General features: G+C 39.1%; 202 protein-coding genes, 14 pseudogenes, 4 riboswitches and 1 other annotated feature (2 of these 221 cut by a window edge). Of the genes and pseudogenes, 53 read left to right on the top strand and 163 right to left on the bottom strand.

The genetic code is table 11. The annotated features are described in order from the left end of the window. The 7 genes from UP17_RS14000 to UP17_RS14030 form a co-directional block, all read right to left on the bottom strand. Positions 1–98: the 5' portion of a 2-oxoglutarate dehydrogenase E1 component gene (locus UP17_RS14000; RefSeq protein ID WP_061463551.1), read on the bottom strand. 2755 nt of this gene lie to the left of the window's left edge; 98 of the gene's 2853 nt are visible here — the first part of the coding sequence; it begins with the start codon at positions 96–98; its stop codon lies beyond the left edge, outside the window. Positions 99–463: 365 nt separating this feature from the next. Beyond that, positions 464–1234 (bottom strand): dioxygenase family protein, encoded by a 771-nt coding sequence (locus UP17_RS14005; protein WP_061463552.1) that lies wholly within the window; start codon positions 1232–1234, stop codon positions 464–466. Between the two features lie 80 nt (positions 1235–1314). Further along, entirely contained in the window at positions 1315–2196 is an 882-nt protein-coding gene (locus tag UP17_RS14010) for a polysaccharide deacetylase family protein (protein WP_061463553.1), read from the bottom strand. Then, the gene (gene metH, locus UP17_RS14015) at positions 2183–5632 is read right to left on the bottom strand and encodes a methionine synthase (protein ID WP_061463554.1); all 3450 of its coding nucleotides are present in this window, start codon (positions 5630–5632) and stop codon (positions 2183–2185) included. Before metH ends, UP17_RS14010 begins: the two co-directional genes overlap by 14 nt. After that, the gene (locus tag UP17_RS14020; protein ID WP_061463555.1) at positions 5625–7472 is read right to left on the bottom strand and encodes a bifunctional homocysteine S-methyltransferase/methylenetetrahydrofolate reductase; all 1848 of its coding nucleotides are present in this window, start codon (positions 7470–7472) and stop codon (positions 5625–5627) included. The genes metH and UP17_RS14020 overlap by 8 nt, the downstream gene beginning before the upstream one ends. A gap of 103 nt (positions 7473–7575) precedes the next feature. Continuing rightward, positions 7576–7674: riboswitch (SAM riboswitch) on the bottom strand. A gap of 111 nt (positions 7675–7785) precedes the next feature. Next, the gene (locus tag UP17_RS14025; RefSeq protein ID WP_061463556.1) at positions 7786–8436 is read right to left on the bottom strand and encodes an MOSC domain-containing protein; all 651 of its coding nucleotides are present in this window, start codon (positions 8434–8436) and stop codon (positions 7786–7788) included. 516 nt (positions 8437–8952) lie between these two features. Continuing rightward, a complete protein-coding gene (locus UP17_RS14030) occupies positions 8953–9795 on the bottom strand; it encodes a non-homologous end joining protein Ku (protein ID WP_061466108.1) in 843 nt (280 codons plus the stop codon). A 149-nt stretch (positions 9796–9944) separates the two neighbouring features. Between UP17_RS14030 and ligD the strand changes: the two genes are divergently transcribed. Continuing rightward, complete coding sequence (gene ligD / locus UP17_RS14035) at positions 9945–11789, top strand: DNA ligase D (protein WP_061463557.1); 1845 nt, start codon at positions 9945–9947, stop codon at positions 11787–11789. A gap of 123 nt (positions 11790–11912) precedes the next feature. On the opposite strand, the gene UP17_RS14040 is transcribed toward ligD, so the two are convergent. The 6 genes from UP17_RS14040 to UP17_RS14065 form a co-directional block, all read right to left on the bottom strand. Next, complete coding sequence (locus tag UP17_RS14040) at positions 11913–13271, bottom strand: IS1182 family transposase (RefSeq protein ID WP_061462809.1); 1359 nt, start codon at positions 13269–13271, stop codon at positions 11913–11915. Between the two features lie 301 nt (positions 13272–13572). Then, positions 13573–14559 carry a diaminopimelate epimerase gene (dapF, locus tag UP17_RS14045; RefSeq protein ID WP_061463558.1) on the bottom strand — a complete coding sequence of 329 codons (987 nt, stop codon included), beginning with the start codon at positions 14557–14559 and terminating at the stop codon, positions 13573–13575. Positions 14560–14742: 183 nt separating this feature from the next. Beyond that, positions 14743–16044, bottom strand: coding sequence for an NCS2 family permease (locus tag UP17_RS14050; RefSeq protein WP_061463559.1), 1302 nt, complete (start codon positions 16042–16044; stop codon positions 14743–14745). A 156-nt stretch (positions 16045–16200) separates the two neighbouring features. After that, positions 16201–16773: a beta-class carbonic anhydrase gene (locus tag UP17_RS14055; RefSeq protein ID WP_061463560.1), complete on the bottom strand. Its 573-nt coding sequence runs from the start codon at positions 16771–16773 to the stop codon at positions 16201–16203. An 88-nt stretch (positions 16774–16861) separates the two neighbouring features. After that, complete coding sequence (locus tag UP17_RS14060) at positions 16862–17656, bottom strand: hypothetical protein (RefSeq protein WP_061463561.1); 795 nt, start codon at positions 17654–17656, stop codon at positions 16862–16864. Positions 17657–17880: 224 nt separating this feature from the next. Continuing rightward, a complete protein-coding gene (locus UP17_RS14065) occupies positions 17881–18201 on the bottom strand; it encodes a DUF4870 domain-containing protein (protein WP_061463562.1) in 321 nt (106 codons plus the stop codon). Positions 18202–18426: 225 nt separating this feature from the next. Here UP17_RS14065 and UP17_RS14070 point away from each other — a divergent pair, with 225 nt between their 5' ends. The 4 genes from UP17_RS14070 to UP17_RS14085 all read left to right on the top strand — a co-directional run bounded on the left by UP17_RS14070 (position 18427) and on the right by UP17_RS14085 (position 21370). Further along, positions 18427–19206 carry an undecaprenyl-diphosphate phosphatase gene (locus UP17_RS14070; protein WP_061466109.1) on the top strand — a complete coding sequence of 260 codons (780 nt, stop codon included), beginning with the start codon at positions 18427–18429 and terminating at the stop codon, positions 19204–19206. Between the two features lie 352 nt (positions 19207–19558). After that, positions 19559–20113, top strand: coding sequence for a GNAT family N-acetyltransferase (locus UP17_RS14075; RefSeq protein WP_061463563.1), 555 nt, complete (start codon positions 19559–19561; stop codon positions 20111–20113). Positions 20114–20319: 206 nt separating this feature from the next. Beyond that, positions 20320–20712: a CidA/LrgA family protein gene (locus UP17_RS14080; RefSeq protein ID WP_061463564.1), complete on the top strand. Its 393-nt coding sequence runs from the start codon at positions 20320–20322 to the stop codon at positions 20710–20712. Further along, entirely contained in the window at positions 20687–21370 is a 684-nt protein-coding gene (locus UP17_RS14085) for an LrgB family protein (RefSeq protein WP_081108829.1), read from the top strand. The genes UP17_RS14080 and UP17_RS14085 overlap by 26 nt, the downstream gene beginning before the upstream one ends. 33 nt (positions 21371–21403) lie before the next feature. Here the strand turns inward: UP17_RS14085 and UP17_RS26635 are convergent, their stop codons facing one another. Beyond that, on the bottom strand, positions 21404–21553 hold the full coding sequence (locus UP17_RS26635) for a DUF2639 domain-containing protein (protein ID WP_081108830.1): 150 nt from the start codon (positions 21551–21553) through the stop codon (positions 21404–21406). Between the two features lie 52 nt (positions 21554–21605). After that, the gene (locus UP17_RS14090; protein WP_289320223.1) at positions 21606–22694 is read right to left on the bottom strand and encodes an undecaprenyldiphospho-muramoylpentapeptide beta-N-acetylglucosaminyltransferase; all 1089 of its coding nucleotides are present in this window, start codon (positions 22692–22694) and stop codon (positions 21606–21608) included. Positions 22695–22887: 193 nt separating this feature from the next. Here UP17_RS14090 and UP17_RS14095 point away from each other — a divergent pair, with 193 nt between their 5' ends. Both UP17_RS14095 and UP17_RS14100 read left to right on the top strand, forming a co-directional pair. Further along, positions 22888–24000: a mechanosensitive ion channel family protein gene (locus UP17_RS14095; protein WP_250211672.1), complete on the top strand. Its 1113-nt coding sequence runs from the start codon at positions 22888–22890 to the stop codon at positions 23998–24000. Between the two features lie 127 nt (positions 24001–24127). After that, on the top strand, positions 24128–25483 hold the full coding sequence (locus tag UP17_RS14100; protein ID WP_061463566.1) for an MATE family efflux transporter: 1356 nt from the start codon (positions 24128–24130) through the stop codon (positions 25481–25483). A 49-nt stretch (positions 25484–25532) separates the two neighbouring features. On the opposite strand, the gene UP17_RS14105 is transcribed toward UP17_RS14100, so the two are convergent. Beyond that, positions 25533–26306, bottom strand: a complete 774-nt coding sequence (locus tag UP17_RS14105) for an SDR family oxidoreductase (protein ID WP_081108831.1) — start codon at positions 26304–26306, stop codon at positions 25533–25535. Between the two features lie 159 nt (positions 26307–26465). Here UP17_RS14105 and UP17_RS14110 point away from each other — a divergent pair, with 159 nt between their 5' ends. Beyond that, entirely contained in the window at positions 26466–26933 is a 468-nt protein-coding gene (locus UP17_RS14110) for a hypothetical protein (RefSeq protein WP_061463567.1), read from the top strand. Positions 26934–27135: 202 nt separating this feature from the next. On the opposite strand, the gene UP17_RS14115 is transcribed toward UP17_RS14110, so the two are convergent. The 6 genes from UP17_RS14115 to UP17_RS14140 all read right to left on the bottom strand — a co-directional run bounded on the left by UP17_RS14115 (position 27136) and on the right by UP17_RS14140 (position 32225). Next, the gene (locus UP17_RS14115; protein WP_061463568.1) at positions 27136–27867 is read right to left on the bottom strand and encodes a CAP domain-containing protein; all 732 of its coding nucleotides are present in this window, start codon (positions 27865–27867) and stop codon (positions 27136–27138) included. 449 nt (positions 27868–28316) lie between these two features. Further along, positions 28317–28754 (bottom strand): FixH family protein, encoded by a 438-nt coding sequence (locus UP17_RS14120; RefSeq protein ID WP_061463569.1) that lies wholly within the window; start codon positions 28752–28754, stop codon positions 28317–28319. Positions 28755–28773: 19 nt separating this feature from the next. Next, a complete protein-coding gene (locus UP17_RS14125; RefSeq protein WP_061463570.1) occupies positions 28774–30189 on the bottom strand; it encodes a sensor histidine kinase in 1416 nt (471 codons plus the stop codon). After that, a complete protein-coding gene (locus UP17_RS14130; protein WP_061463571.1) occupies positions 30186–30872 on the bottom strand; it encodes a response regulator transcription factor in 687 nt (228 codons plus the stop codon). Before UP17_RS14130 ends, UP17_RS14125 begins: the two co-directional genes overlap by 4 nt. Before the next feature lie 5 nt (positions 30873–30877). Further along, positions 30878–31840, bottom strand: a complete 963-nt coding sequence (locus tag UP17_RS14135) for a YncE family protein (protein WP_061463572.1) — start codon at positions 31838–31840, stop codon at positions 30878–30880. Between the two features lie 118 nt (positions 31841–31958). Further along, positions 31959–32225 (bottom strand): hypothetical protein, encoded by a 267-nt coding sequence (locus UP17_RS14140; protein ID WP_061463573.1) that lies wholly within the window; start codon positions 32223–32225, stop codon positions 31959–31961. Between the two features lie 110 nt (positions 32226–32335). Between UP17_RS14140 and UP17_RS14145 the strand changes: the two genes are divergently transcribed. Then, positions 32336–32578, top strand: coding sequence for a hypothetical protein (locus UP17_RS14145; protein WP_061463574.1), 243 nt, complete (start codon positions 32336–32338; stop codon positions 32576–32578). Between the two features lie 72 nt (positions 32579–32650). On the opposite strand, the gene UP17_RS29295 is transcribed toward UP17_RS14145, so the two are convergent. From UP17_RS29295 to UP17_RS14175, 7 genes are all read right to left on the bottom strand, one after another. Continuing rightward, a complete protein-coding gene (locus UP17_RS29295; protein WP_284149531.1) occupies positions 32651–32785 on the bottom strand; it encodes a hypothetical protein in 135 nt (44 codons plus the stop codon). Between the two features lie 62 nt (positions 32786–32847). Then, a complete protein-coding gene (locus UP17_RS14150) occupies positions 32848–33774 on the bottom strand; it encodes a CobW family GTP-binding protein (RefSeq protein WP_061463575.1) in 927 nt (308 codons plus the stop codon). A 124-nt stretch (positions 33775–33898) separates the two neighbouring features. Beyond that, complete coding sequence (locus UP17_RS14155) at positions 33899–34432, bottom strand: cupin domain-containing protein (RefSeq protein ID WP_061463576.1); 534 nt, start codon at positions 34430–34432, stop codon at positions 33899–33901. 23 nt (positions 34433–34455) lie between these two features. Next, a complete protein-coding gene (locus tag UP17_RS14160; RefSeq protein ID WP_061463577.1) occupies positions 34456–35085 on the bottom strand; it encodes a methylthioribulose 1-phosphate dehydratase in 630 nt (209 codons plus the stop codon). Further along, positions 35082–35741, bottom strand: coding sequence for a 2-hydroxy-3-keto-5-methylthiopentenyl-1-phosphate phosphatase (locus UP17_RS14165; RefSeq protein WP_061463578.1), 660 nt, complete (start codon positions 35739–35741; stop codon positions 35082–35084). The genes UP17_RS14160 and UP17_RS14165 overlap by 4 nt, the downstream gene beginning before the upstream one ends. A 6-nt stretch (positions 35742–35747) precedes the next feature. Continuing rightward, a complete protein-coding gene (gene mtnW / locus UP17_RS14170; RefSeq protein WP_061463579.1) occupies positions 35748–36980 on the bottom strand; it encodes a 2,3-diketo-5-methylthiopentyl-1-phosphate enolase in 1233 nt (410 codons plus the stop codon). 105 nt (positions 36981–37085) lie between these two features. Next, positions 37086–37238, bottom strand: a riboswitch (SAM riboswitch). A gap of 128 nt (positions 37239–37366) precedes the next feature. Further along, positions 37367–38539 carry a pyridoxal phosphate-dependent aminotransferase gene (locus tag UP17_RS14175; RefSeq protein WP_061463580.1) on the bottom strand — a complete coding sequence of 391 codons (1173 nt, stop codon included), beginning with the start codon at positions 38537–38539 and terminating at the stop codon, positions 37367–37369. A gap of 99 nt (positions 38540–38638) precedes the next feature. On the opposite strand from UP17_RS14175, the gene UP17_RS14180 reads away from it, so the two are divergent. From UP17_RS14180 to mtnA, 3 genes are all read left to right on the top strand, one after another. Continuing rightward, positions 38639–39421: a carbon-nitrogen family hydrolase gene (locus UP17_RS14180; RefSeq protein WP_061463581.1), complete on the top strand. Its 783-nt coding sequence runs from the start codon at positions 38639–38641 to the stop codon at positions 39419–39421. Positions 39422–39492: 71 nt separating this feature from the next. After that, a riboswitch (SAM riboswitch) is annotated at positions 39493–39647 on the top strand. Positions 39648–39725: 78 nt separating this feature from the next. Then, positions 39726–40928, top strand: a complete 1203-nt coding sequence (gene mtnK, locus UP17_RS14185) for an S-methyl-5-thioribose kinase (protein ID WP_061463582.1) — start codon at positions 39726–39728, stop codon at positions 40926–40928. 14 nt (positions 40929–40942) lie between these two features. After that, on the top strand, positions 40943–41989 hold the full coding sequence (mtnA, locus tag UP17_RS14190; protein ID WP_061463583.1) for an S-methyl-5-thioribose-1-phosphate isomerase: 1047 nt from the start codon (positions 40943–40945) through the stop codon (positions 41987–41989). Positions 41990–42164: 175 nt separating this feature from the next. Here mtnA and UP17_RS14195 read toward each other — a convergent pair whose 3' ends face one another. The 12 genes from UP17_RS14195 to qoxA all read right to left on the bottom strand — a co-directional run bounded on the left by UP17_RS14195 (position 42165) and on the right by qoxA (position 54916). Next, positions 42165–43052: an LCP family protein gene (locus UP17_RS14195; protein WP_061463584.1), complete on the bottom strand. Its 888-nt coding sequence runs from the start codon at positions 43050–43052 to the stop codon at positions 42165–42167. Between the two features lie 108 nt (positions 43053–43160). Continuing rightward, positions 43161–44618: a lmo1851 family serine protease gene (locus tag UP17_RS14200; RefSeq protein ID WP_061463585.1), complete on the bottom strand. Its 1458-nt coding sequence runs from the start codon at positions 44616–44618 to the stop codon at positions 43161–43163. Between the two features lie 294 nt (positions 44619–44912). After that, positions 44913–45617, bottom strand: a complete 705-nt coding sequence (gene deoD, locus UP17_RS14205) for a purine-nucleoside phosphorylase (protein ID WP_061463586.1) — start codon at positions 45615–45617, stop codon at positions 44913–44915. Between the two features lie 241 nt (positions 45618–45858). After that, the gene (locus tag UP17_RS26640; protein ID WP_064505166.1) at positions 45859–46029 is read right to left on the bottom strand and encodes a YozD family protein; all 171 of its coding nucleotides are present in this window, start codon (positions 46027–46029) and stop codon (positions 45859–45861) included. A gap of 174 nt (positions 46030–46203) precedes the next feature. Beyond that, on the bottom strand, positions 46204–46911 hold the full coding sequence (locus UP17_RS14210) for a hypothetical protein (RefSeq protein ID WP_061463587.1): 708 nt from the start codon (positions 46909–46911) through the stop codon (positions 46204–46206). A 175-nt stretch (positions 46912–47086) separates the two neighbouring features. Beyond that, positions 47087–48853, bottom strand: a complete 1767-nt coding sequence (locus UP17_RS14215; protein ID WP_061463588.1) for an ATP-binding protein — start codon at positions 48851–48853, stop codon at positions 47087–47089. Between the two features lie 14 nt (positions 48854–48867). Beyond that, a complete protein-coding gene (locus UP17_RS14220) occupies positions 48868–49110 on the bottom strand; it encodes a YozE family protein (RefSeq protein WP_061463589.1) in 243 nt (80 codons plus the stop codon). Positions 49111–50128: 1018 nt separating this feature from the next. After that, complete coding sequence (locus tag UP17_RS28895) at positions 50129–50269, bottom strand: hypothetical protein (protein WP_434218700.1); 141 nt, start codon at positions 50267–50269, stop codon at positions 50129–50131. Between the two features lie 822 nt (positions 50270–51091). After that, on the bottom strand, positions 51092–51379 hold the full coding sequence (qoxD, locus tag UP17_RS14235; protein ID WP_061463592.1) for a cytochrome aa3 quinol oxidase subunit IV: 288 nt from the start codon (positions 51377–51379) through the stop codon (positions 51092–51094). 2 nt (positions 51380–51381) lie between these two features. Next, a complete protein-coding gene (qoxC, locus tag UP17_RS14240) occupies positions 51382–51978 on the bottom strand; it encodes a cytochrome aa3 quinol oxidase subunit III (RefSeq protein WP_061463593.1) in 597 nt (198 codons plus the stop codon). Next, positions 51969–53924, bottom strand: a complete 1956-nt coding sequence (gene qoxB / locus UP17_RS14245) for a cytochrome aa3 quinol oxidase subunit I (protein ID WP_061463594.1) — start codon at positions 53922–53924, stop codon at positions 51969–51971. The genes qoxC and qoxB overlap by 10 nt, the downstream gene beginning before the upstream one ends. Positions 53925–53974: 50 nt before the next feature. Beyond that, positions 53975–54916, bottom strand: a complete 942-nt coding sequence (gene qoxA, locus UP17_RS14250) for a cytochrome aa3 quinol oxidase subunit II (RefSeq protein WP_061463595.1) — start codon at positions 54914–54916, stop codon at positions 53975–53977. A gap of 277 nt (positions 54917–55193) precedes the next feature. Between qoxA and UP17_RS29740 the strand changes: the two are divergent. Next, positions 55194–56161 (top strand): annotated as a pseudogene (locus UP17_RS29740) (amino acid permease); the annotation flags it as partial. Positions 56162–56405: 244 nt separating this feature from the next. Here the strand turns inward: UP17_RS29740 and UP17_RS14270 are convergent. The 11 genes from UP17_RS14270 to UP17_RS26655 all read right to left on the bottom strand — a co-directional run bounded on the left by UP17_RS14270 (position 56406) and on the right by UP17_RS26655 (position 66811). Then, positions 56406–56687, bottom strand: coding sequence for a YokU family protein (locus UP17_RS14270; RefSeq protein ID WP_061463599.1), 282 nt, complete (start codon positions 56685–56687; stop codon positions 56406–56408). A gap of 1 nt (position 56688) precedes the next feature. Beyond that, on the bottom strand, positions 56689–58092 hold the full coding sequence (ablA, locus tag UP17_RS14275; RefSeq protein WP_061463600.1) for a lysine 2,3-aminomutase: 1404 nt from the start codon (positions 58090–58092) through the stop codon (positions 56689–56691). A 120-nt stretch (positions 58093–58212) separates the two neighbouring features. After that, positions 58213–59598: a sigma-54 interaction domain-containing protein gene (locus tag UP17_RS14280; RefSeq protein WP_061463601.1), complete on the bottom strand. Its 1386-nt coding sequence runs from the start codon at positions 59596–59598 to the stop codon at positions 58213–58215. Positions 59599–59680: 82 nt separating this feature from the next. Beyond that, on the bottom strand, positions 59681–60529 hold the full coding sequence (ablB, locus tag UP17_RS14285) for a putative beta-lysine N-acetyltransferase (protein WP_061463602.1): 849 nt from the start codon (positions 60527–60529) through the stop codon (positions 59681–59683). Positions 60530–60609: 80 nt separating this feature from the next. Next, a complete protein-coding gene (locus UP17_RS14290) occupies positions 60610–61881 on the bottom strand; it encodes a peptidase (protein WP_061463603.1) in 1272 nt (423 codons plus the stop codon). A 9-nt stretch (positions 61882–61890) separates the two neighbouring features. Next, positions 61891–62556, bottom strand: a complete 666-nt coding sequence (locus UP17_RS14295; RefSeq protein WP_061463604.1) for a 3-oxoacid CoA-transferase subunit B — start codon at positions 62554–62556, stop codon at positions 61891–61893. Next, positions 62523–63212, bottom strand: a complete 690-nt coding sequence (locus tag UP17_RS14300) for a CoA transferase subunit A (protein WP_061466113.1) — start codon at positions 63210–63212, stop codon at positions 62523–62525. The genes UP17_RS14295 and UP17_RS14300 overlap by 34 nt, the downstream gene beginning before the upstream one ends. A 23-nt stretch (positions 63213–63235) precedes the next feature. Beyond that, positions 63236–64600 carry an aspartate aminotransferase family protein gene (locus tag UP17_RS14305; RefSeq protein WP_061463605.1) on the bottom strand — a complete coding sequence of 455 codons (1365 nt, stop codon included), beginning with the start codon at positions 64598–64600 and terminating at the stop codon, positions 63236–63238. Positions 64601–64778: 178 nt separating this feature from the next. Then, positions 64779–65108, bottom strand: coding sequence for a hypothetical protein (locus tag UP17_RS14310; protein ID WP_061463606.1), 330 nt, complete (start codon positions 65106–65108; stop codon positions 64779–64781). Positions 65109–65328: 220 nt separating this feature from the next. Continuing rightward, complete coding sequence (locus tag UP17_RS14315) at positions 65329–66303, bottom strand: S66 family peptidase (protein WP_061463607.1); 975 nt, start codon at positions 66301–66303, stop codon at positions 65329–65331. 355 nt (positions 66304–66658) lie between these two features. Then, positions 66659–66811, bottom strand: coding sequence for a YjcZ family sporulation protein (locus tag UP17_RS26655; protein WP_081108834.1), 153 nt, complete (start codon positions 66809–66811; stop codon positions 66659–66661). 305 nt (positions 66812–67116) lie between these two features. Between UP17_RS26655 and UP17_RS14320 the strand changes: the two genes are divergently transcribed. Beyond that, complete coding sequence (locus UP17_RS14320; RefSeq protein WP_061463608.1) at positions 67117–68205, top strand: SGNH/GDSL hydrolase family protein; 1089 nt, start codon at positions 67117–67119, stop codon at positions 68203–68205. Between the two features lie 52 nt (positions 68206–68257). Here UP17_RS14320 and msrB read toward each other — a convergent pair whose 3' ends face one another. Then, on the bottom strand, positions 68258–68686 hold the full coding sequence (gene msrB / locus UP17_RS14325) for a peptide-methionine (R)-S-oxide reductase MsrB (RefSeq protein WP_061463609.1): 429 nt from the start codon (positions 68684–68686) through the stop codon (positions 68258–68260). Further along, the gene (msrA, locus tag UP17_RS14330; RefSeq protein ID WP_061463610.1) at positions 68676–69218 is read right to left on the bottom strand and encodes a peptide-methionine (S)-S-oxide reductase MsrA; all 543 of its coding nucleotides are present in this window, start codon (positions 69216–69218) and stop codon (positions 68676–68678) included. Before msrA ends, msrB begins: the two co-directional genes overlap by 11 nt. A gap of 170 nt (positions 69219–69388) precedes the next feature. Here msrA and UP17_RS14335 point away from each other — a divergent pair, with 170 nt between their 5' ends. Further along, positions 69389–70129: a DUF4397 domain-containing protein gene (locus UP17_RS14335; RefSeq protein ID WP_061463611.1), complete on the top strand. Its 741-nt coding sequence runs from the start codon at positions 69389–69391 to the stop codon at positions 70127–70129. A gap of 54 nt (positions 70130–70183) precedes the next feature. Here the strand turns inward: UP17_RS14335 and UP17_RS14340 are convergent, their stop codons facing one another. The 11 genes from UP17_RS14340 to UP17_RS14390 all read right to left on the bottom strand — a co-directional run bounded on the left by UP17_RS14340 (position 70184) and on the right by UP17_RS14390 (position 80042). Beyond that, positions 70184–70768, bottom strand: coding sequence for a YpmS family protein (locus tag UP17_RS14340; RefSeq protein WP_061463612.1), 585 nt, complete (start codon positions 70766–70768; stop codon positions 70184–70186). Continuing rightward, positions 70765–71607: an SGNH/GDSL hydrolase family protein gene (locus UP17_RS14345; protein WP_061463616.1), complete on the bottom strand. Its 843-nt coding sequence runs from the start codon at positions 71605–71607 to the stop codon at positions 70765–70767. The genes UP17_RS14340 and UP17_RS14345 overlap by 4 nt, the downstream gene beginning before the upstream one ends. 273 nt (positions 71608–71880) lie before the next feature. After that, positions 71881–72471: an SCO family protein gene (locus UP17_RS14350; RefSeq protein WP_061463618.1), complete on the bottom strand. Its 591-nt coding sequence runs from the start codon at positions 72469–72471 to the stop codon at positions 71881–71883. A 152-nt stretch (positions 72472–72623) separates the two neighbouring features. Next, positions 72624–73466 carry a DegV family protein gene (locus tag UP17_RS14355; protein WP_061463620.1) on the bottom strand — a complete coding sequence of 281 codons (843 nt, stop codon included), beginning with the start codon at positions 73464–73466 and terminating at the stop codon, positions 72624–72626. Positions 73467–73679: 213 nt separating this feature from the next. Beyond that, on the bottom strand, positions 73680–74030 hold the full coding sequence (locus UP17_RS14360) for a DUF2535 family protein (protein WP_317777016.1): 351 nt from the start codon (positions 74028–74030) through the stop codon (positions 73680–73682). Positions 74031–75357: 1327 nt separating this feature from the next. After that, positions 75358–76110 (bottom strand): twin-arginine translocase subunit TatC, encoded by a 753-nt coding sequence (gene tatC / locus UP17_RS14365; RefSeq protein ID WP_061463622.1) that lies wholly within the window; start codon positions 76108–76110, stop codon positions 75358–75360. Between the two features lie 85 nt (positions 76111–76195). After that, positions 76196–76387: a twin-arginine translocase TatA/TatE family subunit gene (locus UP17_RS14370; protein WP_061463624.1), complete on the bottom strand. Its 192-nt coding sequence runs from the start codon at positions 76385–76387 to the stop codon at positions 76196–76198. A gap of 192 nt (positions 76388–76579) precedes the next feature. Further along, positions 76580–77848: a threonine ammonia-lyase IlvA gene (gene ilvA, locus UP17_RS14375; protein ID WP_061463626.1), complete on the bottom strand. Its 1269-nt coding sequence runs from the start codon at positions 77846–77848 to the stop codon at positions 76580–76582. A gap of 149 nt (positions 77849–77997) precedes the next feature. Beyond that, positions 77998–78483 (bottom strand): dihydrofolate reductase, encoded by a 486-nt coding sequence (locus tag UP17_RS14380; protein ID WP_061463629.1) that lies wholly within the window; start codon positions 78481–78483, stop codon positions 77998–78000. Continuing rightward, positions 78480–79274, bottom strand: a complete 795-nt coding sequence (locus UP17_RS14385; RefSeq protein ID WP_061463631.1) for a thymidylate synthase — start codon at positions 79272–79274, stop codon at positions 78480–78482. Before UP17_RS14385 ends, UP17_RS14380 begins: the two co-directional genes overlap by 4 nt. A 57-nt stretch (positions 79275–79331) precedes the next feature. Continuing rightward, a complete protein-coding gene (locus UP17_RS14390) occupies positions 79332–80042 on the bottom strand; it encodes an anthrax toxin lethal factor-related metalloendopeptidase (RefSeq protein ID WP_250211673.1) in 711 nt (236 codons plus the stop codon). Positions 80043–80264: 222 nt separating this feature from the next. Between UP17_RS14390 and UP17_RS14395 the strand changes: the two genes are divergently transcribed. Further along, on the top strand, positions 80265–80519 hold the full coding sequence (locus UP17_RS14395; protein WP_061463633.1) for a hypothetical protein: 255 nt from the start codon (positions 80265–80267) through the stop codon (positions 80517–80519). Positions 80520–80638: 119 nt separating this feature from the next. Here the strand turns inward: UP17_RS14395 and UP17_RS14400 are convergent. From UP17_RS14400 to UP17_RS14410, 3 genes and pseudogenes are all read right to left on the bottom strand, one after another. Further along, positions 80639–81996: pseudogene (locus UP17_RS14400) on the bottom strand (IS1182 family transposase). Positions 81997–82309: 313 nt separating this feature from the next. Further along, positions 82310–83080 (bottom strand): TerC family protein, encoded by a 771-nt coding sequence (locus UP17_RS14405; protein ID WP_061463635.1) that lies wholly within the window; start codon positions 83078–83080, stop codon positions 82310–82312. A 197-nt stretch (positions 83081–83277) separates the two neighbouring features. Beyond that, positions 83278–83895, bottom strand: coding sequence for a YpjP family protein (locus tag UP17_RS14410; protein ID WP_250211674.1), 618 nt, complete (start codon positions 83893–83895; stop codon positions 83278–83280). Positions 83896–84330: 435 nt separating this feature from the next. Here UP17_RS14410 and ggt point away from each other — a divergent pair, with 435 nt between their 5' ends. Further along, complete coding sequence (ggt, locus tag UP17_RS14415; protein WP_250211675.1) at positions 84331–86019, top strand: gamma-glutamyltransferase; 1689 nt, start codon at positions 84331–84333, stop codon at positions 86017–86019. Here ggt and UP17_RS14420 read toward each other — a convergent pair whose 3' ends face one another. From UP17_RS14420 to UP17_RS14460, 9 genes are all read right to left on the bottom strand, one after another. Next, positions 86020–86799 carry a class I SAM-dependent methyltransferase gene (locus UP17_RS14420; RefSeq protein ID WP_061463638.1) on the bottom strand — a complete coding sequence of 260 codons (780 nt, stop codon included), beginning with the start codon at positions 86797–86799 and terminating at the stop codon, positions 86020–86022. A 67-nt stretch (positions 86800–86866) separates the two neighbouring features. Beyond that, the gene (locus tag UP17_RS14425) at positions 86867–87304 is read right to left on the bottom strand and encodes a BrxA/BrxB family bacilliredoxin (protein ID WP_061463639.1); all 438 of its coding nucleotides are present in this window, start codon (positions 87302–87304) and stop codon (positions 86867–86869) included. Between the two features lie 204 nt (positions 87305–87508). Then, on the bottom strand, positions 87509–89194 hold the full coding sequence (ilvD, locus tag UP17_RS14430; RefSeq protein ID WP_061463641.1) for a dihydroxy-acid dehydratase: 1686 nt from the start codon (positions 89192–89194) through the stop codon (positions 87509–87511). 325 nt (positions 89195–89519) lie between these two features. Beyond that, the gene (locus UP17_RS14435; RefSeq protein ID WP_061463643.1) at positions 89520–90656 is read right to left on the bottom strand and encodes a conserved virulence factor C family protein; all 1137 of its coding nucleotides are present in this window, start codon (positions 90654–90656) and stop codon (positions 89520–89522) included. A gap of 129 nt (positions 90657–90785) precedes the next feature. Continuing rightward, positions 90786–92663: an ABC-F family ATP-binding cassette domain-containing protein gene (locus UP17_RS14440; RefSeq protein ID WP_061463645.1), complete on the bottom strand. Its 1878-nt coding sequence runs from the start codon at positions 92661–92663 to the stop codon at positions 90786–90788. Next, entirely contained in the window at positions 92660–93304 is a 645-nt protein-coding gene (locus UP17_RS14445) for an HD domain-containing protein (RefSeq protein ID WP_061463647.1), read from the bottom strand. Before UP17_RS14445 ends, UP17_RS14440 begins: the two co-directional genes overlap by 4 nt. 53 nt (positions 93305–93357) lie before the next feature. Then, on the bottom strand, positions 93358–94203 hold the full coding sequence (locus tag UP17_RS14450) for a DegV family protein (protein WP_061463649.1): 846 nt from the start codon (positions 94201–94203) through the stop codon (positions 93358–93360). Between the two features lie 139 nt (positions 94204–94342). Continuing rightward, positions 94343–94819, bottom strand: a complete 477-nt coding sequence (locus UP17_RS14455) for a glutathione peroxidase (RefSeq protein WP_061463651.1) — start codon at positions 94817–94819, stop codon at positions 94343–94345. A gap of 86 nt (positions 94820–94905) precedes the next feature. Continuing rightward, on the bottom strand, positions 94906–95439 hold the full coding sequence (locus UP17_RS14460; RefSeq protein WP_061463653.1) for a hypothetical protein: 534 nt from the start codon (positions 95437–95439) through the stop codon (positions 94906–94908). Positions 95440–95608: 169 nt separating this feature from the next. On the opposite strand from UP17_RS14460, the gene metA reads away from it, so the two are divergent. After that, complete coding sequence (metA, locus tag UP17_RS14465) at positions 95609–96517, top strand: homoserine O-acetyltransferase MetA (RefSeq protein WP_061463655.1); 909 nt, start codon at positions 95609–95611, stop codon at positions 96515–96517. Between the two features lie 109 nt (positions 96518–96626). Here the strand turns inward: metA and UP17_RS14470 are convergent, their stop codons facing one another. The 5 genes from UP17_RS14470 to UP17_RS14490 all read right to left on the bottom strand — a co-directional run bounded on the left by UP17_RS14470 (position 96627) and on the right by UP17_RS14490 (position 102246). After that, positions 96627–97322, bottom strand: coding sequence for an AIM24 family protein (locus UP17_RS14470; protein WP_061463658.1), 696 nt, complete (start codon positions 97320–97322; stop codon positions 96627–96629). Beyond that, the gene (locus UP17_RS14475) at positions 97322–98017 is read right to left on the bottom strand and encodes a class I SAM-dependent methyltransferase (RefSeq protein ID WP_061463660.1); all 696 of its coding nucleotides are present in this window, start codon (positions 98015–98017) and stop codon (positions 97322–97324) included. Before UP17_RS14475 ends, UP17_RS14470 begins: the two co-directional genes overlap by 1 nt. A gap of 499 nt (positions 98018–98516) precedes the next feature. Then, positions 98517–98945, bottom strand: coding sequence for a transcriptional regulator MntR (gene mntR / locus UP17_RS14480; RefSeq protein WP_061463662.1), 429 nt, complete (start codon positions 98943–98945; stop codon positions 98517–98519). Positions 98946–99047: 102 nt separating this feature from the next. Continuing rightward, the gene (locus UP17_RS14485) at positions 99048–101222 is read right to left on the bottom strand and encodes a DNA topoisomerase III (protein WP_061463664.1); all 2175 of its coding nucleotides are present in this window, start codon (positions 101220–101222) and stop codon (positions 99048–99050) included. A 463-nt stretch (positions 101223–101685) separates the two neighbouring features. Next, a complete protein-coding gene (locus UP17_RS14490; protein WP_061463666.1) occupies positions 101686–102246 on the bottom strand; it encodes a helix-turn-helix domain-containing protein in 561 nt (186 codons plus the stop codon). A 232-nt stretch (positions 102247–102478) separates the two neighbouring features. Between UP17_RS14490 and ilvE the strand changes: the two genes are divergently transcribed. The 3 genes from ilvE (at position 102479) to UP17_RS14505 (ending at position 106917) form a co-directional block, all read left to right on the top strand. Beyond that, positions 102479–103393: a branched-chain-amino-acid transaminase gene (ilvE, locus tag UP17_RS14495; protein WP_061463668.1), complete on the top strand. Its 915-nt coding sequence runs from the start codon at positions 102479–102481 to the stop codon at positions 103391–103393. Next, positions 103393–105330 (top strand): putative PEP-binding protein, encoded by a 1938-nt coding sequence (locus tag UP17_RS14500; RefSeq protein WP_061463669.1) that lies wholly within the window; start codon positions 103393–103395, stop codon positions 105328–105330. Before ilvE ends, UP17_RS14500 begins: the two co-directional genes overlap by 1 nt. Positions 105331–105393: 63 nt before the next feature. Next, the gene (locus tag UP17_RS14505; RefSeq protein ID WP_061463670.1) at positions 105394–106917 is read left to right on the top strand and encodes an L-lactate permease; all 1524 of its coding nucleotides are present in this window, start codon (positions 105394–105396) and stop codon (positions 106915–106917) included. 300 nt (positions 106918–107217) lie between these two features. On the opposite strand, the pseudogene UP17_RS28900 reads toward UP17_RS14505, so the two are convergent. The 6 genes and pseudogenes from UP17_RS28900 to UP17_RS29575 all read right to left on the bottom strand — a co-directional run bounded on the left by UP17_RS28900 (position 107218) and on the right by UP17_RS29575 (position 114636). Continuing rightward, a pseudogene (locus tag UP17_RS28900) lies at positions 107218–107711 on the bottom strand (recombinase family protein). Positions 107712–107830: 119 nt separating this feature from the next. Further along, a complete protein-coding gene (locus UP17_RS14515) occupies positions 107831–110155 on the bottom strand; it encodes a histidine kinase (protein WP_061463671.1) in 2325 nt (774 codons plus the stop codon). A gap of 64 nt (positions 110156–110219) precedes the next feature. Continuing rightward, a complete protein-coding gene (gene kdpC, locus UP17_RS14520; protein ID WP_061463672.1) occupies positions 110220–110777 on the bottom strand; it encodes a potassium-transporting ATPase subunit KdpC in 558 nt (185 codons plus the stop codon). A gap of 24 nt (positions 110778–110801) precedes the next feature. Next, a complete protein-coding gene (gene kdpB / locus UP17_RS14525; RefSeq protein WP_061463673.1) occupies positions 110802–112841 on the bottom strand; it encodes a potassium-transporting ATPase subunit KdpB in 2040 nt (679 codons plus the stop codon). A 21-nt stretch (positions 112842–112862) separates the two neighbouring features. Continuing rightward, on the bottom strand, positions 112863–114536 hold the full coding sequence (gene kdpA / locus UP17_RS14530) for a potassium-transporting ATPase subunit KdpA (RefSeq protein WP_061463674.1): 1674 nt from the start codon (positions 114534–114536) through the stop codon (positions 112863–112865). Positions 114537–114561: 25 nt separating this feature from the next. After that, positions 114562–114636 (bottom strand): potassium-transporting ATPase subunit F, encoded by a 75-nt coding sequence (locus UP17_RS29575; RefSeq protein ID WP_081109011.1) that lies wholly within the window; start codon positions 114634–114636, stop codon positions 114562–114564. 950 nt (positions 114637–115586) lie between these two features. Beyond that, positions 115587–115728: riboswitch (cyclic di-AMP (ydaO/yuaA leader) on the bottom strand. 242 nt (positions 115729–115970) lie between these two features. On the opposite strand from UP17_RS29575, the gene UP17_RS14540 reads away from it, so the two are divergent. Then, positions 115971–116327, top strand: coding sequence for a Na-translocating system protein MpsC family protein (locus UP17_RS14540; RefSeq protein ID WP_371748431.1), 357 nt, complete (start codon positions 115971–115973; stop codon positions 116325–116327). An 81-nt stretch (positions 116328–116408) separates the two neighbouring features. Here UP17_RS14540 and UP17_RS28905 read toward each other — a convergent pair. Further along, positions 116409–116731 (bottom strand): annotated as a pseudogene (locus UP17_RS28905) (amino acid permease); the annotation flags it as partial. 190 nt (positions 116732–116921) lie between these two features. Here UP17_RS28905 and UP17_RS14545 point away from each other — a divergent pair. Continuing rightward, on the top strand, positions 116922–117407 hold the full coding sequence (locus tag UP17_RS14545) for a peptidoglycan-binding domain-containing protein (RefSeq protein WP_061463678.1): 486 nt from the start codon (positions 116922–116924) through the stop codon (positions 117405–117407). Between the two features lie 399 nt (positions 117408–117806). Here UP17_RS14545 and UP17_RS14550 read toward each other — a convergent pair whose 3' ends face one another. Continuing rightward, a complete protein-coding gene (locus UP17_RS14550; RefSeq protein WP_061463680.1) occupies positions 117807–118391 on the bottom strand; it encodes an NAD(P)H-dependent oxidoreductase in 585 nt (194 codons plus the stop codon). Between the two features lie 468 nt (positions 118392–118859). Further along, entirely contained in the window at positions 118860–119483 is a 624-nt protein-coding gene (locus tag UP17_RS14555; RefSeq protein ID WP_061463682.1) for a fumarylacetoacetate hydrolase family protein, read from the bottom strand. Positions 119484–119820: 337 nt separating this feature from the next. On the opposite strand from UP17_RS14555, the pseudogene UP17_RS26675 reads away from it, so the two are divergent. Further along, positions 119821–120190: pseudogene (locus tag UP17_RS26675) on the top strand (IS6 family transposase); the annotation flags it as partial. Between the two features lie 363 nt (positions 120191–120553). Here the strand turns inward: UP17_RS26675 and UP17_RS28910 are convergent. The 10 genes from UP17_RS28910 to UP17_RS14620 form a co-directional block, all read right to left on the bottom strand. Next, on the bottom strand, positions 120554–120823 hold the full coding sequence (locus tag UP17_RS28910; RefSeq protein WP_061463684.1) for a reverse transcriptase domain-containing protein: 270 nt from the start codon (positions 120821–120823) through the stop codon (positions 120554–120556). A gap of 245 nt (positions 120824–121068) precedes the next feature. Beyond that, the gene (locus tag UP17_RS14580) at positions 121069–122559 is read right to left on the bottom strand and encodes a sodium:solute symporter family protein (RefSeq protein WP_061463688.1); all 1491 of its coding nucleotides are present in this window, start codon (positions 122557–122559) and stop codon (positions 121069–121071) included. Beyond that, complete coding sequence (locus UP17_RS14585) at positions 122556–122756, bottom strand: DUF3311 domain-containing protein (RefSeq protein WP_061463690.1); 201 nt, start codon at positions 122754–122756, stop codon at positions 122556–122558. Before UP17_RS14585 ends, UP17_RS14580 begins: the two co-directional genes overlap by 4 nt. A 136-nt stretch (positions 122757–122892) precedes the next feature. Further along, positions 122893–124518: an amidohydrolase gene (locus UP17_RS14590; RefSeq protein ID WP_061463693.1), complete on the bottom strand. Its 1626-nt coding sequence runs from the start codon at positions 124516–124518 to the stop codon at positions 122893–122895. A 110-nt stretch (positions 124519–124628) separates the two neighbouring features. Then, on the bottom strand, positions 124629–125969 hold the full coding sequence (locus tag UP17_RS14595; protein ID WP_061466118.1) for an aspartate aminotransferase family protein: 1341 nt from the start codon (positions 125967–125969) through the stop codon (positions 124629–124631). Between the two features lie 45 nt (positions 125970–126014). Then, a complete protein-coding gene (locus UP17_RS14600) occupies positions 126015–127475 on the bottom strand; it encodes a CoA-acylating methylmalonate-semialdehyde dehydrogenase (RefSeq protein WP_061463695.1) in 1461 nt (486 codons plus the stop codon). Between the two features lie 183 nt (positions 127476–127658). Continuing rightward, on the bottom strand, positions 127659–127940 hold the full coding sequence (locus tag UP17_RS14605; protein ID WP_061463697.1) for a cupin domain-containing protein: 282 nt from the start codon (positions 127938–127940) through the stop codon (positions 127659–127661). A gap of 50 nt (positions 127941–127990) precedes the next feature. Continuing rightward, on the bottom strand, positions 127991–129409 hold the full coding sequence (locus tag UP17_RS14610) for an MATE family efflux transporter (RefSeq protein ID WP_061463698.1): 1419 nt from the start codon (positions 129407–129409) through the stop codon (positions 127991–127993). 44 nt (positions 129410–129453) lie between these two features. After that, the gene (locus tag UP17_RS14615; RefSeq protein WP_061463701.1) at positions 129454–130926 is read right to left on the bottom strand and encodes an aldehyde dehydrogenase family protein; all 1473 of its coding nucleotides are present in this window, start codon (positions 130924–130926) and stop codon (positions 129454–129456) included. Positions 130927–130939: 13 nt separating this feature from the next. Continuing rightward, the gene (locus UP17_RS14620) at positions 130940–132226 is read right to left on the bottom strand and encodes an NAD(P)/FAD-dependent oxidoreductase (RefSeq protein WP_061463702.1); all 1287 of its coding nucleotides are present in this window, start codon (positions 132224–132226) and stop codon (positions 130940–130942) included. Positions 132227–132412: 186 nt separating this feature from the next. On the opposite strand from UP17_RS14620, the gene UP17_RS14625 reads away from it, so the two are divergent. The 6 genes and pseudogenes from UP17_RS14625 to UP17_RS14640 all read left to right on the top strand — a co-directional run bounded on the left by UP17_RS14625 (position 132413) and on the right by UP17_RS14640 (position 139104). Then, positions 132413–133645: a MerR family transcriptional regulator gene (locus tag UP17_RS14625; RefSeq protein ID WP_061463704.1), complete on the top strand. Its 1233-nt coding sequence runs from the start codon at positions 132413–132415 to the stop codon at positions 133643–133645. A 392-nt stretch (positions 133646–134037) separates the two neighbouring features. Then, positions 134038–134286: pseudogene (locus UP17_RS29580) on the top strand (NAD-dependent dehydratase); the annotation flags it as partial. Positions 134287–134510: 224 nt separating this feature from the next. Beyond that, the gene (locus UP17_RS27695; RefSeq protein WP_155727332.1) at positions 134511–134678 is read left to right on the top strand and encodes a hypothetical protein; all 168 of its coding nucleotides are present in this window, start codon (positions 134511–134513) and stop codon (positions 134676–134678) included. Between the two features lie 854 nt (positions 134679–135532). Then, a complete protein-coding gene (locus tag UP17_RS14630) occupies positions 135533–136714 on the top strand; it encodes a cation:proton antiporter (protein WP_061463706.1) in 1182 nt (393 codons plus the stop codon). A 184-nt stretch (positions 136715–136898) separates the two neighbouring features. Next, positions 136899–137591: pseudogene (locus UP17_RS14635) on the top strand (potassium channel family protein); the annotation flags it as partial. Positions 137592–137739: 148 nt separating this feature from the next. Further along, positions 137740–139104, top strand: coding sequence for a TrkH family potassium uptake protein (locus UP17_RS14640; protein ID WP_061463711.1), 1365 nt, complete (start codon positions 137740–137742; stop codon positions 139102–139104). A gap of 303 nt (positions 139105–139407) precedes the next feature. Here the strand turns inward: UP17_RS14640 and UP17_RS14645 are convergent, their stop codons facing one another. Further along, entirely contained in the window at positions 139408–140004 is a 597-nt protein-coding gene (locus UP17_RS14645) for a TetR/AcrR family transcriptional regulator (RefSeq protein ID WP_081109013.1), read from the bottom strand. 291 nt (positions 140005–140295) lie between these two features. Between UP17_RS14645 and UP17_RS14650 the strand changes: the two genes are divergently transcribed. After that, entirely contained in the window at positions 140296–141732 is a 1437-nt protein-coding gene (locus UP17_RS14650; protein WP_061466119.1) for a DHA2 family efflux MFS transporter permease subunit, read from the top strand. Between the two features lie 279 nt (positions 141733–142011). Here UP17_RS14650 and UP17_RS29745 read toward each other — a convergent pair. The 6 genes and pseudogenes from UP17_RS29745 to UP17_RS14670 form a co-directional block, all read right to left on the bottom strand. After that, a pseudogene (locus UP17_RS29745) lies at positions 142012–142169 on the bottom strand (IS110 family transposase); the annotation flags it as partial. Between the two features lie 466 nt (positions 142170–142635). After that, positions 142636–143343, bottom strand: coding sequence for a response regulator (locus tag UP17_RS14655; RefSeq protein ID WP_061463714.1), 708 nt, complete (start codon positions 143341–143343; stop codon positions 142636–142638). After that, entirely contained in the window at positions 143340–144941 is a 1602-nt protein-coding gene (gene dcuS / locus UP17_RS14660) for a DcuS/MalK family sensor histidine kinase (protein ID WP_061463716.1), read from the bottom strand. The genes UP17_RS14655 and dcuS overlap by 4 nt, the downstream gene beginning before the upstream one ends. Then, complete coding sequence (locus tag UP17_RS29300) at positions 144938–145069, bottom strand: hypothetical protein (protein WP_284149532.1); 132 nt, start codon at positions 145067–145069, stop codon at positions 144938–144940. The genes dcuS and UP17_RS29300 overlap by 4 nt, the downstream gene beginning before the upstream one ends. Positions 145070–145539: 470 nt before the next feature. Then, positions 145540–145731 (bottom strand): YolD-like family protein, encoded by a 192-nt coding sequence (locus UP17_RS14665; RefSeq protein ID WP_061463718.1) that lies wholly within the window; start codon positions 145729–145731, stop codon positions 145540–145542. Between the two features lie 644 nt (positions 145732–146375). Further along, complete coding sequence (locus tag UP17_RS14670; protein WP_061463720.1) at positions 146376–147719, bottom strand: 2-hydroxycarboxylate transporter family protein; 1344 nt, start codon at positions 147717–147719, stop codon at positions 146376–146378. A 716-nt stretch (positions 147720–148435) separates the two neighbouring features. Between UP17_RS14670 and UP17_RS14675 the strand changes: the two genes are divergently transcribed. After that, on the top strand, positions 148436–149272 hold the full coding sequence (locus UP17_RS14675; protein WP_061463722.1) for an RMD1 family protein: 837 nt from the start codon (positions 148436–148438) through the stop codon (positions 149270–149272). Positions 149273–149628: 356 nt separating this feature from the next. On the opposite strand, the gene UP17_RS14680 is transcribed toward UP17_RS14675, so the two are convergent. The 3 genes from UP17_RS14680 to UP17_RS14690 form a co-directional block, all read right to left on the bottom strand. Further along, a complete protein-coding gene (locus tag UP17_RS14680) occupies positions 149629–150828 on the bottom strand; it encodes a C40 family peptidase (RefSeq protein WP_167555986.1) in 1200 nt (399 codons plus the stop codon). A gap of 930 nt (positions 150829–151758) precedes the next feature. Beyond that, entirely contained in the window at positions 151759–152073 is a 315-nt protein-coding gene (locus UP17_RS14685; RefSeq protein WP_061463727.1) for a hypothetical protein, read from the bottom strand. Positions 152074–152173: 100 nt separating this feature from the next. Continuing rightward, positions 152174–152533 (bottom strand): hypothetical protein, encoded by a 360-nt coding sequence (locus tag UP17_RS14690; RefSeq protein ID WP_250211676.1) that lies wholly within the window; start codon positions 152531–152533, stop codon positions 152174–152176. 451 nt (positions 152534–152984) lie between these two features. On the opposite strand from UP17_RS14690, the gene UP17_RS14695 reads away from it, so the two are divergent. Together UP17_RS14695 and UP17_RS14700 are read left to right on the top strand one after the other, a co-directional pair. Next, positions 152985–153575 (top strand): TetR/AcrR family transcriptional regulator, encoded by a 591-nt coding sequence (locus UP17_RS14695; protein ID WP_349817573.1) that lies wholly within the window; start codon positions 152985–152987, stop codon positions 153573–153575. Between the two features lie 25 nt (positions 153576–153600). Beyond that, on the top strand, positions 153601–154800 hold the full coding sequence (locus tag UP17_RS14700; protein WP_061463731.1) for an MFS transporter: 1200 nt from the start codon (positions 153601–153603) through the stop codon (positions 154798–154800). Between the two features lie 356 nt (positions 154801–155156). Here UP17_RS14700 and UP17_RS14705 read toward each other — a convergent pair whose 3' ends face one another. Then, a complete protein-coding gene (locus tag UP17_RS14705; RefSeq protein ID WP_155727333.1) occupies positions 155157–156122 on the bottom strand; it encodes an MBL fold metallo-hydrolase in 966 nt (321 codons plus the stop codon). 342 nt (positions 156123–156464) lie between these two features. Here UP17_RS14705 and UP17_RS14710 point away from each other — a divergent pair, with 342 nt between their 5' ends. The 3 genes from UP17_RS14710 to UP17_RS14720 all read left to right on the top strand — a co-directional run bounded on the left by UP17_RS14710 (position 156465) and on the right by UP17_RS14720 (position 158570). Beyond that, positions 156465–156668, top strand: coding sequence for a hypothetical protein (locus UP17_RS14710; RefSeq protein WP_061463734.1), 204 nt, complete (start codon positions 156465–156467; stop codon positions 156666–156668). 664 nt (positions 156669–157332) lie between these two features. Continuing rightward, entirely contained in the window at positions 157333–157476 is a 144-nt protein-coding gene (locus UP17_RS29305) for an ATP-binding protein (RefSeq protein ID WP_081109015.1), read from the top strand. A gap of 539 nt (positions 157477–158015) precedes the next feature. After that, entirely contained in the window at positions 158016–158570 is a 555-nt protein-coding gene (locus tag UP17_RS14720) for a hypothetical protein (protein WP_061466121.1), read from the top strand. Positions 158571–159573: 1003 nt separating this feature from the next. Here the strand turns inward: UP17_RS14720 and UP17_RS14730 are convergent. Continuing rightward, positions 159574–159765 carry a hypothetical protein gene (locus UP17_RS14730; protein WP_061463740.1) on the bottom strand — a complete coding sequence of 64 codons (192 nt, stop codon included), beginning with the start codon at positions 159763–159765 and terminating at the stop codon, positions 159574–159576. Between the two features lie 97 nt (positions 159766–159862). Here UP17_RS14730 and UP17_RS14735 point away from each other — a divergent pair, with 97 nt between their 5' ends. Beyond that, the gene (locus UP17_RS14735) at positions 159863–160558 is read left to right on the top strand and encodes an ArsR/SmtB family transcription factor (protein ID WP_061463742.1); all 696 of its coding nucleotides are present in this window, start codon (positions 159863–159865) and stop codon (positions 160556–160558) included. Positions 160559–160783: 225 nt separating this feature from the next. Here UP17_RS14735 and UP17_RS14740 read toward each other — a convergent pair. Then, a pseudogene (locus UP17_RS14740) lies at positions 160784–161355 on the bottom strand (transposase); the annotation flags it as partial. A gap of 819 nt (positions 161356–162174) precedes the next feature. Here UP17_RS14740 and UP17_RS14750 point away from each other — a divergent pair. Further along, positions 162175–162795: an NAD(P)-dependent oxidoreductase gene (locus tag UP17_RS14750; protein ID WP_061463746.1), complete on the top strand. Its 621-nt coding sequence runs from the start codon at positions 162175–162177 to the stop codon at positions 162793–162795. 256 nt (positions 162796–163051) lie between these two features. Here the strand turns inward: UP17_RS14750 and UP17_RS14755 are convergent, their stop codons facing one another. The 9 genes from UP17_RS14755 to murQ all read right to left on the bottom strand — a co-directional run bounded on the left by UP17_RS14755 (position 163052) and on the right by murQ (position 170925). Next, on the bottom strand, positions 163052–163918 hold the full coding sequence (locus tag UP17_RS14755) for a MurR/RpiR family transcriptional regulator (protein ID WP_061463748.1): 867 nt from the start codon (positions 163916–163918) through the stop codon (positions 163052–163054). Positions 163919–163943: 25 nt separating this feature from the next. Continuing rightward, entirely contained in the window at positions 163944–164840 is an 897-nt protein-coding gene (locus tag UP17_RS14760) for an N-acetylglucosamine kinase (protein ID WP_061463750.1), read from the bottom strand. Positions 164841–164892: 52 nt separating this feature from the next. Continuing rightward, on the bottom strand, positions 164893–165978 hold the full coding sequence (locus UP17_RS14765) for a DUF871 domain-containing protein (protein WP_061463751.1): 1086 nt from the start codon (positions 165976–165978) through the stop codon (positions 164893–164895). A 15-nt stretch (positions 165979–165993) separates the two neighbouring features. Further along, complete coding sequence (locus tag UP17_RS14770) at positions 165994–166323, bottom strand: PTS lactose/cellobiose transporter subunit IIA (protein WP_061463752.1); 330 nt, start codon at positions 166321–166323, stop codon at positions 165994–165996. Between the two features lie 27 nt (positions 166324–166350). Then, positions 166351–167730: a 6-phospho-beta-glucosidase gene (locus UP17_RS14775; RefSeq protein ID WP_081108838.1), complete on the bottom strand. Its 1380-nt coding sequence runs from the start codon at positions 167728–167730 to the stop codon at positions 166351–166353. Between the two features lie 40 nt (positions 167731–167770). After that, positions 167771–168055, bottom strand: coding sequence for a hypothetical protein (locus UP17_RS14780; protein ID WP_061463753.1), 285 nt, complete (start codon positions 168053–168055; stop codon positions 167771–167773). Positions 168056–168126: 71 nt separating this feature from the next. Further along, a complete protein-coding gene (locus UP17_RS14785) occupies positions 168127–169416 on the bottom strand; it encodes a PTS sugar transporter subunit IIC (RefSeq protein WP_061463754.1) in 1290 nt (429 codons plus the stop codon). A 49-nt stretch (positions 169417–169465) separates the two neighbouring features. Beyond that, positions 169466–169771, bottom strand: coding sequence for a PTS sugar transporter subunit IIB (locus tag UP17_RS14790; RefSeq protein WP_061463755.1), 306 nt, complete (start codon positions 169769–169771; stop codon positions 169466–169468). Between the two features lie 269 nt (positions 169772–170040). Next, complete coding sequence (gene murQ / locus UP17_RS14795) at positions 170041–170925, bottom strand: N-acetylmuramic acid 6-phosphate etherase (protein ID WP_061463756.1); 885 nt, start codon at positions 170923–170925, stop codon at positions 170041–170043. 329 nt (positions 170926–171254) lie between these two features. On the opposite strand from murQ, the pseudogene UP17_RS14800 reads away from it, so the two are divergent. Next, positions 171255–172866 (top strand): annotated as a pseudogene (locus UP17_RS14800) (glycoside hydrolase family 10 protein). A 158-nt stretch (positions 172867–173024) separates the two neighbouring features. Then, positions 173025–174191: an anhydro-N-acetylmuramic acid kinase AnmK gene (anmK, locus tag UP17_RS14805; RefSeq protein WP_061463757.1), complete on the top strand. Its 1167-nt coding sequence runs from the start codon at positions 173025–173027 to the stop codon at positions 174189–174191. Between the two features lie 359 nt (positions 174192–174550). Here anmK and UP17_RS14810 read toward each other — a convergent pair whose 3' ends face one another. The 6 genes from UP17_RS14810 to UP17_RS14835 form a co-directional block, all read right to left on the bottom strand. Continuing rightward, positions 174551–176044, bottom strand: coding sequence for an aldehyde dehydrogenase family protein (locus UP17_RS14810; RefSeq protein ID WP_061463759.1), 1494 nt, complete (start codon positions 176042–176044; stop codon positions 174551–174553). 49 nt (positions 176045–176093) lie between these two features. Then, entirely contained in the window at positions 176094–177035 is a 942-nt protein-coding gene (locus tag UP17_RS14815) for a PDR/VanB family oxidoreductase (protein ID WP_061466123.1), read from the bottom strand. A 29-nt stretch (positions 177036–177064) separates the two neighbouring features. Continuing rightward, a complete protein-coding gene (locus tag UP17_RS14820) occupies positions 177065–177583 on the bottom strand; it encodes a hypothetical protein (protein WP_061463761.1) in 519 nt (172 codons plus the stop codon). Positions 177584–177594: 11 nt separating this feature from the next. Continuing rightward, positions 177595–178584: a heme-dependent oxidative N-demethylase family protein gene (locus tag UP17_RS14825; RefSeq protein ID WP_061463763.1), complete on the bottom strand. Its 990-nt coding sequence runs from the start codon at positions 178582–178584 to the stop codon at positions 177595–177597. 47 nt (positions 178585–178631) lie between these two features. Beyond that, positions 178632–180044: a purine-cytosine permease family protein gene (locus UP17_RS14830; RefSeq protein ID WP_061463765.1), complete on the bottom strand. Its 1413-nt coding sequence runs from the start codon at positions 180042–180044 to the stop codon at positions 178632–178634. 87 nt (positions 180045–180131) lie between these two features. After that, positions 180132–180335, bottom strand: coding sequence for a hypothetical protein (locus UP17_RS14835; RefSeq protein WP_061463767.1), 204 nt, complete (start codon positions 180333–180335; stop codon positions 180132–180134). A 185-nt stretch (positions 180336–180520) separates the two neighbouring features. Here UP17_RS14835 and UP17_RS14840 point away from each other — a divergent pair, with 185 nt between their 5' ends. Beyond that, on the top strand, positions 180521–182353 hold the full coding sequence (locus UP17_RS14840) for a sigma-54 interaction domain-containing protein (RefSeq protein WP_061463769.1): 1833 nt from the start codon (positions 180521–180523) through the stop codon (positions 182351–182353). Between the two features lie 234 nt (positions 182354–182587). Here the strand turns inward: UP17_RS14840 and UP17_RS14845 are convergent, their stop codons facing one another. The 8 genes from UP17_RS14845 to UP17_RS14880 all read right to left on the bottom strand — a co-directional run bounded on the left by UP17_RS14845 (position 182588) and on the right by UP17_RS14880 (position 191504). Next, a complete protein-coding gene (locus tag UP17_RS14845) occupies positions 182588–182926 on the bottom strand; it encodes a VOC family protein (RefSeq protein ID WP_061463771.1) in 339 nt (112 codons plus the stop codon). A 184-nt stretch (positions 182927–183110) separates the two neighbouring features. Continuing rightward, on the bottom strand, positions 183111–183560 hold the full coding sequence (locus UP17_RS14850) for an SRPBCC family protein (RefSeq protein ID WP_349817574.1): 450 nt from the start codon (positions 183558–183560) through the stop codon (positions 183111–183113). A gap of 233 nt (positions 183561–183793) precedes the next feature. Continuing rightward, the gene (locus tag UP17_RS14855; protein ID WP_061463774.1) at positions 183794–185209 is read right to left on the bottom strand and encodes an amino acid permease; all 1416 of its coding nucleotides are present in this window, start codon (positions 185207–185209) and stop codon (positions 183794–183796) included. A gap of 51 nt (positions 185210–185260) precedes the next feature. Next, on the bottom strand, positions 185261–186022 hold the full coding sequence (locus UP17_RS14860; RefSeq protein WP_061463776.1) for a dimethylarginine dimethylaminohydrolase family protein: 762 nt from the start codon (positions 186020–186022) through the stop codon (positions 185261–185263). A 211-nt stretch (positions 186023–186233) separates the two neighbouring features. Beyond that, entirely contained in the window at positions 186234–187421 is a 1188-nt protein-coding gene (locus UP17_RS14865) for an amidohydrolase (RefSeq protein ID WP_061463778.1), read from the bottom strand. Positions 187422–187475: 54 nt separating this feature from the next. Then, positions 187476–188930, bottom strand: a complete 1455-nt coding sequence (locus UP17_RS14870; RefSeq protein ID WP_081108840.1) for a YfcC family protein — start codon at positions 188928–188930, stop codon at positions 187476–187478. Positions 188931–189015: 85 nt separating this feature from the next. Then, positions 189016–190629: a M20/M25/M40 family metallo-hydrolase gene (locus tag UP17_RS14875; protein ID WP_061463780.1), complete on the bottom strand. Its 1614-nt coding sequence runs from the start codon at positions 190627–190629 to the stop codon at positions 189016–189018. Beyond that, on the bottom strand, positions 190626–191504 hold the full coding sequence (locus tag UP17_RS14880) for a dimethylarginine dimethylaminohydrolase family protein (protein ID WP_061463782.1): 879 nt from the start codon (positions 191502–191504) through the stop codon (positions 190626–190628). The genes UP17_RS14875 and UP17_RS14880 overlap by 4 nt, the downstream gene beginning before the upstream one ends. A gap of 179 nt (positions 191505–191683) precedes the next feature. Between UP17_RS14880 and UP17_RS14885 the strand changes: the two genes are divergently transcribed. Then, positions 191684–192424: an IclR family transcriptional regulator gene (locus UP17_RS14885; protein ID WP_061463784.1), complete on the top strand. Its 741-nt coding sequence runs from the start codon at positions 191684–191686 to the stop codon at positions 192422–192424. A gap of 175 nt (positions 192425–192599) precedes the next feature. Here the strand turns inward: UP17_RS14885 and UP17_RS14890 are convergent. From UP17_RS14890 to UP17_RS14925, 8 genes and pseudogenes are all read right to left on the bottom strand, one after another. Next, positions 192600–193956: pseudogene (locus UP17_RS14890) on the bottom strand (IS1182 family transposase). A gap of 312 nt (positions 193957–194268) precedes the next feature. After that, positions 194269–194517 (bottom strand): biotin/lipoyl attachment domain-containing protein, encoded by a 249-nt coding sequence (locus tag UP17_RS14895; RefSeq protein ID WP_061463786.1) that lies wholly within the window; start codon positions 194515–194517, stop codon positions 194269–194271. Between the two features lie 17 nt (positions 194518–194534). After that, complete coding sequence (locus UP17_RS14900) at positions 194535–194825, bottom strand: SAV0927 family protein (protein WP_061463788.1); 291 nt, start codon at positions 194823–194825, stop codon at positions 194535–194537. Between the two features lie 34 nt (positions 194826–194859). Further along, entirely contained in the window at positions 194860–196119 is a 1260-nt protein-coding gene (locus tag UP17_RS14905) for a Glu/Leu/Phe/Val family dehydrogenase (RefSeq protein ID WP_284149533.1), read from the bottom strand. Between the two features lie 553 nt (positions 196120–196672). Beyond that, positions 196673–197374: an N-acetylmannosamine-6-phosphate 2-epimerase gene (locus UP17_RS14910; RefSeq protein WP_061463791.1), complete on the bottom strand. Its 702-nt coding sequence runs from the start codon at positions 197372–197374 to the stop codon at positions 196673–196675. 9 nt (positions 197375–197383) lie between these two features. Next, complete coding sequence (locus UP17_RS14915) at positions 197384–198970, bottom strand: PTS system mannose/fructose/sorbose family transporter subunit IID (protein WP_208857023.1); 1587 nt, start codon at positions 198968–198970, stop codon at positions 197384–197386. Positions 198971–199008: 38 nt separating this feature from the next. Next, positions 199009–199479: a PTS sugar transporter subunit IIB gene (locus UP17_RS14920; protein ID WP_061463792.1), complete on the bottom strand. Its 471-nt coding sequence runs from the start codon at positions 199477–199479 to the stop codon at positions 199009–199011. Positions 199480–199491: 12 nt separating this feature from the next. Then, the gene (locus UP17_RS14925) at positions 199492–199878 is read right to left on the bottom strand and encodes a PTS sugar transporter subunit IIA (protein ID WP_061463793.1); all 387 of its coding nucleotides are present in this window, start codon (positions 199876–199878) and stop codon (positions 199492–199494) included. Between the two features lie 221 nt (positions 199879–200099). Between UP17_RS14925 and UP17_RS14930 the strand changes: the two genes are divergently transcribed. Continuing rightward, positions 200100–200951: a MurR/RpiR family transcriptional regulator gene (locus tag UP17_RS14930; RefSeq protein WP_061463794.1), complete on the top strand. Its 852-nt coding sequence runs from the start codon at positions 200100–200102 to the stop codon at positions 200949–200951. A 538-nt stretch (positions 200952–201489) separates the two neighbouring features. Next, positions 201490–202805, top strand: a pseudogene (locus UP17_RS14935) (IS1182 family transposase). Between the two features lie 148 nt (positions 202806–202953). Here the strand turns inward: UP17_RS14935 and UP17_RS14940 are convergent. Further along, complete coding sequence (locus UP17_RS14940; RefSeq protein ID WP_061463795.1) at positions 202954–204300, bottom strand: APC family permease; 1347 nt, start codon at positions 204298–204300, stop codon at positions 202954–202956. Positions 204301–204720: 420 nt separating this feature from the next. Between UP17_RS14940 and speB the strand changes: the two genes are divergently transcribed. Further along, positions 204721–205689: an agmatinase gene (gene speB / locus UP17_RS14945; protein ID WP_061463796.1), complete on the top strand. Its 969-nt coding sequence runs from the start codon at positions 204721–204723 to the stop codon at positions 205687–205689. A gap of 305 nt (positions 205690–205994) precedes the next feature. On the opposite strand, the gene UP17_RS14950 is transcribed toward speB, so the two are convergent. Then, positions 205995–207059 (bottom strand): M14 family zinc carboxypeptidase, encoded by a 1065-nt coding sequence (locus UP17_RS14950; protein WP_155727334.1) that lies wholly within the window; start codon positions 207057–207059, stop codon positions 205995–205997. Between the two features lie 970 nt (positions 207060–208029). Here UP17_RS14950 and UP17_RS14955 point away from each other — a divergent pair. Then, positions 208030–208611, top strand: coding sequence for a DUF2238 domain-containing protein (locus UP17_RS14955; protein ID WP_061463798.1), 582 nt, complete (start codon positions 208030–208032; stop codon positions 208609–208611). Positions 208612–208615: 4 nt separating this feature from the next. Beyond that, entirely contained in the window at positions 208616–209191 is a 576-nt protein-coding gene (locus UP17_RS14960; RefSeq protein ID WP_061463799.1) for a DUF2238 domain-containing protein, read from the top strand. A 156-nt stretch (positions 209192–209347) separates the two neighbouring features. Here UP17_RS14960 and UP17_RS14965 read toward each other — a convergent pair whose 3' ends face one another. After that, entirely contained in the window at positions 209348–209818 is a 471-nt protein-coding gene (locus tag UP17_RS14965) for a hypothetical protein (protein WP_061463800.1), read from the bottom strand. Continuing rightward, entirely contained in the window at positions 209808–210188 is a 381-nt protein-coding gene (locus UP17_RS14970; RefSeq protein ID WP_250211678.1) for a hypothetical protein, read from the bottom strand. Before UP17_RS14970 ends, UP17_RS14965 begins: the two co-directional genes overlap by 11 nt. A 930-nt stretch (positions 210189–211118) precedes the next feature. On the opposite strand from UP17_RS14970, the pseudogene UP17_RS27700 reads away from it, so the two are divergent. Continuing rightward, positions 211119–212476, top strand: a pseudogene (locus tag UP17_RS27700) (IS1182 family transposase). 149 nt (positions 212477–212625) lie between these two features. Here the strand turns inward: UP17_RS27700 and UP17_RS14980 are convergent. After that, positions 212626–214833 carry a YhgE/Pip domain-containing protein gene (locus UP17_RS14980; protein WP_061463801.1) on the bottom strand — a complete coding sequence of 736 codons (2208 nt, stop codon included), beginning with the start codon at positions 214831–214833 and terminating at the stop codon, positions 212626–212628. A gap of 49 nt (positions 214834–214882) precedes the next feature. Next, positions 214883–215481, bottom strand: a pseudogene (locus tag UP17_RS14985) (TetR/AcrR family transcriptional regulator). Between the two features lie 345 nt (positions 215482–215826). On the opposite strand from UP17_RS14985, the gene UP17_RS14990 reads away from it, so the two are divergent. Further along, the gene (locus tag UP17_RS14990) at positions 215827–216273 is read left to right on the top strand and encodes a DUF5392 family protein (RefSeq protein WP_061463802.1); all 447 of its coding nucleotides are present in this window, start codon (positions 215827–215829) and stop codon (positions 216271–216273) included. A 56-nt stretch (positions 216274–216329) separates the two neighbouring features. On the opposite strand, the gene UP17_RS14995 is transcribed toward UP17_RS14990, so the two are convergent. The 4 genes from UP17_RS14995 to hmpA all read right to left on the bottom strand — a co-directional run bounded on the left by UP17_RS14995 (position 216330) and on the right by hmpA (position 220766). After that, the gene (locus UP17_RS14995; protein ID WP_061463803.1) at positions 216330–216773 is read right to left on the bottom strand and encodes a general stress protein; all 444 of its coding nucleotides are present in this window, start codon (positions 216771–216773) and stop codon (positions 216330–216332) included. Positions 216774–216852: 79 nt separating this feature from the next. Continuing rightward, entirely contained in the window at positions 216853–218100 is a 1248-nt protein-coding gene (locus tag UP17_RS15000; RefSeq protein WP_061463804.1) for a glutamate-5-semialdehyde dehydrogenase, read from the bottom strand. A gap of 36 nt (positions 218101–218136) precedes the next feature. Beyond that, a complete protein-coding gene (gene proB / locus UP17_RS15005; RefSeq protein ID WP_061466127.1) occupies positions 218137–219225 on the bottom strand; it encodes a glutamate 5-kinase in 1089 nt (362 codons plus the stop codon). A 56-nt stretch (positions 219226–219281) separates the two neighbouring features. Further along, positions 219282–219496 (bottom strand) — a binding site (T-box leader). Positions 219497–219557: 61 nt separating this feature from the next. Continuing rightward, positions 219558–220766: an NO-inducible flavohemoprotein gene (gene hmpA, locus UP17_RS15010; protein ID WP_061463805.1), complete on the bottom strand. Its 1209-nt coding sequence runs from the start codon at positions 220764–220766 to the stop codon at positions 219558–219560. A gap of 170 nt (positions 220767–220936) precedes the next feature. Here hmpA and UP17_RS15015 point away from each other — a divergent pair, with 170 nt between their 5' ends. Further along, entirely contained in the window at positions 220937–221401 is a 465-nt protein-coding gene (locus UP17_RS15015; RefSeq protein ID WP_061463806.1) for an RrF2 family transcriptional regulator, read from the top strand. A 16-nt stretch (positions 221402–221417) separates the two neighbouring features. Here the strand turns inward: UP17_RS15015 and UP17_RS15020 are convergent, their stop codons facing one another. From UP17_RS15020 to UP17_RS15030, 3 genes are all read right to left on the bottom strand, one after another. After that, positions 221418–221645 carry a hypothetical protein gene (locus UP17_RS15020; RefSeq protein ID WP_061463807.1) on the bottom strand — a complete coding sequence of 76 codons (228 nt, stop codon included), beginning with the start codon at positions 221643–221645 and terminating at the stop codon, positions 221418–221420. Positions 221646–221730: 85 nt separating this feature from the next. Beyond that, entirely contained in the window at positions 221731–221916 is a 186-nt protein-coding gene (locus UP17_RS15025) for a zinc-finger domain-containing protein (RefSeq protein ID WP_061463808.1), read from the bottom strand. Between the two features lie 5 nt (positions 221917–221921). Continuing rightward, positions 221922–222593 carry a reverse transcriptase-like protein gene (locus UP17_RS15030; protein ID WP_250211679.1) on the bottom strand — a complete coding sequence of 224 codons (672 nt, stop codon included), beginning with the start codon at positions 222591–222593 and terminating at the stop codon, positions 221922–221924. A 220-nt stretch (positions 222594–222813) separates the two neighbouring features. Here UP17_RS15030 and UP17_RS15035 point away from each other — a divergent pair, with 220 nt between their 5' ends. Both UP17_RS15035 and UP17_RS15040 read left to right on the top strand, forming a co-directional pair. Further along, positions 222814–223215: a reverse transcriptase-like protein gene (locus UP17_RS15035; protein ID WP_061463809.1), complete on the top strand. Its 402-nt coding sequence runs from the start codon at positions 222814–222816 to the stop codon at positions 223213–223215. Beyond that, positions 223212–224120 carry a DMT family transporter gene (locus tag UP17_RS15040; RefSeq protein WP_061463810.1) on the top strand — a complete coding sequence of 303 codons (909 nt, stop codon included), beginning with the start codon at positions 223212–223214 and terminating at the stop codon, positions 224118–224120. Before UP17_RS15035 ends, UP17_RS15040 begins: the two co-directional genes overlap by 4 nt. Positions 224121–224164: 44 nt before the next feature. Here the strand turns inward: UP17_RS15040 and UP17_RS15045 are convergent, their stop codons facing one another. The 5 genes from UP17_RS15045 to UP17_RS15065 form a co-directional block, all read right to left on the bottom strand. Then, a complete protein-coding gene (locus tag UP17_RS15045) occupies positions 224165–224446 on the bottom strand; it encodes a DUF6123 family protein (protein WP_250211680.1) in 282 nt (93 codons plus the stop codon). Between the two features lie 124 nt (positions 224447–224570). Then, positions 224571–225446, bottom strand: coding sequence for a 5'-3' exonuclease (locus tag UP17_RS15050; RefSeq protein WP_061466129.1), 876 nt, complete (start codon positions 225444–225446; stop codon positions 224571–224573). Positions 225447–225531: 85 nt separating this feature from the next. Next, a complete protein-coding gene (locus UP17_RS15055) occupies positions 225532–226359 on the bottom strand; it encodes a sulfurtransferase (RefSeq protein ID WP_061463812.1) in 828 nt (275 codons plus the stop codon). Between the two features lie 12 nt (positions 226360–226371). Next, positions 226372–227133 (bottom strand): DNA polymerase beta superfamily protein, encoded by a 762-nt coding sequence (locus UP17_RS15060; protein WP_061463813.1) that lies wholly within the window; start codon positions 227131–227133, stop codon positions 226372–226374. 15 nt (positions 227134–227148) lie between these two features. Next, positions 227149–230686: the 3' portion of a dynamin family protein gene (locus UP17_RS15065; protein WP_061463814.1), read on the bottom strand. The gene runs 179 nt beyond the window's last position; 3538 of the gene's 3717 nt are visible here — the last part of the coding sequence; its start codon lies beyond the right edge, outside the window — the gene reads right to left on this strand; it ends in the stop codon at positions 227149–227151.

Genomic DNA, 230686 nt, shown 5'->3' on the forward strand with positions numbered 1-230686 from the left:
TTGGCTTGAAATAGATCGTATTGCTCCATGACATACCCAAGGTTTGGACCTGAAAAAGTTTTCCATGGGTCGTATGCCTTAGCGTCCTTGATGGTCATTTTGTAAACCCCCAAATTTTTCTCATAATTTTTTGCATTTCGTTTTATCTATCCCCAAATTTCTTTCTTCTAAATTTTCCCCAAAAATATGATATATAATTAACAACTTTGGTTATTGAATAATAAAATTTTAAAGGATAAAACGTTTTCAGATGTTATATTAACATGTTTTTGTCGAAATATCCAAAGGTTAAACAACTTTATGCAACCTTTTTTTAACTATATTTCTGTTTAATTCGTCAAATTACGCTTAAAATTGACTTTTTTGCTCATTTAAGCCTTTTTTTCGCTAAAAAAAGATTTTTGTATTTTTGTATATCGTTTATATTTCAGGTATATTTAACTAGACTGAAAACCCTTACAAGTCAATCAAACTTCCAAGCTGTTAAACTCAGATTGCCATATTGAAATGTTCTGTGAAGGAGAGCCGATTTTTTGTTGACATCTCCTGCTCCCATTGCGATGATCAATGGAATGAAATGCTCTTTGGAAGGCACAGCATCTGTACTATAAGGAGCGATTTTTGCATAATTAAACAAAGATTCCAAATCCCATTTCATGATTTTCTCTTCAACCCAGTTCTCAAAGTTGATTGCCCACCCCTCTGCAACATGCATATCCTCCTGAATATGGGTGAAATTATGGACAATTCCACCGCTCCCGATGATTAAAACATTACTTTCCTTTAATTCCCTCAAAGTTCTCCCGATTTCATACTGCTTGTCCAATGGAAGTGCAGGACTAATGGACATAGATACGATCGGGATGTCAGCTTCAGGATACATAATGTGCAAAAGCCCCCATGCTCCATGATCTAGGGGGCGCCTTTCATCAAGTTGCCCCCATACACCTATCCTTGACAATAAGGTTAAAATTCGATCGGACAGCTCCGGGCACCCCGAAGCAGGATATGTTATCTGAAATATTTCTTCAGGATACCCTGCAAAATCATAAATGACTTCATGCTTCCCTACCGCTGAAATCATCTGATCTTCACTTTCCCAATGTGCTGACAAAATAACGATGGCAGTAGGTTTTTCCATACCCTTCATATAATCCTTCAAAAAAGTAGTATAGCCATTTTTTTCCAGAGCTAATAAAGGTGTTCCATGTGATAAAAACAATGATGGCATCATAGAAACGATAAATCCTTTCGCAAAAGTAATCTAATCTCTTATCTTATACCTTAAATTACTTAACATAAACAATGTGTTCATCAATTAAATTGTATTTTTGGGGTTGTCTCGTCAATAGTATCAAAGGTATACCCTTCTTTTTTAAGATATTCAATAATATCAGGCAATGCCTTCACTGTATTTTTCATACTATTGATATCATGCAGCAAGATATTAACTTGCTTTTGATCTTTCGTGCCTTTTTGTACGGAAGTAATGATTTGTTGTTCACTTATTGATGGACTGATCCCATCTGTCGAATCAATCGTCCAATCGAAATAAATATACCCTTTTTCCATTAGTTGTTGAAGGATTCCATTAATGATGGGTTTAGTTGCAGCCTGATGCCTAAGACGATTATTGGAACCGCCAGGAAGGCGTACAATACGGCTTTTAACCCCAAACTCCTTTTGCAGCATGGTTTCAAGCCTATTCAAATCTTGAAAGAAGCTCTCGGTCGATCGATAAACGATGGAATAATCATGTGTATAAGAATGAAGGGCAATCGCATGACCTCGGGAAATCATTTCCTGATAGCATTCCTTTGCGTATGGTTCTTCGTTACCTTTAACGAAAAATGTGGCCTTAACATGATAGCGGTCCAAAATATCTAATATCTCCATCGTATTCAAAGAAGGTCCATCATCGAAAGTCAAATAAGCGACTTTCTGATTTTCCTTACTTTTTAGGATCGGTTCCATCTCTTCGGGAACCATTGCATGTACATGAATGGCCAGCACATCCGTCAATAACAAAAAAATAATGAAAGAACATACTATGGTGAGAAATAATTTAAGCGGATTCTTCATATGCTGCATCCCCTTCCTTTTGACCATTAAGATGTACCATTCAAGAGGTTTCATGCGCAATAAGGCAGCGGTAAAAAATACCGCTGCCTTATCCATATGCTTACCGATCGACATTAAAGTAACGAGCTTCCGGATGTGCAAAAACTATGGCTGAAACGGAAGCCTCAGGTTCCATCATGCATCCTTCAGTCAATTCCACGCCAATATCCTGAGGTTGTAACAGGCGGAATAGCTTTTCCTGGTCCTCCAGATTAGGACAAGCTGGATAGCCAAATGAAAATCTTTGCCCGGTGTACTTAGCGGCAAACCGCTCTTTCATAGACATTTCAATCGGATCGCTTATACCTAAATCATCACGCATTAATTGATGAATTCTTTCCGCAAACCCTTCAGCCGTTTCGAGAGCAAGTGATTGAAGGGCGTGATTTTTCAAGAAATCACCTTCAAGCTTTAGTTTTTCTGCCCATTTTCTGATCCCTTTTCCGGCGGTTACCAGGAAGAAACCAACATAATCCATTTGTCCGGAGGAAACCGGTTTCGCGAAGTCCGCTAAACAAAGGTGCGGATTGGTATCTTGCCTAGGAAAGTCAAAAGTCTCCAATATCTCCAGGTGATTTTCCGGGTTGTAAACCAATAGTTTGTCTCCTTCACTTTGAGCAGGGAAAAATTGATAAATTGCATGCAAGCCGTAGTCGGGTTCCGTCTTTAAGAATTCGATCAATTCATCAACAAGCGCATTCAGCTGCACTGCTTTTTCATTCCCTTGCTTTAGCAATTCGGCGAGCTTACCTTTTAAGCCCAAATGATGTCCAATCAGCATTTGCCTATTAATGTATGGCTGGATTACATCCAATGGATAGTTTTTCAGGACGTGACGTTTGATATCACGCGGTTTTTGAACAGGCACATTACTCAAGGGCGCAGCTGCAGACTGCTTCCGAACAGGTTTTTCCATCGTGGCAGCAATGGCGGCATTGACTTTCGATTTTTCTCGTTTCTCGACTAACTCTTTTAAATACACCACTTTTTTGTCAGTGTCATGTAATATATTCGTTACAGCTAAACCATCCATCGCATCTTTGGAATATAAAACAGGTCCTTCATATTCTGGTGATATTTTAAAATCGGTGAATTTACGGGATAGCGCTGCCCCTCCCACTAAAATAGGGGTATCTATTCCCGCCTGCCTTAAATCCTGTGCGGTTAAAACCATTTGCTGTGCTGATTTAACCAGTAACCCAGATAGGCCAATGATGGTTGGCTCATGTTTTCGAACCTCTTCAATGATTTGTTGCGGTGCGACCTTGATACCTAAATCAATGACTTCATAGCCATTATTGGATAGGATGATATCCACTAAGTTTTTCCCGATATCATGTACATCCCCCTTGACAGTAGCTAAGAGGATTTTTCCTTTTTTAGCGCTATCTTCAGAGTTTTCCATTAGCGGTTCAAGGTGAGATACAGCCGCCTTCATTGCCTCTGCACTCTGAAGCACTTCTGCGACAATAAGTTGGTTGTCGTTAAATAACCGACCCACTTCACTCATCCCATCCATCAATGGTCCATTGATGATTTCCAATGGGGTATCACCGCGCTCAATTGCTTTATTTAAATCATCAATTAATCCTTCTTTCGTTCCTTCGATAATATAGTTACCTAAACGTTCGTCCAATGGCAGGATAACACCATTATCCTTCTTCTCCGCTTTTTTACCACGATAGAACTCGGTAAAGATACCTAAAGTTTCTGTAGATGTCTCAAATAGGAGTGCCTCAGCCAATTTCACTTCCTCTTCAGGTATCAGAGCGAAACGTTCAAGTTTTTCTGTATTAACGATAGCATAATCGAGACCTGCTTTTGTACAATGGTAAAGGAAAACGGCATTTAGAATTTCCCTTCCCCTTGCTGGCAGACCGAATGAAACATTCGAAATGCCAAGTATCGTTAAGCATTCCGGATACTTTTCTTTGATTGCCTTTATTCCTTTCACCGTTTCTAAAGCAGATCCGATATATTGTTCATCTCCCGTCCCTACAGGAAATACCAGCGGATCAAAAATGATGTCACTTTTGTTTAGACCATATTTATTGACAAGCAAATCCACCGACCGTGTAGCCACTTCCAATTTCCGTTCAGCATCGACGGCCATCCCAATTTCATCAATCGTTCCTACGACAACGGCAGCACCATATTGATGGATGAATGGTACAATTTTTTCAAAGCGTTCTTCACCATCTTCAAGATTAATGGAATTAATGATGGACTTTCCTTGTGAATGTTTTAATGCTTGTTCAAGTACGGCTTCATCTGTAGTATCGATGACCAAAGGGACTTTCACTTTTTTGACGACCTCTTCTACGAACTCCTTCATATCGCCAAGTTCATCCCCATCAGGATCAGCAAGACAGATATCAATGACATGGGCGCCTTTTTTCACCTGGGCACGTGCAATTTCAGCGGCTGGCTCGTAATGCTTTCCACGAATCAGCTCCTTGAATTTTCGAGATCCGATAACATTCGTTCTCTCACCAACGAATAAAGGGCGCATTGAATCATCATAAATGAGCGGCTCTATGCCTGATACGGCATGACCATGGGCTGAGGTCGTAATAGCACGGGGCTGAATGCCTTCGAGGACCCTGGAAAGTTCTTTAATATGCTCTGGTGTCGTACCACAACAGCCCCCAATGATATTGACCCATCCCTTTTCGGCAAATTGCTTCATTTTCTCCGCAAGGGAAGTCGGTGACTCATGATAGTGACCCTCTTCATCCGGGAGCCCAGCATTCGGATAACAACTGATGGCGCTATTTGCTATATCTGCAAGTGTCCTGATATGGTCTATCATGAACTCCGGACCTGTTGCACAATTCAGGCCGACAGCCACGGGCTTCATATGTTCAACCGATAAATAGAAAGCTTCTATGGACTGGCCAGCGAGTGTCGTGCCCATCGGTTCGATCGTACCTGATATGATGACAGGCACATCTTTTCCTGTTTTAGCGAAGGCTGCTTTGATTCCAGAAAAGGCAGCCTTGACATTAAGCATATCCTGACAGGTTTCCACCAATAGCAAGTCCACCCCACCATCCAAGAGACCAAGTGCCTGTTCTTCATAGGAATCGGTTAAAATATCAAAAGTCGTTCCCCCTGTTACGGAAAGCGTTTTTGTAGTGGGACCCATCGAGCCAGCCACATATCTTGGCCAATCTTCATTTGAATACTTTTCACATGCTTTAACGGCAAGCTCGGCTGAAATTTTATTAAGCTTGTAAGCGATTGTGCTTATTTGGTATTCTTCAAGCACGATGCTTGTCGCTCCGAAGGTATTTGTTTCGATGATATCAGCGCCTGCTGCTAAATATTTTTCATGGATGGATTGGATGATTTCTGGTTGTGTCAGTGATAAATACTCATTGCAGCCCTCGAATTGTTCCCCGCCAAAATCCTCTGCTGTTAAATTCTCCGCTTGGAGCATGGTCCCCATCGCTCCATCAAGAAGGAGAATCTTAGTATCCAACTGTTCTTGAATCGCTTTTTTATTCATGTACTGCCACCTCTGATGTTTGTTTACTATCGACTTTTCTAATATATTTCGTAAGTTCCGCCGTCATTTCATAGCGAAGGAACGGTGTGATTAAATATATGCCCTTAAATTTTTCCCTTGCCGCGTCCACTAGCTCTCGTGCGATATTCACCCCTTCAATCCTTGACTTTACAGGGTCATCCCCCGCTAAAGCCATAGCCCTTCTAACATTATCAGGCAATTTGATGCCTGGGATCTCATTATGGATGAATTCGGCGTTCCGTGTGCTTGTCAAGGGCATGATACCGATGAAAATCGGGGTCTCTAAATGTTTTGTAGCTTCATATACCTCTTCAATCTGCTCAACCGAATAAATTGGCTGTGTCAAAAAGGATTGAGCACCACATGCAATCTTCTTTTCCATTCTCTGAACAGCTTTATCCAGATATTTCACATTGGGATTAAAAGCGGCGGCAATTTTAAAATTTGCCCGTTGGCCCAAACTTTGACCGGAATAGGAAAGTCCTTCATTAAATTGTTTGACCATACTTATCAGGTCAAACGACGATAAATCATAAACCGAAGTGGCACCTGGGAAGTCCCCAATTTTAGAAGGATCTCCGGTGATGATCAATAACTCATTCAGCCCCACTGTCTGCAGACCCATTAAATGTGACTGCAGGCCAATTAAATTTCGATCCCGGCATGTTATATGCACCATCGGCGTTACATTCAATTGGTTCTTCAGTAAATTAGCCAGTGCATCATTCGATATCCTTGGTGAAGCAAGTGAATTATCCGCTAATGTAATTGAATCGACCCCTGCTTTTTTCAAAACCTCAGCACCAGTCATGAAACTCTCTATTCCCAACTTTTTCGGTGGATCAAGTTCAACTAGTATCGTCCTTTCAGTTTTGGCCTTTTCGTAAAGTGGGATTTCCAACTCTCTATCAATCACTTCAATTATTTCTATTTCACGGGTTTTGGTAATTTTCTCTTTTACTGGTACCAAACTTCCAATTGCATTCTTTACAGCTTGAATATGCAAAGGAGTCGTTCCACAGCAGCCTCCTATGATCGTGGCACCTTGCTCACGCAGTTCGAGGGCACTTGAACCGAAATATTCCGGCACAGCTTTATAGACAAGCCTTCCATCCACATAATCCGGAAGGCTGGCATTAGGATAAATGGCAATCGACGCTTGCTTTGGCAAACTTACTTCTTCCAAGGCCCTAATCATATGATGTGGACCGAGACGGCAATTCACCCCAACAACATCGGCACCCAATTGCTCAAGTTTTTGAAAGGCTTCATTTAAATGGATTCCATTTTGAAGATTACCCAGTTCATGCATCGAAACATTTGCGATGATCGGCAGTCCAGTTTCATTTTTAACGATTTGCAGGACGGTTTCAAGTTCTTCCAGGTCATAGAATGTTTCTAGGAGAATCCCATCAGGATTTTCCATCAGCAGACTGTATAGCTGTTCTCGAAAACCTCGCTTTATCTCTTCAATGCTTAAATCCGATTTCCTGATACTCCGCTGTGCCCCTATGGTACCGAAGACATATGCCTTTCCTTTTGCCGCTTTTTTAGCAAGGATGACTCCCTGGCGATTGATTCTGCTTACTTCATCTTCTAGTCCATGGCGTTTCAATTTGTTGAAGTTGGCACCGTAGGTATTCGATTGAAGGATATCTGCACCAGCTTCCAAATAGGCACGGTGGATGGACACTATTTGATCTGGGTTCGTACAGTTTAATTCCTCATAACATTGATCGATGCCATTAGAGTACAGTAAGGTCCCCATTGCCCCTTCCCCAACCAGCATTCTTTCTTTCACTTCTTTACGAAAATTCATCATTACATCCTCTCTCAAAAACAATCCTGTTTTTGTCGTTTTCTATGAGTATGAGAGAAAAGAAAAAAAACCTTCTCAAAGAAGAAGGTTTTTTGAAACATTCTCCTCATCTATCAAGCTCTGCTTGTTGGATTTAGCACCTTTGCCTAAGCTGGTTGCTGAGGTTTCTTCGGGCCAGTCCCTCCACCTCTCTCGATAAGATCCATTTATATAATTTTCACAAGATTTCAAAATTTGATTATATTTAATTTACATTAATAATCTGTCAATTTCAATACCTGATCGTCATTTTTTTCACTTTTGCAAAAATCATTCAATCTTTTGCAGCTTGAACTCTCTTTAATATCCTTTGTTTCCAGTCTTCCGCTAACGAATCCAGTTTAAGTAAAGCGTTTGCGCCTTCCAGCCCATCTCGTTTATGAAGGATCACCTCTGCTGCATAATGAACTGAAATTTTTTCTTGCAAACGATCTATTAGCACGATTTCGTTTTGTTTATTTATCGTTCCTTCTTGAAGTACTTTTGCAAAATAACCAGTGAAACTCGTTTTTAGCACGAGTTCCAAAAACTTAGGTTCTTGATTGAAGTGGGAAATGGTCGAACAAGGAATCCTCCCCTGGTTAATTTGAACAATCACTTCGCCTATTTGATAAATATCGCCGATATATGTTGATACCTCCGTCATCCCCGCTATGGTTAAATTTTCACCGAATGCAGGGATATCCAGCTTTTTAGAGAATTTTTCATTCCATAATGAATAATGCTCAAAGGGGTAAAAGCACAAAGCCCGATCAGGACCTCCATGGAACTTTACATTACCTACCCCATCACCAATTATGCCAGATCTAGTTACTATCACATTATCCCGTGCTTGTTTATCCATGGCTGAAAAGATATCGATATTTGAAAAATTTTCCTGTTTGGGCCTTCCGGCATGAAGCGATTTGATTTTTCCATTTTCCATTTTTAACATCATCTTCCGTTCATTTTAATTTATATCATCCCATATGTTTAAATTATACTAAAAATCCATTTTTTCTGTAATTATTTATGAGAATATAGTGGATCGGAACACAAAATCCCCCATGATCCGTTAAGCGGTCGAATATCATTGATTTCCAGAAAAAATCATAGGATAGTTTAGTAATTTTGTTGCTATTTCAGAATTAAATATGGTAGAATATGAACACAATATATAGTCGAAAACTACAACCGTTCGCCTATATGTTGATTTTCACGATTGAATTCCTCATTGTCGCTCTTTAGGGAGCGAATTTTTTTGCCTTCATTTGCATCCACTATTTTCTTTTAATCCCATTAATCGGATCACATCTTGATCCAATACCTATTTGTACATGCATTACTTATGTAATTTTAACGAATTATTTCTTTGTAAAGTCTTTCATAATCTTGCCATTCCCTTGGCTAAAACGAGCAAAAAGCCGAGCGACATAATGCGTCTTCCGCTCAGCTTCCTGTTTTATGCTTGTTTCTTTTTTTTCGGTGCCGCTTTCTTTCGGGCCGTCTTTTTCTTTTCCGGTTCATCATGTTTCGTTCGGTCAATGGATGCCTGTAAAGCCTCCATTAAATCTGTTACATTGTTGGAAACTGGCTCTTTTGTTTTGGCTGTAATCGTCGTTTGTCCCGTTTTCTTCGATTCAATCAATTCAAGTAATGCGGTTCGATAGTCATCGGTGTATTTTGCCGGATCGAAAGTAGTCGTTAATTGATCTATCAATAACACGGCAGTATCTATTTCCTTTTTTACAATGGTATCATTAGCAGGGATATTCGGTACATCCGCTGTTGAGCGAACTTCATCCGGATAATGGATCGTTTCCATCACCAAGGTATTATCAACGACTCGAATTACCGCCATTTGTTCTTTTGAGCGAATGATTATTTTCGCTAACCCTACCTTATCCGATTCCTTGAGGGCCTGCCTCAGAAGGGAATAAGCCTTTATCCCTCCATCATTAGGCGACATGTAATAACTCCGGTTAAAATATATGGGATCTATTTCTTCTATTTTAACGAAATCCACAATTTCCACGGCTTTTTCTTCGTTTTGTTTTTTCAGTTGCTCTAGTTCATTGTCTTCCAAGACAACAAATTTTCCCTTTGTATACTCAAAAGCGCGGACTATATCATCCTTACCCACTTCTTTCTGGCATACCGGACAAACTTTTTCGTATTTAATCGGTGAATGACATTCCTTATGCAACGTCCTTAAAGAAATATCCTTATCCTCCGTTGCAGCATGAAGTTTAATCGGAATGTTCACCAAACCGAATGATATGCTCCCCTTCCACATCGTATGCATATTCGTCACCTCATAACTTATTTTTAAAGAGAAGAACAATTTTATTATTCCCCTTTGTTCAAAAAAAACCGAAAAAACAATTGCCAACACTAACACTTCGTTTTTTTGGCAAAATAATGTTAATCAATTATTTGCGGAGGTAAAACTAAATGAAACCAATGCTGCCAACCTATTACCCTGAAGCCCCCACCTCCAAAGATTGGCGTTATGAGGTCAAATATGACGGCTTTAGGGCAATTTTAACGATAGACTCCGATACGATAAGCATCTCGAGTCGAAACGAGAAGGAATTATCACCACAATTCCCAGAAATCATTGCTTACATCAAAAATTTGGACCTGGAAGATTATCTCCCGCTACAGTTAGATGGAGAGTTGGTTTGGCTTACCAATCAAGCAAAGGCCGACTTTTTCCAAATACAGTGGCGAGGGCGCCTTGGGAAACAATCCTTAATTTCAGAAAAAGCTCATTTTTCGCCATGCCGGTTTATTGCGTTTGACCTGATTCGCATCAACGGAAAAGACATAGCTGCTAAACCTATGGAAGAACGAAGGGGATTCATGCTGAATATGGGTGAAGCACTTGGTTTTCCTATGCCGCCTGACCCCAACGATAAGGCTTTGATCCAATTAATTGAGAGTTTTGACGTTTTGGATAATGCCTTGAATAAGGTCATCCTATTAGATGGCGAAGGGGTTGTCGCTAAGGAAGTTCGGGGTACTTGGCAAGAAGGAAAACGTACTTCATCTTGGATCAAAGTGAAAAATTGGAAGACCGTTTCTTGTTTCATTACAGCATTGCACAAAGAAAATGGTTACGTTTCCCTCGCAGTTTTAAAAGAAGGTGCCGCAACGAAAATCGGAAGTGTTAAAAATGGACTGAGTGCTCAAGATAAAAGGATATTGCATGAGCTGATCAAGCAAAATGCATCAGATGAAGATGCACAATTTTTTTATATCCATCCATCCATTTGCATCGAAGTTCAATTCCTACACGTATATGAGGAAAATGAATTGCGTGAACCTCAGTTTTCGCAATGGCTTTTACAAACGGCTCCCGAAGAATGCACCTGGGAGAAATTCGTGATAGGCCAGTACACGTTTCCAGATACTGTACAAATAACCTCCAAGGATAAACCGCTTTGGATAACTGGTAGAAAAAAGGTGGTAAAAGTTGAATACCTCCATTATTTAAGAGAGGTTTCATCCTTCTTCTTACCTTTCTTAAAGGATAAACTGCTTACGACAATCCGTTATCCTCATGGCACTATGGATAAAGAAAGATTTTTCCAGAAAAACAAACCTGATTATGCGCCGGCCTTTATTAAAACGTTCATGGATGTGGATATCGAGTATATGCTGTGTAACGATATTGAAACGCTTCTTTGGTTTGGTAATCAACTTGCATTGGAATTCCATGCCCCATTTCAGAAAGCGGGTAAAACAAGACCAGACGAAATCGTCCTGGACTTAGACCCTCCTTCCATCGAATTTTTCTCATTGGCGATAAAGGCCGCACAGGAAATTAAAAAAGTGATGGAATCATTAAGGATAAAGGCTTTTGTAAAAACGTCAGGTAACAAAGGACTGCAAATTCACATCCCTCTGCCTGATGACAGGTTTACTTATCAGGAGACACGCATATTCACCGACTTTCTCGGCGACTACCTAACCAGTTCCAACCCAAATGATTTTACAACGGAAAGAATGAAAATAAATCGGCATAATCGACTTTACTTGGACTTTGTGCAGCATAGTGAAGGAAAAACCATAATTGTTCCTTATTCCCCACGCGGAAATTCTTTCGCGGGTGTGGCCACACCTTTGTTTTGGAAGGAAGTGGACGAAAGTCTCCAGTTGAAGGACTATACGATTGAAACCGTACCAAACAGATTAAAAAGGGAAGGGTGTCCATTTATGGATTACAGACTTGTCGATAATGGCCCAGCCTTTTTGGAAGTATTGTCGTTCCTAAAACAAAAAAAGACCAACTAATTGTTGGTCTTTCAGTTTGTAGACAAAAGGGGTTCGGAATTAAAAAATTCCGAACCCCTTTTTAAGATTCCCTTTGAATTTTTGCCTGAAGTTAGGAGATTGGGGCTCTACGAGCCCACTATGTTAGGCCATTTTTGGACCTCCCCATGTCCAATTGGCCATTTTCTTTAAATTAATGGCAGCGAAAGTAAGCATCGCCTGCATCGACAATTTTTTAAGTCCCCTTAAAGTTGTCCAACGCATACCATGCTTTTCTTTTGCATCTGCGAATACACGCTCAATCGTTTCTTTACGTTTCGCATATATAGTTTTTACATCTTGATGATGACGCAGATGATCTGCTTCTTCCACATGTGTTTGCCAAATATGCCGTGTCACCACTTTTTGATGGTCTTTGCTTTCTGTACACTGAGATAAAAATGAGCATGTCGCACAAGTGTGTTTGGGTGATTTATACTCGCGATAGCCCTCTTTATTGGTTGTTGAGTACTTTAATAGCTCTCCCGAAGGACAAAGGTAACAATCAAAATGTTCATCGTATACATAGTCCTGTTTGCGGAAAAATCCTTCTTTGGTGCGAGGACGTGTATAAGGTAAAGCCGGTATGATTTCTTTGTTAAATAGGTAGCTTGTAATCGCTGGTGTTTTATAAGCTGCATCTGCGGCAACGGCTTCCGGTTTTCCAATTTTCTCAATCACTTGTTCAACTAGTGGCTCTAAGATCTGACTGTCATGTATATTTCCAGGTGTTACAATCGTTCCCAATACAAAACCGTTGCGGTCTGCGGCCGCGTGGAATGAATAGGCAAACTGTTTTGTTCGTTCATCTTTCACATAGTAGCCACTCTCAGAATCCGTTGTACTTTCTTTAATCTCTTTGGTCTCTTCTTTATCAAATTTATCTGATGGAAAAGGCTTCTTTCCATGGTTTTCACGATCTCGATTGATTTCTTCTTGAAGACGCCCTTGATACGCTCGTGTTTCTTTACGAACGATTTTCTTTTCAAATTTCCGTTTATTCGCACTGGCTTTCACATGTGTGGAATCCACGAAAACGTGTTCAGCACTTATTAACTTTTTATTAGCAGCTGTCATTAAAATGCGATAGAAAATCTGTTCAAACAGGTCTGTATCTTTAAAGCGTCGCTCATAATTTTTCCCAAACGTAGAGAAATGAGGTACTTTATCATGGAAACCATAGCCTAAGAACCAACGGTAAGCCATATTAGTTTCAACTTCTTCAATCGTTTTACGCATGGAACGAATACCGAAGGTATATTGAATGAATGTCAGTTTAACTAAAATAACTGGATCAATACTTGGGCGTCCTACCTCTGAATACATATCTTTCACCAAGTCATAAATGAAAGTGAAGTCAATGGCAGCCTCTAGTTTACGAACCAAATGGTTCGGTGGCACCAGTTGATCTAACGTAATCATTTCAAGTTGATCTCGCTGAATAGAGTCATGTTTCGAAAGCATCCTCATCACCTCAAGTTTTAATACTTCTATTTTAAAACAAAAGCGACTCAGGGCAAAAGTGTTTATCTAAAAGATAAGACAAAGTTGATTGGAACGGAAGGTACGAGACTCCTGCGGGAAAAGCGCGTCTAGGGGAGACCCCGCAGGCGAAAGCCGAGGAGGCTCCCCGACCGCCCGCGGAAAGCGAGTGCCTGGAGTGGAAATCAACGGCCAAATTGTACAACTCATAAAAAATAGACAAACTCGTTTTCCTCGAGTTTGTCTACAGTCTGAAAGACCAACTAATTGTTGGTCTTTCAATTTATAATGTCGTTTTCAAATAACTTTGAACTTCATCCTGCAGCTTGGAGTATAAGCTTGTTTCCGATTCAAAAACCTGTTTTTCAAGCATTTTGAATTTTTCGGGCTGATCTAAGTTTATTTCAATCAATACCTTGAATTCATATGTTGCATTCCCGATTAAATCTATTGAATACTTTTGGCTTTCTTCATCATGATGGACGACGCATTTAACTTTTCCACCGTTATTATAGACAGATATTTCACTTTCCAACGAGTTAATTCCAACAGAGCATGTTACTAGGCTTGATGCTGACATCGCCGTTCCACATGCATTAGTGAAGCCTACTCCCCGTTCAAATGTCCGCACATAAATGCTCCCTGGTTCAAGCTCTTTCACAAAGCTGACATTGACACCATCAGGGAAAAGCGCATTCGGTTGATTGACCTTTGTCGAAAGGTCTGCCTGCAAATCACTTTGCAAAACGTCACTATCGACGAGAGTGATTAAATGTGGATTAGGAACCGCCAATGCCGAAAATAAAAGGGTATCATGAAGTTCCGGCATTGGTTCGTTTAGCAATTGTTCTTTTGCTAATACAAGAGGAAGATCCTTTACATTAAAACTTACCGGGGAAATTTCCACCTTGAAAGTCGGGATGCCCTCATAAATATCTTCCGTTTTCTCCACGAGTAGATTTGCCTTCATCGTTTCCACAATCATTTTATCGAGCCCTAGAACGTCGTTCGCATAACGCGCAACACAGCGAAGTCCATTGCCACACATCGAAGCTTCCGATCCATCCGCATTAAAGACACGCATCCGGCAATCAGCCTGTTCACTTTCCATTACAAACAAAATACCGTCCGCTCCAAGCTTTTCCCTATTGCATAGGGCCTTCGCGAAATTTTTTCGCTCTTCTTCAGTAAACGTCAAGGCCGTAGTCAATTCATCAATTATTAAGAAATCATTACCTGATCCATGGCTTTTTAAACCTTCAATAATCATCCTGTCACATCCTCTAATATGCTGCTAGTCATTTATCATTTTTTAATATTCTATATCATAGCATTTTCAGAATGGATGTGTCATCGAGTAATTCACAATAAATCCATTTTTTTCGTCAAAAATATACAATAAGAAGAGCGGTTGGAATAAGAGAGAACTCATTCCAACCGCTCTTCCATAATATTAACCGAGCATACTGATGATGAAATAGACGATAAACATTCCAGCACTCACATACATCGGGGCTGACACTTCTTTCGCCTTTCCGGTAACAAGCTTCAAGAACGGGTACAGAATGAAACCGAATGCCATTCCATCCGCGATACTGTATGTGAATGGAATGATCGTGATGATCATGATTGCAGGTATACTCTCGGTTAAATCGCTGAAATCCAGCTTTTTAATGTTTCCGAGCATCAAAATGCCAATAATAATTAAAATGGGGGCAATGGCGCTATCAGGGATCACTTTAATCACTGGTATAAACAGCAAGGATAGAATGAATAGCAAACCCGTCACCACTGAAGTAAAACCGGTTCTGCCTCCAGATGCGATTCCTGCTGCGGTTTCAACTGTTGCAACGGTAGGGCTCGATCCGAATATACCTGAAAATAAAACGGAAACACTTGTCGCCTGCAGCGACTTTTTATAGGCGTCCTGGCGGTTGATACTGTCTACATGCCCGTGTACAAGACCAATATTTTCAAAAACAAGAACCATCGTCATCGCAAATACACTTATCCAGAATTCAATTCGGTCCGCTTCCATGAACGATAATGAAAAGAAGAGATCGCCGTAGGAAGCTGTGTCTATGCCTGAAAAATGGATTTCCGATAGTTGAACCGTCCCGAAACAATAGGCAATAAGGCTACCTGCCAGGATGGTAATCATGAAGTTACCGGGGACATTCTTGATGAATAGCGTGATTGCCAGTAAAAAGGTTAACACCGTTGCACACACTGCTGGATCGCTTAAATCTCCCAATGCGACGATAGATGATGAACCTCCCGTGATTATCCCGCCCTTCTCGAGACCGATTAGCATCAAGAACAAGCCAAGACCAACAGATATGGCTTCTTTTATCGAACTTGGAATTGACTCACTGATTAACTTAGAGTATTTTGTAAAAGCAATGACTACAAAAATAACCCCTGAGATAAACACAGCACCAAGCGCCGATTGCCAAGATAGACCCATCCCTTGAACCATGGTATAAGCAAAAAGGGCATTTACGCCCATTCCTGGAACGAGGAGGATTGGGACATTCGCCCAAATTCCTATCATGACACAGCTTAAAGCAGATAAAAGAATCGTGGCAATCACTGCACCATTAACTGGTATGCCTGCTTCCGATAAAATCAGGGAATTCACGATGAGTATATAGACTATCGTAAAATAGCCGACGACTCCAGCAAGGATTTCACGCTTTCCATTCGTTCCATAGTCTGAAAAATGGAAAAACGCTTCCAAGTTTAATTTCTTCATGTTGTATCCTTATAAAATTTATCCCTCGCCCACCCGTTTGTATTAGTGACAAACTACACTTCGCGATTTTATCAAAAAAAAGGATAAAAATAAATAGTATGGCTTAAAATTTGAAAAAAACTGCCGGAAATAATCCCGACAGCTTCGATAAATATATTATTTTTGTTCTTCCGCATACCCATCGACTATCAATTCCAGCTTCCCTGTATCGGGTGAAATGATAAGACCATGTACAGGAATATTTTTAGGTATTAAAGGATGTCCTTTAATCACTTCCACACTTTTCTTAACACTTTCATAAACATCATCAAATCCGCGAAGCCAACTGCGAATATCTATTCCTGCAGCTCCAAGGGTATCGATGGTGCTCTGTGGAATATCACGTTCAACCATTTTCCCTACTACAGAATCTGCATCTACTGATGCCATTCCACAGTCATGGTGAGGTATGACGAATACTTCATCTGCCTTTAGCTCATAAATGGCAATCAGGATACTCCGCATGACACTTCCAAATGGATGGGAGACGATTGCCCCGGCAGTCTTCAGGATTTTGACATCGCCATTTTTGATATTCAAGGATTTTGGCAATAGTTCAACGAGCCGAGTATCCATACAGCTTATGATGACCATACGTTTCTCAGGGAACTTATCCGTTCTATACTTAACATAATCACCTTTTTCTACAAACTGTTCATTAAAATTAAGAATCTCATTAAGTAAACTCATATTTACCACCTTTTATTATGTAATCAATCTATGTATCCTTCTATAATTATATCAAATATTAAAAGGATTTGCTAAAGGATAACACTAGTCAATTTGAACGATGATTTAGAGTGGCTGCACAAAACCCAAAGACGATGATTTTAGGGATTTCATCAACATTGGATGAAAAAGAAAGTATGGGGGTATTTGTCTTGAATCGTCTCCCCCATTCCATAGGCATCCAACCTTCTTGGTATGAAACGATCTTTTCCCCATCTTTTGTGGCTATCTCAAAAGAATTCACACTCCCCGGCGTTTGAATGGGCATCCATTCTGTGCCGTCTTCCTTATATATCATTCCATTGATCTTCACGAATGAACGATTTTCTTGATACGATCCAATAAGGCCGCCTTGATCATCCATGATCGTCATTTTATTGAAAAGCCCTCTTTTGATATGGTACTTGGCTAACAAGCGCCCCTCATTGTCCACCAGTTCATATCGCTTGGCCAGGAGCATCGACAAGAAATTGGGAATCATCCACATGAACCACTTCATATTCAAATCACGTATCTCGCCCATTAGAGATCCATCAGGTGCAAAGAGAAGCAGCCGCAATGTCGGTGCTGGCATAAAAGTCAATAAAACATGTTCATTTTTTAATAACCCGGCATTCGTCCCGACGAATTCATCAGGCAATTCCTTAATTCTACTTTCATATATCCTGTGACTGATAAATTGGACAATACTAAATAAAATAAAAGGAAACGTTATCAATAGTATATTGCCAGGTATCAACGAAAAAATATGGCAAATGAAAAATACAACGGCCAAAACAAGAGATATCCAAGAGGCATTGAAATTTGAATTGCTCGTTTTTTGATAATATTCGCGTATATTCATATTCTGCTCTTTTCCTCACCCCTTACAAGAAAGTTTGCCGCCTTAAGCGAACATTAATTAGCAGTACTACAAGCCGCCCGTCTTTCACTTCCTAAAGTGCATTGAAGTTGTTATCATATTACTTTATTCGCTTTAATATGATCTATTCCCTTTTTAATGAAGGGCAATTCCCAACATGGTTCATATAAAAAAGGACTCCAAATACGGAATCCTTTTACATCATTCTATAAAATCCTAAAAATTAAGGGGAACCTGTAATCCGTTCCTTCATAAGCCCTTACAGCAGCAATGATGGTGAATACGACTAAAGCTATCCCGATAACCGGCAATAGCAAGAATCCAATCAATACTATAGTAAGTATCCCTGCAACTATTGAATATACAGTGTAGGAAATGAAAAAATTCAGGTATTCCCTTCCATGATAATCCACAAATTGTGACGAGTCCTTTTTCAATAACCAAATCACTAAAGGACCGATAAATGCTGTAAAAAAGCTGATTACATAAATAAGGGCAGCAAACACTTTCTCATCTTTAGTAGGCATAGTGTCTTCTCCTCCTCTCTCATATTAATAATTACGAATCAGTTGAAAAATAGTTTCATTTTCCTTTCATTATATTCGAAAAAAGTAAAAATGGACTGCCTTTTCTTCATGAAACCCTATTGGCAATACATTTAACGAAAAATCCGAACATGTTCATCCGTCTTGTGCATACAGATTAAATAATGGATTGTCCCATACCTTCTAGAATGGAGTGATGTTTTTTTGCTGAACGATTTTCAAGCCTTCATCCTTGGAATCATTCAAGGCTTGACTGAGTTTTTACCTATTTCAAGTACTGGACATTTATATTTAGGACGGCATATATTCCATCTTGACGAGGCCGGCATTTTTCTTGATACCATGCTCCATATCGGTACATTGCTGGCATTATTGGTCGTCTACAAGAATGACATTATTTCGGTTTTGAAAAACCCTTTCTCCAAAATGACTCTGCTTCTCATTGCAGGGACGATCCCTGCAGTGATTGCCGGCATTTTACTTGGGGATTGGTTTGATGGCCTTTCAAAAACAGGGGTGACCATTGGCTGGGAATTTTTAGTGACCGGGCTGATTTTATGGGTAGCGGACGGTGTAAAAAAAGGTGGCAAGTCAATTAATGAAATTTCCATTAAGGATGCCCTGATCATCGGTACTTTCCAAGCTGCTGCCATCATGCCTGCTCTTTCGCGTTCCGGCCTAACGATAGCCGCAGGGCTCTTTTGCAGGCTTGATAGGGCCACGGCAGCTTATTTTTCCTTCTTGCTTTCAATTCCAGCCATTACGGGGGGCATTATATTTCAGATGAAACCAATAATTACAGGAGAAGTTCAACGGCTTCCAGTCACTGCGCTTTTCGTTGGTACCCTAGCCGCAGCAATCTTTGGTTATATTGCTGTAGTATGGATGATCGATTTCTTAAAAAAGCGTTCACTGAAAATATTCTCCATTTATGTATGGGCCCTCGGGGCAATCATTTTATTCATGCAATTCACAGGGAAGTTTTAAAGGAAGCATCAAGTTACCCTTGAAAAATCGGGCGAAGAAATCAGTTTTTCATGAAAAAAAGCAAGCGTTTGCCTTCAAATTTCACCCTTCATAAAAAAGTTGAAATTTGACGAAAAAAAAAGGCAAAAAACCTATTCCCAAACCGATTTTTTTTTAGTATTATACCTTCGTAAGGGTCTTTTGATTTGTATAATTTCTGACAATAAAAATAGGGAAGGCAAATGGTGCGCCACCGGTTTCCGGTTCTAGTGGGTTCGATTCCCACCCCGAAATTTTTTGATGAACGACTTAAAAAATTTCGAGGGTGGGCAGCGACTACGCATAAGAACTGCCCTCAAACGGAGGGACGGAAATGTTAAAAAAGAGAGATTTCACAGATTGTTTTTCTCTTTATGAACAAATGACGCATCCAGATGTCTTCCCTTTCGTGCGCCATAAAGTAGATTCATATGAAGAATATGTTTTCATTACTAAGCAAACGATCGAGGCAGAAGATTCTGGGGAACTCATTTCACGAACAATCTTGGATGAATGGGAAAATCCCATCGGTTGTATTTCTTTATACGATATTGAAGATGGTGCAGGTTTCTTAGGCACATGGCTTGGCAAGCCTTTTCACGGGAAAGGGTATAATGCCATTGCAAAGGACGCTTTCTTTAAAGAGCTTTTTTTCGAGCTCGGTTTGGAAACAGTATTCATGCGTATTCGCAAAAAAAATATTCGCTCGATTAAAGCCGCGGAAAAGCTTCCCTATGCTGTTAATGCCAACGAAACAAGAAAGTCTCTCTATGATCAGATCAATCATGAAGGAGATATCTTCGATTTGTATGAAATCCCGAAAGATTTATACACCTTTCATATCCTTAGACAGCATGATGATGACGAACAGCAGTTACTTGAAGCATAAAACGAAAAGCATTTTAAGATGGCTTTGTTTATCTTTTCATATAATGGTCAGGAGCTTCCAATATTGGAAAGCTCTTTTTTCCATTTTCACAGGATGTTTAGGAAAGATTACTACAATTCCCTATTCATTTCAGGGATATTTTTTTATAATGAATACAATTGACCCATTCCAAAATATATTCAAAGAGTCATTGAAAGGACCTAATCATGAAAAAAACATTTGCTTTTATCGTGCAGCTTATCATGCTGCTCATCATTTGCAAGCTCGGCTATTATTTAGCCACTTTACTTCATTTACCTATTCCAGGCAACGTCATCGGCATGATTCTGTTATTCAGTTTATTACAGATGAAGGTTATAAAAGTTGAGTGGATCGATCTTACTTCAGGATTTTTGGTAAAGCACCTAGCCTTTTTCTTCATTCCAATTTCAATCAGTTTAATGACCATGGGATGGCTTTTCATGGAATTCGGTTTGCCATTGGCACTTACATTGGGAGTCAGCCTGATATTTGGATTCATCGTTTCGGCTTGGGCTGTTCAAAAGTTATCCAATAGAGGAGAGGTTAAGCGGCATGACAGCGCTCATCACAACATATAGCATCTTGATAACCATCCTTTCCTATTACATAGGAAGGAAAATATATGCTAAACATCCATCACCTTTTACTACGCCCGTATTTTTCAGTACGGTTACAATCATTCTCGTACTGCTGATCAGCGGTTTGAACTTCGAAGATTATTCACCGGGAAAAGACATCATCACCTATTTCTTGGGGCCAGCTACCGTTGCTTTGGCCGTACCACTTTATAAAAACAGGAAGATAATCGTTAAATATGCAATGCCGGCAATCAGCGGCATGATTTTTGGTCTTATGGTCACATTGATCATTGCCTTAGCCATTGCTAAAGCATTTTCACTTCCGCAGTTCATACTCCAAGGATTGGCGGTTAAATCAATTACAGTGCCAATCGCAGTAGAAATCACGGAACTTTATGGTGGTAATTCTAATATTTCAGCAGCCTTCGTCATTTTGACTGGGGTGCTGGGTACGATGATCGCTCCAAAAATGATGGATAAATTAAACATTACGATGCCCTTTGCGCGTGGTATCGCATACGGTACGATCGCTCATGGCCTTGGAACGGCTCAAGCCGCTCAGGAAAGTGAGTTTACCGGGGCAGTCGCAGGTGCGGCAATGGCTATTGCAGGTATCCTCATTTCCTGTTTCTTTCCGTTTATAAGTCATTTTCTATAAAAGAACCGCAACGTCAATGACGTTGCGGTTCTTTTATGATTTATCCTTTTGCAGGTCTTCATATAAACGTCTTAGAATATATGATTTATACAGCTCCAGCTTTTTTTTCTCGATTGGATGATAGTTAATCCCTGCGGCTTTTAATTGCTGAATGAACCATCCTTTAGAATATTCATAAGCCATTCTACCCCCTCCTCTGTTCGAAAAAGATATGCTTCAATGAGGGGATTGATACTTATTTTTTTGCAGTCATTACTTCAAGTAATAATTCATACATTTCCGCTGCCGTTTTGAATGGGCGCTTTTGACGCATTTTCTCCTGATAACCTTCCGATTGATTCACTAAATCCGCTAATGTTGCATGAAAAATCCCCTCATTTAGATCCTCTTCTTGAATGACTTTACAAAATCCCTGTTTTTCAAAGCTAGAAGCATTTAAGATTTGATCTCCACGGGATGCATTGGCACTTAGAGGGATAAGCAACATAGGCTTTTGTAAACCTAGGAATTCAAATATTGAATTTGAACCTGCCCTTGATACGACGACATCAGCAGCAGCCAATAGATCGAATAATTCTTCATGTACGAATTCAAAGGGAGCATATCCCCTTTGTTTCAATTCGTTTTTCACATTTCCCTTACCACAAATGTGAATAATTTGGTATTCCTTTAGTAGGGCATCAAGGTTATCTGTAATCAAGTTATTGATTTTTACAGCTCCTAGGCTGCCGCCCATAACGAGTAAAACCGGTTTGTTATTCGTGAATCCACAAAATGCTTTACCAGCAGAAGCGTTACCTGTAAAAATCCCATCGCGCAATACAGCGCCAAGATACATGGCCTTCTCTTTCGGAAGATCTTTTTCCGTTTCTTGGAAGGTAGTGAAAATTTTCGATGCAAGTGGCATCGCGATCTTATTAGCCAGACCAGGGGTATAATCCGATTCATGGATTGCAATCGGAATCCGCAGCATCCTGCCTGCCAAAACGACTGGAACCGAAACGAAACCACCTTTAGAAAAAATGAAATCAGGTTTGGTCTTTTTTAATATTTTTCGTGCATCAAAAATCCCTTTTATGACCCGGAAAGGGTCTTTCATATTTTCAACAGATAGGTAACGTCGGAATTTCCCAACGGAAATCGTTTCATAACGGACCTCGGGAAATTCCGTTTCGATGATATTTTTTTCAATGCCTTTTTTTGAACCAATATAAGTAACATCCCAATCATGCTTCAAAAATTCCGGGATGATTGCTGCATTAACAGATACATGACCGGCAGAACCGCCTCCGGTAAATACTATTTTCTTAGTCAATATTTCCACCTTCCAAACTTAAAAAATCACTTTGCATCCATATTACCATATATCCATGCCATTCATAACTTCAAAATGCAGTAAGTGAACCTTAAAATCCCATGATGAATGTAATTATCGATTATTTTTTCCTTTTTTAACATGAATATATTATAATCTTAGTATTCTACAATACTACAAGATACATTGGAGGAGTAATACATTGCAAGAAGTTTCTGAATCTCTCCATCAATTTGATGGAATCGAAGCCTGGACCCAATTAGGAATTTCCATAGGTATTTTTCTAATCTTCCTTTTGCTTCGGAAAGTATTTACTAAATATATTTTCAAATTCTTTCTTCGAATGGCAGAAAAACGTAAAGTTGAATTTGCGGCAAACTTAATGCTCGCTATCGAACAGCCGGTAAGATTGCTTATCGTTTTGATTGGTGTTATTATTTCGATGCACTACTTCCCGCTTGACTCGCCTTCGACTGAATTAAGATTGAAAATATACAGATCATTTTTTGTCTTCTCATTCTTTTGGACGATTTTCAATATCAGTTCGATCTTAACTATTTTATTTCCGAAATTAGTAAGTAAATTTGGACTTGAAGTCGATCAAATCGTCATGCCGTTCTTTACGCAAATCATAAAGTTAATCATCATCGCTTTTGGTGCCTCCATTATTGCGGAGGAATGGGGTTTTAATGTCGATGGATTTGTTGCAGGGCTTGGTTTGGGTGGATTGGCTTTCGCTCTTGCCGCTAAAGATACCGTCAGCAATTTTTTCGGGGGTATCGTCATCGTCACCGAAAAACCTTTTACAATAGGAGATTGGATCAAAACTCCAAGTGTGGAGGGAACCATTGAAGACATCACATTCCGAAGCACCAAAGTTCGGACTTTCGCCCAAGCTTTAGTTACGGTTCCAAATGCGACCCTTTCGAATGAACCGATCATTAACTGGTCAAAGATGGGTAAAAGACAGATTGCCTTCCATTTGGATGTGAATGTTACAACGCCAAAAGAAAAATTGGAAAAAATCATTAGAGACATAGAAAAAATGCTGATTGATCATTCAGAAGTACATCCGGAAACGATTCTTGTTAAGTTTGATGAGTTTAGTCATTCCGGCTTCAACCTTTACCTCTATTTCTTCACGAATGCGACTGACTTTGGAGGATATTTATCAATAAAAGAAGATGTGAACTTTAAAATAATGGAGATATTAGAGCAGGAAGATGTGCAAATTGCCATCCCTTCCCAGGCTTTCATTCTTCAAAAAGATTCAAATATAGAAGCCATGAATGATTTTGAATCCATGCGCGACTGACAAAAAGACTTGCCCTAAAACGGCAAGTCTTTTTCATTTCAAATAAAAGCTTAAAACATCACGCGCTTCTGTGATATAATTCTTTCATTGTGTTGAAAATTTCAAATATTTATATTGAGGTACTTTGATGAACCAGACTTATACTGAATCGCAAAAGATCCGTATGTTATTTTATATATTGATACCTATCCTGATAACTCAAATCGGCCTATATGCCATGACTTTTTTTGATGTAATGATGTCAGGGCAATACAGTACGCAGGACGTTGCCGGCGTCTCGATCGGCAGTTCGCTTTGGACACCCGTGTACACGGGGCTAAGCGGGATATTGATTGCCTTAACGCCGGTGGTTTCACAGCTCGTTGGTTCCAGGCAGTCCAAATCCGTTTCCTATTCTGTGATGCAGGCCATTTATTTAGCTGTCGCTTTAGCCTTGGTCATTTTAATCATTGGGGCGTTTTCATTGAATCCCATATTGAATGCCATGGATCTTGAAGATAATGTCCACCGGGTGGCGCATGATTATTTGATCGCCCTTTCTATCGGGATCATTCCTTTATTCGTTTATAATGCGTTGAGGTCATTCATAGATGCACTCGGGCAGACGAGGATCTCCATGATCATTACCTTGTGTGCACTTCCAATTAACGTCATATTTAATTACCTGTTAATATACGGGAAGTTTGGATTCCCGGAACTTGGAGGAGTCGGTTCCGGATACGCTACTGCCATTACTTATTGGTTAATTGCACTGGTTGCCATCATTGTAGTGGTGAAAATCAACCCATTTTCGACATATAAGGTTTTCAATGAATTTTTCCGGGTTTCCTGGAAAGAATGGCGTGCCCTATTATTGATTGGGGTGCCTATCGGTCTGGCCATCTTTTTTGAAACTAGCATTTTTTCGGCCGTTACCCTTTTGATGAGTAAGTATGATACCGTGACAATTGCTTCTCATCAGATTGCCATGAATTTTGCTTCACTGCTTTATATGATGCCGCTAAGTATATCCATGGCATTGACGATCGTCATTGGATTCGAAATTGGGGCATCCCGTTATAAAGATGCCAAAGAGTACAGCTGGATTGGCATCTCGATGGCATTGACGATGTCGCTCGTTTTGTCGACCATCCTATTCCTCTTCCGCGAACCTGTCGCCTCTGTTTACACTAAAGATCATGAGGTAATGATGCTGACATCACATTTTTTAATCTATGCCATCTTCTTTCAGATATCAGATGCCCTGCAGGCACCTATACAGGGTATATTGCGTGGATATAAAGATGTAAATGTCACGTTTGCGATGTCCCTTGTCTCATATTGGATTCTTGGGCTTCCCATTGGCTATTTCTTTGCACAGTATACGGATATGGGAGCCTTTGGGTATTGGATCGGCTTAATTTCCGGCTTGGCCCTCGGAGCGATAGGGTTGGCTGCTCGTTTAAGGTTCATACAGCAAGTAAAGTATAAAAAAATGGCATAAAAAAGAGTGGGGCTGGATTACACCGGCCCCACCTTTTTACCCTAAACCACTAGGCTTTATATAATTTCCCAAGAACATCCTTAGCTCCTGTTACCGGTATGACGCTACCGGTAATGAAATCTGATTTTTCATCACATAGGAACGTGATGACCCTCGCTATATCCTCCCCTGTACCTGGTCTTCCGACTGGAACCGTATCATCCTTTTCTCCTCTTGCGACCCTAATTTCCTCTTCTTTCCAATCACCTATGATATCTCCAGGACAGACCATATTCACGGTGATCCCATTTTTAGCTTCTTCGGCAGCCAAAGTTCTAGTTAAGGAGGTCAACCCGCTCTTTGCAGCGGCAAAAGCAGAACGATATATCCAGCCTGGTGCAGTTTCACACCTCTCAAACCCTAAAGTGATGACTCTGCCCCATCTTCTACTGCGCATTTGTGGAATAAGCTCCTTGGCAAAATAGAAAAAACCATTTAAATTTCCATCCATGATGTACTTCCATTCATCACTGCCATATTCAGTCATGGGCTTGCGATCATGCATATAAGGCCCTGCGTTATGAATGAAGATATCAACATGGCCAAAAGCCTCCAAGACCAACTGCAAAATATTTCGGCAATCTTTCTCACTCGACGAGTCACCTTGAATCGCAAGTGCCTTTACATTGTACTTTTCCTGCAATTCATCCACTAATGCTAAGGCTGCCTTGTTACTTTTTCGATAAGTAATGATAATGGACATGCCATTATCCGCAAGTGAAATTGCCATCCTTTTGCCGATTCCCGTTGCTCCACCAGTAATAAAAGCTACTTTTTCATCCACAGGATTACCCTCTTTATCTAATGGATTTTACTTAATTATACATAAGTTTGACCCGTTTTCTATAATTTAGTAATTATAAAAACGAACCTATAGGCTTTAGCCTGCATAAAATATAAGAAATAAACCTGTCAGACAATAAGCAGGAGAGAGGAATTCAATATGTTTCCCTGGAATTCACTTTTTTCTTTAAAAAATAACCTGAACCAAAAGGACTTCATGAAAAATATGCAGCAAAGTGATGTACAATCGTTCATTGAAAAGGTATTTTCACAGGTCATCCCTGACAATATGCAAGGTATGATGAACCATAGTGAAGGCGGGGCACAAAAAGAACATGCCAAATCCGAACATCCTTTACATGCAGATGTTTTTGAAACCCATTTAAATGTCTTTGTAAGAATTCCCATAGAAGATGAATCTTGGCTAAAGAAAATGAAACTTTACCATACCTCTAACCAATCCATCATTGAGGGGATTCCAGAGGAGTCAGATCGGCATGTCATAACGCTGCCCGCTCTTGTTAAGAAAAAAGGGGCATCTGCCCAATATAAAGAATCAACATTGGAAATACGCCTTCAAAAAAGTTTCAATACCCAGTATTCAGAAATCGATGTATCCGAGATTTGATTTGGCTTCAAGGGACCACACTAATTTTCTGGTGCGGTCCTTCTTTCTCTTGTTGCCAACAACCACCAGTCCATACAATTAGGTTTCGGCACATTACAAAAATCAATGGCTCAAATCATGCCATTCCATTAGAAGTAATTGATCAATTGCGTGCAAAAAAAGCACACCCCATGTTAATGGGATGCACTCTTCTATTAATCTATTATTTTCCGATGAATTGTTGAGTCCAGTAGTTACCAGATGCTACGTAACCTACTCCAATATGAGTAAAGCTAGGATTCATGATGTTTTCACGGTGTCCTTCGCTATTCATCCAAGCTTGTACCACTTCTTCAGGTGTTTGTTGACCTTGTGCGATGTTTTCGCCAGCTGATGTATAGCTGATTCCGAATTGTTTCATCATATCGAATGGTGAGCCGTAAGTTGGGCTATTGTGATCAAAGTAATTTTTATCTTTCATGTCTTGAGACTTGATACGGGCAACTTTGCTCAACTTAGTGTCGATTTTAAGTGCTGCCAAACCTTGTTTTTCACGTTCTGCATTCGTTAATTTAACAACTTCTTGTTCATAAGCACTTAATTCAGAGCTTGTCTCTGCTTTTTTATCAGTAGATTTATCAGGTGTTACTTCTGGTGCTTCAGGTTTTGCTTCAGGTTTTGCTTCAGGTTTTGCTTCAGGTTTTGCTTGGTTCGTTGTTCCAACTTCTTGAACTGGTGTTTGAACTGGTGTTTGTTGTGCCTGTGCTGCAGGTAATGTGAAATTGTATTTAGTTAAGTATTGGTTAAGGACATTTTGCATATCCTCTTTATTCATAGTTTGATAAGTTACTTGTTTTACAGTATCACAGTTGGCTGCTTCTGCTTGGTTAACTCCTACTCCTGTGAATATAATAGCTGCAGCTGCTGCTGCTGACATAAACATTTTCTTTTTCATTCGTATTTCCTCCTGTGATGTTCATTTTGTGTTGTGTTTTGCTTCTGGAATTATCATATCATGCATTTTTCGTAATATATGCACCATCAATTTCCATCAAATTCACAGGATGCGAATGAGAAAATATTTTTATCCAAGTTTCAGAGAAGTCTTGCAAAAATGCTTTAACTATCTATGTTTCTGCAAGTAGTATAAATACCCACATTTTTCTAGCCACTCCTTGTCAATGGTAGTTACATAGAACCATTTCCATGGAATACTAATAACTTTTCGTTGACATATCGTTTCCAAGCTACTTATTATGACTTTCATTACTTTTATGTTACATTTTTTTCGTTTTAAATTCGACATTAGACTTCATCATTCACCCCTATCCCCCCATGAGGATTTTACAAATAAAAAAACAATCCGGATTCCACCGAATTGTTTTGGTTTGGATTTTGCATTCATCATTTCATTTCATCATCATTCATCTCGTCCATATCCTTTTTTCCACCATTTTGTTCAGGAGGGCTTGGTTTGCCTATGACGAATTTCTCCTTTGGCATGTTGTGCATATCCCTTGCTGTTACGTGGGCATATACATAATAGGTTCCTTCTTCTTCAAAAGTCTTTTTCAATTCATAAATTCCGTTTTCTTTATGTTTTGCAGGAATCTTTTCATGGTCTTTGCTATTTGCAAGCCAAATTTCAAAGCTGACATCATCCGCATCTGTCACTTCTTCATCCCCATAAGTAACTTTTGCCTGAAACTTCACAGGCTCATTCACTTTGCCATGAATTGGATCGACAGCTAAATCGACATTCAACATTTTCGGAATTTCCTCTTCCTTGCCGCATCCAGCCAATAAAATTAACGCCATGCAAAATAACATGATTCTTTTCATTTTTGAACGTATCCCCTTTTTATGAATTCAATTCTTCTCCTATTATAGGTAGCACTACCCTGACTTTTGTTCCTATTTTTTCTTTACTTTCTATTTCGATATTGCCATTTTGCAATTCCACCAATTTTTTGACGATGGACAGCCCAAGCCCTGACCCGCCATCAAAACGGCTGCGTGCTTTGTTCACCCGGTAAAAGCGATTCATTACATATGGTAGATCCGCTTCAGGAATCCCATTACCCGTGTCAGTAACCACCAGTTCGCAATTTTCTTTATGCTGAATCAAGGTAATATTGATTGATCCTCCAGGCTCCGTATACTGAATGGCATTGTCAAAAATGTTATGTAAGATTTGTTCCATCCTGCCTTCATCCCCAATAATAATCGGGTCCGGATCCAGATTGATTTTCAAGTCCAATTGCTTTTCTTTTATTATAGGTTCATAAATCACTAGAACATCTTCAATAAATTGAGCAAAGGCAATCGGGGTTTTAAATAACATGAATGGATCACTATCCATTTTTGATAAATCCATCAAATCTCCTACAAGCCGCTGCAGCCTAAGAGCTTCCCTTGAAATGAGTTGAAGGTATTTACGCTCCTCTTCATCATTTTTCACTACACCATCCAAAATGGCCTGCGTGTATCCCCTTACGTAACTAAGCGGGGTTCTAAGCTCATGTGCAACATTTTCAAGAAACTCTTTTTTTCTTTCTTCTTCCAAATGGATGGAGTTAGCCATATCATTAAAGGCTTTTGCCAGTTTACCTATTTCATCATGACTCCTTACCTGAACCTGTATGTCATAATTGCCCTCTGAGACTCGATGGGCAGCAGTCTCGATGTCCTTGATTGGACTGATTAGCTTTTTCAGCCATTTCGTAGTAAAAAAAATCGCGACAATCAAGAATAAAAGAACCGCTGCCATCCACTTTGCAGCAAATTCCTTAAGCAAGACCGTAATAGAATCCACTGGAATATACGTATAGATGATGCCTTCGAGGCGATTTCCGTCAATCAGGGGTATGATGGCCGCTACGATGTTCTTTTCAAACCTTTTCTCGTACCCCTCTTTTTCAACGGCTTTCCCGTCTAAAAGCATTTGCCGTTCTTCTTCAGAAATGAGGGTGTCATAATTGATTTCAAAAGGGAGACAGGCACTCAATTCCCTGGGATTGCTGACGACAAAGACCTCGCTGTCATTCTTACTGTTAAACCATTCAACTTTTTGCTTGAAGTCTTCACTGATTTCACCGCCGGTATAATCCTCACCAAGCAATGACGCTTCATTGACTAAATCTGTTTTAAGCTTCTCCACATAAAGATTTTTATAATAATATTGGGAAAGGGAGTAAGCGAACAGCACGGACAGGATGATGGCGGTGATGATGGTAAGCCATAATTTAAAAGAGAGGGACCTCCATTTATTAATCATTTCTTTTCCTCTATCTTATACCCGATTCCCCAGACGGTTTGAATGTAATCGGCCGCGCTTAATTTCATTCGTAAAGTTTTGATATGGGTATCCACGGTACGTAAAGACCCCCCATACTCCCCGCTCCATACATTTTCAAGCAGTTGTTCACGGCTAAGTGCCTGACTTTTATGACGCATGAGGAATAAGAGCAACTCGAATTCTTTCAAGGTTAAATTGATAGGGGTCCCTTCCACCAAAACCGTTCTGGATTGTAAGTTTAAGCTAATTTTACCGAATCGCACTTGGTTTAGATCCTCTTCTTTCAATGATAGTTTGCCTGTCCTTCGCAATACCGCTTCGACCCTAGCGACCAATTCTCCTGGATTGAACGGTTTGACGATATAATCGTCCCCGCCGAGCTTCAGCCCTTTCACCATATCCCACTCTTCACCTTTCGCACTGACAAATATTACAGGGATCTCCCAATTATCACGAATCTTTTCACATACCGAGAAACCATCCATACCTGGCATCATGATATCCAGTAGGATTAAATCCACTTCATGTGTTTCAACCATACTAATGGCTTCTTTTCCATTCGCAGCTTGAAGGCATCGATAACCTGAGTTCAGCAAATACATTTCAACTAGATTTCGCATATCCTCTTCATCATCCACGACTAAAATGGTGTAAACATGCATGTCAACTACTCCCTCAACATCAATTGGAATGGACCTTCGCCGACTTTGATCGTTTTTTTAACATCGACTGTTCCAGCATCCACTACATACACTTCATCACTATCATATCCAGCTACGACCACATCTTCGTTAAAGTTCGCCATTTCAAAAGGGTTGACGCCGACCACCTTGCTTTTCACTTCCTCATATTGATCATTCAATTTATATAAGGAGCTTGTGCCATGACTAAGGACAAAAATGCCTTCAGCATTCTCCAGGAACTTTATCGGCATGGTGGGAGCCTTCAACTTTTTCTTCAACTCTCCCGTTTTTGCCGAATAAATATATAGATCTTCTTCCACTTGATCTCCATGACCGTGTCCTCCGATCCATATTTCATCCTTTTCTTCCCTCAATAATGAGCCAGTGCTGGAACTATGTATGGGAAATTCGAATTCAACCTTTTTCGTTTCAAGATTTATCACTGAACATTTGGTATCCCCAAAATTAATTACATACAAGCGATTCGCTTGCACTCCCTGAAGAACGGTCAATGGGCTTTTACCGACACTGACTATATCCTGTTCCTCTCCTTTATCATTTAAAAAATAAATGGAGTGATTCGATTGATTGACTGCCACGATGCTTTTTCCATCATGTAATAACTGCATATTGACGATTCCTTTCCCAATTTCCCAACTGTTTATCAGTTTTCCTTCTGATAAAGAGTACACTTGGACTTTCTCCATATCCTTTCCATAAAGCAGGATAGTATCTTTGTCTGCCAGGAGCAGGGCTCCGGTAAATGGTTCTGAAATATCCCATTTGGCAAATGGATGATAGTTTTCATCTATGAAAGTCAGGGAGGTATCCTTGATATTGACTGTCGCCAAGAAAGATTTACTTTTATTTATTTTTGTAAATGTATTACTGCCATTACACCCAGTAAGCAGTAAGATGGCAAGAAAAAGCCCAATGCCCCACCTCATATTTTAAGCTCCTTATTCATTAAATATCTATTTTTTTAAAATTTTAACAATGATTTGTGAAAAAAGTATGAAGCGGAAAAGAATATTCTCTAAACAAGCATCCGTATCACAACCGGAATCATAACCTTTCCAATTCAGTGACATAGGATATGACGATCGCGTTTTTCATTTCTTCTGAAAGCGCAGAACCCATCACGCGTTTAATACAGAGGTAAAACTTTTCCAGCACTGGTTTCCGGGCACGGGGGTGTGCATTTTCATCTAAAAGCTCGCGGCGAATGAGTTCCGATAATACTTCCCTTCCACCTCCATCCGCCACCTTACGATTATTCCATAAACTTAAATAAGCCTCCAGTACCGCTTCTTGCCTGACATTATCTTTCATATTATCCCTTCCATCCATCACTAATTTATACATATTATTAATCAAGTTTGTAAAGACTAACTTAATATTACGATTACGCAATAAAAAATTCAAAAAAAGGAGTGAGTAATTTGTCTCAAGTATACCGCTGTCCGAATTGCCGGACAAATAAATCTCGCTTCAATCTCATTAAGCAAGTATCAACCCCCATTAAAAAGGATCCGCAATCCGGTGAGATCGTTGAACAATATTCGAACGATTCGCTTCAGCCTTTCCATCTAGCATATAATGGTCCAGAAATTCGGGTGCAATGTGCTGCTTGCGGATTAATTGAAGACGAAAAGACATTTGCCGCCTTTGGATTGCAACAATGAAAATGGTCAGACCCATTTATGGTCTGACCATTTTTTCAATCTTTTCCCACCGACATTCATTTTAGCTGCGGTCTATGGCAATTGGAATGACTTTTCCATCCCCATATCCATCATCCAATAATGCATTCTCGATTTCAATGGCCCTTTCCCTAAATCCTCATCTAGATTTTTCATCGAAATCGGATAATCATTCTTATTCCATGGCAATATTACCGCCTCCTTGATAAGAAAGTCTCCTTTTATGTTTCTCTTTAATGGACGGCAGACGTTTATTGGGCCGCTTTCGCTTCCAAAGCCTTCAACTGGCCGATGATAATTTCCCTATCCAACTTTTCACCGATAATGACGATATTCAATGGCATTTTCATCATTTCATTCATATACATCGGCATTCCGTATGAGTATTGGAATAAATGGGGGAGTTGTGAATGTGTAAAGGAAATGTATCCTTTCATTCGATAGACCGTTTCCGGAAGGCCCCTAAGCCAATCTTCAAAGTCAGTTTGTGCCACGGCACCCTCAAATGTGTGGACCACTGCAGTTAAATGCAAATGGTCGTGTACATCAAGCTTTTGATGGCCATTTTGCCGTTTTCTTTGCATCTGCTGCAACGATATCAAGGAAATGTCCGCATACTCCGTCAATAAACAAACAGCATCGGTGTTAAGCGCCTGTATCGAATATATCAGCTGTGCGGCCTCCATCTCACTTACAAGGTCCACTTTATTCAATAATATGAAATCCGCATGGTGGATTTGCTCAGCAAGCAACTGCCGAAGCTGCGGAGACAGTTCTTCTCGATCGCGCCACCGTAGTAAATCGACGACCGTTATAATCCCTTTATAATCCAGTCTTTTGGCGAAAAGCGGCGACATGATGCCATCCAATACTTCAACTGGATGGGCTGCGCCCGTCGTTTCAATATATACGGCGTCCAGGTTGTTTTCAGTTAGCAATTCATGAAGCTGAACCTCCAGCTTATCCTGAATGGTGCAGCAAATGCACCCGTCAAACAACTCCTTCAATGGCACTTCATCACCAATCAGGCCGCTGTCCACCGATACACTGCCGAGCTCATTCAAAAGGACGGCCACTTTCCTATTTGCTTCACTTTCCTGTTTTAATATATTTCGCAGAAGCGTCGTTTTCCCGCTGCCGAGAAATCCTCCTAATATGTAAACTTCGGTTGTTTTCATTTGTATCTGCTCCCATGATCCTGTAAAATTCGATTCCGTTAAATTTTATCATACTTATCTTTTAAAAGCACTTGCCCGAACCACATAAAAAAACCAGCCCGTAAGCTGGTTTTTCGACAATGATTCATGCTTGAACTTCGTCTTTTTCGTAAATCGGCACCCATCCTGCCGCTGTAACGAAAATACGGACAGCTACAGTTTTTCTATCTTCTGCCAGCGTGAAATAATGCCGTGTGGATTCTGGTACACTTATAAGATCTCCTGGATTAAGCCGTACATCAAACCACTGCTTATCGCTGCCCTCAATGGCAAAAATACTGGTTCCGCCTGCTATGAAACGCACTTCATCATCTTCATGGTGGTGTTCCTGCTTAAAGTTTTCAAGCATTTGATCCAAGTTTGGATTTGCATCGGATAATGTGATGATATCTTGAGCTTTATAGCCTCTTCTTTCGGAAATTTCCGCTATCTCAGATTTGAAAGTTAAAAGGATTTCCTCTTTGTCAGCATCTGTCAGATCGTATTTTTCCACAAGATGGGCCGGTAATTTCGAAATGTCCCATTGTTCATAAATAACCCCTTGTGTTTCTAAAAAGCCTTTTACCTGTTCACCGTTTTCAATAACCTCGTTTGTTTCATGGAACCTAATCATCGCCATCATTCATCCCCCTCTAGGATCTTTTATCTTAAAGAACCTGCAAACGCCTTTTGTTGATTAAGCAACAGTTGATATTGAAATAAAAATTCGCAAGCTTCAAGTATTCTTTTTGCTTCGAGTCCGCTTATACCCCAAACCGTAATTCCATGATTGCGGATCAGCACGGCGCCAGAGTCTTCTTCGACATGTTGCTTGAACTTATCGGATAACTGTTGAATGTCAGCGTGATTATATATTATTGGAATCCGAAGCTCTGAATCTTCATCCCACCGTCCGGTCGCTTTTATGATTTCATGATTATGAAAAGAAACTTGACCTTCATCTCCGTACAATTCGGATATCACATTATTTTCAACTGTATGGACATGGAGTACACAGTTCGCATTGGTTTTCCCGTAAATAACGGTATGAAGCAAAGTTTCGGCCGATGGCCTTAGCTCCGTTTCTTCAACTGGTTTTCCTTTTAAATCCACCAATAAAAAGTCCGAATCCGATTGCTTCCTTTTATCCTTACCGCTTGCCGAAATATAAAAGAAAGGACTTTTGGGCTCGCGGATGGACAAGTTCCCGCTTGTTCCCATAAACCAATCCCTTTGGGCCAGTTCAACTTTAATATCGGCTAGCTCTAGCCATTCTTCAGTATGTGTGTTCACGCCTTTACCTCCTCCCGCCGCTTTAAAATATCAATTACATCATAAAACGTCTCAAAACCTTGATGAGGAATCCCTTCTCTATCACAATTCTCAAGCAGCATGTCACGGGCGATGACAAAATCGGCCTGTTTTGCCGCTTCAAAATCCGTTACTGAATCTCCAATAACGAGCTTAAAATCACCCGCACTCGCAATTCCCCTCATAATTGATGGCTTACAGCAACCGCAATCATTATTACATTGGTCATCACAAGCGTGGGGCCACTCAATATAAATTTTTTCCTTATTGAAAAATGCATGGTTGCAATAAACGGAATCTGCTGGCAAGATATCATTTAAAAGAGGTGCAATGAAAAAATCCATGCCTCCGCTTACAATATATAAAGGGATGTTGGCTTTTTTCGTATACTCAACGAATTCATTAAATCCTGGACGAATGCCGGCCGTCTCGCATACATATTGAATGATGTCATCCTTCAAGCCACTATCAAGCAAGGAAAACATATCACCGACCCCTGAAGATATACTGATTTTTTGCTGAAGGACATCGTCTTTCAACTTTTCCCACTCCGGAGGCGCAAATTTTTTCATGATAGAAATGATATTATCTGTGTTGGTGATCGTTCCATCGAAATCGCAAAAGATGATCGGTTTCATTATTTCTTACAAGCCTCCCCATAAAACAAGAGCTTTTTTTAGTCCTTCTTCCTCAGCCGCCGCTTCTGATAGGTCCTTTCCTGCGAGTACGGCTTCAACAGCAGAACGGAAAGCCTTGGCCCCGCCCTCTGCTCCGTCAGGGTGTCCGTGAATTCCACCTCCGGCATTAATGACACTGTCCAGCCCAAAATCCTTGATCAGGTCGGGAACCATGCCTGGATGAATGCCTGCAGAAGGTACAGGGAAGGCCTTTTTCCATGAAAATTCATCTTTTGTAAGAGCTTCAGCAATCGCTAATGTTTCCTTTTTTTCAAGTGCGACATTTCCATAAGGTGATGGGAACAAGGATAAATCCGCTCCTGATAACCTCACTAATTTACCAAGCAATAATGGATAGCCGATCCCATAAAATGATGAAGATGCCAATGCCCCGCTATATGCGGGGTGCGCCATGATCGGTAGCTTGATATGATCATGTTCACTTAAGGCTTGCAATACATCCAAACCATATGTATGAACGTTGAACAATAAAGCATCTGCCCCTGCTTCAGCCGCTTGCTTCGCCTTATCCAATAAATCAAATGTTTTCCCTGATAGATTGACAGCATATAAAGTTCGGTGGCCAGTGGTTTCAAAGACTTCATTCAATATTCTTTTTCCCGTTTTTATTCTATCGAAAAATGGAGTCTGTTCCTGGTCAAAGAGAATCTCATCATCTTTAACTAGGTCGACACCTCCTAATGCTTGTTGCTTCAGTTGCTCATTATGGAAGGTTAGATCCCTTCCTAATACACCTTTAAAGATGCTCATCACCAGGGGCCTGTTAAATACCTCAATCTTTTCCCTTATGCCTGTAATGCCAAATTGCGGTCCCGGGAACGCTTTTTGAATAGCACCGACAAAATCCAGGTCGATCAGTTTTATTTCACCGTCCAATGAAAGTTTGCCGAAGACCGTCGTAAGGATTGCAGGTAAATCATTAGAGAAATTCCCAGCCGGATAGGCAATTTTAATTAGCGAACGGTACACTTTACGATTAAAGTAGCCGTTTGCCCTCTCTTCTTCAGATAGTGGCGTTACGGATACTACACGTCCCTTATGCTTTTCCAGTTGCTTCTGGACCAATTGGGGCAGGTCCGTCCATGTCCCCACAGTCAAACCTAAGGCAATGCTCTCTGCTTTTTTCTCATGATTTCCATTAAAGTCATGAATTAAATAAGTAGCGACTATCTCGCTCATCTGATCACTCCTATTACACGTTAGTAAACTCTCGAAGTCATTAACCTGGCATTGCTCTAAATGGCAAAAGCCCCTTCATATAAGAAGAGGCTTTAAAAAGCCATCTTCTTATCTCCCAGCCATTGGCTGCAAGAATTAGCACCGTGCCTTGTGGATTTCATGAAAATCCGGCGAAGAATTCCGCCCCATTTTACAATGGAATTACGGTCGGTTGCTGGGCTTCATAGGGCTAGTCCCTCCACCTGCTCAAAATAAGAAAACGCTGATATATAGTTACAAGTATCGAAATATTTAGAATTTATTTTGTATTCTGACAGGTAATCCATACTTTGTCAATACGTTTTTAACCATTTAACGGTGGGATACATTGGATACTCAATCCTTCGTCAAAACAAGTTTAGTGTGCGAATTCGTTCCACAGCCTCTTTTAACCGCTCTTCCGAAGTCAGAAGCCCTACCCTTACGTAACCCTCGCCAAATTCACCGAATCCATTCCCTGCGGCAACAGCTACGTGGGCATGCGTTAATAAATAGTCTGCAAAACTCTCTGACGTAAAACCTTTTGGTACCTTGAGCCAGGCAAAAAACGATGCTTCAGGAGCTTTGACTTCCCAGCCGATTGCCCTTAATCCCTCAATGAAAACATTCCTGCGCCCCTCATACATCTTCACTAATTCCTCTACACAGCTCTGCGAGTCAAGCAATGCACTTGCCGCTGCTTCCTGTATCGCCGGGAAGAGACTCACATAAAGATGGTCTTGTAATAGTTCAAGAGCCTCTATGACACTTTTATTCCCCATTGCGAAGCCAACTCTCCACCCTGCCATATTGTATGTTTTCGATAGTGTGTATATTTCTATTCCTACATCCTTCGCTCCCTTTGCCTGGAGAAAGCTTGTCGGTTTTTTTCCGTCGAACCCTATCGCTCCATAAGCGAAATCGTGGACCACACAAATTGAATGCTCTCTTGCGTGGGAGACGGTTTCATCAAAAAAACTTTCAGTTGCAGAAGCACCAGTGGGATTATTCGGATAGTTCAAGAACATCATTTTGGCTTTATCAAGCACGTCTTTATGTATAACTTTGTAATTCGGAAGAAAACCACTTTCTTCTGTCAAGGGCATGAATTCGGTTTTTGCCTGGGCTAACACTACACCTGAAAGATAATCCGGATAGCCGGGATCAGGAACCAGGATCGTATCACCTGGATTTAATAAACACTGCGGCAGTTCGACAAGACCTGCCTTTCCTCCAAAGAGAATCGCCACTTCACTATTTGGATCCAGCTTGACTCCATATTCACGTTCATAAAAGACGGCAGCGGCATCCTTTAAATATTGATGTCCCCGGAATGGTGAATATTTATGATTAATCGATCTTTCAGCGGCAGTCTGTAAACTTTTCACGATATGTTCAGGCGTCGGTTGATCAGGATTTCCCTGGCCTAAATTAATGACATCATGTCCTTGCGCCGTAATCGCATTGACTTTTGCGACAAGTGAGGCAAAAAACTGCTTTGGCAGGTCCTGAAGCTTTCCGGATTTTTCGAATTGCAACATTTATACACCTTCTCTGAAATTTCTTGAAATTCTAGTCACAAATGATATATGTTTATCATAGTCTTGTAAAGCATTTTTTACATGTGGGGGTTTTAAACGATGAAGTGGAAAATAGCCTGTATTCAAATGGATATTGCCTTCGGGCAACCGGATATCAATTTTCAGGTTGCGGAACAATGGTTGGAAGAAGCAGCACGGTCAGAACCCGATATCGTCATTTTACCAGAGCTTTGGACAACTGGATACGACTTGACCAGGTTAAATGAGATTGCTGATGAAGAGGCAGAGAAAACGATGGAATTTTTAAAAACCCAGGCAAAGGAACACCAGTTTCACATCATTGGAGGTTCCATTGCCAAAAAAACAGGCAAGGGTATCTATAACACCATGATCATCATCAATAAGGATGGAAAACTCATTAAAGAGTATGATAAGCTTCACTTATTTCAATTGATGGATGAACATCGCTACCTACAGCCAGGTGAAAAAGAAGGTTTATTCACTCTTGATGAAAAAATATGTGCTGGATTCATTTGTTATGACATCCGCTTCCCGGAATGGCAGCGAGCCCATGCTGTTCAAGGTGCCGAAGTTCTATTCGTAACCGCAGAATGGCCTAAGCCGAGACTCGATCACTGGAGAGCCTTATTGATTAGTCGTGCCATCGAGAACCAAGCCTATGTTGTAGCCGTTAATCGTTCAGGTTCGGATATCAATAATATATTTGCTGGTCATTCCTTGATTATTGATCCATGGGGAGTTATCGTAAGTGAAGCGGGAGAAGAAAACGAACTATTGACAGGCACCTTGGACTTCACTAAAGTTACGGAAGCACGTAACAAAATACCTGTATTCGAAGATCGCCGGCCGGACTTTTATTAATTTCCCCATTGACAAACTATTTAAAAAGTTGATATTATTTTCCCGAAGATTAAAATTTCAGAATACATTTACTCTTATCAAGAGCAGGCTGAGGGATAAAGGCCCTATGAAGCCCAGCAACCGACTGTAATACCATTGTGAAATGGGGCGGATCCACCGCCGGATTATAAAATCCACAGAGCACGGTGCTAATTCCACCAGAATTCATTTTTCTGGGAGATGAGAGGTCCGAAGCCAAAACTTCTGCCTCTTTCTATATGAAAGAGGCTTTTTTATTCTTAATTTTGAACCTGGAGGGAAAAAAATGACTCAAAACCATTCGAATTTTAAAAGATTGACGAACGAAACAGCTATAACATTTGCAAAAAAACTTGGGCTGGTCAATACGGATGCCAGTTTAAACTGTAAAGAAATCGGAGATGGTAACTTAAATTATGTTTTTCATATTACAGAAACTGATACAAATAAAGGAATAATAATCAAACAGGCTGTCCCATATGCCAAGGTAATTGGCGAAAGCTGGCCGCTGACATTGAAAAGGGCTGCCATTGAAGCGAATGCACTTATTCATTTCAAAAGCTATTGCCCCGAATTCGTACCGCAAGTCTATTATTCGGATGAACAGCTTGCCATCACAGTCATGGAAGATTTATCGCACTTGAAAATCGTTAGAACAGGATTGATCGATGGTGATCCATATCCATTGCTTTCACAGCATATCGGTGAGTATGTAGCGAAGACAGCATTTTATACATCCGATTATCATTTAGAACCCTCTGCGAAAAAAGAAGTGGCCCGGCACTTCACGAATCCGGAGCTTTGCAGAATCACTGAAGTCTACATTTTCACGGATCCTTTTTTCGAGGAGCTCCCCGGAGATTTCGAGGTGGAATTGGCTGATGCCGCCAAAAGTATTTGGAATGATCAAGATGTGTTACTTGAAGTCGCCAAGCTGAAACAAAGCTTTGAAACCGAGCAGGAATCCTTGCTTCATGGAGATTTACATACAGGAAGTATATTTGCAAGTGAAACTGAAACAAAGGTTATTGATGCAGAATTCGCTTTTTATGGCCCAGTTGGTTTTGACCTAGGTCAATACACAGCCAACCTTCTTTTTCAGGCAGTCACACGTAATGGCGCTGGAAAGGAAGAGATTTTCACACACCTCCATCAATTTTGGAATGCCTTTGAAGAAGCATATACTGAACTATGGAACACCCAAAATATAAGCCCATTCCGCAATGTGAAGGGTTATCTACCTTATTTACTGGCTAAATTCAAAAGGGACGCATTCGGTTTTGCCGGCTGCGAACTGATTCGGCGAACCATTGGCCTATCACATGTTGCCGATCTCAATGTCATTGAAGATAAAGAAACTAGGATCGCTGCGAAAACGACAACATTGAAGATTGGTGCTTTTTTAATTAAAAAACGGGAAGAATTGGATGTTCCAGCTGTCATTGATGCTTTGAAAAACCATACACTTCCATTTTATTCAACCCTTTAAAAGGAGACCTGTACATGACGACACTAGCACCCTTACCATATTCGGTCCAATGGGATGATACCCATATTACATTATTAAATCAACAGGCCCTGCCTTCCTTAACTGAATTCATTGAACTTCATTCAGTTGATGATGTATACGACAGCATTTTGACATTAAAGGTACGCGGCGCCCCTGCAATCGGACTGACGGCAGCATTTGGCGTTGCACTCGGTGCCAAACAGGAAACAACCACTGAATTAGGGGAATTCAAGAAGAATGTAACGGGGCATATTGAAAAGCTCGCCTCTTCCAGGCCTACTGCGGTCAACCTTTTTTGGGCATTAAAGAGGATGGAAAGCACCTTGCAAGCAGCACAAAGCATTTCAACTGCCAAGGATGCACTTGTAACGGAAGCCAAAGCCATCTTTACTGAGGATGAAGAAATGTGCAGGAAAATCGGGGAACATGGTTTATCCTTATTCGCTAAAGGAGATTCCATCTTAACGCATTGCAACGCTGGTGGGATTGCCACAGCCCGTTATGGAACAGCCTTGGCTCCATTCCACCTTGCAAAAGAAAGGGGCTTTCCGCTAAAAGTGTACGCTTGTGAAACCAGGCCTGTCCTGCAAGGGGCGCGTTTGACTGCTTGGGAACTGATGCAATCAGGAGTTGACGTCACCTTAATTTCCGATAATATGGCTGCACATACGATTCTTCAGAAACGGATCAATGGAATTATAGTTGGTGCCGACAGAATTGCGGCTAATGGTGATACAGCCAATAAAATCGGGACATTGGGATTGGCCATATTAGCCAGGCACTTTAGTATCCCTTTTTATGTGGCTGCCCCATCAAGCACATTCGACCTTTCTATCGAATCCGGCTCATCCATCCCGATCGAAGAACGGGATGAAGCGGAAATCACCTTCATTCAAGGTGTACGGATCGCTCCGGAAAACGTGAAGACATTCAATCCAGCCTTTGACGTTACACCGAATCAGCTAATTACCGGCATCATTACAGAAAACGGCATCATTGCATCGGATTTTGTAAAAAACATTCCGCATTTTGTTAAGTGATCCAGGTCATTTTATTGATATAAAAAGACGAGACGGATTTAAGTATCCCTCTCGTTTTTTAAAGAAGATCAAATAGTAATATTCTTGCGAGGTCTATTATAAAATAATTTAAGTGATTTGAACAAATCACTTCTTTCGATTGATGTTTTCGATAACAAATGACGATTAGTTATTCTTATTTTGTAAAAAATTCCTGAAGTGCCTTCTTATTTTTAGTATAGTCCATTTCCAACACGGCTCCGGTATGGGGATATAATTCATCTTTATAGCTTCCTTCTACGGGGATCCTTAGAGTTTCAACGATGTCCGGTGTATGGAAGACTGCTTCTGGACCCATTTCCATTATCGTTTTCACCCCAATATCAGTATTTAAATACGAAAGCCCTTGTTCGATTATACTAGGTAGGGTCGCTATCCCTTCGATGGATGTGATTTGATTTATAAACGCTGATTTTAATTGAACCAATACTTCCTGTTGACGCTCTACCCTTCCAAAATCACTTTCATCGTCATGTCTAAAACGGACATATTTCAATATTTCCTCACCATGTAAAACATTTTTACCGACGCTTGCTTGAATGCTCATATCATCAATAATTTCCTGATCCACATCCACCACTACCCCCTCAGGGGCAAGCAAATCCACCATCTTCACAAATCCCTGAAAGTCAATAACTGCAACATGATCGACCTTGACATCAAGGTTTTCCTGAATGGTTTTCTTTAGCAGCTCCTTTCCACCATAATAATAAGCAGCATTTATTTTGTTATATGCTGATTTATCACCAGGGATTTTCACATAACTATCACGCATAATGGAAGCAAGCTTTAGTTTTTCCTGCTCTGGAAAGTATTTTGCCAGTATAATCGCATCTGATCTAGATTTTTCCTCCCCGCGAGAATCAACACCAATTAACAGAAATGTTTTCACGCCTTCTTGGATCACTTCTTTGGTTAGCTTTTTTTCCGTACCTGCATTTCCATTTTGTTTAGGTAAAGGTGCATAGGTGCAACCTGCCAGAATCCAGACCATTAGATATATGAACAGTACCTTTTCTTTCATTACCTCACCTCATCGGAAAATTAACCATATCTTTTACCTTATATTGGAATACTATTCATTGAACGACAAAAAAGCCTGCCAACGATAATCGCTGACAGGCTTTTCCATTTATTTGATTTCTTTCTTTAATACTTCAACCGCTTTTTTCACTTGTGTGTCGTTTTTTAGTATTTTTTCCCGGATGACCTGCATCAATTTCACGGTAGTATCATCTTTGATGGTACCAGTTTCTTTAATTTTATGTTCCCTTTGGAACGCTTTTACCGCATTTGTAGTTGCTTCATCAAAGAATCCATCTATCTTGCCTGGATTATAACCTGCTACCTTCAGCATCTCTTCGGCTGCTTTCACTTCACTGGAAGAATCAGATGCTTTCAATTCCTTATCCGGTGAAATAAATGGAAGGCTGGCATAATCAGGAAGCTTCACATTAATATCCGGCTTGATCCCTTTCTTATGAATCCAATTGCCTTCAGGAGTCAACCATTTGGCTGCCGTATATTTGAAGTTTGATCCATCATCAAAGTCTTGGGCAGTCTGCACAGTCCCTTTCCCAAATGATTTGACTCCGATCAAAGGAATGTCCGCAGATTCACTGACAGCGGCCGCAACAATTTCAGAAGCGCTGGCACTGCCATCATCAATCAACACGACTACCGGTATCTTCAGCTCTCCATCATTCTTCGATTTATAGACTTCTTTTTTCCCGCTGCGATCCTCAACTTGAAGGACCACTTTCCCATTAGGTATGAACAGGCTTGCCATTTTTATTGCTTGGTCAAGCAGTCCCCCTGGGTTTCCTCGCAAATCCAATACAAGACCCTTCATATCCTTCTTCGACATCTCTTCAAGCGACGTTTTCAGCTCTTGGACTGTATGTTCGGAAAAACTGGTCACTTGAATTTTTGCAACTCCATCATCAAGCATTTCCGCATAAACTGTTTCAATCGGAATTGTATCACGTTTAATCGTGAGCTCAATCGGTTCCGACTCACCAGCTCTTGAGATGGACAAATCCACTTTCGTACCCTTTTTGCCCCTGATTTTCAGGACAGCTTCAGAAGAGCTTAGTCCTTCAACGCTTTTACCGTTCACACTCAAAATGATATCATTCGGTTTTACCCCTGCTTTTTCTGCTGGGGACCCTTTTATTGGTGAGACGACCATGATTTTTCCATCCTGCTCCTGAATCTCTGCACCGATTCCTTCAAAAGATGAAGAGATGCTCTCATGGAAACTAGATGCTTCCTTTTTATCCATATATGCAGAGTAAGGGTCATCCAATGATTTAATCATTCCATTAATTGCCCCGTCAACCAGCTTGTCTTGATCAATCTTTTCATAGTAGTTACCCTTTATTGTATCGTATGTAGAATACAGCTTTTCAAATTCCGCATGTTTATCAGGTGCTAATGACTCTACTTTTTCATCTCCAAAGGTCAAGGCTATTGTAGTAATCCCTGCTGTTAGAAATATGACTAAGAAAATCCCCATAATGAACGTAAACTTCTTTATTTTAATGAATTTCCCTGCCTCTTTTGGCTGTTTTTGATTTTCTTCTTCCACTTAGCCTCACCACTTTCATTCTTCATGACGATATAAACGATTTCATTCTATTTTATCAGCTTTCATGCCAATCGAAAAATAATTGTTATCAAAAATAACAACTTATGATCATATGTATTTTTATAACCCTCAGTAAACGGTAAATCAAATGGAACACTAAGGACACCCAGGCAATTCCTGAATGAGCCTCGACATTACAAAAATGCGGATACCAAGGAATGAATGAGCCTCTATCCCAACTTTCATTATCCAGCATCACTTATTCCTGGTCACCCGCCGTAACACAGCCAATTATCAGTCTTGGATAGCTGCTTCCAATGCCACTTCAACCATTTCGTTAAAAGTTGACTGGCGCTCATCCGACGATGTTTCCTCACCGGTTAAGATGTGATCGGAAATGGTTAATACAGATAAAGCTTGGCGGCCAAATTTAGCAGCAAGCGTGTATAGGGCTGCTGATTCCATTTCTATCGCAAGGATTTGGTATTTTGCCCATTTTTCCAATTCACTATTATCGTTATAAAACTGATCGGCCGTAAATACATTGCCGACCTTCAATTGCAAGCCCTTAGCTGTGCCCGCGTCATAAGCTTTTCTTAATAAATCGAAATCCGCGGTTGGGGCAAAGTCCACTCCTCCGAAAGTCATGCGGTTCATTTGGGAATCGGTGGAAGCACTCATCGCAAGGATTACATCCCTGACTTTTACATCTTTTTGAATGGCCCCTGCAGTTCCAACGCGAATCAGTTTCTGGACATTATAGCTGTTCATCAATTCATTTACGTAGATGGAAATGGATGGGACACCCATGCCTGTGCCTTGGACAGAAATTCGTTTCCCTTTATACGTTCCTGTATATCCAAACATGTTACGAACTTCATTGTAAAGTTTAGCATCTTCTAAAAATGTTTCAGCAATATATTTTGCACGCAACGGATCCCCAGGAAGTAAGACCGTTTCCGCAATTTCATTTTCTTTTGCACCAATATGTACGCTCATACAACTATGTCCTCCTTAACTTGTGGTTGAAATGATATTCAAAACTACTATACCATATCAGCCACAAGTTAGGAAAATTGAACCTTATCCTAGAGACTTAAAAGATAAGGAAAACTGGTAATCAAGAAAAGGCTTTTGGCACCCCCTTCTAAATTGCAAACAAAACGGCGGAGGTCCGCCGTCTTTTTTTAATGGTTTTTAAAATTAAGGGAAAGGAAGCTGCTAACCGTCGTATGACAGGTTACTCATCGACTTCTTCATCAATTATGCATTTTTCAAGAAGATACTCGAATGTGATGTCAGCAAGATCTTCAACTTCAGCTTCTGTTGGAAGATAGCCCCGTCTTATCAATTCTTGAAAAAAGAATTCCGCTATCTCTTCTGTATCAATAAAAACCTCAATTTCTCGCAAATCATCGCCCCCTTAATTAAAGGTCTATGAGTGTGTAGAGACAAATATTCCAGTAAGGCATTCCATTATGGAAAATCATTTTAAGGACCTACATTTACCATGGTCCCTTCTCGGCCAATTAAATGGTTTTTTAAGAAACTTGGAAATTGATCCTTTAAAAGTTTGGCATACTTTTCACTTCGTTTGCTTTTTTTTATGATCTGGGTAAATTTCCTCTGCCGCTTTTTCAATTTTAGCAAGGGCAATCTTCATGATATGACGATATTCATCATCGCCAAAATGTTCATAGAGCTTACAATAATCATTATATAAATCCAACAGTCCATCAATCATTTCCTTTTTTTCATTTTTTGTCATTGTCATTTCTCGCTCACCTTTACCAGGGTTGTTTTGTTTAGCAATGATAGCAAGCTCATTATTCTTTTTAGAAAGGAGCAGTCCTAACTTTTTAATGATCCCATCTGCACGTTTAGCATCGGCTATCAAAGTCAGTTCTTCTTCATGCGCTTCAAGCCATTCACCATCCGAGATTCTTGATAACTCATAGATTACATCCTCCCAGGCATTTTCCTTATAGCGCCAAATCTCCGTTCGATAACCGATTATCTTGAAATAATCCTGTTCATATCCATCTACCTGGACTAAGTCACCTAATAAATATTTATATTCAATATCGATTTGTTCTTTTTGATAAAGGATTTCTCCTTCATATTCATTTATGGATTGCAATGTTTTTTCGATATAAAGACCTTCACTATAGTTCACTTCATACACATAAGCACCATCGAGAAATTTGACATCGGTTATTTTCCCGACTGTCCCATACATTGTTATTACGACTGTATCGCCTAATTTATATTTCGGCTGTTTTTTTTTGCCCATAAGAGACATCCCCCAATATGGTCCTTATCGTTGATTAGTAAATTATATGCACAAACAAACATGGAGGTTAATGGAAAAGAGAGGGCATTTTGCTCATTTAGATAAGTAACTTGCCATTTTATTAAAGAGGAATGAAAAACCCTGTACATTATTTTACTACAACCAAAAAGCCGTCTCATTTTATGAGACGGTTCGTAGTAGGGATTATGAGCGTCACTTTCGTTCCTTCGTCGTAAACGCTCTCAATTTGGAATCTCCCTTTTAATTCCTCCATTATCTGGATGCAGGTCGCTACACCTAAGCCGTTTCCATCAGGTTTAGTGGTATAAAAGGGCATGCCGATTTTTTTAAAATTCTCGGGACTGATGCCTTTTCCATCATCTCTGATCATTAATTTTACATATTGGGACACGGCAGTCAGGTGTAGTTCAATCTGGCCTTTTGCTTCGATAGCTTCAGAAGAATTATTCAGGACATTCAAGAGGACCTGTCTTAACCGGTTTTTGTCTGAATAAACAAAGACGGATTGTGTCACTCCATTAATTAATTTTACAGGAGAACTAGGAATTGAAGAAGTATAGGTATCTATAATTTCATCAAGGAAATCTTTTAAATCTATTTTCTCCCATTCTAATTGATGAGGTTTAGCCAAATCAAGAAGTTGTGTCACGAATACATTGACCCGATCCACTTCATGCAGCATGACATCACTATATTTTTCTATTAATGTTTTATCATGATCCTGGCTCTTCAATAGTTGGAAAAAGCCCTTTATTGTCGTCAGCGGGTTCCTGATTTCATGGGCGACCCCGGCAGCAAGCTGGCCAACGTATTTTAATTTTTCTGTACGGACGATTTCCTTTTCACGATCTTCTATCGTTTCCATCATTCTTAGAAAGGCGAGATTCAATTTTTCCATTTCTTCGAAGCTTCTTTTATTGGAAACGACGAATTCCTTCCCTTCAATGAAATCTTCAGTCGCTTCGACAAGATCTTGAACTGGACGCACAAGTGTCTTTGTAAGTAAATAGACTGCCAGAATGATAGAAACAAATACGATGCTGTAGATGGTCAGATACCGTGATAAAAGGTCATTCAAAGGCTGAAACACCTGTTTCTTATCTGCACCAACAACAACAAACCACTTATTCTCCGTTTGTGCTATCGTATGGACAGGCTGGATAGAATGTATTTTTTCCCCATTCTCTGCACTGTACAATTCATCCGATAACGAAGCTTCCATCAGTTGTTCCTTCGTTAATCCCATTTCCTCCAAGGCTGAATCCTGAATGACGCCATGTGGTTTTTTTTTCGAAATCATGATACCGTCCTGATTAATCATGAAAAAGTCCACTGGGTATTTATCGCTAATTTCATTAGCCTTTTTCTCCATCATCTCCCAAAGCCCTTCCAATCGGAAAGCTGGAGACACAACACCGGTCATCTTCCCTGTATTATCATATACCGGCGCACTTAAAGCAATTATGGGTTCTGAGTAAGCCTTGGTTTTATATACGTCAGAAAGGAATTCATGACCTTCTTTGGCCTCTTTGAACCATATTCTCTTCGCGAGGTTATCCCCGATCATTTTATTGGAGGTATCTGCAATGACATTGCCTTCCATATCCAAATGCAAGACACCGTAATAATTTCCTTTTGCATCGATAAACTTTTTTAGTTCAACTGACTTCTCTTCTTTTGAAGAGTCAGGATTGATGATTACCGAATTCGTACTCATTAACTTCACATCACTGATCCGTTCGTTCAAATAGCTATATGCTTCATTTACAATATTCATCGAACCTGCATTCAAGGCATTTTTTGCTTCCTTTTCCAGCAGGGACCGTTGTGATTCATAGGATATGATTCCCAATATCAGAACAGGAACACTTGCTATAAGTAAAGAATAAAGCAAAATTCGGGTTTGAAGGCTTTTAAGCATCCTTCCGATCCTCCCTATTCCTGATCTCCCAATAGGAGTCCTTCTTCTATTTGGACATATTGTTCCCATGCATGATCGAATACTGACATACTTTCGAGATAGTCTGCATTCAATTCTAAATAACTGCTCACTTCATTATAATCAGTCGACTGTTTTGGAAAGCCATGATCCTGATAGGCATGATTGGCAAATTTAGTGATTGAATCAATTTCCTTTGGTTGTCGAAATTTCATTAAATATAAATAAAATGGTCTCATAATGTCGAGCCCCCCTAAAATAACTATGATTTCTGCTTTAATATATCGGAAACTTTCGCTTCCGTCCACTTTTTTAGAAATCGATTTGGTTTTTTCTTCCTCAATTTATAAGAATATACGATTTTTCTACAAGAACCGCATTCGATATAAGCTGAAAATACAATATAAATATCCTTCTCATTCCTTATTAATTCCATCCTTGTAAAGACGGGAAATTTTTTGTACTCATTCACGCTTTAGCCTTTTATGTTCATCATTAAAAGCATGTTCATTCATGCCGCATAATGTGCGGTATTACTTCAAATATTCAATGACCCGATTGTTTACTTTTAGTGATTGGGAAAATCCCCTTCATCAAAGATAGAAAAAGCGATTTACGCTTTTTCTGCCTAAAATGAGGGGATTGGTAATTTATCCTTTATTCTAAAGGCTGTTTTCACATACTTTGTTGCTATTTACCAGGTAGTGAGTTGTGGTTGATTTCCCCTCCAGATGCTCGCTTTCCTTGGTGCGGGCGGTGAGCCTCCTCGGCGTAAACGCCTGTGGGGTCTCACCTGTCCCGCTGCTCCCGCAGGAGTCTCGCACTTCCGCTCCAATCAACCTTAAATAGTTTCGTTTTAAAAACAACAATCTTTACGAAAAGAGCCATTCTAAAAGTCAAAGTAGTTAAGTTTCAACAGCCTTTTCATGTTCATTAGCTCACTGTACTTCGTTTGTTTCAATCTGTTTCGAATCAGTTCCCAATACACCGTCCCCTTTACCGATGCAAGCTCCCTTTCTCACACCATGGACACATCTCCATGATATTCATCTCCCTTTGGAGTGCTCTTTTTTGCTGTGCCTGGAATTTCTCTTCTTTTAACAGATCTTTCTTTCCAAGCTGGTTTTTCAATGAAGCATGCTCTGGGTTAGTCACGTAATTTTCCCGTCGATGCATTCGTTTCAGTCCTTCAGGCACTAAAATTGCTTGTCGTTCATTAAACAGAATACACCTATATCTGATCGTTTATCTTCCATATCAGGATATACCCCAATAATCATCCGCAAGTCCAGGAGTATAATGCTCAGGTTCAGGATATGTTGTTATCGCACCTTCAAAATTTCGCAGCACCGTTTTTGTTGGAGATTGTGAAAGGATATAATTCGGCTGCAGTGTGATTTTCCCTCTCCCCCTGGAGGTCGTTTTTTATTGTAAGTATGGGATGTGTGTCTTATCTAAAGAAAACATGCGAAAAGAAGCCAAAAGACACACGGTTGTTCAACTGATTCCTTAGTTATTTTGCTAGCACCATCTGTTACTTTAATATGCAAAAAGAACTTAGCTATTGTTTAACTTACTTTATAAGTGAGTACATATAAATTAAAAGGCAAGTATAGAATAATCATCTCTACTTGCCTTTCAATTGGACCTATTGTTAGTTTTTCCATATTATTTATTGCTTTTATTTGCTGTAATAAATCCAGTCTTTTCACTATCGCCTTACACCTACACATTTTTTGATATTGGGGTTCTTACGATTAGTATGAAGAACATATAACTCACGAGTAGGATTTTCACGATGAAGTTCTAGATAAGCTTCATTGCATCTGGAGAAATAGTAATTTCTATTTGATACCCTTTCCCCACATCAAACACCTTGCTATTACTTTTCCCCAAGCACTATCAGTGGCTATTTCCCCCAGCAAATCGCTTGTTTCTGTCACTAAAGACCCCCATTAGTTAGATTCCATAATCAAAACATTAAATACATATACTTAAATAACAATGCATCCATTAGAGTAGAGTGTATTATTTAATTTGAATAGCGAGAATGTTTAAACGTTGGAAATAACCTTAAAAGGGAATTACAAAAGCCATACCCCTTTATCAGCAGTTATATTGTGATAGTGCATTCTAAACTTTTCCCTATTCATGGCTCATTGTCCCTATTTCCAACTTCAATTACTCATAATTCGCCTTCTGTTTCCCAACTGTTTCATATCAATAACTCCAACCCCAGATCATACATAATATTGTACCGAAGACAGTAATTAGAGCTAGGAATATAGCGCAATATAGAGTCATAAAAATTGATTTGCTATCATCAGTTTCTCGAGCGTGCATAAACACAACTAGTTGAACAGCTGCTTGTATGAATGCTGTCAATATAAAAATCGTCATGCCTGTTGCTTTTGACATATTGAAGAAGTAAACCAAAAGAGCTACAACCGTCAATATCAATGAAAATACAAAACCCCATACTTGTTTAGCCGGGAAAAATTCCTTCATGTTTATGTCATTCCTTTCATGTAGATAAAGGTGAAGATGAAGATCCAAACGATATCCAAGAAATGCCAGTAAAGAGAAAAAATGAAGGATTTATTGGCTGTTTCAGGTGTCAATCCGCGGTTTTTCACTTGAAGGATAATGAATGACCCCCAGAAAAGTCCTAATGTAACATGTGCTCCATGTGTCCCTAATGTTGTAAAGAGCATCGATGTAAATGCACTAGTTTGCAGTGTAGCTCCTTCGCGATAATAGGTAATGAACTCAGTAATTTCAAATCCTATGAATCCTACTCCAAGAAGAAGAGTGATTACGAAGAATGTCAACATGGCTTTCTTGTTGCCAAGTCGCATAGCATGAATTCCAAGCCCGATGACAAAACTGCTTGTTAAGAGCAAAAATGTTTCAGCAAGTACTGGAGTGATTTCAAAAATTTCTGCTCCAATAGGACCGTTACCCGTACGATCAACTAATGTAAAATATGATGCAAAGAGTGTTCCAAAAAGCATAATTTCGGCTCCAAGGAAAATCCAGAAGCCTAAAATATTTAGACGATTTTGTTCCGTACTATATTCAAGAGGTTGCGAGTGATCTATTTCCATTTACTAACACCCCCAAATTTTGCTTCTGTCTCTTTAATTTCTTCTACAGAAATGTAATGCCCATGATCTATTTCGAATGAACGATAAGCCATGCAAACAAAGATGCCGATTAACCCAATAATCGCAAGAAACCATATGCTGAATACTAACGCAAATCCAAAGACAAAGAAGATGCAGGACATGATAAACGGTCCGCCGGTGTTATTGGGCATATGAATTTTTTCATAGTCACCCTTGAATAATTCATGACCTTTATATTTAGCATCCCAAAACGTTTCCCGTGAGTTCACTTGTGGAATAATAGCAAAGTTATATTCTGGTACGGGGTTATGAGTAGCCCATTCAAGGGAACGTGCATCCCACGGATCATCACTAACATCTCTTGAAGCATGGCGAATGCTATAATAAATCGTATATACGATTAATACAAAACTGATTGCCATTAATGCTGTCCCGATAAACGAAATCATATTCAATGGTCCAAATCCAGTCGATTCAGAAAATGTGTACATACGACGTGCTTGACCATCTAAACCAGTGATATACATAGGGAAGAATGCTAAGCAAAAACCAATGGTTAGAAACCAGAACGCCCATTTCCCAATTCTTTCATTTAACATGAAACCAAACATTTTCGGCCAGTAGTAAGTACCGGCACCAAGCACAGCAAATACTACACCCGGAATAATGACATTGTGGAAGTGAGCTACTAAAAACATTGTATTATGGTATTGATAATCCGCCGCTGACATCGCAAGCATAACCCCGGTAACTCCACCTATTGTGAAAAGAGGTATGAAACCTATTGAATAAAGCATAGGTACAGTAAATCTGATTCTACCTTTCCACATCGTGAACAACCAGTTAAAGATCTTGATTCCAGTCGGAATAGCAATTACCATCGTTGTAATCGAGAAAATACTATTAACATATGCTGCTTGCCCCATTGTAAAGAAATGGTGCGTCCAAACGAAGAATGAATATATAGAGATAAATACCATTGAAGCAACCATTGATCGATAGCCATATAGGTTACGTCGTGAAAAGGTTGGGATAATCTCACTAAAAAGACCAAATGCAGGCAAGATTAAGATATATACTTCAGGATGTCCCCAAACCCAGAACAGGTTAGCCCAAAGCATATCCATACCGCCATCAGTGATTGTGAAAAACTTGGTTGCGAATAGTCGATCCATTGTTCCCATGATCAGCGCCACTGTTAATACAGGGAATGCGAAAATGATAATAATGCTTGTGACTAAAGAAGACCATGTAAACATTGGCAGTTTCATTAATGTCATACCGGGTGCTCTCATTTTAAGAATGGTCGTCAAAAAGTTTATCCCCGTCATTAATGTGCCTATTCCGGCTATCTGAATACCAATCATATAATAATTCGTTCCAACATGCGGGCTAAATTCATTACCTGCAAGCGGGAAATAAGATGACCACCCTGCATCAGGAGAACCACCAATTACAAAAGAGATGTTGAATAGCATCGCACCCATAAAAAATAACCAGAAACTTATGGCATTTAGACGTGGGAATGCTACATCTCGGGCTCCAATTTGTAATGGCACTACGAAATTCATTAAGGCCATAATGTACGGCATCGCCATAAAGAGAATCATCACAACCCCGTGTGTTGAAAAAATTTCATTATAGTGCTGTGAATCTAATAATTTGTTATCCGGTACGGCAAGTTGCGCACGCATCATCACAGCATCTACTCCACCACGAAATAGCATCAACAACGCAGATATAAGATACATAATACCTATTCTTTTATGATCGACCGTTGTAAGCCAGCCACTCCATAAATGAAACCATTTTTTAAAGTGGGTTAAACCAACAATGATCAAGAGAACAGTAACACCAATGGCCACCATTGATGAGTAAATGACAGGACTAGGATTTGGTATAAGAAATCTAGAGAAAAAACCCATACTTTTGTGTTTCCTTTCTGAAACGATTTTTCTTGAGTTGGACTAAGAAATTATTCATGATTGTGTGCTGATTTTTCTTTACTATTACTTGACTTATGATCATGCTCCATATGTTCACCTTTTGAATTCGAGTTAGAGTCACTTGAACCATGATGATGTCCAGCATTTTCACCTTCTGGAGCTGGTGAGAAGCCTAAATGTGTTCCAGTAAACGTTAACTGTCCCTCATGACCCGGTTTTAATAATTCATTGAATCTTACTTCAGTAATAGGATTCGCAGTTTCTTTAACTTCCTTTACCCATTCATCAAACTTATCTTGAGATATCGCTTCGACGTGGAACGTATTTTCTGCGAATCCTTTCCCACTAAAGTTTGCATTTCGTCCCATCATTTCCCCTGATTCGTCCGCTGCTAAGTGTAATGTGGTCACCATGTTAGACATGGCATATTTTTGACCGCCAAGTTGTGGAATCCAGAAACTCGTGATAGGCCCGAATGAATAAAGTTTAAATTCAAGTGGTCGATTTGTTGGAATATACAAGTAGTTTATTGTCTCGATATCGTTTTCTGGATAACTAAAATGCCACTTCCAGTCAGATGACGAAGCGTAAATAACTAATGGATCTTGACCTTTGTACCCTTCCGGCGTGGCTTCCACTTTATTGTTGGAAATTACAGAAACAACGGAGAAGAAAATGACGATTAAAATTGGCACCCCCACAATAATCGATTCAACAATATGATTCCCTTCAATGTAGGGTGGTTCATAATCTTTAGGTAGTTTAGAGTCACGGTATTTCGCTAACACAAAGACTAAAATAGCACAAACAACAATAACAATAACCGTCATGATCGCAATTGATAGCCAAATCACATTGGCTTGCGTTTGGGCTTGAGGTCCTTTAGGATCTAAGACCGCTAATGATTCACAGCCAGAAAGCAGATTGACTATGGTAGAAAGAATAGCAAATAAAACCCATTTTGTTTTCATATATGTATCCTTTCATTTAAGATTTAAGATTTCATTTTTAAGTTATCCACAAAAAATGAAGTTATCCCAAAAAATGTGTATTAAGAATGGTAATTTCTCACAATTACATTTTTAGGCGGGATGAATATGTATGAATTCAATTAGAGAATGTTCAGAGAAACAGGTAATCTAAATACCTACTTGCTTTGAAAAGGAATTTGAATATGTGAGGAGTTACTGCATGGATTTTTTTTCCTAGTGGTCATAATAAGGGTAGTGAAGAAGAAAATTTAAAAAGGTGCAATTGTCCTTAATAGGGGTTTGCTGCACTATTTGTACTGGATTTTTTTCGCAGCTATTGGAACCTATATTGTATACAGCTTATTAGCTAAAATGACGGCTGAAGATCCTCAAGTTGGATCTTTCTGCTACTATGCAAACAAAGCTTATGGGCGTTGGGTCAAATTTAGCGCGGCTGGAACTATTGGAGTTCAAACATCCTCATTATGGGTGGCCAATTAACGGCTCTTTCGACCTTATCAAGATTTTGGCTTCCAAATGTTCCTCTTTGGCTCTTTGCAGCTGGATACGCCATTCTCACGATTATTGTCGTTTTAATCGGCAATGAGGGTTTTATTTACTGACCGTTATCAAAACGGCGGCTATTGTTATTTTTATTATTCTTGCAGCGGCTGCCGTGTCGGATGGATTCACGGGGATGTAAAACATGCTGGGTTGCCTAATTTTAGTCAATGAACTATTTCCCGAAAGGTTGGAAAGGTTTTTGGTCATTCTTAATCTATGACTTTTACGATTATGGAGGAATAGAAGTAATTGGACTTATGGCCATGAGACTTAAAAGGAAGGAAGATGCTCCCAAAGCGGTTATCATTATGTTAATAGTACTAGTGGTGATTTATATCATTTCACTCCGACTTGCAGTTTATATGGCTGCACATGGGGCGTTTAATAAAAGGAAAGTCCCTTTGTAACGGCACTGGATAAATAACGCAACTATTATCTTAGCTGGTTTTTCAACGATGACCGTTTCATTTATTTAGGGTAACAACACTCCTTGTGACCCTCGCAGATGGCGGTGATGCTCCAGCTTTGTTCTTTAAAAAGCTAAAAAAGTTTAAGGAACTCCCTCTTCCTTCATTATGTATAGCAATAATCGGATTAATTGCATCTATTATCACTGCGTTGCTGTTACCTGGTAAGATTTACGAGAACATTACGACAGCCGCAGGGATCTTAATTTTATTAATTAGCCTTTCATTCGTATTTTGAAAATAAAAATTAGTTGTTTTATTGAAGAAATTTCAAAAGACCTCTCCAAAAGAGGCTTCTAAATAATCCATCTCAATTCACTTCAGAATTCCGCGTCACCACGGAAAGCCACCGCTACTAATGCCTTCACCGTTCGGGATGTGCACCCTATAGACCGCACCGCCGGGCGCACAGAAAAACCTCACCAAAAAAGTAGATGAGGCAACTTCTAATTATTTTGTTATTTCCCAAAATCAAAATAATTCCGCTTTAACACCCGCTTCATCTTCAATAACCCGTCATACGTCGTCTGTTTCCCTAACTGTTTCGTATCAATTAAAAACAGCTGGTCTTCAATCTCTTTAGTCGTTTCATCACTCTGAAATAGCGCATGGCAATTATCACAATGGAACGATGGCGTTTCATCAATTTCAACAGCCCTCGAACCATCCGGCAGTTCCCAATACACCGTCCCCTTTACCGATGCAAGCTTCCCTTTCTCACACCATGGACACGTCTCCATGCTATTCATCTCCCTTTGGAGTGCTCTTTTTTTGCTGTTCCTGGAATTTCTTTTCTTTTAACAGATCTCTCTTTTCGCGCTGGTTTTTCAATGAAGCATGCTCTGGGTTGGTCCCATAATTTTCCCGTCGATTCATTCGCTTCAGTCCTTCAGGGACCAAATTAAATTGCTTGTCGTTCATCAAACCAGCAATTCCTATATCTGACCGTTTTTCTTCCATTTCAGGATATATCCCTTTGAAATAATCATCTGCAAGCCCTGGTGTGTAATGCTCAGGTTCCGGATATGTTGTAATCACTCCTTCAAAATTACGAAGCACTGTTTTTGTCGGTGATTGTGAAAGGATATAATTCGGTTGTAATGTGATTTTCCCGCCACCCCCTGGTGCATCGACAACAAAGGTTGGTACGGCATACCCGGATGTATGGCCACGTAGCCCCTCGATGATTTCAATCCCTTTTGATATGGGAGCCCTGAAATGACCGATGCCTTCCGACAGATCGCACTGATAAATATAGTAAGGTCGAACCCGAATCTTGACAAGGTCATGCATCAGCTTTTTCATGATAGCGACACTGTCATTTATCCCCGCTAAAATAACGGCCTGATTGCCCACAGGTACACCCGCATCGGCAAGCATCTCACATGCTTTCTTTGACTCTTCGGTAATTTCTATTGAGGTATTGAAATGAGTATTCAGCCAAACCGGATGATACTTTTTTAAAATGGTACATAAATTTTCAGTGATTCTTTGAGGAAAAACAACCGGAGCCCGTGTACCTATCCTGATTATTTCAACATGAGGAATTTCCCTTAAATTTTTGAGGATATATTCAAGGATCGTATCATTGATCAATAATCCGTCACCGCCGGAAATAAGGACATCCCGAACTGCCGGTGTGTCACGAATATAACCGATTGCAGCGTCCAATTGTTTTTTGGGCACGCCCATTCCAATTTGGCCTGAAAAGCGTCTTCTCGTACAATAACGGCAGTACATGGAGCACTGATTCGTCACCAAAAAAAGGACGCGATCCGGATATCTATGGGTCAGTCCCGGAACAGGGGAGTCCTCATCCTCATGAAGGGGGTCTTCCATGTCATATTTGGTTTTATGCATTTCTTCCGAGATGGGAACCGATTGCATTCTGATTGGACACCTTGGGTCATCTTTATTCATTAACGAAGCATAATATGGGGTGATATTCAATGGGATGGTTTTTATGGAAATCCTCACACCTTCCTCTTCATCCGGAGTCAAGTTTATCACTTTTTTCAAATCATCAACAGTTCGGATCGTATTCGTAAGCTGCCACAGCCAGTTGTTCCATTGTTCATCGGTTACATCTTTCCAGAGCTCTATATCTTTCCAATTGCGATCTGGCTTATATAGGTCAAATAACATGGTTATACCTCCTGAGTTATGATAGTAGTATTAAATGCAAGAAGTGTGCCAAAATGACCCCAAAATTCGAAGGCACCTAAAAAAAAACCGGACAGCTGGCTGCATCCGGTTGTTTCAGATTCAAATATGTTTTTTTATTTTATATTGTAAGGTCTGCCTTGGAATCTGCAATAGCCTCGATGCCTGAAAAACATTTCCGTTCGTTTGAAGAAGGGCCTCGGTAATCAATTTTGTTTCCATTTCAATCATGGCCTCACGAAGGGGAATTATTTTTTCTGATGAGGAAGGGGAACGCTTTTTTAAAAACTGGGGCAGATCTTCCATGTTCAAAACATCTTTCTCGGTATGGTTCATCATGAATTCTATCGTATGTTTTAGCTCCCTTACGTTTCCAGGCCAATGATATTCCTGAAAAAAAACCTTTGCCTTCTCATCGATGCCCTTTATGGACAGTCCTAATTTACTGTTAAAAATGGAAATGAAATGTTCTGTAAGAAGGGGTATGTCATCAGTCCGTTCCTTTAGCGGAGGCAGCTCGTAGCTCAATACGTTTAATCTGTAAAATAAATCTGGCCTCAGCCTGTTTTCCGATACCGCCTTTATAGGATTTATATTCATCGCTGCCATGATCCTGACATCCACCTGAACACTCTTTGTACCGCCTATCCTCCTTATGAATCCATCTTCAAGCACACGCAGAAGCTTTGCTTGCAAGTCAATCGGCATCGATTGCAATTCATCCAAAAACAAGGTCCCGCCGTTGGCTAATTCAAACAATCCCTGGCGTTCCATGGCACCAGTGTAACTTCCTTTAGCGGTACCGAATAGGAGAGATTCCAATAAATGTTCTGGCAAGGCAGCACAATTTTGCGCAATGAATGGTTCTTTACTGCGGCTCGAATCCTGGTGGATGCTTTGAACAAAAAGCTCTTTTCCTACACCACTTTCCCCATAAACCAATACCGATGAAGAGGAGCGGGCAGCCTTTTTCCCTTGTGATATCAAACCTTTAAACCCCGTATCATTTGTCAGGATTTCAGTAAAAGAATACAATCGGCCGTTCCCAGGCGTTTTTTTTTCAGGACTTTTGATTGTTTTGAGCGAGCTTTCCAGGTCAGCTAATCTTTCAGATAATTGCTTCAAGCTTGAATAATCCTTGGCAATTTCTATTGCACCTATCATAAACCCATCCACATATATGGGGAGCGTCGTATTTAGCGTCTCAATGATTCGCCCATGTGCATTTACATACGATTGACTATGGTTATAGATTGGTTTTTCAGATTTAATGACCCGGAGTAATGTCGATGATTTGTGATTCAAAGAAGGAAAGGCTTCAAGCAACGGTTTTCCAAGCACCTCACTTCTTTTCATCCCATCATGATTGGCCGCCACTCCGTTATAAAAGATGGTCTGTCCTTTTGGATCTATCACATGAATGCCTTCATCAATGGTTTCTAATATCGCTTCCAACACTTCACTTGTATTAAAAAATTCACTTGGCAAGATATCCCTCCTCTAGACCTTATTCCTAGATGTATATGAGGAAATGCCAAAAACTTGTCATGAACCGCCTAAAAATCAGCATTCAAGTAAAATTTTTCACCCAAAGGTTCATATCTTCCAGTTTATCGAAGATATAACAATTATTGGCCAAACGTCCGCGGTACGAGTATCCATGCTGATGCAATGCAGCATTCATACCGAATGAGAGCGACCGGGCAATTGAATAGATACAAAAAATCCCATGCGAAATAAGATAGTCTTCTAGTGCGGAAATCAAGTGTTTCATCAAACCATACTGCCGATGTTCCGGCAATGTTGCACAATCAGTGATTTCCGCATTATGATAAAAAGAATCAATTTCTGCGGAAGCAGCACTGACGATCCTCCCTTCATGAACAAAAACATAAAAAACCGTTCCCTTTTCCATGCACTTTTTCACATATGACGGATCATTCATCGGAGTGGGATACACTTCGAAGACTTTCCCATACAATTGTGCCAGCTGAAGTGCATCGGTAACTTCCGCCATACGGCCTTGATAAGCTGAAGGTGGATCATCTAGTCCGGTTTTTATCGGCAGACTCTGAATATCCGAGAGGATTTGATCTTCCTTTTCCCATTCTTCACTGTTTCGCCTTTCATTCCTCTTATATTTAACAAGGAAGAAACAATCGCTTCCCAAAAAGAATTTATCAATGCTTCCTTCATATAAAAAGCCCTGGGCAAGTAATTCCAGAACGTTTTCCTTGCGTGACTTGAAGATGATCTTCTCCGCTGACATACCTTTAGCCACCTTCAGAGACTCCTCTACGCATTCTTGAAAATGACCTAGATAATCATCAACCCTGACCCGCTTATTAAATTGGTCGATCGTGATATGTATTGTGCACCTTTGCTTTTGAATTCTTTTTTCAATCATTCTCGTCTCCATTTGTCTCGCTCCTTTAACATCAATCGATCATTGTAAAAGAAGGCCTGACCCCTTCTAGAATCAGACCCCGGGGAAAATAATTATTGCGGTTCCACGCCACACCATTCAATTATGGTCAATGCGATGATTTCTGCAACCTCCATCATTTTATCCACTTCTATATATTCGTTGGAATCATGGGCCATTTTCGTTTCCCCTGGTCCAAATACAACTACGGGAGTCGAACCAACCCCTGAAAGATACCCTCCATCCGTCGCCCAAGGGGACGCTTCGACAAGCGGGGCTTCCCCCACCACTTTTTCATAGTATGTGCCAATGGTTTTCATAAGCGGATGATCCATTTCGAGATTGCCAGGGAGCCATCTGGCCCCAAACCATTCTAATTCAATAGGTTTTTCTTTGAACCATTCATCACCCTGGTTTAAAGCATCTATTCGCTGTATTAGTGATTTCTGTGCCTCTTCCATGGTCTCTTTAGGTGCGACACCGAATCTTCCTTCAAGTACGGCTATATCCGGCACGGAAGAAGGCCAATTCCCACTTTGAATGCTACCTATGTTGATCGGAATGGGGATGGGTACATTTTTATAGAGTGAATGACGGAGTGACTCATTCCGTTCTTGTTCAAGCCTCTTGATTTCTTTCATTACACTAACCGATTTATCAATTGCACTGACTCCTTCATACCTCGTGCCTCCATGTGCAGACTTGCCCTTTATTTTCAGTCGAAACCACATCGAACCTTGCTGTAAAGGAAATAGTTTCATATTGGTAGGCTCCGGAATGATTGCCCCATCAGCTTCGTACCCTCGGATGACTGCCGCAAGTGTACCGGCACCACCACTTTCCTCCTCAATCACACTCTGAAAAATCAAATCCCCCTTTAATTGGATTCCAGATTCGACAATCGCTTCAATGGCTAGCAATAAAGAAACATTGCCGCCTTTCATATCTGTCGTTCCCCGCCCGAACACTTTTCCGTCCATTAACTTGCCGCTATACGGATCATCATGCCATGCTGCATGATCTCCTTCAGGAACTACATCAATATGGCCGTTTAAAATGAGGGATTTCCCCTTGCCGGTTCCTCTTTTAATAGCCACAAGGTTCGGATTCCCTTTAAAATCCCTGCGGTCACAATAAAAATGGGGATGTTTCCTTAATTGTTCATCCCCGATTTCCCATAGATCTATTTCAAGACCCAGTTGTCTGCACTTCTCGACCACTATGGCTTGTGCACTTCCTTCTTGCCCCCTTTTACTCGGTTCCTGAACCAGTTTTTGCAAAAGCTGAATCCCATTCGTCCTTGAATCATTCAACCATTTTCTTATTTTTTCCTCATACATATCCATTCTCCTCTCTCATTCTTTTAAAATATGGATGTTTTCTGAGATGGTAAACAAGGCTTCGGTCCGATTCCTGATTTCCTGAATACTGAACGGTTCAAATACATCAGTTAATAAAAGGCCTTCCGAATTTACAGAAAACACTCCTAGCTCAGTGATGATCATATGTACGCATTTCTTGGCGGTTAACGGCAACGTACATTTTTTGACTAATTTAGACATGCCCGCTTTATCGGTATGTTCCATTAAGACGATGACCTTTTTTGCCTTTGCAGCCAATTCCATGGCACCGCCCATGCCTGGCACCCGCTTTCCCGGGACAATCCAATTAGCGAGATCCCCCACTTCACTTACTTGAAGGGCTCCAAGAATCGTGATATCCACCCTGCCGCGCCGTATCATCCCAAATGCAACCGTACTGTCGCAGTAGGAAGCCCCCGCTCTAATGGTGATCGGCAGCCCCCCAGCATTGCAAAGATGGGCATCTTCTTTACCCTTTTCAGGAGAACTGCCAATACCTACAAGGCCATTTTCAGCATGAAACATAACCTTATGGTCATTCAAAAGATGATTCGGTACAAGGGATGGAATGCCAATTCCCAAATTGACCAGCATCCCATCGCTTATTTCTGATGCTGCACGTTTCGCTATTCGATTTCTATCTTCGGTTCCCAAACCCATTTCCAATCGACTCCTTTTGATGGAATGATATAATCCACAAAGGCACCCGGTACAATGATGTCCTCTGGATCCAAAGAGCCAAGCGGAACGATTTGCATGGCTTCGACTATAGTGATTTGTCCGGCCGTAGCTACAAGTGGATTCGTATTCCTGGCGCTTTTATCAAAGATGAGATTTCCATAAGGATCTGCCATTTCTGCATAAACAATGGCAATATCGGCAGTTAATGCAGATTCCACCAGATAATTTTTCTCACCTAGCTTTACGGTTTGCTTGCCGTCCCGGACGAAATCAGCCTCAATTCCAATATCAGTCAATACCCCACCTAGCCCCATCCCCCCGGCCCTGATGCGTTCGACAAGCGTCCCTTGCGGAGAGAACTCCACTTCGAGCTCTCCATTGTTCATCAATAGTCCTGCATTTGGATTGGAACCGATATGGGAAACGATGATTTTTTTCGCACGGCGTTGGGTGACAAGTTTTCCAATTCCTATATCAGGGAAACCTGTATCGTTCCCAATCAAGGTTAAACCCTTTATACCTGACTCCAAAATCAAATTGATCAATCCTGGAGGTGTCCCTATGCCACCGAACCCCCCATACAGGATGGACTGATTATCTTTAAAGAGATGGCGGACATCCTCCAAACGACAAATCTTCTGGAATGTATTTTCCGGCACTATGACTCACTTCCTTGTTGTGCTGGCCGTTTTCCTTTGGATTCATTGAATTGCTGAAAAGTTATATCGATCCTCATTAACAATTCTGCACACTCCTCTTCCGATATCGTTAACGGGGGGGAGATGATGATGGCTGCCCCGGTCACACCGTCAAGGCCTGCCGCCGCGGGATACAGCAGTATTCCATTCCTCATTCCCAATTCAATGATTTCATTGGTCACATCGGCCTCCTTCGGAAATGGGGACTTCGTGGCTTTATCCTGAACAAATTCGATGCCAATCAATAAACCCCTGCCACGTATATCACCGATAAAGGAATACTTCCCAGCTAACTTCTTCAGGCCCCTAATTAGGTCCTTTCCCCTATCGGCTGATTTTTCGACAAGTTCATTCCTCTCGACATATTCTAAAACGGCCAAAGAAACCGCACACGATAATGGATTTGCACTAAGCGTATGGCCTCCGATAATTGACTTCGAGCCTTTGATTATTGGCTCCATCACGTTTTTGGTCATTACTGCGGCCGCTATCGGGGTATACCCGCCACTCATACCTTTACCAAATGTTACGATATCAGGTTCCACATCCCAATATTCGGAAGCAAGCATCCTACCGGTACGTCCAAATCCAGTCATGACTTCATCGGCAATGAATAAAATATCATTCTCTTCGCAGATTTTCTTGAGTTTTTGAAAATAACCATCAGGAGGGATAATGGCACCTCCGGCTGCTCCAATAACAGGTTCTGCGATGAAAGCCGCTATATTTTCACTGCCAATACGCCGGATTGACGCTTCCAATTCAGAAGCACAGGCCATACCACACGTATGGGGATCAAGTTGGAGTGGACACCGGTAACAATATGGAGGAGATACAGAAGGATATGATTCAAGTAAAGGAGTAAATCGTTCCCGGCGAATCGGATGGCCAGACATTGAAAGAGCCCCCATCGTGATACCATGGTAGCTCATCCACCTCGATATGACTCTCTGTTTCTTGGGCTTCCCTTTTTCCTGCCAATGCTGGATGGCAATTTTCAATGCAGTTTCAGTCGCTTCGGAGCCGCTGTTTACAAAAAAACTATATGTCAGATCCCCTTTAGTCAATTCAGCAATTTTTCCGGCAAGATTCTCTGCAGCTTCACTGGTAAATTGGGAACGATATACAAATGAAACCTGTTGAGCCTGTTTTACCATCGCCTCCATGATTTCCTGGACGCCATGGCCAATATTGGCAGTAACAGCACCGGAAGAAGCATCAAGGTAATCCTTTCCTTCTTTGTCGTATAAAAACACTCCCTGACCATGACTGATAGTCGGGTAGGTTCCTCCCAGGACCGGCTTGATCAATGAAGACTGCTCCATAAACCCACACACTCCTTCTCTTTATAAACAAATGCATTATTGTAAAGTGTATGTCCAGATGAAGGCAATCTTGCTAAGGAAATTGACCTATGCATGTAAACGGATAAATTCTTGGTTTCATGTTCAGGAAAAAAAACGGGAACAAAAAAAGTGTATCCACAAGAGATACACTTTTTTCTTACAATACGCTATTTAGTTTATCTTCACGAATTGACTCCAAAAAACTTTCATCCTTTAAAACAGCCAGCACATTTTTATAAAAAGCAGTTTTATCGATAACTGAAGTATGTACATATTCATACTCTTTTAAAGACGGATGACGCAAAACATTTTTCATGCAGGAATGACAAACTTTTTTGGTTCCTAACTTATAGTAGTTCAAGTTACTTGCATCCCCATTAGAAGTGTCTTCGTTACAGACGAAACATGTATGGCTCACACGGCCTTTTTTATTATACTCGGCCAAAGCCCCTTCTAAACGAATGGATGCGGGAATTGTTAATAACACATAATCACCTTTTCTATTTTAAATCTCTTAGTATTATATCAGAAAAATATAGAATTTGAACAATTAGACTCATATTCCCTAATAATGCTTGTAAAATAGGACTATTTCCAGTGTTGGTAAGCGGAAAGACACCTAAAATACTCCAAAATGAAAAATATATTTTACATACCCTGAACAGATAAAACACCGTCCACTTTTTGAACGGCGTCATCAAATTGTATCATGAATGGATATGGATCGTTGCTTTTCCGTTCTCCACCTTCATTACTGCCTTTGCACCAACCGGCACCGTCACAAATGGATGTACATGACCAAAATTGGCATTAGCAATCACTGGTATCCCATTTATCTCCTTTTTGGAAGCAATGATTTCCTGCAAAGCATATTCAGTCATTCCCGAATCCTTTTGGAAACGGCCTATGACGATTCCTTTAATCCCACTTGCATCTGGCTGATGCAGCAAGGATTGTAAATCCCGGTCAAAGCTGAATGGATGGCTTTCTTCGTCATCTTCTATGAAAAGGATACTGTCCTTTAAAGAAGGCATAAACTCTGTACCTTGCAATAGATTGAGTGTACAAAGGTTTCCCCCAATGATCGTCCCAGCCGCTTCGCCTTCCTGAATGACCATATATCCAGCATTCGGGTGGAAAGTTCGGTCATCCTGTTCTAAATGCCAAGAGTCATCACTCCACGTTTCACTTGGATCAAGATAAAAGCCTTCACTTTCAATAACAGCCTTTTTAAAATATTCCATCGTATATTCCAGACCAGCCTTCATCCCGAACGTCGAGAAATGAGGACCTGAGTATGTAGTTAAGCCTGTTTTTTTATGAATGGCCAGTAAAATTGCGGTTATATCACTATACCCCATCAACACTTTTGGATTTTCCTTTATCAACTCGTAATCGATATATCGTAACAATTGGTTAGCGTTATACCCCCCGATGGCTGTAAAGATTCCCTTAACATTCGGATCCCTGAAGGCCTCATGCAAATCCTCGACCCGGTCTTCAATCGAATTCGAGAAAAAGTCATCATGGAACAAAGCCGTTTTACCATATGTCACTTTAAAACCAAGCTCAGTCAATCTTTCTTCTGCCAATCTGCGCTGTTCCCCTTTGACAATCGCCAAACTTCTTGAGGGAGCAATAACGCGAATTTCATCCCCTGCTTGTAAATGGGAAGGTTTCATATCTTTATCCCCCTAAATTAATTACATCTGTCGTTATTTTAGCAGAAATGGTGAATAAAGAACAACCAAGACTCTTAAGTACTGAAATTCCCTTTTCCAATCTTCCCTGCAAAAAAACTGGGAGTCATAATTTCCTTTCGAATCCTTTTGGCGCCGTTTTCCTCATCATTGGCATCCTCTCGTCATTCCCGTTGTACCGTATTGGAAAAAGGAATGGTTATGTATTGCCTGTACTGTATATATCCTTATCCTATCAGTAAACAATTATGGATTCTGTAAAGATTCCCAGTCAAACCACCAAATTCCCTGCATAAAGAAAAGACCAGCTTTATCAACTGGTCTTTTAGTTATTCAATTAGCAACAGAATGAAGCACCGATGATAATCAACAGAATGAACAAGACAACGATTAATGCGAAGCCTGATCCAAATCCGCAACCGCCACCGCAGCCGCCACCGAATCCACCACCATAACCAAATCCTCCACCATATCCACCATATCCGTACATTAAGTTCCACTCCTTTTAGAATTCTGATTTCTCTTTACACCTTACCATATGTCATTACGCCCGCCTCGGTCTGTGCATTTGCCTATTTTTTTGAATTTAAGAAAAAACTTCTCGAATCAACACCTTCAGAACCGTTATACATACAATAGGCGAACCACCAAGAGCAACATGAAAAATGTCAAAAAAACGTTTTATATTTATTGTGTTAAAATTGGGATATAATAAGAAAAAAACATTTCTTAGCCTCTTTAAGCTATCTCATCCCTATATAGATACATAAAAGGTTAATACGGGGGAACATAATTTTGAAAAAGAACGCAAAATCCTTCATCCCTTTCGCTGCAATCGCCACGATCCTTCTCATCTGCTATGTCCTTCAAAAAGCTCCTAAAACATATGGATCAGATGATTCAGTAAATGTTTATCAAAAATTCCAATCAGGCCAGCCCATTCAGTATCTCGTTATTGGTGACAGTATCGGAAGAGGGTCAGGGGCTGAAAATCCTAATCTAACATGGTTCAAACAGTTAGAAAATATGATGATCAAAACCAATGATATTCCTTTACACGGAGAGTACGTTGTCCAAAGCGGATCCACTGCTTTTGAAGGTCTATTTAAGCTTTCCCAAAGAAGGCAGCATGATCATAAAGATTTGATATTCTTCATTTTCGGTGAAAATGACCGCAAATATATGAATGTCGATGATTTTACCATGACATATGAAGCTTTAATGAGAAAGGCAAAACGTCTCAATCCTAATGCTGAATTGTTCACAATAACAGAGAGTTCCTTGAAATATGAGGAATTTGCATCAGCCATCGGACTTTTATCCAAACATTATGGTGCAACTAATGTGGATATGCGTCCAATATTCAAAGATTCAGGATATACGGAAAAGCAATTGACCAGAGATCTGATTCATCCAAATGGGCTGGGTTATCAATTGTATGCTAATGCAATTTATGAACGCTTCCTGGATAATATAAAACGTGGGAAGACTGTTGCAGCCCTTCCATCTAAGCTTCATGCCCATTCTGATATTAAATTATCGGAGATTGACCACTATGAAAAAATGAACGGTTTCCGACCAAGGGGCGGCTATTTTACTAGTAGTGAAAAGGGCAGTGTGATTGAATATAACTTCAATGGAAGTATGCTTGGAGTGAAGCTGCTCAGGAGTCCCGATGGCGGGGAAGTTAAAGTATGGATCGATGGAAATGAAACCACGACCTTGAATACGTGGTGGCCGTTTGCCCGTGAAAGATATTTATTTGTCACAAATGGGCTTCCTCCCGGTTCACATAAGGTCCGTTTTGAGGTGACTGGCAGAACTAAAGCAATGGATCTTACCATCATTCCATATGTCCGGATCGCATCGATCATCACCGATTGAATCCTACCAATAATAAAGACCCCCCTATCATTATCAGGCAGGGGGGTTCCATTCAATCAAAAAGCTTTTTGTATTCTCCGAATCCTTCTTTTTCAAGCTCTTGGAGCGGGATGAACTTCAATGAGGCAGAATTGATGCAATAGCGTAATCCCGATGGTCCCGGTCCATCATTGAAAACATGACCAAGATGAGAATCGGCAGTTTTTGAGCGAACCTCTATTCTTCTCATACCGTGACTCGTATCGAGGTTTTCCACCACTTCCTCTTCCTTTAGCGGTTTAGTAAAGCTTGGCCAACCGCAGCCTGAATCAAACTTTTCCTTTGAAGTGAAAAGAGGTTTACCTGAAACGATGTCCACATATAACCCTTCCTCCTTCAAGTTCCAATATTCATTGTTAAATGCTGGTTCCGTACCATTATTTTGCGTTACCTCAAATTGAATCGCCGAAAGTTTCTGTTTTAATTCTTCTTTACTTTTCATTTTTTTCCCCCCAGTGATGTTTTATAAATGCTTTTCGGCCTGAGCCAATCGAATATCTTTCATAATGCTCAGGTTGCTTTTTATAATAATGCTGGTGATATGTCTCAGCTGGATAAAACGCTTGAGCTGGTATAATCGGCGTTACAATCGGTTTGGAAAATTTCCCGCTCGCCTGCAGATTAGCTTTGGATCCTTCAGCAATTTTACGTTGGTTTTCGTCATGATAAAAAATGGCCGTTTGATAAGAACTTCCCCGGTCATGAAACTGCCCTCCAGCATCTGTCGGGTCAATTTGCTGCCAAAACATCTCGATTATTTTTTCATATGGATATACGCTTGGATCAAAGGTGATCTGAACAGCCTCATAATGTCCCGTGGTTTCAGAACAAACTTCTTTGTAAGTAGGATTTTCCGTAGTCCCGCCAGTATAACCCGAGATAACGGATTCGATGCCAGGCTGCTCATCGAACGGTTTCACCATGCACCAAAAACATCCACCTGCGAATGTTGCTTTCCCTAATTGCTTTGTCAAATGAAAATCCCCCTTTTTTACAAACAAACCATTGAATGCATTTTAACGCTTTTATTTTGCCCTGTAAAATAATATGCCGATAAGTCCCTATTAACGAAAATGGTCAAGACACACGTCCAAGCATATCACCATATGATGAGATCATTATGGAAAAATGAGAGGTGTAAGAAATGAGCGATAAACAATCATATTTACAAAAGGCGATAACTTATGATTTACTATCGTCTTATTATAAATACAGCAATCCGCATTTGCATGATTATTATTACCATAAGCATTTGAAAAGTTTCGAAAAAGAAGCACAACAATTGAGATTTGAACAAATGAATGTCATACTGCCTGCACAAGTTCGCATTATTCATGCTGCCCCAACAGCTCCATCGTTTGATGTTTATTTAAATGAAATGCGTATTCTTAAAAATTTCTCATTTAAAGAGAACAATGATTATTCGACATTCCCCCCTGGCAATTACCAATTGGATATATACCGCAGCGGGCAAGGCACCTCACTTTTGAGCCGTAAAGTGACGCTCGAAAGCGGGAGGTCCTATACCATAGCCGCTACCTTGGCCACCGGGTCGTTGAATATGTTAACTTTCGAAGATCAACCGTTTGTTCCTCAAAATGAAGCCAAGGTTCGATTCATACATCTTTCAGATGATTTACCGTCGGTAGATATTGCCGTCAAAGATGGTGATGTCGTTTTTGAAAATCTCCATTTCAGGAAAGCAAGCGATTATCTTAATTTACATCCCATGATAGTCGACTTTGAAGTGAGGAAAGCTGGGACTAAAGAGGTTGCGCTTCATTTACCAAATAATAGTTTCTACAAAAATACTCCCTCAACCATTTATTTAATCGGATTGAATCGGGAACCATCCACGCTGGAAACCGTAACACTCTCTCCATAAATGAATAAAAAACCAGGATGAATTGATCCTGGTTTTTTATTCATTTACTCCCTATCACTGTAATGATGATGGGATGGTCAATAAAAATGAAATGTCGTCATTTTTAAGATCGAATTTTTTCGCCTTGACCCTAATGTCACTTTTCAATTCCATATCCTGTAATGAGACATAAATACTTTTGTCATTTGGGTTGATGCTTACCCAATCCGGCATGTTATAACGCTCATTTATTATATTCATTACATATGAAACAGGTAAGTTCATTTGTCCGATGGCAATTGATTTTTGCTTTAAGATCAAATCCCCATTTTTTTGGGCGATTGGTTCAAAAGTCAATTTCATTTCCACTTCACGATTGAAAAATGGCATTGTACCGTATAACTCGACTTCATCTGTTAAATATACTTCGTAATGAATGGATCCCGTCAGGCCTTCCTTATCAAGATACTGGTTAATTAATCTTGTCAGATCTTCCCGATTCGTGTGAATTTGAAATTGGATATCTTCTTCGTGGCTTACTTTTGGTATCAGTTCTTTATCTTTAGTCGGCAAATTAACTAAGATCAAAACAAACACGATGACCAGGATGTTTAAAGCTAATAGGGAAATAAACATAGTCTTCCATTTGATATTTGTCATTCTTGGTCATCATCTCCTTTGGCACTCGCTTCCAATGTGTCCTTTCCGATAGTGGTAATATCCATATCATTGTAGATTCTTGTCGCGATTAATTCATATCCGCGGTCATTTGGATGAAAATAATCCTCATCATAAAGCAAATCCTCTTTGGAATCCTTGAAAATATCTGCTATTTCAATAAAATAGGCTGAATCATATTCTTCAATAATCTCTTTCCCGCTTTCATTCCAATCATTCATGATCATATCAAGTTCATAAAAATCTGCGAACCATTTGGAAAAGGGATTATATACGCCCACCAGGTAAATTTGGGCATGATCATTTTCGGAACGGACCTTATCGAGTATTTGCCTCAATCTTTTTTCATACCCTAATTTAGCCGAATCAAACTGATTCAGTTCCAAATTGGAGAAATTCTGTTTAAAGACCTTCATGATATCATTTCCACCGATCGTGACAACAATCGAGTCAGCTTGTTTTATGTCTTCTTTAATCCTAGCTTTATCCAGTCTTTTCAATAGTTGGTCGGTCCTATTTCCACGTATGCCATGATTAATCATCTCAACGGAAGTAATCGATGGTTCTTTTACCAGCTTATTTTGTAAATAAGGCAGATACCCGCCATTATCTTTACTATCACCGACACCTTGAGTCAAGGAATCGCCTATCGATACGATTTTCACAGGGTCCGGAAAAAAGCTGGCAGGAATTGTTTCCTTTTTACTCAGCTCAACTCTGCTTTTCTGCTGAATAGTTGGCTGATTTGAGGCCGTTTCACTTTGGCCGCAGCCTGAAATCCAAACTAGGCATATGAAAAGACAGGTGATTCTGTACCTCATGACCCTCACCTTCCTACCCATGTATTATATCATGAAGAAAACGAATAATTGCAAACAATATACCTTACTTGAGCATTCCTTACTATACAATATGAAAAATGCAAGGAATAAAAGCTAGTCCTATAAAATTTAGCATGTACTGAGCATGTAAAATCATTCTTCACTTCTCCTGATTCTTCAAAACCACTTACCTCATTTTCACCAGCGTTAATGGGTCCTACCAGAAATCCGTATGAATAGATGAAAACAGAAAGAACAGGTCATTTAACCTGTTCAATAATTCTGTAAAATTTTAATATGCTTAATAATTTCATCAAAGGGAATATCCTGCAGACCTGTATAATCCTTCATGATCTTTCCTTTTTGATCAATTAGAAAAAAGCTGGTCCCATGAATCACCTGATCTCCCGTCTCTGGTTTTTTGACGATTAGTTTAAAGTTATCCCGTGCAAACTGCTCGATTTCTTCCTGACCATAACCGGTTAGAAAATGCCAATTGCTGTAATCCACATTAAATTGGTCACCATACTTTTTTAAAACATCAGGCTTGTCAATCTCCGGGTCGACAGAAAATGAAACGAACTCAACATCAGATATACCCTCATCCTTCAATTGCTGCTGCAGTTTCGTCATATTGGAAGTCATGGGCAGACAGACCGTCTTGCAGCTGGTGAATATAAAATCCGCAACCCAAACCTTACCTTTTAGATCACTTTTTGAAAAAGCTTTACCTTTCTGATCAATGTAACTAAAATCCTCAAGATCCCAATTTTTGGCATCAGGTACACCATTGGAACCGCATGCTGTCAACAGCAATAAAATTGATGCCCCCATAGCTGCCATACGCAAACGCAGCTTTCTCATCCCTACCCCGTCCTTTATGTATAAAATATTCTGTTACTTTATTTATTCTAACAGACCAATAGGAATGAGGACAGCAACACTTTTACGAATTTAAGACAATTTTACAAATGAAAGACATCTCCAGTACGCAATTTCATGCAGATTTATCCTTATCAGTCCCAATAATACATGATTGCCATGGCGCCTTCACCTGTATGGGTACTGACAACGGCAGTGGTTGCTTCTATCTTTATGTCTTGATACCCTGTTAAATCCGCAATGGCCTGGCGGACTTTATCTGCGATTTCAAAACCATTTGCATGTACAAAACCAATGCCGCTAATTTTTTTGCCTTGTGTATCTTCTTTGAATTTCTTAATGATGAACTTCACTACCTGTGACTGGCTCCTGGCTTTGGATACAGGATTCAGGACACCATCGTCCAGAAGTGCAATCGGCTTTATGTGCAGCAGTGAACCGATAAATGCAGAAACTTTGCCAATCCTTCCGCCTTTAACGAGGTTATCAAGTGTTTCTATGACAATGATTAAACTTGACTGCTTTTTAATGTGTTTCAAGCGATCGATTATCTCTGCTACGGATTTCCCTTCCTTCGCCATCTTCGCTGCCTCGATCACCTGGAATGACATTGCTTTTGAAATGAATTTCGAGTCAAAAACGGTAACCTTCGATTCAGACATGCTTGCTGCACTTTCCGCTGAGCGTACAGTGCCGCTCATGCCACCTGTCATATGAATGGAAATAATCTCACTGCCGTCTTTTCCAAGTTCATTATATACCTCCACAAAGGTACCTGCGGCTGGTTGTGAGCTTTTTGGAAGTTCTTTTGATCGGTTCATCCTTTTCAGGAATTCTTCTTGTTCTATTTCAACCTTATCCAAAAAAGTTTCCCCATCTATATAGATCGATAAAGGAACCATTGTTATATCATAATATTCTAGTTCTTCCGGTGTCATATCAACTGTTGAGTCTGTTACTATTTTTACTTTATTCATGATTACACATCCCTAATTAACATATCTATTGTATTATACCTATTAAAGGTAAGCATTCAAACCAAATGTTATCTTTTTCAAGTGAGAGAATACTCATCTATTGAAATGATCACAAAAAAAAACCGACCCATTAGCTAACCCGAACGCACGCCGATTAACACGGCATTCGTGGTATCTCTTTTATCGGAGAAGTTAGCTATGGGTCAGTCCGCATCACGCATTATTGAGTAAGCCCCCAAAGAAAATCTTGTTATAAACGGGCCATTTGAGTACGGATGCTAAGTAATGCTTAAATGAGTAATTTTCTTTATGATCTTTATTAGCAAAAACTTTCTTTACAAATACTTCCAAACGCACGGTCAACATAAAAAAATTCGGATCACTAGGCAGTAAGACAGGTATTTCTGAAATGGTGACCTTATGTCCAAAACAATCTTTGAATTCCAAGCATTTGAACATCAATATATCAATCCTCATTTTTAACCGATTGCTTACATTATACACAATAAATCCAAAATTATAAATATTCAAATGTGTAAAAAACAGACAAATCAAGCTTGACATCGATTAAAAAAAGGACCCATAAGTGATATTATCCCCTTAAAGTTGAAAGTGTAAAAAGTCCATGAAAAAACATGGATGTTACACTATTACTTGGAGGGGACTTTATTATGGCTAAAAAAGGGGGATGAATTTTAACTTATTCCAAGGAATTCAAGATCCAGGTTGTCCAAAGTTATATAAATAATTGGGGCAGCCAATCTGCTATTGAAGGAAATATGATCTTAAAAGTAGGCTGTTTTCACATACTTTGTTGCTATTTACCAGGTAGTGAGTTGTGGTTGATTTGCCCTCCAGATGCTCGCTTTCCGCAGGGCGGGCGGTGAGCCTCCTCGGCGTAAACGCCTGTGGGGTCTCACCTGTCCCGCTGCTCGGGGAGTCTCGCACTTCCGCTCCAATCACCCTTAAATAGTTTCGTTTTAAAAACAACAATCTTTACGAAAAGAGCCTAAAAGTAAAACGCAGTTAATGGATTGGGTGCGAAAATATCAAGATACTGACGGTTTTTTTAGACTCAACGGGAAATAGCAGTGGTAACAAGGGCTAAAAAAAACCCGTAGGGGTCGGTTTCTCATAAAAAAAATTCGATAGCGTGGAAGAAGTATTGGAATACTAAGGCCCAGGTGCCTTACTTAAAAAAGCAGTATCCAAATCTATCAGGAGGCTCCTTTTTCAGACGAATAAGTACGAGATTATTGAAGGACTACATTCTCCCTTCAAAGTAATCTGGCTTATTGTCATTGCTCAGTTAAATCGCTCCAGCTACTATAATTGGCATTCAACAAATACTCAAAGACAATTCCGTCTTTCAAAGGACGATAAATTCGTGAACGGATACAACAGATTAACATATAGCACAAGGAATAAGGTTACCCTCGCATGACAATTACCCTTACGAGAGAATGCTTTTTTGTGAACCACAAAAAAAGAGATGTATACGGAACAGATTAAGGATTCCAATACACATCTCATGTTTATCATCCTAGGCTTCAACAGGCAGGTGCCCATCGGCAGCCACTCTCGCAAAGGAAACTGCCATGACAACGCCTGTGTCGAATCATTCTGCTCTCATTTTATATCTGAAATGTTTTATCTCAATCATTTTCAAATAGAAGAAGAACAGATTCTAGCAATTAAAATTTACATCTTTCCATAACGCAAACGTTTCCAAAAACGAATGAACCATCGAGCTCCGATTGAATATCGAATCTCGATGGTTACCTAGTCTTTTTTAAACTATCTACTTGAAGGGGGTAAGTCCAATAAGGGATCTTTTTTAAGTGTCCATTATTCGGGATACTGCAGGCCAAATGCATTCAAGGGTCTTTTTTTACAAACCCTCCTCGTTGTTTAATGCTTCTTCCCGCAAACTTTCACGCTTCACCCTGCGTTTATAGACAACTTTAGATAATGAAATACTGATTTCGTATAATAACAGCAGTGGAACCATTACCATAAAGTCTGACATAAAGTCAGGCGGCGTTATCGATATCGCAATGACAACCAGTACAAAGTAAGCATACTTCCTTAGCTTTTGAAGCACATAAGGATTAATTATTCCTATGGAGGTCAAAAACATGGTAACAACAGGAAGCTCAAATAAAATAGCAAAAGGTATCGTCATATTAAATACGAATGAAAAGTACTTATCCGCTGTAAAACTGGTTATGAACATCCCATCGCCCAATTCAATCAAAAAGTGAAGAATGGTCGGGAAGATGACAAAATAACCAAAAGCAAGCCCTCCGATAAAAAGCAAGAAAAGCGCTGGAATATAGGCAAGGGTCGCCCTCACTTCATTTGGCATCAAAGCGGGTTTAACGAATAACCAGATTTGCAGAGCAATTACCGGTATCGTTGCCGCAATGGCTACGACGCCTGAGAGCATAAAGTAAATCCAGATAATATCACTTGGTCCCAATACCATCAGGTCAAAATCTAGATCCTTCACGAACCATTTATAAATCTCTTCTACATAAATAAAACTGGCAATAAAAAAGATGACAAAAGCAACAGCTGTAATGATGAGCCGTTTTCTCAATTCATCGAGATGATCGATAATATTTAATTCTTTATCTTCCAAAGTTGATCACGCCTTCGTCTGAAAATCCGTATCTTTGTTCCAGCAAAAAGGCGCAAGACGATTCCATCTTACGCCCAGCATTCAATCATTCATGATTTTTTTGTTGTATTTTTTTATCTTCTTCATAATCATCTTTTGTTAAGTCACTCGTGGATTTTTTAAATTCACGAAGTGTCTGTCCAAAAGCACGGCCTATCTCTGGAAGTTTCTTCGGTCCAAAAATAATTAATGCCAATATTAAGATGAGAATTAGACCAGGTACTCCAATGTTCGACATGGATACATCCCCTTTGGTGTTGTAATTATCCCTACCCCGATTATAATACCACTTCCAACCAATTGAAAGAGCACTGGCAATTCGTCATAGAATGGTAACAATTATCGACAGTAAGCCCGGATCGACTGGGAGGTAGAATAAAATGTAAAAACATAAGTAATATTCTATCCTAATTTAACACTTTGTCCATGATTAAATCAATAAATGAAATAAATTACTGTCCTTATTGACTTCAACGAAAGAGAATCCTTTTTTGTTCATTCTTAGAATGAGACCTTCATAATCATTCTTATCTTTCAGCTCAACACCAACAAGGGCCGGCCCGCTTTCTTTATTGTTTTTCTTCGTATATTCAAAACGGCTAATATCGTCATTCGGTCCTAACACCTCATCAAGGAATTCCCTTAAAGCTCCAGCGCGTTGTGGGAAATTCACGATAAAATAATAAAGCAGTCCTTCATATAATAAGGATTTTTCCTTAATTTCCTGCATGCGCCCAATGTCGTTATTCCCTCCGCTGACCATGCAAACAACCGTTTTGCCTTTGATTTGTTCTTTGTACATATCCAAAGCGGCTACAGATATAGCCCCTGCCGGCTCAGCGACAATCGCATGCTGATTATATAAATCGAGAATCGTCGTGCAGATTTGCCCTGAAGGAACGACAACGATATCTTCCAGGTTTTCCTTACAGAGCTGATATGTCATCTGTCCCACACACTTGACAGCTGCTCCGTCAACAAATGTATCTATGCTTTCAAGTTCAGAAACTTTTCCTTCATCAAAGGAGTATTTCATCGAAGCAGCACCAAGCGGCTCCACTCCAATGCATTTCGTTTTTGGTGAAACCGATTTGAAATAACTTGATAATCCGGCCATTAAACCGCCACCGCCGATAGCTGCAAATACATAGTCGATTCCATCTTCACAATCATTCAGGATTTCTACGGCCGTTGTACCCTGCCCTGCGATTACCTTTTCATCGTCAAATGGATGGATAAAGGAACGTTCTTCTTTTTCACAGCATTCCATCGCCTTGGCAAATGCATCATCGAATGTATCTCCAATCAGGATGATTTCCACATTATCCCTACCGAATAGCTGAACTTGATCGACTTTTTGCCTTGGTGTCGTAGCAGGCATATAAATCTTCCCGTGGATACCTAATTGACTGCATGAAAACGCAACTCCCTGTGCATGGTTTCCTGCACTGGCACAAACGACTCCATTCTTCGTCTCTTCCTCGGTCAAGCTTTTCATTTTATAGTAAGCCCCTCTTAATTTAAAGGAACGTACATGTTGAAGATCCTCGCGTTTTAAATATACATTACATTCATATTTTTCAGAGAGCCTCTGATTTTTTTGTAAAGGAGTGTGTAAAACGATCTCTTTTAGTTCTCTATAGGCAATTAGAATATCTTCCAATTGGATCCCCCTATTCATGGATGCAGTCTGATTCATAACAATACCTCATTTCCTTCCTAATCGATTCAATCATTATAGCACTTTACTGACATTAATGTAATTGATTTTTCTAAAAATTCTTTCTTTTGTTCGTTCCATACAAAAAAATCCGATTATGGTCATTTTTCCATAATCGGATTTATCGTTTATTTTTTTTGTAGAATAATAAAATCATGTGCATATCGATTTTTTTCATCGAGGCTTCCTGGGTTTGAGGAGATTTTATCCCATTCATTTTCATCAATCACGGGAAAGAAAGTATCACCTTCAAAGGTTTCATGAATTTCCGTTATATACAGGCGATCGGTATAAGGAAGGATTTCCTTGAAGATTTCGGCTCCGCCAATAACGAATACTTCATCCCTACTGTTGTCTGCAAACGTTTTGATTTCTAAGGTATCATGTAAAACTAAACAGCCTTCCGCTTTATACTCCGGATTACGGGTAACGATGACATTTTCACGGCCAGGAAGTACCCTTCCGATTGATTCAAATGTTTTTCGGCCCATGATGATTGGATGGCCCATCGTCACTTTTTTAAAATACTGCAAATCTGCCGGTAAATGCCATGGCAGTTGATTATTATTCCCGATTACACGGTTTTGATCCATAGCGACTATCAACGATATCATATGCTAACCTCACCTTTTATATGGGGATGAGCTTCGTAATTTTCCAGAACGAAGTCCTCGAAGCTAAAATCAAAGATATTTTTCACTTCCGGATTTATTTTCATGATCGGCAATGGTTTGGGATCACGTGTCAACTGCAGTTCAACTTGTTCAAGGTGGTTAGAATAGATGTGGACATCCCCAAAAGTATGTACAAATTCGCCAACTTCCAAATCACACACCTGGGCGATCATCATTGTTAATAGCGCATACGAAGCTATATTAAAAGGAACACCTAAAAAGACGTCTGCTGAACGTTGATATAGCTGGCACGAAAGCTTGCCATCAGCCACATAGAATTGAAAGAATGCATGACAAGGTGGCAAGGCCATTTCGTCCAGTTCCCCAACATTCCAAGCACTCACTATCAGCCTTCTTGAATTTGGATTCGTTTTGATTTGTTCAATCAATTCACTGATTTGGTCGATTTGCCTTCCATCAGCCGTTCCCCAAGAACGCCATTGATGGCCATAAATCGGACCTAATTCTCCCTTTTCATCAGCCCATTCATTCCAAATGCGCACGTTATTTTCCTGAAGGTAGCCAACATTTGTATCACCCTTCAAAAACCATAATAGTTCATGGATAATCGCTTTTAAACTAACCTTTTTCGTTGTAAGTACAGGGAATCCATCTTTTAAATTGAATCTCATTTGATATCCAAAGGTACTGATCGTTCCTGTTCCCGTACGATCTCCTTTTTGAGTGCCATTCTCGAGCACATGCTTACATAAATCTAAATATTGCTTCATGATAAACCACCTTTTCTTCTTTCATTCTCCTTATTTTAACGTATTATAGTCCAATGGTTAATCTAATTGTTTAATAAAATTATAAGTCTCGGGTGCTTTTTGTTTAAGTAATTGGTTTTGTTCGAAATTCACGTAAAACATGGCAAACGTTTCTGCAAAGTATTCCTCAGGGTAATTGGAAAAATACGACTGTCCAGGGAACAGTCCATTCACTTCCTTACCCCAAATCTTCAAGAAATCCATGTCTTCACGAATCCCACCATAAACTATATTATCAATGGAATGCCCTAACTCATGCAGTTCCAGATTTACGGAGCCATGCCCTTTACCTTTATCGCTCGCTCCGATTTTAACCAATACAGTATGAGATCCCCCCATCCCAGGCACATCATCCCAAGTTGTTTTTTTATTCAAATAACCACGCGGCGTTTTCCCCTTTAATTTAGCCGCAGATCGATTTTCAGTTAAAGAACCATTAAAGAGTTTGATCCTTACACCGCTGTCAGCAGTTTTCACTAAAAGGGAATGAGGCAATTTATCAATGGTTCCTACAATTTTCAGTGCTTCCTTTTCATCGTATTCCCCTTCTGGAAATAAAAATATTCTTTGTAATTCTTTATTATCCTTAAAAAATTCAGCTTGTCTTAAGAGGTTATCTTTGGGCAAATTCCGCCATTTTACTCCTTCATCTTTCGCTAGGGAATAGGAGAGCATTGAGAGGAGAAAGGCAAATAATGCAAGTAAAGTTAACCATTTTTTACTTTTCACAATCTTCTCCCCTTTCTTCATTTCTCATAATCGTTAAGAGTGTATATGTATTTTAAAGTCTCTGAATCTTCCACACTATTATATTAGTATAACATATTAACTTAGTGTAAAAACTCTATGTTTTTATGGTAATTTTGTCGCAGCTCTTCCTTGAGAAGAACCATTTTTCCAGTCTTTTCATATATCAATAGTATATAATTGTATAAGGTTTAGGGTGATTGCATGGAAACCAATAATAAAAAAGCCAGCTTGAATGAGAACCGGGAACTTGCTGATGAAGTCCTTGATATTTACAGTTTGAAGGTGTTCATCATTCTCGACCTTTTTCTGTTCTCCATTTTCTTTGGCCTACTACTGCATCCATTACTCCCTTCTCTTTGGCTTACCTTCTTATTGCCTTTGCTTTTCTTCACTACATTTACCGCCCTTCTTCAATTACTTGATATTCTCCAAAAAAAAAGCAGACATCATTTTTGATGTCTGCTCAGTTTGTAGACAAAAGGGGTTCGGAATTAAAAAATTCCGAACCCCTTTTTGAGATTCCCTTTGAATTTTTGCCTGAAGTTAGGAGATTGGGGCTCTACGAGCCCACTATGTTAGGCCATTTTTGGACCTCCCCATGTCCAATTGGCCATCTTCTTTAAATTAATGGCAGCGAAAGTAAGCATCGCCTGCATCGACAATTTTTTAAGTCCCCTTAAAGTTGTCCAACGCATACCATGCTTTTCTTTTGCATCTGCGAATACACGCTCAATCGTTTCTTTACGTTTCGCATATATAGTTTTTACATCTTGATGATGACGCAGATGATCTGCTTCTTCCACATGTGTTTGCCAAATATGCCGTGTCACCACTTTTTGATGGTCTTTGCTTTCTGTACACTGAGATAAAAATGAGCATGTCGCACAAGTGTGTTTGGGTGATTTATACTCGCGATAGCCCTCTTTATTGGTTGTTGAGTACTTTAATAGCTCTCCCGAAGGACAAAGGTAACAATCAAAATGTTCATCGTATACATAGTCCTGTTTGCGGAAAAATCCTTCTTTGGTGCGAGGACGTGTATAAGGTAAAGCCGGTATGATTTCTTTGTTAAAAAGGTAGCTTGTAATCGCTGGTGTTTTATAAGCTGCATCTGCGGCAACGGCTTCTGGTTTTCCAATTTTCTCAATCACTTGTTCAACTAGTGGCTCTAAGATCTGACTGTCATGTATATTTCCAGGTGTTACAATCGTTCCCAATATAAAACCGTTGCGGTCTACGGCCGCGTGGAATGAATAGGCAAACTGTTTTGTTCGTTCATCTTTCACATAGTAGCCACTCTCAGAATCCGTTGTACTTTCTTTAATCTCTTTGGTCTCTTCTTTATCAAATTTATCTGATGGAAAAGGCTTCTTTCCATGGTTTTCACGATCTTGATTGATTTCTTCTTGAAGACGCCCTTGATACGCTCGTGTTTCTTTACGAACGATTTTCTTTTCAAATTTCCGTTTATTCGCACTGGCTTTCACATGTGTGGAATCCACGAAAACGTGTTCTGCACTTATTAACTTTTTATTAGCAGCTGTCATTAAAATGCGATAGAAAATCTGTTCAAACAGGTCTGTATCTTTAAAGCGTCGCTCATAATTTTTCCCAAACGTGGAGTAGGAGGTACTTTATCATGGAAACCATAGCCTAAGAACCAACGGTAAGCCATATTAGTTTCAACTTCTTCAATCGTTTTACGCATGGAACGAATACCGAAGGTATATTGAATGAATGTCAGTTTAACTAAAATAACTGGATCAATACTTGGGCGTCCTACCTCTGAATACATATCTTTCACCAAGTCATAAATGAAAGTGAAGTCAATGGCAGCCTCTAGTTTACGAACCAAATGGTTCGGTGGCACCAGTTGATCTAACGTAATCATTTCAAGTTGATCTCGCTGAATAGAATCATGTTTCGAAAGCATCCTCATCACCTCAAGTTTTAATACTTCTATTTTAAAACAAAAGCGACTCAGGGCAAAAGTGTTTATCTAAAAGATAAGACAAAGTTGATTGGAACGGAAGGTACGAGACTCCTGCGGGAAAAGCGCGTCTAGGGGAGACCCCGCAGGCGAAAGCCGAGGAGGCTCCCCGACCGCCCGCGGAAAGCGAGTGCCTGGAGTGGAAATCAACGGCCAAATTGTACAACTCATAAAAAATAGACAAACTCGATTTTCCTAGAGTTTGTCTACAGTCTGAGCAGACATCATTTTTGATGTCTGCTTTTTTAAATGGTGATCAACCATGTTCTTTACGCTTTTTCCCTTTCTTCAAATGAAATACAATCGTGGTGCCGAAAATCATTAAAATAAGGGTAAAAAATATCGCAGGCGGGATTTCGATCCCTGCAACGGCAATTAGCATTTTTATAGCAATGAATCCGATAAGAATGTAAGCGGCAGTTTCCAATTCAGGAACCTTATCTATCAATTTTAAAAATAACCCCGCCACTCCCCGCATCATCAAGACACCAATCATCCCACCGGCCAAAAGGACCCAGACTTTTTCACTCACCCCGAAAGCGGCCAAGACACTATCGACGGAAAATGCTATATCCATCAATTCCACTGCCGCAACCGTCCCCCAAAATGCACCAAAGATTCGGATCAACAAGCTGTTGTTACTCATTCCCTGGATATCTTCATCAATGCCAGCTTGTTTTTTTCTTTTATCCCGAAAGTATTTAAATGAGAGCCAACCAAGGTAGGCTGCTCCAATCACCTTCACCCACCAAAGCTTAATGAGGAAAACACCGATTCCAATCGCTATAAATCTAAAAGCGTATGCGCCTAATAAACCATAAAAAAGTGCTTTTTTCCGTCGTTTTTCCGGAAGGTGCCTGACCATTACAGCTAATACCAAAGCGTTATCCGCCGATAGTAATCCTTCCATTAAAACGAGCGTTCCGATCAATCCCCAGCTTACTGGGTCGGATAAAACCTCCACCCACATATGCCAGTCAAAAAATTGGGCATATGTTTGAATGATATTATTTAATAACTCTGACATGATAAAGACTCCTCTGCTACTATACCTGCATAATTAGAAAACCGTATAAAATAACATTGTTCCCAGTAATGTTAAAAACTCTACTTTATTTTAAACACAAAATAAATACGTTGCATGACAACGTATCATTTAATGCCTATTAGAAATTTCATTCTCATCATACTCTTACACATATATAAAATCAGAGAATCGATCCATTATGAGAGCCTTTGTTTACTCGTCCACTCTGGGGGCGTATTTTTGTCCCAATATATTTTCCCTATATCATAATGGGTGGCAAAGGAATCATGATGGGTATGATAGTGAAAATCGAACCAATACCCTTCCATTGGTGGATTTTCCTGCCTGACATGGAATCTGATAATATCCTTGCCGCTGTTTGAATCATAAATATGAAAAATTTTCTCGGCCCTGCCCGCACTCGGCTGCTCAGTGATCGTTAATTGCTGTAATTTTTCATCTGGAAATTGGGCAGCCATTTCCGTAATGGCTTCTTCCATTTTTGGTAAGATGGTCATTTTGAACTCATCGCCAATTTTAGGATTGATCTTATCGCCAAACTTCATAAATGCGTTTACCTCTGCTTTATTCAGTATGCCCGATAAAAATTCTTCCCGGTTGAATTCCTCTTCAAGTTCAATCGGTTGCTGTGAAGAAAGGTAGGCTAACCCTTCTTCATCCACTAACCCTTTTTTAGTATCCTTTAACGAATTGGCTTCAGCAAGCCACGCCAGCTCTGAAGGCGTGACAAGACCAAACGTCAAAACGGATAATAAAATGACGAGACTTTTCCTGAACCAAATCGCTGCTTTCAACTTACACTCCCCCTCCTTTTTTTGTATTATCTTTATATTTAGTATACTTTTATTCTTTAGTAATTACTAATATATAGGTACCCATGTTTCAAAAATCAAAAAAAAGGATATATACCTATATAAACTTTATTAACCCTAACTTTTTACTAAATATCAACAATTCTACATTTTGATGAAGGATTTTGACGATAGTTGGAGAACTTAATTAGATTCAAGTCTTTTTAAGGAGGGGTCTTATATGGCTTTAACTACGACTGCCATGGTGGCTTTATGTCTTGTAACATTAGCATTTTTCGTATATTTAACATTTACTGATTAAGAATAAATAAATACCTACGAAAAATCCCTTGTCATTTATCTCCAATGGCAAGGTTTTTCTTTCACATAAAGCTTACATTTTGGCAGATTAAAGGACTGAATACTGGAGGAATCATTTTGGAAAACAACAATGAAAACACTAAAGATAAGGATTACAAGAGGGAAACCGCCACAGGGAAGGCCGGAATGGTCGTTACCGCTCATCCCGTAGCCACTTCCATCGGGGAAAAAATATTACGTGAAGGTGGAAATGCAGTCGATGCGGCGGTCGCCATCCAATTTGCCCTAAATATTGTAGAACCCATGATGACTGGTATCGGCGGCAGTGGTTTCCTTATGGTATATAACGCTAAAGATAAGGATACAAAAATATTCGATGGCCATGTAAGGGCACCTAAAGCCGCCCATCCAGACATGTTTCTAAATGAAAAAGGGGAAGTCATCCCATTTAAAGAACGTTCGATCAAGGCTACAGCAGTTGGCGTTCCTGGAATACTGAAAGCTATGGATAAAGCACTCAACGAATATGGAAGTAAGCCATTAGCTGACCTCATCGAGCCCTCCATTGAATTCGCAGAAAAGGGGGTTCCCGTCAATTGGGTTCTTTGCGATGCCCTTAAAAACTTTGAATACCGATTGGGCGAGGAAGCCCGTAAGTTCTTTATGCCAAACGGAAAACCATATCAAGATGGCGATTTACTGATAAAAGAAAAATTGGCGAATACCTACCGGATATTACAACGAGAAGGGATTTCCGCTTTTTATGAGGGTGAAATCGGAGAGGGCATCATTTCCTGTATCCAGGAACTTGGAGGGTTCATGGAACTTTCTGATTTAAAGGACTATGAAGCGACCATTGATGAACCAATGTATGGGACTTATAAGGATTATCGAATTGCATCATCCATGGCCCCTAGTGCGGGCGGATTCACGGTCATCCAAATCCTAAAAATATTGGAGAGCTTCCAGATCGAACAATATGACGTCCGTTCTTGGGAAAAATATTACTTAATTGCAGAAGCGATGCGCCTGTCATTTACAGACAAAAAGGCATTTCTTGCTGATCCCGAATTTGCCGAATTGCCATTGGCGGGTCTAATGCATGATGAATATATAGCTAAACGCCGCTCGTTCATTAATTTCAAAGCAAGGAATAATGCCATTGACTTCGGAAACCCTTGGATATATGATTCCGTGAAAGAAAGGGAAATCATTCCACAACCAAATGACGAAGATATCAGTGAAACGACACATTTCACTGTCCGTGACAGATGGGGGAATATCGCAGCATGCACTTCTACAGTGGAGCATCCATTCGGTTCGGGCATCATGGTTTCCGACTATGGTTTCATGCTGAATAACGAACTGACTGATTTCGATTCCATTCCAGGGGGCATGAATGAAGTGCAGCCCAATAAACGCCCTGTCAGTTGTAAAAGCCCGACCATCATCTTTAAAGACGGCGAGCCGATCTTGACGCTGGGATCCCCAGGAGGACCAACCATCATCAGTTCTGTCGTTCAAACAATCATCAATGTACTCGATTTAAAAATGGACTTGAAAGCAGCCATTGAAGAACCTAGAATTTTCACTCCAATGGGCCCTCATATTGAATGGGAAGCAGGGATGGATATGACCAGCAAAGGTCACTTGGAAGCAATGGGCTTTGCGTTTAATGAAGTTCCCCACTCTATTGGGAATGTCCAAGCCATTCAAATTAACCCTGATGGCTCGAATTATGGTGCTGCAGATTCAAGCCGGGAAGGCTGTGCCATGGGTCTGGACGAGACAGATTATAAATCCTGATCACAGAATGGAAATGAAGCCAAAATGAAATTTGGATGTTTTTCTCTTTACTACCTCAAACCCAAATTCCTCGAAGCGGGAGCTGCGAAAATGGTCTTTCAACACGACTCGCTTTCGCGCAACCCGCTTGGCTTCTTTCATTATTTCCATTGATAAATCCTTACCTTCCGCAAAATGAGTCAATCCTTTGATTCCATTTGATTCCTGAATCGTTTCCTCAAACATGGGATCGAAATATACGACATCAAAATGATTATCCGGCATTGATTTCAATATTTCGTAATGATCCGCTTGAATGACCTCTATTCTTCTCATCGCAGAAATCATCGTTTCTTCTGCATTCTCCCATGTCTTCATACCATGTTCCACGAGCAAGGCCAAATATTGATTTCCTTCCAATGCAACAACCTGTCCATGTTCACCCACCGCGAAACTTGCGACAATCGCATCAGAGCCCAAGCCCAATGTACAATCAAGCACGGAATTCCCTTCATTTATATCTCCGGCAATGAGAAATGGATCACTTTCGCCCCGAATTATTCTTTTTAAACGGATCATTGCAAGGTTAGGGTGAAAAAAGAATGGTTCTTTTTCTTGGTACCGATATAACTCCATCCGCTTTTTTCCAAAAACGAGGCAATCATCCTCTTCATGTTCCGATTGGATAGCTCTCACCGATCGTTTTCTTCGCGCTATAAAGGGGATCTGTAAATCTTCAGCTAACCTTTCGGCTAATATCATCGTTTCTTTATCGGCTCTTCCTACTGTAGTGACAAACATGACTCCTACCCCTTCATACTCTTATAAATTTGAAAAGAATGCCCTGTTTCCAGGACATTCCGCTTCATCACTTATTTACTTGACTGAATGCTGCCAATAAATTTTCCATAATAGCTTCCATTGGCTGTCCCTCTATATCATGGCGAGGAATGAAATGTAAAACCTCTTTGCCCTTTAAGAGAGCCATGGATGGTGAAGAAGGTTCGATTCCATTGAAGTATTCCCGCATTTTAGCTGTAGCTTCCTTATCTTGCCCGGCAAATACTGTTACCAGATGATCAGGCTTATTGTCTGCTTGGAGTACGGCTTGGGTAGCTGCTGGACGGGCTAACCCGGCAGCACAGCCACAAACTGAATTTACGACGACAAGTGTCGTACCTTCTACTGAACCCATAAAGTTTTCAACCGCTTCAGCGGATTCCAACTCCTCAAAACCTGCTTGCACCAGTTCCGCACGCATTGGCTTCACCATTTGTTTCATATATTCATCATATGCCATCGACATAAAAAAACCCCCTTGATTACAATTCTTCATTTAGTTTAATCATACTATATTCTTATGTGCATATGCAAAATTGACGCTTAGAGCTTTGCAAATTCGGCGTTCAAATTTATGTATCAATAATCAAAGGTTCATTTGCGCCGCAAAAAGAAACATGGTAACAGAATCCATTTCATTCTGCCACCATGTTTTAGTATCTTCCTTGAATTAAACTTTCATCACTCCGCCTGAGCTGGCATTCGTCACAAGTTTGGAATAACGTGCTAAATAGCCTGTTCTAACTTTTGATTCGAAGCCTTTCCAATTTGCTTTACGTTTTTCGAATTCTTCATCGGAAATTTCCAATTCGATTTTACGATTGTTCAAATCCAACTCGATGATATCTCCATCTTCCACGAAAGCGATTGGGCCTCCCTCAGCTGCTTCGGGGGATATATGACCAATGCTGATGCCGCGAGATGCGCCTGAAAAGCGGCCATCAGTGATCAAACCGACTTTGGCTCCAAGTCCCCTCCCGACAATTTGGGAAGTTGGTGCCAACATTTCCGGCATACCCGGCCCCCCTTTAGGTCCTTCGTAACGAATGACCACTACATCCCCTTCTTTTACTTTTCCAGTAATGATTCCGGAAAGTGCATCTTCTTGGGAATCGAAACAAATGGCAGGACCCCTATGGTAGCCACCAACTGATTCGTCAACTGCTCCCACTTTTATGATGGAGCCTTGAGGAGCAAGGTTGCCAAACAATACCGCAAGTCCTCCACGCTCGGAATGCGGATTATCTAACGGATGGATAACATCCTTATCCAAAATTTCACAACCGGCAACATTTTCGCGGAGCGTTTTACCTGAAACGGAAAGGCAGTCACCGTTAAAAGCGCCTGGTTTTTTGAGTAACTCATTAATGACGGCACTTACACCTCCGGCATTATGTACATCTTCAATATGATAATCGGATGCCGGTGCAATTTTCGCTAGATGCGGTACGCGGTTAGCTATTTCATTTATGCGTTCCATCGGATATTCAAAACCTGCTTCATGTGCCAATGCAAGCGTATGAAGCACGGTGTTCGTCGAACCGCCCATCGCCATATCCAATGCAAATGCGTTATCAATTGCATCAATCGTCACGATATCACGAGGCTTGATATCCTGTTTGATTATCTCCATCAACTGTTTAGCGGATTTCTTAACGAATTCTTTGCGTTCTTCAGCTACCGCCAAAATCGTACCATTTCCCGGAAGCGCAAGTCCTAAACCTTCTGCCAGACAGTTCATGGAATTTGCAGTGAACATTCCTGAACAAGAACCGCAAGTGGGGCATGCAACTTGTTCGATTTCCTCCAGTTCTTCTTCATTGATAGTACCAGCTTGATAGGCGCCCACCCCTTCAAAAACGGATGTTAATGAAAGAGATTTACCATTTTTATCTTTACCTGCCTTCATCGGTCCGCCGCTTACGAATATTGTAGGAATATTGACACGAAGTGCTCCCATCATCATTCCCGGCGTTATCTTGTCACAGTTTGGAATGCACACCATACCGTCAAACCAATGTGCCGATACAACAGTTTCCACGGAATCTGCGATGATTTCACGGCTTGGCAAGGAATAGCGCATACCAATATGACCCATTGCAATTCCATCGTCTACCCCGATCGTATTAAATTCGAAAGGAACACCGCCTGCTTCGCGAATCGCTTCCTTCACTATTTTTCCGAATTCCTGAAGGTGGACATGACCTGGAACGATATCGATGTATGAATTACAAACCGCGATGAACGGTTTACCGAAATCTTCTTCTTTAACCCCTGCTGCCCGCAACAGACTTCTATGTGGAGCTCGATCGACCCCTTTTGTAATCATGTCACTTCTCATATTTGATGTAGACATTTGTTGTACCCCCAATTTCCGCTAAATGTTTAATGATTCAGAATAATATAATTTTTAGTATACTCTAAAAATTCTAACATATTTATAAACAAATGCAACCTTTCAACGTTAAATATCTGCAAATATCATTTTACTAAAATAATAGAGAACAGATTTATTTACTTTAAAATACTGTATCCCATCGAAAATTAGCCATTTTGCTGTTTCGGAGTTCCACCGGACCACAGGGTCAAGCAATTGGAATTGACCAGCTTCAAAAAAAGGCATGCGGATTTAATCACCCGGATGCCTTTTTTGAAGTCCATTAAGTTATTCTAATTAAATTTCACTTTTCATTCGCTAGCCTTGATTCTGTCATTTGCTTCCAAACTGAACCTTTTGCTTCTTCCCCATTTTCTATACGATCAATGGCCATCTTGACCTGTAGGGCCACTTCGAATTCAGGGTCCTGTTCCGCTTGCTTTAGAAGAGGAAGGGTCGTTTCATTTCCAGCTTCATATAAAAACATCGCCGCCCTCCATCTAACCAATTTATTTTTATCCGATAGTGCTTGCGACATTTCTCCCATCGCTTCTTCAAAGCCCAGATCGGATAAACAGTCACCAGCCGTTCGTCTTACTGCTGCACTTTTATCTTTCATTGCTTTGTACAAGCTCGGAAGCACTTTTCTATCTTCGATCATACCCAAGTATACAACCGCGAGCCTTCGAATGGAGACTTTACTGTCGGAAAGTGCCATGTCCAATACTGGAATATCACCCACAGTTGGATCTTCCATTTGTTCTAAAGCCTGATATCGCTTTTCCCAACTTTCGTCATTCAGCATTTCTGCAGTCAGTTTAATTTTTGGCCGTTTCAAGAATGTTTCTTTTGTATCCACCATTTCTTTAGCAGCAGCTACTAGCCGATTAATTCGTTCTTCCGGATATGCTGCAATCAGCTCATCCGATACTTCCTTCACGATATCTTCCATATCACCATATCTTACGCCATAATCCTTCCATTTTCGAAGCATGACTACATTATCATCTTCTTTTTGGGCTGCGGCAATGCCCTTTATGAAATATTCCGGTAAGGCAAAACGTTTTTCGTGTTGGCTATCACTTGCTTTAATTTGCATCGGAATGCCTTTGAATTGTTGAATGGCAACCGCTACTTCACCGTAATGTTCATTTAAAACCGTTTGTTGACTTTGTTCTTCGGTTTTTTCCCCGAACACCTGACGGATTTGGACCAAGATATCTTTCCAATCATATTTCGCATTGCGCTCAACCGCTAAGAAATCCGCAACATGATATACCCCTTTCACCCCATCAATCTTAAATAAATCTTTAATCAGCTGCGGTGCTTGTTCAGCTTGGTCCTTCTTATAGTTATTACTTTTACCTGCTAATAACTCTTCAGTTAAATTGATTTTCATTGTATTCGGACTTGGTGTAGGTTCTATTGATTTGATTTTCAATGCGTTTCTCTCCTTTTACAAGACGTTTCCATGTACTAGATATTATCACAACGGCAAAAGATTCTCATGCAATTGAGATTGGCTAAAAAAAGACTGGTCCAAGTTTGCTCCCTTAGACCAGTCCCCCGCTCATTCCTCTTCCAATTTTTCCGCTAAATACGTCCATCTTTCCATCAAATGCTCTAATTTATCCGTTAGTCCCTTTTCTTCTTCAAGTAACAGGCGGACTTGTTCAAAATCGCTTCCCGCAGCTGACATTTCAGACGTGATGTCTTTCAGACGCAGCTCGGCCCGTTCCATGTTCCCTTCTATCTCTTCCCATTCCTTACTTTCCGCATATGTTAGTTTTTTCTTTTTCTTTTCTGTGCGATTGAGTGGAGGTTCTGGTGTTTTCACTGGTACGGCCTCTTCCGTCTTTTCCTCCAAGAACTCCGAGTAATTACCGTAATAGAAATCAATTTCACCTTTATTCTTGAAGACAAGGAGCTGATGGCACGTTTTATCCAGGAAATACCTATCATGTGATACGGTAATGACTACACCTGAAAATGTTTCTAAATAATCCTCAAGAACGGTCAAGGTTTGCGTGTCCAAATCATTCGTCGGTTCATCCAAAAGCAGGACATTAGGTGCCGACATCAATATGTTAAGGAGATATAAACGCCTTTTCTCCCCTCCGGACAGCTTGCGAATCGGCGTCCCATGCGAGCCCATTGGAAACAAGAACCTTTCAAGCATCTGGGCAGCTGATATGTAGCTACCATCTTTAAGGGCGATTGAATCCGCCGTTTCCCGAATATACTCTATCATGCGCAGATTCTCGTCCATATCGACGCTTTCTTGCGTATAGTACCCTATTTTCACGGTTTGCCCTATTTCCAGATTTCCATCATCTATAGATTCCCGTCCGGCCAAAATATTTAACAAGGTGGACTTTCCACTGCCATTATTACCAACAATTCCAATCCTATCACCTGGTTTGAAGAGGAAGGAAAAATGGTTGATGATGGACTGATCCCCGAAAGATTTAGAGACATCCTGCATCTCCAGTACCTTTTTCCCTAAACGGGCACCGCTTAATTCCATTTCCAGGCTCTCGGTTTTCTGCTTATCCTTTACACCTGATTCCAATGTTTCGAAGCGTTGGATTCTGGCCTTTTGTTTCGTTGTACGGGCCTTGGCACCTTTACGGATCCAGGCCAGTTCTTTTTTGAATAGACTTTCTTTTTTCGTTCTTTCCGTCGATTCATTCTCTTCACGAATGGCCTTTGATTCTAAATAGTCTGCATAGTTTCCTTTGTATTCGAAGAGCTTCGTTTGGGCAATTTCCCAAATCTTATTAGAAACCCGATCTAAGAAATATCGATCATGTGTTACAAATAAAACGGACTTTTGATATTTTCCCAAATATTCTTCAAGCCAGGTAATGCTTTCAAAATCAAGATGGTTCGTAGGCTCATCCAAAATCAGTAAATCCGGAGTCTCAATCAAGGTTTTTGCCAGTGCCGCCCGCTTTTTTTGGCCGCCTGACATTTCCCCCAATTTCCTTGAGTGATCAGGAAGGCCCAGCTTGGTCAGTATCGTTCTGGCATTGGCACTTGTATCCCAGGCGCCAAGCGTGTCCATATCCTGTTGCTGTTTTAACAAACGGTCCTGTATTGCACTATTCTGTGGATCTACCTGGAGTTGGACGAGCGTCTTTTCATACTCCTTAATCAATGAAAATACAGGCGTTGAACTTTCATACATATATTCCATGATCGTCAATTTCTCATCAAATTGCGGATCTTGGGATAGGTAGGAAATCGTGTAATCATTCGGATGATCCTTCGTTCCTAAATCACTGTCTTCCAATCCTGCAATGATATTCAATAATGTCGATTTACCGGTGCCGTTTATACCAACGATCCCGATTTTTTCCCCTTCGGTAATGGAAAAAGATACATCTTTAAAAAGAAGCTTTTCCCCTTGGGTTTTCATTACATGTTCCATGCTAAAAACTTTCATAATCGTACATCCCATTCCTTATTAAATTCCTCTAAAAATCTAACCATATATTCATGCCTTTCACTTGCAATCCTCTTGGCTGTACAAGTATTGAGCATATCTTGCAAACGTAATAGTTTTTCATAAAAGTGATGAATGGAAGAGCTTTTCCCCGTCCTGTATTCCTCTTTTGTCATATTTCCCCTTATTGACAATGAAGGATCAAACATGGGTTGTCCCTTTTTCCCTCCAAATGCAAATGTCCTTGCTATCCCTATGGCGCCAATTGCATCCAAGCGGTCCGCATCCTGAACGATTTCAGCCTCGATGGAAGGAAGCTTCAACTGCCCGGAACTATAGGAAATTGTGTTGATGATCTGCTTAATGGCATTCACGCTATCAATTTCCAATTTTATTTCATCAAACCATTCGTCCAGCTTTTTCGATCCCTCATCAGCATCCCGGTTTAATTTATCATCCGGGATATCATGAAGCAGTGCCGCCAATTCAATGATAAACTCATTCCCTTTGCGTTCTTCTTTTGCAATATGTAAAGCCAGCTTACGAACCCGATCGATATGGAACCAATCATGGCCGCTGGCATCAGATTTCAATTGGTCATATACATACTTCTCCGTTAAATCAATCATCGTTTGATTCATTTCACCACTCCATGTCCTTTCTATTTTACCATGGTTCTCAATAATGTTGTGCTTTAATCTTCAGTGAACCAACTGAGTCCAATCGTCTGTTCACCGGTATGCACCCCGATTGCACTGCCCAGTGGGGATACATGTGTCAACACATGAGGAAATTCTTCAGAAATCATCTTTTTCCATCTTTGTGACTGCTCCGACACAGCTCCATATAATATGGTGCATTCTTTTACTTTACCTGCTTCGACTGATCTGCGAAAATCAGTGAAGATCTGTTTTTCCGCTTTTTTAAGGTTCCGGGGTTTAGATTTAGTATGAAGCAAGCCATTTTCGATTGAAATGATGGGTTTAAAGCTCAATAGGCTTCCTAAAATATACTGTGCGTTCGATAACCTTCCACTGCGATGCAGCTGATCCAAAGAACCTATTAATACATAGGTTTCATGATTATCCGCATATATTCTCGTTTTAACGAAGGCCTCATTGACGGAATGGCCATTATCAATATAATGCATGAGCCGTTTCATTATTAAAAGCATTGGAAAGGAAATAAGCAGAGTATCAAAAACGTCAACGGGGATCGTAACCATTTGTGCAGCTTGCCTGCTCGCGGAAACGGTCCCGCTCAATTCACTTGAAAGATGAACCGCAATGATTCGATCATAACGTTTTTCAAGCTTCTTATATAACTCTTGGAATGTACCGACCGAGGGCTGTGATGTAGTCGCGTTTTTCTTTTCCTCACTCATTCTTCGGTATAATTCCCCAGGTGATAGGTCGATACCATCTTCATATTCCTTCCCATCGATGATAACGATCATCGGAACGACGTAAACATGTTCATTCAATGATAATTCTTCATCTAAAGTTCCTGTGCTATCCGTTACCCATGCAATTCGTTCCATGGTTTCCCCCCTCAATTGGTGTCTCCTATTATATTCAACTCTCCCCCCATTTGTCCCTTTTAGAAAGCGTTGTGGATAAATATCTTGCCTTACAAAAAGAGCCCAACAGAAAGTACCTCTTCCGTTGAACTCGATATCATCATAATAATTTTTTTAAATCCTCTTCGATTTCCAGTGGTTTTGTTTTAGGGGCATACCGACTTACGATATTTCCATCACGGTCAATCAAGAACTTTGTAAAATTCCATTTTATCGATTTAGACCCCATCACTCCAGGAGCATTTTCAGTCAGATAGCTGAATAAAGGATGGGCCTCCTTGCCATTGACATTCACTTTTGCAAACATCGGGAATGTTACACCATGATTCAACTTACAATAAGAATCGATTTCCAGATCATCTCCAGGCTCCTGATTCAAAAACTGATTACATGGAAAACCAAGCACTGCCAACCCATCTTCTTTATATTGTACATACAGGCTTTGCAAATCATCATACTGTGGCGAAAAACCGCATTTGCTTGCGGTATTCACTATAATCATCACTTTCCCTCTATATTCCTCAAGCGAGATGGTTTCTCCATTGATTTTATTGACTTCAAATTCGTAAATGGACATGTATGATCTCTCCCTTTAGTATGATGATGTCATTTTACAGTATTTAAAGGTACGTTTACCAACTTTTATAATCTTACCTTTTCCAATTATCCCGGAATCTTCATCGCTTGAATGGATTGTATCAAATATTCTACCATATCTTCCAAATCCTCCATTTGCTCTTCTTTTATAAGCCTTCCAAATGAAACTTTAAATAAAGAAGAATGAACGGGTTGCACTTTTTTACTGACCGTTTCGCTGGTCGTCACTGTAATGATTCTCTGATCCCCCCAAATTTTTTCCAGATCGATCAAGAATTGTTCAGCAGTCACTTCATCAAGCTTTTTAGGAAAAGAAATGAAAATATTAACCGTGCAACCGGAATGTGTTTCATTAATAGTGGAATCAAGTAACTCCGAACTTAGATTCTGGAGTGAAGCGTGTAACTCGATGACTCCGATAACCGAAATAGGCGCCAGCGATTCTTTCAATTCCATTTCAATCTTATATGTTCTGGACATGTTTGCGAGATTCACTATATCATCACGGTTTATGACCAATATATCTCCAATGAAGTCACGATCATAGACCGCACCTTCCAATACCACTTTCATGTTCTCAAATGCTGTAGGATCGAACAATCTCCATACACCTCTCCAACTTCATAAGTTTATGTAATCATGATCTCACCATTTTACCATCCCCGAGCCATTTCCCTCAGGATTTAGAAGAAATTATTAAAATAGCTTTTCTATTCAGTAATTTTCTATATAATTAAAATATTATGATTTTTGGAGAAGGAGGCTAATCATGCCAATCAGAATTCCGGAACAACTGCCAGCTAAAGAAATTTTAGAACAGGAAAATATCTTCGTTATGGATGAGGATAGAGCTACCAATCAGGAAATCCGTCCATTGAATATATTAATTTTAAACCTTATGCCAGAGAAAGAAAAAACAGAGGCTCAGTTACTGCGCTTTCTTGGCAATACTCCCATTCAAGTAAACATATCATTCCTGCGTTTGAGCACACATGAATCAAAAAACACTAGTAAATTTCATTTAGATCAGTTTTATAAATCATTTAATGATATTCGCACGAAGAAATATGACGGCTTGATCATTACGGGCGCTCCAGTCGAGAAGCTGGAATTTTCAGACGTTAATTATTGGGAAGAACTGCAGGATATCATGAATTGGTCAACAGAAAATGTCACATCCACCCTACATATCTGTTGGGGAGCTCAAGCAGCCCTATACCATCATTATGGAATAGGCAAACATGAACTGCCAGTGAAATGCTTCGGCATATACACTCATGAGGTACTTGAACCAACTGAAAATCTAGTCCGCGGATTCGATGACTATTTTATGGCCCCTCATTCGCGCTATACGGATATTGACTATCAAAAATTAGTTAACCGTCCAGAATTGAAGGTTCTGGCACAGTCCGATCAAGCTGGGGTATTGATAGCTGCTTCAGTTGATGGAAAAAGAATCATGGTGACCGGCCATTTCGAGTATGATGCCGATACCCTCGGTGAAGAATATAAGCGTGATAGGGAGCGTGGGATCAATACGCAACTCCCTGAAAATTACTTTCCTGATAACGATCCGACCAAGGTACCCCTTCACCGCTGGAAGAGCCATTGCAGTCTGATGTTCTCGAATTGGCTGAACTATTATGTTTACCAATCAACCCCATATGAGTGGGATTGAAAGGGTAAGGAAAAAGAAGCTTTCTCTTTTAAGTGACTAGCTTTTTTGTAGGCAGCAACTTTCGGCTATCATGGGAAACAACCTGAGTTTTTGACTCAGGTTGTTTCTTTCATGATTCTTTATTACCGAAATATACCTCTTCAAAAGGTTGGACGACTACAAACCCTTTCCCTTCGAATTTCATTTGAACGGATTCGCCGCTTCCCCTTCCAAAAAACGACTTTAATGAAACATCCGTTACGAATTCAGGCTGAAGCTCCCCTGACCAAGCTACTGTGGCATTCGGGTCCGTATAGACTGGATTCCCAGCTTCCACCATTAAAGTGAGTGGCTCATAATGGGAAGTGAATGCGACCATCCCTCTCCCCTCGAGTCTTACATTGAACAATCCACCCGCCAATAACCCTGCAATGCGCCGCATCATTTTTATATCCCATTGAATACCCGGCTCAAAGGCAAGCAAATCATTACCATTAACACAGATCGATTCACCATTTAACTGTAAAATTGATATCTTCTTCCCTTGATCCGCGACGTATAGCTTGCCGCTGCCGGTCGCTTTCATCAAGGATGCACCCTCACCAGTCAAGGCTTTCTTGAAGAGTTTACCAAGACCATGCTCCAAGATACCTTCCCTCTCGAATTTAATTTGTCCGCGATAAGAAATCATCGTCCCCATTTTTGCCCAGATCTGCTGTTCCAGATTAATTTCCAGAATTCGTTCCGTTTCAAGTTCAAATAAGCCTTGCCCTTTATCCTGCTGTTTCGTCTTTTCAACGAATTGATCGATTTGATACTTCTCCATCACTGATCCACCTTTTTTTGAAGGAGGAACAGCCACATGAACGATACAGCTTGTTTTAGTTCCTTTGAAAAATGCCCCAATTTTGCAAAGTCCACCCCTCTCTTCGCAACGCCGGTGTCAGAGACCACCTTCCATCCCGTTTCTGTTGCCATTTTTTCAAATTCCCAAGCCTGCATTGTATTCATAATGACTTTATCTCCTAATAGCCGTTGAAAACTGAATTTTTTTCGTGGTTCAGCCGTCGGACCAAGAATTCCAAAACAGGCATAACCGCCAGGCTTAATTACCCGTTGAATTTCCTTCAGCACCGTTAATGGTTCACCTGTATATTCCAAAGAATTAATGACCAATGCCGCATCCATTTCCTCATCCTTGAATGGAAGATCATAAAAATCTCCTTGAATGAAAGAAAGTTCAGGTATTAGAGCTGTTTTCCCCTTTGCAAATTCAATCATGACATTGGATAAATCGACTCCAGTTACTTCAAATCCCGCTTCGGCCAATTTTAAAGAACCAACTCCATCTCCACAGCCTATGTCAGCTACCTTCACTCCCGAAGGTACATATTCAGAAAAGAACGGAATAATATTTTTTCGGCTCCCCGATTCCCACATTTCTTGCGAATTCTTCACCCACATAGGTGCAAAGACATCCCATTCCTTTTCCGACTCTTTATGCCAAGTATGTAAATTCATTAAACAATCCCCCTCCCATTTAATCTCAAATTATATTAGTACTTGAAGCATTACGGAAATTACAATCCCATTCGTTAACTAACACACAGTTTTCCCGAATCAAAATACAGGGCTTCATTATAGCTATTCTGCTCTTAATTAAAAAATCCTTTTTTAAAATACTTTTATAATGATGAATGCCCGGTTCCAGAAAACAGGTGATGTCATCTGAAAAATTTCAATTAACATAAAAATAAAAAAGATTGTAGGCAAAAGCGGTTATATCTAATTGTTAAAACAGAGTTGATTGGAACGGAAGGTGCGAGACTCCTGCGGGAAAAGCGTGTCCAAGGGAGACCCCACAGGCGCAAAGGCGCCGAGGAGGCTCCCGGACCGCCCGCGGAAAGTGAGTGCCTGAAGTGGAAATCAACGTTCGAATTTTTAAAACCCTCAAAAAAAACTGTAGACAAACTCGATTTTCATCGAGTTTGTCTACAGTCTGAAAGCTGCCTGAGGCAGCTTATTTTGAATTTTCTTCATTTCTTTTTTGTATCTTTCGTAAATCCTCGACACGATCGGGAGACTCCTCAAAGAATTCAACCAGATCGCCAATCCTATCGATGGCATTCCAACTAAGGTGATGTTCAATCCCTTCAACATCATGATAAATATTTTCTTCCTTGACCCCAAGCAATCTAAGCATCTGTTCTAAAAGTTCATGGCGGTATACGAGCCTTTTACCAACCTTTTTCCCGTTTGCAGTTAAAACGAGACCCCGGTACTTTTCATATATCAAATATTTTTCATGGTCCAGTTTTTGAACCATTTTTGTAACAGAAGATGGGTGGACGGAAAGGTTTTCGGCAATATCCGAAACTCTTGCATATCCTTTTTCTTCAATAAGTAAATAAATTTGTTCTATGTAATCCTCCATGCTAGGTGTAGGCATTCGGAATCCTCCCATTCAAACGCATATCTAAAAATTTTACTATATAAACGCCCCTGAAACAAGAAGATAACGTCTCAGGGCGCTTTTAAATGAAGTTTCTTCTCATGTTTGTTTGATGTTCTGTTCTGTTTGGAATGTAAAGCTGATCTTCTTTTCAGAATCGGACCAAGATAAAATGGCATCAAAGGTTTTTTCACCTTTTTTAAAACCACTTATCAAATCCGTTTCACCGCTCGACAATAATTTTTTTATATTTGCTTGACTGATTTTCTTATTAAGGATTTTTTTGGAGATCGTAAAGTTACACTTGGTTTTTTGATAATTTACACATCCATAGAATTCCCCTTTATCGACAATCTTAGAACCGCATAGCTTACAGCTGCCCACAGATGCCGAGCTTCTCTTTTTAGGGCCGCTCCGTTGAATCGACTCGGTGTCCAGCCCTTGAAAATCCCAGCTTTCAGATGATTCCACGGCATCACTGATAATTTTTGCTGACATCTTTTTAACAGCTTCCATAAAGACGCCGGCTGAGGCCTTCCCTTCACCAATTTCCCTTAAACGCTGTTCCCATTTAGCTGTCATTTCAGGTGAAGCCAGGATTTTCTCCCCGATTGCAGTGATCAGCACTTTCCCTTTATCCGTCGCAAACACCTGATTTTTTTTGACATCAATGTATTTACGGTCTTTGAGCATGGTAATGATACCAGCTCGAGTTGCTTCAGTGCCGAGGCCTTCGGTTTTCATCAGCACTTTTTCTAACTCTTCATTATCCAAGTGTTTTCCGGCCGTTTTCATCAAAGTGATCAACTGACCTTCTGTATAGCGCTTTGGAGGCTGGGTTTTTCCTTCTTTCACCTTTATTTTGGCGACCTTTCCAGAATCCCCTTTTGAAACGGACGGCAAAAGGATATCTTCATCATCCTTCTCATTTTGGAAAATCACTTTGCGCCATCCCTCTTGGATCTGCTGCTTGCCTTTAGAAATGAATTCGGCACGCTTATCGACAAGCGTTTTAATGGTGGTGTAATCGAAAATGGCTTTCTCGTAATGTGCCGCAATCAACCGGCGGACCACCAAGTCATAAATATTCCGTTCTTCAGCAGAAAGCCTCTTTGGGTCGGTCACTTGCTCCGTCGGGATAATTGCATAGTGATCAGTCACTTTTTTTTCATTTACAAACCGTTTATTATTCATGATGCTCGGTTGTTGTAAAGGAAACAGGGATTCATATTCTGAAAATCCACTTAGTTTTTGCAATATATCAGGAAATGTTTCGGCTTCCCCCTCCGTAACATAATTGGAGTCTGAACGTGGATAAGAAACGATCCCTTTTTGATATAAACTTTGTACAATATCAAGCGTCTGTTTCGGTGAATATTTATAAATCTTGTTTACGGTTGCCTGCAATGACGATAGATTAAATAACAAAGGTGGCTGAAATTCTTTTCTTTCTGTAGCCATTTCCGCAATTTCAGCTTCTTTACCCTTGCAAAAGGCGGCAATTTTATCAGCAAGTTCTTTTGTCTTGATTCTCGGATCATTGTTCTGCTGCCATTTTCCCTGATACTCCTTACCATCCATCTTGAAATCAGCGAACACTTCCCAGAACGGTTCAGACTTGAATTGTTCAATTTCCATTTCCCGCTTCACTATCAAAGCGAGAGTCGGTGTCTGAACCCTACCAGCTGAAAATACATCCGAAACACCCCTTTGTTTCAATAAAATACTATACGCTCTCGATGCATTCATTCCCACAACCCAGTCTGCGCAAGCTCTCGTGTACGCTTCATGATAGAGTGGCCTGGTTTTTTCCTCGCCCATCAGGTTTTGGAATCCCTCATAAATCGCTTTTGGGGTCAAAGAGGAAATCCATAAACGTTTCATCGGTTTATTGACATTACATAGATTAACGATATTACGTACAATCAATTCTCCTTCACGCCCAGCATCGCCTGCATGAATGATTTCATCAACATCCGGTTTCCTAAGCAAAGTCTTCACTACATTGAATTGCTTTGCCTTTTGTCGGGTCACTTCATATTGAAATTTCTCTGGAATCATCGGCAACGTTTCCATCGACCATTTTTTCCATTTTGAATGATAGGTTTCCGGCGAAACGAGTTGACATAAATGCCCGACGGCCCAAGTTACATATGCTCCGTCGGGAAAAAGTTCATTCGGCATGATTTCTATATATCCTTGCTGTTTCTTCGTTTTAAATTGAGCTGCTAACGTTGAACCTTGATCTGGTTTCTCCGCAATGATTAGCTTCATGATCATCTTCACCTAATCCGTTACAAAATATCTTACCCTATTATTATACCTTAATTATCAAAATCGGCTAGATATGACTTCGGTTTAACTCAATTGATCTAAGGAAGCTTGAAATAATTGCTTAACTCCTGAGAAGAATGGGATTTTCAGGCTTATGATAAAATCCGTCCAAATATAGGCAGATTAATATGCAAAAAAAAAGCTTCACTAATGGATGGTCAGCATAGATTAGGGGGGAATCGGAGTATATACAAAAAAAACAAGTGCGATGTTAAATGTGCCCTTCCTAGCTTTTCACTGTTTAGATGAAGATGAAGAAATTATTTTAAAACAAAAAAGACTGTAGGCAAAAGTGAACTGCCCCGTAAATGTTAGACACCAAACTAACATTTACGGGGCAGTTCAGCTTATAAGCATGTATTCTTTTTATAGTTTTTAAGTACACCACTGTTTATTAACGAAGTTATCTATACATATTTTTTTTAGTTGAATTAATTATTAAAAAGTAATTACACTCTTCTTCTGATAAATTCAGAAACCTATGGTCTATATCTGCTTCAAAATATATTGAATCCCCTTCTTCTAACGTATAAATTTCAGGTTCCTCACCTAATTCAACTTGTATTTTTCCTTTTAAAACATAGATGTATTCCTCTACACCCTTTTTATGAGGTGGAAAAATTCCGGTTTCCTCTAAAGGAGGAATTTTATTTAAAATGAATTCAATATCGTTAGCCGGCGGTGATAAAAGATGTCTTTCGAACTTTGTGTTTTCGTCCTTATATATTAATCTGTTACTCGAACGAATAATAGACACACTTCTTTTTTGATCCTCCCCCAACAAAGACGATATTGTTACATCCAGTGCTTCCGCAATTTGTGAAGCAACATGAATTGTTGGATTTTTATCACCTCTTTCAATCTGAGATAACATAGACTTACTAACTCCCGACTTTTTAGCTAGTTCTTCTAGTGTGTAGCCTTTTGACTTCCTTACATTTTTTACATTAGTTGAAAATTCCATAAAAGCCCCCTGCATTCTACTATAGTGAATTTAATTCTTGACTTTAGTTTATAACGGATTTATCATGGAATCAAATTCACTATAGTGAATTTGGAAATAAAATCAAAGAAAGGAAAAAGAAGGGACATTATTGCACAACTAAGTCTAAATGTCTTCACTTAATAAAGTCTGAATATTCAAAGTAGATAATAGGGATTTTAATTTCTAATAAAAAGAAAAGAAGGTTATTTAAATGACTACAAAAATATTTGTTGATGGTGCTTTCTACAATAAAGATGATGCAAAAATCAGTGTGTATGATCATGGTTTATTATATGGTGATGGAATATATGAAGGGTTACGCTGTTATTCTGGACATGTATTCCAAATGAAGGAACATCTTAATCGGTTAAAACGTTCAGCCAATAGTCTTCGAATTCAGCTTCCATACTCATTAGAACAAATAGGTGAATTCATCTTAGAAACACTGAAAATCAACGAACTTCAGAATGCCTACATTCGTTTACTTGTTACAAGAGGTGTAGGTCACATAGGTCCAGATCCTAGTACTTGCAAGAGCGCTAGTTTAATTATCATTGTAGAAGATTTACCAAATGTCCATGGAAAGTCTGTTAAAGAGAATGGGTTGTCTCTAGTAATTGCCTCTACACGCCGAGATGCTGTGGATGCCACCTCACATGAGATTAAATCACTTAATTACCTTAATAGTGTTGTTGCTAGAATGGAAGCGAATGAATATGGAGCAGATGATGCAATTTTACTAGACCCCCGAGGGTTTGTTTCAGAATCAACTATATGTAATGTTTTTATTATAGATAAAAATACACTTGTAACCCCTAGTCCATCAAACGGAATCTTACAAGGAATAACGAGACAAATGATTATGGATATCGCTAGAGAAATTAATATGGAAGTTAAACAAAGTGATATTACACCCTTTCAATTGATTAATGCAGATGAAGTTTTTTTAACAGGAACACATGCTGAAATTGTTGGAGTTGCTCGTATTAATAACATTGAATTATCTGGAGGTAAAATTGGAGAAATAACAAGAAATTTAATACATAAATTTCAAGAAAAAACATTAAACCCTAAATATAGTACGCCTGTATATAAAAATATTAATAAGGATAAGGTGACAAACTAATGCAATTGCTAACTAAAAATAAAAACACATTAAATGAAAAGTTACATAAAATAGCACAAGGTTTTTTATCTCCAAGAGATGTGTTATTTGAAATCGAGGAAGAACAGTTAACAGATCTCCTTTCTCCTAACTTTGTTAAGGAAAATAATCAATCCCCCATCGGACAGGGGGAAAGTATTCTACCTGGGGATGTATCCGGTCAACTAGTTCTTGATAGAAAATTAGGGGAGCTATTGTTACAAGAAGCCCAAAGTAGAAACACAACTATTAACTTAATCTATTCTCTAACAACTGGGGATTTAGAAGATTTTTATGTTTTAACATCATCTAAAGGTTTTTTCACTAACCAGAAGGCACGTACTACATTTTGCCCTGTTCAAGCTAGTTGTGAAGGTATTCCAACGTTAGTTGATGTTAACTGCCAATACCAATTTAATATAGAACCTAAAATGTTAACTTATACATTTAATGATGGTAGTAAATTTTATATTGAACAACCATTAAGAGAAGTCATTTTTGAAAAAGATACGATAAATGAAGGTGATTACATTTCATTAAATGCTAATAAAGGATTAATTTTCAAAGGTAATTTATCGGCTAATCCTTCAACTATCATTAAAGTTTATCAAATTCTTTCAAAAGCTTTTCTAGAGTCATTAGAGATTTATGGTCCAGCTAATGCAGAACAAAATATTATTCATTCCAGTACATATCAACATAATAAACAATTTCTTATTGAAACTATTGAGTCTTCAGAGTTTGTTGGTTTCCAAAAGTTATTAAGGGCTGCATACGAAGTTTCGGAACTCAAAGTATTATCGACAGCACATACTGCTAGAACAATGACTCTCACCCGAATGTATGGAAGTGATATCTCACTAGTAAATGGTGATATTTGCTTAAAGGGTTATTCAAAAAGATACGGATTAGGATTATTAAGAGATGAACGGATGTGGAATCAATCCACTGATATTGATTTAATGAGAATCATATTTCTAGGTGAAGAAATTGTTGGTGAAAATTTCTCTCATTATAGAGAGAAATATTTAAAAAGATTTACCGACATGGTTTATGACGTGTTTAAAGTAGGGACAGGAGAAATCGCTGTTGTTAGATTATTATGTATGCCCTATAACATGATCTTTACGAAAGATTTTAACACAGAGAATTTCTCTGAAAAATATAATTTAAATAATAAAGCTGTTAGTGATCGTGTTAACATTCTTGCGAATGAATCGGAAACATACCACGGTTGTCGGGGAGTGAGAGTTACCGTCCAAAGACAAGATATATGTGAGATCTGGTGCGAAGGTATTATTAAAGCAGCACACAAAGCACAAACCAATGATATTGATGTTACACTTCAAATTTTATTATCGATGGTTACCTTTCCAAAAGAGGTTTCTATGTTTATAGAAACTTTTGAAAAACTTGTACAATCATACGGTATTCAAGATTTAGTTCGTGGAGTATCTATAATGATTGAAACATCTGGTTCTTTCCATGTATTAGAAGATATTTTAGACGTTAAAGGAACAAATATAGAACTAAATGGTGCATTATTTGGGGGTAACGACTTTACTGCAGCGTGCCTTAATATGAATAGAGCAGACTCAGCTAAGTCTATTATTCCAGAGTACGTTAAATTAAATATAATGCCAAGTAGCCCATTTCAAATTATTAATGAACAAATTGTAGGAAAGTCAATTGTACAAGGCCTAAGAAGGACAAAACTTTTAAAACTATCGAACGAAAGAGAATATCTAATGGGTTTAGGCGGAGAGATAGCAGGTTCTTGGCAATCAGTAAAATGGCTATCTAAACATGCGGCTCCTCATGGATTAAATTATGTTTCAACTCCACCAGATAGAATATTATTTTCACTATTTGCAAGCGCTCAATCAGTTTTGCAAGCTTTATATAGTGACATTTCATAAATTTAAACGTTTACGCTATATATAGCGTAGACGTATTTTTTCAATTTCGAAAGGATGATCATTATGAATCTAATAATAGCCTTATTGCCTTTTATATCTATATTTGTACTTTTATTTGTTTTTAAACAAACATCACTCCGGTCTGGACTCTTATCTTACATTGTTACACTGCTTATTATTTTGGTATATCCTAGTTACCATATAACAGTAGAAAGTACTTTACATGCCTCCTTTAAAGGATTTTTAATTTCCTTTGTAGCAGCGTATGTTTTATTCTTTGGTATACTCTTTTTTCATCTAATTAATAATACTGGTGGAATTCGGGCGATTGCTTCATTTCTTTCAGAAGTAACAACTGATCAGATTTTGCAAGTCATTCTATTAGTTATAGGGCTTTCTCCACTTTTAGAATCAACGAGTGGCTTTGGAATAGCATTTATGATTGTAGCACCCATTTTAATTGCTTTAGGGTTTAGTCCTATGAAAGCAGCATCTATTGGACTTGTTAGTTTACTTGCAGTCCCCTGGGGAGCATTATCCACGGGAACAGTAATTGGGGCACAAATTGGGGGAATTCCCCTTCAGGAACTTGGTACAGGAACTGCAATTATAAGCATCCCTGTTTTTATTTATTTTTTATTAATTGCTGTTTATTTAGCTGGGGGTAAAGACGCAATAAAATATAGATGGAAGGAAATCCTTTTACTTTCAGTTATCTTTTCTATTTCAATATTTCTATTTAATGCTTTTGTTAGTGTTGAACTGGCCGGGGTACTCAGTTCATTGGTTACTAGTAGTATCGGATTACTGGTTATAAAGATAAAAAACTCTTCATCATTAAAAATGATAAATGAAACCGTTATCGAAACCTCTGTATCTGAAAATAACGGTACAAATTTGAATATCATCAAGGTTATGAGTCCTTATTTAATACTTACCCTATTAATTTTCATTTCAAGGCTTATCCCTTCAATAAAAAAATTTCTAGAATCACATTTTGTCATTGAATTACCTTCCTTTTCATTTTCATTAGCATTACTTTACTCACCAGGATTTTGGCTTTTTATTACATGTTTATATACCATATTCATTTTCAAAATCTCTAAAAGCATTATTTGGAGTTCGCTTAAAATTTCTATAAAACAATGGGTTCCCTTTGTAATTTCCACCACAGCATTTGTAGCAATTTCTCAACTAATGACTACAGCAAATATGACATTTGCGATTGCTAATGCTGCAGGTTTAATTTTCGGAAGTATGTTTATATTTGTCTCTCCTTTTATTGGAGGAATTGGAGGATTTCTTACGGGAAGTAATACAGGATCAAATGCTATGTTTACTCAACTACAAGTTGAAACTGCTAAGAAAACCGGATTGCCATTAAATTTAATTGCTAGTATTCAAAATACAAGCTCTTCTCATTCAACTATGGCCAGCCCCTCTAGAATTATGTTAGGTGCATCATTATGTCGAATTGAATCCGAAGAAAATCGTTTATTAAAAAAGATGTCCATAATAGTTCTTGGAGCAATATTATTAATAATCATTTTGACTGTTGGCTTTTTGGTTTTTGATTTTTGGTTTTAAATACAAGAGACCATTAAACATACTTATAAGTGGAACTTTAAGTTTATATTGATAAAAAAAGGTTACTATCATCTAAATAGGTCGACTTTATAGATAAAATCTCGCATAGTAAGCATAATCATTTGAAAACTTTAAAAAAGATATTGTTGATGAAAGGTTCTTTCAGCCATTTTAATAATAGGAAATGAGAGAATCTACCTAAAGTAGCCTGTGCTCCAGTTGAGCAAAGGCTTCTTTTTGACGAGTTTCTTCTATACATATAGAACTACATTAAAAGTCTCTTTCGTATTCTTTAACTAACTAATAAATAGTCGTCTTTTTAATGCCTAATTCCGCCATGGCGTTAACTGCTGAAATCTCACTTGCTTTCCAACGATCATACACTTCACTTCTTTAAACCCTTCCGTTACTTGGGCGTTCGGTCGGCCGAAGGGTACACCGTTTTGCAAAGCCACATTAATTCCTTCACGCTGCCGTTTTCGGCCCATTCCTCTTCTGCCATCCAGGAGAGGATTTGTAAAACAAAATCTGCGATGAAGGTCCCTAAACTATCCTTAAATTGAGTAGTGTCCAACAAAGGCATATCCATCACCACGATATCTGCTTGAATATTTTTTGTGATGTCATTCCATTCCTGGAGGATCTCTTCTTTATTTCTACCACCAGTGAATGAATGTAAAGGACATCACCTTTACGAATCAATCGTTTTAATAATTGATATTGAACTCGATTGAAATTTTTCCACTTTGTTTTTCTAAAAAGATAACCCGTTCATTGAGACCATTTTCCAACATAGCTTGACGTTGCCATCCTTCATTTTAACGAACGTTAAAATAAGAGGATTTTATTAAAAAAATAACCATTCGTAAAAGTGTACTTTTACGAACGGGTTTTTGATAGCTTTCTTGAACAATCAATCAGCTACCACTAGTACATCTAAATACCTCGTCTCGCGAAGAAGACGTTCAACAATGGAGCCTTCTTTTATTTCTTGCCACCTCGACCTAGCTGAATGACCTATAATTACTTGTGTTGCTTTTTTATTTTTTAATTGTCCCGTTATTTCTTTTACTACTAAACGCCGATGTGTGGCATGGTATATTTCAAATATCCCTCCTAATCGTTCCGTTAGAACCATGACTCTTTTCAATATGACTTCCTCTTCATTAGACAAGTTTTGATGGTCTTTTACATAAACAACAAACCATTGGGCCTTCAAACGATACGCTATTCGAAATCCCCTTCGTATTAAACGTTCTGAATCTTGACGTAAATTTACACAAACAAAAATGACTTCCTCTGTTCGCCAAGGTCCTCTTACGCCATTTTTCCGTTCATATGATTCCAGCCGATCATCTACATCGTCTGCTAACTCACGTAATGCAAGCTCCCTGAGCGCAATTAGGTTTCCAGTTTTAAAGAAATTGCTTAACGACTGCTCTACTTTATCCATTGTATAAATGTTACCTTCTCGCATACGTTGTCTTAATGTCTTAGGCGAAATATCTATTAATTCCAGCTCGTCTGCTAAATGTAGGATCCGGTCCGGTACAGTTTCCCTTACTCGGACTCCAGAAATTTGTTCGACACTGTCATTTAAACTCTCTAAATGTTGAATATTCATAGTGGAAATTACAGAAATTCCTGCACTTAGTATCTCTTCTACATCCTCATACCGTTTAGCATTTTTACTACCCGGAATGTTCGTATGAGCTAACTCATCCACTAGTACTACTTCAGGATTACGCAGAATGATAGTATCAAGGTCCATTTCTTCCAAGGTTACATTTTTATATTGCACTTTTTTTCTAGGGATCATGTCTAAACACCCTATCTGATTCCCCGTATCCTTACGCCCGTGTGTTTCTAGTAAGCCAATGACTACGTCGATTCCATTTTTCCTTAATTGATTGGCTTCCCTTAACATAGTATATGTTTTTCCTACTCCAGGAGCAGCACCAATATATACTTTTAAGGTACCTCTTTTAACTTTTTGTATCTTCTCTTTTAATTCGGTTGAAGATAGCCTGCGATAGGGATTTTCTTTTTTCCTCTGTGTTTGAATAGCAGGTATGATCCGTTCTCCTTCCACTTCAGCTCGGTCTGCAACAACAAATACATCAATATTCTTTGTTATACGTAAAATCCGATTGACGATGGATCCATGAATAATCTCTTCCCAACGAGTTCTTTTAGACTGACCAAGTATAATTCGAGTGACATTATGCAATAAAGCATAGGCCACAATTTCTTCAGCAATGTTTTCCTTACTGATAGATATTTCTTCAAACGTCCCATCTAATTTTTTTATTAATTTCCCAATTGATCGTTTAAATGTGGCTTCTACTTTGGAAAGTGATTTTTGATTAGGGATAAAACAAGTAACTAATAAATCACTGCCTAATCGCTTGGCAATTTGATCTCCCCTTCGGATTAAAATGGAACCATTCCAATGATATTGAGCACATACTAAGATTCGCTCTGAAGCACCAGAGGGACCAGATAACCCTTTACGCTCTCGATATTCGTATAAATCATCCTCTACCTCCCCTGCCAGGAAGCGAAGGGATAATTCCCTAAGTACAGCTAAGTTATGTCTTTTAAAAAGGTGAGCATGTCCTTTTACTTGCTCATGTTTTTCATCTAAATCTCCTTCTTGTAGACGTTTTAGGATAGCTTCGGGGGTTACGTCCAATAATTTCACTTCATCAGCGTGAGAAAGCGTATCCTCTGGCACAGTATTACTCACATGAATTGGGAGTCCCGTGAGATGTTCTGCTACTTCTTTAACACCGGCAAGTTCATAAATATTTATGGTTGTAATGACACTGATTTTATTGTCAATTAACTCCTGTACATCTTCTAGTCTTGTAGCGTTTTTGGCAGAAGGTCTGTTTTTATGAGCAAGCAGGTCTACCAACACAACTTCAGGGTTTCTTGCGAATATTTCATCCAAGTCTAAATCATGCTTAGTCTCTCCTTTAACTTCCCATTCGATAGCTGGAATGATTTCAAGACCTCCCACTTGTTCCAAGGTTTTCGGACGATTAGATGCGCTAATAATACCGACAACGACATCAATACCTCGCTTTTTCAAATCGTTTCCTTCAAGAAGCATATGATAGGTTTTGCCTGAACCACTGACTGCGCCAAGTATAATTTTCAGCCGGCCCTTTTTTATTTTTAATATGGAATTCAATATCTCATCTGGGGTTTTTCTTCGGAATTGTTCTAACATAATACTGACCTCCTAAATCCAGTTCAAGGTTAAAAGGAGAGTGAAAAACTCTCCTTTTCAAAAGTTATTTTAGTTGGTCCAATGCTATGTTTAATTTTAATACATTCACTCGGGGGTCTCCAAAAACTCCTAATGACCGTCCTTCCGTATATTTATCAACAAGATTAAATATACTTTTTTCAGATACACCTCGCTCTTTAGCAATGCGTGATACCTGAATTTTCGCCCCTTGGGGTGAAATATTTGGATCAAGGCCCGAACTAGAGTTTGTCAGTAAATCAGCAGGTATCTCCTCTTGTTTGACAGTAGGGTTCTCTTTTAAAAATGTTGCCAAATCTTTTTTTGTGCGCTTGATCATGTCCTCATTGGATGGGGCATAATTGGGTGTACCTGAGCCTGCCGCATCATATTCTATAGAAGAAACACGACCATGAAAGTAACCTGGGTCCTTAAAAGATTGACCAATTAGTTCAGAACCTATGATTTTTCCTGATTCGTTTTTTATTAAACTGCCATCTGCTTTTGCAGGCATAATGACTTGAGCAACACCTGTCATTAGCAATGGATAGGCAATTCCACACATAACAAGTAGCACCAGAACTACGCGTATATTTTTCAACATGGATTCTCACCCTTACTTTTGATTTTAAGCTAAATGAAACATGACTAGGATTACATCGATAAGTTTGATTCCTATGAAAGGAACTATCACTCCACCTAATCCGTATATGAACAAATTCTTGGTTAATAATCTTGAAGCACTCATAGGAACGTATTTTACACCCTTCATTGCCAATGGTATGAGAAGGGGGATAATAACAGCGTTAAAAATTAAAGCTGATAAAATAGCACTTTGTGGTGTAGCCAGATTCATAATATTTAGAGCCTTCATCTGCGGAATGGCCAACATAAACATAGCTGGAATGATCGCAAAGTATTTAGCCACATCATTCGCAATACTGAAGGTTGTCAAGGCACCCCGTGTCATGAGTAACTGTTTCCCGATGGCCACTACCTCGATAATTTTTGTAGGGTCAGAATCCAAATCCACCATATTCGCGGCTTCCTTCGCTGCGACGGTTCCTGTATTCATCGCCAATCCAACATCAGCCTGGGCCAATGCAGGGGCATCATTCGTTCCATCTCCCGTCATGGCCACAAGTTTGCCTTGTGCTTGTTCCTGTTTAATGACAGAAATTTTATCTTCAGGCTTGGCTTCGGCAATAAAATCATCTACTCCGGCTTCTTTAGCAATGGTATTAGCAGTCAATGGGTTATCACCGGTACACATAACGGTTTTAATTCCCATTTTCCGCAATTCATCAAAGCGTTCCCTCATGCCTGGTTTTACTGTATCCTTCAAGTAAATGACACCCAGCACACGGTTTCCTTCTGCAACAACTAGTGGCGTACCACCCGCAGATGCGACTTCATTAGTAATGCTCTCTAAATCCCCAGGTACTTTTTCACCTTGTTGCTGTAAATATTGTCTTATTGAATCAGCAGCACCTTTTCTGATTTTTCTACCATCAGAAAAGTCTGTACCACTCATCCGAGTTTCAGCCGTGAACTCAATTCCTACTGTCCCGGTTTTATCTAATTCTTTATCAGATAAACCGGCTTTTTTAGCAAGTTCGATGACAGATCGGCCTTCAGGCGTTTCATCGTGTAATGATGAATGAACAGCCACTTTATTTAACTCAGCTTGGCTTATCCCCTTAACCGGTAAAAAAGCTGAAGCCATGCGGTTCCCATGGGTGATCGTTCCTGTTTTATCAAGGATTATGGTATTAATGTCACCAGCTGCTTCGACAGCTTTTCCCGACATGGCAATGACGTTAAATTGAGTAACCCTATCCATACCCGCTATCCCAATGGCAGACAATAGGCCCCCAATGGTTGTTGGTATCAAACAGACCAGTAATGCAACTAAGGTTGCTATGGGTAATGTGACTTTAATATAAGAAGCAATTGGTACTAGTGTAGTGCAAACAAGCAAAAAGATAAGGGTCAAACTAATAAGCAGGGTACTCAGTGCAATTTCGTTAGGTGTTTTTTGCCTTTTAGCTCCTTCTACGAGGTTAATCATTCGATCAAGAAAGGATTCACCTGGGTCTGAAGTAACGATAATTTTGATAAAGTCACTGATGACTTTCGTTCCTCCAGTTACAGAACAGAAGTCCCCACCAGATTCTTTGATTACAGGAGCTGATTCGCCAGTAATTGCGGACTCATCTACTGCGGCTACTCCTTCAATTACACTACCATCGGTTGGGATTAAATCATTGGTTTCCACCAAGACAATATCGCCTTTACGGAGTTCTGTGGCTTCCACAACCATTATAGAACCATCTTTTTGCCATAACTTTGCCTTGGTATCCTGTTTCGTCTTTTTCAGGCTTTCGGCTTGCGCTTTACCCCGCCCCTCTGCTAATGCTTCGGCAAAGTTAGCAAAGAGTATTGTAACAAGCAGTATTACGCTTACGGCTATGTTATAACCCCTATCCGATGTTCCTCCAAAAAAGTTTGGGAATATGGATAGTAAAAGAGTGATTACAAATCCTATTTCAACTACAAACATGACAGGATTTCGAGCCATTATTCTTGGATCTAATTTTTTAAAGGCATCTTTTATAGCTTGCCAGACAATTTCCTTATTGAGAGTCCCTTTACGCGTTGTACTCATTGAGAATACTCCTTTTCTTCATTATCTAATTGTGAGCCATTCTGCTACTGGTCCGAGTGCAATTACTGGGAAGAACGTCAAAGCGCCAATAACTAATACCGTTGCTAAGAGAATGACCAGGAAAGTGCTATTATCTGTCTTAAACGTTCCAATCGTCTCGGGAACTCGTTTCTTTGTAAGTAATGAACCTGCGACAGCGATTAGTGCAATCATAGAAAAGTAACGGCCAAACAGCATGACTAAGCCGGTGGATAGATTCCAAAATGGAGTGTTATCCCCTAAACCTTCAAATCCGGAGCCATTATTAGCTGCTGAAGAGGTAAACTCATAAACAACCTGCGAAATTCCATGAAAACCCGGATTAGAAATAGCCGAAGTGCCCATTTGTGTAGCTAAAGCAATGGCCGACGGAACTAAGATGATTAATGGATGTAAAAGGATGGCAATCGCTATTAGTTTCATTTCCCTACCTTCAATTTTCTTACCTAAAAACTCCGGCGTTCGTCCAACCATCAACCCGGCAATGAATACAGCCATTATTGCGTACATAAGAATATTGACCGTCCCTACTCCATCACCGCCAAACACACAGTTCAACATCATTTCTGCCAATGGCACTAATCCTCCAAGTGGAGTAAGCGTATCATGCATATTATTGACTGTACCTGTAGTAGCTGCTGTCGTAACGGCTGTAAAAAGGGCACTCTGTGCGATTCCAAACCGCACCTCCTTCCCTTCCATACTTCCATTCTCTTGAGAAATCCCTATTCTCTCTAATGCTGGATTTCCATTTTGTTCGCTGAAATACGTAACACCTAAGAACACAAGGAACATTAATCCCATTGCTGAAAAAAGAATCCAACCTAATTTCTTGTTTTTTGCCATATATCCAAACGTTAATGGAAGGGCAACAGGTATCAGAAACATTGATAAAATCTCTAATATATTGGTGAAACCATTAGGATTCTCAAAGGGATGTGCCGAGTTGACACCAAAAAATCCACCGCCATTTGTCCCTAAATGTTTAATAGACTCTAACGCAGCTACTGGCCCACGTGCAATATTCTGCTTCGCACCTTCCAATGTAGTTGCAATGGCCGTAGGATCAAGGGTTTGCGGAACCCCTTGAGATACTAGGACAAGACCGATTAAGATAGATAACGGCAGTAGTACCCGGGTGATGGAACGAATTAAATCCACATAAAAATTCCCCATACTGAACTGCCCGGTCAGGCCTCTGAAAAAAGCCATACATAACGAAAGACCGGTAGCTGGTGTCGTGAACATCAAAAATATGATGACGACCATTTGCGATAAATAAGAAAGTCCCGATTCCCCGCTGTAGTGCTGTAAATTGGTATTGGTAAGGAAGCTTACAGCAGTATTGAATGCCAATAATGGATCCATGTTGTCTATCTTACTTGGGTTACCCGGTAAAATTCCTTGAAATCGAATGATCATGTACGAAATAATAAACATGACTAAATTACTCAATAGTAGTGCCTTTACATATTGCTTCCAGTTCATATCACCGGTATTAATACCAGATAATTTATAAATGCCCCTTTCTAACCATCCAAACATCCGATCTTGTTTTGTTGTTTCAAGGGAATAAACATTAGCTAAATATTTCGCCAGTGGTATTGCCAGGATAATGACGAGTGCCAATACCAGACCGATTTGTAAAAAATCCATTTGCATTTCCTCCGTTTTGTAGCTATTAATATTTTTCCGGGTAAATTAAAGCATGAATTAAATACAACGAAAGTGCTCCAACAATAAATAATAAAAACATCGTTTCTACTCTCCTTTTTCTTCTATAACTTTGTTACAAAAATGGATAAATCCAAAAAATGTTAAGAATGAAAAAGCTGTAAGTGAAACTGATATAAGATCCATTGACGTCTCTCCTTCCAAACTATAAAAATTTCAAACTAAAATGTACTCACCCCCTTTGAGTTTCTTAAAGAAACTAGGTTCCACTTGTTAGCAGCCAGTTATAGCTGTAACATTCTGGTTTACTGAAGATGACAAAATCAGCTCCCATTTTTTATATAGACTAGAATATTGATGATCATGAGTGACAACAAAAAACCTATAAGATTTGAACTCTGAAAATATTTTCACAAGATTAATTCCATCAAACAGAGAATTAGGGAATAGATAAACACAGTTATCCTGCTCTGATTTATGAACCATTTTTCCATCACATTCCTTCAGGTTTCTTGTAGGCTTAAACCATTCTTCATCATAGTCTACAGTTTCTACATTACTTGTATCCGTGTGGGTGGCCCTATACTTTCCTTTACAGATATAAATAATTTTCCTTTTCCAACAAGCAGCACTTTTCCCATACAATCCACCCCATTAGTACTTTCTCTTATTAATTTTCAATCTGCATTCTTTCTGGGGAAGAGAAGCCTGCCAGTTGATAACATAAAAAAATAGACCAATGCTTACTCTTTCCCCATGTATGCAGCCATGCAGTAGCTATCCATATCCCCGCGTTAATAAATACGATTCACGCATCGGTTATTGGATTAATTGCAAAGCAAACATATAAAATTGGAGAAAAAGTACTCATTGGTCTACTTATCACCCAGCAAGCTTTACAGCTCTCTGTGCGATCTGTCTTCCAAGACACCTTTTCGTTTATAGGCATAATAAAAAGACCTACGGAAATGACAGGTTGCTATCTTGCTACAAACATAACAAAAAAAGCCTCCTGAATTAAGGTGGTCTTATGACCTCCTTCGCTTTAGCCGACGAAGTTAGCTGACGGGTAGGATGGCGAAAGAGTATCTCATCCCTTCTGCAAATGCAGAATTAACCCCAAAAATAGTGGGTCCTCCGTTCTCAATTTCTTGAGATTTGGCCGATATCAAATTGTTATTTATGTGGATTATTCTACGCTCATCATTAAATGTTTGTAAACCTCATAAAATCACGATATTAATTCAAAATCGACCAAATAAAGTCATTTTAGTCCGAATAAGTCATCAAAAGCTAACTTTACTTAATAATTCTAGTGATTACATTTTTTTATAGGTTTGTAAACTTACATTGACAATAACTAAGGTTGGGCATTATGATAAATCCCATAAATTCCCGAGATAAAATGGAGGCATTATGTTAAATCCAAAAAAGAAACTTGAAGCAGAAATAAGTGCAGCATTTATTAAGTTCCAGCGTGATCTGATAGGCAGAGGACCACAGGAAGCAAAAACATATATAATTAATGACATGTTGATTACTCGTTTTAAAGGGGTCCTGACTGTGGAAGAAAAGCATCTTGTCAGTCACAATTCCGGCAAAAAACTTGTAAAAAAAATGCGCTCGCTTCTTCGTGAAATGTACACTAAGGATTACGAAAAAATAGTTGAAGATCATACTGGATGTAAAGTTCTTTCTTCCCATAGTGATATTAGCACTAAAACAGGTGAAAGAATTGAAGTTTTTATACTGGATAAAGATTTAGAGAGGTAATTAGAAACCATCAAATAATACTGTTTAAGTTACATGAATTATCATTTTTATAAAATTTATATATATATATTTTAGGTTAGAAGGCTCGCATGTTGTAAGTCGCAACAGATCGCCAACAGCTTCATAGTGCTTTCTAATTCGATGAAAGGTTAAAATAATGATAGGTAGAAATACCAATACCTACAAAACCTGTGGAATTTAGTAAAAAAAGAAATCATTGTGATGATAAAGTTAATTAACCCGCCAATTGAATTAATAATTAGTTTTGGAATCCAACCTTTAGGTTTTTCTCTAACCCATTTAAGCATCATTCCTGTTTGGGATAAGGGAAAAGGGATAAATACTCCAACAGCGTAAAAAGGTATCAGATGATCTGTTTCTCCTTTGAACACAATGATTAAGAGCTAGCATCTTCTTTTAAAGCTTTAAGGATTTTCTCTATTGTTCGTACAACTTATCCAATTTTGTGGTCTTACTGGTGACTATGTTTGTTTAGCAGTTTCAAAATAAACAGGACATTTGTCGGAAGGGGAATATAAAATCTGAGGGGAACTAGTAAGGTGTATTGAAAATAAAAAAGAGGGAGATGGCGCTTTGAAGAAATTACTTACCTGTTTGATAGTATTAGCAATAGTCCTGGGGATATCTTTTTCCACTGCTTCAGCATCTGCTGGAGGATTTCACCACCCGCAAAGCTGGGATAAAAACTCGATTTTGCGGAAGGACACCCATGGGGTGGAAGTTAAAAATATGCAGTATATCCTCAATGTCATGGGTTTTTATACTGATTCAGCAGTGGTTGACGTTGATGGGATTTTTGGGCCGAAAACCGAAGCGGGTGTAAAGAAATATCAAAAAGAAAACCATCTGATAGTAGATGGTGTGGTTGGCCCCAAGACGTGGACCAGTTTCTCGCAATATATTAAAAAGAATGGCGAGAACACCTATGGAGCAGGCGGGTACATGGGTCTCAGAATCAAATGGAAGTACGACGATTCTTCTTATACATCAGGCTCAAAAGCCTATATTTACGGTAATGGAGATACATTAAGTGACCAATATCGCCTGTATGCGAATTAAAAACTCAGGCAAGAGGCCCTTTATTAGTTAAATGAGGCTAAAAGATAAGTCCTCCGCTTCTAAGCGATGTCTATGAAGAAAAGAGGGATAATTCTTTTAAAATTCTCCTTTCTATTAGTTTCAGGTTAATTGTAAAGAGCCGATGATTCATTTAAGAATCATCGGCTCTATTCATTCAGAACTATGCGCTTTCTTCCAACCTAATATGAAGGAAATAAGATTAACCTTTATTTAAGACAAGAGATCATAAGGTTAACGAATCAATTTTTCACAAAAGGGAAGCCCCCTCTTCTCTTTCTGAAGGGGGGATTGCATCCCTTTAGTTGCAAAGAAAAAAAGCTGCCTCTTCCTTTCAAGACTCCCCAGAAATGAGCAGACTTTTTCAACATTTGTATATGATTATGAGAAATGGGAATTAATTGTATCTTCAACTTTCTCTAACATACCTTTATATGAGTCTTCATCAAGGTAACCAATACTTCCGAATAGTAAATGTTCCACAGGTTCGATTCCAGTGAAATCGAATATCCCAATGTCGGAGGTAACTTTCAAGCCTGCTGTCATACCCACCTTATCGTAAACCTCGTTAGGCGTTCCGTGTGTATTGATAATAAAACCCTTTTTACCTTTTAATAACTTAATTATACCTTCTTCTCCAGCAGAATAAGCAAACCCAAATGCAAATACTCGGTCTACATACCCTTTAAGAATTGCTGGAAGACCAGTCCACCATATAGGGTAAATAAATGTTATAACATCTGCTTCCGTAATAAATTCTTGTTCCGTTTTAATATCATTTGGAGTATTTCCTGCTTTCATAGCTGCTGAATCTTCTGGTTTCAGTACAGGTTGAAAATCAAGTGCATATAAATCACGGACAACAACTTCGTGACCGTTTTTCTTTAATGCATGAACTGCTGTTTCTAAAATAGAGTGATTTAAGCTTTCAGGGTTTGGATGTGCATAAACAACTAGGTGCTTCATTTAAAATATCCTCCAATTATTTAATAATTTTCACTATAATATTAGGCTTTACCTAATATTATAGTGTTAGACATTTTTTTAAAGTAGTCATTTTCTTAAAACATAGTCACAAATTATCAATCCCACAAAGGAAATGGAGTTCGTGGAATGCAAAAGGCATCCTTTATGAAAAAAAGAGGATTTATGTACTATTCAACGGTAGCTGATTCAGATATTTTTTGTATACAGGAAATATCATTACAACAGACCAATGACGTTAGAACTAGAATACCATCAAGTGAATTATAAACCCCACTACTATATTAGACTTATTATCAACAAAGCCAATGGTTCTCTACATCAATTGCTCCTTATTTAATTCTCCCAGTACTGAATTCCCTCTTTATTAGCTACTCTCTCCTTCCATTTAGTTGCAATGACATCTGGGGACTAAATAAAAAACAATCAAAAATGTGCTCTACTTTATGGTTATAGTGTGACTGAACAGGATCCAATTTCATTTCCACCCCAGTTTAGTGAAAGCTTGTCTTGATCTGAAAGAGGACCGACGCCACTTGGAGTACCGGTAAAAATAATATCGCCTTTTCCAAGCCCAAAATGTTCTGCTGTAAACTCGATTATCGTTTGCAAATCAAAAAGTAAGTCTTTAATATTTCCGACTTGTACACGCTCTCCATTTTTTAAAAGAGAAAAATCTAATTGTTCACATGCTTTGACACCCTGAAATGGAATAAAATCACTAACAACAGCTGAATTTTTAAATCCTTTAGCCAAAAGCCAAGGATGCTGTTTTTGCTTTAACTGTGATTGAACATCTCTAAGTGTTAAATCCAACCCAATGGCCATAGCATCAACTATTTCATCTACTTTCATTCCTGTTTGGAACTGCTTTGCGATATGTATGACAAGTTCTGTTTCATAGTGAATGGAACCCTGATTACTTGGCAACGTAATTAACTGGCCATTTGCTTCTGCAAGCGAATGAGTTGGTTTTGAAAATAAAAAAGGGGAAGTTGGTATTTCATTATTTAATTCTTTTGCATGTAAAGCATAGTTTCGACCTACACAATAGATATTTTTAATGTCTTTCATTATTAAACTCACTCTTTTCTTTAAATGTAATTTCATGCTAAAAAATGTAATGATTCGATAGTAACAGGAACATACTCTAATAATCTTAAATATATTTTATATTTTTCTGACTTTTTATACAACCGTACTAACTATTAAAGAAGACCAAATTGAATAACATAATTCGTTTTATCAAGTATGTTCGACGATGTAGGGTTTCTGAGTAGAAGCGATGCATATATTTAAAATGAAGCAGACTCCCCATAGGGGGAAGACTGCTCAAAGTCTTAAGGAATTGTTATTTCCTCTTGTTTAACAACTACGATTTCTTTTTTTGTGAAGCATTCCCTCCGACTTGGTACGGTACAACTTGAACTTTCGTGATTTGGTGGAAATGATGGAGGAGGAACTAGGCTTATCCGTTGCTCATACAACGATTATGCGTTGGGTTCATCAGTATGGTCCTGAATTAGATAAACGTATCCGTCTCATCTAAAGGCAAACCAATAAACTCTTGGAGTGTCGATGAAACATATATAAAAGTAAAAAGTCAATGGATGTACCTGTATCGTGCTGTCGATTCGAAAGGAAATACCATCGATTTTTTCCTAAGCAAATCAAGAAACCACAAGGCTGCAAAGCGATTCTTCAAGAAATCTTTGCAGTCTTTTCATATTTCTGAGCCTCGTGTCGTGACAGTCGATAAGAATCCAGCTTATCCTATAGCAGGAAATAAAGTAGGGAAACCACTCTCATGGCTTCCCCCTTTTCAAACCGTACGTGCCCTATTAAGGCATACGGCTTACCCATATGTTATTAATGTTTATCAAGAGGATTCTTTCCAGGCATTTTGCATCTTTTGGAGTCGGTGAGGAGTATATTTGATAAGTCAATGAGCTCTTTATCTCCCTTTAATTTTAGTTTCCAATCTCTCACTTTTTGCCGGATTGATTTCTTGAAATTTATTACTGATGGCGGGTGTGAAATTCACAAAAAGTTTTCCCCACCTATATTTCGACAGCCTTGGTCTGAACGTGTATCCTAGAAAATCAAACGCTATGTTTTCATGTTTTTCTTTTCTATCTGCATCCTTACAATAGACATTTTCGTTTTTGCTGGATGTATTCTTTCATTCTCTTGTTAAGCGATTCAAGCAAATTCTTCGCTTCTTCCTCTATCTTGCAGTGGATGACTGCTTCATCTGCATATCTAGCGAACGGATTGTTTGGATGATAAATAGCCATCCATTTATCAAACGTGTAATGTAGAAATAAATTTGCTAATACAGGGCTTATGACAGGCCACCTTAAAATTGCTCTGTCTTCTAATTCATATGAAAGTTGCTGCAAGTGTTCATTCATGAAGGCATCCCCTTTTTCATTTTCAAAAATGAGCATGCAAGCAATAGAAGAACGCAATTCATCTAAGAAATTGCTAACGCTTTTTATTATTTGTTCCTTTATTAACACTTCGGTAATTTTGGTCAGTAAAAACCCTAATGACTTACATTCTTTTGGATCTCCGGATATGCCGATAAAGGGCGGTACACATTAGTCATGTTCAATATGTACCGTACTTCATTTTTAAAAGTTTTTCCATTTTGGTCTTAATAACGTATACTTTCTGCGTTTTGTTGGTTGGACCCCTTTTTAATCGGTATATTTTTTGAAGCTAAACTTACAATAATGGTTATTACAATATTTATTAATAATGCTATGGCTCCTGTACTAATGTCGTTAATAGTGTGTGGGACTGTTGGGAAAAAGGTTGCAATTTTTATATTGAAAATCGTAGCATACAATACAATGAGCACTCCTGTAATAATTCCAGTCATTGCGCCATATTTATTAATATAATTTTTTGAGGAAAAGCTAAGGAATAATGCAGGTGCCAATTGTGCGATAAGACTGTATGACATGATGTTTAACACTGCAAGTGCTTCCCCGCCAGATACGGTGAAGATTAAAGCAGTCAAAGAAAGGATAATGATGAATATTTTTGAGGCTACTAACTGTTGTTTTTCTGTAGCTTTTGGAACAAAAACATTGTAAACCCCTTTTGTTAAGCCAACAGATGCAGACAATAACATAACAGATGCTGGTACTAAAGCCGTTAGTAAACCAGCTGCTCCAAGTATTCCAATGACCCAAGGATCAAATGTTTGAATAGATAATCTTAAAAGAGCAAGATCTCCATCAGCTCCTTGTAAACCAGGAATTTTTACGATAGCTGAATAGCCAATAAAAAAAACAAACAGTAATAATATGGTGTATAAAGGTAGGGTAATTGCATTTCTGCGAAGTGATTTTTCACCATTTGCTGAGAAAACCACTGAGAAAGAAGTCGGCAATAAATAAAAAGATATTGCATTTAAAAGGATAGTAGAGATAAACCACGGTATACTTAGTCCCTGATTGGCTAACGTTAACAATTCAGGTTTAACATCCTGAACAGACTTAAACATTTGCTGAATTCCGCCAAAATAGTGGATTGGGATGTATATACCTATAAAAATAACTACTCCCAAAATCATAATATCTTTAAGCACAGCTGTCCAAGCTGAGCCATGAATACCAGATAATATTACATATGTTGTAATAACTATTGCACCTATAACACTTGCAACTACTGGTGAAATAGCTCCGTAAGAAGCTTCTGAAACAATGATCCCTAACCCTTTCATTTGTATACAAATATATGGTACAATCGCTAAACTTCCCACAATAGCTACTATAATACCCATTGCTCGACTATCGTATTTAGATGCAAAATAGTCAGGTTGTGAAAGGATTCCATGTTCTTTACCGTATCTCCAAATCTTAGGTGCAATCCAATAAGATATGATATATGCTAGAAATATGTACGTTGGCACATAATATGCAGCAGCACCTTTGGAATACGTCCAGCCACTTGCGCCTAAAAAAGTAAAAGTCGTATAAACCTCTCCAGCTATTAATAGAAATAAGAACAAGCTTCCAAAACCCCTGCCACCAACTGAAAATTGCTGCAAGTTCATATCTTTTCCTCTTCTTGCTGCTATCCCAGTATAAAGAGCTAGGATTAAGAAAATGAAAATAATAAATAATGATATATTCATTCTGTCTCACTCCCTTGATTATCAGGATCAAGCATATAAACAATGGTTAAAATAATCGAGGAAAGTACCATCCAAAATACAATCCAAAATAAAAGAAAAGGCATTCCTAACACGTAAGGCTCAATTTTATTTGCAAATGGCAAGAATCCTACAAACCCTATAAAAGGGATTAAGAGTAAGAGTTTAATATATTTCAAAATATGCTCGACCTCCTATAGTTTGAATTTTTATGGATTAAGAGCAAATATCATAAAAGGATTTGTTAATAGAATGATGTGAAATTAATAGAATTGTAATGAAACTCCTTTTATTAACAAATCCTTTTGCTTGGAACTAATTTTTCATTATTAAATCATTCTCCTTTTGATAGACAATTTCTCCATCAATAATCGTTGTCTCCACTTTCAAATCCTTAATACGGTCTTGTTCAGCTTTTAAAATACTGTCATTTAATATAACTAAATCAGCTAGTTTCCCTACCTCTAGGCTGCCTTTTATATCTTCTTCAAAACTTGCATAAGCGCCATTCCATGTGTAAAGTTTAATAGCTTCTAGTACACTAATGGATTGATTAGTGCCAATTTCGGCTCCAAATCGGCTTTTTCTATTAACTGCAGTATGAATTCCTAATAAAGGGTTATAATCAGTAACCGGTGCATCTGAACTACCCGCTGCAACAATATTTTTATCTATATAATCACGAGCAGCGTACATATAATTAACACGTTCGCCATAATTGTGTACATATATCTCGCCATATTCATATGGAAATGGTGGGTTTGGAATAGGGATGACTTCAAGTTGTTTCATTCTTTCTTGTAAATCTGGGGTTGAAATCCCTGCATGCTCGATTCGATGACGGTGATTTTTCCTTGGAGCTTCTTTTAACGCTCTTTCTACGCAATTTAAATACATTTCAATGGCTTTATCACCTTGAGCGTGTACGGTAATTTGATAGCCTTTTTTATGTGCTTCACCTAGAACTTTGTATATTTCTTCCTCACTATAATAAAGAATCCCGGAATTGTTAGAATCGCTGGAGTAGGGTTCTCGAGTTGCAATGGTAGGTCCGGTGCTACTTCCATCTGTAAACAATTTAGCTGGTCCAACTTTGAATCTCTCATCTCCGGTCCCAGTTACCACACCAGCTTCGACCATTTTATTTACAAATTCATGGGAGTTATTTACCTGACATATCATTGCATATATACGGACACGAATATCCTTACTTTTCACAGCTTGTTGCAGTAAACGATAACTCTCAGCACCGTTTCCACCTGCATCATGTATACTTGTTATGCCGGCTGCAACGAAATGGTCTGATGCAATTTTCACAGCCTTCATCAGTTCACTTTCTGTATAACTTGCAACCTCGTTCATACCCATATTTGCTGCTTCAATTAACTTTCCTGTAAGCCTTCCAGCCTGATTCTTTTCAATAATTCCCCCATTAGGATCCGGTGTGTTCTCGTTAATTTGCGCAATTTCTAATGCTTTGCTGTTCACCACGCTTATATGGTGGCAAGTACGGGATACAATAATGGGGTGTTCAACTGAAATCTCATCCAGCTCAGCGATTGTTGGATAGCGCTTTTCCTTCATAGAGGTTTCATTAAAGCCCCAAGCACGTATCCATTCACCTTTAGGAGTTTCTAAGGCTTTCTTTTTAAGGTCATCTAACAAAGCCTCGATAGAATCGATATGTTCAGCTTTACAACTTACCGCCAACTGATTCTCCCCATAAGAAATGAGGTGAATATGTGAATCAATGAATCCCGGAAGAAGCGTTTTTCCTTGCAGGTCAATTACATTCGTATTTTCTCCTATAAAACTCTTAACCTCCTGATTTGAACCAACAACTGCAATCCGATTATTTTTTATTGCTACAGCTTCGACTACTAAATTCTTTTGATCTACTGTAATAACTTCTCCATTTATCAATACAACATCAGCTTTCATAAACTCATCCCTTTCAGAGTTCCTCTTTTAGAGTGTTTAGATCAGTATTTAAAAAAGTTTTATCTCTCGATGTGCAATTCCGTGTTTTAACAAGATTTATCAATAATTAGTTAAAGTTGAGATAAACATTCTTTTATTGTTTTAACAATAAAAGTAAAGTCTTCTTCTGTGATGCTTAATGGAGGAGCAAGCTGCAAAATATTATTGTATCCTGCAACGGTGTCACCATTTTTACCGATAATCAGTCCCTTTTCTTTACAAGCATTGATGACTTTGTTCACCTTTTCAATGGCAGCCGGTTCTTTTGTTTGCTTATCTTCCACTAGTTCAATACCTAAAAGAAGGCCTTTTCCACGAACATCTCCTACGTTTGGATGCTCTTTTACATCCTCTAGTTCATATAACAGTCGTTCACCCAATTCATTGGAGCGTTCAATGAGTTTCTCATTCTCCATGATTTCCAAATTCTTCAGAGCCAGAGCGCAGGCAGCAGGATTTCCTCCGAACGTATTCACATGACGGAAGCGGTCATAATCTTCACTGCCTATGTATGCCTCATAAATCTCTCGTCTGACTGCCGTTGCTGACAAAGGAAGATATGCACTTGTAATACCTTTTGCCATTGTAATGATATCTGGTTTGACGTCATAGTTCATAAATCCAAACGGTTGCCCTGTCCGGCCAAATCCACATATCACTTCATCACAAATGAGCAACGCACCGTGATTCTCACAAATCTCTTTAACCTTTGCCATATAACCATCAGGAGGCATTAATATTCCTCCACCAGTAATAATCGGCTCCATAATTACGCCGGCTACTGTTTGGCTTAGCTCCCAAGTCATGACACGATCGATTTCATCAGCACTTGCCAGTGTATGAACATCATCCGGGTTGCGGTACGTATCAGGCGGTGCTACATGCAGAAACCCTGGTGCTAATGGTTCATATTTGTACTTTCGTTGTGCTTGACCTGTTGCTGCAAGAGCTCCCATTGAATTACCATGGTAAGCACGATAGCGTGAAATAAACTTATAGCGTCCATGGTCCCCTTTTTGCTGATAATATTGACGAGCAATTTTAAACGCCGTTTCATTCGCTTCCGACCCGCTGTTAGAAAAGAAAATGACATAATCATCACCAAGCCATTCATTCAATTTTTCTGCTAACTTAATAGCAGGAACATGGCTTTGTGTCAGAGGAAAGTACGGCATTTCTTCAAGCTGTTCAAAAGCCGCTCTCGCAAGCTCCTTGCGGCCATACCCAACATTCACACACCAAAGACCGGACATACCGTCTAAATAACGATTTCCATCAATATCCGTCACCCATGCCCCTTGTGCTTTTGTGATAATTAAATTCGTTGGACTAGGAGCTGCTCCTCTCATTGCATGCCAAAGGTACTTTTCATCAGCTTTTTGTAAATTTTGTTTTTGTTCTGTCGCTTGCACAATCACCAACTCCATTCTATCCTTTTATGATTTTACATCACTCTGTTAATAACGAGCGGTAAGCATTTTCTTGCGAGTATAGAATTCTACGCCATCCTTTCCATTTGCATGGAGATCACCATAGAAGGATTTCTTATAACCTGAGAATGGGAAGAATGCCATTGGTGCAGGAACTCCAAGATTGACCCCAAGCATACCTGCATCAATTTCTTCACGGAATTCACGAATGGCTTTAGCGCTATTGGTGTACAGGCATGCACCATTTGCGAATGGCGATGCATTAGCAACATTAATCGCTTCCGTCAAGTCTTTTACGCGTACAATAGAAAGAACCGGTGCGAAGATTTCGTCCTGCCAGATTTTCATTTCCTGTGTCACATTGTCAAAAATCGTTGGGCCAACAAAATAACCTTGGCCGTTGGCTGCATCATCTTTACGTCCGTCACGAACAAGTGTCGCTCCCTGCTCTACACCGGATTGAATGTAGCCGATTGTCCGCTCTTTATGCCCTTCACGAATTACGGGACCGAGGAAAACGCCTTCTTCCAGGCCATTGCCGATGGTAATACTGTTAGCTGTTTGAAGCAGTCTATTAACGAGCTCATCTGCCACGTCTTCTTCCACGACAACAACAGCCGCCGCCATGCATCGTTCACCGGCAGAACCGAAGGCAGCATTTGTAATTTCTTTCGCTGCAGTACTAAGGTCCGCATCTTTTAATACGATCGAATGATTTTTTGCCCCCGCAAGAGCTTGTACACGTTTGCCGTTAGCTGCTGCTGTTTTATATATATACTCAGCCACAGGTTGAGAACCAACGAAAGATATAGCCTTCACATCCTCATTGTCAATAATGCCATTAACAACGTCATGTGCACCATGCACAACATTTAGTACTCCATCTGGAAGACCTGCTTCTTTAAACAGTTCAGCTAAGCGATTAACCAGCAATGGTGTTCTTTCAGATGGTTTTAATACAAACGTGTTTCCGCATGCAATTGCGAGTGGAAACATCCAGCATGGAACCATCATCGGAAAGTTAAATGGCGTTATTCCCCCGATTACTCCGATTGGGTAACGATACATCCCCGATTCAACACCAGTAGCAATATCCGGAAGTAGCTGACCCATCATTAAAGTGGGTGCACCTGCGGCAAATTCAACGCATTCAATCCCGCGTAACACTTCACCGTAAGCTTCTTCATAACTTTTTCCGTTTTCTAGCGTAACGAGTTTAGCTAACTCATCCCAGTTTTCGACTAATAATTGTTGATAGCGAAATAGAATACGAGCACGACGAGGAACTGCGACCTTTCTCCATGTTTTGAATGCCTCATTAGCAGTTGTAACAGCTCTATCCAAATCTTCTTTAGTCGAAAGCGGTACGCGAGCAATGACCTCTCCCGTTGCTGGATTTGGTACTTCTTCAACCTGTTTACTTGTGGATTCTATCCATTGTCCGCCAATATAATTTTTCAACGTTAATACATTTTTCGTTACTGCCATGGTGAAACCTCCTAATTTTAGATAACCGTCCTATGTATTTATTGAATCCATAAAAGAAAGCGTATTCATATGACGGTTTGTAAACTTATTTGCATAATTCTCACTATATTCCGTCAAAATCTAGTAAAATATTGACAACAGGAGCAGTTATCTGCTTAGCATTTGTCCCCTCCCCATTTCACATTATTTCAGATTGATCTCATGGTTCATTTTATAATTCTTTTTCAAAAATACTGGACAATCCCATTCACAGACAAGGTCCTTAGCCAAGGAAACGACCCAGTCCTTTGTAATATGATACTTTTCTCCATCAACAGTAATAAACACTTCACCGTCTGTCACATAGAAAACTTCCTGTTCTTCTAGATGCCACACTCCTTTATCCGTTTCGCCTACCCATGGTTCCCACGTGTCAACACCTAGTTGTTGTGCTTCTTCTGCTATAAGTTTTTTCATAAAAAACATGGTGATCCTCTCTCTTTCTTATAGATAATTTTGAAGGAATAGGTTCGGTTCTATAAACGTACTGTCTTAACATTTGTATCTTTTAAACGTTTGAACTCTTTTTTCATAAAGTATATGGCAATGAGAACGCCTGGAATTTCTGCAGCAGGACCTGCATACCATATACCTTCTACACCCCAGAATTTCGGGAAAATAAATAGAAACGGGAACATGAACAACAGCATTTTGCTAACACTAATAAACGTTGCGGACCAGTTTTTCTCTTGTGCTTCGAAATAACCGGAGATAAGCAAGCTGACTGCATTAAGCGTAAACAAAGAATTGAAAACAACTGTCGTCCAAATGCCCAGTTTCTGCAATTCAGGATTACCAACTGAAAAAAATGACACAATTGGATCTGCAAAAACGATTAGTATGGCTGTTACAATCACAAAGAAGGCAACCGTAAAAATGAGTCCCATCTTAATTGCTTGTTTAACACGATCAAGGTTGCCTGCTCCGTAATTATAACTAATGATCGGTTGAAGCCCTGTCATCCCACCGAGCGCTGCTAAGGCGAGCATATTTGTAATGTAACCGTTTTGAATCGTGAAAGCGGCAACGTGCAGCCCACCACCGTAGCTTTGCAGCATGTTGTTGAAGAAAATAATGGCAAAAAACATCATGAACAGACTCGAGAAAGATGCAAAGCCCGTCCAAGCCACTTCACCGATCGTCTTGAGATTAATCATCATATCTTTCATTTTTGGCTTAAGTTTTGTTTTACCAAACCAGAAATAAAAGATCAGGAAAACAGGGATCGATTGCGAAATCGTATTGGCCCATGAGGAACCCATCATCCCCATGTCATACTTCGTTACCATAATCCATTCTGTAATCCCAGCAACAACTGCTGCGACTAACCAACTGTTCATTGATAATACAGGTTTTTCATCGATATTGGTTAAAACACTTAATACAACGGCCAATATCGTTAATGGCAATGAAGTCCAGAGCAGTCGGCTATATTGCACTGCATATGGAAGCGCTTCATCACTTGCTCCGAATAAGGTCATAATTTGATTTTCAAAGACCACTCCAAATACAGCGAGCAAAATGGAGACGAAAAGAGTAAACCATAAGGTTTGTCCCATAATACCTCTAGCTTCTTCGATTTTCCCTTTTCCAAGTCGAAGTGAAATGACCGCTCCGGCTCCCACACCCAAAAGAACGCCAAGCATACGGGTAATAACCATGACCGTAAATCCAATTCCTATCCCTTCAACTTCCAGCTCCTGAAAGCCACTGACGAAATAGCCATCGACAACCGCTGCAACTCCTAGAATCGCGTTAGCCATAATCCCTGCCAAAGCAAATCGTAAATATAGTAACGGAATACTTTTGGTTCCCAGCACTGAATCATACACTGGCTTATTCATTACTTCTACTTGCTCTATCTTCGGTGACGGACGGTTGTCAGCTATTTCCATAAGCATGTCCCCCTATAAATAATTACGAAGTAAGTTAAGCTCAATTAATTCGCATACCAACCTACAGGCTTGGCATGCTGGTGGGTATTGATTTGCTTCGTTTCCATAAAGTGCTCTAGCCCAACAGCACCTAACGCTCGGCCGATTCCACTTTGCTTATATCCTCCCCAAGGACCTTCAACATAAGCGAGATGATAACAATTAATCCAAGTAATTCCCGCACGCAAATTACTAATGACACGTTTTGCTCGATCCATATCTTCAGTAAATACAGCACCAGCTAATCCATAAATGGAATCATTCGCTTTTTGGATGGCATCTTCCTCATCTTTAAATTTCTGTACAACAAGGACTGGACCAAAAATCTCTTCCTTAACAATACGCATATTCGCATTTACATCAGCAAAGATCGTTGGCGCAATAAAAAATCCTCGATCAAGCCCATTTTCTGTTAAGCGCTTACCACCACAAACTAATTTTGCACCTTCTTCGATTCCGCTCTTGATGTACTGTAAAACTTCATTCATATGAAGCTCGTTTGTGAGGGCTCCCATTTCAATGTTTTCGCTTTCCCCGTTGCCAACTACAATATTGCTTGCACGCTCGGCCAATCTTTCAACAAACTTATCGTATATGGTCTCATGTACAAGCAAACGAGATGCAGCTGAACAAACTTGCCCAGCATTGTGGAAAATACCAAACATCGCATTCTCGACTGCAGTTTCAAAATCCACATCGTCGAACACAATAAGTGGAGATTTACCACCCAGTTCAAGTGTGATTTTTTTCATATTGCCCGCAGCTGCGCGCATAATGCTTTGGCCTGTTTTTGTTCCGCCGGTAAAGGCAATCTTGTCAACATCATGGTTCTCGGCAAGCTCATTCCCAACTTTTGATCCAGGTCCCAATACCAAGTTTGCCACTCCGGCCGGAAGTCCAATCTCTTCGATAATTTCAAATAATTTGAATACGCTTACAGGAGTGACCTCAGCAGGCTTAAATACAATTGTATTCCCTGCGGCGAGTGCAGGAGCAATTTGCCAAACAGCTAACATAAGCGGGAAGTTCCAAGGTACAATAAGTCCACAAACACCAATCGGTTCATGAATAATTATTGTTTCCGAAGAATCAGCACGAGTGTAAGATTCCTTTTTCATGCCTTTGATCAAGTCAGCATAATAGCGGAAGCATTGAATCGATACCGGAATATCCACATAGGTAGTTGCACGAATAACCTTACCGTTATTTGCAGTTTCCAAACGTGCAAGTTCAGCTGCCTTCTCTTCAAGTCTGTCTGCAATTTTATAAAGATAGTCAGCTCTTTCATCAGCCGATAAATTCGACCAGATCCCGCTGTCAAACGCTTTACGAGCCGCCTTGATTGCTATCTTCGCATCGTCTGCTGATCCATCAGCAGACGTTGCGATCACCTCTCCGGTTCCAGGATTGATAATGTTTCTTCTAGCACCGGATAACGCTTCTACCCATTTCCCGTCAATGAACATGTTAATTTTCATAAACAACTCTCCTTTACGCAATAATATCGAGCAATTTGAAACCAATATGTGCTATATTTACCAGCATCGCTTTCTGATTATAGAACGGGAATGATTTGAGGCGTTGCTTTTCAAATCGATATCCACCTGCACTCCCCGTAACGATCCATTGTGCCAATAACTTACCGAACAATGTCGAGAGAGAAGCGCCGTGGCCCGTATAACCCGTTGCGAAATATGCTCCTTCTTTGGATCTGCCGATAACCGGGAACGTATCAATTGTAACCCCGATAAATCCACCCCAACGGTATTCAAGTTTACTACCAGCTAATTTTGGCATTATATTAACCATGGCATCGTAAACACTTTGATAAACGGTATCGCCCAAGTTTGGACGAATATCGCCACCGCCAAATACGATCCGATTATCTGGTGTACGTCGGAAATAGTAAAGGAAATTGCTTGTATCAAAAACCATACGATCTTTAGGAATGACGGTACTTACCAGTGATTCTGGAAGCTGTTCAGTAGCAATAATACGTGCCGAAATTGGCAGTACGCCTTTGTTCAGTTCATTCATGATTTTTCCGGAGTAACCATCAGTAGCGACTATAATGTCTTTCGCAGTAACAGCACCTTTTTCTGTTACAACTTTTACACGGTTTTGACCATACTCAATAGATAGTGCTTTAGAATGCTCAAAGATTTTTGCACCAATCGATTTAGCTGCTTCTCCCAAACCAATTGCATAGTTCAGTGGCTGGAACGAGTAACTCGAGTTGTCGACTAAGCAGCCATAATAAAGTGGTGAGTCGATCTCTTGATGCAACTGGCTTCTATCAAGCACGCTTGATTCGTACCCGAAATTTTTGTTTAAGTATTCGCTTTCATGTTTCAATTCTTCAAAGTGCTTGGCTTTGTAAGCCGCCACAATGTGACCTGTCTTTCTAAAGTTACAGTTGATTTGATGCTCTTCTATGATTTTTTTAACCAATTCAACACTAAACAGGGAGAGATCGTTAAGCTGTCTCGCCTCGTCGACACCATACTTTTTGGCAAGCTCCTGTACCGTTGGCTTATAGCCTGGCAATACCATCCCGCCGTTACGACCGCTGGCACCATATCCGATCGTTTCTTGCTCAAGGACCATGACACTCTTCCCTAATTTTTGCAAATGATAAGCAGAAGAAAGACCTGTGAAACCTGCGCCAATAATGACAACATCCGCCTCTTCATTTCCTTCAAGAAGCTTTTCTTTTTCATAGCTGTTTGCAGTCGCTGCCCACAGTGAGTGAGTATCCATTCGATCCATCTTATCCATAGCTAGTTCTTCTCCTTCTGTGACATGTATGCTATAATACAGTCAAAATTTATTCAAAATATTCACACTTCTTGAGTCCATCATATGACTTGGAGTTTCCTCCATGTCAATAGCCATTTGAGAGTTTTTTGAATTCATTTTCGTAAAAAAGTGGAGTTACTCCACTTTCTTCATTGGGGGGCATCTATGAAAATTGGTACATTTGCAAAGCTTTTTCATGTTACGACCGATACCGTTCGTTATTACATTGAACAAGGATTATTAATACCAGACAAAAAAAACACCCAGTATCAAATGAACCAATTGTGTCTCGACGACATGGCTTTTATTACTGAGCTGAAAAAATTTCATTTTTCACTGCTAGAAATTCAACAAATTTTATCGTATCGGCGTGTCACAAACTTCTCGGACCATGAGGATATCGACTACTACAACAACTTGCTCAATGATAAAAAGAGCCAGCTGACCAAGAAAAAAGAAGACATTTCAAAAGCTATCAAATTGATTGAAAAAACGGTTCAAACCAATTCGCCTTCATCCAAAGAAGAGAGTTTTACAGGAATCCCACTTTCCTTTGTAAATCTGCTCTATTGTCCGAAGTGCCACATTCCGCTTGAAATGAAAGATATAATGATTAAAAAAGTCTACATTCAAACGGGGAATTTAGCTTGTACCTGTGGATACGAGGCAGCTATCGAGGAAGGTATTATCATTACCGCGAACTTGTACGAGACGTCTCCTTATCCATCTTATTTTTACGATAAAGAAACGATTAAAGAGATCAAGCCCAAAATGATTAACTTATTTGAAAAAAGTAATTTTTGGTTTCAAAAAGTTCTACAAAATGTAGATTTGAAAAACAAGGTAATCGTGGAAACAAACGTTGACGCAGTTGTATCACTACCCAAATATATCGATGTTCTTGAAACGAGCGCATCCTATATATTCAGTGGCTATTCGCTTCAGATGCTCAAGAAGGTTAGAAAAAGAATTGAGCGTATGAACCCGAAGCCAAATGCCCTTTATATTTTGAATTCTGATTTAAATCTGCCATTGAAACCGCTTAGCATCGATGTTTTTGTAGATAGTTTTACAGCAAATGATTTTTCACTGCTCAATCCGCAATTCCCAATTCATGTTCTAAAAAACTATTTTCATTGCAGTTCAACAATTGTCGGCGGGTACTCCTATTATGATAGCTCGGCCAAATCCTTGAAAAATATTTCAGCCTTATATCCAAATTCCCACGAGCATATTTTATATCCAAAATACATAGAAGAAAATATATCAGTTAACGGATTTCAAATTACGCAAAGTGAAAATATCGGTTTCTGTACAGATCCAGGACCTTTTTTTGATTATCATGTAATAGACGAAAAATTCCACATGCTAATGTATTTAGCTAGTACGAAAAAATAGCACACAAAGGGAGACTATAACTATAACTCTCACTTTTCATTTACATGAATGTAGGCCTACTGGATACTATGGGTATCCGGTTTTTTTGTTATCATTCAATCCTAAGTTTTAAAGGGGAAGGAGTAGTCCTAGAATCAAATGAATCACTTGATAAAAAAGAAGGATAGATCAGGTGAATGATCTATCCTTCTTTTGCCAATAAAGCTGATGATTAAATGGAGTTTTCAATTAATGATAAACGAAGTGATCAGCCCTCTGCAGAATTCTTTCGAACCTATGTAATAGAAATGTTTTAGTTTTTTCAATTTATTAAGTTCGTCTTCTCCAATACAAAGCTGTGTAACTTACAAACTGTACATCCTTCCTATTCCATTCAAGGGACAGGGTTAACTGGCTTTTCACTTGGAAAACCGATGAACCTCACTATAGTTATTGCGATCTATGCCTGATTTTTGAAAGAACTTGGACTTCCGCTGCGGTTTCCGGGCAAGCCAGGTGCTTACGGCAGCCTCTTGAAAGTTACATATGTGGGGCTTCTCGCGAAGGCAACTGTTTGGGCGGCGACCGAAGAGCGTTGTGCCAATCAGGCATTCTACATCACGAATGGCGATATGTTCCGCTGGAATGAATTATGGCCGAAAGCAAATTCAATGTAACTGCTCCCTTATTAGGCTCTCAACCGTATGTCATCAAGATAAAATTAAAACACCCCAAAACGAATAAAGAGTAATTTTTTCTGCGAAATCTTTAAAAAAAGCGCCCCTTCAAATGAAGCCCTGTACATGTATAATATCAAAATTTTTATGCACAATAAAAAAAGTTGAAGGATAACCCTTTAGTAAAAATAATGAAGGAGACTTTTAAATTGACACAAAAACAACAATATCAGCAAGCTATCAATGCAGCTCAAAAAGCTCAACAGGCTGTTCAATCTGCTCAAGCTAATGAGAATTCACAACAATTCCAACAAGCACAGCAACAGCTTGAAAAAGCTCAACAACAACTTCAAGAAGTTCAACAATCTTGGTTCTAGTTCCATCTACATAAAGTAACGTTCTTGCTGCATCAAAATGAAAATAATCACTTGAAGAGAATAAAGAAGATGGATTAGTGAAATATGCTATAGTGCTTTCAATAGTCCTGGGCTCCCGGATGGAATAAATAGGGTCTCTTAATGTTTTTAACATAGTTATAGACTTGAAGCATTTCAAGTTATTACATCGCGGATTTTTTGCGTTTTGTGCCTGTAACGTCAAGTAGCCTCAAAAAACGATGAAAATGGTGTTATCGGGACTACCTTGTATTTGCTTCCCTTTTTATTGGTACCTTGAATAAGGAAGGTACATCCATTGACCAATGTAAGACTTTGTCTATTTCTTTTTTAAGTTAAAATGATTATTTAACAGCAATGCTTCTTCTTCAGTAGGTGTATCAAATCTACCCAACACCATTTATTACCCGAATCAGCTAAACGTCGTAAGGGTATAATATTTATTAATTTAAAATCGTTCATGACCGCAAAAGTACAATCATATGAACACTCCTATTTTATTGTAATTAAACTAGTTCTTTGCCTCTCATCAGTTTCCAACTAGTCACACCTTTCATACATATCAAACCAGTTACAGTTAGGTTGTTTTAACACTTTTGAAACTCCCTAACCATGCGTTGGGGCCTTTAACGGTTTTCGATGAGTTTCTGTTCTTTAATTACTTTTTTCTATTAAATTGATTTTCATTACAGGAAAGTAAAAATATTCCTCAACTGATAATCGGTAGAGTAATTCCCACGATTGGGAACTAACCCTCTCACACCTCCAGCATTAACAACAAAACGCCAAATGGAGCCGTTACTCGATGTAACATGCATTTGAAAGGGAGAATAAGGATGATTACATACTGGATCATTTTACTGGCCATCGCGGTAGGGATTGTTTTTATCGCAGAAAAAATGAAACAACCGTACCCTACATTTCTTGTTATTGTTGGGTTGTTAATAGGGATTTTACCTATTCCCGGCTTGTCTGATATCAAGAGTTATGCTGCAACTGACACTGTATTCCAAACCACAGTCATTTTAATCTTTTTATCAGCTCTATTAGGAGATGCAGCACTTAAACTTCCGATTATGGAACTAAACCGGAGTAAGAAACCTATCCTATTACTTTCATTTGTAGGAACATTCTTGACGTTTTTAATCGTTTCTTTTCTAATGTACTTTTTACTGAACCTTTCTCTACAACAGGCACTAATCTTTGGAGCATTGATGGCTGCCACTGATCCTGTTTCCGTCCTTAGTATTTTCAAGGCTCTAGGTTTGAATAAACGGTTATCCATTATTGTCGAAGGAGAAAGTTTAGCGAATGATGGAGTAGCCGTTGTGTTATTTAAAATTGCACTTGTGACCACTGTTTTAAGTCTAGGAGGTACTTTTGGGGCTTCTATGGAATTCATAAAAGTAGTTAGTGGAGGTATCGTTATCGGTGGAATAGGCGGATTTATCGCTTCCCATATTACGTCCAAAATCGACAATTATTTGATCGAAATCGGTCTTTCCCTGGTTCTCTTTTATGGTGCATTTGATCTTGGGGAACATTTTCATGTTTCAGGTGTGATCTCAGTCGTGACAGCAGGTTTAATCCTCGGGACCTATGGGAAAAATATCGGAATGTCTGACCTGACACATGAGAAAATGAATTCCTTTTGGGGAATTGTTGCCTTCCTCTCAAATGCACTGATTTTCTTATTGGTAGGGTTAGAAGTCAGTAGCATTAATTTTTTAGATAAAGGATGGTTAATTATTGGAAGTATTTTAATCGTACTCCTGGCCCGATTTGCTGCCGTGTATACCAGTCTTGCTTTTGATAAAAACATCCCAACTTCCTGGAAGCATGTAATTGCCTGGGGAGGATTAAAAGGTTCGCTTTCTATTGCTCTTATATTAAGTGTTACACCGGAGTTTGAAGGGCGGGAGCTGCTTTTAGCGATGACGTTCAGTAATGTTGTATTTTCTCTATTAGTTCAGGGAACGACACTCAAAAAATTAGTCGCTTTTGTCGGCGTGAAATAGGATATATAATAAACGTCTAAACTACAGTTCTTATCCATGGGAATAACTCCAGAATATCTCCTATTAGTGGTGTACTCTTTATTTTCAAGGTATTTGCAGGGCGAATTAGATCTTTAACAGTTGCATTTGAAATAACTATGAGGCATAAACCGGATACTATCCATCAGCCGAAAGGAAAAATAATGATTGGATCATCAAAGATATCAGGAGTGAGATAAAAATGGGAAGACAACAATATGGAGTTGTTGGTTTAGGAAGATTTGGTACTAGTGTTGCTCGACGATTACAAGAGGCTGGACATGATGTTTTAGGAATTGACGTTAATGAAGAACGAGTAGAAGATGCTGGGCCTTACGTAACTCATGCAGTCGTGGCGGATACCACAGAAGAGCAAACACTTAAAGAAGTCGGAATTCGGAATTTTGATTGTGTAATCGTAGCAATTGGGAGTGATATGCAGTCCAGTATTTTAACCGTTTTGCTTCTAAAGGAGCTGGGTGTAAAAAAAGTAATCGCGAAAGCTATAGGTAAGCAACATGGACAGGTTTTGGACAAAGTAGGGGCAGATTGGATCATCTATCCTGAAAGAGATATGGGAGAACGTGTTGCAAATCAGCTCTTATCACCAAATTTATTGAACTATATTGAACTGTCAAAAAAATACAATATAGAAGAAATATTAATCCCTTCAAGAATGGCTGAAAAAAGTCTGCGGGAACTTGATATTCGTGCTAAATATAATATCAGTGCCATTGCCATCGTAAGAGGAGGAGATATTATCATTTCCCCATCTCCAGATCAGATTATTCATAAAAGAGATTTATTAGTGGTGATCGGGGACAAAGAGGAACTAGCCAGATTTTCAGGTGAAGAATAAAAGTGTCATGCTGAACACATTAACATGTTGTCAGTGGGCTTAAAGGGTTATATTTTCTTTCTATTATGATCTTTACTTAATCTAAAGTTCAAGTACCAAGATATAAGATAGGATGGACGATATAATTCCTAAGAAAAAGGAGATAACTATGCTACATTCAAGTAAAAAACACCGTAGGTTTAACATTATTAAACTTCACCCAGCACATATTCTATTGTTTGGTTTTTCAGGGTTAATTTTTATTGGAACGTGTTTATTAATGATACCTGCTGCTACTAGTGACAGGCATCATCTCAGTTTAATTGACGCCCTTTTTGAATCTACTTCTGCTGTATGTGTAACGGGATTAGGAGTTGTAGACACTGGTACCACGTTTACATTGTTTGGACAGATCGTTTTGCTCATTCTAATTCAATTGGGTGGCTGGGGATTTATGACCAGCAGTATACTGATGTTTATTATCATAGGGAAAAGGATTGGCTTGAAACAAAGATTAATGCTTCAAGAGTCTTTGAACACGTTTTCCGTACAAGGTGTAATCAAACTAGTTCAACGAATTATTATCATTACGTTAATTATTGAAACCATAGGTGCTGTTGCTCTCGCCATTCGCTGGTCACAGGAAATGAGTTGGGGAAAATCCGTTTATTATGGAATATTTCATTCTATTTCGGCTTTTAACAACGCAGGATTTGGCTTAGAACCTGATAGCTTGAGTAAGTGGGTAGGCGACCCAACTATAAATCTTACTATTACTTTGTTGTTTATGCTTGGGGGAATCGGATTTTTTGTAATTACGGATATATATGAACAGAAAAAATTAAAAATAAAAAGATTATCCTTACACACCAAAATTACGTTATTATTTACCTTACTGTTAAATGTGGTGAGTACGATTATCATTTTTGGCTTAGAATTCAATAATTCTGCTACATTAGGAACATTGGATATAGAGGATAAATGGTGGGCTGCTTATTTTCAAGGTGTTGTCCCCCGTACTGCTGGCTTCAATACTGTCGATATAAGCCAACTTACATTAAGTTCTCAAGTATTTATGATGGGATTAATGTTTATAGGGGCAGCTTCAGGGTCAACAGGTGGCGGAATAAAAGTAACGACTTTTGCTTTGTTACTTTTTGCCCTATGGGCAGTCATTACCAATAAGGAAGATATAAGCATCTTTAAACGAAGAATTCCAAAATCTCAGGTTTTTAGAGCTTTATCAATTGCTTTTTCTGGGGTAATATTTATTTTTATAATTTTGTTTTTACTAACTATAACAGAAAAAGGGGCTGACATGTCCAAGATAGTATTTGAAACGGTCTCTGCTTTTGGAACAGTTGGATTAAGTGCTGGATTTACTGGGGAACTAAGCCCTATCGGACGTATTTTGATTACAATTATGATGTTGGTGGGCAGGATTGGACCTCTGACTATGGCGTTTGCAATTGCTATTCATTCAAATGATAAATCAAAAATTCGTTATGCAGAAGAAAAAATCTTAATTGGATAATGTTAAGTCAAAAGAGGATATAAATAAGCTCTTTTCAGACTGTAGACAACTCGATAAATAATTGAGTTTGTCTACAGTCTTTTTAGGGTTGTAAAATTCGAACGTTGATTTCCATTCCAGGCACTCGCTTTCTACGGGCGGTCCGCCCTCGGCGCTGTGTAAAGACTGTTGGCAAAAGGGGTGCTATCTTCATGTTAAAACAAAGTTGATTGGAATGGGTGTGCGAGACTCCTGAGGGAAAAGCGTTGTCCAAGGGAGACCCCGTAGGCGTAAACAGATACCAGGAATTCTAATTATAACTAATTAAGAATTTTTATCTTGAAAATGGTAGAGCAAGAAGTGCTGTTTTGCGAGAAAATGCGGTGTATACGGCATGTCGTTTCGCAGCCAAGAAACTATAGTGCCTATCAAAGCTGAAGATCCATGCCAAATTGCTATATCCTTTTGAATTCCTGCTTTATAAAAGAAAGAATCATTTCCCAAAACCTCTAACCTTGCAGTTATTATTTCAGTTAGCATATTTAACAAGCGTTCAGTAAAGATAGGTACCCTCTTCGAACCTAATATCACTTTATAAAATTTAGCATGTTTAGCAATATGATCAAGCATCCGCACCAGCATTACAAAATCCGTATCGGCGGCAGCACCCTCGTTCACAGGCTGACTGTTCACTGCGGGCTGAATATCTTCAATCATATCATCAGCCATTTTCTCTAACATATCCGGTATATCCCGATAATGGAGGTAAAACGTAACACGGCTAATTGTAGCGCGCTCCGCTATGCGGCTAACAGACATTCTCTCAATATCCATTTCCTGCAGCAAATCAATAAAAGCTTCTTTTATTAAAAGCCGCGTACGAAGAATTCGTGGGTCTGTATGACCCTTGTAATTATCCACCATTTTACTTTTCCTTTCTCCTTGGTATTTAAATATACAGTTTCTTTAAGTAATGTACTATATTCCCCAAATAAACAACACAATTAGGTTTAGTGTAAACTAATTTACATTTTGCGTTTTATTGTAAATTGTAAGAACGGGAATTCCTAACTATAATCTTTTTTATACAGTGTTAATTATCTTACACATTGTAAAATAAATCTAGTGAGAAATAGAAAGGAAGTTTGTAGGTTGAGTAAAGGTATCAATACAACTGGTAGGTCCATTAAAAAAGGACCTATCTTGTTCATTATGATTTTGGGGGCTTTTCTAGCCACACTAAATCAGACAATCATGAGCGTTGCAACCCCAGAACTAATGGTTGATTTTAATATTTCGGCGGCAACTGCACAATGGCTGACAACTGGCTATTTGCTAGTGAATGGTATTCTAATTCCAATCACAGCGTATTTCATGCAAAGGTTCACCACCCGCCAGCTTTTTCTAGCTTCGATGGTAATCTTTCTTGCAGGCACGATAGTATCTGCTGTAGCAACAACCTTTCCGGTTCTTTTGACTGGGCGCATGATTCAGGCAGCGGGAGCTGGCATTATTATGCCACTACTTACGAATGTCATTTTCACAATCTATCCTCCCAATAAAAGAGGTGCAGCCATGGGAATGGTAGGCTTTGCGATCATTTTTGCGCCTGCCATCGGTCCTACTCTAGCAGGATATATCCTGGAAAACTATGAATGGGAATTAATGTTCTACGGCATGATTCCGTTTACCCTTTTGGTGATTATCTTCGGCTTTATTTACCTGAAGAACGTCTCGGAACAAGTTATCACCAAGATGGACATTATAAGTGTAATCCTTTCTACTATAGGGTTTGGCACTCTGTTATATGGCTTCAGCCGAGCCGGCAGTGAAGGCTGGTCCAGCAGTGAAGTGCTTGTATCTATTGCCGTAGGAGTCTCAGCACTTGGACTTTTTACCCGGAGGCAGTTAACTTCTCAGAATCCCCTGTTGGATCTGCGGGCCTTCAAGTACAATATGTTCTCCCTTACAGCCATTATCAACATTGCGGTTACCATGGTTATGTATGCAGATATGATGTTGCTTCCACTGTACTTGCAAAGTGCACGCGGCTACACAGCTTTAGAATCCGGATTGTTACTTCTCCCCGGTGCGCTTGTGATGGGATTCTTAATGCCTATTACAGGTAGGCTGTTTGATCGATATGGTGCAAAATGGCTGTCCATAATTGGGTTAATAATTACGATTATTACAACTATCGGCTTTATTGATTTGACAGATTCAACTAGCTATACCTATTTAGTTCTCATGTCTACGGGCCGTCGAATTGGAATGGCGCTGATGCTTATGCCTATTCAAACAGCAGGTTTAAATCAATTGCCTTCAAGCTTGACTGCTCATGGTACAGCAATATCCAATACCATTAGGCAAGTAGCAGGCGCAGTTGGTACTTCCCTTCTTGTAACAGTAATGACGAACCGCACCGAAACACATTTTAAGGAAATGATGTCCACTGGCGGAAATATGGCAAGTCAAAAACATATGATAACAGAAGCCACCATTCAGGGCATTAATGATGCTTATGTTGTAATTATCGGAATTGGACTAATTGGATTAATTCTTTCGTTTTTTATAAAACGTGTTGGGCAAGTCTCTGAGGAAGATTCTGGTGCTAAAATACAAAAAGTTAAGAGACTTAAGAAAGCATAATGTCAATCACTGAATGAAAAATAAAGAATTCCGAACAATTTATTAGTGATCCTGCTTGTAGTGAATCTGTTCTAAATATTCATTGGTAGTATGGGATTAGCTATGTGATTTAATCACCTAGAACTGAGCAGACACCATGTCTATAGTTGTTTCCATGTATTGAATATAAAAGTTGATTTGCTATAAGCATGATTATTTATAAAGTATGTATCAATTTTGAAGGAGGAATAGTATGGATAAAGAAGTACTTTTATATCAATAAAGAAGCCCTTGAATATAATCGCCAAAAACTTTCCGATATTCAGGAAACACTTGATCTAAAGTGGGATGAAACTGAAGTTTAGCTTCCACATACATATTTGTTACGATTTCCTGTTGCCTTGTCAAATTCCGAAGGTCTAAAAATGATTTCCTCTAATCTTATGAGGTTCTAAATCCACATCCAGACAAACTACCTGAATTCATTATTTTTTCTCCGCTACTAATTAACCAGCAGCCCTAGTACTCCATGTAGTGTCTTAGCTTCGCTTGTTATGGCCGAGCTTATAATACGAACGTCCTGTTAGGGGAACATAGACGCATATATCATAAACTAATATTTAACAAGGCTACCCCGAATACATCTATCTCACAAAAGAATAATGTCAATATTAACAGGTTCAAAACCATCTGCTCGAAGTCGTGAGTTAATCTGTCCTCGATGACACTGACCTTGCAATGCTACGACAGAGCCTAATTTGATATTTGCACCTTCAAGCACCTTTTGGATTCGGTTATTCTGTCTTTCACGGTCCACCGATTCTTTACCCCTGATTCCCGTATATTAAATGAGTCCATTCGGCACCCTATTATATCAAAATATCCCAATGTTAACCAAAAAAGCAAGCGGCCAATATTGACCGCTTAAAGGAATTTTTTAATTATATTTTCTTTTGCTTCATTATACTTATATTGGTAAATCGGTCTCCCTATGGTTCCATAATGAACTTGAACATAAAGAGCATCCATGTCACTCAAAAATTTTAAATACTTTCTTACCGATACCCTTGAGATGCCGACACGGCCTGCGATCTCTTCAGTTGAAAACGGAGACCCACCCATGCTTTGTGCTGTTTCCCATATTATTTGTAACGTACCTTGTGTCAATCCTTTCGGCAGTTCTTCTGCCATTACTCTTGGATTCTTGCGAAGGATTTGCCGATCTAACTCCTTTTGACTTAATACATGCTGATTTTTCATAAACATGAATTTCTCTCGATAGGCTGATAAAGCTTCATTAAATCGGTCAAATTCAAAGGGCTTAATTAAGTAATCAACTGCTCCGTACCGCAGTGCTGTTTGAATCCTATTCATATCCGAAGCAGCTGTAATAAAAATTACATCTGCTTTCATCCCTGTTTCCCTTATAAGCAACAACAAATCCAATCCATTCATCCCAGGTATAAAAATATCTAGTAAAATTAAATCGATTGTCTGTTTCTCCAATAGGTTTAAAGCTTCATTTACAGAAGAAACAACAGACACTAGCTGAAATCCTTCTACTTGCTCCAGATAGCGTTTGTTAAACTCCGCTACCATCGGATCGTCCTCTACGATGAGCACACGTATCATTCTGTATCACCCTTGCAATCATATGGTATATAAACAACAAATCTCGTTCCTTGAGATGGCTTAGAGGAGATTTCTAAATCTCCACCAAGCCTTTCCAGGCTTTGATTGACTAAAAAAAGTCCTAATCCCCTTTCTTTTCCCTTAGTAGAAAATCCTCTTTCGAACATATAATCTTGCGTTCCCTTTTCCATCCCGACTCCGGTGTCCTTTACTTCGATTGTTAAGATATCATCTCCGTAATCAAAATGCACTTCTATTTGCTTACGCGGACAGCTTGTTAGTGATTCTAGAGCATTGTCGATTAAATTCCCCAATATTGTAATTAGCTCGTGGGACATATAAGAATTAAGCGGCTCAGGCACTTGACGTTCGCTCGTTATATTTAACTCCGCATCGGCTTCACGAGCATGACTTAATTTTCCTATCAGAAATCCTGCCAGGACAGGATCTTTTATATTTCTGGTTATAGCATCAATTTCATTGTTTCGATGATTTACCAATTCCTTTATATAATTTGTCATTTTATCATGATAACCCATATGTGACATTCCTAAAATAACATGCAGCTTATTCATAAACTCATGAGATTGAGCACGGAGCGCCTCTGCATACGAACGTACCCCAGTCAATTGTTCAGCGAGTTGTTGAATTTCTGTTTTATCACGGAATGTCGAAACTGCTCCCACTATCTTGTCATTTAAAAAAATCGGCACACGGTTTACCACCAAAGTGATACCGTTTAAAACCATCTCTTCGTCTAACTCTGTTTTCCCGGTCTCCAATATCCTGCACAGTCTTGAGTTCGACAAGTATTCTTCCAGTTTCATTCCCAACGGTTCTTGAGTTAACCCTGCCTTATTGAATAAACGTAAAGCCGTTTTGTTTACCATTGTAATCCGGGACTCCTGGTCAACGGCTATAATTCCCTCCCTTACTGATTGCAAGATAGCATCTCGCTCTTGAAATAACTTAGCTATAGCAAAGGGCTCCAGACCAAAAAGAATTCTCCTGACATACCTTGCCAATAGTATAGCACCTAAGATGCCCGCTGCTATTCCAAATAAGGTTCCCGTATAGGTATTTTTTCGACCTTGACTTACAGCTTTTTGAACGTCATTTAAGGAAATACCTACCGCTACAACACCTAGTTGCTTACCCTTACGGTCGAAAATTGGTGTAAAGGAACGAAGGGATGTCCCTAAAGTGCCCTTTGATACAGAAATATGTTCTTTTCCATGTAAGGCAATCGTCTCATCCCCGCCGACGAATTGCTTTCCTATCTTGGCAGGATCGGGATGCGACTTACGGATTTTATTCATATCCATCACCACAACAAATTGTACATTAGTAAGACGGCGTGTTTCCTCTGCAAACTCTTGAATAGAACTTTCCTTTTCTTGCTTACCCAAAGTTTCCGTTACAAGTTGTGAATGTGCTACCATACGCGCCACATTTGTTGCTTTTTCTTCCTGATCCTTTTCTATGCTCGCCGCTATTGTTCTACTGATTAGTAAATCAGTCACGAGCAATGAAAGAGCTACTACACTACAAACCAATATCGTTATTGTCACTTGTAGGCTCCATTTTCTTCCTTTCATAATTTCTCTCCCCACTCTCTTAGAACCCATGGCACTGTATCCCTTTGCAAGCTGTCATTTACCAGCATTTTCATAATCCTGAATATTTTTTTGTTAGCCATACCTAATTGGCCTATAGCTTCAATCATATTAGTATACCCACCAGCAAAATAATACAAAAGTGGTAAAACCTAAAGATTTATAAGTCTTATAACTAGGCTGTTTTCACATACTTTGTTGCTATTTACCAGGTAGTGAGTTGTGGGTGACTTCCCCTCCAGATGCTCGCTTTCCTTGGTGCGGGCGGTGAGCATCCTCGGCGTAAACGCTTGTGGGGTCTCACCTGTCCCGCTGCTCCCGCAGGAGTCTCGCACTTCCGCTCCAATCAACCTTAAATAGTTTCGTTTTAAAAACAACAATCTATACGAAAAGAGCCTATAACTAAAAATAAAAAGAGGCGAATCATCTACATACGGCAGATGATTTGCCTCCTTTTACTTTAAATCGACTTTTTCAATCCCCTTTTTACCATTTGGGGATTATTGAGTTGGTTGCGTCGTTAATGATTCTAAAAGAATCAAACAATTTCATTTCCAAGCTTTAAAATTCGAACCAGAAATTAAAGCGATTCATGAATTTCCTTAATACCGGATAAACGAATGGTCAGAACCTTTTGCTGTTCAACTTTTAAAGACAGGGTTTGTTGATGTAAATCAAGGTTACAAATACGGCCCTTACATATTTGTAACGATTCATTCTGATAATAGGTAATGGTCATTAAGCAATTTTTTGATAATTCTTTTAAGAACATTTACTTCTCTCCTTTCTTACTAGTGGTTTATATGAAAAAATATACTAAAATGATTGACTAGGTATAAAAGACGACGAGAAGGGCATCTGCTTTAGGGTTTGGATTAAGTCTTTTTACTTTTTATATCAGAAATTAGGGAACGCTTACATCGATTTTTGAACAACTTCCATTTAAACAAATTTGGCTTGGATATACTAAGTCCACTCCTGTTTAATGGCATTCAATTCCAATTGACATGTTTTTGTGAAACACCGGTTTCCATTGGACGTTTGCAACAGCTGCTGTAACATATGCTGCTACTCGGCGATTAAAAAGATCTGGAATCACATATTCCTCGTAAAGGTCCTGAAATTCAATCCAGCAATTGCATAAACTACAAGCTTCATATCCTCATTGATTGTTCTCCCATGAACGTCAAAGGTACCACCAAAATGCAAGGGAGTGCGCGGACATTATTGATCTGATTTGGGAAACCCGAGTGTCCGGTTCCTGCTACAAGTGCTCCCGCTTTAGTTGCCTCTAAAGGCATTATTCCGGAACCGGATTGGCTATGGCAAAAATGAGTTATTTTAACAATATGGTATCGGCGCATTTGAATTAAAAAACTTAGTTTATCATCCGTTCACACTATTTTATTATAGTTTTTAACTTAATAATTTCATTAAGAGTGTTGCTAATATAACAGTGGCAGCACCGCCAAGTCTTGTTGAAACTTGTGCAAACGGCATTAATGACATACGGTTGGAAGCTGATAAAATGGCTACATCGCCTGTTCCTCCTAAACCGCTGTGACAGCCTGTTACAATTGCTGAATCAACTGGATACATATTCATAAACTTCCCAACAACATACCCAGTCCCTACCATCGTTATAACAACTACAGAACAAACTAAAACATAAGCTGGAGTTATAATTTTGACTACATCTTCTAATGGGATATAGAGCATACCTAAACCAACCATTAGAGGCCATGTTAAACTTGTGGAAATAAATTTGTATAAATGATAGGCGCCTTGTTCCATTTTTGCAGGCATCACTTTCAAACATTTGACAAGTGTTGCAGCTACAATCATGAGTACAGGACCTGGAATGCCAAGAAATTTATGCGCTAGGCTTCCGAAGATGAAGAAACCGCAGGCAATCAATAATCCGGCACCCATTAGTGAAAAATCAACAGGTTTATTAATATTTGTTTCTTGGATGATCCCGTCGCCACCTTTCGTTTTCACTAATACACCATTACCAGTAAGTTCCGGTTTTTTCTCCCCTAAACGTTTCAGTAAACCGGCACAAATAATCGCTATGATATTTCCAATGACAGCTGCCGGAATCATTTGGGATACAAATGTTTCAGCAGATGCACCTAAAATTTGAGAATATGCCAGGGAAAGCGGTAAGATTCCTTCTCCAATTCCTCCGCCAATAATTGGTACAACAATAAAGAAGAATGTATGTTTTAGATCATATCCTAACAATGAACCTACTAAAACTCCTGCTGCAACAGAAACAAGCGTTCCTACCACGAGTGGAACAAACATACGCGTAAATCCTTGTAATAATACTTGACGGTTCATACCAAGAATACTGCCTGCAACTAAACAAGATATATAAAGGTAAAGGAAGTTAGATGTTTTCATCAAGGTTGTTACCGCTTCCATTGCAGCCGGATTAACCAAATTATAAAATACCATAATAGACGGGATTAAGAGCGCTAAAATCGCCGGACCACCAATATCTTTCACTATAGGAATTTTCAACCCAATATCCCCAAGTAAAATTCCCATAACCATGATAACGGCAAAACCACCAATCATATCAGGCGGTAGCTGATTATATACTGATGCACCATAAATAATAAGCGCCAAGGCTATATAAAGAGGTAGCGGAATAACGCCTACTTTCACCTCTTTAAGTTTGGATAAAAAGCTTTGGTTATCTCCGTTTTCTTCAATATAAGGAAGCGGTTTCATTTTCTTTGCAGATTGCATTTTTTAACCTCCTGTTATTTGACTCCTATTATTTGCTATCCTTAATTTAAGTGATTTTCAAAAAATTTTATAGCTTATGTAACTTTTGTAAGCATTTTTTAATTAAAAAAAGTAAACAGATCCACTTACAATAGATGATTACGAATTCAGCATTGTTGAGGAAACGGAAAAAAATAAAAAAAATCATTATGTTCCATTTAGCTTAACTTGAAAACGGGCAATTTATTGTAATTGGCCCATATTGTAAATCAATCAATTTCAAGATGATGTATTAAGTTAAATGAGAATTCTTCTAAAGTATTACGTTTTCATCATCGTTAAGGGAACAAGTAAAGAAGACCGGGAGAAGTAACTCGACAAACTAACAGCATTCCTTCAAAATTCATTTAACCATAAGGATGAAATAGGGTTACCGGTTAATTGAATTTTAAGGAGGAGATAGCGAAGAATCCAGTCATTGGTCTGGATTTGGTAAAAGGTGAAAGTCAGGTTCAAGCATTCTTGGATAAAAAATAATAGAACGAAACTTTCCAAACATAGTTCAGTGGAAGGCATGCACTAATTTAGCATAGCATGAAATTTTTAAGTTTTTCATCGAAAAACTATTAGCTGGTTTAGCTGTAAGAAAAACAACCTTCAAGAATTCTTCAAGCATGTTTTTGTAAGGAATGGAATAAATTCAGATGAAGACCAATTTGCCGAAGAGAGTGATATAAATGAAACCAATTACCTTTAAAGCATTTGCAATCACTAATGAAATTGATTTGAACAAAATCGCCATTCATTGCGGCATTCCTAAAAAATTCACCTGGGAAGAGCCTTTAATCCTCAAAGGTGATATTCTAAATTCCATCCTTAATAAAAAGATGAATGAATCGCAACAGGTGCTGGTTTTTTCCTTTGGCAGCATTGTCTTCATTAATTACTCACACGCTGATGAGGTAAAAGAGTTTTCAACCTATATCCAATCGTTCGAGCCTGATATTGATCTCGTCCATGTAGATCGATATACGGACGATTACAGCCTTCACATTAGAGAAACTGAAAACATCAAGCTGACCGACGAATATGTAGCGGTGCCTAAATATGAATTTTTCTACCCTGAATTAATTTCCACTGTTCTCGCAAAATCGGTGGCACTCGAAAAAACTGAGGAACAGCTCGGAAAAATCCATGACAAGCTCGAAACCATGATAGACCGACTGGAAAAAGGCAAGCTAAGAATCGGCAACAAGGAACTAGCGAGGACGACGGCAAAAATCGTACGTCACGAGTATAATACCCTTGCGTATATCATGATTCTGGATAAACCTGATATTACATGGACAAGCAGCATTGCCGGCGAATTTTATGACAGGATGCTGAATTTTTTTGAATTGAATGATCGGTATAAAATCTTGAAAAGTAAAACAGAAATTTTATATAACATTATGGATGGGTTTTCTAACATCAGCCATTCGATAAGGGGGCTATTCGTTGAATGGATCATTGTCATTTTAATTGTCTTTGAGATTATCTTGACGATTTTAGAAATTGTAGGATGGATTCCATGAATCCTGCTTTAAGTGGCATAGACACTTTGAAGAAGTAGGGAAACCAAATTTCCATAATAGATTTGGGGTATTCGAAAACAGGTATTATTTGTGAAAAATAAGAACGAAATGAAAAACTACTTCAATAAGGGAGGTTGCTCCGTCAACCTGTTTCCTGCGGTACTAAAAAGCAGTAGACATTTTGCATCCCCAATGTATTCATTACCGATACATCTTGACAGCTCATTTTTTTCATTTGTTTATTCCTCAACCTTTAGCCCTTTTTAAGCCATTAAAAATCCCCTTAAGATACCATTGGATCTTAAAGGGAAACTATTAATAGAAAATCCAAGCAGTCTTAATTCTCTCGTTTTATCTTAGTCCATATTGTTTTGGACTTGCCCAAAACTTTCGAACTTCTGTTCAAAATAACTTGAAGTAAGATCAGAAATATGAACGCCAGTATTTTTTGTTGTATGTATAAAGAGACCATCCCCTAGATAAATACCTACGTGGGTTATCTCTTTACTTAAATCTGACTCTTTAAAAAATACTAAGTCCCCTGCCTTTGGATTTTTGAGTTTCCGCAGCAAGGAATAGTAGTCCGCTGCCGAACTTCGTTTAACGGAAATTCCCTGCTCCTTCATGACCCAATAGATAAATCCGCTGCAATCCATTCCAATAATCGGGTCATATTCACCAAAAACATAAGGAAATCCACGTAGAGTATATGCATACTTTATGACATCAAGAGCTTTATCATAGGAAGCCTTTTGATTTGCATAAAATGGATACAAGGGACTGCTGTATATTTGAAGATACTGCCCCTGCATCAAACTATCAGTTGGTAAAGCGTTACGCTTTTTGATTGTTTCCACAGATACACCGTAATTTTCCGAAATGCTTTTAAGGGTTTCATTATTTTTAACGACATGCTCTCCCTTAGGTGTAAACGTTTTAAACTCGGCTTGGAATTGTGCAAAATATTCTTCTGTGATAGATCTCACCTGAACTGTCTCTGCTCCATATCCAGAATTAACAAACTGATTCCCCCCCAGATAGATCCCAGCCGTCACGATTTTTGAGCTTTCCTTTTCCAGAAAAAATATAACATCTCCAGCCTTAGGAGTATCTGTAACCATTCCTTGCTTATAATAGCCTTCAACTGACAAACGGTCGATGGGCACCTGTTGTCGGGAGAGTACCCAATAAATCAATCCGCTAGAATCGAACCCATTTATCGGTGTCTCTTCTTCAGCCGCTTTTTTAAATCCTATAAAAGTTTTTGCATAATTCCCAATTTGTTTCCCTCTCTCTGTCCATTGATAGATGGAAGGAGTATAAACCGTCTGAATGATTAACTTCTGGCCCACATATAACGTACCATCCGGTAAACCATTCGTCTTCATTAATCGCTCTGCCGATATATCATAATTCGCTGCAATCGATTCAACCGTTTCCTGGGAGGATACAGTGTGCACTTGTTCTGCCGCTTCAACTTTTAAGCCAGGTAAAAAGATAAAACCAGCCATCCCCAGCAATAAAAGCAACATACTACCTAATATTCTTTTTCCCATTTTAATCCCTTCCTTATAACCAAAAATATCTTTTAAAAATACAGTCATACAATCATGCAGATTTTCTTCCTTCTTAATGAATTTATAAAATTCTGCAATAATAAATATTCCCTGTACTACTTTAACACAAAAATACTATTAATTGGGTTACCTTCCACTTTTTCTTATTGAGCAAATCCGTATTGATTTCCCCTCTAATTTGAATGCATGATTATTGCAAGCATTATACATTTCAAAAGGCCGCCAAATACTTTGTTAAATAATTTATCGTTCAATGAACTAAATATGGCATCTAGGGCGGTGATATCGGGCGATTTCTAAAAGAAGTATTTCAGGGTCCCGCAATCCAAATACTTGCTATGATTAGAGTGAAAACTATTCTTATGATCATTGAAATCTGATCATTGAAATCATTAAACATTTCATTTAGTAACAATGAAATGAAAAATAAACAATCAAATCTGAAAAAATGATTGTTCGACCAAACAAATAAAATTATAATATATCCATATTTTTATCCGACCATATATTCTGTCTTGACATTCAAAAGGCCGCCAATTGGCGGCCTTCTTATGGGTGCTAACGACCCATTACTTTAAGTGCAATCCTTTACAACTTACAAACTTTTTAATTAGACTGTTTTTTGTTTTGTCTTCACTTATGAAACCTATGAAATTGGTAATTAGAATATACCAGGCATGCCTTCCATATGTAGCAGGGGATAGATGTGCGATTATATTAACAAAAAGCCAAAATATGGAACCTATAGGATAACTGTCAAAAGGTTAGCGTTTCGACCATTTAACCACTTTTTTGTCAGGAGAAAGAGTAGGATTGTACCCAAAATGAATTAAATTCAACAACAATAGCTACTTTACAGTACCAATATTCCATCCCGACAGTCTACTAATCCTATATTCAGAACAAAATTTATTTATTAGGCACTAATATTACTGTTTTTTTAAAGTAAATAAACAAATTAAATATACTTAACCCTAAAATTATAAGAAACATATATAAGGAAATAACGTCCCCTGCTAAATTTAATTCATCAGCTATGTATCCCATAATAATAAGATTAATACTTGAAACAATTATTGACATTATTGAAATGATACTAACAGTGAATCCATTAACAAGGTTGCGACGTTTCTTAGCCAATAAAATAATGGAAATTATAAATAAACTAATTATTAAAGTAATGAAAACTAATCTTAAAAAATCGTAAATTTCCAACCCTTCCATAGTTACCCTCCTTATTATTCTATTCCTGCATATATTACCACAAAAAACCATTTTCCCAGAAATGGAAACGGCTTAATTGTTCTGTATAGTGGATAAGGTTTTACGACTGATTATAGTAATTTAAATCTCTCCAACCTTCAAAAGTATTTCTGAATTTTCTTGATAAATCATTATCTTTACTAAGAAGGAGAATTGCTGAAGAGTCCCACAAAACCAATTCAACTTTTGCCTTAGGATGTTGGATATTTGGAGTTTCCCCCCAAAGGTTTGGATTGCCGTCTGCATATGGTTCTACTTTAATGTCATCTAAATCATTTTTCTCGTTTTTATCAAATGCCGAAAATACACCCCAAATAAAATAAAAATCTTTATTATTAGCAAGTTTCTTTAGATTTTCACCTGTAATCCAGAAGTTATTATGAAGGTCGTCAAAAATCCGATAATCTTCCAAAGTAATCAAGGCAATTTTCTTCGTATGACCAATCTAAATCTGTAAGTAGCCAATTATAATCTTTTTCGAGTCTGTTGAACGAGTTTAATATTTCTTTTAACTCCAAGAACCCTTCTAAAGTGGTATTCATTTCTTATACCTCACAACTAATTCCCCTTATTTTATCACTTCTTTTTAAACTTCCACTTTAGTTCCATAAAAAGAGGTGACCTTCACAGCACTTTAAAGAACTATAAACTGCCCCGAGAGCGGCCGCAGCACCCTCTGTTATATGAAAAAAGTATTCAATTATAAAAAAACAGTTTGATTACTTTTGTGCACCTTTCATTCAAAAAAATCGCTTGATTATGGAGGTTTTTTCCACACCACAGTGTTGCTTAATACCCTCCTATAAACTAAACCGCTTGCTTATATTTATTTAATTTGCTAATATAACTGACGAACGTTCGTTAAATTAGAGGTGATATTATTGAAAAGTGATGAAATTAAGGTAGCAGCTTTAAAATATTTTACGATCCATGGTTATGAAGGAGCATCCCTATCTCTAATAGCTGAAGAAGTCGGCATGAAAAAGCAATCCATTTACGCCCATTTTAAAGGCAAGGATGATCTTTTTCTGAAAGTTTTACGTGATGCGAAAGAGGCGGAGCTATCTTCAAAACTCCAATATTTCAGTAAAGTTGATTCAAAAAATCCAGAAAAAGATTTATACGGATTTCTACAATTGATCATCGATCTCTTTCAAAAAAATGAGCATTTAAAGTTTTGGCTGCGTATGTCCTTTTTTCCGCCAGCCCATCTTGAAAAAGCAATCGGACAGGAAGTCATGGATATCGAGGAAAAGGTGCAGGCGATATTGGAAAGAAAATTTCAGGATTGGATCAATGCTAAATTAATCGTCGAAGAAGCAGCAATTACGCCGACCTTTGCATTCTTAGGAGTAGTGGATTCCATTATGCTGGAGCTTGTATACGGCAATGATGAGAAACGGCTGAACGATAAATTAGCATCCTCTTGGAAAGTATTTTGGAGAGGTATTTCACAAAAATGATTCACATAGAAAGAGGTGTTAATACATGAATAAACCAATTAATGAACAAAAGGCGATATTAATTATTCTTCTAAGCAATATATTCATTGCCTTTCTAGGAATTGGACTCATCATCCCCGTAATGCCATCGTTTATGAATATCATGCATTTATCAGGAAGTACGATGGGCTATCTTGTTGCCGTATTTGCAGTATCACAACTTGTTATGTCACCATTCGCAGGTCGTTGGGTCGACCGTTACGGCAGAAAGAAAATCATCATTATCGGCTTATTCCTTTTTGGTGTTTCAGAACTTATCTTTGGTATAGGCACGAACGTATCCGTGTTATATATATCAAGGATCCTAGGGGGAATTAGTGCCGCCTTTATTATGCCAGGTGTTACTGCATATGTTGCAGATATTACATCAGTTCAGGAACGGCCAAAAGCAATGGGGTATATTTCGGCCGCCATTAGCTTGGGCTTTATTATAGGACCTGGTATCGGTGGTTTTATTGCGGAATATGGTATACGTTTGCCATTCTTTCTTGCGGCAGCCATTGCTTTTTTAGCATGCCTTGCATCAATATTTATGTTAAAAGAACCGCTAACAAAGGAACAGCTTGCAGAAGTTTCTTCTAATACAAAAGAAACAAACTTTATAGACGATTTAAAAAGATCACTTAACCCGCTTTACTTTATTGCGTTTATCATCGTATTTGTACTCGCTTTTGGTTTATCAGCATATGAAACTGTTTTCAGCCTATTTTCTGATCATAAATTTGGCTTCACGCCGAAGGATATTGCAACTATCATTACAATTAGCTCAATCTTCGGAGTTGTTGTGCAAGTATTTATGTTTGGAAAACTGGTAGATATCCTTGGTGAAAAGAAGCTGATTCAATTATGTTTAGTCATCGGGGCAATATTCGCGGTGGCTTCCACATTGATATCTAGCTATTTGGCAGTACTGGTGGTAACTAGCTTCATCTTTCTTGCATTTGACTTACTTCGTCCGGCATTGACGACATTTTTATCAAAAGCCGCCGGGAAAGAGCAAGGGTTTGTTGCTGGAATGAACTCAACCTATACGAGCTTAGGGAATATCTTCGGACCAGCAATGGGAGGAATACTATTTGACGTAAACATCCACTATCCTTATCTTTTTGCTGCTGTCATTATGGTCATTGGCCTAGGTATTACAGTCATTTGGAAAGAAAACCGATTAGCAGATAGTTTAGCTTAATAACGAGGCGCCATTTGAATAATAAAGGCCAAGATTGCCTTAATATGATTTTTCAAAGTACATTTCGAGCTGGAAACTCTTAAACTTGTATTATACTTTGCCTTTAAACAAAGATCCCCTGTCCATTTTGGGCAAGGGGTTTTTATGCGTCAAGGGGTTAGAAGCTTTTACTCGATGCGGACTTTTAGGCCCTTATATCATGATATTCATGAGCCGTTGCGCTAGGGATATCGGTTTTTTTATTGAAAGTGTCTTAGCCTGGGTTATATGTCAAAATGTTTACGGTAGCACAGTTCCAAACGCTTATTGCATTGGCTGAAGCTCGTCTATTATTTTTTCCCTGAGTGCTCATCGTTTCACGGGTGCAGCACTTGTACCTTATCGCCAATTTCAATAGACAGCAAATCCTCACCTACTACAACTGTTCCTTCATATGTTTCTTTTGTTCTTCCGGGCAAATTAGCTTTTTCTTCTGTTAATCCACCTAATAATACAATATGTGAATACACAGTAAGCTTTGGTTGTATTTGGCTAAAGACTTTACCTGCTTCCTCGGGTGTAGTGTGAAGGTCAAGAATATTGGATATTGATTCTGATTCATTATCAGGTCTTGCGGCTGCAACCTCATGAATGACTACGTCAGCACCTTTAGCAAATTGAATTAGATTTTCATTATAACGGGTGTCACCTGAGATAACTACTGAATGTCCTTTGTAATTAACCCGATAACCAAAAGCAGGATCAATTGATTTATGGTCAACCTTGAAAGCTATTACCTCTATTCCCTTTTGTTGATACACAACGCCTTCCTTGATATCATGTGCTATAATACTTGCTCCTTCAACGTTTCCATTTCCATAGTCTTCCCTTGCATCCAAATCGGCTTTATAAGCTTTATTCATATGTAACATCATTTTCTTTGTTCCCTTAGGTCCCCAAATGTTAAAGGCTAGCTCTCTTTTCCCACCTGTTGGCAAAGAACCTGTAAGCCATATGTCTGGGATGCCAATCGTATGATCCGAATGCAAGTGTGAAAGGAATAACTTGTCAATACTGCCTGGTAACATATTCGCTTTATATAATTGCAAAGCAGTTCCACGTCCTGCATCAAAGAGGAGCTTTTCATTACCAACTTCCACAAGGGTAGCGGGACCGGACCGGGATGTACTTAAAATAGGAGAACCTGTTCCTAATAGAGTTACTTTAAAATCCGATTGCATTCCAGCAGATTGGCCAAAAGAAGGAAGTAATAATGGTAATGATAGTATGATTGAAACTACCAACAAAAAACTAATAGAGGTATTCCTTATTCTTTTCTTCATAGCAAAATCCTCCTTAAATTATTTGACTTTACTCTGGGGAATCTGTCCCAGCCTCCTTCCGAGTGTTTGTTTTGAATAGAAAATAATGTTTCGGAATTATTTTCCACAAATCAACACTACAGTATTTTCAATATTCAATCAACTACACCAAAAGCAATTTAGGATTTACAATTTGAATGCTGTTTCAACCTTTCATCAAGAACAACAAGATAGCGGAAGATTTTTAATTACAGGTCCCAGTTCGTGATTGAAATTTAAAATAATCCATAAAAAATATTGGATTTTATTTTGGATCAATTGTTCATACTAAAATAAAAAATACATGTTAAAGAAGGAGTTTATATGCCAAATCAAAAAAATAATGACCATAATCCAGTCCAACATAAAAGCCGGGACAGTCGATTAAATACAGAAGATGATCCTTTCGGCATACTTAAACAAGAAATGGAAGTGGATACAGATGTCAATGAAGATCCAAATCGGGAAAAATTATTAGATGAATCAGTTGTTTCTTTTCTAAAATCGAAAGAAGGACAGGAATATTAGAGAAGGAATTGTGCTCGCTAATGGGATGTTTTTATAGCCAACTAATCCACCATTTTCCACTATCCTCCGATTAAATGATTCAGAAAAAGCTAAAAGACAAAGACAGAGTCATTTCTTACCAAAGGAAGTCAGATCATTTCAATTTTCCAAGGTGCCACTCATGAACTTTTGGGTGGCCCTTTTTGTATTGTTATCTAAAATGTTGGTTAGATTAACTACTTTAATTTTTAATGTTTTCTTATTCGTAAATTTCAAATATGTACAGAGTACAAGGTTTCTTGAACAAAAGAGCACTGTGACCCATCAGGTTAGCATAACTGGCCTCCACCCCTTGGATAGGCATGACGAAGGAATGAGAGGGCAATTGACCCACGGGAGGGAAAGCCTCCAGGGACGGTGTGGAGATGTACATTGCATGGTAAAATATGGAGCGGCGCTGACTCCTATGCCTTCATGAAGCCAAAATGATCTGACCTCATTTCAATTACCCGGAAATCCAATTACAAGGGTTATGAAATCCTGCGAATAAGTGAGCATTCGAGAGATATTCGTATCAAACTGATGGAGTTCAATAAGATAAATGGTATTTCCCATTCTTTCACCGCCCATTGATATTAATAAAAAGTCCTCCCCTTCACCTCAGTTAAACTTTTTGTAACCGACAATCGATGTATCTTCTAATAATTCTGGAACTGGATTAGGGCTGGCTATTGCAAGACAAATTATTATAGCTCATGGCGGAGATCTTCACATAGATAGTAAACCTCAACTAGGAACCCAGTGTAGTATTATATTTCATTCGAACTAGAAAAAAGAAATTAACGAATTATTGTATAAGTGATTTAACGAATAAAAGCTGATATTTCCTTAGTGTGGGAAAATCGGCTTTCTTTATTTCGAAATTTGCTTAGCGTATGTTTTTCGTTTTTTTTGGTAGGACCCTTGGCGGTACCCATATAGAGTAGTTTTATATAACTCCTTGGTTATGGTGAAATACTTTAAAAAACACTTTTGAAAATAAGAGAATTTACCTCCTGATAAATTAACGATATAGTAAAATATATCCTTGCATGGAAATAATATACACTGTAGGCTAGAGGAGAATCATCCTTTGACACATTTCGTATAAACGGCTGGGGAGCGAAGCCGGAAGGAGGGAATATTAATAAAAGTGGAATTCAGCCATTCGTATACAAGCCGGTATCGGATATTCCGTCAAGATTTTACGCAGGGGCTGTCAACTTCCACTTTTTCCGGTCAAAGTATCTAAATTTCAATAATATGGGAGTGGAGAAATTGCGAATAAAACTTTGTCTTTCCGTAATAATATGTTGTCTTTTCGTTGCCATGGGATTTACACCAGTATCGAAGGCCGAGACGAATGCAGAAAAGGATTATACGATTAAATCGTTCCATTATTTAAATGTAGATGGAAAAGATGTGGATTCCCAGGCCAAAGTGAGTAACATATCTAACAAAGAAATAAAAGTAACAATGGTTCTTCCTAAACAGAATAACGAGGGCGATTGGTTGGCATATGGATTTACGAGCAGGGAAACTTTGCTGGCATTTATCGAAAAAGATAAACAGAGACTTCAAAACAAAGTCACTACCATGGGCAGCGGTTCTTGTTGTACCGATTTCTATGAGTATAAAAATAAAGGTGGGAATTATATTTATTGGAGAGACGGTTTTACAAACTTGTCTTCCAGCTGGAATGACAGAATTTCCTCCTTAAGTACGGCGTCACCTTCTTCAAGCTATTCGACGACGCTGTGGGAGCATACTTCATCTCAAGGGTATGGCAGAGGAGTTTCCTTTAGACACTCCGATTGGTATGGTAAAACTGCTAATATGGCTTCGGATTGGGACAATAAGGCTTCGGCAATCGAAATCAAATAACGGGAGATCGCCAATGACCAGGTGAAGGATTTTTAAAATCACTATTCTCTCATTGATTTCGGAAATGGGAGAATAGTGATATTTTTTTAAAGTTTCGTCGCAACTGCCGACCGAGCACAAGCCGTAGTAAAGAAAAATTTTAAGGGATTATTTTTGACTGTAATTTTGTTTATTGTAGTGAACGTATGATTATGTAAAGAATCGCACGTTCAAAAGGCTGCCAATTGGCGGTCTTCTTATGACGCTAGTCGAGTAGAAGGGAACCTCACAGAACCGTGCTTGCGCTATTCACGCACACGGCTCCTCCTCGTTACCATTCACAAAATGTAGCTAATCTCTCAGATTCAGATTTTGCTAATTCTGCTATCCTTAGTCGTTTTTCCATTTATCCCTGCCTCTGAGTGTAGTAAATGTTTCCCTAGTAAGGGCGATAACTGGTAGCCAGCCTTTCCTCCATCGGCATTACCCAACTTCATTGGTACTACGCTGCTACCCCACTCCCTACACGGATCGGTAGGGTCTCCCGAGTTGCCGTATCATATCGATGTGTATAACGTGCCAAGGTCTCTGACCCCAGAGAGGTTTTATCCATCTTGCCCTTAACGAAGGATAAAATATAGCTTTCTGCTGTGCGTAAAGCATCAGCCCTCTCGATTTACTAATATTATGGAGCTCAATCCCTTCAACCATTTGGCTTTCGGCCCGCCACCTAACTGTCTACGCTTAAAGACTAACGTTACCTTTAGCCCTCCAAGACTCGCTACGAACGAATGGCTAGTTCTTACTCGACGGGAATCCACCCGCTATATGATACGACCTAGGCTCGGCCGCACAGGCACCCGTTAGTAAAAGAAGAACTATTTATTTACCAATTAGGTACTGCTCGGAATAAGACTTAGAATCAAAAAGGTCTATACCTAAAAAATCTTCACAATTAGTATCCGAAAAATGAAACACTATTGATTCATTAGGATGAGGAATTGACTTTCTCATTATTTATCATTCAGTCTAAAAGAATAATAAGTCTTTCCATCAGTAGTAACTTCCTAATGTGTACTTTATTAGCAATCAGTTCAATTTTCCTTACAGTTTCTCCTTCAAACTCTATTCCAACAATCGGGACTTCTTCTCCAAAGTCTAACATTATATCACCGTTAATAATTTCTGTGTTTGGAACCTGAGCCATTTTTTTCATCTATTTCTCCTCCTATTCATAGGTTCTTCCTTATTTATTGTAGAATATTAACATTTCGATTTTCATCGAAATATGGATTAAATTAGGGGGAATTAAAGTGAACGCAAATCCAAATGTAGTAATGATTGCTACTCTTGTGAGTGAAGCTTCTCGTGCAGCAATATTAACAGTCTTATTAGACGGTAGATTCCATCCTGCAAGCGAATTGGCATATATGGCAGGAATCAAACCACAGACGGCTAGTTTCCATTTGACAAAAATGGTCGATGCGAATGTAGTTACAGTTGAAAAACAGGGGAGACATCGATATTATGGACTTCGAAATCAAGAAGTTGCTCAAGTTATAGAGTCATTTTTATCAATAGCTCCACCAATTGAAATTAAATCATTAAAACAGGCTTCGGAAGAAAAAGAGATGCGTTTTGCAAGAACATGTTATGATCATCTTGCAGGGAATTTAGGAGTAAAATTAACAGATTATTTAATTAAAATAGGTGTTATTTATGAAGAAAAGGACGGGTTTACTGTTACTGAAAAAGGAGAGTCATTCTTTACAACTTTTCAAATTGATCTTGAAAGGGTTAAGAAAAAGCGTCGTTCATTTACACACAAATGTTTAGATTGGAGTGAAAGACGTCACCACCTTGCGGGAGCATTAGGAAATGCCCTTCTAGAAAGACTATTAGAATTAAATTGGGTTCAACGTTTACCTAAAACAAGAGCAATAAAAATCACTTCTGACGGGAAAAAGGGACTTAAAGAAACATTTTCTTTTGATATTACAAACAACTAAGTTTTGAATATAAAACAGCCGATTTAGCCTTAAAGGGGGAGTTAAAGTCGGCTATTTTGTGTTGAAATATGCTTAACGTGGTTTTTTTCCGAAATGCTGGCGATACCCCATCCCCTTAAGCTAACGCCAATGAGTACTTAAAGTAGATCTATTTCTACAAGATAATCGTTCATGCAATTAACTAAAGACATACAAAATAAGCCTCCGATAGGTCATTTTTTTGCGCTATGCTGCACTCTTGTGACACACGGTATACTGATAGACAACACCCAATATATCAAAGACTGTCTTTTTCTCATAACGGTGGGATTTTCGCCCATTTTTCTGTAGGAGGACAAACAGGCGAAGTAGAATCTTTGATGGCTCTTGTGTGCTTTTTTGTATCGCTTGAAACAGCAGTAAAAAATAGTCTTTGATGATATAAATAGCTTTATATTCACTCAATTCCTTCTTTTTCTTTTCAAGAAGTAACTGTCGCCTTTGAAACATGGTAGAAGAACAGAGGAGAATGCCAATGAGTTGGCCATATAAATGGCACTCAAGGCGTTCTTTTTTGATTGGTTTGCATTCATCGATTTCAAAGAATGACTTCCATGTTTAAACAAAATTTCGATTTGCCAACGCAGGGAATAGAGGGAATGAACATAGTCAGTGGGAACTTCTTCTGGTGATGTATTCGTTATGTAGACATTCATACCCATCAAGTGCTTACTTTTCTCCTTCATGACAATGCCTTTCTTCTTTTCTCGAATCGCTTGGTTTTTTAGGCGTGTTTGCGTTTGATCATCGGTTAAACGCAATCCGGCTTTTAAGTTTCGAAAATTGTCTTAGCAAATCAGGTGTTGATTTAAAATAAAGTTTGATTAAAGATCCTCCTTTACCCCTTAAAAAAACAGCAAATAAAAACCCGTTATTTTGAAAAAGGATTCAAAATAACGGGTTTCTATTGATTAAATATCAATTTTTTATAATAAAGTTAGTTCGTTAAGAAAAGCGATTCTTATTTCCAGAATCGCGCCCTTTTGTTTACATCTGTGATATACCGTTTAAGAATAAAGCGAAAACAAAGCTAATAAAAGTAAAACCAGCAAGCGGAACCGCAAAGGCTTTGTTGTTCTTAAACTCAAATATTGTAAATAAGGCACCTAAAGCACAAACAATAAACCATATTGGGATAAAAATTAAGTCTGCAACATTAACAGGAAGCAATGTATATAAACCTGTAAAGTATAATATCCAATTGATAATTAATAGACCAAATATACAATAAGACCACTTATACGGAGGTGAACCTTTCCCATATTTTCTAACCATTAGTAACGGAAAAACGAAGAATAACTAATATAGCTCCAAAAAGTCCAATTAAAATCGAAGTTAACCCCAAAGAACATACTCCTTTCGCATTTTGATGTATTTTTATCGTTCAACTAATATCCCCTTTTCTTTTAATGAAATAAAAAAAAAACCCGATCACTCGGTGTATTAAATTTTTCTTTATAAAAAAGTTTGATTATCCATATGATGACTTATTGCACTAAGGCTTTCATTAGTTGAAAAAGACGATATAATAACTTTTAAAGTGTAGTGTAATATTTGTAAAAAGGAGGTTCATTCTCATGAATATTTTAATTTTGGGTGCATCTGGACGAGTTGGAGGTCAAATAGTTACTTATGCCCTTCATGATAGACACCATGTTACTGTATTAGTTCGAAATCCAGAGAAGCTTCAAATAAATTGTGAAAATTTAACTATTATCCAAGGTAATGTTTTAAATAAAGGTGATATCTCACATGCAATGCATGGGATTGATGTAGTTATTAGTGCGCTGAATACTGATGGTACAACCACTCTATCAGAAAGTATGCCACTAATTATCGAAGAAATGGAAGAAGAAGGAATACAACGAATTATCACTATAGGAACTGCAGGTATCCTGCAAAGCAGAACCACACCAAATTCATTGCGTTATCAGTCAAGTGAATCAAAGCGTAAGTCTACCCGTGCAGCGATAGAACATCATAAAGTTTACGATATGCTCAAACAGTCACCACTCGAATGGACTATTGTCTGTCCTACGTATTTGCCGGATGGGGAAAGTGTAGGTAAATATCGTGTAGAAGGTAATTTTTTGCCGGAGGACGGCGTAGAAATATCCGTGCCGGATACAGCAGAGTTTACATTTAGTCTAATAAAAAGTAGCGATTATATAAAATCACGTGTAGGTATCGCCTACTAATAATCTTCTTATGCTAAACACCATGAGTAATCAAAAAAGCCGATTAATGGAAAAACATGTTTTTAATTTTTGGCCAGCCAAAAAGCCCTTCAAAACCTTTTTGGAGGGCTTTTTCTCTGTTTTAATTAGGCCAAATCCTGGAACGTTTCTTTACTCCTTGAAAAAGCGTACATCCTATGTTTGATTCTACCGCATATATCTGCGCATTCACAATCCAGGCGAATGCCCTCCTCCTTCATTTTTAAATCCTCTTCCTTCAAGTATCCAAATTTCTTTTGGTGAATTTCAATACAGATTCCCTTGAACGTTCAATTTCATTTTTATTTTCATTATAAAATTTTGAAACATACGCATAGAAAATAATGCTGACCGTTAGAAATTGTGCAAAAAGCGAACTTGTTGCAGCACTTCGGAACTTAGCCTCCGGTGCACGTACATGATTTAGGGACATATCAACTTTTTTAGTTAGTCCATTGTTCCCCAACCGCGATAAACCAATTGTTTTAATTCCATATGCTTTAGCAATATCAACGAGTTCCAGAATTTCTTCAGTTTCGCCACTATTGGATATACAGAAAAAAACGGTGTTCTTTGATGATGCAGCAAGCGCAGTGGCCGTAATATGCGGGTCTTGATTGGCACTTACAATCTTTCCTAACCGTAGCCATTTCTGTGTAATATCTTCAGCAACGAGCCATGAAGCTCCTAAACCATAGACATAAATTACATCTGCACCCCTCATGGTTTCAATGATATTGTCAAGAACGGCCTCATCCAAATAATGTGCCGTTTCTTGTATAGCTTGTACAGAGTTGGAGACTATTTTATTTTTAATGGACGCTATTGTTTCATTAGGCTCAATGTCATGGAAACCTTTTTTCTCCGGTTGGGAAATTAGGGATGATAGGGATACCTTCAGTTCCGAAAAACTGTTAACTTTTATAGAATGACAAAATCTCGTTACGGCCGAACTGCTGGCATTGGCATGGTCAGCTAATTCATGTATCGTCATTCTTATAATTTCTTGTGGATTTTCTAAGATATATTGTGCAATTTTCCTTTCTGATTTTGGCAACTGGTTCAATAAACTTTCAATTCTCAATATAATATTTTCGACGGGCATATGATTTACTCTCCTTGATCTTTACTTACTTTAAATGCTTCATTGCTATGTAGTAACAACCCAAGGTAGCTGATACGTCTTCTACAACAAATTTCACATTTGGGTTTTCAAGTTTAATATGATTGATGAAAGAGCTTTGCACCAATGGTATATTTGTCAATATGCTACCTTTTATTGCAATTGTAACATTCTCACTTAACTTTAACTTCTTGATAACCTTAAGCGTTTGTTTTGAAAGGTGGTACCCGGCCTGATTCAGAATATTTTGCGAGGAACCATCGCCCTCCTCCGCATGTTGGACAATTAGGGGAACAAACGCGGCAATCTCGGATTTCGTGGCGGAATAAATGAATTTCTTCAGTTCCATAACACTATGAAGCCCAAGTTTTTTAAGTATTGTCTCGGTTAAAAGGCTATAGTCATCTCCCTCATCCTCTTCTTTCGTCATTTTTATAAAAGCCTGCATGGCGATCCAATAGCCACTTCCTTCATCCCCAAGAATGTGTCCCCAGCCACCAGCCGATTTCTCGATACCTTTATGGATGCCGATACTTACAGATCCAGTTCCGGATATGGTCAAAATGCCATCATTTCCTTTTAGTAAAGCAGCATGAGCGATAATTCCATCATTTACAATCGTGAACGGGGCATTAAATGCCTTTCTTAATGCACTTTTTATGCCCTGCGGATTTTCAACTCCTCCATACCCGGCTAATCCTAAGCAAATGTAATGGCAGCTACCATTATCAATAGGAGCTATGCTTTCTTCAATTGCCTGTATAATGTTGGCGATGGCTTGTTTTTCATTTATAAGCAGGTTTCCAAACCCAGCTTTGCCTTCACTTATTTTATTACCATCTAAATCAAAAGCCGCTGCTTCAGTTTTAGTGCCCCCGCCGTCAACACCGATAATATAATTCATATCATTCTCCTATTCAGTAAAAAAGGAAGGAATATCACCGTTCCTTCCCTGATCATTTAATATTGAATTGGAATTTCCCCCATGGTTCCAAATGATCGAGGAGAAAAATTTCCTCTTCTGCTATTCGGCCCACTACATTTGTTTTTCCCGAATTCTTCATTTCCTTCAATGCAATCTGCAATTCCCCTTTATATTGTCCATAGAGCTCATTTTCAATTAAAATATCACCGCGTCTTATATCAGGCGTATATGTTGGTTTAAATTCGTCGCTCTTATATTTCACGCGTGATTGAGTCGAGCGAATAAGATAATCGGAAACATCTCCACGGTAAAAATGGAATTCTTCCAATACTATTTTTTTCTCTAAAGCTGTTATGGTTTCGTGAAGGTTAACATTAAATGTTAATAGACCTCTGTTTAACTGGCTAAGCTGTTTCAATTCATCTTCAGATGCGTAGGCATTCGCAATAATTACATCATCAATCAACCCTGTCGCATACAAGTGTTTCGCTTGAGTTGTAATAGGTAATTCCCGGTGCATTTCTAATGTACATAATCCTTCCATTATAGGCCAAGGTCCGTACGTTGCTGCATGGGAGCTTATGAAAGCTGCCGTGCGGATATTATGCTTTTTGAATGACTCACAGCATTTTATAAAATGAGGATAGCCCAATCCTGCATAGCGATGAGGATAGAAGTTATGCGATCCAACTAAATTCTCTTTATTTGGTTTGTAATCGATAATATTTTCTAAATATTTTGTTGCATTGCTCATGTTTATTTCAATTTTTAGATCATATGGATTATGTGTCATAATCGACTCTTCGTTACCTGTAAAACCTATGTCCAGCCTGATTCCATACGCACCTAATTCTGCAAAAAACGATAAGTCATCATAAGAAATGCCTAGTGAACCGAATACTCGGGGAGCAATATCGACCATCACTTCCATATTCAATTGATTGGCAAAACGAATCGTTTCTTTAAATTCTTTTAAAATCTTTTCTTTGTCACCTTCGACAGAAAGCAAGCAAGTAAAGATCTTTTTGAATCCATATTTGTGTGCAAGTGCAATGTATTCCATATCTTTTTTAACGGTTGAATGCTCTGGATAGATAGATATACCGAGTTTACCCATTATTTAATCACCTCTTTACTGTTGTGGGGCTAGCTTTTTTACAATGCGAATCATATGTTCAATTAGTTTTTGTTCACTCATTGCCGTCATCAAGTGATCCTGTGCATGAATCATTAATAAAGTTTTCTCACTTGGAACTCCATTCAATTCTGCTTGAATGAGCTTGGTTTGTGTCTTATGGGCCAAGTTCAATTCTTCCTGGCCCTGTTTAATTAGATCCTCTGCCTTTTCAAAATTAAAATCTTCCGCTTCTTTTAGTGCTTCGAATGCTAATCCTCTTGCATTTCCACTATGTGATATTATTTCAAAAATTTCCATTTCATTATTGTTCAATTCAGTTGACATATCACTACACTCCAATTTTATGTTAGATTATGAAGTTTCATTGGATTGCTGTAATCCAACGAAACTTGATGTCGATACTGCACTTTCACTGAAGAATCGCGGTAAGTATTCTCGATGCACTTTTAACAGTTTTTGTAAAACCATTTCCGCCAGGTCATCACTTGGAATAAGCGGGTTAATCGTTAAAGCTAATAATGCTTTATCATAAGAACCTGTAACGGCTGCCTCTGCACCAATTCTTTCAAATGATTTGATTTGTTGAATCAAGCCATGCACTTGTACGGGTAATTTACCCATAGCCAAAGGAATTGGTCCATTTTTGGTGACAATGCAGCTTACTTCGACAGCTGAATCATAATCAATATCAGTAAGCGATCCTTTGTTTTGTACATTTAGCACTTGAATATCTTTTTTATCATTATAAATAGAAGAAATGACATTACACGCTGCATCACTATAGTAAGCTCCACCGCGCTGCTCTAGTTGTGGAGGCTTGATGTCAAGGGTTTCATCCTTATATAGGTCAAACAAACCTACTTCTAATTCTTTCACAACTTCTGCTCGAGTTTCCCCAGATTTGAATGCTTCCAACTCGTCTTCTAAAATCGTTTTAGTTTTGTAATAATAACGATGGTACGGGCAAGGCACAACACCTAAAGATTTCAAAAACCTTCTGTTCCAAGCTAATGGGGCAATATTCTTCATCGTCAGCTGAATTTCAGGATTGCCCAGCATTTCAAGCACTTTATCTGTTACTTCTTGATCATCAACGAACACATGCATCCCGAATACCATATGGTTTAACCCTGCGAAATCTATGTGCACTCTTTTCATATCAACACCAAGCATGTTAGAAATAGACATATGCATATTAAATGGAACATTGCATACACCAATGACTTTTTTATGCTTGCTGTAGCGGAGAAGGGCTTCCGTTACCATCCCCGCTGGGTTTGTAAAATTAATTAACCATGCATCAGGGCAGAGTTCCTGCATTTCTTCTGCAATTTCCAGAAGAATGGGGATAGTTCGTAATGCTTTGGACAATCCTCCTGCACCATTTGTTTCCTGACCAATTAAGCCTAATTCCAACGGGATCCTCTCGTCCTTGATTCGTGCATCAAGTAAACCCACTCTCATTTGCGTTGTGACAAAATCAGCATTTTGCAAGGCTTGACGGCGGTCTAACGTTAGATGTATTTCCATTGGAAGTCCTGCTTTTTCAACCATACGTTTTGCCAAGGTTCCTACAATCTCCAGTTTTTCTTTTCCTGCCTCAATATCCACTAACCATAGTTCCCTAATAGGCAGCTCATCATATCGTTTTATAAATCCTTCTATTAATTCTGGCGTATAACTGGAGCCTCCACCAATTGTGGCAATCTTCAGCCCTTTTTTCATTTCCATTCCCCTAACACCTCATCGTAAGCTAATCTGAATTTTTCATTCATTTATAGATGATTGCATAACAAACCAGTGCGCTTACCGCTAATAAAGACAAGAATAATAGTGATGCTTGTTTCTTGTTTTTAAACTTACCTTCAACAAAACAAACAACCATCGTCAATCCTGTGCTTATGGCAAAGGTATTTCCCAAGTATAGCGAGAATTGTTTATTTATCTCAAAGGCATCCATTAATCTGTTAAAAATAAAATTAAAAACAAGAATGAAGCTAAAAAATAGAAAGGCACTTTTGTAACTAAAAAAGTGGATTCTGGAAGTTGAATTCATGTCCTTTCCCCCCTCTCAATTCATAAAAGGAGTTTGGAGCATTTAGTTCCAAACTCCCTTTTAGGCAATCCTTATAAAGCAATATTTTTACTATCTGTTGTTTCTACCATGTTTTCCTGCGCTAAAAGCTTTTTATCGTACATCTTAAAGAATGGCAGATACACAATAACGGAAATGGTTAAATTCACCATCACGAGAACGATGGCTCTCCAATCACCGCCAGTTGAAAGGTAGGCGCCTATTGGAGCGGGCAATGTCCAGGGAACCATTACATATGTCGGGTTCACAAGTCCGATGGATGTTGCAATATATGCAAGTGTCGCACCAATTAGCGGTGTAATGATAAATGGAATAATCAGTACCGGGTTTAGTACAATTGGCATCCCAAAGATAACAGGTTCATTGATGTTAAAAATGCTTGGAACAATTGTTGCTTTCCCCATTGCTTTACTATAGGTAGACTTTGCCGTTAAGAGCATGGCAATTACTAAACCCAAAGTTGCACCAGACCCGCCAATCCAAATAAACCATTGGAAGAAAGTTTCAGGAGCGATGTGGGGAATTGCCTTTCCAGCTGCAACTGCCGCCGAGTTATTCCCCAAGTACACTTCCCATACCGGACGAGCTACGGCACCTACCACTGAAACGCCATGAATACCAAATGACCAGAAGAATGTAATCAAAAATACTGGAATTAATACACCTGGCAATGTGTCGCCTGCACTGATGAGTGGTGCAACTGCTTTATCAACGAGTGAATGTAAATCAACAGCAAAAACGACTGTAATTAAAGTCATAACAAGCAATACGATTGTAACTGGTATTAATGCTTCAAATGAACGGGCTACTGAAGTCGGAACAGAATCCGGCATTTTAATTGTGATATTTTTTGTCTTACAAAGACGTAAAATTTCGACTGCAAAAATGGATACAAGCATTCCTACAAAAAGACCATGGCCCCCGAGATTTGTCATTGGCAAAACAAACCCCACATCATCCATCATCTTTACACCAATTGTGAACAAGAAGGCTGCCAATGATAGTAAACCTCCAGATAGCGGATCAAGTTTATAGCTTTGAGATAAACTGTAGCCTATACCAAAAGTAATATATAACGTCATGATAAACATCGTTAATCGATATGGTATTAAAATTTCTGCTATATGTTTTGCAGACCATTCACCTAATGCAGTATCTGCTGCAACGGGCGGAAATGCAATGATCAAGAATAAACTGCCAAAAATGATGAATGGTAACGCAGAAACCACACCATCCCGAATTGCACGTAAATGTTTTTGCTCAGACAATTTAGCCATAGGTGTTGAAAGATTATTTTCTAAAAAAGCTACAAACTTGTCCATTCGTGTTTTCCCCTTTTACGTTTAGTGAAAAGAAATAGTAATTAGTTTATTATTTTGCTAGTTCCGTTACCAGTTTTAGTAGCTTAGGTCCGCCAAGAGGGCTGTAAGCTTGAGCTGGTATGGCTTCACATGGGACGCCCGCTTCATCTGCAGATGCCTTAAAGCCATCGAAACGATGTTTGACTTGCGGAGCTACCATTGCAACATCCCAGCCATTTCGTACTTCTGCATCAAATTCTTGAGTGCCGACTGCCAATACTTCTATAGTTACACCCTGTTTTTCCCCCTCCTTTTTTAAAGCGCTTACAACGATTGCACTAGACATTCCACCTGAACATACGAATAAAACCTTCATTCTTTGTTCCTCCAATTTTTTTTATTTTTTTTATTGGCTTTTTTCACATACTTTGTTGCTATTTACCAGGTAGTGAGTTGTGGTTGATTTCCCCTCCAGATGCTCGCTTTCCGCGGGGCGGGCGGTGAGCCTCCTCGGCGTAAACGCCTGTGGGGTCTCACCTGTCCCGCTGCTCCCGCAGGAGTCTCGCACTTCCGCTCCAATCGACCTTAAATAGTTTCGTTTTAAAAACAACAATCTTTACGAAAAGAGCCTTTTTATTAAAGGCATTAAATCGTTTTTCTTATGAATCCTTGTGCCTTCACTAAACGATTTGAGGCTTCTTCATACGATACATTCGTTAAAATCATGACAATTGCAATTTTGGGCTGGGCATGTGCCTTTTCTAAAAATTCATCTGCAATTTCATAGCTACAGTCAGTAGCATCCATGATAATGCGTTTTGCGCGTTCAACTAGCTTTTCATTAGTTAACTGTAAATCTACCATTAAATTACCATAAACTTTACCCACTCCAACCATTGAGGCGGTGGAAAGCATATTGCATACTAACTTTTGCGATGTTCCAGCTTTTAAACGTGTAGAACCCGTCAGGACTTCAGGCCCGTTTACAACTTCAATCGCAATTTTTGCAATCTTACCTATCTCAGAACCTTTGTTACAGCTTATCGACACAGTTCCTGCACCAACTTGATTGGCATATTCCAAGCCAGCAATAACATATGGAGTGCGTCCACTAGCCGCAATGCCCACTACGACGTCCCTGTTTGTTAATTCGATTTTCTTCAAATCTTCAGGACCTAATTCAAAACTGTCTTCAGCACCTTCAACTGCCTTAATGAAAGCCTTTTCCCCACCAGCTATAAGACCCACTACTTCACTCGGATCGGTATTGAATGTCGGTGGACATTCTACTGCATCCAATAAACCGATACGCCCGCTTGTTCCTGCACCCATGTAAATTAATCTGCCGTTTTTATTCATGGCTTCGACGATCATCTCCACGGCTTTAGAAATTTGCGGAAGTTCTTTTTTCACACAATGGGCAACTTTACTGTCCTCTTCGTTCATTACCTCTAAAAATTCAAGTGTTCCCATTTCATCCAAACTCATGGTCTTTTCATTACGACGCTCTGTCGTTAAATGCTCTAGCATACATATCATCCTTTTTTATTTCAGTGGTGAAAGTGGTGAAACTTTTTTAGCTATAGAGAATATATCATTATTAAAAATTAATTTCAATATTGTGTATACATTTTTAAAAATTAATTTTAAAATAAATGTAAGGTAACTAATTGATTGTTATCTTTCTGTAAAAATAAAGGTGAACCGAGTAGCCATTTCGTGAACCAAACCTACGATTCATTTTTATTGTTGGATTTTATCTCAGTTTTCATAGGTGATAAATACATATATTAATTATTTGTTAACGCTTACAAATAATTAAATATAAATATTAGTAATGAAATGAGGTTGTACTATTGATGCATGAAAGAATTACAAAGAAAAAATTCGGTTCATTGGCACTAGCCGCTTTGGTGGGAGGATCACTTCTCCTTCCAGCTGATTTGATTGCAAATGCAGAATCAGGGACAATCCCGCAAACAACTACTTATGTAAAACAGGAACTGCGGGCAACTTGGATTGCAAGTGTGTTAAATATTGACTGGCCGTCCAAACCTGGTTTATCCATATCAGCACAGAAAGAAGAATTCATAAAATATTTGGATGAACAAAAAGCAAATGGGGATGAATGCTGTCGTTATGCAAATTAAACCAACTGCAGATGCTTTTTACCCTTCTGAATACGGTCTTTGGTCAAAATATTTAACAGGAGTCCAAGGAAAAGACCCTGGGTATGACCCTCTTGCATTCATGGTAGAGGCGGCACATGATCGTAATATTGAATTTCATGCCTGGTTTAATCCATATCGCATTACCATGCCTTTAGGTAAGACAGCTGAATTATCGGATATTGATAATCTTCCAGAATCTCATCCTGCTAGAAAGCACCCGAATTGGGTCATACCATATGGACAACAGTTGTACTTTGACCCAGGCATTCCTGGCGTACAACGGTTTGTGATCGATGGAATAATGGAAGTTGTTAAAAATTATGATATTGATGCAGTCCATATGGACGATTATTTCTATCCTTACAAGATTGCAGGAGTACCTTTCCCAGATGAAATTTCCTATCAAAAATATGGAGCAGATAGATTTACAAATGTGGAGGATTGGCGAAGGGATAATGTAAATAACCTTGTTAAGAGTATAAATGAAGAAATCAAGGCAGAAAAATCATATGTGAAGTTTGGTATAAGTCCATTTGGAGTTTGGCGCAACAAAGCAGTTGATCCCACAGGATCTGACACTGCCGCTGGACAAACGAATTACGATGATTTATATGCGGATACCAGAACGTGGATCAATAATGAATACATTGATTACATTGCCCCTCAATTATATTGGAATATAGGATTGCCAGTAGCTGACTACGCCAAACTTCTTGATTGGTGGACAAAAGAAGTCGAGGGTAAAAATGTTCAACTCTATATTGGACAAGGAGACTATAAAATTAATACAGAGTCCAATGGTGTCCAAAACTGGTTCAATCCTGAAGAAATGCCAAACCAGTTAAAACTGAATCGAACATATAAGGAATTTGATGGAAGCATGCATTTCAGTGCCAAAGATTTACGGAAAAACCCCCTTGGGATAAAGAATCGCTTAAGCGAGGATATTTATAAGCATCCCGCATTGGTTCCTGCAATGCCTTGGATTGATGATCATGCCCCAAAGGCTCCAAAGGTGAGCAAGGCAACACAAGCTGGAGATGGAATACAATTTGAAATTCACGATCACAAGCAATCAGATGCATCCTATTATGCCATTTATCGTTTTGATGGGAAGAAAAAAGGAAATATAGATGACTCAACGAACTTACTTGCCACAGTGCATAAAGAAAATAAACGTCAATTGTTTAATGACCCCAGTGTAGAAAAAGGAAAGACTTACACATATGTTGTGACTGCCTTAGACCGAACCCACAATGAAAGTAAACAAACTAAACAGATTAATATAAACGTAAAATAATCTTCAATAAATAGCTTTACGGTTCAAGTGGCGCATGTCAGTGAACAATGGACGTAAGATATATATTAAACAATATGTTAGAAATGGTCTTATCTTAGTATCATATACTGTTCATGCTAAATCAGGATTATAAAAGAATCGAAGTAGGTGGAATGATGATGTACATAGTTGGATTAATGTCCGGAACATCATTGGATGGAATTGATGCCGCACTTGTTCGGGTGGATAATAGTGGACTCGAGACTGAACTGGAAGTGATTGAGTTCATGACATGCCCTTTTCCAAAAGATATTGAAAAAGAAATTATGCAGTCTTTATCTGCGGACACATCCAATGTGCAGTTAATATGCAGTTTGAATTTTAAATTAGGAAAATTATTTGCCAATGCGGTGAAGGAAGTTTGTCATAAAGCTAGATTTCCAATTGATAAACTGGATCTTATAGGATCCCATGGCCAAACGATTTACCACCAGCCTTTAAAAGAACAAAATTATATACCCTCCACGTTGCAAATTGGGGAAGCTGCAGTAATTGCTCACGATACAAACACTCTTGTCATATCCGATTTTCGTACGATGGACATGGCTGCTGGTGGACAAGGAGCTCCTCTTGTTCCTTTTACCGAATACATTCTTTATAGAAGTGAAGGGAAGGGAAGATTACTTCAAAACATAGGGGGCATTGGAAATGTAACCGTCTTACCGAAGCAAGCTTCGCTTAATGACATGTATGCTTTTGATACAGGGCCTGGGAATATGATCATTGATGGAGTATGCCGCCAATTGTTCAATATAAACTATGATGAAGCTGGTGACATAGCTAAACAAGGAAAAATTAATGACGAACTTTTATCTTATTGTATCAGTCATCCTTATATTATGACCCCTCCGCCAAAATCAACTGGCAGGGAATTGTTTGGCCAGCAATATGTAGTAAAACTATTAAAGATGTTTGAATCACTTCCTAGTCAAGATATTTTAGCAACTGTAACGATGTTTACAGCAAAGTCCATTGTGGAGAACTATCGAAATTTTATCTTTCCAAAGACCAATATTGAAGAAGTGATTATTGGCGGCGGTGGCAGCTACAACAAAACGTTATTAAATATGATTCAATCACTTCTTGGAAATTATATACAAGTCCTGACTCAAGAAGAGTTGGGATACTCTTCTGAAGCGAAAGAAGCGGTGGCCTTCGCTTTACTTGCAAATGAGACTTTCCATGGTAATACAAGTAACGTTCCCAAGGCTACCGGAGCTGACTTCGATGTCATCCTTGGCAACATGACCTTCCCTCCTTCACATCGAATTGGTAAGGAAACATAGTATATAATAAGTTAGATAAAAGCCTCCCTTCCCCTTAAGAAATGTCTTAGGCGGGTTTTTCATTTAATCGTCATAACTTTACTCGGTATGATAGCTATGGCCCCCCGTCTAATGTTCTTAGGCATCACCTACTTCACTCAGACCGTAAGCCGATAAGTGGTGGGTAGTTCAACATACCAATGGTGTTTTATATGCTCAAATCCATTTTCTCAGTAATTATTAGCTTAAGAAACAACATCTTTACATTCCTTTTTAGGGCTATAAAAGTTTCTCGGCAGTATGAAAAAACCTAATCCGTATTTGGATTAGGTTTTTTTGTTTAATTAAAGAAAGCAGGTTGCTTCCTCTCTGATATATGATTAATTTGGGAACCAGCCGACCGGTTTTACATCGAGATTAATGTTGATTTGTTTAATTTCCTGGTATTCATCCAAGCCGTATTTTCCTAAACTGCGTCCGATCCCGCTCTGTTTGTAACCGCCCCATGGCGCCTCGACATATGTTGGATGATAATCATTTACCCAAGTGATGCCTGCCCGTACTTTCTTGATCACGCGCAATCCTTTTGCGCCATCGTTAGTGAAGACGCCGCCTGCAAGGCCGTAGTCAGTATCATTTGCAAGTTTAATAGCTTCTTCTTCATCTTTAAACTTTTGGATGACAACGACTGGACCGAAGATTTCCTCTTGTACGATGCGCATGTCAGGTGTTACATCGGTGAAGACAGTCGGTGGAATGAAGTATCCTTTGTCAAGGCCTTCATCAACAAGACGGTAACCGCCTGCTGCTAGTGTCGCACCTTCCTGTTTGCCAATTTCAATATAGTTCAAAATGCTATTCATCTGCGCTTCACTGACAATTGCCCCCATGTTGCTGTCTTCTGCAAGGCCAGGCCCTACTTTGATTTTGTTTGCGCGTTCCACATACTGTTTGACATATTCATCATAAATACTTTCTTCAACTAGAATGCGGCTACCTGATGAACATACTTGGCCGGCACCGAAGAAGATGCCAAATAATCCGTAATCGACGGCTGTTTCTAAATCTGCATCTGCAAAAACGATGTTAGGTGATTTACCGCCAAGCTCAAGTGAAATTTTCTTTAAGTTGCCCGCGGCCGCTTTCATGATAGAGCGGCCAACATCCGTACTTCCCGTAAATGAAACAATGTCAACGTCCTTGCTTTCTGCAATTGTTTGACCGACAACAGTGCCGCGGCCCATCACCATATTAGCCACACCTTTAGGGATGCCTACTTCCTCTAGGATTTCAAATAATTTCATTGCTGTTACAGGTGTCAATTCAGCCGGTTTATAAACAATGGTGTTACCTGCCGCAAGTGCCGGTGCGATTTTCCAGACACTCATTAAAAGAGGGAAATTCCAAGGTACAATTAAACCGGCTACACCTACTGGCTCACGAACAACCATCGCCTGCACGGGAGCGGGAACTTGGTAAGTTTCACCTTCTGGATGAAGGATTAAGCCAGCGTAGTAACGGAAACACGCCGCGGCATCAGCAATATCGAAACCCGCCTCTGTTTTAAGTTTCCCGTTGTCCATTGTTTCAAGAATCGTTAACTCTTCCGCACGTTCATCAATTTTATCCGCAATTTTATATAGGTAGGAAGCACGCTCCTGTGCTGTTAAGCCTGACCAGATTCCACTTTCGAAAGCTGCTTTCGCAACTGAGATTGCATTTTCTGTATCTTCCTTTGTGGCACGCGGAGCCCTTGCAATGACTTCCTGTGTTGCAGGATTAATTACCTTGATTACTTCATTTGAAGATGCAGACTGCCATTTACCGTTGATGTAATTTTTCAGTTCTATAACTGCCGTTTCTAAAATTGTCATGTTTTATGCCTCCGGTTTTCATTTTTTTTATTTAACCTATACGGTATCTTTAAAGTTTTAAGACAAGTCTGCCGTCCTTCGCACGTGAGCAGCATGTCAAGATTGACTTGCGTGTTTGACGGTTTTCTTCGCTAAGGAAGTTATCCCGGTGAACCACTTCACCTTCTGCAACATCTACCTCACAACTTCCGCACCCGCCTACTTTACAAGAATAAGGTGCATCAATTCCTTCCCTTAAAAGCGCATCAAGCAAAGTTTCACCTTCATGAACGTGAATGGATCGATCGCTATCTGTAAGGTCGACAATGAAAGGATCTTGAGGCCCATCATTTTTTGTCCCAAATAATTCAAAGTGAATCGCATGTTCCGGATAACCATATGAACTGGCAGCTTTTCGATACTCTTGTACCATCTCGAGAGGTCCGCAAAAGTATACATGTGTGCCAATGCGATGATCCATCATCGTCTCAGGCATCATTCTGTGTTTGTCTTCTGCCTGCGAAAAATAAAAGGTACATTGATCAGGATATTTGGCTTTTAACAAATCATAAAAAGCACATAACTCCGGTGTGCGTGCTGCATAATGGAGTTCGAAGGTTTGCCCTTCGGCAGCCATGTCTTCCATCATTGCCAGAAATGGGGTGATGCCGATTCCAGCTGCATAAAAGGCATGATGCTTTGCTCGAAAGCTGAGAGGGAAGTTGTTTTTAGGGAAACTGACTTCCAGCCTGGAATCTAACTGTATATGATCATGCCAGAAAGCGGAACCTCCACGTGACGCCCCATCTCGCCGAATGGAAATGGCATATTTTATACGGTCCCTTGGGTTGCTGATAAGGGAGTATTCTCTCTCGAATATCGTATCCCCGGCCGGCATGAATGTGGTCAAATGCGAACCGCCTGTAAAAGCAGGCAATGGTTTTCCATCAACTGGTATCAACTCGAATTGTTTTACGAATGGAGTTTCTTGAATGATCTTGTTTACTTTCATTTGAATATTTCCTACTACCCGCATGACGATCAGCTCCCTACTTCTTCTTTTCCGATAAGGATGAATGGGTAACCAATATAACCTTCCCTTACTATAGAATAAAAAGGTCCTATTTCAAGACTTGCACTGCAATGGTCACATTCTGCAATCTTTGCTTCTTCTTCGACTTCCGACACTTCAAAACATTTCATGCAATATACGTACCGCCGTTTAGGCCCGATAATCACCGTCTGTATCTCAGCTTCAGATAGGCCAGCTTCCACCCCGAGCGAGAAGATCATTACGGCATTGTTCCATGCAGCCGCAATATAAAATTGGGTGCCCATCTTTTGTGCCAAGATGAATCTCTTAATCTCCTCTTTATCTTCCATTCCATTAATGGAAAGACATTCAACAGGCACTGTTCCTGCGATTTCAGAAGTGAAACGTTTCGCCTTTTCATATCCAGCTTGATCAGAAATGATGACAAACTTTCTTCGTTCATTCCGAGGAGTAAATTGATTTACGATCGTAATGGATTTATCAAACAATACTGGACTATTGTACATGCCCTATCCTCCTACTTTTTGTTTAGATTCGCTTTTTGTTTTTCATCAATACGATTCAAATATTCGACCGATTGCGGAAGAAAAGGGGCAATTCCTTTATATTCAGCCATAGGTTCCGGAATATCCTGCAGTACGCTATATGTCAGATCAAACCACTCCTGGCGCAATGTCAAATCCTCCAGTGGCAGGAACTGTGTATTCAATACGAAAAGAATGGCGTTGCTTCGCGGCATGTTATAAAATTTTTGTTCTTCAACACGCAAACGTACTAGTTTACCTGCATTTTCCGGTGTTATCTCAGAACGTTGCGGTCCCCAGACATCCATCGTTTCATAGTTGACATCCCAACGGTCCGCCATCAGGTTCCAGTTGATGCGTGTCCATGGCTTTCCAGGCTCAATGGATAATAAAAACTTACGAACGCGATCTGCCAGTTCATCGCCTTTCCGCGATACAAATGGAACGGGTGCATGGATCTCTTCAAAGGACATGCCTTTATTCCAGTTAGCTGAGAAGAGTGCGGCGTATGAAACTTGCCCCACTTCCAAATAGAAATTACTATCGCGATGAACCATTAAAACAAAATCATTGTGGAAATGGCGGCCTATATAATCCAGCGGCTCATTTGGAAGCGTGGTGGCATCGCCATAAACGAAAGAATCGGATTCCCCGAAAATGTGGTTCTTGAAAGTCCAGTTATCTCCATCTTTAATGACCTCGAAATGCTCCGGATAGCGATCAGTTGCCATATCGATGAGCATTTCCAACACTTCCCATTGCATTTCCATTGTGTGTGAAAAAGATTGAAACCTTATATGCGGCTGTTCTTGAAGGAGACGACGCTTCGTTTCCACTTGGAGTCTGTATTCTGGTGTAACTTCAATACAGTTAATGTTTGAGAGTCTTTTCAAATCGTTTGAATAACGATAGTTACCTGAAGTGAATGGAAATGGGAATGTATCTAAATCAGTTGTTTTGAAATCTAAACTTTGTGTAAACATTGAACAATCTCCTCTCGTTCCCTAGTTTTTTTAAAGTGAGTTTTTATCTATTTAGCTTCCTTTAATTCAACGGATGGACGCTCCATGTCAACTTCAAAACGGAAAATGTATTTAGATGAAACATAGTAGGTGACTAAAGCGACAAAGTATGTTGGAATTCCGGCAGCTGTATGAAGGAAAAAGTCACTTGCTTCAAAAGTCAATGGATTATAGAGTGCCCAGTAAACGATCGTTCCTATGACCACCGTGAGAACGGCCGACGGGTTAATGCCTTTCCAATAAGTATAAGAGCCTTGTGTGTCATACAAATCCCTTATAGAAATGCGTTGGCGCTTTACAAAAAAGTAATCTGCAACGACAATGCCGCCAAGAACAGCCATAATAAAGGAAATGACAGCAATGAATGAACCAAATGCATCGTAGAACGTCGAGCTTAGAAGTAAGAATATAGCCGGTACGGTTGTTCCCATCGCAACCATCCATGACTTTTTCGGGAATACAGTTTTAAAGCTGACAGCTTGTGAGTACATAAGGAAAATGGCTGCACCAACATTCCCAACCGAAAGTAAAATCAAGCCAATGAATCCGCCCCAACTTCCTGCGATGGAAAACATCCAGTCAGAAGGATTAAGTGAACCAGCGACTAATGCAGCAAGGGCCCCAACTAAAGCAGCGATACATACGATGATTCCATAGCTGTAGAATCCTGCTTTAAATGCTCCTCCTTCTGTTTTAGATAAACGGCTGTATTGCCCAAGGTATGGAAGCCATGAGAAGCCGAGACCGATATTTAATTCCAGGGCTGTCGCGAATGAACGAGAATTCGATTCAAATGGCTCGGAAGGAAGTATATGAGCAACGTTAGTGAAACCCTGGCCAAACAATACTATTGCAAGAACGCCAAACATGAGAACCATAAATACCGGAACGGCTACTGCGGTATATTTTTGAATCGCTATCGGTCCCCTCACCGTTACAAGGAATGCACAGATGAAGAGTAAAATCGAGAAAAACGGCGCTCCAGTTGCTTGGCTTGAGAAAATGGCGGGCATCCCCATCCAATTAGCAGCCTCTGCTAACGCCTGGCCGGACATGAAAAGCGCAATGGAAATGTAGCCGAGAGTCAGAATAAGAAAAACAAAGAAAAAGATATTGGATCCTAGATACCCCAGTGAACTTCGAAACCCTACAAAAGTATCTATGCCATACCGCGCAAAATAAAGGGTAATGGGAACAATCAACAGCATAGGGAAGGCGTTACCGAATAAAATCGCTGCAAGTGACTGCTTCGCATCAAGCATTGTACCTGTGTATCCACCAGTTAACAGCCCAAAAGATGAGAGGCCAATAACCACCTGTACTAAAATTAAATCCCGAAGGTTAAAAATCCGATCACTTTTACTTGCCGGTAAAAAGCCAAAGGCCACATCCTTTGAAATGGAGGAATTCTCTTTACTCACTCGCTTCTCTCCCAACTATAAAATAATGATTGTATCGCTTGGAAACTAGACTGTATTTGTTTTGGGTGAGCTAAACAAAAAACTACTTTAGAAAAGTGTATAGACCAAGTAAGAGATGATTAAAATCATGAGAAAAATAGAACCTGTCGCATCCTTCCATTTCATTTTGTCGATTTTCACGGCATCTTCCTGTTCATACGCATTGATCCGCTCATTCAAATCTGAATATAGATTTTTAATAAAGGGATCTTCAGAATTGATATTCTGCTGGAACTGATTCTCTTTATTCAAAATAGCTTCTCCCTCCTTTGCATTAGTCCCTTCTCTTTACTTTATTGCAATAACCATGCCAACCAGAAACACTTTGCTAACAGGGGTTCCCAATAGGAAGAATATTCATCCTTGAAACTATTGAACAATTGTGAAATTTCTGTAATATAAAAACTAGGAAGTTAAATGAAAGGCAGGTAGACATAATGGATCACTTCACCTCTGCACTCTTGTCTATTTACGATCAGCTTATTGTGACAGATAAAAATGGCACAATACTGAAATCAACCGGAACAGGGAATTCCTTATTTCATACAGTCAAATCCGCTAATGTCGGCGGTTCCATCAAGGATGTTGAACAAGATTTATTTTCTACAAGCTTGGCAGAAGAGGTAATGGGCAAAAATGAAAAAAGATCTTTCATGCAGTCCTCATGGCAGGGTCCGGAGATGCTGATGACGGCATACCCGATTGAATCTGGCGGATGGGTCTGGGCCTACAAAGAAATTAAAGACTCTTATCCAGATGCATCAAGGACTCAATCGGGACCCTTCTTGGAATCGAAGAAGCCATCTTTTCCATTTGTGATCCGCAGTAAACCCATGCTTGATGTTCTGCATAAAATGCAAATGGTTTGTGATGTCAGCGCAACTGTACTTTTATTGGGGGAATCCGGTGTAGGAAAGGAAATAGCTGCAAGGGCTATACATAATATGGGTAACAGAAGGGACTTTCCATTTATACCTGTCAATTGCGGGGCCATCCCGGAAAACTTGATTGAAAGCGAACTGTTTGGCTACGTAGAGGGGGCTTTTACCAGCGCCAGGAAAGACGGAGCCAAAGGAAAATTCACACTGGCCCATAAGGGTATCTTATTCTTGGATGAAGTGGGCGAGTTACCTCTTAACGTACAGGTAAAACTGCTTCGCGTCCTTCAGGAACGCGTTGTTACACCAATTGGAAGTACGACCTCACACCCTGTTGATATTCAAGTGATTGCCGCAACAAATAAATCGCTCGAAAAAATGGTGAAAAAAGGTGAATTTCGAGAAGACTTATATTATCGTCTTCATGTCGTACCTATCCACCTTCCGCCGCTTAGGAATCGTGTAGATGAAATACCTCATCTAGTTCAATTTTTTTTACAAAAGTACAATACACTGTACAAACGAAAGGTAGCTTTCGCCCCGGATGCAATCGACTTACTATGTATCTATCAATGGCCCGGTAACGTGCGCGAACTTGAAAATACAGTTGAGAGGCTTGTGGTTACAAGCGGAATGCCGGAAGTGGATGTTGATTTGGTTAAAGAGGTCCTTCCTTTTAAAGGGCCCAAGCCCACTTCAATACCTGTTATCGATTTTCTAATGCCCTTGCAAGAAGCAGTCGACCTTGTGGAGGAACAATTGATCAACATGGCAATGGAACAATACAAATCATTAAAACTAGCGGCAAAGGTGTTGGAAGTCAGTCAGCCGACGATGAGCAGGAAATATAAAAAATTACGTAATAAAATTGAAGAAGCAAGCTTTTCACCAGTGAATAAACGGGCCATTTTAGAAGAACAAATAAATCAACGGCTTCGTTCCGTTGCCGCTGTAACCGCAGCTATCATTCCAGCTGAAGAGGTTATCAGTCTACAAAAAAATATGAACCGGCAAACTTCCTATTCCCAGAAATTAAAACAAAAACTTACCATGATTCAAGAAAAGGAAGGCGTAATTGAATGGGTCTTTATATTTATCATGACGGAGGATGGACGTCTGATTCACCTCGTTGCAGACAAAGGCTTTGTCATTGAACCGGGGGAAGAATATATTGGTCCCCCGGAGATGGTTAATGTCGCTTACCAGGCTTTTAATGGTAAAGCGGGTGTTACTCCCATATACGAAGACAGATACGGTGAGTGGAAAACAAGCTTTGCGCCAATTATTGATGATGGCGGCAATATCGTTGCTATTGTGGGATGCGATTACAGTAAAGCCTATTTCAATTCGGAAATGCAACGTCTCCGCAAGCAGCTTAATATACATGTTTGATTTCAGGATGCAGCCATACACTATCAAACCGGTTGGAGACTAGGGTAAAAAAAAGAAAAGCTGATGTCATGAGCCGTCTTGAACGGGCTTTTGCAGTCAGCTTTTTCATACATGAATGTCATAAAAGATTTAAAATGGCATTAACGCCAGCCAATTTCTAGACCCAACTGATTTTTCCAATATTGACCACGCTTATGTAGGGAATATTAAATCCTGTTCTTTCCAGGTAAGTCGTTAACACAGTACTTCAACGTTAAATCCTCCAGGCGCTTCTACATAGAAAGTATATCCGTGTAAGTGTTTTGGAGGTTTTACCATGAATCCATCATCTTTCAATCGCTGATTGATCCTGTTAACTTGTTCTTCATTTTCTTGTATGAATCCAACATGAAAGGTCTTGGGGTATTGTACATCGCTTCCTTTCATTAGTGTCAATATGGATCCATCATCATCTCTCATTGCAGCAAACCCATCTCCACGACTTCCTGCACATGTCAATCCAAAGTACCTTTCTAAAAACTCCCTTGATGCTGCAACATCATTAACTGTTAAATTTATGTGATTGATCTTCATTCTTCCCCCCCTATTTTATTATATTCTTTTCCGTCACGCAGTAAAAAAAGTTAATTTTCCACATGCTTCACTGCCCTTAGCAGCTTAAGAAAAAGCGATCCTGCTTAAGTAAGAATCGCATTTCTTATATGACTGAAGCTGTTAAATAGCACCTTATACTTGTTACCCTATCTGCTGAAGCTTTTCAAGAAGGTCGTCGAGGCGGTAAAATTGTGAGGCACATCCTTGGCCCACACCCAATCCCATCAATTGCTGAAGTCCCTCGACTGAAGCGAATCGAGAACTCATGATAAGTTTTGTCTCCCTCGTTTTCAACAAACGTCATCGTTACCAGTGTAACAGGCATACCACCGGCTGAGTTGCATTCTTCACCTGCAAACATGTCCGTGTAGACATTCTTCTCCGGTACGATTATTTCTTGATAAACAGCTTTCCCCCAAGATTCTTGGCCATAAAATTCACCTTGTTTTTCATCTTTGCATCGCATGCAATAATGCCATACGCCGTCAGGCTTAAAATTAAACTCCCGATTTTCTGTTTGCCACCCACTCGGTCCCCACCAGCTAGCCAATCGCTCAGAATTCGAAAACGCTTTAAAAACAAGGTCCCGCGGCCCGTCAAATATACCTTCCATGACGAGATCCCGCCCCTCTAAGCTCGTTCTGATGTTGTTAGTCACTTTGTTATCTGGCATTCCTCCTTCTGCTTTTTTATTAAGATATTCCTTCTACTTCGTCACAATGTAAGTATTTTCCTTCCGTTTCAGTAATAATCATCCAAGTGACCGCAACTAAAAAATAAAAAAGTCAACCAGTAAAATAAACTGGCTAACCTTTTAATACGAACGGGCAATCTTATAAAACTTTATTACAATATTTTTTCATTTTCAAAGTTAGTGTTTGACTCTACTTTCTTAGCCAATTTAAATTTATAGAATAATATACAGGCTACCAAAAATCCTATTCCATAAATCAGTCCAACTCGTTGAGTAGGATCAAAGGCAAGGAATACTAGAATCAGCAAGCAAAAGCCTAGACAAAATAATGGGACAAATGGATAAAAAGGCACTTTGTATTGTAATTCTTCCATTTTCCCACCTGCTTTTATAAATTTCCTTCGAAACATGTATTGCGATAAAGCAATTCCCATCCATGAGATCGTGACGGATATCCCCGCGATTGACATGAGTATCACGAACACAGTATCAGCAGCAATGAAGCTGGTTAATAACGATAGAAGTGAAAAAGATATGGTAAATAGAAGGGCATTCAATGGCACTTTCCTATTGGACAAAACACCAAATACCTTAGGTGCCATTCCATCATGGGCCATCGACCAAAGCAAGCGTGTAGATGCATAAAGACATGAATTCCCCACAGAAAGAATAGCCGTTAAAATAATGAAATTCATGATGCCTGCTGCATAAGGAACCCCCGCAATCTTCATCAAAGTTACAAAGGGACTTTCCAATAAGCCTAATTCAGAAGAAGGGAATATGGCAGAAAGGATAATAATGGACGCAATGTAAAAAACAATGATTCTAAAAAGTACATTTCGAATGGCTTTAGGTATGTTCTCTTCAGGTTTTTCACTTTCCCCTGCTGCTATTCCTATCAGTTCAGAGCCTTGATAAGAAAAAATTACATTCATCATTGTCACAAAGATAATTGTAATGCCCCCTGCTGGAAAAAGACCAGAAGGAGCTAGATTCTCAAAGAATGGGGTTGGACGATCAGATAAAGAGACAAAACCAAAGATGCCAGCGATGCCAATCACGATAAACAAAATCACTGCAACGATTTTTATTCCGGCAAACCAATATTCCGCCTCTGCAAAACCTCTTGTCGTTAATGCATTCAATGTAAATAAAAGCACAATGAACACAGCACACCAAATCCAGGTGGGACTATGGGGGAACCATTGTTTCATCAATATTCCTGCTGCCGTAAACTCAACTCCTGCAGTTGCGGCTGAACCGACGAAATACATCCATCCTAGCGAAAAACCAGCGGAAGGCCCAATATATTCGGCAGCATATTTTTGGAATGAACCTGTTACCGGCATATGAACGGCTAGCTCGCCAAGACAGACCATCACCATATACAAAATAAGACCGCCGGCAAGGTAACCAAGCAGAGCCCCTCCGGCCCCCGCTTGGTTAATTGTATATCCAGCATTTAAAAAAAGCCCTGTACCAATAACGCCGCCAAGCGAGAGCATAAATAAATGGCGTCTTTTCATTGAGCGTTGCAGCTGATCATTATTTTCCAGTCCATACCCCATAAAATCACGTCCTTATCTTATCTATTAGCCTAGTTCTTCTCCCAAACCATCTTAGAACCTCAATGAGAGACAACTAAGGCCGCCATCTTGTTTTTGAAATTCTGACATTTCCACTTCAATCACTGTGTATCCCAACTCTTCAATTTTTTTCTTTGTTCCTTTAAATCCTTTCGGGACAATAACGCAGTCGTTCATTCGGACGCAGTTACCCGAATATCCTTCTTCCTGTTTTACGGTTATTTGATTGAAGCCAGAAAAAGCCTCGTGATTAATGAATTCCCCAGCCACTAATAAATTATTGTCTCCAAGGTAATTGACACCCGTTTTTAAATGAAAGAATTCCTTAAGGGGAATGATGGACGTATCATAACCATACTTACCCATAATATCTTTGAATTGCAGAGCACCTGCTTCATTTGTTCTAGTTGATAGGCCAACATAGAAGTGATCTTCAACTTGCATGACATCTCCGCCATCTAACATACCTGGAGATTGGATATATTCGATTGTGTCATAAAAGTCCTTTAAAACTTCTTTCATTTCATCAATCTCACCATTCCGGCTTTCTGCACCAGGATTGGTTACAAGGGCACATTTTGGCGTCAACACGGCAGTATCTTCTACAAACGTAGAATCAGGATATCTTTCATCCGTTTCGAGAACGGTCACTTTCACACCGCAGCGTTTTAATGCTTCTACATAAGCCTCGTGCTGTACAAGTGCTTTTTCATAATCCGGGTTTCCTAAATCCGATGTTGTTAAGCCATTTACAAAGCTTTTTCCAATCTTCCTTACAATCGCGTGTTTAAACATATATATTCCTCCTAAATAGGTAGCTTATCTTTTTAAAATGTGGGAAATTAATAGTTTCAACTCCCCTGCTTTAAATGAAAATTTCTGTTCCCTTTTACTGTTCAATATTCCTGAAGCGTATCCCTTAAGAAATATAGGTATGAGAAGGAGAAGAGACAACCGAAAGCCTCTCTTAAATTATTACGGGTGTCTCTTATTTGCCCATGCTTTCTCAGTTATTTTGATGACTGCATAATTTATCCGCTATCCCTACAAAATATCTTACTCCATACTCTAAAGCCTTCTCATCGATTTTAAATTTAGGATGGTGTAAAGGATATGCTTTTCCAAACTCGTTATTATGGACGCCTATGAATTGCATGGAAGAGGGGACGATTTCGGAAAAAGCTGAAAAATCTTCTGTCCCAAACATAGGATCGTCAACATGGATGATATGATTCTTTTCAAACATACCTTCCATGACCGTTCTCGAAATATCAACAGCAGCTTTATCATTTACTACGGCTGGATATCCTAAATACCAAGTAATTTCACAATTTGCCCCATGCGCTTCTGAAATCCCCTTAACAATTTGCTCTAGATACTCCCTTGCTTTCACTCGGCTTTCAGAGTCTAAGGAACGAATGGTACCACCGATTTCTGCATATTCAGGAATGACATTGAGCGCACTACCAGAATGGAACTGAGTGACTGAAATGACTGGTGTCCTAAGTGCTGAAATTTTTCTGGAAACTATATGTTGAATATTCGTCGTAATTTCTGCACCAATGATTAGCGGATCTACCGTTAATTCCGGAGTCGACGCATGACCGCCCTGACCAATGATTTTAATTTCAAAATCATCGGCTGCTGCACAGAATACCCCTTCCCTTATACATATTGTTCCTGTTCGTTCATAAGGAGTAACATGCAGTGCAAATGCATAATCTACTCCTTCCACAACCCCTTTTTTAACCAATTCCTGAGCTCCCCCTGGCAGAACCTCCTCGGCATGTTGGAAAATAAACCTGATTTCTCCACTAATCCCTTCTTTTTTTCCAGAAAGGACTTTTGCCGCACCTAATAACATCGCAGCATGTGCATCATGTCCGCACGCATGCATAATTCCAGGATTTTTTGATTTAAATTCAATTTCTGCTTCTTCTTCGATCGGGAGTGCATCAATATCTGCACGAAAGATGATCGTATTCGATTTTCCGGCAGATTTTTTAGCTCCTTTGAGAACCGCTAAAACGCTCGTTTCGGTTGGTCTTGTCACTTCTAATCCTGAAAAGGTTTTTAATTTCTTGTAGATGTATTCAGAAGTCTGGTGCTCCTGATATGAGAGCTCCGGATTTTCGTGAAAATGACGTCTCCATGAAATCACTTCATCCACAACTGTCTCCTGTTTTGACTTCATCATGATTGCCTCCTCCCTATTAATTTAGTGCCAATATTCAGACTTCTCGAACCTTTAAAAAGGGCCATACTGTATGCTTTGAGCAATGATCAAAAAGATAATCGCTACCGCAATCTGAATCAAAAGATAGGGAAATACCCATTTCACCCATTTCGTTAACGATATGCCCGCCACTGCCAGTCCAGCCAATAGCACTCCGGAAGTCGGAAATATCATATTCGATATCCCATCCCCTAATTGGAAAGCTAACACGGCCGTTTGTCTTGTCACACCCATTAAATCAGCTAATGGAGCCATAATCGGCATCGTCAATGCTGCTTGCCCACTTCCAGATGGAACAATGAAGTTAAGGAATAATTGGACAATGAACATTCCGATTGCATTTATGGCGGGAGGAAGCTGCTCAACCAATCCTGCAGCATAATATAAAATGGTATCCAGCATCCCGCCACTTGTAATGATGACCAAGATGGTCTGCGCAACACCTATTATCAATGCCCCTGAAACCATATCGCCTGCTCCTGAAATAAAACCATTAGCCATCTTGGAGGGAGTTAATCCTCCAATTAGTCCCATTATGATCCCGCTTAATAAAAACAAGCCGCCAATTTCACTTATATACCATCCTAATTTAATAACTCCATATACTAATAGGATGAAATTCACCAATAGAACAATTAAAGCAACGCTATGTCTTTTACTCATCCTAAAGTTTTTATCAAGATGTGCATGATCTTTCCGCCTGAATTTCCCATACTCCCCTAGTTCAGGGTTTCTTTTCACTTTCATTGCATGGAAATAGATGTACAATACTGTAATAATATAAAACACTGCAAGAAGTGCGATGCGCAATCCCATTCCCGAATACATGGGCAGTTCAGCAATACTTTGGGCAACTCCTACATTAAAAGGGTTCGTAATACCGGAAATAAATCCAGTCGCCAATGTTCCAAGGACAACGATTGCAAACCCTGTAAGTGCATCAAAGCCTAATGCAATCGTCATCGGAACAATGATTGCGATATAAACTAACGCATCTTCTGCAGAACCGATCAGTGTACCTAATGATGCGAAAATCAATACCATCAACGGAATGAGCAATTTTTCTTTTGTTCCGAAACGTACAGCCACAAACTTAATGAATGAATCCAATGCTCCTGTTGCCTGCATGATTCCGAGAGCACCGCCAAATAAAAAGACAAACAAGATAATGGACGCTCCTTCAATCATCCCTGCGTGAATACTGCTGAACATTTCCAATAGCCCAACTGGTGTTGATTCAACAAATTCAAAAGAAGCGGGATCGACTACACTTCGGCCATCTTTTTCGATTCTTTCATATTGGCCTGCAGGTAAGACGTAGGTTAAAACTGTCACTATTACAATTACGATGAACATTAAGACAAAAGGATTTATCCCTTTTTCCGGTAACTCCGTTAGTTGGTTAAGTGGCTTTTTTTTCTGATTAAGCGGCTCGGAAGTGATTTGACCTTCAGGCAGGTTATTCATAATAGGCCCCCAGTTAAAGTTTAATACTTTATGAGCTGATATCTTTCTGGTTTTTCCTGCTGAGGTGCAGGATCCCCCTTTTTCACTATTCAACCAAACACTTAAACATACTCTTTATTAACTTCTCCAGCATAACGGGCGTATGGACGAAGGCGCTATCGATGTGAAGGCGCTCAGTACGCTGGTGTGCATCCTTGCCGAACGGACCCACATTAAGTACGGGTGCCTGAAGTTTTTGCATATCTGCAAAAGGAATGCTGTAAGTATCGCCCCAGACTGGTGTATTTTTTTCAAAAGCCGTCCAGCCATCAGACTCATCGCTATATTTAACATAGCTTAAATCGCAAAGGCCATTAAAATAATGAATTTGGCTGACTTCTTCATCAAGCATGCTGGCAGTTTCCTTCATTAATTTCACAGATTCCAAAATAAGCGGATCATCGGACGTATTGACGGCTGGATAATATGGCGGTGCGAACAGCAATACAATGGCGGGTGAAAGCTCCTGACACTGTATCATCAATTTTTCAGCGATCCGCACTGATTTTTCCCGCTCATCCAAATCCATGTTTTCTTTAACATCACTCTTTATTTGCTCAACAAAACTCACGCCAAATTTGCCCTCGGCATATGAAAGTAACTTTTCGTAGCGCAATACTTTCACTTCGCCCACACCTTCAATTTGTTCACGCAGACAAAGCTCTTTATAAGATTCATTGCATTTCATTGCTGCTTCGTTTGCAACCTGCTCGAATAGATCCATTATTTCTGCAGCTGTTCTTTTCATAATGAACACATTATAAAGCGCGGCTGCCCGATAAGGTGTCTGTGTTGAATATTGCAGTTTTAGATCTTTTTGCTGAAGCGATACGGGTAAAGGTGTTTCCTCGCCAAGATCACTTTCCAGAAAAAGAGTGTTCCACTCCATGAGCTGCGTGAGGAACGAGGCTATATAGTTAGCCGTTATGCCCTTTAATGGCTCACCCACATGAGTTTCTTTCCCATAAAAAAGGGCAGCCGGCATGATTTTCCCCAAAGTTCCGGAATAAATATAATGTCTATTATCACCCGGTTTCTGTGAAAAGGACGGTTCACTATTAAAAAACATTTTATAGGAAAGGTCATATTTATCACGTAAAGCCACAAGTTCTTTAACAGCAGCCCTCATTCCCGCAGAATTCACTTCCTCATCAGGAACCGTTAACAGCATGAGATTGATCGGCCATTGTTCGATACTTGCCTTTTCGATGATAGCCATATGAAGGGCAAGCCCCATTTTCATATCCATCGTTCCTCTACCAAACAAGTACTTTCCCGATTCAAGATCAATGCGCGCTTCTTCCGGCAGTTCATCTTTCCTGTCATGAAGTTTTTTCGTGAGCTCCTCTGGTTGAAATGCAAGAGTCTCAAGATCACCGTATTCATCAGTATGAACCGTATCAAAATGACTAATTAATACAACGGTCTCCTTGCTATCGGGATGTTTATAAAAGGCAGTGACAAAATTCCTCCCTAAATCAGCTTCACGAAGTGATAAGTGCGACGGATTCCTTTTAAAATAATCAAGCTCCCTCAATTTATCTTGCACCTTATACGGAAACATCCGTTCCCCTAATGTAAGAGTACGGCTTTCCCAGCTAACAAGTTCACATAACAAGGTACGGAGCGTTTCTGGAGTACCCCATAGTAATTGACTCATTCCAATCCCCCTTCATTAATATTTGTACGAACCACCGGGCAGGTTAAACAAGTTGGGCCGCCAGTGCCTTTGTAACTGATTTCTGTCCCTTTGTATTCATAAACTGTCGCTCCTTCATCAAGAAGCTTTTGCTTTGTGTAAGCGTTACCAGAAGAAATCACACAAACCCGCGGAGCAATGGCAAGCACATTGCAGCCTAAGTTCACATACTCATCATCCGGCACTTCGATAAGCTGAATGCCTCGTTCAATAAGCAGTTTTCTGAAAAAGACTGGCATAAGCCGAGAATGAACTACCGCTAAATCCTGGTCTACCATGCTGATGAAAGACATAAGATGGAGACACTCTGCCTCACCTTGATCATGCGGAAGCTGAACTACGATGAATTCATCCACTAGATGAGTGGTCATTTCTTTTAATTGCCGAATGGCTTCAGCGTTTGTACGATAACCATGTCCGACAACAAGCGTCTTATCATCAAGCCAAATGATATCACCGCCATCCGCGACCGCTTCACCCGTTAAATACCCAATAATCGGGATGTTCTTTTCTAGACAATATTCCTTATATACATCAGCTTCAGGCTGCCTCAATTCTTTTCCGGACTTTAAAATAATCGCTCCTTGGCTTGTGAATTTGACCGGATCATGGGCATATAAGGAGTCAATGCCGACTAGCGAAGATGCTGGCAAATAATCGATGTTTGGAACATATTTCTCCAAAATGGAAATAAAGTCACCATACTCTGTTAGGGCTTCGTTGAAATCTGGCTCTTCCGCAAAGTTGAAGTTCTGCCATGCTTGGCTTAAATGCTCTTGACTAATAAAAGCTTCTTTCGGATGTTTTACAATGACACGTTCCAAAGGTTTGAACATAGACGAACAATATGTCACTGACTCTCCCCCCCTTTTTTCCGCAGAGCGGAAAACGTTTCCGCTAATAGGAATTTTTTCTTTTATTATAAAATTAAATTTGGTATAATGTCAATATGTTTTAAATATTCAAATAAATCAAAGTTTTATTCAACTTGTAATGAAAGATAGGTGGTTTGTTTATGCAATCGATTGACCGTGCCATGAACGTTATAAAAGTGCTAGTTTCCAATTCATCGGAAAACTGGCTATCAATTACGGAACTTTCTCAAGAATGTGAGCTTCCTGTCAGTTCCATGCATCGATTATTAAAAGCAATGTCCAAGCATGGATTAATTCAACAGGATGGACAATCTAAACAATATGGTTTAGGGAATATTTGGCTCGAAAATGGTTTGCGTATGTATGACAAAATGGATTACATCAGTCAAATTAGGCCTGAACTAGAAAGGCTGATGAACAAAGTGGAGGAAAGCGTGTATCTTAGCCAGCCAATCGGTATGGAGTCACTCGTTATCGAACGAATCGACAGTGAAAAAAGCCAAATCCGGGTTTATGACCAGCTCGGCTCACGAGTACCTATGCATATTGGAGCTGCTAATAAAGTGATGCTGGCCTATATGCCATATAATCAAGCTAAAAAAATCGTAGATGCTCTTTTGCCAATTCAAGAAAGAGCAGCTTTTTGGGATATATTGCAAGAGACTAAAAAGAAGGGATATGGAATCAGTCACAGCGAAAGGACAGAAGGAACATGTTCTGTAGCCGTTCCGATACTGAACCATTTTGGGGAAGTGCACGGGGCAGTGAGCATTGGATTTGTGAGCTTTAACCTGACAGAAGATAGACTTGAGTTCCTCATTGAGAATGTGATGGAAACTGGCAACCGGGTTTCGTCAAAATTGGGGTATAGGGGACAATGAATAAAGGTGCATCGGAGAATTAACGGTTAAGCGAAAAAAGAAGATGAATCATTTCATCTTCTTTCAGTTTGTAGACAAAAGGGGTTCGGAATTAAAAAATTCCGAACCCCTTTTTGAGATTCCCTTTGAATTTTTGCCTGAAGTTAGGAGATTGGGGCTCTACGAGCCCACTATGTTAGGCCATTTTTGGACCTCCCCATGTCCAATTGGCCATCTTCTTTAAATTAATGGCAGCGAAAGTAAACATCGCCTGCATCGACAATTTTTTAAGTCCCCTTAAAGTTGTCCAACGCATACCATGCTTTTCTTTTGCATCTGCGAATACACGCTCAATCGTTTCTTTACGTTTCGCATATATAGTTTTTATATCTTGATGATGACGCAGATGATCTGCTTCTTCCACATGTGTTTGCCAAATATGCCGTGTCACCACTTTTTGATGGTCTTTGCTTTCTGTACACTGAGATAAAAATGAGCATGTCGTACAAGTGTGTTTGGGTGATTTATACTCGCGATAGCCCTCTTTATTGGTTGTTGAGTACTTTAATAGCTCTCCCGAAGGACAAAGGTAACAATCAAAATGTTCATCGTATAATAGTCCTGTTTGCGGAAAAATCCTTCTTTGGTGCGAGGACGTGTATAAGGTAAAGCCGGTATGATTTCTTTGTTAAATAGGTAGCTTGTAATCGCTGGTGTTTTATAAGCTACATCTGCGGCAACGGCTTCCGGTTTTCCAATTTTCTCAATCACTTGTTCAACTAGTGGCTCTAAGATCTGACTGTCATGTATATTTCCAGGTGTTACAATCGTTCCCAATACAAAACCGTTGCGGTCTGCGGCTGCGTGGAATGAATAGGCAAACTGTTTTGTTCGTTCATCTTTCACATAGTAGCCACTCTCAGAATCCGTTGTACTTTCTTTAATCTCTTTGGTCTCTTCTTTATCAAATTTATCTGATGGAAAAGGCTTCTTTCCATGGTTTTCACGATCTTGATTGATTTCTTCTTGAAGACGCCCTTGATACGCTCGTGTTTCTTTACGAACGATTTTCTTTTCAAATTTCCGTTTATTCGCACTGGCTTTCACATGTGTGGAATCCACGAAAACGTGTTCAGCACTTATTAACTTTTTATTAGCAGCTGTCATTAAAATGCGTAGAAAATCTGTTCAAACAGGTCTGTATCTTTAAAGCGTCGCTCATAATTTTTCCCAAACGTAGAGAAATGAGGTACTTTATCATGGAAACCATAGCCTAAGAACCAACGGTAAGCCATATTGGTTTCAACTTCTTCAATCGTTTTACGCATGGAACGAATACCGAAGGTATATTGAATGAATGTCAGTTTAACTAAAATAACTGGATCAATACTTGGGCGTCCTACCTCTGAATACATATCTTTCACCAAGTCATAAATGAAAGTGAAGTCAATGGCAGCCTCTAGTTTACGAACCAAATGGTTCGGTGGCACCAGTTGATCTAACGTAATCATTTCAAGTTGATCTCGCTGAATAGAGTCATGTTTCGAAAGCATCCTCATCACCTCAAGTTTTAATACTTCTATTTTAAAACAAAAGCGACTCAGGGCAAAAGTGTTTATCTAAAAGATAAGACAAAGTTGATTGGAACGGAAGGTACGAGACTCCTGCGGGAAAAGCGCGTCTAGGGGAGACCCCGCAGGCGAAAGCCGAGGAGGCTCCCCGACCGCCCGCGGAAAGCGAGTGCCTGGAGTGGAAATCAACGGCCAAATTGTACAACTCATAAAAAATAGACAAACTCGATTTTCCTCGAGTTTGTCTACAGTCTGAAAGAAGATGAATCATTTCATCTTCTTTTTCGTTTTAAATTAATCGCTGCCTGTCACGAATGAATCTTCTTTAAAATAGGCGAGGACCTCTCCAGCCACAACTGGTTCACCCTCCATTACCTCCAATGACTCCACCTCTCCGCTGACACCAATATCAATGATTTCCACACCCCCATCTTCCTTCTTTATCTGAAATAACGGTTCCCATTCGTAGAATCTGGAATTTTTGGATATTGAAATTTTTTCAACCGAGCCATCACAAGGGCTAAGAATCACATCAACATACATTTACATCATTCCTTCCTTCAATATTCTTCAAAATGAAATGGAGATTGTAGAACTAACTTGAGAAAGTCTTGGAAATCCGGTATATCTTCTTGTTCAATTCCAAGGGTCGGAGCCCAGTACTGATCTAAATTAATATCATTGGCACACAACAGGATCATTCTTCCGCTTTGAATGGAGGTCACCATTGCTTTACCTAAAAACTGGGCCGAATATACAATGGTCACATCATATCTATAATCTTGTGACAATAAGCAATAATGATGAATGGCTTGGTTTTCTTTATTTTCGGATAGAATATCAAAATTCAAAGGATAGCCTCCTTTCTTGTAAGCCCCAATTCCTTCAGAACCTGACCCACCCCCGAAGCCGGGATGCTTCTGCTATTTTGCGAATTCCTTCGATATATGCAGCTACTTTCATATTCACGGAATATTTTTGGGAAGTATGATAGACATTCAAAAAGCTGGCTGTTATCTTTTCCTTCAATCGTTCATCAACAAGCTCTTCCGTCCAGTAATAACCTTGGTTGTTCTGGCACCATTCAAAATACGAGACTATCACCCCTCCTGAATTCGCCAAAATATCCGGGACTAGCACTATGCCTTTTTCATCGAGAATCTTGATTGCTTCTTTTGTTGTCGGCCCATTTGCTGCTTCGATCACAATTTCACATTTTAATCGTTTTGCATTATCTTTATTCACCACCCCGCTAATAGCTGCGGGAATCAGCACATCACACTCTTTTTCCAATAATTCTTGATTGGATAATGTATCTTTGTATAAATTCGAAATGACTCCAAAAGAGTCCCTGTTCTCCAAAAGGTAAGCAACGTCTAAGCCATTCGGGTCATATAGACCTCCAAGCTCATCTGCTATACCGACAACCTTAGCCCCCATTTCATATAAATACATAGCTAAATGACTGCCGACATTCCCGAAACCCTGAATGATTACCCGCATACCTTCAATAGGAATCCCCTTTAAATCACTTACCATTTGAAGTGTATATAATACTCCCTTGGAAGTAGCCTTTTCCCTGCCCTTCGATCCACCTAATGTGAGTGGCTTTCCTGTAATAAAGCCGGGTGAATCGAATTCCCTGATGTGATCGTATTCATCAAGCATCCAGGCCATGATTTGGGAATTCGTATACATATCCGGTGCCGGAATATCCTTTGTAGGTCCCACTATTTGACTGACCGCCCTGACATACCCTCGGCTTAATCGTTCTAGCTCTGATGAACTCATCTGTCTGGGATCACACACAATGCCACCCTTTGCCCCTCCATATGGGAGATCGGTTATTCCGCATTTCAAACTCATCCATCCTGCCAATGCCTTAACTTCTTCAGGAGTGACATCCGGGTGAAAACGAATCCCCCCTTTCGTTGGACCGGCAGCATCATTATGTTGGGCCCGATATCCTTGAAACATCCTTGTCTCCCCAGTATCCATTTGAATAGGAATACAGACTTCCAGAAAACGCATTGGTGCTTTTAAAAAATCAAAAACCAAATCTGGATAGTCCAAAACTTGAATGGCTTCTTTTAAAATATCCTGGAATTCTTGCAGTGGATTATCCAATTGACGTTTTTCAATCATCTTAATCTCCCCTGTCATTTTGCACCTCACTTTTGTTCTTATAACTTATTAAGCAACTTTCATGCCAACTTTGAGGAGATAGTGTGTATAGCAATAGACCGCCATTTGCATTCATCAACACCACACATTCAATCATCAAGCATATGTATTAATTCATAAGCAATTCAGATTTGCATATGTAAAAAATGATGATTAAATACCTAAAGGAATTTCATTAAATGGAAAAACGTTCTTTTGAGCTTTTTTTGTTTCTCATGTTAAAACTGATCCCAAAATACTCTTTCATTATCTATACCTCATTCCTGATGATCCCAAATTAATAAAAATCCATACATCCGTCGATTTCCCCTTACTCCAATAAAACCCAAAAGAGCACCCGATAAATGTAAAAACATTCATTGAGTGCTCTTTTTTTGCTTATCCTGATAAAGTGTCGTTGATTTTTATGATGCAGATGCCAGGGATGGTACCGACTAATCAAAAGGTAGTGAGTCCTAGGAACCGACTGTTAAACTTAAAAGATAAATACTCAAAATATATTATATTGAAACTTCTATTTTTCAGCTAACAGGTTTAACTCGTCTACAAACCTTTTTGTGATAATTTCAGGGCGAGTAATGGCCGTTCCTACCACGACAGCAAAAGCACCACTTTCAATAGCTTTTCTAGCATGATCTTTAGTATGAATATGCCCTTCAGCGATGATGGGGATTTTTAAGGCAGAAGAGAGTTTTCGAATAAGGTCATAATCAACCTCCTTCACATATTTTGTTTCCTCTGTATACCCACACAATGTGGTTGCTACTATATCAGCACCGAATTTTTCTGCGATTAGTCCCTCTTCAAAAGTCGCACAATCTGCCATCACTAAAATATTTGGATGCTCACTATGGATTTTTCCTATGATACTTTCTAGCGTTTCTCCATGAGGGCGCTTTCGTTGAGTTCCATCTAAAGCTACTATAGACGCTCCAGCCTCAATGATGCTTGTTGCACTTTCATAGGTAGGAGTAATATAAACTTCACATTCTTCTATCCATTGTTTGTGAATACCTAATACAGGCAATTTTGTTACCTTTTTAATCGCTTTAATATTTTCTGGCCCGGTAGCCCTAATACCAACGGCGCCTCCTTTTTCTGCAGCCTTGCTTAATGCGCCCATGATATCAGCCCCATACATCGGCCATCCTATTCTGGCCTGGCACGACACTATCAATCCATTCTTAATGGCTTCCAATACGTTTTTTTCATCCATAATTACCACCTAAAGAACTCCCAAGAATTTACCTGCTAATCCTATAATAAAGGAAAGTAAGATTAACCAGTAGATAGACTTTTGATATTTAAACAATGCCCATAAGAAACCAAGTGTTAAGAGAAGGGGCAAAAGCCCAGGTAAGATTGAATCAAGAAGTTCTTGCAAATTTATTTCTTTGCCTCCAAAGTTCCATTTAGCAGCCACGCTTACTTTAACAAAATTAACTACCATAGATCCTGTTACCATTAATCCTACAATAGTAGCTCCCTGAACAAACTTATTTAGAACATCAGAGTCTTTCATTTTTAGAATTAGGCTTATCCCAAACTGGTACCCATAGACAATGCCGTAGTAACGAGAGAAAATATTTAGCAAGACGTTTGGTACGATAAATATAATGGGTCCAAGTAAATTTCCATCCAACGCCAAACCAGCGCCGATTGCTGCAAAAATGGTCATAAAAGTTGCTTTAAAAACAGAATCACCAATTCCAGAGAGTGGTCCCATCAATGCGGCTTTCGTAGAAGAAATTGTTTCTGAGGTGATAGGGTTTCCTTGCGCACGTTGTTCTTCAAGTGCAAGAGCAACACCTATGATGGCATTAGAAGTATAGGGGTGGCAGTTAAAAAACTCATTATGACGAACAACTGATTCTTTTAAATCCTGATTATTTGGATAGAGTTTTTTGAGTGCCGGCAATATCGCATAGCAGAACCCTAAACTGCCATAACGCTCATAATTTATAGACGTCATACTGAAGAAAGAACGTAAGAATGTTTTTATTAAATCTTTCTTTGTCAGAATCGTCGTTTTAGCTTCACTCTGTCGGGAGGAATGAGGGGAAATTTCACTATCATTTCCTTTCGTTCCCACTGCTGAAATGCTAATCGCGATTCCAAGACCCAACAAGGCTATTGAAAGTACATTCTGATCCAAGTAGACTGTCAGAACAAATCCAATTAGGAAAAATGACCAAAACTTCTTGAGGTTCATCATTTTTAGGAGCATGGCCATCCCTATTGCAGGTAGAATTCCTGCAGTAAGCTTTAATCCTTCCATAAACCAAGAAGGCATTAAGTCTACCAGATTATTTACAAATCCACTACCAAAATAAATGGCTAAAAAAGTTGGAATGAACATAACTGTAAAAAAAACGATTATTCCAGAAAGGTGTAGCCGTTCTGCCCTTTTTAGATTAAGTTCTTGTAAAGCATTGTCTGCCCGATGCACTAGATAAATATTAAAATTCCAAGCTAACATGATTAAAAGTTGCGCTAAAATACCGATTGGTAATGCCAGTGCAATTCCAACCTCAGGCTTACCCCCAGCACTAATCGCAAAAATAGTCCCTATTAGCCCAGCAATTTGTGCATTAGGAGGAACGCTGCCTCCAATCGGTAACACACCCATAAACATCAATTCCACACTGGCCCCTACAATCAATCCGGTTTGTAGGTCTCCCATTATTAGTCCCAATAATGGCCCAGCAAAAATGGGACGGCTAATCATCCAATATCCATACCCATAATTTTCGGTCATGATAACTGCAACAAAACCACTTAACAAAATCGCTGATATTAATTCAATTTCCACTTTTCCTCCTCCTTTTACATCGACTACCTTTTCGACCTCTAAATCTTGGTAAATAAATTAATAGATTTATCATTAGGAGAGGTTCTGATTTCACAAGGGATTCCGTGATCTCTAATCTTGAGAAAAACAGCTTTATCTTCTTCATCCATAAAGACGGTTTTACTAATTTCCTGTTTTCCTTCTTTATAGTACATGCCACCTACATTTATTGAAGGTAGAATGATCCCTTTTTCAATGAGAGATAAAAGGACTCGAGGACTTTTTACTACGATAAGTGTTTTTTCCAGATCTGACTGCTCATCAAAATATTTCACTGCATCTTCGACAGATAGGATAGCATGTCTTTTTCCTGAAGGGACTGCCATGCTAAGTAACAAAAGTTGTGTAGGGTCGTTTGCGACGCCATCATCAATTACAATAAATTCTGTGACTTGATAAGCAACACTCCATGAATAAGCAACTTGCCCATGTATAAGGCGTTCATCGATACGGGTTACAACGATACTCATTACAATTCCTCCTTAATATTTATGGGGGTTTATATAGCAAATACTCCGGGAAGTATTTGCTAAAAGCTCTTTGGGACTTACAGGTGAAAGGCAAGATTCAATAACTAAACCTAAATGGAAACCAGCGATTACTTGTACCCGGCTATTTTTTAACACTTGAAGTGTAGCTGCATTGCATGGGGTTCCCCCCTTAATATCTGCCAGAATGATTATTTCTTTGTACCGATCCAACAATTGATTGACTGCCGCTTCTAGTTCTCTTGAAAATGAATCTAACGTTACTTGGTCATCCATACACAATGCAAAGAGTTGCTGCTGTATCCCTGCTATAAGCTCTACACTTTCTTTCATAGTCGAAGCTAAATTCCCATGACTTACAAGTAAAATGGCCCGATTCAAACTATCCCCTCCTGATAACAGAATTTTTTGAATATTTTTATAGACTTATCTTATAAAAAAAGAATTATTAAATCAAGGTTTAATTAAAAAAAAAGGAAATAAAATTTCATAATTGGCATTTTTTTTTTCTAAATGTGCAAAAAACATTTCATTTATGATATAAATGAAACAATAAGAAGTTTTCATGCAGTTATTAAAATCTTTAATAAAGGGGACATACTATGAGCTCAACTTTATTACAAAAAATCAAAGAAAAAGCCGATTCCTTATCACGTGCTGAACGGCAAGTAGCCAAATATATATTAGACCATGCAGATTTGGTGCAAACTTACACGATTCAAGAAATATCAATCAACGCTAATGTTTCCCAAGCTAGTGTTGTCCGTTTTTGTAAAAGAATGGGTATAGAAAGCTTTAAAACCTTTCAACATACATTGGTGAAAGAAATGAGTTCAAATAATGCCAACATTAATGATCTTTCTTTATTACGGGAAAATGATACTCCCTATCAACTTTTCCAAAAAGTGACAATGAGCAATAAATTTGCTTTAGACTCTTTAGGACAAACTCTGAACAAAAAAGAGTTTGAAAAAGCAGTAGAATGCTTAAGCCAGGCAAAGAAAATTGCTTTTTTTGGTGTCGGGGGCTCCTCTACAGCTGCATTAGATGCCAGTAATAAATTTGCTAAACTTGGCGTTACTACAGGAATGAACACTGACTTTCATACAGTGATTTCCTATGTTTCCAATTTCACATCAGAAGATGCATTAGTCCTTTTTTCCACATCCGGAAAAACTAAAGATGTATTGGAGATGGCTTCATATGCAAAAAAGATAAACGTACCAGTATTGGCAATAACCGCTTATACAAAGTCTCCTTTATTGAAAATAGCTAGTATACAACTTTGTTTTCCTGACATCGAACATGATCACCGAATCGGCAGTATAGCATCTAGAATCTTGCAACTTAACATGGTTGATGCTCTTTTCTTAAGTGTTTTTCATCGAATCGATAAACAAACCATAGATAATTATCAAAAAGCACGTGAAGAGATTCTTCGTCTTAGAAGATAGCCAGGACAAACTCATCCTTGTATTGCTAATTTTAGAACGTCATGTAAACAAGAATATTCAGTCGTCCGACATTATCCCTATCTATCACCCTACTAATATTTGGTGACCGCTTTGAACACTATTGCTGGTTGTTACTAGCCGCTGCAATCATGGTTAAAAATACACTCTTCCAGACATATGAATTCATTCATAAGCATCCATTTGCATATGGAAAAAATGATGATTAAATACAAATAGTAAAAAAACGCATCCTTTTTAGGATGCGTCAGACTGTAGACAAACTCGATAAAAATTGAGTTTGTCTATTTTTATGGCTTGTACAATTTGGACGTTGATTTCCACTCCAGGCACTCGCTTTCCGCGGGCGGTCGGGGAGCCTCCTCGGCTTTCGCCTGCGGGGTCTCCCCTAGACGCGCTTTTCCCGCAGGAGTCTCGTACCTTCCGTTCCAATCAACTTTGTCTTATCTTTTAGATAAACACTTTTGCCCTGAGTCGCTTTTGTTTTAAAATAGAAGTATTAAAACTTGAGGTGATGAGGATGCTTTCGAAACATGACTCTATTCAGCGAGATCAACTGGTGCCACCGAACCATTTGGTTCGTAAACTAGAGGCTGCCATTGACTTCACTTTCATTTATGACTTGGTGAAAGATATGTATTCAGAGGTAGGACGCCCAAGTATTGATCCAGTTATTTTAGTTAAACTGACATTCATTCAATATACCTTCGGTATTCGTTCCATGCGTAAAACGATTGAAGAAGTTGAAACCAATATGGCTTACCGTTGGTTCTTAGGCTATGGTTTCCATGATAAAGTACCTCATTTCTCTACGTTTGGGAAAAATTACGAGCGACGCTTTAAAGATACAGACCTGTTTGAACAGATTTTCTATCGCATTTTAATGACAGCTGCTAATAAAAAGTTAAAAAGTGCTGAACACGTTTTCGTGGATTCCACACATGTGAAAGCCAGCGCGAATAAACGGACATTTGAAAAGAAAATCGTTCGTAAAGAAACACGAGCGTATCAAGGGCGTCTTCAAGAAGAAATCAATCAAGATCGTGAAAACCATGGAAAGAAGCCTTTTCCATCAGATAAATTTGATAAAGAAGAGACCAAAGAGATTAAAGAAAGAACAACGGATTCTAAGAGTGGTTACTATGTGAAAGATGAACGGACAAAACAGTTTGCCTATTCATTCCACGCGGCCGCAGACCGCAACGGTTTTGTATTGGGAACGATTGTAACACCTGGAAATATACATGACAGTCAGATCTTAGAGCCACTAGTTGAACAAGTGATTGAGAAAGTTGGAAAACCGGAGCTTATAAAACACCAGCGATTACAAGCTACCTATTTAACAAAGAAATCATACCGGCTTTACCTTATACACGTCCTCGCACCAAAGAAGGATTTTTCCGCAAACAGGACTATGTATACGATGAACATTTTGATTGTTACCTTTGTCCTTCGGGAGAGCTATTAAAGTACTCAACAACCAATAAAGAGGGCTATCGCGAGTATAAATCACCCAAACACACTTGTGCGACATGCTCATTTTTATCTCAGTGTACAGAAAGCAAAGACCATCAAAAAGTGGTGACACGGCATATTTGGCAAACACATGTGGAAGAAGCAAATCATCTGCGTCATCATCAAGATGTAAAAACTATATATGCGAAACGTAAAGAAACGATTGAGCGTGAATTCGCAGATGCAAAAGAAAAGCATGGTATGCGTTGGACAACTTTAAGGGGACTTAAAAAATTGTCGATGCAGGCGCTGCTTACTTTCGCTGCCATTAATTTAAAGAAGATGGCCAATTGGACATGGCGAGGTCCAAAAATGGCCTAACATAGTGGGCTCGTAGAGCCCCAATCTCCTAACTTCAGGCAAAAATTCAAAGGGAATCTCAAAAAGGGGTTCGGAATTTTTTAATTCCGAACCCCTTTTGTCTACAAACTGACGCATCCTTTTTAGGATGCGTTTTTCCCTGCGAGTCTCATAGTTGAATCTCTTCAACTTGATATTGAGGCGGGGCCGTTCGGAATGCCTTTGTGATATATAATAAATAACAAAAACCAATAATAAACCACCCTGACCCTATTATTAGTGAACTTGTCTCAAGATTGATCCAGAGAATGCCAATTGATATAGCTCCTATTAAAGGCATAATTAAGTAATTGATATATCCCTTTATAGTACGATGCTTTTTTTCCCGGATGATAAAATGGCTGATCACTGACAGATTTACAAAGGTAAATGCCATTAGTGCACCAAAGTTGATCAGTGATGCAGCTGTGACTAGATCAAAGAATAAAGCCGACAATGAAATGACTCCAACTATGAGAACATTAATGGCTGGCGTTTTCCACTTAGGGTGAATAAACCCAAACCATTTTTCCGGAAACACTTTATCACGACCCATGACATACAAAAGTCGTGAAACGCTAGCATGTGATGCGAGTCCTGATGCTAGCGTATTGACGAGAGTCGTGCACAGAAAAATGGATTGGAATAGCTTTCCACCTACATAAAGGGCGATTTCCGGTAACGCAGCATCAGGTTCTTTAAAACGCGATATATCCGGAAAAAAGAGCTGAATAAAGAAAGAAGAGGTAATGAAGATGATTCCACCCCAAAGTGCAGTTAAAAATATCGCTTTTGGAATCGTTTTTTTCGGATTTGGCGTTTCCTCAGATAGTGTCGTTACCGCATCAAACCCCAAAAAGGAAAAACAAAGAATCGTGGCTCCGGTTATAATTGCCGAATAGTCCATTCCTTCATTTACGAAAGGCTTTATTGTAAACACTTCTCCTGTACCTTCTCCATTGTGCAAACCTTTGATAACAAGAATGATGAACACTGCCATGATGGCAATCTGAATTAAAACAAAAATAGCATTAAAGTTAGCAAGTACATTAACGCTGCGGAGATTGAGAATGGTGACAATTGCTACGAATAATACTACCCATAGCCATGATGGAACTTCTGGAAATAAAGCAGTGAGATAAATTTTGGTCAACAATGCATTTACCATAGGTAAAAATAAATAGTCTAACAACGAAGACCATCCTACCAGGAATCCTAAATGTCGGTTAATGGCCTTTTGCGTATAAGTATAGGCAGAACCTGCCGCGGGAAAAACCTTTACTAGTTTTCCATAGCTTGCAGCTGTAAAAAGCATCCCTACCAACGCGAAGATATAAGCAGTCGGCACATGGCCCCCCGTAATCCCAGATACTATGCCAAATGTATCAAATACGACCATGGGTGTCATATAGGCTAACCCCATCATAACAATTTGCCATAATTTCAGCGTTCTTTTCAATGTTACCTCATTCCCCACCTATCATTCCTCCTTGTAACCGTTTTCAAATAGTAGGATCAATATTTTTTTAATTGATAATTTCAATACCTCCCTCTTTATAAGAATTGCAACTGTTTACCTTAATGCAAGTTTTGTGCCATCTGATTTCGGTTTACTTCGATAAATGAATTACGCTAGAAATGGTTTTTATTCCTGCATTCTTACCTGCATTGGATTGATTTATAGGAATAAAAGTCGTTCAGCATCTTATAATTGGCGATTCAATTTCCCATAAATTATTCGCACTTGCATATTCCATTCAAATGATATCTGGTTAGAAGCTACAAAAAACCACTTACTGTGACTTGGCATGATAATTGCATAATTAATCATCCATAGGAATTCATTTATATGAGTTTCAAAACTATCATCGTTATAAGAAAATGGAGGAATAGAAAAATGAAATATCCTTTATCCCCTGATGTTAAACCAGAGTTTTGTACGACCGGTTCATTTATGCGCCTACCATCTTCAAGAGAAAATGCCAAATTGGCAGTGGTAGGTATGCCTTTTGATACAGCTGCTTCATTCAGGGTAGGAGCTCGGTTTGCTCCACAGGCTGTCCGCCAGGCATCCATGACGTTGTTTCCTTACCATCCCATTCACAAGGTATTTCCGTTTGACGAATGTAATGCCATTGATATTGGGGACGTTTCGGTAATTCCCCATAATATACATCGAAGCTATGAGATAATTGAAAAGGCTATGGGAGACTTGATGAAAAACGGTATCATTCCAATCGGCATCGGAGGGGATCATTCAGTAACATTGGCTAATCTAAGAGCTGCCGCAAAAATACACGGTCCTGTTGCACTTCTTCATTTTGATTCACATACAGATACCTGGGATACTTATTATGATGAAAAATATTGGCATGGTTCCCCGTTTATCCGTGCATATGAGGAAGGCTTGCTCCAAACGGATAAAGTTTTCCAAATTGGCATCAGAGGCACGCTCAATCATCCAGGAGATATAGATTCAAGTACAGATCTAGGTTACAATGTGATAACTACTCCCGAGCTGAAGAAAAGAGGAATCGAAGATGTCGTGAAGGAGGTCAAGAAAACCATTGGGGATACACCATGTTTCTTGAGCTTTGATATTGATTTTGTTGATCCATCCTGTGCCCCTGGTACTGGCACTCTGGAGGTCGGCGGTCTAAATAGCTTTGAAACCCTAGAAATGATACGCTCTCTGCAAGGATTCAACTTTATTGGGTTCGACCTGGTGGAAGTCCTTCCACCGTACGATCCAACACAAATTACATCACTATTGGCAGCCACCATCATTCATGACTTTGCCAGTTTAGTAGCCTTACAGCTAAAAGAAGAACAAAAAAAGGAGAATTCGACCCAAAATAGTTTATAGGATGATTATCTATAGGAGGGAAAGATCCAAGCTAAAGGTCATGAAACAATAACAAAATGGATCCCATATACAAAAGGCACCTGCTTTTAGTGAAAGCAGATGCCTTTTGTATATTTATATGCTATTTTCCCTGTAAATAATTTTATATCAACTGGTGAACAATTTAGTCTCCCGAATAAATCCTTGTTCACGCTTCTATCTTGTTGGAAAATTTCGAACTTCATTCTGTTTCCGGTTTATTAGGAATAACAAAAAAGGGAATGAAAAAACACATCCCAATAGAAAGAATGGGATGTGCCACCATATTATTCGTCTGATTCTCCCCCAGAACGATTCGTTTGTGTTGGCAGGGTGTTCCAAAAGCCTGCATCGACCGTTTCAATTGAATGATCAGCAATAGCTCTAACAGCTGCATCCAAAGTGGTGATTGTTTGCTTTATTAGATAGCCATTACTTTTTTGTCCAAGTGCAACTGTCTCGACATTGTGGTCAGACATCCCCCGCATCTCAAAGAGTAAAGTTGCAATATCATAACGAACGGCCGCACCATTACGGCCTATATTTTCTCCTGAACCGCCATCATATTTACCAATATGGCCCCAACCAGTAGGTTCAATTGAGTTATATACAACAGCACCCAGTTTTTTTGAAGCTTCTAGCACTTCAGGCTTTACGTTTGCGTTTGTAGGATAAAGTATTGAACCTGAAACAAGTTCACCATCTGTTTCGCTTAGCGTCCCTTGATGATGTAAATCTATCATGTAATCGATATCGTATTTTGCAAATACATTTTCGTGTAAAGCTTTTACCTCGACTTGCATTTGATTGGTTTTTTTATCATGCTCCCGGTTTAAGTCGACCCCGTTTGCATTTGCCCGGGTTAGATGTCGATCACCCTTTGCCAAATAGTCATCAAGAGAGAAATTAACATCTCCCATTGCCCCATCTGCGTTTAACATTGGAATGATAAGAATGTTAACATTTTCCAATATCCCTTTAGTCTTATTCGTTCCTAAATGTTTAATGAATTCCAATGCACCCTCAGTAGTCAGCTGTTCATTTCCATGCTGTTGAGTTAAAAATAGTATAGTTGGGTTTTTAGGATTGGAAATATATTTCGCAAGATAAATATCTCTTCCTTTTACCGTTTCCCCGATTACTTCCAATGCCAACCTTTCTTGTTTAGCATCCTGGGTTTTTAGATAACTTACCAAGCTTTCATATGTATGCAGATTTGAAGTTGTCACTTGACCATTTCCAGCACTGGGGCCATTACCAACCGCTCCGACTGGTAGCGCAACAGCTGTTACAGCGCTTAAAGACATTAAACTAGATAATGAAACTGTTAGAACTTTCTTCTTAAAATTCAAAAAAAAAACCTCCCTTTTCATTTAACAATCATAAAAATAACTATTACTAATATTCTGACATTTTTAACACTTTGTGTTAATAGTGAAAAATACCTATTCTTCCGAAAAATTTTCCATTTTACACACAATATAACTTGAAAGGACTTCCGGAATGATTTTATAAATTTTGCCATCAATTTGATGCCGTATTATGGGTTTTTTATGAGTTGGGTATCTGCTTAAAACTTGGTCAACTTTTAATTAACTATAAGGTGCGTGCTGCCTCCCTTTTAGATATTATAACTAGGAAAAAGCCAGGAAAACGAGCCCGAATAATGAAAAAGGGTAGAATTCTAGAAGGAAGGCCATGACCATTCAATTTAATTTATCTATATGCATAACTTGAACATGAATGGCCAAAAATAAGAAGTATTAAGAAGAAAGGAACAAACAAAAAGGTGAATGCCTGATCATTTCAACAATTAATCCTTTGTATTTAGTTGGAAAGGTTGTTTTACATACCCCTTCTCCTTTAGCTGTAGTAGTTGTTGTCTTGAAAGTTCGAAAGTTCGGCTTTTGAAACTTTTACACGAAAGGTTGGAAATTTTCTTCATATTACTTACTATTTTTTAAAAATTTCTATCATTCCTTAAGCAATATACAAAACACCCAGCTGATATTGGTAAATCTCACTAAACCTGTTATATTATTAATGATTTCCCCTTCAAAGTTCACTAAAAGAATAAAGCTTTTTATGCCTGATATTGATCGGAGGAATCATTTTAATTCTGGTTATCATTCTGGATATCTTGGTTCTTGGGCCCACTATAAAGAAAGCACTTATGGTAGCCAATGTAATTATAATAATGCGAGTTGGGGCAAATAAAGATCATCATAAAAATAGGCTGGAAATTCGAAAAAATCCATTTTCACCGTTGCATTTTGGTTGAATACAATAGGATGATCCAATGAATGTTATGAATGAGGTGGTATGTTGAAACATAAAATAATCATTATTCTTAGTTTAGTTTTTGTAGTATTTATGACTGTTTTATTCATCCTTTACCTCATTAAAGATGATTCTTCCCGATGGATGGTAGCTCTTGGGGGTATATTGGTAAGTGCCTTGCCCATTTCATTATTATTTGTTAAACATAATCCCTTTAACATTCCGATCATTATTGGTTTTTATGTTTTTGTTTTCTGTACGACATTTTTAGGGTCAATTGCAAATTTTTATGTGGATTTTAAATGGTGGGACTCTACCCTTCATTTCTACAAGGGCATTTTTATCGGCTTTGTTGGAATTGCTCTCTATAAATTTTTCATCCCTCAAGGGGCGCGAAAAGATATTTCAAGTTGGATCATCTTTCTATTTGTTCTCTCACTTGCAGTCACTTCCACTGTTCTTTGGGAAATCTATGAGTTCGCAGGAGACCTGACTTTTACTCAAACCATGCAGCGAGGCGGTAATAAGGATACTATGTACGATATGATTTTCGGTCTTACTGGCGGTCTTCTTATCTCCATTTATTCTAGTGTACAAAAAAATCATGATAATTTGCAGAGGTAATCATATGAATCGTAAGTTAGTTATTTCATTTAGTTTGGTCTATGTACTTTTCATGGCAGCTTTATCTATCTTTTACTATACAACCGATGAAACTTTCAAATCCCTTGTTTCGATAGGTGGTGTGGTTTGTGGAGCAATTCCCCTGCTATTGGCCCTATTTACTAAGCTTCAATTCAATCTGCCCATTATCATTTCCTATTTAATCTTCTTGTTCGGTTCACAATATTTAGGATCTATTTTAGGCTGGTATGGACTGGGGTGGTGGGACACATTCTTACATTTTCTAAGTGGATCCCTTCTTGCTTTTACTGCAATTGCTTTATATGAACGTTTGGTACACAGAAATGCAGGTAATGGGATATCCCCCTGGTTTGTCTTTTTGTTTACCCTCTCTTTCGCAGCACTTGGTGGTGTTATATGGGAAATCTACGAATTTAGTTCTGATCAATTATTCGGAATGACATTACAAGGCGGAGGAAATAAAGATACAATGACAGATTTAATCGCCGATACTGTTGGAGGTCTCATTATTGCAATGTGGGCCGGAGTTCGGACAAAGGTTAAGGTAAGGAAAACATGAAAAAGTTCACATGTTTTAACAATCTTCCATTTCATCTCATCTTAATTGTTAAAGGTTTATGCAAAAATCGGCTAATCAAATCTTAAGTATTGAAATGGTAACATTGAGTTGACTGCATATAAAAACCGACCATCACATAGTGGCCGGTTTTTATGGTCATTTAAATATGATGGATATGATCTTATCCGTCGTCATCTCACTATCTACCACATATGTTCCAGGTCGTAGTCCGTTGGCCTTGCCTTTCTTTTCAACCTCGTCTGAAAACTTATTGGCATTCTTAATGACTTTTGCTTTTTGAAGGGTTTTACCCACATCGATGCTTGTCGAGCCTTTAGACACTCTCAGAACTGTACGATATATGACTTTCTCTGTTGGTTCTTTTACATTTTCTTTTTCAGCTTCCGCTTTATCTTTAATCGACTTTGCTTCAGCAATTTGATCTTCCCATTCTTTTTCTGTATGTATGACATACCCTTCAGAAGCCAGAGAATCTTTCATCTCATCTTCTGTTAGTTTCTCTGAAGTGCCCGTCGCTTCACTTGGACCAAAGAAATACACTGCACCGCACAAACCTGCCGCAACAATAAGGCCACCGGCAAAGCTGCGCATTGATTTAGATGTCATTGGCCACATTTCTCCTTTCACTCTTCGTTTTAATGTAAGGAGTAAGCAAGCCTTCTATCTCATTTTCCGTCTGTTTTGTTTTCAGTGCGATGCTTTCAAATGAATAGCCTCGCTTATGTAGGTCGAGTACTTCACGCAACAAGTTCCGCTTTTCGGAAGACATTGCAAGAATGCCTGCCTCTTGCACCGTAATTTCAGCATCTATCTCGATGTTCCTGATTTTTTCCTGTAATACATTCATTTCATTTCCAAAAGTGATAGCAAGCTGTTCCAATTGACTGTCCACTTTTACAGAATCCTTTTTAATAAACGATAAAATGAACAGTAAAACTGCTACACCAAACAAAATGATTAGAGCCCATTCCATCATTCTATGTCCCTCCTTAATAAATTTAAATCTATTATCTCGCTTTCTAATTATATATTGATTTGTTCAAAAACTCGATTTAAAAGTACTAAATACGATAATAGTCACGTAACAAATATAAAAAAGGAATAATTAGCATGTTTTCAGGTTTATCAATAGCTAACACACTCCTTCTCTGTAACTATTATACCATATGAGGCCAATATTACCATAAAAAAAGGACTCGCTATTTAGGACCAGTTAGGTCAAAATGATGAAGGTTTTTTATAATGTTAGTATTTAGCCCACGCTAAAAGCACAATCCTGTCAGCAGGAAAAATTTCCTTTGATAAGTTTAGTGAAATAAGTAGCTTTTAATCTAAGCTTTAAAGGGTGCAAACACTTACAAAAAGGCCAAATAATATTAGCTCTGCTTGCATCAGCTAATCGAGACGAAATTGAACGCGACCATGAATTTGATATTCACCATAATCCAAGTCCTCAGATTGCATTTGGACACGGCAAGGTCAAAAATGGCATAATATAGTGGGCTCGTAGAGACCCAAGCTCTTAATCTTGAGCAAAATTCCAAGTAAATATCAAAAGGGTTTCGGAATTAATACATTCCGAAACCCTTTTGTCGACAAACTGAAAGAACGATTCCATTAAAGGAATCGTTCTCAGACTGTAGACAAACTCGAGGAAAATCGAGTTTGTCTATTTTTTATGAGTTGTACAATTTGGCCGTTGATTTCCACTCCAGGCACTCGCTTTCCGCGGGCGGTCGGGGAGCCTCCTCGGCTTTCGCCTGCGGGGTCTCCCCTAGACGCGCTTTTCCCGCAGGAGTCTCGTACCTTCCGTTCCAATCAACTTTGTCTTATCTTTTAGATAAACACTTTTGCCCTGAGTCGCTTTTGTTTTAAAATAGAAGTATTAAAACTTGAGGTGATGAGGATGCTTTCGAAACATGACTCTATTCAGCGAGATCAACTTGAAATGATTACGTTAGATCAACTGGTGCCACCGAACCATTTGGTTCGTAAACTAGAGGCTGCCATTGACTTCACTTTCATTTATGACTTGGTGAAAGATATGTATTCAGAGGTAGGACGCCCAAGTATTGATCCAGTTATTTTAGTTAAACTGACATTCATTCAATATACCTTCGGTATTCGTTCCATGCGTAAAACGATTGAAGAAGTTGAAACTAATATGGCTTACCGTTGGTTCTTAGGCTATGGTTTCCATGATAAAGTACCTCATTTCTCTACGTTTGGGAAAAATTATGAGCGACGCTTTAAAGATACAGACCTGTTTGAACAGATTTTCTACGCATTTTAATGACAGCTGCTAATAAAAAGTTAATAAGTGCTGAACACGTTTTCGTGGATTCCACACATGTGAAAGCCAGTGCGAATAAACGGAAATTTGAAAAGAAAATCGTTCGTAAAGAAACACGAGCGTATCAAGGGCGTCTTCAAGAAGAAATCAATCAAGATCGTGAAAACCATGGAAAGAAGCCTTTTCCATCAGATAAATTTGATAAAGAAGAGACCAAAGAGATTAAAGAAAGTACAACGGATTCTGAGAGTGGCTACTATGTGAAAGATGAACGAACAAAACAGTTTGCCTATTCATTCCACGCAGCCGCAGACCGCAACGGTTTTGTATTGGGAACGATTGTAACACCTGGAAATATACATGACAGTCAGATCTTAGAGCCACTAGTTGAACAAGTGATTGAGAAAATTGGAAAACCGGAAGCCGTTGCCGCAGATGTAGCTTATAAAACACCAGCGATTACAAGCTACCTATTTAACAAAGAAATCATACCGGCTTTACCTTATACACGTCCTCGCACCAAAGAAGGATTTTTCCGCAAACAGGACTATTATACGATGAACATTTTGATTGTTACCTTTGTCCTTCGGGAGAGCTATTAAAGTACTCAACAACCAATAAAGAGGGCTATCGCGAGTATAAATCACCCAAACACACTTGTGCGACATGCTCATTTTTATCTCAGTGTACAGAAAGCAAAGACCATCAAAAAGTGGTGACACGGCATATTTGGCAAACACCATGTGGAAGAAGCAGATCATCTGCGTCATCATCAAGATGTAAAAACTATATATGCGAAACGTAAAGAAACGATTGAGCGTGTATTCGCAGATGCAAAAGAAAAGCATGGTATGCGTTGGACAACTTTAAGGGGACTTAAAAAATTGTCGATGCAGGCGATGCTTACTTTCGCTGCCATTAATTTAAAGAAGATGGCCAATTGGACATGGGGAGGTCCAAAAATGGCCTAACATAGTGGGCTCGTAGAGCCCCAATCTCCTAACTTCAGGCAAAAATTCAAAGGGAATCTCAAAAAGGGGTTCGGAATTTTTTAATTCCGAACCCCTTTTGTCGACAAACTGAGAACGATTCCATTAAAGGAATCGTTCTTTTTTTGCGTTTAATTTTCAGTAGTTTCGCTTACTCCTGAATAGCTTTTCTTATACTTAACGACAAAGTAAAGTAATGTCAATATCATAAAGCTAATTGTAAAGCCAAGTAAAACATAGACGTTTTGCCACATTAAACCAAAGTTACCACTTGATATAACCTCTTTAAATCCTCTAACTGAGAAGGTCATCGGTAACCAATTATTGAATATTTGTAATGGTTCTGGTATTAATTCAAGTGGGAATGTTCCAGCACTTGTCGTTAATTGTAAGATCAAGATAACAATCGCGATGAAACGACCTGGATCTCCCAATGTTGTTACAAGCAACTGAATCAATGTAATGAATACCAAACTCGTTATAATCGAGAACATTACGAATAACGGTACACTTTTCACTTCCATATCAAGCAGTACTAATGTTAATCCTGAGGCTATAATTGCTTGGATAATACCTACTGCAGCAATAATGCCAAATTTACTTAAGAACCAAGTGAACCCGTTTTTCGGAATTCCAATCGGCTCTCTTAATGGAAAGACAATTGAGAGCAATAATGCACCTACAAACAAACCTAATGATAGGAAGTAAGGAGCAAAACCAGTTCCATAGTTCGGAACTTTATTGATGCTTTCTTTTTCAACCTTAACAGGCTCTGCAACCATGTTATACGTTTCTTCACCAGCATTAATATCTGCTGAATCTTTAGCCGCTTTATTGATTTTATCCTTAAACTCTGTCGACCCTTCCGCCAACTTACTTGTTCCACTTACAATTTTACTAGAACCATCCGCTAATTGACTAGATCCATCTGCTAATGCTGCCGATCCTGCTGTAAGCTGATTGACTCCATCTGCAAGTGTCGCTGAACCTGAAGCGAGGTTTTGGCTACCGGTTGCTGCTTCTGATAATTTCTCACCGAATGTTACTAGACCTACTCTTAATTGAGATTGACCTTCTTTTAATTGAGCAGCCCCTGTTTCTAATTGACCTGCTCCTTCATTTAATTGAGAGACACCTGTTTGAAGTGCTTTTTGGCCACTATTCAGGGTCGAAATATTTTCAGAAAGGCTAGAGGCACCTGCTTGAATCTGACCAGCAGAATTAGCAAGCTCTTTATTCCCTGATTCAAGCTTTGTAGCGCCAGCTGATAAATTATCAAATGCTTGCTTCAATGCATCTTGCTGTTCTTTTGGTAAAGCCCCCAAATATGGGTCTAAGGTCGATTGAAGAGTCGATACACCTTCTTTCAATCCTGATGCTCCATCAGCTAAGCTATTTGAACCTGACTCTAACTGTTGCAAGGAACCTTTCAGTTGCTTACTTCCATCATGAATTTTTTCCGTACCCGAAACAAGTTCATTCATCTTCTCTTCAACTGTACCGATGCCAGTATGAGTCTTTTCAATTCCAGACTGAAGACTTCCTGCCCCATCTTCTGCCTTTTTCGCTCCGTCAATCAATTGATTTTGAGCGTTAGATAACTGGCCTAAACCATCAGCAAGAGTTTTTGCTCCTTTTTGTAACTCAACGGTACCGTCCTGAACTTTCTTGGTACCACCTGTAAATTCAACTTGTTTTTCAGCTAATGATGTTAATTTTTCTTCTAAAGTTTTTGCACCATTATCAACGTCCAGGATTCCATCTTTCAGTTTCCCAGCTGCTTCATCCGTTGACTGAAACCCTTCGCCCATTTCAGTAATGATGTCAAACATGGTCTCTGCATATGTCTCAGTTACTTTTTCTGCAAGAGCCATTTGGATTTTTTGAACTGCTGTTTCTCCTATTTGAGCTGATAAGAAGTTAAAGCTTTCATTTGGAACATACTTTAATTCAAGTTTTTTCGGCTTTTCATCCATTAACGTCGTCGCGTTTTTTGAAAAATTCTCTGGAACTTCTACTAGTAAATAATATTTTTGATCCTCTAAGTTTTTGTAGCCTGTTTTACGATCAACAAACTGAAAATTAAAGTCCTTACTTTTCTTCAGTTTTTCTACAAATTCATCTCCTAGTTTTATTTCTTCTCCCTCTAACTCAGCACCGGAGTCATTATTAACAATGGCAACTGGTAAATCTTCAAGACGATCATACGGATCCCAAAAAGCCCATAAGAACATGCCACTATACAAAATAGGAATAAACAGAATTGCGATAATCGGAATAAGCAGTTTTTTATTTTTAAACAGGCCAAGGAACTCCTGTTTTATTAAACTAGATTTCAAAGAATCCCCCCTAAGTATGATTGACCATTTAGTTCATTTGGTCATTTTTTTACAAATAATAAGGACTATCATGAGTGACAGCCAATCCGTTAAACAAATATAACTGAAATAGTTCTGCTATTTCTTCTTTTTCAAGTGGTTTATGATTTCTTTCCCAGGCGAATATAAGTGCTAAATAAATCTTCAACATGATAAAAGCTGTTATTTCAGGATTACATGGAGAAATATATTTCTTTTCGATAGCTAATTTAATTTTTTCCTTAATATAAGAAATAATCGCTATTTCCATTTCATTTAACATTTGTAAAACGGCAGGCGTTCCCATTTCTTTTTCTTCCTGAAATAGCTTCAGTGATAATTGATGACTCCTTTCTGAATTCTAAGATTCGATATAGTGCACTATGCAGGTTTTTCATAAAAGGTTAAGTTTGGTTTAATTGACTGCTCAGCCTCATTTTTCATTTCTTCAATCATTCGTAACACAATCTCTTTAAACAATTGCTCTTTATTGGCATAAAAGGTATAGATGGTCCCTTTTCCGACATTTGCTATTTTGGCTACTTGTTCCATTGTTGTAGCTTTATAACCAAAGAGTGAAAAAGACTTTGTCGCAGCTTCTAATATTAACTTTTTCCTGTCAATTGACATATATCACCCCGAACTGACCAGTTGAACAAAACGGTCAATAAGTTATTTTATGATATTAACAAATTTTTTTAATAATAGCAAGGCATCTTTTTTTGAGTTTAGGAAGATCATATTCAAGGGGCTTTTTATCTTTCTTCTTTTTTACTTTATCCCCAGATTGATTCCTTAATATTGAAGTATAATAAATGACAAATCAGTATCTAAGCGATAAGATATAGACAATTAGGTTCCTTTTCCTGATTCCTTAAAGAATTCGTGTAAAATATACCGTACCGACCATGAAATGAAACAAAAGGTAACCAATACAAATTTCATATTTCAAGAATGCATATTAAGGAGGAAACCATGAATATTAAGATAAATAATATACCGCGTTTCATGCAATCCGAAATCGAAAAACTTCAATCAGAATTGTCCCCATTATTGAAGAAAAATATGAAATACAGTTTTTTTTCAACCATAATGATAGGGTTTTCCATCATAAATCTATTTTTTCTTTTATTTAAAAACGACTCATACCCAATCTCTAAAATTGCTCTTGCAATATATGCATTAGTCGGTGCTATTGGATTTGCCCTTTTAAAGGAAAACAAACACAACCAAAAAGAAATAGTGAAAATGAGCCAGAAGCATATGCTGGAGAGAATGAAAGAAAGCAACTACTTAACCGATGCCAGGAAAAATAATTACTATAAAAAGGTAAATGAGCAGCCGCTATCTGCAATGAATGTCTTTTTGGAGTTTCTTGCGGAAGAACAACAAAGGAAGAATAAATCTTTCCATGATGAATAAAGAAGGACAAAAAAATCCCCTTATGAGAGGTCATAAGGGGATTTTTCTTACGATATTCATTTACTTAAAACGGGATCTGCAATGACAAGGATTTTTCCGGACTTGATATCTTCCACATATCGATCGACTTCAGCTTCCTCCAGTCCAATATTCAATAATGGCTTCCTCAATCCCCCTGCTCCTGAAGCTGCCCCGGCAGCGGCTCCGCCAAAAGTGGCGAAAATCGGGCCTGCTGCCAAAATCGGACCAATTCCAGGTATTGCCAATGCACTCATTCCAATAAGTAAACCTGTCAAACCGACAGCTCCGCCGGCCGCTGCCCCTGCTACGAATCCATCAGGCTTTGTTGGGCTGACTTCCTCGGCTTCCTTTGGTAATTTATCAATTTTTTTGGCAACTACTGATATTTGATCGGATGTATATCCTTGTTCCTTTAAATTTTCGACTGCTGAAGTTGCTTCGTTTTCATTCTCATATATTGCTATAAACCTATTGTCCATGGTATCTGCTCCTTTAAAAGTAATGTATTATACAATACCCTTAATTGAGTTTTAATAACCTACGATGGAAAAATGAATTTCACTCCCTGGTTTGCCCCTGACCATAAATGAAATACTTGCTTGATGTTAAGGCCGGTAAACCCATTGGTCCACGTGCATGGAGCTTTTGTGTGGAAATGCCGATTTCTGCACCATAACCGAATTCAAAACCATCGGTAAAACGGGTGGAAGCATTGTGATAAACTGCTGCCGCATCTACTTTATTCAAAAATATGGAAGCGTTTTGTTCATCTCTCGTTAGGATTGCTTCAGAATGCTTGGAACCGTATCGGTTAATGTGTTCAATTGCATCCGATACACCGTTTACAATTTTCACGCTGATTTTTAATGCTAGGTACTCTGTTGACCAATCATCCTCCGTTGCCTTTTTCGCTCTCGGAAAAGCGCTGCAAACCACTTCGTCTCCATATACTTCAATACCCTTTTTATCCAGGATTTCCAAAATCAGCTTTCCATTTTCTTCAAACCATTTTTCGTGAATAAGAAGGCCCTCAATTGCATTGCATACGGAAGGTCGCTGTGTTTTACCGTTTAAGACAATTTTCTCGACCATCGTGACATCTGCTGTCTGATCGATGAAGATATGGCAATTGCCTGATCCCGTTTCAAGGACGGGAACAGTGGACTCCTTAATGACCGTTTCAATTAAATTCTTTCCACCACGAGGAATCAAAACATCTAAATACTCATTAAGGTGAAAAAGTTCCTTAGCGGATTCCCGACTCGTATCCTCGATTAACTGAATAGCCTCTACAGGAATTTCCGTATTCTCTAAAGCCTTATGAATGGAAGAGATCAGTGCCATATTGGAGTATTTGGCTGAAGAGCTCCCTCTTAAAAGGACCGCATTCCCCGTTTTCAAGGATAATGTAGCTGCATCGATGGTCACATTTGGCCTTGCTTCATAAATCATTCCGATTACACCGATCGGCACTCGTAACTTTTTAATCAATAAACCATTTTCTTTTTCGATAGTCTCCAATTTTTCTCCAATTGGATCTTTTAAATCGATTAAAAGCCTAATTGCAGCTGCCATGTCATCAATACGATTAACATTTAACATTATTCGATCTAATATCGACTCACTGAAACCTTTTTTCCTGCCTTCTTCTAGATCCTTTTGATTTTCTTTTATCAAATGATCTTTATCGTTAACAATTTGCTTTGCAATTTTTCCAAGTGCCTCATTCTTCTTTTCCGTAGTCAATCCAATTAGCTGATAACTGGCTTTTTTGGCTGCCTTTCCTTTCGCAGTCACTTCACTCATTTTAATGCCCCCTTTTCTTTCTCTAAAATTGATTACCTATGCTCTCACCCATTTATCGCGATGGATCACTTCTATGGAAGTGATCACAAGCTCGGTTGTCCGCTTGCCCATAGCCTGTTTTAATTCTTCGTCGGAATAAAGGACCTCACCCCTGCCTAATAACCCATTTGCACCAAAGACCTCGACGACATCCCCCTTATTGAATACTCCTTTAATTTCATAAATTCCAGCTGGTAGTAGACTGCTCCCATTTGAAACTAAAGCCCTTTCGGCACCTTCATCAACGAAAATTTTTCCGGATACTTGTGAATGAAGGGATATCCACTGTTTGTTTTTCGTTACCGTCGTCAAGACATCATTCCCAATATATGTGCCATCACCATTGCCTTCAAGGATAGTTAGTAGTTTTTCGCTCCCCACACCAGAACCGATGAATACTTTCACTCCAAGAGACAATGCAGTTTGGGCTGCAATCAGCTTCGATTTCATCCCCCCGGTTCCAACATTAGATCCCGCACCTTCTGCCATTTGCAATAAATCCGACGTTACTTCGGAAAGCTTTTCAAATCGTTTGGCCCCTGGGTTCGTCTGTGGATTGGAATCATAGAGCCCATTAATGTCCGTTAAAATGATCAAGTTGTTGGCGTGGACTAACCCGCTTACTAAGGCGGATAGCATATCATTATCACCGAAAGTCAACTCCTCGACTGAAACTGTATCATTTTCATTAATAATCGGGAGGATGCCGCGTTCAAGCAATTCCATCAATGTTGCATATGCATTTTTATATCTTTCTTTTTTCGAGAAATCTTTCCTTGTTAATAAAATCTGGGCCGGAACGATTCCAAAGTGCCCTAATTGTTCCATATATGATTGAATCAATAGGCTTTGCCCTACAGCTGCAGCAGCTTGTTTTCCTTTGAGAGTGACAGGTCTCGTAGGATAACCGAGCTTGCGAAAACCTGTCGCTACAGCACCTGATGAAACAAGGACAACTTCATGTCCCGCCTTCCTTAATGCTGCCACTGCCTGGATATGATCGGAAAATTTTGTTTGGTCGATTTCACCTTGTGTGTTGGTCAAAGAACTACTTCCTATCTTTACAACGATGCGTTTCTTTTCCATCGATTTTTCCTCCAATAAATATCTTAGACATGAAAAAAAGCCCTTTTCATCCTCGAAATAAGGACGAAAAGGGCTGCTCTCCGTGGTACCACCTTCATTGAATGCAAGTACATGCATTCCACTTTGCCTGATAACGCCAGGATTTGCGCCTATGTTTTGCATAGGACTCAAGAAGCAGGTTCTGCGCTTTCCTGTCGCGGGTCTTCCAGCAATTGACCCCGCTCTCTGTCACAGTGATTTTCGCATACTAATCTTCTCTCAACGTTCATTGTTTTAATATAGTATGCAAAAAAATCTTCTTGATGTCAATAACCTTCCTAACATGAATAACATTAAAGCGCCATTGCTGGGCCGAAGAACTCATAGTGAATTTTATCCGTATCTATCCCCAATTCTTTCAGGTAAGTGATGATCGCCTTCATGAAAGGCACAGGTCCGCACACATAATAATCAGCTTCAGGTTTAACAAAACTGCTCACTAATTCCTTATCAATATACCCTTCTTTTTCAAAATTCGGGAGGTGCTTATCATCCTCACTCGGATTTTTAAAGACAAAGGATAATTGATAGTTGGTAAGCTTGTGTCCTAGTTCTGTCAGTTCCATTCTGAACGGCTGTAAATGGCCATTATCGGTTGCATGAATGAATTGTACATCACGCTCAGGTGTTTGTTCAGCTACCGCATGGACCATGCTCATGAAAGGCGTTATGCCAACGCCTCCGCTCAAGAATACTGCCGGTGTTCGTTTATCCAAGTCGATGGTGAAATCACCTGCAGGAGCCGTTACGTCAATACTGTCACCCATCTGAATGGATTCATGCAAGTAGTTAGAGACCCTTCCATCAGGTGAGGTTCCCGGCTTTTCTTTTTTAACGGAAATACGGAAATAATCTTTTCCCGGGACATCAGATAAACTATACTGACGGTTGAATAAATACGCTTCACCCGGTATCTCGATCCGAACGGTAATATATTGTCCCGGAAGAAATGCCGGAACCTTATCTCCATCTGATGGCTTTAGATAAAAGGATGTGATTACGTCACTTTCACGTACTTTTTCCACCACTGTGAATCGTTTGAAATCAGACCATCCTCCGACCTGATTGGAAGCTTCGTCGTACATTTCCTTTTCGATGCTAATGAAAACATCCGCAATGACTCCATACGCCTCTCCCCAAGCTTGAAGGATTTCTTCTGTGGCCGAATCTTGTAATACTTCCTTGATTGCACCTAATAGATGTTCTCCTACAATGGGATAATGTTCAGCTTTAACTGCGAGACTTCTATGTTTTTGTGCTATTTGCTTCACGGCCGGTAAAATCGTTTCAAGTTGATCTATATATTTGGCTGCTGCCAAAACCGTGTTGGCTAGTGCATTTTGCTGGCGCCCTTTTTTTTGATTGGCATGATTAAAGACATTTAATAATTCAGGATGTGCTTCGAAAAGATTTTTATAGAATACAGTTGTTATAGTTGTACCATGCACTTCTAAAACAGGTACGGTTGATTTTATAATATCGATCGTTTTCTGGGATAGCATAAATAAACCCCTCTTCTTAAACAAGTATTTTTAATACATGTTTATATTAGAACTTAATTGCATTAAAAGCAATATTTTTAATACATCTTTTTAGAAATTATGTTTTCATGTTTATAAAATGTTCACATTTATGATATAGTCAAATGGGGATAGAATGTGAGGCGATAAACATGAGGTTGACGAGTTATTCCGATTACTCACTTAGAGTGTTGATTTACCTGGCTTCCCACGACCAAAGCAAATTATCAAATATAAAAGAGATTTCTGAAGTTTATCAACTATCTAAAAATCATTTGATGAAGATTGTTCATAATCTAGGTAAACTAGGCTATATTGAGACGATACGCGGAAGAAATGGCGGTTTCCGGCTTGCAAAATCACCTGCTGACATAAATGTAGGGGAACTGGTGCGGAAAACCGAAGAGGACTTTTATCTAGTGGAATGTTTTAAAGATCACGATAACTGTGTGATTTCTCCCGTTTGTTCATTGAAATTTGTCCTTAATAATGCCTTGGATGCTTTTCTACAGGTCCTTGATCAATATACGATTGCAGACTTCAGCGAAAATAAAGTGATGCTCAAAGCCTATTTCGATTCGGTAAAGCAGAATGATGAAGAGCCCGATTTTTTATAATCGGGCTCTTTTTTCATTAACCGATGATCCGTTCGATCCGCCATTCCTTTTCCACCCGCAAATCAATGATCCCTTCACTGGTTTTTATTAAAACTTTAAGGGGATCGTACGGATTGATCATAATGATCGTCCAGGTTCGTTTATTAGTAAGCATGACTTCTTTTCCGACCAAGATGGTCATTAATCGGCTTATAAACTCCAGCAGGATTTCAGGATTGAATTTACCGAACATATCACTTTTCATTTGCTCAATCACCCTAAAAAACGGCATGGCCTATAATACTATATCCTCCATGACTTTGTGTGATGATGAAAGCAATTTTCGCTACTTACGAAAGGTCACTAAGTTCATTTCCCAGCTGTTTTAATTTTTCACCAACTGTACACTCTGAAATACAGAACTGATGGGCATACGAACGCCCCTTCTCTTTTCGAAAATGCTTTCGTAAAAAACAATCTTGGCAAAATGAAGCGAGAACATCTTCCACTTCTTCATATATTTTTTTCCTGTTCATTGTTGTTATGTCTCCTTTGACCCAGCAATTTCTATTTTGCTGAAAATGGCTTTTCCCTGAAGAGCAAGTGTTGCCAGGCGATCGGCTTCCTGGTTCTCTTTTCGGGAAATTGGCTTATAGACCGGAATGATCTTTAACTCATCCAGTTTCGCTTCAATGCGGTCCAGCCATTTATTTAAGTTTTCTTCCATACATGGCCATTCACCGGAAAGTTGATTTAAGACAACTAGAGAATCCCCTTTAAATACACAGCTTTGATGGTGGATTCCAAGTTCGTCCATCTGCCTGACCGCTTCATGAAAGGCCGCATATTCCGCTTCATTATTGGATTCGAATTGCTCCAATTTCACGTTGGTGCGTAACCTCCAGAACTTCTTACCTTGACGAAAATAAATGGCAACACCAATCCCTGCCACCTTTTCATCTTTTTGAAAACCGCCATCAAAAAAAACCGTCACATCCTGAGGCTCCTCCTCAACTTCAGTCAGGAGTTTTTTTAGCTCCTTCTTTGTCCATGCTGTATCGAATTCATCCTTGAATTCCACTTCTTTCAGCCTTCCTGCCTTTTCAAGATCTTCCGTAATGACCAGTGCAGTCCCGGCATCAAGCCAATCCGAAACGAAATCGGCAGATGGTTTTTTTGAAGCATGATATGTCCATTGCATAATTACCTTCAAAGATTTCCAGCTCCTTATCCATTCACCATTCATGCAGAACAGCTTACAATTTTCATACCTTTTTTTCGGTATACCATTTATAATATAATGTAAGCAATTGAATCATCTTTTAATTATAGTTCCCATACCAGGCTGAAATTCTCATGTTTCAATTTTAATTTTATATGAAATGTTTTTTTATCATAGTATATTAACTGTTAAACTCGAGGAGGAGCACATCTTGATCGAAGTGTATATTGATGGTGCCAGTGCGGGCAATCCAGGGCCGAGCGGCGCAGGTGTTTTCATTAATAATAACGGTGTGGTCGAGCGGCATTCCTTTCCGCTTGGAAATATGGAAAACCATGAAGCGGAGTACCATGCTTTAATCAAAGCATTGGAAATTTGTGTAGCCAATAAGTATCAAATCGTTTCTTTTCGTACTGACTCCCAAGCCATCAACCAGGCCATTGAAAAAAGATTTGCAAAAAATAAGTATGCCATATTGCTGGAAAGGGCTCTAAAGCTTTCCGACGAGCTTGAATTATTTTTCATAAAATGGATTCCAAATCTCGAAAACAAATCCGCGGATGAGTTGGCAAGACGGGCCATTCGCTTGAATAAAGCTTTAGGAAATTCATGAACAAGACAGCTGATTTTTCATTATTATTCGTTGTATTCATCTGGGGCGTCACTTTTGTAATGGTTCAAAATGCCCTATCTTTTCTTGAACCATTCACGTTCAATGCCGTCCGTTTCTTCATGGCCTTCGTTTTCTTGCTTATCCCTTATATATTGACTTTACACAAAAAGGGAAAAACCTGGAATAAGGGCCTTTTTAAAGCTGGGTTTCATATCGGAGTTTGGCTTTTTTTAGGCTATGGGCTTCAAACAATCGGATTGAATTATACTACTCCTGCGAAGACAGGCTTCATAACGGGATTAAGTGTCGTCATGGTACCGGTTTTTTCTCTGCTTCTTTTAAAACATAGGCTTTCCCGTAATACAATTATAGGTGTCACTGCCGCAACCGTTGGGCTTTATTTAATGACGTTCGCTGACCGGTCCAATTTGAATATCGGTGATTTATTGGTATTTTTATGCGCAATAAGTTTTGCCATGCAGATCATTACGACTGCTAGATATGCCAAGACCCTTCCCGCATTACCGTTGACGCTGATTCAGATTTCAACCGTATCTTTATTATCCTATGTTTCAGCCTTCATTTTCAAAGAGAATCATTCTATCATCTTCAGCTCGGAGGTCATGTTACAGAAAGACGTATGGACTGCTTTATTGGTTACGGCAGCCCTTGCCACTGCGTTCGCCTTTTTCGCACAAACCTTCTTCCAAGCCTATACGACACCTACGAGAGTCGCATTGATTTTTTCAATGGAACCGGTTTTTGCTGCGTTATCCTCATACATATTGATAGGGGAAAAATTGACTTCCGCTTCCATCATTGGCTGTGCATTCATTTTCTTGGGGATGATACTTGCTGATCTGCCTGTTAATAAAAAGAAACCGATAGCAAAGGAGTTTTCTTGAAAAGCCATAAAAATAAATCGGACTTCAAAGTAACGAAGTCCGATTTATTTAAGCAGCCCCTGTTCTTTTGCAAACGATACTGCTTCACTGCGGGTTTTAATACCATTTTGTTTTAAGTTTTCCAAAAAGGAAATATAAAAGCTGCCATCAAAACTCTTTTGAACCTTCAAAGTCAATTCTATTGCAGCATTGACTAAAATATCACTTGCTTCCGTGTAGCGCTTACCAAAATAAATAAAACCAATATCGTCGCTACCAAAAGTGAATCCCTTACCCTCTAAAAAACTAACATACTCTTCAGTTGATCTCGCCACTTCTGCATCCACTCCATACTTCATGCCTTATTTTCATCTTACCGTATATCAAAGATTTTGACTATCCATTTTTCGACAAAAAATTCACCGTATAAATTAAAGGAGCTCCCCTTGGGGAGCTCCGAAATTTTCATTATTAAATCATTTTTAGTAAAGCCCTGAATTCATGATCCCTAGCCAGATTTTTGACCTTCTCGCGATCATACTGGTAAACCGCATCGTCCAAAGAACATGAAATGGGTACATCACATTTTATTTCGGCCAGTTTTCTGGATAAATGAAGCATATCTACAGCGGATTCAATCTTAGCCCTCTGCCCGTTTGTCAATGAAGCAACATTTTCAAGAATCCCTTCGATATTTTGATACTGAATCAATAATTTCAATGCTGTCTTCTCCCCAATTCCTTTAACTCCGGGATAGTTATCAGCTGTATCGCCCATTAAAGCTTTTAAATCGATCATTTGTCTTGGAGTGATCCCTTTCCATTCATAAAAGCTATCAGGATTATGCACTTCATAGTTACCATATCCTTTTTTTAACAATAATACAGAAATATTTTCTTCTATCAACTGGAGCATATCTTGATCGCCTGTCAATATACCCACCCGGCTATGTTGGGCAGATGCCTTCGCAATTGTCCCGATACAGTCATCCGCTTCATATCCAGAGAGCCCTATGTTAGGGATATCAAATGCTTCAACCGCTTTTTTAGCTAAGTCGAATTGAGGTATCATTTCGACCGGAGCTTCTGAACGATTAGCCTTGTATCCATCAAATAATTCATTTCTGAAAGTCTTGCTGCCCATATCCCAGCACACCGCTACATGGCTAGGTGAAAAATGATTCACCGCTGTCAGCATATGCTTCAAAAAACCTTGGACGGCATTAGTAGGAATGCCTTTTGAGTTAATCATGAATTGACCAGTAACGGCCGTTGCATAAAAAGCTCTGAATAATAGCGCCATCCCGTCGACAAGCATAAAGGAAGGATGTTGCTCATTTTCTCTCATTAACACATTATCACCTCTATCATGATGTACATCCATTTTAACATAACTGTCCCCTTTTTTAAGGATCGTTTAATTGGAAAAAATATTATTCAATCGGATTATCATCATAGGAGATCCAGTCACTGAAACTGCCAACATATATCTTCACATCTTTAAAGCCCGCTTCTTTCAGGGCGATATAATTGGGAGATGCCGTTACACCTGAACCACAGTAGACAATGATTTCCTTATCCCTGCCAATGCCAGTGAAATTTTCCTGAAGATCTTCCTTTTTTTTATAATAGCCATTATCCAAAACGTTCGTCCACACCTTATTAACTGCACCAGGTATATGGCCTGCTTTTTTATCAATCGGCTCCTCGATTCCCTCGTACCGTTTAGATTCCCTTGAATCCATTAAAACGATATGGTCAGGCCTATTCATTGTATAGTCCTTCACTTTTTGAAAAGATGCAAGCACGGTTTCATTTAAATCGATATGATATTCTCTAGTACTATTATTCGTTTGATTCGAGTCAATCGGATAGCCTGCATCCTTCCAGGCGCGATACCCCCCGTTAAGAACATAGACTTTCTGGTGCCCAAGATAGCTTAGCAGCCAGACAAACCTAGAAGCAAAAGAACCTTCCCCCCCATCATAAGCAATAAGCACCGTATCATTGGAGATTCCATTTGATTCTAGTTTATCTTTAAACTTTTCCAGGTCAGGAAGAGGATGTCTTCCTCCGTGTTTATGAACTTGCCCCGATAAATCCTTTTCGAGATCGAAATAAACAGCGCCGGAAATATGGTCTTTCTCGTATTCATTATGCCCTGCATCAGGAGAACCCAGCTGAAAGCGGCAGTCACAGATCCTGATATCACTAGAATTCAACAATGGCAACAGCTCTTCTTTTTCCATTATATAACCCATCTGCATAGCCCCCTATTTCAAAATGGTCCAAATTAATTGATTAAGCTCCGTTTCCATGTTCTTCCCTGGAGGAAGCTTATTTATTTCATTCTTTAAGGAAAGTGATTTCCCTTCTAATAATGAAAGATTCTTTTCGCTTTCATTGTTGCTTATAAATTCTTCCTTTTGTTTTGCTTTAAATATTCGGGTCATCCTGGTTTTCATTTCTTGATCGATGGTAACCGCTTCAAGTAATTCCCAAACGGATAAAGGTGGCAATGCCCCCTTTTGGATGATATGTTCCAGGATTAAATACGAACGGTAAACTTGTACCCATGTTTTTAGTCCTTTTCTTTCAGAGTCCCTTGTTTTTGTCAATTGTTGAAGGTTGTCGCCCATCATCCGATAGTAATGGTGTCCTAGTGCCTTTTTGGAATAGCAATCCGCTATCAAACCATTCATCTTTCTATAATAATCCGGATGAGTAATCAGCTTGATTGGTGACTGAAATAATTCAAATAGTGCAGGATTACTCTTTATCGTAAGACGGGATGATTTAAATAGATCCCAACCTTCCATGTCATATATGTTTTCTTTCAAATGAATCACTTCAACTGCCGGACTCAAGCTGAGGTAAGATCGCTTATCATTATGAACATATATAAACCGAACATCGATATCCGAATGGGCGGATGGTAAACCAAAAGAATGGCTGCCAGTAACAGCAGCCATCAAAATGGTCATATTCTCCTCTATTTCCAGTATCTTCAATTTCGAAATAAGGTTTTCTTTCATGAATGAACCTCGTTTCTATTTCGAATGCATTTTTGCCAATTCCGCTACTGCATTTTCATAATACGGTAAATCTACCGTTTCCTCCATTGCTGCACGTAAACCTGCAAAGATCTCCGATATTTCCGTCTTAAACTCTTTTTGAATCGCAAGTAACTCTTGATCAAGAACTTCATTATACATTTCGAAAATCCGCTCACCCTGTCCTTTTACATACATTAGGGCAGGATCATCCAAACGCTTCTGAAGCCCTTCACTCATTTTCAATTTCTCATTTTTTTCAAAGAAAGATTTTGGATTTTTAAATAACGCCAATTCCTTTTTGAATTCCCCAGTTTCCAATTGGACAAAAGCTCCTGTGAATTCAAGGGACTCCCTCTCATTAGGTTCATAAGGCTGTAATGAAAGGGTTTTTCTTACTTTTTGAATTTGCTGAAGCAAACTGCTTTGTTTCTCGTTCAGCAATTTATTTACGAACATTTCCGTCCTTAAAGCCGTTGCCCGCATTTCCTGGGCAAGGTCAAAGCCCAACGCATCCAATAAGTTCTTCATCGCTTGCTTGAGGACAATTTTCAGATCCCCTCCATCATCCTTTAAGACGGCCGGGTTGAACGATTCCTTGAAGAAATCATTAAATCGGAAAAAGACCCGTTGCTTACTATAGAAAGTCAATTCATCGATTTCTTTTTTCAAACGTTGCTTTTCCGCATCCCCTTTAATGACAGAGAGCAGTTCCGAAATGGACTGTGCCTCATGTGAAAGGGAGTCCAGAGCTTTTCGTTTCGCCTTTTCATCCTGCATGGAAGCTGTAATTACATCACGGAGCAGTTCATCCGTTCTTTTTACGGCCGCTTTAGCCGATTCGATTGCAAGTCCAGTTAAATCGTTTTCGATGAAAGCATCGAATTGGTCTTGGAATTCCGAAATACCGCTATTTTGTAGGAACGAATGCTTAAATGATCCAGGCGTCTGTTTTTCCATCAATGCTCCCTTACTCGTAAGCGGGAACAGTTTTGGAAAACGGATTCCGAATCCATTCAATTGATCTGTGACATAATCCATCACTTCGTCCAATTCGTCAGTGGTTTGTGCAAGATCGACTGCATTGACAATGAAGAACATCTTATCCATCGCGAAAGAATCTTTCACACGTCCAAGTTGTATCAAGAACTCCCTATCTGCCCGTGAAAATGGGTGATTATAATAGGTCACAAAAAGGATGGCATCCGAATTCTTAATATATTCGAAAGCTGCTCCTGTATGTCTGGCATTTATCGAATCCGCCCCTGGGGTGTCAACAAGCACCATCCCCTGCTTTGTCATTTCACAGTCGTAACGCAATTCAATCAAATCAACAAGGCACGACTTGGACTCTTCTGCAGCAAAACGTTTAAACCCTTCAAGATCAACCGTAACCACATTTCCTAAATCATCTTGGTGCTGGGGCATCCCTTGATGGAAAGCCCTTAAGAAGGATAAATGCGTTTTCCCTTTATCAACTTCCCCTGCCTTCGCAATGATTTGTCCTGCTATGTGAAGTGCTTCATCCAGTGTCTTTGCCGATTTATCAAAAGCTGCCAAAGCCAGGCTCACATCTTCTAACAGCATCGCTTCCGTCTTTAATTTGACGGTTGCCGTTCCATGTGGATGCTCAGCATCTGAAGACATGATTTTGTTGATTGCCGCAGTTGTCGGATTAGGTGAAACAGGAAGGACACTTTCTCCCATCAGTGCATTGGCAAAGGAAGATTTACCCGCACTGAATGCACCAAAGAGGGCAACCGTGAAAGTCTGCTGTTCCAGGCGATTTGCCTTATCTGTCAATTCTTTATAAAGTGATTGAAATCCTCTCAAAGGCTGTATCAGCTTGGCTGCCTGATGTAAACTCGTTGCAGTCTCCATCAGCTTTTCTTTTCCGCGTAAATCAGCAGCATCAGATGAAGAAACAGCTACAGAAGGAACAGCTTCCTTACTATCTATATCATGATCCGTTTCAGGTTGTTCGTCGACGTGCATTGAATTACTTCCTTTATCGATTCTCATGATTTTTACTGTAATATTTTTTTCTTCTTCATTCCATTGAGTTAAAAGCGTATCGATATCACGCTCATCAACTGATGTTTCAGTTTGATTGGCAATGGCCTCTAATCGTTCCGTTTGGTACTTGATTTCCGCGTTCATCGCCGCTGTAACTTTAAGGGCTTCCGCAAATTCGGAAAAACCTTCAAGTTCCTTATCTATGGAAATAGACTGCTGTTCCACTATTCCTTCCATAACGGCGACCATTCCATTCAAAAATCCTTCAGATATTTCACGTGCTTTCTTCTTGATGGCTGAGGCTAAATCATTCGTATAGTTTAAAACGTATTCACCTGTAATATCGACTTGAGGCTTTAAAGAGTTTTTTATGTAAGCTTCCGTTACCTCGATATGAAGTCCCTGCGCCTTACTTTCAAATGTTGAATCATGGATTTCCGCTTGATTAAGCGTTTTAACCGCCAATTCTTTAAGATGCCATTCAAGCTGGGTTTTCACCTTTTCTTGTAAATCGGCCAAGAATGCTTTAATACGTTCCTCACGCTCGGCCTCGGTTTTTTTCTTGGCAAATAATAGACCCATTTTAAAATCCGGCTGAGCCGATTCCAAGAAAGATTTACCTAGGTCCCGTGTAGCCGCGGGCATGATGTATGCACTTTTCAAAATTGTTTCTAATGCTTCAGCATATTGGACCTTGATGTCCTCTATACGTCCAGTTAATGATTTTTTTTCTTTTAATAGGCTGTCCACTTGATTCGTCAAGTGAATTCGCTCTTCATGAGGAAGGTCTGATAATGCTTCTAAATCCTCGGCATGTTCCTCTTCATATTGTTCCTTCAGCCAAATAAGGTGCCTTTCGACAAGCGCTTTAGCCGATTGCATGATGGCATCTTTCCCATCATTCTGACCTTTGCCTGCCATTTCATATATAAATTGCCGAACGACTTCAATTTCATTTTCGCTATTGTTCAAATCTCTTACAGATGTATAAAAAATCCCATCAGGATATACATTCCAGTTCGCAAATGCTTCAGTAACGGAAAGCTTGAAGTCTTGGAAGCTAAGCTCATTCTCATCATGCTTATCGATCATATTGATAATTAAGTATGTCGGCTTTTCAGCCTCCAACAATTCTTTGGTGAATAGGAAGTTGACTTCTGATTGGACGTGATTATAATCCATAACATAGAAGACCACATCAGCTAAATGCAAGGCGGATTCCGTAGAAACTCGATGTGCATCATCCGTCGAATCAATTCCTGGTGTATCCATGATTGCACATGATTCCGGCATTGAAAAGTGATTGGAACTTATCGTTATTGCCGATACTGAATCACCATCCTTGGCAAATTTCTTGACCTCTTTAAAATCATAAGGTGCAGGAAATAAGACTGGAGGCTGATGATGGTAAAAGACTTTGGCATAGTCTTCCCCTTTTTGGACCTTTACCGTATTTGCACTCGTTGGAATCGGACTTGAAGGCAATACTTGATCACCAAGGAGAAAGTTGATCATACTT

It is taken from the genome of Peribacillus simplex (genome assembly GCF_001578185.1).
Classification (GTDB): domain Bacteria; phylum Bacillota; class Bacilli; order Bacillales; family DSM-1321; genus Peribacillus; species Peribacillus simplex_A.

Coding starts and splice junctions, on each gene's coding strand:
- UP17_RS14490 (WP_061463666.1), bottom strand. CDS start 102,246: ATGGAATTTTCAACTAATGTAAAAAATGTAAGGAAGTCAAAAGGCTAC.
- UP17_RS14955 (WP_061463798.1), top strand. CDS start 208,030: ATGTTGAAACATAAAATAATCATTATTCTTAGTTTAGTTTTTGTAGTA.
- UP17_RS15060 (WP_061463813.1), bottom strand. CDS start 227,133: ATGAAAGAAAACCTTATTTCGAAATTGAAGATACTGGAAATAGAGGAG.
- UP17_RS14620 (WP_061463702.1), bottom strand. CDS start 132,226: ATGGATAAGATGGATCGAATGGATACTCACTCACTGTGGGCAGCGACT.
- UP17_RS14610 (WP_061463698.1), bottom strand. CDS start 129,409: ATGGAAATAGCTGACAACCGTCCGTCACCGAAGATAGAGCAAGTAGAA.
- UP17_RS14485 (WP_061463664.1), bottom strand. CDS start 101,222: ATGAAGCTAATCATTGCGGAGAAACCAGATCAAGGTTCAACGTTAGCA.
- UP17_RS14865 (WP_061463778.1), bottom strand. CDS start 187,421: ATGAAGTCAAAACAGGAGACAGTTGTGGATGAAGTGATTTCATGGAGA.
- UP17_RS14840 (WP_061463769.1), top strand. CDS start 180,521: ATGGATCACTTCACCTCTGCACTCTTGTCTATTTACGATCAGCTTATT.
- UP17_RS14270 (WP_061463599.1), bottom strand. CDS start 56,687: ATGGAGACGTGTCCATGGTGTGAGAAAGGGAAGCTTGCATCGGTAAAG.
- UP17_RS14395 (WP_061463633.1), top strand. CDS start 80,265: ATGGAAACCAATAATAAAAAAGCCAGCTTGAATGAGAACCGGGAACTT.
- UP17_RS14425 (WP_061463639.1), bottom strand. CDS start 87,304: ATGTCGATGGCATATGATGAATATATGAAACAAATGGTGAAGCCAATG.
- UP17_RS14455 (WP_061463651.1), bottom strand. CDS start 94,819: ATGTCCATTTACGAATTTGAAGTCAATAAAATCAATGGAGAAACCATC.
- UP17_RS14550 (WP_061463680.1), bottom strand. CDS start 118,391: ATGAAGCACCTAGTTGTTTATGCACATCCAAACCCTGAAAGCTTAAAT.
- UP17_RS14385 (WP_061463631.1), bottom strand. CDS start 79,274: ATGAAGCAATATTTAGATTTATGTAAGCATGTGCTCGAGAATGGCACT.
- proB (WP_061466127.1), bottom strand. CDS start 219,225: ATGGAAAAGAAACGCATCGTTGTAAAGATAGGAAGTAGTTCTTTGACC.
- UP17_RS14110 (WP_061463567.1), top strand. CDS start 26,466: ATGTTTCCCTGGAATTCACTTTTTTCTTTAAAAAATAACCTGAACCAA.
- UP17_RS14220 (WP_061463589.1), bottom strand. CDS start 49,110: ATGAGACCATTTTATTTATATTTAATGAAATTTCGACAACCAAAGGAA.
- UP17_RS14315 (WP_061463607.1), bottom strand. CDS start 66,303: ATGAAACCTTCCCATTTACAAGCAGGGGATGAAATTCGCGTTATTGCT.
- UP17_RS14875 (WP_061463780.1), bottom strand. CDS start 190,629: ATGAGTCAATTACTATGGGGTACTCCAGAAACGCTCCGTACCTTGTTA.
- UP17_RS15015 (WP_061463806.1), top strand. CDS start 220,937: ATGAGGTTGACGAGTTATTCCGATTACTCACTTAGAGTGTTGATTTAC.
- UP17_RS14710 (WP_061463734.1), top strand. CDS start 156,465: ATGCCAAATCAAAAAAATAATGACCATAATCCAGTCCAACATAAAAGC.
- UP17_RS14675 (WP_061463722.1), top strand. CDS start 148,436: ATGAAACCAATTACCTTTAAAGCATTTGCAATCACTAATGAAATTGAT.
- UP17_RS14290 (WP_061463603.1), bottom strand. CDS start 61,881: ATGGATATGTATGAGGAAAAAATAAGAAAATGGTTGAATGATTCAAGG.
- mtnA (WP_061463583.1), top strand. CDS start 40,943: ATGACGACACTAGCACCCTTACCATATTCGGTCCAATGGGATGATACC.
- UP17_RS14450 (WP_061463649.1), bottom strand. CDS start 94,203: ATGGAACGAATTGCATGGGTAACGGATAGCACAGGAACTTTAGATGAA.
- hmpA (WP_061463805.1), bottom strand. CDS start 220,766: ATGCTATCCCAGAAAACGATCGATATTATAAAATCAACCGTACCTGTT.
- kdpB (WP_061463673.1), bottom strand. CDS start 112,841: ATGAGTACAACGCGTAAAGGGACTCTCAATAAGGAAATTGTCTGGCAA.
- UP17_RS14340 (WP_061463612.1), bottom strand. CDS start 70,768: ATGACAAATATCAAATGGAAGACTATGTTTATTTCCCTATTAGCTTTA.
- speB (WP_061463796.1), top strand. CDS start 204,721: ATGAAATATCCTTTATCCCCTGATGTTAAACCAGAGTTTTGTACGACC.
- dapF (WP_061463558.1), bottom strand. CDS start 14,559: ATGATTATTGAAGGTTTAAAAAGCCATGGATCAGGTAATGATTTCTTA.
- UP17_RS14790 (WP_061463755.1), bottom strand. CDS start 169,771: ATGAAGGTTTTATTCGTATGTTCAGGTGGAATGTCTAGTGCAATCGTT.
- UP17_RS14305 (WP_061463605.1), bottom strand. CDS start 64,600: ATGGAGCAGTCTTCATTGATCAAGCCGGTCCTGGGAGGAACCTACCCG.
- UP17_RS14910 (WP_061463791.1), bottom strand. CDS start 197,374: ATGGATGAAAAAAACGTATTGGAAGCCATTAAGAATGGATTGATAGTG.
- UP17_RS14025 (WP_061463556.1), bottom strand. CDS start 8,436: ATGGAAAATGGAAAAATCAAATCGCTTCATGCCGGAAGGCCCAAACAG.
- UP17_RS14355 (WP_061463620.1), bottom strand. CDS start 73,466: ATGAATAAAGTAAAAATAGTAACAGACTCAACAGTTGATATGACACCG.
- UP17_RS14700 (WP_061463731.1), top strand. CDS start 153,601: ATGAATAAACCAATTAATGAACAAAAGGCGATATTAATTATTCTTCTA.
- UP17_RS14515 (WP_061463671.1), bottom strand. CDS start 110,155: ATGTTAGAACAATTCCGAAGAAAAACCCCAGATGAGATATTGAATTCC.
- UP17_RS14010 (WP_061463553.1), bottom strand. CDS start 2,196: ATGTCGATCGGTAAGCATATGGATAAGGCAGCGGTATTTTTTACCGCT.
- UP17_RS14155 (WP_061463576.1), bottom strand. CDS start 34,432: ATGGCGATGATTAGGTTCCATGAAACAAACGAGGTTATTGAAAACGGT.
- UP17_RS14960 (WP_061463799.1), top strand. CDS start 208,616: ATGAATCGTAAGTTAGTTATTTCATTTAGTTTGGTCTATGTACTTTTC.
- deoD (WP_061463586.1), bottom strand. CDS start 45,617: ATGAGCGTACATATTGGTGCAAAAGAAAATGAAATTGCGGAAACGGTC.
- UP17_RS14140 (WP_061463573.1), bottom strand. CDS start 32,225: ATGAAAGATAATGTCAGGCAAGAAGCGGTACTGGAGGCTTATTTAAGT.
- UP17_RS14195 (WP_061463584.1), bottom strand. CDS start 43,052: ATGAAAGAAAAGGTACTGTTCATATATCTAATGGTCTGGATTCTGGCA.
- UP17_RS14850 (WP_349817574.1), bottom strand. CDS start 183,560: ATGGAAGGTATATTTGACGGGCCGCGGGACCTTGTTTTTAAAGCGTTT.
- qoxC (WP_061463593.1), bottom strand. CDS start 51,978: ATGGAAATAGATCACTCGCAACCTCTTGAATATAGTACGGAACAAAAT.
- UP17_RS14555 (WP_061463682.1), bottom strand. CDS start 119,483: ATGAAAGACATTAAAAATATCTATTGTGTAGGTCGAAACTATGCTTTA.
- UP17_RS14470 (WP_061463658.1), bottom strand. CDS start 97,322: ATGGAGAAGTATCAAATCGATCAATTCGTTGAAAAGACGAAACAGCAG.
- UP17_RS14880 (WP_061463782.1), bottom strand. CDS start 191,504: ATGTTCAAACCTTTGGAACGTGTCATTGTAAAACATCCGAAAGAAGCT.
- UP17_RS14210 (WP_061463587.1), bottom strand. CDS start 46,911: ATGGGCAAAAAAAAACAGCCGAAATATAAATTAGGCGATACAGTCGTA.
- UP17_RS14020 (WP_061463555.1), bottom strand. CDS start 7,472: ATGAATTTTCGTAAAGAAGTGAAAGAAAGAATGCTGGTTGGGGAAGGG.
- UP17_RS14405 (WP_061463635.1), bottom strand. CDS start 83,080: ATGTCAGAGTTATTAAATAATATCATTCAAACATATGCCCAATTTTTT.
- UP17_RS14350 (WP_061463618.1), bottom strand. CDS start 72,471: ATGAGAAAGCTGCGTTTGCGTATGGCAGCTATGGGGGCATCAATTTTA.
- dcuS (WP_061463716.1), bottom strand. CDS start 144,941: ATGAAAGGAAGAAAATGGAGCCTACAAGTGACAATAACGATATTGGTT.
- UP17_RS14500 (WP_061463669.1), top strand. CDS start 103,393: ATGCAATTGCTAACTAAAAATAAAAACACATTAAATGAAAAGTTACAT.
- qoxD (WP_061463592.1), bottom strand. CDS start 51,379: ATGAAGGAATTTTTCCCGGCTAAACAAGTATGGGGTTTTGTATTTTCA.
- UP17_RS14055 (WP_061463560.1), bottom strand. CDS start 16,773: ATGAGTTTACTTAATGAGATTCTTAATTTTAATGAACAGTTTGTAGAA.
- UP17_RS14845 (WP_061463771.1), bottom strand. CDS start 182,926: ATGAAGATCAATCACATAAATTTAACAGTTAATGATGTTGCAGCATCA.
- UP17_RS14580 (WP_061463688.1), bottom strand. CDS start 122,559: ATGAATATATCATTATTTATTATTTTCATTTTCTTAATCCTAGCTCTT.
- UP17_RS14630 (WP_061463706.1), top strand. CDS start 135,533: ATGATTACATACTGGATCATTTTACTGGCCATCGCGGTAGGGATTGTT.
- UP17_RS14730 (WP_061463740.1), bottom strand. CDS start 159,765: ATGAAAAAAATGGCTCAGGTTCCAAACACAGAAATTATTAACGGTGAT.
- UP17_RS15040 (WP_061463810.1), top strand. CDS start 223,212: ATGAACAAGACAGCTGATTTTTCATTATTATTCGTTGTATTCATCTGG.
- ilvA (WP_061463626.1), bottom strand. CDS start 77,848: ATGAATCAGACTGCATCCATGAATAGGGGGATCCAATTGGAAGATATT.
- UP17_RS14605 (WP_061463697.1), bottom strand. CDS start 127,940: ATGTTTTTTATGAAAAAACTTATAGCAGAAGAAGCACAACAACTAGGT.
- UP17_RS14380 (WP_061463629.1), bottom strand. CDS start 78,483: ATGATATCGTTGATAGTCGCTATGGATCAAAACCGTGTAATCGGGAAT.
- mntR (WP_061463662.1), bottom strand. CDS start 98,945: ATGCCTACACCTAGCATGGAGGATTACATAGAACAAATTTATTTACTT.
- UP17_RS14085 (WP_081108829.1), top strand. CDS start 20,687: ATGACAGCGCTCATCACAACATATAGCATCTTGATAACCATCCTTTCC.
- UP17_RS14670 (WP_061463720.1), bottom strand. CDS start 147,719: ATGCAATCTGCAAAGAAAATGAAACCGCTTCCTTATATTGAAGAAAAC.
- UP17_RS14895 (WP_061463786.1), bottom strand. CDS start 194,517: ATGTATGTTGATGTGATTCTTAGCCCTTGTGATGGCTCGGTTGAAAAA.
- UP17_RS15055 (WP_061463812.1), bottom strand. CDS start 226,359: ATGGGTTATATAATGGAAAAAGAAGAGCTGTTGCCATTGTTGAATTCT.
- UP17_RS14165 (WP_061463578.1), bottom strand. CDS start 35,741: ATGAAACCGATCATCTTTTGCGATTTCGATGGAACGATCACCAACACA.
- UP17_RS14075 (WP_061463563.1), top strand. CDS start 19,559: ATGTTAAAAAAGAGAGATTTCACAGATTGTTTTTCTCTTTATGAACAA.
- metA (WP_061463655.1), top strand. CDS start 95,609: ATGCCAATCAGAATTCCGGAACAACTGCCAGCTAAAGAAATTTTAGAA.
- anmK (WP_061463757.1), top strand. CDS start 173,025: ATGTACATAGTTGGATTAATGTCCGGAACATCATTGGATGGAATTGAT.
- UP17_RS14810 (WP_061463759.1), bottom strand. CDS start 176,044: ATGACAATTTTAGAAACGGCAGTTATAGAACTGAAAAATTACATCAAC.
- UP17_RS14130 (WP_061463571.1), bottom strand. CDS start 30,872: ATGCATGTTTACACCATTTTAGTCGTGGATGATGAAGAGGATATGCGA.
- qoxA (WP_061463595.1), bottom strand. CDS start 54,916: ATGAAAACAAAATGGGTTTTATTTGCTATTCTTTCTACCATAGTCAAT.
- UP17_RS14650 (WP_061466119.1), top strand. CDS start 140,296: ATGATTTTGGGGGCTTTTCTAGCCACACTAAATCAGACAATCATGAGC.
- UP17_RS14120 (WP_061463569.1), bottom strand. CDS start 28,754: ATGAAAAGAATCATGTTATTTTGCATGGCGTTAATTTTATTGGCTGGA.
- UP17_RS14540 (WP_371748431.1), top strand. CDS start 115,971: ATGTTAAATCCAAAAAAGAAACTTGAAGCAGAAATAAGTGCAGCATTT.
- UP17_RS14420 (WP_061463638.1), bottom strand. CDS start 86,799: ATGTTTGTCACTACAGTAGGAAGAGCCGATAAAGAAACGATGATATTA.
- UP17_RS14295 (WP_061463604.1), bottom strand. CDS start 62,556: ATGGGTTTGGGAACCGAAGATAGAAATCGAATAGCGAAACGTGCAGCA.
- mtnK (WP_061463582.1), top strand. CDS start 39,726: ATGACTCAAAACCATTCGAATTTTAAAAGATTGACGAACGAAACAGCT.
- UP17_RS14640 (WP_061463711.1), top strand. CDS start 137,740: ATGCTACATTCAAGTAAAAAACACCGTAGGTTTAACATTATTAAACTT.
- UP17_RS14475 (WP_061463660.1), bottom strand. CDS start 98,017: ATGAATTTACATACTTGGCATAAAGAGTCGGAAAAGGAATGGGATGTC.
- UP17_RS29300 (WP_284149532.1), bottom strand. CDS start 145,069: ATGATTGAAGCTATAGGCCAATTAGGTATGGCTAACAAAAAAATATTC.
- ablB (WP_061463602.1), bottom strand. CDS start 60,529: ATGGAGACGAGAATGATTGAAAAAAGAATTCAAAAGCAAAGGTGCACA.
- msrB (WP_061463609.1), bottom strand. CDS start 68,686: ATGAAAAGTAAAGAAGAATTAAAACAGAAACTTTCGGCGATTCAATTT.
- ilvE (WP_061463668.1), top strand. CDS start 102,479: ATGACTACAAAAATATTTGTTGATGGTGCTTTCTACAATAAAGATGAT.
- UP17_RS14115 (WP_061463568.1), bottom strand. CDS start 27,867: ATGAAAAAGAAAATGTTTATGTCAGCAGCAGCAGCTGCAGCTATTATA.
- UP17_RS14680 (WP_167555986.1), bottom strand. CDS start 150,828: ATGGGAAAAAGAATATTAGGTAGTATGTTGCTTTTATTGCTGGGGATG.
- UP17_RS14765 (WP_061463751.1), bottom strand. CDS start 165,978: ATGGGTAAACTCGGTATATCTATCTATCCAGAGCATTCAACCGTTAAA.
- UP17_RS14100 (WP_061463566.1), top strand. CDS start 24,128: ATGAACCAGACTTATACTGAATCGCAAAAGATCCGTATGTTATTTTAT.
- UP17_RS14440 (WP_061463645.1), bottom strand. CDS start 92,663: ATGAAAGTTTTTAGCATGGAACATGTAATGAAAACCCAAGGGGAAAAG.
- UP17_RS14655 (WP_061463714.1), bottom strand. CDS start 143,343: ATGATACGTGTGCTCATCGTAGAGGACGATCCGATGGTAGCGGAGTTT.
- UP17_RS14720 (WP_061466121.1), top strand. CDS start 158,016: ATGGGATTTACACCAGTATCGAAGGCCGAGACGAATGCAGAAAAGGAT.
- UP17_RS14920 (WP_061463792.1), bottom strand. CDS start 199,479: ATGAGTATCGTTGTAACCCGTATCGATGAACGCCTTATACATGGGCAA.
- kdpA (WP_061463674.1), bottom strand. CDS start 114,536: ATGGATTTTTTACAAATCGGTCTGGTATTGGCACTCGTCATTATCCTG.
- UP17_RS14755 (WP_061463748.1), bottom strand. CDS start 163,918: ATGCCCGTCGAAAATATTATATTGAGAATTGAAAGTTTATTGAACCAG.
- UP17_RS26635 (WP_081108830.1), bottom strand. CDS start 21,553: ATGGCTTATGAATATTCTAAAGGATGGTTCATTCAGCAATTAAAAGCC.
- UP17_RS15050 (WP_061466129.1), bottom strand. CDS start 225,446: ATGAGAGAAAATGAGCAACATCCTTCCTTTATGCTTGTCGACGGGATG.
- UP17_RS14905 (WP_284149533.1), bottom strand. CDS start 196,119: ATGATTGAAAAACGTCAATTGGATAATCCACTGCAAGAATTCCAGGAT.
- UP17_RS14345 (WP_061463616.1), bottom strand. CDS start 71,607: ATGAGGTACAGAATCACCTGTCTTTTCATATGCCTAGTTTGGATTTCA.
- UP17_RS14360 (WP_317777016.1), bottom strand. CDS start 74,030: ATGTCAAGCTTGATTTGTCTGTTTTTTACACATTTGAATATTTATAAT.
- ligD (WP_061463557.1), top strand. CDS start 9,945: ATGAAACCAATGCTGCCAACCTATTACCCTGAAGCCCCCACCTCCAAA.
- UP17_RS14705 (WP_155727333.1), bottom strand. CDS start 156,122: ATGAAGAAAAGAATAAGGAATACCTCTATTAGTTTTTTGTTGGTAGTT.
- kdpC (WP_061463672.1), bottom strand. CDS start 110,777: ATGTTGAAAAATATACGCGTAGTTCTGGTGCTACTTGTTATGTGTGGA.
- murQ (WP_061463756.1), bottom strand. CDS start 170,925: ATGCTAGAGCATTTAACGACAGAGCGTCGTAATGAAAAGACCATGAGT.
- UP17_RS14005 (WP_061463552.1), bottom strand. CDS start 1,234: ATGATGCCATCATTGTTTTTATCACATGGAACACCTTTATTAGCTCTG.
- UP17_RS14040 (WP_061462809.1), bottom strand. CDS start 13,271: ATGCTTTCGAAACATGACTCTATTCAGCGAGATCAACTTGAAATGATT.
- UP17_RS14870 (WP_081108840.1), bottom strand. CDS start 188,930: ATGAATAACCTGCCTGAAGGTCAAATCACTTCCGAGCCGCTTAATCAG.
- UP17_RS14030 (WP_061466108.1), bottom strand. CDS start 9,795: ATGCATACGATGTGGAAGGGGAGCATATCATTCGGTTTGGTGAACATT.
- UP17_RS14855 (WP_061463774.1), bottom strand. CDS start 185,209: ATGGGGTATGGACTGGAAAATAATGATCAGCTGCAACGCTCAATGAAA.
- UP17_RS15000 (WP_061463804.1), bottom strand. CDS start 218,100: ATGAGTGAAGTGACTGCGAAAGGAAAGGCAGCCAAAAAAGCCAGTTAT.
- UP17_RS14445 (WP_061463647.1), bottom strand. CDS start 93,304: ATGAATCAAACGATGATTGATTTAACGGAGAAGTATGTATATGACCAA.
- UP17_RS14335 (WP_061463611.1), top strand. CDS start 69,389: ATGAGCGATAAACAATCATATTTACAAAAGGCGATAACTTATGATTTA.
- qoxB (WP_061463594.1), bottom strand. CDS start 53,924: ATGGGTTTTTTCTCTAGATTTCTTATACCAAATCCTAGTCCTGTCATT.
- UP17_RS14930 (WP_061463794.1), top strand. CDS start 200,100: ATGAGCTCAACTTTATTACAAAAAATCAAAGAAAAAGCCGATTCCTTA.
- UP17_RS14785 (WP_061463754.1), bottom strand. CDS start 169,416: ATGGACAAGTTTGTAGCTTTTTTAGAAAATAATCTTTCAACACCTATG.
- UP17_RS14775 (WP_081108838.1), bottom strand. CDS start 167,730: ATGGAAATGAAAAAAGGGCTGAAGATTGCCACAATTGGTGGAGGCTCC.
- UP17_RS14080 (WP_061463564.1), top strand. CDS start 20,320: ATGAAAAAAACATTTGCTTTTATCGTGCAGCTTATCATGCTGCTCATC.
- UP17_RS14590 (WP_061463693.1), bottom strand. CDS start 124,518: ATGAAAGCTGATGTTGTATTGATAAATGGAGAAGTTATTACAGTAGAT.
- UP17_RS14600 (WP_061463695.1), bottom strand. CDS start 127,475: ATGGCAGTAACGAAAAATGTATTAACGTTGAAAAATTATATTGGCGGA.
- UP17_RS14770 (WP_061463752.1), bottom strand. CDS start 166,323: ATGTCAACTGAATTGAACAATAATGAAATGGAAATTTTTGAAATAATA.
- UP17_RS14990 (WP_061463802.1), top strand. CDS start 215,827: ATGAATATTAAGATAAATAATATACCGCGTTTCATGCAATCCGAAATC.
- UP17_RS14665 (WP_061463718.1), bottom strand. CDS start 145,731: ATGTTCTTAAAAGAATTATCAAAAAATTGCTTAATGACCATTACCTAT.
- UP17_RS14825 (WP_061463763.1), bottom strand. CDS start 178,584: ATGTTTACACAAAGTTTAGATTTCAAAACAACTGATTTAGATACATTC.
- UP17_RS14060 (WP_061463561.1), bottom strand. CDS start 17,656: ATGAATATACGCGAATATTATCAAAAAACGAGCAATTCAAATTTCAAT.
- UP17_RS14625 (WP_061463704.1), top strand. CDS start 132,413: ATGAAAATTGGTACATTTGCAAAGCTTTTTCATGTTACGACCGATACC.
- UP17_RS14615 (WP_061463701.1), bottom strand. CDS start 130,926: ATGAAAATTAACATGTTCATTGACGGGAAATGGGTAGAAGCGTTATCC.
- UP17_RS14820 (WP_061463761.1), bottom strand. CDS start 177,583: ATGTACAATAGTCCAGTATTGTTTGATAAATCCATTACGATCGTAAAT.
- UP17_RS14750 (WP_061463746.1), top strand. CDS start 162,175: ATGAATATTTTAATTTTGGGTGCATCTGGACGAGTTGGAGGTCAAATA.
- UP17_RS14215 (WP_061463588.1), bottom strand. CDS start 48,853: ATGCTTAAAAGCCTTCAAACCCGAATTTTGCTTTATTCTTTACTTATA.
- UP17_RS26655 (WP_081108834.1), bottom strand. CDS start 66,811: ATGTACGGATATGGTGGATATGGTGGAGGATTTGGTTATGGTGGTGGA.
- UP17_RS14815 (WP_061466123.1), bottom strand. CDS start 177,035: ATGAAAGTAAACAAGATCATTCAAGAAACTCCATTCGTAAAACAATTC.
- UP17_RS14050 (WP_061463559.1), bottom strand. CDS start 16,044: ATGAAGAAATTAAACTTGGAAGCGTTTTTCCATTTTTCAGACTATGGA.
- UP17_RS14505 (WP_061463670.1), top strand. CDS start 105,394: ATGAATCTAATAATAGCCTTATTGCCTTTTATATCTATATTTGTACTT.
- UP17_RS14370 (WP_061463624.1), bottom strand. CDS start 76,387: ATGTCGAACATTGGAGTACCTGGTCTAATTCTCATCTTAATATTGGCA.
- UP17_RS14135 (WP_061463572.1), bottom strand. CDS start 31,840: ATGAGGTGGGGCATTGGGCTTTTTCTTGCCATCTTACTGCTTACTGGG.
- UP17_RS15020 (WP_061463807.1), bottom strand. CDS start 221,645: ATGAAAAGTGATATGTTCGGTAAATTCAATCCTGAAATCCTGCTGGAG.
- ablA (WP_061463600.1), bottom strand. CDS start 58,092: ATGTTATTTGACCTATATAAGCCAGATCGCAATTGGAAAGATATAGAG.
- UP17_RS14125 (WP_061463570.1), bottom strand. CDS start 30,189: ATGATTAATAAATGGAGGTCCCTCTCTTTTAAATTATGGCTTACCATC.
- UP17_RS14995 (WP_061463803.1), bottom strand. CDS start 216,773: ATGGACAATAGGTTTATAGCAATATATGAGAATGAAAACGAAGCAACT.
- UP17_RS14180 (WP_061463581.1), top strand. CDS start 38,639: ATGAAGTGGAAAATAGCCTGTATTCAAATGGATATTGCCTTCGGGCAA.
- UP17_RS14760 (WP_061463750.1), bottom strand. CDS start 164,840: ATGAATTATATTATCGGTGTTGACGGCGGGGGCACTAAAACTGAAGCA.
- UP17_RS14150 (WP_061463575.1), bottom strand. CDS start 33,774: ATGAAAACAACCGAAGTTTACATATTAGGAGGATTTCTCGGCAGCGGG.
- UP17_RS28910 (WP_061463684.1), bottom strand. CDS start 120,823: ATGAATGAACACTTGCAGCAACTTTCATATGAATTAGAAGACAGAGCA.
- UP17_RS14780 (WP_061463753.1), bottom strand. CDS start 168,055: ATGAATTCAACTTCCAGAATCCACTTTTTTAGTTACAAAAGTGCCTTT.
- UP17_RS14970 (WP_250211678.1), bottom strand. CDS start 210,188: ATGATGGAATGGGCTCTAATCATTTTGTTTGGTGTAGCAGTTTTACTG.
- UP17_RS15025 (WP_061463808.1), bottom strand. CDS start 221,916: ATGAACAGGAAAAAAATATATGAAGAAGTGGAAGATGTTCTCGCTTCA.
- UP17_RS14175 (WP_061463580.1), bottom strand. CDS start 38,539: ATGTTGCAATTCGAAAAATCCGGAAAGCTTCAGGACCTGCCAAAGCAG.
- mtnW (WP_061463579.1), bottom strand. CDS start 36,980: ATGAGCGAGATAGTCGCTACTTATTTAATTCATGACTTTAATGGAAAT.
- UP17_RS14965 (WP_061463800.1), bottom strand. CDS start 209,818: ATGACATCTAAATCAATGCGCAGCTTTGCCGGTGGCCTTATTGTTGCG.
- UP17_RS14860 (WP_061463776.1), bottom strand. CDS start 186,022: ATGTTTAAACACGCGATTGTAAGGAAGATTGGAAAAAGCTTTGTAAAT.
- metH (WP_061463554.1), bottom strand. CDS start 5,632: ATGAATAAAAAAGCGATTCAAGAACAGTTGGATACTAAGATTCTCCTT.
- UP17_RS14065 (WP_061463562.1), bottom strand. CDS start 18,201: ATGCCTACTAAAGATGAGAAAGTGTTTGCTGCCCTTATTTATGTAATC.
- UP17_RS14685 (WP_061463727.1), bottom strand. CDS start 152,073: ATGGAAGGGTTGGAAATTTACGATTTTTTAAGATTAGTTTTCATTACT.
- ilvD (WP_061463641.1), bottom strand. CDS start 89,194: ATGTCTACATCAAATATGAGAAGTGACATGATTACAAAAGGGGTCGAT.
- UP17_RS14885 (WP_061463784.1), top strand. CDS start 191,684: ATGCAATCGATTGACCGTGCCATGAACGTTATAAAAGTGCTAGTTTCC.